203 protein-coding genes and 5 tRNA genes (2 of these 208 cut by a window edge) are annotated in these 230686 nt (G+C 66.5%); 100 read left to right on the forward strand and 108 right to left on the reverse strand.

All coding sequences use genetic code 11. The features are described 5' to 3' along the window. Positions 1–372, forward strand: the end of a protein-coding gene (locus KPL74_06715; GenBank protein ID QWT21692.1) for a TIGR03013 family PEP-CTERM/XrtA system glycosyltransferase. Its footprint begins 1029 nt before the window's first position; only the last 372 of its 1401 coding nucleotides appear in the window; the start codon falls outside the window, past its left edge; its stop codon occupies positions 370–372. A 9-nt stretch (positions 373–381) separates the two neighbouring features. Here the strand turns inward: KPL74_06715 and KPL74_06720 are convergent, their stop codons facing one another. Then, positions 382–1284 carry a J domain-containing protein gene (locus KPL74_06720; protein ID QWT21693.1) on the reverse strand — a complete coding sequence of 301 codons (903 nt, stop codon included), beginning with the start codon at positions 1282–1284 and terminating at the stop codon, positions 382–384. A gap of 108 nt (positions 1285–1392) precedes the next feature. On the opposite strand from KPL74_06720, the gene KPL74_06725 reads away from it, so the two are divergent. Further along, positions 1393–2118: a hypothetical protein gene (locus KPL74_06725; GenBank protein ID QWT21694.1), complete on the forward strand. Its 726-nt coding sequence runs from the start codon at positions 1393–1395 to the stop codon at positions 2116–2118. Between the two features lie 321 nt (positions 2119–2439). Here the strand turns inward: KPL74_06725 and KPL74_06730 are convergent, their stop codons facing one another. Next, the gene (locus tag KPL74_06730) at positions 2440–4854 is read right to left on the reverse strand and encodes an autotransporter outer membrane beta-barrel domain-containing protein (protein ID QWT21695.1); all 2415 of its coding nucleotides are present in this window, start codon (positions 4852–4854) and stop codon (positions 2440–2442) included. A 473-nt stretch (positions 4855–5327) separates the two neighbouring features. Between KPL74_06730 and KPL74_06735 the strand changes: the two genes are divergently transcribed. The 16 genes from KPL74_06735 to KPL74_06810 all read left to right on the forward strand — a co-directional run bounded on the left by KPL74_06735 (position 5328) and on the right by KPL74_06810 (position 39328). Then, positions 5328–7448 carry a hypothetical protein gene (locus tag KPL74_06735; GenBank protein QWT21696.1) on the forward strand — a complete coding sequence of 707 codons (2121 nt, stop codon included), beginning with the start codon at positions 5328–5330 and terminating at the stop codon, positions 7446–7448. A gap of 23 nt (positions 7449–7471) precedes the next feature. Then, positions 7472–10861, forward strand: a complete 3390-nt coding sequence (locus KPL74_06740; protein QWT21697.1) for a hypothetical protein — start codon at positions 7472–7474, stop codon at positions 10859–10861. A 181-nt stretch (positions 10862–11042) separates the two neighbouring features. Further along, positions 11043–13967 carry an Ig-like domain-containing protein gene (locus tag KPL74_06745; GenBank protein ID QWT21698.1) on the forward strand — a complete coding sequence of 975 codons (2925 nt, stop codon included), beginning with the start codon at positions 11043–11045 and terminating at the stop codon, positions 13965–13967. A gap of 111 nt (positions 13968–14078) precedes the next feature. Beyond that, complete coding sequence (locus KPL74_06750) at positions 14079–14282, forward strand: hypothetical protein (protein QWT21699.1); 204 nt, start codon at positions 14079–14081, stop codon at positions 14280–14282. A 41-nt stretch (positions 14283–14323) separates the two neighbouring features. Further along, positions 14324–15553 carry a hypothetical protein gene (locus KPL74_06755; protein ID QWT21700.1) on the forward strand — a complete coding sequence of 410 codons (1230 nt, stop codon included), beginning with the start codon at positions 14324–14326 and terminating at the stop codon, positions 15551–15553. Between the two features lie 328 nt (positions 15554–15881). Beyond that, a complete protein-coding gene (locus tag KPL74_06760; GenBank protein ID QWT21701.1) occupies positions 15882–22682 on the forward strand; it encodes an amino acid adenylation domain-containing protein in 6801 nt (2266 codons plus the stop codon). Further along, a complete protein-coding gene (locus KPL74_06765) occupies positions 22679–29056 on the forward strand; it encodes an amino acid adenylation domain-containing protein (GenBank protein ID QWT21702.1) in 6378 nt (2125 codons plus the stop codon). Before KPL74_06760 ends, KPL74_06765 begins: the two co-directional genes overlap by 4 nt. A gap of 29 nt (positions 29057–29085) precedes the next feature. Beyond that, positions 29086–30216: a glycosyltransferase family 2 protein gene (locus KPL74_06770; protein QWT21703.1), complete on the forward strand. Its 1131-nt coding sequence runs from the start codon at positions 29086–29088 to the stop codon at positions 30214–30216. A 5-nt stretch (positions 30217–30221) separates the two neighbouring features. Next, a complete protein-coding gene (locus KPL74_06775; GenBank protein QWT21704.1) occupies positions 30222–31319 on the forward strand; it encodes a polysaccharide deacetylase family protein in 1098 nt (365 codons plus the stop codon). Continuing rightward, the gene (locus tag KPL74_06780) at positions 31307–32566 is read left to right on the forward strand and encodes an O-antigen ligase family protein (protein ID QWT21705.1); all 1260 of its coding nucleotides are present in this window, start codon (positions 31307–31309) and stop codon (positions 32564–32566) included. Before KPL74_06775 ends, KPL74_06780 begins: the two co-directional genes overlap by 13 nt. Continuing rightward, the gene (locus KPL74_06785; protein ID QWT21706.1) at positions 32563–33918 is read left to right on the forward strand and encodes a hypothetical protein; all 1356 of its coding nucleotides are present in this window, start codon (positions 32563–32565) and stop codon (positions 33916–33918) included. The genes KPL74_06780 and KPL74_06785 overlap by 4 nt, the downstream gene beginning before the upstream one ends. After that, entirely contained in the window at positions 33915–35033 is a 1119-nt protein-coding gene (locus KPL74_06790; protein ID QWT21707.1) for a glycosyltransferase, read from the forward strand. The genes KPL74_06785 and KPL74_06790 overlap by 4 nt, the downstream gene beginning before the upstream one ends. Continuing rightward, positions 35030–36202: a glycosyltransferase family 4 protein gene (locus KPL74_06795; GenBank protein QWT21708.1), complete on the forward strand. Its 1173-nt coding sequence runs from the start codon at positions 35030–35032 to the stop codon at positions 36200–36202. The genes KPL74_06790 and KPL74_06795 overlap by 4 nt, the downstream gene beginning before the upstream one ends. Continuing rightward, positions 36199–36837, forward strand: coding sequence for a polysaccharide deacetylase family protein (locus KPL74_06800; GenBank protein ID QWT21709.1), 639 nt, complete (start codon positions 36199–36201; stop codon positions 36835–36837). Before KPL74_06795 ends, KPL74_06800 begins: the two co-directional genes overlap by 4 nt. Beyond that, complete coding sequence (locus KPL74_06805; protein QWT21710.1) at positions 36834–38069, forward strand: glycosyltransferase; 1236 nt, start codon at positions 36834–36836, stop codon at positions 38067–38069. The genes KPL74_06800 and KPL74_06805 overlap by 4 nt, the downstream gene beginning before the upstream one ends. Beyond that, positions 38066–39328: a hypothetical protein gene (locus KPL74_06810; GenBank protein QWT21711.1), complete on the forward strand. Its 1263-nt coding sequence runs from the start codon at positions 38066–38068 to the stop codon at positions 39326–39328. Before KPL74_06805 ends, KPL74_06810 begins: the two co-directional genes overlap by 4 nt. On the opposite strand, the gene KPL74_06815 is transcribed toward KPL74_06810, so the two are convergent. Beyond that, positions 39220–40101 (reverse strand): hypothetical protein, encoded by an 882-nt coding sequence (locus KPL74_06815; GenBank protein ID QWT21712.1) that lies wholly within the window; start codon positions 40099–40101, stop codon positions 39220–39222. The genes KPL74_06810 and KPL74_06815 overlap by 109 nt on opposite strands. A gap of 405 nt (positions 40102–40506) precedes the next feature. Here KPL74_06815 and KPL74_06820 point away from each other — a divergent pair, with 405 nt between their 5' ends. After that, positions 40507–41427: a hypothetical protein gene (locus KPL74_06820; GenBank protein ID QWT21713.1), complete on the forward strand. Its 921-nt coding sequence runs from the start codon at positions 40507–40509 to the stop codon at positions 41425–41427. Between the two features lie 171 nt (positions 41428–41598). On the opposite strand, the gene KPL74_06825 is transcribed toward KPL74_06820, so the two are convergent. Continuing rightward, positions 41599–44046: a hypothetical protein gene (locus KPL74_06825; protein ID QWT21714.1), complete on the reverse strand. Its 2448-nt coding sequence runs from the start codon at positions 44044–44046 to the stop codon at positions 41599–41601. A 314-nt stretch (positions 44047–44360) separates the two neighbouring features. Here KPL74_06825 and KPL74_06830 point away from each other — a divergent pair, with 314 nt between their 5' ends. The 3 genes from KPL74_06830 to KPL74_06840 all read left to right on the forward strand — a co-directional run bounded on the left by KPL74_06830 (position 44361) and on the right by KPL74_06840 (position 49754). Next, positions 44361–46370: a hypothetical protein gene (locus KPL74_06830; GenBank protein QWT21715.1), complete on the forward strand. Its 2010-nt coding sequence runs from the start codon at positions 44361–44363 to the stop codon at positions 46368–46370. A gap of 14 nt (positions 46371–46384) precedes the next feature. Beyond that, a complete protein-coding gene (locus KPL74_06835; protein QWT21716.1) occupies positions 46385–48445 on the forward strand; it encodes a hypothetical protein in 2061 nt (686 codons plus the stop codon). Between the two features lie 73 nt (positions 48446–48518). Continuing rightward, on the forward strand, positions 48519–49754 hold the full coding sequence (locus KPL74_06840) for a hypothetical protein (protein ID QWT21717.1): 1236 nt from the start codon (positions 48519–48521) through the stop codon (positions 49752–49754). A gap of 12 nt (positions 49755–49766) precedes the next feature. On the opposite strand, the gene KPL74_06845 is transcribed toward KPL74_06840, so the two are convergent. Genes KPL74_06845 through KPL74_06890 form a run of 10 tightly spaced genes read right to left on the reverse strand, consistent with a single transcriptional unit; the run spans position 49767 to position 61161 of the window. Beyond that, positions 49767–50900, reverse strand: a complete 1134-nt coding sequence (locus tag KPL74_06845) for a GNAT family N-acetyltransferase (GenBank protein QWT21718.1) — start codon at positions 50898–50900, stop codon at positions 49767–49769. Next, complete coding sequence (locus KPL74_06850) at positions 50897–52444, reverse strand: oligosaccharide flippase family protein (GenBank protein QWT21719.1); 1548 nt, start codon at positions 52442–52444, stop codon at positions 50897–50899. Before KPL74_06850 ends, KPL74_06845 begins: the two co-directional genes overlap by 4 nt. After that, a complete protein-coding gene (locus KPL74_06855; protein QWT21720.1) occupies positions 52441–54207 on the reverse strand; it encodes a hypothetical protein in 1767 nt (588 codons plus the stop codon). Before KPL74_06855 ends, KPL74_06850 begins: the two co-directional genes overlap by 4 nt. Further along, on the reverse strand, positions 54204–55205 hold the full coding sequence (galE, locus tag KPL74_06860; protein ID QWT21721.1) for a UDP-glucose 4-epimerase GalE: 1002 nt from the start codon (positions 55203–55205) through the stop codon (positions 54204–54206). The genes KPL74_06855 and galE overlap by 4 nt, the downstream gene beginning before the upstream one ends. Next, the gene (locus KPL74_06865; GenBank protein ID QWT21722.1) at positions 55202–56035 is read right to left on the reverse strand and encodes an alpha/beta fold hydrolase; all 834 of its coding nucleotides are present in this window, start codon (positions 56033–56035) and stop codon (positions 55202–55204) included. The genes galE and KPL74_06865 overlap by 4 nt, the downstream gene beginning before the upstream one ends. Next, on the reverse strand, positions 56032–56808 hold the full coding sequence (locus KPL74_06870) for an alpha/beta fold hydrolase (GenBank protein QWT21723.1): 777 nt from the start codon (positions 56806–56808) through the stop codon (positions 56032–56034). Before KPL74_06870 ends, KPL74_06865 begins: the two co-directional genes overlap by 4 nt. A gap of 2 nt (positions 56809–56810) precedes the next feature. Beyond that, positions 56811–58178 carry an outer membrane beta-barrel protein gene (locus tag KPL74_06875; protein ID QWT21724.1) on the reverse strand — a complete coding sequence of 456 codons (1368 nt, stop codon included), beginning with the start codon at positions 58176–58178 and terminating at the stop codon, positions 56811–56813. 23 nt (positions 58179–58201) lie between these two features. Continuing rightward, positions 58202–58957: a hypothetical protein gene (locus KPL74_06880; protein ID QWT21725.1), complete on the reverse strand. Its 756-nt coding sequence runs from the start codon at positions 58955–58957 to the stop codon at positions 58202–58204. Positions 58958–58966: 9 nt separating this feature from the next. Further along, positions 58967–60499, reverse strand: coding sequence for a hypothetical protein (locus tag KPL74_06885; protein QWT21726.1), 1533 nt, complete (start codon positions 60497–60499; stop codon positions 58967–58969). Between the two features lie 38 nt (positions 60500–60537). Further along, positions 60538–61161, reverse strand: a complete 624-nt coding sequence (locus KPL74_06890; protein ID QWT21727.1) for a polysaccharide biosynthesis/export family protein — start codon at positions 61159–61161, stop codon at positions 60538–60540. 154 nt (positions 61162–61315) lie between these two features. Between KPL74_06890 and KPL74_06895 the strand changes: the two genes are divergently transcribed. Beyond that, positions 61316–62056, forward strand: a complete 741-nt coding sequence (locus KPL74_06895; protein ID QWT21728.1) for a YdcF family protein — start codon at positions 61316–61318, stop codon at positions 62054–62056. On the opposite strand, the gene KPL74_06900 is transcribed toward KPL74_06895, so the two are convergent. Together KPL74_06900 and KPL74_06905 are read right to left on the reverse strand one after the other, a co-directional pair. Next, complete coding sequence (locus KPL74_06900; protein ID QWT21729.1) at positions 62053–62343, reverse strand: MbcA/ParS/Xre antitoxin family protein; 291 nt, start codon at positions 62341–62343, stop codon at positions 62053–62055. The genes KPL74_06895 and KPL74_06900 overlap by 4 nt on opposite strands. Before the next feature lie 92 nt (positions 62344–62435). Further along, positions 62436–62750, reverse strand: coding sequence for a membrane lipoprotein lipid attachment site-containing protein (locus KPL74_06905; GenBank protein QWT21730.1), 315 nt, complete (start codon positions 62748–62750; stop codon positions 62436–62438). 91 nt (positions 62751–62841) lie between these two features. Here KPL74_06905 and KPL74_06910 point away from each other — a divergent pair, with 91 nt between their 5' ends. Next, the gene (locus KPL74_06910; protein QWT21731.1) at positions 62842–64374 is read left to right on the forward strand and encodes a sodium:proton antiporter; all 1533 of its coding nucleotides are present in this window, start codon (positions 62842–62844) and stop codon (positions 64372–64374) included. Between the two features lie 9 nt (positions 64375–64383). Here KPL74_06910 and KPL74_06915 read toward each other — a convergent pair whose 3' ends face one another. Then, complete coding sequence (locus KPL74_06915) at positions 64384–64833, reverse strand: hypothetical protein (GenBank protein ID QWT21732.1); 450 nt, start codon at positions 64831–64833, stop codon at positions 64384–64386. A 115-nt stretch (positions 64834–64948) separates the two neighbouring features. On the opposite strand from KPL74_06915, the gene KPL74_06920 reads away from it, so the two are divergent. Beyond that, positions 64949–65311: a hypothetical protein gene (locus KPL74_06920; GenBank protein ID QWT21733.1), complete on the forward strand. Its 363-nt coding sequence runs from the start codon at positions 64949–64951 to the stop codon at positions 65309–65311. On the opposite strand, the gene KPL74_06925 is transcribed toward KPL74_06920, so the two are convergent. The 3 genes from KPL74_06925 to KPL74_06935 form a co-directional block, all read right to left on the reverse strand. Further along, a complete protein-coding gene (locus KPL74_06925; GenBank protein QWT21734.1) occupies positions 65308–66138 on the reverse strand; it encodes an aldo/keto reductase in 831 nt (276 codons plus the stop codon). The two genes, KPL74_06920 and KPL74_06925, sit on opposite strands and share 4 nt — an antisense overlap. Positions 66139–66225: 87 nt before the next feature. Beyond that, positions 66226–67482: a flavodoxin-dependent (E)-4-hydroxy-3-methylbut-2-enyl-diphosphate synthase gene (ispG, locus tag KPL74_06930; GenBank protein QWT21735.1), complete on the reverse strand. Its 1257-nt coding sequence runs from the start codon at positions 67480–67482 to the stop codon at positions 66226–66228. An 83-nt stretch (positions 67483–67565) separates the two neighbouring features. Then, positions 67566–69461 (reverse strand): hypothetical protein, encoded by a 1896-nt coding sequence (locus KPL74_06935; GenBank protein ID QWT21736.1) that lies wholly within the window; start codon positions 69459–69461, stop codon positions 67566–67568. 38 nt (positions 69462–69499) lie between these two features. Between KPL74_06935 and KPL74_06940 the strand changes: the two genes are divergently transcribed. Then, complete coding sequence (locus KPL74_06940) at positions 69500–70954, forward strand: hypothetical protein (protein ID QWT21737.1); 1455 nt, start codon at positions 69500–69502, stop codon at positions 70952–70954. 83 nt (positions 70955–71037) lie between these two features. Here KPL74_06940 and KPL74_06945 read toward each other — a convergent pair whose 3' ends face one another. The 3 genes from KPL74_06945 to KPL74_06955 are packed head-to-tail and all read right to left on the reverse strand — an operon-like array spanning position 71038 to position 73378. Next, positions 71038–71331, reverse strand: a complete 294-nt coding sequence (locus KPL74_06945) for a hypothetical protein (protein QWT21738.1) — start codon at positions 71329–71331, stop codon at positions 71038–71040. Then, positions 71328–73151, reverse strand: a complete 1824-nt coding sequence (locus tag KPL74_06950; protein ID QWT22586.1) for a ferrous iron transporter B — start codon at positions 73149–73151, stop codon at positions 71328–71330. The genes KPL74_06945 and KPL74_06950 overlap by 4 nt, the downstream gene beginning before the upstream one ends. Before the next feature lie 17 nt (positions 73152–73168). Further along, entirely contained in the window at positions 73169–73378 is a 210-nt protein-coding gene (locus KPL74_06955) for a FeoA domain-containing protein (GenBank protein ID QWT21739.1), read from the reverse strand. Positions 73379–73544: 166 nt separating this feature from the next. Between KPL74_06955 and KPL74_06960 the strand changes: the two genes are divergently transcribed. Beyond that, the gene (locus KPL74_06960; protein QWT21740.1) at positions 73545–74330 is read left to right on the forward strand and encodes an enoyl-CoA hydratase/isomerase family protein; all 786 of its coding nucleotides are present in this window, start codon (positions 73545–73547) and stop codon (positions 74328–74330) included. Further along, the gene (gene dacB / locus KPL74_06965; GenBank protein ID QWT21741.1) at positions 74318–75703 is read left to right on the forward strand and encodes a D-alanyl-D-alanine carboxypeptidase/D-alanyl-D-alanine-endopeptidase; all 1386 of its coding nucleotides are present in this window, start codon (positions 74318–74320) and stop codon (positions 75701–75703) included. Before KPL74_06960 ends, dacB begins: the two co-directional genes overlap by 13 nt. Positions 75704–75768: 65 nt before the next feature. Here dacB and KPL74_06970 read toward each other — a convergent pair whose 3' ends face one another. Beyond that, positions 75769–76248 (reverse strand): glutathione peroxidase, encoded by a 480-nt coding sequence (locus tag KPL74_06970; GenBank protein ID QWT21742.1) that lies wholly within the window; start codon positions 76246–76248, stop codon positions 75769–75771. 96 nt (positions 76249–76344) lie between these two features. Here KPL74_06970 and KPL74_06975 point away from each other — a divergent pair, with 96 nt between their 5' ends. The 3 genes from KPL74_06975 (at position 76345) to KPL74_06985 (ending at position 79658) form a co-directional block, all read left to right on the forward strand. Next, positions 76345–77349, forward strand: a complete 1005-nt coding sequence (locus KPL74_06975; protein QWT21743.1) for a methionine ABC transporter ATP-binding protein — start codon at positions 76345–76347, stop codon at positions 77347–77349. Positions 77350–77354: 5 nt separating this feature from the next. Then, positions 77355–78020 (forward strand): ABC transporter permease, encoded by a 666-nt coding sequence (locus tag KPL74_06980; GenBank protein QWT22587.1) that lies wholly within the window; start codon positions 77355–77357, stop codon positions 78018–78020. Between the two features lie 828 nt (positions 78021–78848). After that, on the forward strand, positions 78849–79658 hold the full coding sequence (locus KPL74_06985) for a MetQ/NlpA family ABC transporter substrate-binding protein (GenBank protein ID QWT21744.1): 810 nt from the start codon (positions 78849–78851) through the stop codon (positions 79656–79658). Between the two features lie 21 nt (positions 79659–79679). Here KPL74_06985 and pncB read toward each other — a convergent pair whose 3' ends face one another. After that, positions 79680–80858, reverse strand: coding sequence for a nicotinate phosphoribosyltransferase (pncB, locus tag KPL74_06990; protein ID QWT21745.1), 1179 nt, complete (start codon positions 80856–80858; stop codon positions 79680–79682). Further along, entirely contained in the window at positions 80855–81238 is a 384-nt protein-coding gene (locus KPL74_06995; GenBank protein QWT21746.1) for a thioredoxin family protein, read from the reverse strand. Before KPL74_06995 ends, pncB begins: the two co-directional genes overlap by 4 nt. A 95-nt stretch (positions 81239–81333) precedes the next feature. Here KPL74_06995 and KPL74_07000 point away from each other — a divergent pair, with 95 nt between their 5' ends. Then, positions 81334–82134 carry a cytochrome c gene (locus tag KPL74_07000; GenBank protein ID QWT21747.1) on the forward strand — a complete coding sequence of 267 codons (801 nt, stop codon included), beginning with the start codon at positions 81334–81336 and terminating at the stop codon, positions 82132–82134. Positions 82135–82137: 3 nt separating this feature from the next. Here the strand turns inward: KPL74_07000 and KPL74_07005 are convergent, their stop codons facing one another. From KPL74_07005 to KPL74_07020, 4 genes are all read right to left on the reverse strand, one after another. Continuing rightward, positions 82138–83406, reverse strand: coding sequence for a dicarboxylate/amino acid:cation symporter (locus KPL74_07005; protein ID QWT21748.1), 1269 nt, complete (start codon positions 83404–83406; stop codon positions 82138–82140). A 44-nt stretch (positions 83407–83450) separates the two neighbouring features. Continuing rightward, positions 83451–84536: an aminopeptidase gene (locus KPL74_07010; protein ID QWT21749.1), complete on the reverse strand. Its 1086-nt coding sequence runs from the start codon at positions 84534–84536 to the stop codon at positions 83451–83453. A gap of 136 nt (positions 84537–84672) precedes the next feature. Beyond that, entirely contained in the window at positions 84673–85206 is a 534-nt protein-coding gene (locus KPL74_07015; protein ID QWT21750.1) for a cytochrome b, read from the reverse strand. Continuing rightward, entirely contained in the window at positions 85203–86282 is a 1080-nt protein-coding gene (locus tag KPL74_07020) for a catalase family peroxidase (GenBank protein QWT21751.1), read from the reverse strand. Before KPL74_07020 ends, KPL74_07015 begins: the two co-directional genes overlap by 4 nt. 137 nt (positions 86283–86419) lie before the next feature. On the opposite strand from KPL74_07020, the gene KPL74_07025 reads away from it, so the two are divergent. Both KPL74_07025 and KPL74_07030 read left to right on the forward strand, forming a co-directional pair. Continuing rightward, positions 86420–86935 (forward strand): sigma-70 family RNA polymerase sigma factor, encoded by a 516-nt coding sequence (locus KPL74_07025; GenBank protein QWT21752.1) that lies wholly within the window; start codon positions 86420–86422, stop codon positions 86933–86935. Then, complete coding sequence (locus KPL74_07030; GenBank protein ID QWT21753.1) at positions 86932–87681, forward strand: hypothetical protein; 750 nt, start codon at positions 86932–86934, stop codon at positions 87679–87681. Before KPL74_07025 ends, KPL74_07030 begins: the two co-directional genes overlap by 4 nt. Here the strand turns inward: KPL74_07030 and lolD are convergent. From lolD to KPL74_07075, 9 genes are all read right to left on the reverse strand, one after another. Continuing rightward, a complete protein-coding gene (gene lolD, locus KPL74_07035; GenBank protein ID QWT21754.1) occupies positions 87678–88367 on the reverse strand; it encodes a lipoprotein-releasing ABC transporter ATP-binding protein LolD in 690 nt (229 codons plus the stop codon). The two genes, KPL74_07030 and lolD, sit on opposite strands and share 4 nt — an antisense overlap. Further along, complete coding sequence (locus tag KPL74_07040; GenBank protein QWT21755.1) at positions 88360–89601, reverse strand: lipoprotein-releasing ABC transporter permease subunit; 1242 nt, start codon at positions 89599–89601, stop codon at positions 88360–88362. The genes lolD and KPL74_07040 overlap by 8 nt, the downstream gene beginning before the upstream one ends. Positions 89602–89752: 151 nt before the next feature. Further along, positions 89753–90160 carry a hypothetical protein gene (locus KPL74_07045; protein QWT21756.1) on the reverse strand — a complete coding sequence of 136 codons (408 nt, stop codon included), beginning with the start codon at positions 90158–90160 and terminating at the stop codon, positions 89753–89755. Continuing rightward, positions 90132–90380, reverse strand: coding sequence for a succinate dehydrogenase assembly factor 2 (locus KPL74_07050; protein ID QWT21757.1), 249 nt, complete (start codon positions 90378–90380; stop codon positions 90132–90134). Before KPL74_07050 ends, KPL74_07045 begins: the two co-directional genes overlap by 29 nt. 92 nt (positions 90381–90472) lie before the next feature. Further along, positions 90473–91258: a succinate dehydrogenase iron-sulfur subunit gene (locus tag KPL74_07055; protein ID QWT21758.1), complete on the reverse strand. Its 786-nt coding sequence runs from the start codon at positions 91256–91258 to the stop codon at positions 90473–90475. Between the two features lie 21 nt (positions 91259–91279). After that, complete coding sequence (locus tag KPL74_07060; protein ID QWT21759.1) at positions 91280–93067, reverse strand: succinate dehydrogenase flavoprotein subunit; 1788 nt, start codon at positions 93065–93067, stop codon at positions 91280–91282. A gap of 3 nt (positions 93068–93070) precedes the next feature. Further along, positions 93071–93457 carry a succinate dehydrogenase, hydrophobic membrane anchor protein gene (gene sdhD / locus KPL74_07065; protein ID QWT21760.1) on the reverse strand — a complete coding sequence of 129 codons (387 nt, stop codon included), beginning with the start codon at positions 93455–93457 and terminating at the stop codon, positions 93071–93073. Then, complete coding sequence (gene sdhC / locus KPL74_07070; protein QWT21761.1) at positions 93454–93846, reverse strand: succinate dehydrogenase, cytochrome b556 subunit; 393 nt, start codon at positions 93844–93846, stop codon at positions 93454–93456. The genes sdhD and sdhC overlap by 4 nt, the downstream gene beginning before the upstream one ends. 59 nt (positions 93847–93905) lie before the next feature. Further along, a complete protein-coding gene (locus tag KPL74_07075; protein ID QWT21762.1) occupies positions 93906–94073 on the reverse strand; it encodes a DUF1674 domain-containing protein in 168 nt (55 codons plus the stop codon). Positions 94074–94199: 126 nt separating this feature from the next. Between KPL74_07075 and KPL74_07080 the strand changes: the two genes are divergently transcribed. Then, on the forward strand, positions 94200–94985 hold the full coding sequence (locus KPL74_07080) for a hypothetical protein (protein QWT21763.1): 786 nt from the start codon (positions 94200–94202) through the stop codon (positions 94983–94985). Positions 94986–95471: 486 nt separating this feature from the next. Beyond that, positions 95472–95906, forward strand: a complete 435-nt coding sequence (locus KPL74_07085) for a cell wall hydrolase (GenBank protein QWT21764.1) — start codon at positions 95472–95474, stop codon at positions 95904–95906. A gap of 214 nt (positions 95907–96120) precedes the next feature. Here KPL74_07085 and KPL74_07090 read toward each other — a convergent pair whose 3' ends face one another. Both KPL74_07090 and KPL74_07095 read right to left on the reverse strand, forming a co-directional pair. Next, positions 96121–96585 (reverse strand): glycine zipper 2TM domain-containing protein, encoded by a 465-nt coding sequence (locus KPL74_07090; GenBank protein QWT21765.1) that lies wholly within the window; start codon positions 96583–96585, stop codon positions 96121–96123. Positions 96586–96618: 33 nt separating this feature from the next. Continuing rightward, positions 96619–97227: a glycine zipper 2TM domain-containing protein gene (locus tag KPL74_07095; protein ID QWT21766.1), complete on the reverse strand. Its 609-nt coding sequence runs from the start codon at positions 97225–97227 to the stop codon at positions 96619–96621. Positions 97228–97373: 146 nt separating this feature from the next. Between KPL74_07095 and KPL74_07100 the strand changes: the two genes are divergently transcribed. The 21 genes from KPL74_07100 to KPL74_07200 all read left to right on the forward strand — a co-directional run bounded on the left by KPL74_07100 (position 97374) and on the right by KPL74_07200 (position 115469). Beyond that, positions 97374–98144 carry a TatD family hydrolase gene (locus tag KPL74_07100; GenBank protein ID QWT21767.1) on the forward strand — a complete coding sequence of 257 codons (771 nt, stop codon included), beginning with the start codon at positions 97374–97376 and terminating at the stop codon, positions 98142–98144. 211 nt (positions 98145–98355) lie between these two features. Beyond that, positions 98356–98871 (forward strand): MarR family transcriptional regulator, encoded by a 516-nt coding sequence (locus KPL74_07105; protein QWT21768.1) that lies wholly within the window; start codon positions 98356–98358, stop codon positions 98869–98871. Beyond that, on the forward strand, positions 98868–100328 hold the full coding sequence (locus KPL74_07110) for an efflux transporter outer membrane subunit (GenBank protein QWT21769.1): 1461 nt from the start codon (positions 98868–98870) through the stop codon (positions 100326–100328). Before KPL74_07105 ends, KPL74_07110 begins: the two co-directional genes overlap by 4 nt. Beyond that, complete coding sequence (locus KPL74_07115; protein ID QWT21770.1) at positions 100325–101521, forward strand: efflux RND transporter periplasmic adaptor subunit; 1197 nt, start codon at positions 100325–100327, stop codon at positions 101519–101521. The genes KPL74_07110 and KPL74_07115 overlap by 4 nt, the downstream gene beginning before the upstream one ends. Positions 101522–101628: 107 nt before the next feature. After that, complete coding sequence (locus KPL74_07120) at positions 101629–103089, forward strand: DHA2 family efflux MFS transporter permease subunit (protein QWT22588.1); 1461 nt, start codon at positions 101629–101631, stop codon at positions 103087–103089. A gap of 106 nt (positions 103090–103195) precedes the next feature. After that, on the forward strand, positions 103196–103696 hold the full coding sequence (gene phaR, locus KPL74_07125) for a polyhydroxyalkanoate synthesis repressor PhaR (GenBank protein ID QWT21771.1): 501 nt from the start codon (positions 103196–103198) through the stop codon (positions 103694–103696). An 82-nt stretch (positions 103697–103778) separates the two neighbouring features. Then, on the forward strand, positions 103779–105146 hold the full coding sequence (locus tag KPL74_07130; GenBank protein ID QWT21772.1) for an FAD-dependent monooxygenase: 1368 nt from the start codon (positions 103779–103781) through the stop codon (positions 105144–105146). Between the two features lie 32 nt (positions 105147–105178). After that, a complete protein-coding gene (gene ccmA / locus KPL74_07135; protein ID QWT21773.1) occupies positions 105179–105805 on the forward strand; it encodes a heme ABC exporter ATP-binding protein CcmA in 627 nt (208 codons plus the stop codon). Continuing rightward, on the forward strand, positions 105802–106488 hold the full coding sequence (ccmB, locus tag KPL74_07140; GenBank protein QWT21774.1) for a heme exporter protein CcmB: 687 nt from the start codon (positions 105802–105804) through the stop codon (positions 106486–106488). The genes ccmA and ccmB overlap by 4 nt, the downstream gene beginning before the upstream one ends. Before the next feature lie 63 nt (positions 106489–106551). Continuing rightward, positions 106552–107319 (forward strand): heme ABC transporter permease, encoded by a 768-nt coding sequence (locus KPL74_07145; protein QWT21775.1) that lies wholly within the window; start codon positions 106552–106554, stop codon positions 107317–107319. Further along, entirely contained in the window at positions 107316–107516 is a 201-nt protein-coding gene (gene ccmD, locus KPL74_07150; GenBank protein QWT21776.1) for a heme exporter protein CcmD, read from the forward strand. The genes KPL74_07145 and ccmD overlap by 4 nt, the downstream gene beginning before the upstream one ends. Next, positions 107500–107967 carry a cytochrome c maturation protein CcmE gene (ccmE, locus tag KPL74_07155; GenBank protein QWT21777.1) on the forward strand — a complete coding sequence of 156 codons (468 nt, stop codon included), beginning with the start codon at positions 107500–107502 and terminating at the stop codon, positions 107965–107967. Before ccmD ends, ccmE begins: the two co-directional genes overlap by 17 nt. Beyond that, complete coding sequence (locus KPL74_07160; protein ID QWT21778.1) at positions 107964–109928, forward strand: heme lyase CcmF/NrfE family subunit; 1965 nt, start codon at positions 107964–107966, stop codon at positions 109926–109928. Before ccmE ends, KPL74_07160 begins: the two co-directional genes overlap by 4 nt. Further along, positions 109925–110467 (forward strand): DsbE family thiol:disulfide interchange protein, encoded by a 543-nt coding sequence (locus tag KPL74_07165; protein QWT21779.1) that lies wholly within the window; start codon positions 109925–109927, stop codon positions 110465–110467. The genes KPL74_07160 and KPL74_07165 overlap by 4 nt, the downstream gene beginning before the upstream one ends. Continuing rightward, complete coding sequence (locus tag KPL74_07170) at positions 110467–110907, forward strand: cytochrome c-type biogenesis protein CcmH (protein ID QWT21780.1); 441 nt, start codon at positions 110467–110469, stop codon at positions 110905–110907. Before KPL74_07165 ends, KPL74_07170 begins: the two co-directional genes overlap by 1 nt. After that, positions 110904–111572, forward strand: a complete 669-nt coding sequence (locus tag KPL74_07175; protein ID QWT21781.1) for a tetratricopeptide repeat protein — start codon at positions 110904–110906, stop codon at positions 111570–111572. The genes KPL74_07170 and KPL74_07175 overlap by 4 nt, the downstream gene beginning before the upstream one ends. Before the next feature lie 11 nt (positions 111573–111583). Beyond that, on the forward strand, positions 111584–112687 hold the full coding sequence (locus KPL74_07180; protein QWT21782.1) for a homoserine O-acetyltransferase: 1104 nt from the start codon (positions 111584–111586) through the stop codon (positions 112685–112687). 84 nt (positions 112688–112771) lie between these two features. Beyond that, a complete protein-coding gene (locus KPL74_07185) occupies positions 112772–113350 on the forward strand; it encodes a cysteine dioxygenase family protein (protein QWT21783.1) in 579 nt (192 codons plus the stop codon). Positions 113351–113374: 24 nt separating this feature from the next. Then, positions 113375–113461 (forward strand) — tRNA-Leu (locus KPL74_07190). Between the two features lie 239 nt (positions 113462–113700). Further along, the gene (locus tag KPL74_07195; protein ID QWT21784.1) at positions 113701–114984 is read left to right on the forward strand and encodes a PAS domain-containing methyl-accepting chemotaxis protein; all 1284 of its coding nucleotides are present in this window, start codon (positions 113701–113703) and stop codon (positions 114982–114984) included. A 149-nt stretch (positions 114985–115133) separates the two neighbouring features. Continuing rightward, complete coding sequence (locus tag KPL74_07200) at positions 115134–115469, forward strand: type II toxin-antitoxin system HicB family antitoxin (GenBank protein ID QWT21785.1); 336 nt, start codon at positions 115134–115136, stop codon at positions 115467–115469. 6 nt (positions 115470–115475) lie between these two features. Here KPL74_07200 and KPL74_07205 read toward each other — a convergent pair whose 3' ends face one another. Both KPL74_07205 and KPL74_07210 read right to left on the reverse strand, forming a co-directional pair. Then, positions 115476–115820: a hypothetical protein gene (locus tag KPL74_07205; GenBank protein ID QWT21786.1), complete on the reverse strand. Its 345-nt coding sequence runs from the start codon at positions 115818–115820 to the stop codon at positions 115476–115478. Positions 115821–115932: 112 nt separating this feature from the next. Further along, entirely contained in the window at positions 115933–117888 is a 1956-nt protein-coding gene (locus KPL74_07210; protein QWT21787.1) for an SUMF1/EgtB/PvdO family nonheme iron enzyme, read from the reverse strand. Between the two features lie 107 nt (positions 117889–117995). On the opposite strand from KPL74_07210, the gene rnd reads away from it, so the two are divergent. The 11 genes from rnd to pgaD (KPL74_07265) all read left to right on the forward strand — a co-directional run bounded on the left by rnd (position 117996) and on the right by pgaD (KPL74_07265) (position 129132). Continuing rightward, positions 117996–119117: a ribonuclease D gene (gene rnd / locus KPL74_07215; protein QWT21788.1), complete on the forward strand. Its 1122-nt coding sequence runs from the start codon at positions 117996–117998 to the stop codon at positions 119115–119117. Between the two features lie 56 nt (positions 119118–119173). Further along, positions 119174–119249 (forward strand) — tRNA-Ala (locus tag KPL74_07220). Positions 119250–119421: 172 nt separating this feature from the next. After that, on the forward strand, positions 119422–120189 hold the full coding sequence (locus KPL74_07225) for a hypothetical protein (protein QWT21789.1): 768 nt from the start codon (positions 119422–119424) through the stop codon (positions 120187–120189). A gap of 83 nt (positions 120190–120272) precedes the next feature. Then, positions 120273–120761 (forward strand): hypothetical protein, encoded by a 489-nt coding sequence (locus KPL74_07230; protein ID QWT21790.1) that lies wholly within the window; start codon positions 120273–120275, stop codon positions 120759–120761. A gap of 10 nt (positions 120762–120771) precedes the next feature. Then, positions 120772–121410, forward strand: coding sequence for a MarC family protein (locus KPL74_07235; protein ID QWT21791.1), 639 nt, complete (start codon positions 120772–120774; stop codon positions 121408–121410). A gap of 202 nt (positions 121411–121612) precedes the next feature. Continuing rightward, on the forward strand, positions 121613–122851 hold the full coding sequence (gene pgaC, locus KPL74_07240) for a poly-beta-1,6 N-acetyl-D-glucosamine synthase (protein QWT22589.1): 1239 nt from the start codon (positions 121613–121615) through the stop codon (positions 122849–122851). Continuing rightward, positions 122848–123348 (forward strand): poly-beta-1,6-N-acetyl-D-glucosamine biosynthesis protein PgaD, encoded by a 501-nt coding sequence (pgaD, locus tag KPL74_07245; protein QWT21792.1) that lies wholly within the window; start codon positions 122848–122850, stop codon positions 123346–123348. Before pgaC (KPL74_07240) ends, pgaD (KPL74_07245) begins: the two co-directional genes overlap by 4 nt. Positions 123349–123540: 192 nt before the next feature. Next, positions 123541–125556, forward strand: coding sequence for a poly-beta-1,6 N-acetyl-D-glucosamine export porin PgaA (gene pgaA / locus KPL74_07250; GenBank protein QWT21793.1), 2016 nt, complete (start codon positions 123541–123543; stop codon positions 125554–125556). 5 nt (positions 125557–125561) lie between these two features. Next, complete coding sequence (gene pgaB, locus KPL74_07255) at positions 125562–127445, forward strand: poly-beta-1,6-N-acetyl-D-glucosamine N-deacetylase PgaB (protein ID QWT21794.1); 1884 nt, start codon at positions 125562–125564, stop codon at positions 127443–127445. Then, positions 127442–128692, forward strand: a complete 1251-nt coding sequence (gene pgaC, locus KPL74_07260; protein QWT21795.1) for a poly-beta-1,6 N-acetyl-D-glucosamine synthase — start codon at positions 127442–127444, stop codon at positions 128690–128692. The genes pgaB and pgaC (KPL74_07260) overlap by 4 nt, the downstream gene beginning before the upstream one ends. Continuing rightward, complete coding sequence (gene pgaD, locus KPL74_07265) at positions 128689–129132, forward strand: poly-beta-1,6-N-acetyl-D-glucosamine biosynthesis protein PgaD (protein ID QWT21796.1); 444 nt, start codon at positions 128689–128691, stop codon at positions 129130–129132. The genes pgaC (KPL74_07260) and pgaD (KPL74_07265) overlap by 4 nt, the downstream gene beginning before the upstream one ends. Before the next feature lie 32 nt (positions 129133–129164). Here the strand turns inward: pgaD (KPL74_07265) and egtB are convergent, their stop codons facing one another. From egtB to KPL74_07310, 9 genes are all read right to left on the reverse strand, one after another. After that, on the reverse strand, positions 129165–131336 hold the full coding sequence (gene egtB / locus KPL74_07270; GenBank protein QWT21797.1) for an ergothioneine biosynthesis protein EgtB: 2172 nt from the start codon (positions 131334–131336) through the stop codon (positions 129165–129167). A gap of 17 nt (positions 131337–131353) precedes the next feature. Next, positions 131354–131731, reverse strand: coding sequence for a DUF427 domain-containing protein (locus KPL74_07275; GenBank protein ID QWT21798.1), 378 nt, complete (start codon positions 131729–131731; stop codon positions 131354–131356). Positions 131732–131954: 223 nt separating this feature from the next. Next, complete coding sequence (locus tag KPL74_07280) at positions 131955–133040, reverse strand: cyclopropane-fatty-acyl-phospholipid synthase family protein (protein ID QWT21799.1); 1086 nt, start codon at positions 133038–133040, stop codon at positions 131955–131957. Next, positions 133037–133825 carry a DUF1295 domain-containing protein gene (locus tag KPL74_07285; protein QWT21800.1) on the reverse strand — a complete coding sequence of 263 codons (789 nt, stop codon included), beginning with the start codon at positions 133823–133825 and terminating at the stop codon, positions 133037–133039. The genes KPL74_07280 and KPL74_07285 overlap by 4 nt, the downstream gene beginning before the upstream one ends. Next, a complete protein-coding gene (locus KPL74_07290; protein QWT21801.1) occupies positions 133822–135054 on the reverse strand; it encodes a cyclopropane-fatty-acyl-phospholipid synthase family protein in 1233 nt (410 codons plus the stop codon). The genes KPL74_07285 and KPL74_07290 overlap by 4 nt, the downstream gene beginning before the upstream one ends. Continuing rightward, the gene (locus tag KPL74_07295; protein QWT21802.1) at positions 135035–135823 is read right to left on the reverse strand and encodes a DUF1365 domain-containing protein; all 789 of its coding nucleotides are present in this window, start codon (positions 135821–135823) and stop codon (positions 135035–135037) included. The genes KPL74_07290 and KPL74_07295 overlap by 20 nt, the downstream gene beginning before the upstream one ends. Then, positions 135820–137088, reverse strand: a complete 1269-nt coding sequence (locus KPL74_07300) for an FAD-dependent oxidoreductase (GenBank protein QWT21803.1) — start codon at positions 137086–137088, stop codon at positions 135820–135822. Before KPL74_07300 ends, KPL74_07295 begins: the two co-directional genes overlap by 4 nt. A gap of 3 nt (positions 137089–137091) precedes the next feature. Next, complete coding sequence (locus KPL74_07305; protein QWT21804.1) at positions 137092–138045, reverse strand: fatty acid desaturase; 954 nt, start codon at positions 138043–138045, stop codon at positions 137092–137094. Positions 138046–138118: 73 nt separating this feature from the next. Continuing rightward, positions 138119–138859: a hypothetical protein gene (locus KPL74_07310; protein QWT21805.1), complete on the reverse strand. Its 741-nt coding sequence runs from the start codon at positions 138857–138859 to the stop codon at positions 138119–138121. A 132-nt stretch (positions 138860–138991) separates the two neighbouring features. On the opposite strand from KPL74_07310, the gene KPL74_07315 reads away from it, so the two are divergent. From KPL74_07315 to KPL74_07345, 7 genes are all read left to right on the forward strand, one after another. Next, positions 138992–139549 (forward strand): sigma-70 family RNA polymerase sigma factor, encoded by a 558-nt coding sequence (locus KPL74_07315; GenBank protein ID QWT21806.1) that lies wholly within the window; start codon positions 138992–138994, stop codon positions 139547–139549. Beyond that, positions 139546–140262: an anti-sigma factor gene (locus KPL74_07320; protein QWT21807.1), complete on the forward strand. Its 717-nt coding sequence runs from the start codon at positions 139546–139548 to the stop codon at positions 140260–140262. Before KPL74_07315 ends, KPL74_07320 begins: the two co-directional genes overlap by 4 nt. 114 nt (positions 140263–140376) lie before the next feature. Further along, positions 140377–141873 (forward strand): GGDEF domain-containing protein, encoded by a 1497-nt coding sequence (locus tag KPL74_07325; GenBank protein ID QWT21808.1) that lies wholly within the window; start codon positions 140377–140379, stop codon positions 141871–141873. A 56-nt stretch (positions 141874–141929) separates the two neighbouring features. Further along, positions 141930–143744: a VWA domain-containing protein gene (locus tag KPL74_07330; protein QWT21809.1), complete on the forward strand. Its 1815-nt coding sequence runs from the start codon at positions 141930–141932 to the stop codon at positions 143742–143744. 21 nt (positions 143745–143765) lie between these two features. Beyond that, a complete protein-coding gene (locus KPL74_07335; GenBank protein ID QWT21810.1) occupies positions 143766–144347 on the forward strand; it encodes an RNA polymerase sigma factor in 582 nt (193 codons plus the stop codon). 1 nt (position 144348) lies between these two features. Next, a complete protein-coding gene (locus tag KPL74_07340) occupies positions 144349–145293 on the forward strand; it encodes a hypothetical protein (GenBank protein QWT21811.1) in 945 nt (314 codons plus the stop codon). Continuing rightward, positions 145290–145913, forward strand: a complete 624-nt coding sequence (locus tag KPL74_07345; protein ID QWT21812.1) for an IMPACT family protein — start codon at positions 145290–145292, stop codon at positions 145911–145913. The genes KPL74_07340 and KPL74_07345 overlap by 4 nt, the downstream gene beginning before the upstream one ends. 42 nt (positions 145914–145955) lie before the next feature. Here the strand turns inward: KPL74_07345 and KPL74_07350 are convergent, their stop codons facing one another. Together KPL74_07350 and KPL74_07355 are read right to left on the reverse strand one after the other, a co-directional pair. Further along, positions 145956–146396, reverse strand: a complete 441-nt coding sequence (locus KPL74_07350) for a hypothetical protein (GenBank protein ID QWT21813.1) — start codon at positions 146394–146396, stop codon at positions 145956–145958. Between the two features lie 57 nt (positions 146397–146453). Further along, on the reverse strand, positions 146454–146891 hold the full coding sequence (locus KPL74_07355) for a hypothetical protein (protein QWT21814.1): 438 nt from the start codon (positions 146889–146891) through the stop codon (positions 146454–146456). A gap of 134 nt (positions 146892–147025) precedes the next feature. On the opposite strand from KPL74_07355, the gene KPL74_07360 reads away from it, so the two are divergent. The 6 genes from KPL74_07360 to KPL74_07385 all read left to right on the forward strand — a co-directional run bounded on the left by KPL74_07360 (position 147026) and on the right by KPL74_07385 (position 155422). Then, on the forward strand, positions 147026–148789 hold the full coding sequence (locus KPL74_07360; protein QWT21815.1) for an ATP-binding cassette domain-containing protein: 1764 nt from the start codon (positions 147026–147028) through the stop codon (positions 148787–148789). Between the two features lie 51 nt (positions 148790–148840). Further along, positions 148841–149860 (forward strand): ligase-associated DNA damage response exonuclease, encoded by a 1020-nt coding sequence (locus tag KPL74_07365; GenBank protein QWT21816.1) that lies wholly within the window; start codon positions 148841–148843, stop codon positions 149858–149860. After that, a complete protein-coding gene (locus KPL74_07370) occupies positions 149860–151455 on the forward strand; it encodes an ATP-dependent DNA ligase (protein QWT21817.1) in 1596 nt (531 codons plus the stop codon). The genes KPL74_07365 and KPL74_07370 overlap by 1 nt, the downstream gene beginning before the upstream one ends. Then, positions 151412–153853, forward strand: a complete 2442-nt coding sequence (locus tag KPL74_07375; GenBank protein QWT21818.1) for a ligase-associated DNA damage response DEXH box helicase — start codon at positions 151412–151414, stop codon at positions 153851–153853. The genes KPL74_07370 and KPL74_07375 overlap by 44 nt, the downstream gene beginning before the upstream one ends. Then, positions 153850–154491 carry a ligase-associated DNA damage response endonuclease PdeM gene (gene pdeM / locus KPL74_07380; protein QWT21819.1) on the forward strand — a complete coding sequence of 214 codons (642 nt, stop codon included), beginning with the start codon at positions 153850–153852 and terminating at the stop codon, positions 154489–154491. Before KPL74_07375 ends, pdeM begins: the two co-directional genes overlap by 4 nt. 79 nt (positions 154492–154570) lie before the next feature. Beyond that, positions 154571–155422: an energy transducer TonB gene (locus tag KPL74_07385; protein ID QWT21820.1), complete on the forward strand. Its 852-nt coding sequence runs from the start codon at positions 154571–154573 to the stop codon at positions 155420–155422. Here the strand turns inward: KPL74_07385 and KPL74_07390 are convergent. The 14 genes from KPL74_07390 to KPL74_07455 form a co-directional block, all read right to left on the reverse strand. Further along, entirely contained in the window at positions 155419–155919 is a 501-nt protein-coding gene (locus KPL74_07390; GenBank protein QWT21821.1) for a molybdopterin-dependent oxidoreductase, read from the reverse strand. The genes KPL74_07385 and KPL74_07390 overlap by 4 nt on opposite strands. Positions 155920–155960: 41 nt before the next feature. Next, the gene (locus KPL74_07395; protein ID QWT21822.1) at positions 155961–156680 is read right to left on the reverse strand and encodes a copper homeostasis protein CutC; all 720 of its coding nucleotides are present in this window, start codon (positions 156678–156680) and stop codon (positions 155961–155963) included. 2 nt (positions 156681–156682) lie between these two features. Next, positions 156683–157687: a N(4)-(beta-N-acetylglucosaminyl)-L-asparaginase gene (locus KPL74_07400; protein QWT21823.1), complete on the reverse strand. Its 1005-nt coding sequence runs from the start codon at positions 157685–157687 to the stop codon at positions 156683–156685. Beyond that, complete coding sequence (locus tag KPL74_07405) at positions 157641–157967, reverse strand: hypothetical protein (GenBank protein QWT21824.1); 327 nt, start codon at positions 157965–157967, stop codon at positions 157641–157643. The genes KPL74_07400 and KPL74_07405 overlap by 47 nt, the downstream gene beginning before the upstream one ends. Continuing rightward, complete coding sequence (locus KPL74_07410) at positions 157967–158431, reverse strand: hypothetical protein (GenBank protein QWT21825.1); 465 nt, start codon at positions 158429–158431, stop codon at positions 157967–157969. Before KPL74_07410 ends, KPL74_07405 begins: the two co-directional genes overlap by 1 nt. 11 nt (positions 158432–158442) lie before the next feature. Next, positions 158443–158916: a hypothetical protein gene (locus tag KPL74_07415; protein ID QWT21826.1), complete on the reverse strand. Its 474-nt coding sequence runs from the start codon at positions 158914–158916 to the stop codon at positions 158443–158445. A gap of 194 nt (positions 158917–159110) precedes the next feature. Then, positions 159111–159317, reverse strand: a complete 207-nt coding sequence (locus KPL74_07420) for a cold-shock protein (protein QWT21827.1) — start codon at positions 159315–159317, stop codon at positions 159111–159113. Between the two features lie 900 nt (positions 159318–160217). Next, on the reverse strand, positions 160218–160958 hold the full coding sequence (locus KPL74_07425) for an S-methyl-5'-thioinosine phosphorylase (protein ID QWT21828.1): 741 nt from the start codon (positions 160956–160958) through the stop codon (positions 160218–160220). A gap of 4 nt (positions 160959–160962) precedes the next feature. After that, positions 160963–161511, reverse strand: coding sequence for a hypoxanthine-guanine phosphoribosyltransferase (locus tag KPL74_07430; protein QWT21829.1), 549 nt, complete (start codon positions 161509–161511; stop codon positions 160963–160965). Between the two features lie 7 nt (positions 161512–161518). After that, on the reverse strand, positions 161519–162520 hold the full coding sequence (gene nagZ, locus KPL74_07435; GenBank protein ID QWT21830.1) for a beta-N-acetylhexosaminidase: 1002 nt from the start codon (positions 162518–162520) through the stop codon (positions 161519–161521). Continuing rightward, the gene (locus tag KPL74_07440; protein QWT21831.1) at positions 162520–163038 is read right to left on the reverse strand and encodes a CYTH domain-containing protein; all 519 of its coding nucleotides are present in this window, start codon (positions 163036–163038) and stop codon (positions 162520–162522) included. The genes nagZ and KPL74_07440 overlap by 1 nt, the downstream gene beginning before the upstream one ends. Positions 163039–163051: 13 nt before the next feature. Further along, the gene (gene rlmD / locus KPL74_07445) at positions 163052–164353 is read right to left on the reverse strand and encodes a 23S rRNA (uracil(1939)-C(5))-methyltransferase RlmD (GenBank protein ID QWT21832.1); all 1302 of its coding nucleotides are present in this window, start codon (positions 164351–164353) and stop codon (positions 163052–163054) included. A 95-nt stretch (positions 164354–164448) separates the two neighbouring features. Continuing rightward, positions 164449–165054, reverse strand: a complete 606-nt coding sequence (locus KPL74_07450; GenBank protein QWT21833.1) for a YdbL family protein — start codon at positions 165052–165054, stop codon at positions 164449–164451. 66 nt (positions 165055–165120) lie between these two features. Next, positions 165121–167148: a hypothetical protein gene (locus KPL74_07455; GenBank protein ID QWT21834.1), complete on the reverse strand. Its 2028-nt coding sequence runs from the start codon at positions 167146–167148 to the stop codon at positions 165121–165123. A gap of 45 nt (positions 167149–167193) precedes the next feature. On the opposite strand from KPL74_07455, the gene KPL74_07460 reads away from it, so the two are divergent. Then, the gene (locus tag KPL74_07460) at positions 167194–167925 is read left to right on the forward strand and encodes a response regulator (protein QWT21835.1); all 732 of its coding nucleotides are present in this window, start codon (positions 167194–167196) and stop codon (positions 167923–167925) included. Between the two features lie 8 nt (positions 167926–167933). On the opposite strand, the gene KPL74_07465 is transcribed toward KPL74_07460, so the two are convergent. The 17 genes from KPL74_07465 to KPL74_07545 all read right to left on the reverse strand — a co-directional run bounded on the left by KPL74_07465 (position 167934) and on the right by KPL74_07545 (position 191297). Further along, positions 167934–169118: a hypothetical protein gene (locus tag KPL74_07465; GenBank protein QWT21836.1), complete on the reverse strand. Its 1185-nt coding sequence runs from the start codon at positions 169116–169118 to the stop codon at positions 167934–167936. A 30-nt stretch (positions 169119–169148) separates the two neighbouring features. Next, a complete protein-coding gene (locus KPL74_07470; protein ID QWT21837.1) occupies positions 169149–169661 on the reverse strand; it encodes a hypothetical protein in 513 nt (170 codons plus the stop codon). 385 nt (positions 169662–170046) lie between these two features. Then, on the reverse strand, positions 170047–171267 hold the full coding sequence (locus KPL74_07475; GenBank protein QWT21838.1) for an RHS repeat-associated core domain-containing protein: 1221 nt from the start codon (positions 171265–171267) through the stop codon (positions 170047–170049). Positions 171268–171379: 112 nt separating this feature from the next. After that, positions 171380–172516 (reverse strand): hypothetical protein, encoded by a 1137-nt coding sequence (locus KPL74_07480; protein QWT21839.1) that lies wholly within the window; start codon positions 172514–172516, stop codon positions 171380–171382. Beyond that, a complete protein-coding gene (locus KPL74_07485) occupies positions 172513–176523 on the reverse strand; it encodes a hypothetical protein (protein ID QWT21840.1) in 4011 nt (1336 codons plus the stop codon). Before KPL74_07485 ends, KPL74_07480 begins: the two co-directional genes overlap by 4 nt. A gap of 24 nt (positions 176524–176547) precedes the next feature. Beyond that, positions 176548–178674: a hypothetical protein gene (locus tag KPL74_07490; protein ID QWT21841.1), complete on the reverse strand. Its 2127-nt coding sequence runs from the start codon at positions 178672–178674 to the stop codon at positions 176548–176550. A gap of 145 nt (positions 178675–178819) precedes the next feature. Continuing rightward, positions 178820–179512 (reverse strand): DNA repair protein RecO, encoded by a 693-nt coding sequence (recO, locus tag KPL74_07495; protein QWT21842.1) that lies wholly within the window; start codon positions 179510–179512, stop codon positions 178820–178822. A gap of 21 nt (positions 179513–179533) precedes the next feature. Then, on the reverse strand, positions 179534–180466 hold the full coding sequence (gene era, locus KPL74_07500) for a GTPase Era (GenBank protein ID QWT21843.1): 933 nt from the start codon (positions 180464–180466) through the stop codon (positions 179534–179536). Then, a complete protein-coding gene (rnc, locus tag KPL74_07505) occupies positions 180463–181116 on the reverse strand; it encodes a ribonuclease III (GenBank protein QWT21844.1) in 654 nt (217 codons plus the stop codon). Before rnc ends, era begins: the two co-directional genes overlap by 4 nt. A gap of 9 nt (positions 181117–181125) precedes the next feature. Further along, entirely contained in the window at positions 181126–181503 is a 378-nt protein-coding gene (locus tag KPL74_07510) for a DUF4845 domain-containing protein (protein QWT21845.1), read from the reverse strand. 140 nt (positions 181504–181643) lie between these two features. Further along, a complete protein-coding gene (gene lepB, locus KPL74_07515; GenBank protein ID QWT21846.1) occupies positions 181644–182555 on the reverse strand; it encodes a signal peptidase I in 912 nt (303 codons plus the stop codon). 101 nt (positions 182556–182656) lie between these two features. Next, on the reverse strand, positions 182657–184447 hold the full coding sequence (gene lepA / locus KPL74_07520) for a translation elongation factor 4 (GenBank protein QWT21847.1): 1791 nt from the start codon (positions 184445–184447) through the stop codon (positions 182657–182659). Between the two features lie 897 nt (positions 184448–185344). After that, entirely contained in the window at positions 185345–186757 is a 1413-nt protein-coding gene (locus tag KPL74_07525) for a Do family serine endopeptidase (protein ID QWT21848.1), read from the reverse strand. 115 nt (positions 186758–186872) lie between these two features. Further along, positions 186873–187529, reverse strand: a complete 657-nt coding sequence (locus tag KPL74_07530; GenBank protein ID QWT21849.1) for a sigma-E factor negative regulatory protein — start codon at positions 187527–187529, stop codon at positions 186873–186875. Beyond that, the gene (rpoE, locus tag KPL74_07535) at positions 187526–188122 is read right to left on the reverse strand and encodes an RNA polymerase sigma factor RpoE (protein QWT21850.1); all 597 of its coding nucleotides are present in this window, start codon (positions 188120–188122) and stop codon (positions 187526–187528) included. Before rpoE ends, KPL74_07530 begins: the two co-directional genes overlap by 4 nt. A 152-nt stretch (positions 188123–188274) precedes the next feature. Next, on the reverse strand, positions 188275–190809 hold the full coding sequence (locus tag KPL74_07540; protein QWT21851.1) for a bifunctional diguanylate cyclase/phosphodiesterase: 2535 nt from the start codon (positions 190807–190809) through the stop codon (positions 188275–188277). A 5-nt stretch (positions 190810–190814) separates the two neighbouring features. Next, entirely contained in the window at positions 190815–191297 is a 483-nt protein-coding gene (locus tag KPL74_07545) for a hypothetical protein (GenBank protein QWT21852.1), read from the reverse strand. Positions 191298–191491: 194 nt separating this feature from the next. On the opposite strand from KPL74_07545, the gene KPL74_07550 reads away from it, so the two are divergent. Beyond that, a complete protein-coding gene (locus KPL74_07550) occupies positions 191492–193549 on the forward strand; it encodes an enoyl-CoA hydratase/isomerase family protein (protein QWT21853.1) in 2058 nt (685 codons plus the stop codon). Positions 193550–193657: 108 nt separating this feature from the next. On the opposite strand, the gene KPL74_07555 is transcribed toward KPL74_07550, so the two are convergent. From KPL74_07555 to KPL74_07575, 5 genes are all read right to left on the reverse strand, one after another. Next, complete coding sequence (locus KPL74_07555; GenBank protein ID QWT21854.1) at positions 193658–194260, reverse strand: DUF2058 family protein; 603 nt, start codon at positions 194258–194260, stop codon at positions 193658–193660. A 21-nt stretch (positions 194261–194281) separates the two neighbouring features. Further along, the gene (locus KPL74_07560; GenBank protein QWT21855.1) at positions 194282–194494 is read right to left on the reverse strand and encodes a SlyX family protein; all 213 of its coding nucleotides are present in this window, start codon (positions 194492–194494) and stop codon (positions 194282–194284) included. Further along, entirely contained in the window at positions 194487–195836 is a 1350-nt protein-coding gene (locus KPL74_07565; GenBank protein QWT21856.1) for a UDP-glucose/GDP-mannose dehydrogenase family protein, read from the reverse strand. Before KPL74_07565 ends, KPL74_07560 begins: the two co-directional genes overlap by 8 nt. Before the next feature lie 132 nt (positions 195837–195968). Next, positions 195969–196757 (reverse strand): FKBP-type peptidyl-prolyl cis-trans isomerase, encoded by a 789-nt coding sequence (locus KPL74_07570; protein ID QWT21857.1) that lies wholly within the window; start codon positions 196755–196757, stop codon positions 195969–195971. Positions 196758–196918: 161 nt separating this feature from the next. Further along, on the reverse strand, positions 196919–198679 hold the full coding sequence (locus KPL74_07575; protein QWT21858.1) for a cation:proton antiporter: 1761 nt from the start codon (positions 198677–198679) through the stop codon (positions 196919–196921). Positions 198680–198928: 249 nt separating this feature from the next. Here KPL74_07575 and KPL74_07580 point away from each other — a divergent pair. The 3 genes from KPL74_07580 to KPL74_07590 all read left to right on the forward strand — a co-directional run bounded on the left by KPL74_07580 (position 198929) and on the right by KPL74_07590 (position 199236). Then, positions 198929–199004, forward strand: a tRNA-Ala gene (locus KPL74_07580). Positions 199005–199015: 11 nt separating this feature from the next. After that, positions 199016–199091, forward strand: a tRNA-Glu gene (locus tag KPL74_07585). 68 nt (positions 199092–199159) lie between these two features. Further along, positions 199160–199236: transfer RNA gene (locus KPL74_07590), tRNA-Asp, on the forward strand. Between the two features lie 203 nt (positions 199237–199439). Here KPL74_07590 and KPL74_07595 read toward each other — a convergent pair. Together KPL74_07595 and KPL74_07600 are read right to left on the reverse strand one after the other, a co-directional pair. After that, on the reverse strand, positions 199440–199913 hold the full coding sequence (locus tag KPL74_07595) for a DUF1249 domain-containing protein (protein ID QWT21859.1): 474 nt from the start codon (positions 199911–199913) through the stop codon (positions 199440–199442). Between the two features lie 32 nt (positions 199914–199945). Continuing rightward, positions 199946–200761 carry a kinase/pyrophosphorylase gene (locus KPL74_07600; GenBank protein ID QWT21860.1) on the reverse strand — a complete coding sequence of 272 codons (816 nt, stop codon included), beginning with the start codon at positions 200759–200761 and terminating at the stop codon, positions 199946–199948. 185 nt (positions 200762–200946) lie between these two features. On the opposite strand from KPL74_07600, the gene ppsA reads away from it, so the two are divergent. After that, positions 200947–203319: a phosphoenolpyruvate synthase gene (gene ppsA, locus KPL74_07605; protein ID QWT21861.1), complete on the forward strand. Its 2373-nt coding sequence runs from the start codon at positions 200947–200949 to the stop codon at positions 203317–203319. A gap of 43 nt (positions 203320–203362) precedes the next feature. On the opposite strand, the gene KPL74_07610 is transcribed toward ppsA, so the two are convergent. The 4 genes from KPL74_07610 to KPL74_07625 all read right to left on the reverse strand — a co-directional run bounded on the left by KPL74_07610 (position 203363) and on the right by KPL74_07625 (position 206553). Further along, entirely contained in the window at positions 203363–204130 is a 768-nt protein-coding gene (locus KPL74_07610; GenBank protein ID QWT21862.1) for a DeoR/GlpR family DNA-binding transcription regulator, read from the reverse strand. Then, complete coding sequence (locus tag KPL74_07615; GenBank protein QWT21863.1) at positions 204127–204747, reverse strand: HAD family phosphatase; 621 nt, start codon at positions 204745–204747, stop codon at positions 204127–204129. The genes KPL74_07610 and KPL74_07615 overlap by 4 nt, the downstream gene beginning before the upstream one ends. Positions 204748–204759: 12 nt before the next feature. Then, the gene (locus KPL74_07620) at positions 204760–205881 is read right to left on the reverse strand and encodes an MFS transporter (protein QWT21864.1); all 1122 of its coding nucleotides are present in this window, start codon (positions 205879–205881) and stop codon (positions 204760–204762) included. A 78-nt stretch (positions 205882–205959) separates the two neighbouring features. Next, positions 205960–206553, reverse strand: coding sequence for an apolipoprotein A1/A4/E family protein (locus KPL74_07625; protein QWT21865.1), 594 nt, complete (start codon positions 206551–206553; stop codon positions 205960–205962). 192 nt (positions 206554–206745) lie between these two features. Here KPL74_07625 and lexA point away from each other — a divergent pair, with 192 nt between their 5' ends. From lexA to KPL74_07645, 4 genes are all read left to right on the forward strand, one after another. Continuing rightward, positions 206746–207372: a transcriptional repressor LexA gene (lexA, locus tag KPL74_07630; GenBank protein ID QWT21866.1), complete on the forward strand. Its 627-nt coding sequence runs from the start codon at positions 206746–206748 to the stop codon at positions 207370–207372. A 3-nt stretch (positions 207373–207375) separates the two neighbouring features. Then, complete coding sequence (gene imuA, locus KPL74_07635; protein ID QWT21867.1) at positions 207376–208005, forward strand: translesion DNA synthesis-associated protein ImuA; 630 nt, start codon at positions 207376–207378, stop codon at positions 208003–208005. A gap of 74 nt (positions 208006–208079) precedes the next feature. Next, positions 208080–209489, forward strand: coding sequence for a DNA polymerase Y family protein (locus KPL74_07640; GenBank protein ID QWT21868.1), 1410 nt, complete (start codon positions 208080–208082; stop codon positions 209487–209489). Then, positions 209473–212613, forward strand: a complete 3141-nt coding sequence (locus KPL74_07645; protein ID QWT21869.1) for an error-prone DNA polymerase — start codon at positions 209473–209475, stop codon at positions 212611–212613. Before KPL74_07640 ends, KPL74_07645 begins: the two co-directional genes overlap by 17 nt. A gap of 224 nt (positions 212614–212837) precedes the next feature. On the opposite strand, the gene KPL74_07650 is transcribed toward KPL74_07645, so the two are convergent. From KPL74_07650 to KPL74_07670, 5 genes are all read right to left on the reverse strand, one after another. After that, positions 212838–213089 (reverse strand): hypothetical protein, encoded by a 252-nt coding sequence (locus KPL74_07650; GenBank protein QWT21870.1) that lies wholly within the window; start codon positions 213087–213089, stop codon positions 212838–212840. A gap of 133 nt (positions 213090–213222) precedes the next feature. Continuing rightward, entirely contained in the window at positions 213223–213435 is a 213-nt protein-coding gene (locus KPL74_07655) for an RNA-binding S4 domain-containing protein (protein QWT22590.1), read from the reverse strand. 31 nt (positions 213436–213466) lie between these two features. Continuing rightward, positions 213467–214453: an MBL fold metallo-hydrolase gene (locus tag KPL74_07660; GenBank protein QWT21871.1), complete on the reverse strand. Its 987-nt coding sequence runs from the start codon at positions 214451–214453 to the stop codon at positions 213467–213469. 59 nt (positions 214454–214512) lie between these two features. Beyond that, positions 214513–214929 carry a nuclear transport factor 2 family protein gene (locus tag KPL74_07665; GenBank protein ID QWT21872.1) on the reverse strand — a complete coding sequence of 139 codons (417 nt, stop codon included), beginning with the start codon at positions 214927–214929 and terminating at the stop codon, positions 214513–214515. An 8-nt stretch (positions 214930–214937) separates the two neighbouring features. Beyond that, complete coding sequence (locus KPL74_07670) at positions 214938–216050, reverse strand: S-(hydroxymethyl)glutathione dehydrogenase/class III alcohol dehydrogenase (GenBank protein ID QWT21873.1); 1113 nt, start codon at positions 216048–216050, stop codon at positions 214938–214940. A gap of 130 nt (positions 216051–216180) precedes the next feature. On the opposite strand from KPL74_07670, the gene KPL74_07675 reads away from it, so the two are divergent. The 3 genes from KPL74_07675 (at position 216181) to KPL74_07685 (ending at position 218299) form a co-directional block, all read left to right on the forward strand. After that, entirely contained in the window at positions 216181–217077 is an 897-nt protein-coding gene (locus tag KPL74_07675) for a LysR family transcriptional regulator (GenBank protein QWT21874.1), read from the forward strand. A 388-nt stretch (positions 217078–217465) separates the two neighbouring features. Beyond that, entirely contained in the window at positions 217466–217627 is a 162-nt protein-coding gene (locus KPL74_07680; protein QWT21875.1) for a hypothetical protein, read from the forward strand. A 144-nt stretch (positions 217628–217771) separates the two neighbouring features. Further along, positions 217772–218299, forward strand: a complete 528-nt coding sequence (locus KPL74_07685) for a hypothetical protein (protein ID QWT21876.1) — start codon at positions 217772–217774, stop codon at positions 218297–218299. A 128-nt stretch (positions 218300–218427) separates the two neighbouring features. Here KPL74_07685 and KPL74_07690 read toward each other — a convergent pair whose 3' ends face one another. Next, entirely contained in the window at positions 218428–218637 is a 210-nt protein-coding gene (locus tag KPL74_07690; GenBank protein ID QWT21877.1) for a hypothetical protein, read from the reverse strand. 251 nt (positions 218638–218888) lie between these two features. Here KPL74_07690 and KPL74_07695 point away from each other — a divergent pair, with 251 nt between their 5' ends. Further along, positions 218889–219071, forward strand: coding sequence for a CsbD family protein (locus KPL74_07695; GenBank protein ID QWT21878.1), 183 nt, complete (start codon positions 218889–218891; stop codon positions 219069–219071). On the opposite strand, the gene KPL74_07700 is transcribed toward KPL74_07695, so the two are convergent. Next, entirely contained in the window at positions 219065–220222 is a 1158-nt protein-coding gene (locus KPL74_07700) for an acyltransferase (protein ID QWT21879.1), read from the reverse strand. The genes KPL74_07695 and KPL74_07700 overlap by 7 nt on opposite strands. Before the next feature lie 357 nt (positions 220223–220579). Here KPL74_07700 and KPL74_07705 point away from each other — a divergent pair, with 357 nt between their 5' ends. The 3 genes from KPL74_07705 to KPL74_07715 all read left to right on the forward strand — a co-directional run bounded on the left by KPL74_07705 (position 220580) and on the right by KPL74_07715 (position 224176). Then, positions 220580–221947, forward strand: a complete 1368-nt coding sequence (locus KPL74_07705; GenBank protein QWT21880.1) for an amidohydrolase family protein — start codon at positions 220580–220582, stop codon at positions 221945–221947. A gap of 5 nt (positions 221948–221952) precedes the next feature. Continuing rightward, complete coding sequence (locus KPL74_07710) at positions 221953–223965, forward strand: PAS domain S-box protein (GenBank protein ID QWT21881.1); 2013 nt, start codon at positions 221953–221955, stop codon at positions 223963–223965. A 64-nt stretch (positions 223966–224029) separates the two neighbouring features. After that, positions 224030–224176: a hypothetical protein gene (locus tag KPL74_07715; protein ID QWT21882.1), complete on the forward strand. Its 147-nt coding sequence runs from the start codon at positions 224030–224032 to the stop codon at positions 224174–224176. Here KPL74_07715 and KPL74_07720 read toward each other — a convergent pair. Next, on the reverse strand, positions 224173–224355 hold the full coding sequence (locus tag KPL74_07720; GenBank protein QWT21883.1) for a hypothetical protein: 183 nt from the start codon (positions 224353–224355) through the stop codon (positions 224173–224175). The two genes, KPL74_07715 and KPL74_07720, sit on opposite strands and share 4 nt — an antisense overlap. Before the next feature lie 178 nt (positions 224356–224533). On the opposite strand from KPL74_07720, the gene KPL74_07725 reads away from it, so the two are divergent. Beyond that, complete coding sequence (locus tag KPL74_07725; GenBank protein QWT21884.1) at positions 224534–225259, forward strand: Crp/Fnr family transcriptional regulator; 726 nt, start codon at positions 224534–224536, stop codon at positions 225257–225259. Here the strand turns inward: KPL74_07725 and KPL74_07730 are convergent. From KPL74_07730 to KPL74_07740, 3 genes are all read right to left on the reverse strand, one after another. Continuing rightward, positions 225243–228122, reverse strand: a complete 2880-nt coding sequence (locus KPL74_07730) for a TonB-dependent receptor (protein ID QWT21885.1) — start codon at positions 228120–228122, stop codon at positions 225243–225245. The two genes, KPL74_07725 and KPL74_07730, sit on opposite strands and share 17 nt — an antisense overlap. Before the next feature lie 204 nt (positions 228123–228326). After that, positions 228327–228566, reverse strand: a complete 240-nt coding sequence (locus KPL74_07735) for a hypothetical protein (GenBank protein ID QWT21886.1) — start codon at positions 228564–228566, stop codon at positions 228327–228329. A 66-nt stretch (positions 228567–228632) separates the two neighbouring features. Next, entirely contained in the window at positions 228633–228878 is a 246-nt protein-coding gene (locus KPL74_07740) for a DUF2188 domain-containing protein (GenBank protein ID QWT21887.1), read from the reverse strand. Positions 228879–229090: 212 nt separating this feature from the next. Here KPL74_07740 and KPL74_07745 point away from each other — a divergent pair, with 212 nt between their 5' ends. Then, a complete protein-coding gene (locus KPL74_07745; GenBank protein ID QWT21888.1) occupies positions 229091–230140 on the forward strand; it encodes a TraB/GumN family protein in 1050 nt (349 codons plus the stop codon). Here the strand turns inward: KPL74_07745 and KPL74_07750 are convergent. Beyond that, positions 230050–230686: the 3' portion of a DUF4105 domain-containing protein gene (locus KPL74_07750; GenBank protein ID QWT21889.1), read on the reverse strand. The gene runs 425 nt beyond the window's last position; only the last 637 of its 1062 coding nucleotides appear in the window; its start codon lies off the right edge, out of view — the gene reads right to left on this strand; it ends in the stop codon at positions 230050–230052. The genes KPL74_07745 and KPL74_07750 overlap by 91 nt on opposite strands.

Consider the following 230686-nt stretch of genomic DNA (forward strand, 5'->3'; position numbering starts at 1 on the left):
CGCTGGGCGAAGGCCAACGACGACCGCGTCACCCGCGTGGGCAAGATCTGCCGCAAGCTTCGCTTCGACGAGCTACCGCAGCTGTGGAACGTGGTGCGCGGCGACATGAGCATCGTGGGACCGCGCCCGGAACGCCCGCAGTTCGTTTCCGACCTGGAAGGCAAGATCCGTTATTACAACCTGCGCCACAGCATCAAGCCGGGCCTCGCCGGCTGGGCGCAGCTCTGCTACTCCTACGGCGCCTCCGAAGAGGACGCTGCCGAGAAGCTGAAATACGACCTGTTCTACGTGAAGAACCACAGCATCTTCCTCGACCTGGTCATCCTGATCGAAACCGTGGAAGTGGTGATCTTCGGCCGTGGCGCGCGCTAAACCCGCGCGTCAGCGCGGCGCATGCGCCGACGAGGTATGCAGGGTCCGCAACGGCGAGCTGTACCAGTCGACCACCGAGCCGCCTTCGAACTGCACCCACGAGGGACCGTACTCCCAGCGATCCGCCCCGCGCAGGGTCGGTTCGCCTTCGACGGCGACCACGTCGTCGTCCTTCATGCCAACGCTCAGCATCGCCGAGGCGACGGCGTGCGCCGGACGCTCCAGCGCGACGACGGGCAGGTTTTCGTTCTCCGGATCGATCCGGTCGGGGTCGGGAATCAGCGTCCAGACCAGCACCCCGGCGATGACGATGCTGGCCAGCAGGAAGATGCGCCGCGTCGGGAAGCCGGGCGAATCCACGCTGGCACGGCTGCTTTCCGGACGATCCGACACGTGCGCCGTCGCATGCGGCACGGAGCGATGGCCTGCCGTCGATGGCGGGGTGACGAACACCACCAGTTCGGTCGATGCGTCGTCCTGCGCGGCCGCCTCCGACGGGACCGACGCGACGGAGGCAGCGAAGCCGGTCGACGCGTCGACGTACGACACGTCGTCGCCTGCCGGCACGCCCGTGTCGTCATCCTCGCGCTCGACGACGTCGTCGCAAGGACCCGCCGCCACGGCCGCGGAAGGAACCAGCGGTACGACATTCGCGCGAGGAGGATTCACCCGCGCCGCGCCGGGAAGCCGCCCATGTTGCTTGTGGAACGACATCGCCGCCGAATACTGCGCCATCAGGCGCTGCAGGCGCCGCGCCGCCAATGCATCCGCGCGCGGGCCGCGGCTGCGCCGGTCGGGATGCCATTGCGACACATGCCGGCGATATGCCTGCTTGAAGTCGGCCAACGAACAGTCCGGCTGCAGGCGCAGCTTGCCGTACAGGTCCAGGAAATCGGTTTCGTCTGCCGCCATCGCTGGCCCCCAGGGGTGGCGCACGCGTTATCGTCCCGACAGTGCGCCTCAGCGTGAAGCGTGGCCTACGCCTTGCCACGTGACAAGTACAACTTATGGAGGATGCCCATGCCCATGCCCACGCCACGCCTGCTCGCCTGCCTGCTCGGCCTCGCCCTGATTGCCACCGCCAGCATGGCCGCCGAGCCACCGCCGTCGCTGGGCGCGCATGTCTTCCTTGGCCAGGGCGAAGGTCTCGGCACCGATCCGGCGGTGACGCCCGCGATGGATACGGCACCCACGGGTAGCGTGCTGATCGCGTTCAACGCCGGCTATGCCAGCAACGATGGCCGCCTGGAGGACACCTACGCGAACCGCTGGAAATCGCTGGGCCGGCCCATGACCTACGCCAACTACGGCGAACGCTTCGACGTGAAGGCCTTCGTCGCGCTGGCGGCGAAGGGCGGCACGGGGCATCGGGTCTCCATCGCCAAGCCCGGCGAGCCGAAGGGCGAGCTATCCCTGCCCTTCATCGAGGTGCGCAACGCCACGCGGGTGCAAGCCATGGCGCAGAACTATGCGGATCCGTCGATGGTCGTCGCGAGCAAGTCGATCACCGTGGACGGACCGGCGACGCTGCTGGCGTTCTGGTGGGGCGATGGCGGCGTCAAGCGGATGACCGCCGTACCCGGCGACGGCTTTACGCTCATCGACAGCTTCCTCCAGTTGCCCGACGAAAGTGGCGTGCAAGGTGCGGTCGCGTGGCGCCAGGTGGATAGCGCCGGCACCTACCAGGTGCACTGGACCGTCGCGCCCGTGCAGGGCGCCGCGCTGTGGATCATCGCGATCCGCTGAGGATTCGTCCGTATCCGGACGCTGGTGTCCGGATAAGGTAGGCACGAATGGCATACCTGCGCGAGTCTCCGCAAACACGCGACGAGAGGCTGTTTTCCTGCGTCCGAAAGCGGACGCGCGCGCCTACAACCACCGGCCTATTCTCTTTCTAAATCATCAGCCTATAGTCGAATCCACGATATCACCCGGGCCCCTCGACAGCCCAATGCGGATGGATTCCGCCTGGGACGCAAGGGACACACCACGCGCAGCGGATGCGCCGCTGGAAGCGACACGGATGACGGGCCGCAGGCGACCCGGGCGATATCGGCAGGGGGGGAATCAGAACGTCACGCGCAGGCCTGCATACCCGGCCCAGCCACGCATACCGTAGGTGCCGGTAAACGTCTGCCACGTACCCTCGCCATACACCTGCACGTGCCGGCCAAGCTGCGCCGTGGCACCCGCCGCGGCGCGCACGGCGTTGCCCACGCGCCCGCTGGCAAACCGCGCACCGACGTCGAAGGCTTCGCTGGAGACATCCACGCCAGGCGCACCGCCGGTGGTGTGGATCAGGTCGACGCGGCCGTAGGGTGCGAACGCGGGATTGACCGACCAGCCCAGCTGCACGCCCAGACGCGCACTGGTCTGCCCTGCCGTGCCCAGTGCGACATCCAGCCCATCGCTGTCCTGGAAGCGACGGAAGTTGAGCTGCTGGCGCTTGAGCTGGAACTGCGGCTCCACCGTCCAGTCGCCACCGATCGCCAGCGGCATGCCGGCCTCGACCGACATCACCCAGCCTGTGGCGCGGATATCGGCCACCTCGTCGCCGCGCATCGCGGTGGATACGTTGCCGTGGTAACGCGTACCCGAGAGCACGCCATCGACCCAGAAGCCATCGCCATGCTGCCACGTGATCCAGGCGGCCAAACCGTTCGCGGTGTACTTCGAGGAACTTTCGCCATCCAGTGCCTTCGGCGTCACGCGCGTGGTGCCGTGATCCACCGCCCAGCCAGCACGCAGCGAGCCGTTGTCGCCATCCAGCGCGATGACGCTACCGCCCACCTGCAGCGCGTTGACCTGCTGGTCGAAGTCATAGCCGAACTGCTTGAACGACAGGTTCGACGAATAACGCAACTGGCCGCCGAGGTAGCGCGCGAACATTTCACCGCCGACCGGGTCATGCGATTCACCGTTGCGGATATCGCCCAGTCGCTGGTGCAGGCCATCGTTGAGCATGTCGCCGTAGGTGAGCAGCGCGGCGGGTGCCGAAAGGTAGGCAGGCACCTGCGGGACCACTTCGACGCGATCGCCCGGCTCGGGACCGGGGTTCGGGATTTCCGGTTCGTCAGGATTGCCCGGATTCTCCGGCTCGCCCGGGTTCTCCGGTTCACCGGGATTTTCGGGATCGACAGGCTTCACCGGCCCGCAGTCTTCCTCGCAGACATAGCTGTTACCCAGGCGGTAATCCCAGTTGAAGCCGCTGCCCACGAGTTGCTTCTGCGCGGGATCGACCTCACCCGGGCCGAAGGCGTAAAGCTTGTACTGGTACGGACCGGCCGCGACGTAGCCACCGGCCAGCTCGAACGCATCGCGACGCGAGGTGCCACCGACCTGGATCAGCGAGATGCCTTCGTTGGCATCGACGATGCCGTCCTTGTTGAGGTCGGTGAGGCCACCATTGCCCGTGGGCGTTACCACGACCCTGGTCGGCCCCGTGGTGGTGACATCGCCTTCGATGAGCAGGCGATCGGTCTGCTGCACGCCCAGCGAGCCGCCTTCGTTCAGCACGGTGTTGAAAGTGAGCACACCTCCCGTGCCGCCGAAATCTCCGCGTACGTGAAGGTCACGGTGCGACGCATCCGCAGCGGACATGAAGCTCGCCGCGCCATCGAGCGTCAGCGCGCTGACGTCCGATGCCGCCGTAACGTTCCAGCGCGACGTCGCGTCGACACCCACCGTGACATCACCATTGATGGCACCCGTGAGGCTTGCCTGTCCACCCAGCGCCAGATTGAGGCTGCCCTGCTCGCCCACCACGACATTGCCGACGATATCGCTTGAACGAAGCGTTACGTCGGCACTGGCCGGGGCGATGACACCAGGGCGCGATGTACCACCCACCACTTCCAGCGCGGTGCCATTGGAGCCGGTCAGCGTGCTGCCGTTGCTGATGTCGATGGTGACGTTGTCGGTGCCGCCGGCCAGCAGCGAGGTGACGCGGACCGCACTACCGCCCGTGGCTACTACCCGGGTGTTGTCCAGGGTGAGCTGGCGCACGGGCGCACCCACCCCGCCGCCGCGCTCGTCCTTGAAGACGGAAACGCCACTGGCCACGCCGGTGATGGTGGAATCGCGGACATCCACGCTGCCCCAGATGACGCCAAGCCCGGCATCGGCCCCGGTCAGCTGCGACCCACGGACCTGGGTGATCGAACCGCCGCTGGAACGCACGCCCATCCGCGCACCGGTGATGCTGCTCGAAGCGATGGTGACGTTGTTTGGCAGCGTAGCCACGCCGTCGGCCGCGGCCTGGACGCCGTCGCCCGTCGTCGACCGGATCGTCGCATCGGTGATCACGCCGGTGCTGCCGTTGCGCAGCTCCACCGCGGCCGCGTTGGCGCCGTTGTGCAGCACACTGCCACCGGACATGAACAGCTTGCCCGACAGCGCGGTGACGCCTAGCGCATCGCCACCTTCGATTCGAAGCGTGGCACTGTTGAGCAACCACGTCTCGACAGGATCGCCTGGTGCCACCGTGGCTTCCCTGCCAGGGCCCAGCGTCGCTGCGTAGGCGGTGAAAGGCTGCAGCGAAAGGGCAGCAAGCACGGCGATAAAGAGGGGCGCACGACGCGCACGGGGATATAAGACGTCCATAAACGTTCCGGAAATGAGTGGGGGCCTCCGCAGCCGACGGGACGAAGCGGCGCTGCTTCGGGACTGAAACACGGGAGGGCAGGTAGCCTGCAATGCACATTGCAGCACGCGTGATGGCGTCCGCCTATTAGGCGAACTCCTAAAAATGCACGACGATCGTTACCTTCCCCCGCCCCGGCAGTGGGCCACCGCTCGCGGAGATCACGTGGTTCCGGCACGTGGCCGCTAACCTACGCCGCCCGCATGAAGCGCGCGTGAAACCGCGGATCCTACGTCGAAAGGCCTATTCCATTGGCACGCGATCGGCGTAGCGTGCGCTGAAACGGAGTTCCAACCACGACAAGGAGTCGGCCATGGCACGCAGCACCCCCCGCAAGCGCACGCATGTTTTTCCAGCCCGGCGCATCTATCTGCGCAACGGCAAAGGCCAGCCGGTCAGCCGATTCTTCATCACGCCGCTCGCTGCGGCTCCGGGGACCCGGGCCGTCCTTGACGGTGTCATAGAATTCGACGAGACGAAGTTTGCGCTCAAGGCGACGGGTACGCCGAACGAGGCCGAGCCCGACCATATCCTGCTCAAGAGCGAGCAAGGCAAAGACATCGAGGTCAAGGTGCCGATGGGGGACGAGCTCAACAAGGGAGAAGAAGTCACCCTTATCCTCAACGGCATCGAGCTCGAGACCAAGATCGTCCCGGAAGAGACGGACTTCTCGCCATTGCCCTTCACCATACCCGGTAACACGCCGCTGCTCGAGGGCACCAATTTCCTCAACTATCGACTCTATTATTCGAAAGGAAGCGGCGGCACGGACACCGGTCCCGGCGACCGTTTTGTCATTGATAAAGTAGCGCCCGGCGGCAGCCATTTCCTCGGCGCACCCGACGTGGATGCAGCTATCCGCGATGGCGGGCTGACCAAAGACAAGCTCGTCACCTTACCCGACGGCGTGACCAAGGGCCTCGCGTTGACGATTCCCAGCTACGAGGGCTTCGCCTACGGCGACAAGGTCGTCGCCATCGTCGACGGCAGCGCCGACTCCTACGTCACCGAATTCCCTTACGGCCACACCGGAGACCAGGTCGCCTACGCGACCCAGGCTGTGATTGCAGCCGCAGGCGATGGACTCATTGGCTTCCAGTACAGGATTACCGACCGGGCGGGCAACGTTTCCAGCAACTCCAACACGCTCACGGTGCAGGTTGTCCTGGAAGGTGCGCCGAACCTGAAGGCCGTCGAGGTACCGGCGTTCGACGACGATGACGACACAGGGGGCAAGCAGAAGCTGATCGACCTTGCCGATGCGACCGCGAACGACGGTGTGGTCGTGATCATTCCGTGGAGCGTGGATTTCAAGCCGGGCGACGTACTCACGCTCTTCTGGGGTGAGGCGATGCTTACGCCGTATACCATCACGGCAAGTGATGCCGACGCCGAGGACGACATCGTCATCGGCGTGATGTACCCCGCGATCTACGAGGAATGGACCGCCACCGCCAACGACGCCGACCAGATCGTCCCCGTCGACGTGCTTTATCGTTTGAAGCGCGGTAGCGTTGACGTAGACACGTCTCCCTCGAAGACTGTCGACGTAAACGTCTACCAGATTGGTGGTGGGGATCCCGACCCCGAGACCCCCGGAAACGACAACCTGCAAAAGCCCACCCTGGTCGCCGCCAGCAACGCCCGCGACAAGATCGAGGGGGATGATTTTGGCAAGCCTGCGACAGTCGAAGTGCCTAAGCAGACACGCCACGCCACGCCGCGCGATGTCTTCAAGCTGGACGATGTCGTCACCGTGACCTACCAGGACGAGGCATTGCCGCCCCATACCATCGTCGCGGGCGACCTGACGGATCTTACCGAGCCCCTTGTTTTCAGTATCCCCGCCAAGGTCATCGAGGATGCCGGAAGCGGGACGATGGCCCTGCAATACGCCATTACCCGTGCCGTCCAGGGCGGTGAGAACACGACCATGTCACCCGTCAAGGACGTCGTCGTCCATGGCAAGGATGAACTGCCGGGTGACGGCCAGGAGCTCGCTGCCGCGCTATGCCCCGAGAGCGAGGACACCTGGATGGATATGTCTAAGATCAATGACGGGACCTTGCTCGCCCTGCCAGAGTGGACGCGGTTCAACGGCACCGGGCAGGAAGTCCTCATCGAGTTCATGTACTTCAGCGCGCGGGACGGCTCACCCATTCCGGCACGCGGCTTCCAGCAGCGACTGGCTTCGCCGCTTACGTTGCTCGACGCGGAGTCACAACCGGTGAAGGAGCCGGACGGCAACGAAAGGCAGCCGGTCGAGGTTCCCTACGTGGCCTACCGCATCCCGCGGGAACGACTGGTCTACCAGCTGCCCGACAACCGCTTTTTCTATATCGAGGCGGTCTACAAGGTGAACAACACGTCAGGTGAAACCACGCCGGTCGCATCCGCCCCCGTGCAGATCAAGATCGATACACGCGGCTCCTGAGACCCAACCGCAAGGATGCGACCATGCATACCCACCCACGTTCCACCCGCCGCCCGCGCGCGGCGGTACTGCCCCAGATGATCATGCCCGACATCAAAGATGGCGGACTGGGGCATTTCGATTTGATCGCCGATCCCTACGCCCGTGTGCGGATGGTGATGGGTCCGCTGAGCCTCGACGAAGTAGGCCCCGGCGACACCCTGCGCGCCTTCATGAAGGTCGGCGCTGAAGAAAAGCAGATCGCCAGCCATGTCATCCAGCCTGGCGACCTGCCAGAGAGTCGCCAGGGCAGTCCGGTCTTTACGCTGGAAGCCAACGCATCGGAGATCAACAAGTATCCCGATGGCGAGTACGACTTCAGTTACGACGTGCTCTACAGCAACGGCAATTCCGATGGAAGCATCGAGCCCTTGCGCGTTCGGATCAAGCGCACGATCCCGGGTGATCCGGCCGATCCGAGCGCGCGTTTCAACGAGGCATTGGTCCTAGCCGAGGTCGTGCCCAGTCCGGTACCAGCGTCAGCGACCGCGGTCACGGTCACCGTGCCCGCTTGGACTAACATGGCCGAGGGCGACGTCGCCATCGTGGACTGGGAAAGGCTACGCCTGACACTGCCAGCGGTGACCGCCAGCGACGTCGGGCGGCCCGTATCCGTCACGCTCACGCGCGAGCAGCTGGAGCAGGTGGGTGGGATTCAGGATCTGCCGGTGTCGTATGAGATCTTCGACGTGGTCAGCAACCATTCGGGGCACTCGCGTTTCACCCTGGTCGACGTGGAGATTGAGCCGCCGGATGCGCTGACGGCCCCACGGATTCGCGAGGCCGACAACGGCACGATCGATCCGCTGAAACAGGGCGACACGCCCTTTACAATCCAGATTCCAACCGCCGGCCGGCGGCAGGTGCGCGCCGCGCGCAATATCGAGCCGGGCGACACCATTACCGCGACCTTCGAGGGACGCATTCCCGGTACCGGTGCATCCCACAAATGGGTCAGTCCGTCGCTCACCGTGCCCGGCGCCATTTTTGATCTCACCATCGCCTTGCCGGTGGAAGAGGTCACGCCACTGGCCGGTGGCACCGCCCGCGTCTCTTATACCGTCCTGCCAGTCGGCGGCGATCCCGCCTTGCCATCCCGCCATCTCGGCATCGTCGTCGCTGGCGTCCCCGCATTGTTGCCCGCCGTCACGATTCCAGAAGATGCAAACGGCGACGAAACACTCGATCCGAAAACGGAGATCGCCGATGGTGCAACTGCGGTCATCGAGTACCCCAACATGGCGCTGGATGACTACATCACCCTCGACCTGCTCGGCCGCCGCGCCAACGGCATGGCCGACAATGACCAGAAATACCGGCAGGTCTCCCACCTCGGACCGCAATCGGTGCATATCGGCACCGATTACCTCGGTCGCCTCGACGGCGGCACGCTAGAACTAAAATACACCTCGGTAAGCTTCGATGGTGTCGCGGAATTGCGAGCTACCCGCGAATCCGAAACGCGCACCTTCACCATCGGCAGCCAGCCGGTAGAGCCGAAGCTTCCCGCGCCCTTCGTAGCCGGCGTCGTCGACAGCCTTCTGCCACCGTCAACACGCCAGAGCGAAGTCGTCGTCTCCCGTAGCGTGCTTCAGGTCGGCGACGGTGTCGACTACATATGGGCCAGCGTCAAGAGCGACAGCGCGCATCTCACCGTGCGCAATCTCAACGATGACCTGCGTTTCGACGTGGATGGTGAGTTGATCAGGGCCAACGACGGAAGTGAGGTGGCGGTAAGCTACATCCGTACACGGAATGGTAACGTCGCACGCTCGGAGGAAGCGCGCTTTGCTATCGAGGAGGCTGTCTTCCTGCCTGCGCCGATGGTCAAGGAGGCTGTTGCGGACAACCTGGTGCCCGGCGCCGCGACGGGTGGTGCAACCGTGCAGGTGCCCGCCCGCCTCACCCAGACCGACACTGTCATCGTGCATTTCGCCAGCTACGACAGCCCGCCGACTAACTGGTCAGATGACCTGGAAATCGTCGTACCTCCGGGCGAAGTGGCGAAGGTACTGGGGACTACCATCGACGTTACATATACCGTCAATGGCAGACGCACTTCCGCGCTGTACGCACTCCATGTACTCGATTTCAGGGCCGACGATCCGGCACTTCCGCGGCCGTCCATCCTGCAAGCCGTCAACGGCGAGCTCGACCTAAGGACGTTTGAAGGCGATGCGACATTGAGAATCGCACCCTGGCCGCTCATGGCAACCGGGCAAAAGGTCTGGCTCAGTGTCGAGGGCACGGCGGCCGATGGAACCACGGACGAGCTTGTCGTACTGACAGCTGCTGCCGTCACGGACGGTGACGTATCCAACGGGCTCGAGAAGCCACTAAGTCGCACGTGGCTCGAATCCCTGGCGGCGACGTCAATCCTCAGCGTGTCGTGTTCTGCGACGTTTGACGGAAGCAGCGAGCCATCACGTTCTACGGCGTTCCCCGTGGGCTACTACACCTTACGTCGCGGTACCGACGACGACGACGGACACGCCTATCTTCTCGAACCGTTCGATATTCCTTTCCCGGCGATCAATCGGACATACAATTTTCCCTACTTCGACGTGGCAGTATCGGTTTCGAACACCTATTTGCGTAGCGATACCCACGAAACGCTGCCATACCTCACCGGCACGTCGATGCGCTTCTCCGACACGAGCAGACCATACACCCTCACGTTCATGCGACCCTTCACCTTCGTGAAGCTAGGCGCTGGGCACACGTCGGTGACCTTCTTCGCCGAAGATGGTTCGGTACTAGCTACCAAGAACTCGACAACATACGGCAGCTGGATCGAATTCTCCAGCTCACCTGACAAGCCGATCGCCCGCCTTGACGTCCGGGAAACGGGCGGAGCCTACTCAATCGTGGACAACATCCAGATGGGGGGCAGCTCATGGGCGGAGCGAGCGCCCCCATTCAGAGAAACGTTCAAGGACATCGCACTTGGTGACTATGGAAAGCGTGCAAGGATTCCGCGCTGGCTGATCAACACAGATGGCGAGCACTTTTCGATCCACGACGCGCCGGAAGGCATGGATGGACGGGCACTCTTCTTCAATCACAGCATTGGCCAGACGCACCAACTGACGCCTCGTTTCGCGATCGCGCCAAGATCGAGGATCGTGCTTCGCGTCAGCTCCACCCTTCAGACGGAGAAGATGATCAGGATCAGCCTCGCCTACGTGGACACTGTCGAACACACACAAAGATTTGCAAGCATGGCCGTACAGCTAGGCCAGACCCCAACGGATGTTGAATTCGCGGGCGGCGACTATGTCGCTCACCCAGGAGAGTATCTGGCTCAGATCTTCATGGATCTCACCTCTGCGCCGGGCGCATCCATCTACTACGATGCCATCGAAATTGATTGATTCACCGAAGCGAATCAAGTCGAGCGAGGCCAGAACGTTTTTCCTGCAGGACCAGGCCGTTTGACTCGGTCGAGCCTGAGTAAGCCAACACTCCAGAACGGATAGACCCGAACGCAAGGATGCGACCATGCATACCCACCCACGCACCCTCCGCCGCCCTCGCGCCGCGGTACTGCCCAAAATGATCATCACCGACATCGACGATGGCGGCCTCGGGCATTTCGATTTGATCGCCGACCCCTACGCCCGCGTGGCGATGGTGATGGGTCCGCTGAGCCTCGACGAATTAGCTCCCGGCGACATGCTGCGCGCCTTCATGAACGTCGGCGGCGAAGAGAAGCAGATCGCCAGCCATGTGATCCAGCCGGGCGACCTGCCCGAGAGTCGCCAGGGCAGTCCGGTCTTTACGCTGGAAGCGAACGCCTCGGAGATCAACAGGTATCCCGATGGCGAGTACGACTTCAGTTACGACGTGCTCTACACCAACGGCAAGTCGGACGGCAGCATCGAGCCCTTGCGGGTGCGGATCAAGCGAACCATACCGGGCGATCCGGACGATCCGAGCGCGACGGTGAACGAAGGCCTGGCCCTCGCCGAGGTGGTGCCCAGCCCGGTGCAGTCGTCGGCCAGTTCAGTCACCGTCACCATTCCCGCCTGGACGAACATGGCCGAAGGTGATGTCCCCACCGTGGACTGGGAGCGCCTGCACCTGACGCTGCCCGCCGTAAACACAGGCGGTGTCGGGCGGCCCGTGTCCGTCACGCTTACCCGCGACCAGCTCGAAGAAGTGGGCGGGATGCAGGATCTGCCGGTGTCGTATGAGATCTTCGACGTGGTCAGCAATCACTCTGGGCACTCGCGTTTCACCCTGGTCGACGTGGAGATCGAGCCGCCCGGTGCGCTGACGGCACCGCGGATCCGGGAGGCGGTCGATGGCGTGATCGATCCGAGGCAACAGGGAACTGATCCGTTTACGATCCAGATTCCCGCCATTGGCAGCCGGCAAGGACGCGAGGCACGTGACATCGCCCCAGGCGACCGGATCACCGCCACCTTCGAAGGCCGCATTCCCGGTACCGGCGCGTCGCACCAGTGGGTCAGCCCACCGCTCATCGTGCCAAACCCCATTTTCAACCTGACCATTGCGTTGCCGGTGGACGAAGTCGCGCCATTGGCGGGCGGGACCGCAAGGGTTTCATATACGGTGTTGCCCGTCGGCGGCGGGCCAGCCCTGCCCTCTCGCCACCTCGGCATTGCCGTGGCCGGCGTACCCGAGCTGTTACCAGCCGTCACGATCCCCGAAGATGCCAACGGCGACGACGTGCTCGATCCGCTCACCGAGATCGCCGAAGGTGCCACCGCGGTGATCGATTATCCCAACATGGCGCTGGACGACTACATCACTCTCGACCTGCTCGGTCGCCGCGCTAACGGCATGGCAGACAATGACCGGAAGTACCGTCAGGTTTCACACCTGGGGCCGCAGTCACTGACGATCAGCACTGACTACCTCACCCGCCTCGATGGCGGCACGCTGGAGCTCAAATACACCGCGGATAGCTTCGACGGCATCGCAGGAGTGCTGGCTCTGCGCGAATCCGAATCACGCACCGTCATCATCGGCAGCCAGCCTGAAGAGCCGAAGCTGCCCGCGCCTGCCGTCGCAGGGGTCGTCGACGGACTTCTCCCACCGTCTACACGGCAGAGCGAAGTGGTCGTCCCCCGCAGCGTGCTGCAGGTCGGCGACGGCGTGGACTACACCTGGCGCAGCGCCGTCAGCGACGGCGCCCACCTCACGGTGCGCAACCTCAACGACGACCTGCGCTTCGACGTGGATGGTGAGTTGATCAAGGCTAACGACGGAAGCGACGTGGCGGTCGGTTACACGCGCACGCGCGACGGAACCGTCGCCCGGTCGGACGAGACCGTGTTTACCATTGCCGCGGCGGCACTCCTTCCCGCACCCACGGTCAAGGAGGCCGTGGCCGATCAACTGGATCCAGGTGCCGTGGCTGACGCTGGCGGGGCCACGGTACTCATCACCGCGGATCTGAAGCAGGGCGACGAAATCGTCGTTCACTTCGGCACTTGGGACAGTGCACCAGTGGCATGGACGCAGATGCTTGCCGTGATCGTGCCACCCGGGGCCGTCGCGCAATACCTGGGCGAGGCTATCGACGTCCTGTACACGGTGAACGGAAAAGCGAGTTCGCTGCCGCTTAGGCTGTATGTCCTGGCGTTTCGCGACGCGGATGCGCGATTGCCGAAACCGACCATAAAGGAGGCAAACGACGGCGTGATTGACCTGACGTCGTTCTCCGGGGACGCGACTGTCATCGTGGCACCATGGCAGCTCATGGCCGAGAGACAGAAAGCATGGCTTTACATCGAAGGTAGGGCGCCCGACGGCGCCACCAGCAAGCTGGATCTCCTGGATGCCATCGACATGTCAAGGGACGACCTGGTTAATGGCCTGACACGCGAGGTCGACCGTGGCTGGCTCGAAAGGCTGTCCGAAGGCTCAACGGTAACGCCGGTCCTCCTGGTCACGTTCAACCGCTCGCCCGAGGTGGCAGACGCCGTTCGCTTCCCTGCAAACGACTATCAACTGGTTCTCTACACTGATTTCTTCATCGACCCATCGGCCGTCACACTTCGCATCGGTCAACAGATGACCCGCGCGGCCAGCGGAGGGGCCCCGCCCTACAGCTATGCCTCGGAGAACCCGAATGTAGCCAGCGTGGTCAACCCGTCCACCGGCATCGTACGCGGTATCGACGTCGGCACCACGACCATCGTCGCCACCGATGCCGCCAGGCATCGGGCCACCTATCCCGCATCCGTTACCGGGGCAATCGTCATCACTCCGCCGTCGCCAACCATGCACGTTGGCGACCGGGTCACCTTCACCTGCTCGGGTGGGTATCCGCCCTACAGATGGGTCATCCCGGACATTGATCGGTCAAGTCTCAGGATCGCTTCCGCGAGCGGTAACACGGCCGTCGTCGAAGCCATCGGGACTCTGCCGCCTCCTCCGCTGAAGGTGGTCCAGGTATTCGACTCGCATGGAACGCAGGGTGATGCAGGGCCGCATGTATACCCGTGATATGTGGCCAGACGCACCCGCTGATGCCTGAACGACCCGAACGCAAGGATGCAACCATGAAAACCACGCCGCTCCCCCGCCCGCCGCCCGCGCGCGGCCGTATTGCCCAAGATGATCATCACCGACATCGAAGATGGCGGGCTGCAAAATGACTCGGCCGAGATCCTGCAACTCCCAGAGGGCATTTCGACGTTCGATAGCGGGGCGCTCGGCTTGCCTGGCGAGATCGTCAACGTGGCGATCGCTGCCGAAGATGAAAAAAACAAGGAAAAAATGGACCTGTATCTTGGCTCGATCACCGCTATCTACCGGTAGGCCTCGATGAGGCCGGCCCAACGGGTGTCAAGGAGAGCGACATGAACGGACGTAACTCCCGTAACAAACCTTCCGCCACTTTCGACCCGCCCTTCGTACGTGGCGCGGTGAACGACCATGTCGACCCGGGACAGGGGAACGTCTACCTGGTGATCCCCCTCGACATCTTTATCGAGAAGGGCGATGAAATCGTCGTGACGCTTCGGGTCGATGACGGGTCGTCACGCGAGGAAACGCTTCATGCGACCAATGACGATGCCGCCGCGAGCATGCACCTCACGCCTGCCTACCTTGCCGCATGCGACGGCCATTCGGTCACGGCATCCTACAGCGTTACCGGCAAGGCCAACTCCCTGCCGTATCAGTTCAGCGTGGGACAGATCGGGCCCGCACTGCCCGTCCCGATCGTCGCGGAGGCAGCTGGCGACAACCTGGACCCGGTCGCCGCACAGCGGGGCGCGACGGTGGAGATCCACGCCCAACTCAGCCACAGCGATACCGTGGTCGTCCACTTCGGCGAATACAGCAGCGCACCCGTGAACGGGAAAGCCAACCTCAAGGTCGTCATCCCGCCGGGGGAGGTTGCCAGGGTGCTCGGTGAGGCGGTCGATGTCGTCTATACGGTCAATGAAAAACGTACCTCGCCTGCCCTGGTCCTGCACGTTCTCAACTTCCACGAGGACGACGCGAGGCTTCCGTTGCCGAGCATAAGGGAGGCCTTTGGAACCGCGGAGCTCGACCTTTTGCTCGTGCATGGATCAGCCCATGCCTCGGTATCGGCGTGGCCGCTCATGGCCGAGGGGCAGGTTCTCTGGATGGATATCAGCTGGGAGGGCGGTGAGATCGCGATGTTTACCGCGCACCGGCTGACGGCAGCCGAAGCGGGAAAGTCCTTCACCGTTGCCATCGTGCGTGATGAACTGGACCGCATGAGCGCCGGAACCCCGTTCATCCTGCGGCTTAGAGTCACGTTCAACGGCTCGACCCGCGAGTCCGAGGCCATAACGTTCAGGGTGCACCGCTACACGCTCCTCAAAACCCTGCCGATCGACATCGACCGGACGCCGGTGACCCTCAAGGTCGGTGAGAAATACCAGCGGTCCGCGACCAACGGAAAACTCCCGTACCGGTATGAGTCGCTCGTGCCGTCGGTCGTCCGCGTCACCGACGCGGCGCAGGGGGACATCGTCGCGGTGGCGCGTGGCGAAAGCTACATCATGGTCAGCGATGCGACGGGCGAGGAAGTGCCGTATCACGTGTATGTCACCTGACGTTGCGACAGGCGGCCGTTCCAGGCGGCCCCGCTCCGGCGGGGCCTTCTCATTCCAGCTCCATCGGCCAAACGCCTACCCCGGCTAGCGCGCTGGTTGTATAGGCCTGCCGCCCGGCGAAGCCTATAAATGATTCCGCGACCACAGGCGCCCTTGGCCCTGTGGATGAACACGGGGGATCGCATGAAAGCCGACGGGAAGCTGCGGGATTCGAAGGACCAGGGGACGTGGGGTGGCGGGCTGGCCGGTCTGGCCGGGTCCGCTATCGCGTACCTGGCCATTCGGCCTATGCCTTCGCGTCGCTCCATCAGCAGCGCGGGGCACGGCCATGAATGATGCGTTTCTCCCAGTCGACTCGTTCGATGCCACGGTGCACGGCCGCTTCGCGCGGGTCGCTGCCGAAGTTCCCGAACGGCTGGCCGTCGCCTCGGACGATCTTTCCCTGACCTATGCCGAACTGGATGCACGCAGCGATGCGGTGGCCCAGGGGTTGCGCGCTGCCGGCGTCGAACCGGGGGCGTATGTCGCGTTGTTGATGGAGCGTTCGGCGCTGGCGATCGTTGCGGTGTTCGGGGTGCTCAAGGCTGGGGCGGCCTATTTGCCGATCGATGGGAGCTGGCCTGCGGATCGCGTGGCGTTTGCGTTGCGGGATGCGGATGTGGCGGCGGTGATTGCGGATGAGCCTTCTTCGGTGGTTGGGGATGATGCGCCGGTTTTTGGGATGTCGGAGTTTGAGGCGTTGGGTGGGTGGGGTCGCGCGCAGGCGCGCTCCTACAACAGCGTGGGTGGGGATGAGCTGGCTTATGCGATGTATACGTCGGGGTCGACGGGTACGCCGAAGGGCGTGGAGATCCGGCATAAGTCGATCCTTCGCCTTGTCCTCAAATCCAGCTACATCGATTTCGATGCGCCGAAGATCCTGCATGCGGCGCCGCTGGGGTTCGATGCGTCCACCCTGGAGATCTTCGGGCCACTGCTGAATGGCGGTACCTGCGTGGTTTACCAGCAGCGCGTGCCCACCGGTTGCGGTATCCGCCGCACGTTGGAGGCGCACGGTGCCGAGGTAGCGTGGCTCACGGCGGCGCTGTTCAACGCCATCGTCGACGACGATGCCAGCAACCTCGCGGGCCTGCGCTGCATCCTCACCGGTGGCGAGGCCCTGTCGGTACCGCACGTGCGCAAGGCACTGGCGGCCTTGCCGGCCACCACGCTGATGAACGGCTACGGGCCGACCGAGTGCACCACGTTCACCACCACCTATCGCATCCCGCACGAGCTGGCGGACGACGCCGGCGCGATTCCCATTGGCATGCCCATCGGCGAGACCTCGCTGCATGTGTGGGACGAGAACCGCCAGCCGGTAGTCGATGGCGAGATCGGTGAGCTGTATATCGGTGGCACGGGCGTGGCGCGGGGGTATCTGAATCGGCCGGAGCTTACGGCGGAGCGCTTCGTGGCTTCCGAGCATGGGACGCTGTATCGCACGGGTGACCTGGTGCGGTTCCTGCCGGATGGAAATCTTGCCTTTATCGGGCGGGCCGATGGGCAGGTGAAGATTCGTGGGTATCGGATCGAGACGGGTGAGGTGGAGTTTGCGTTGCGGGCGCTGGCCGGGATTGCGGCGGCTGCGGTGATTGCCCGGGAGGATCAGCCGGGTGATAAGCGGTTGGTGGCTTATTACGTGGTGGGGGATCGCGCGGACGGTCGCACGGACGGTCGCGCGCAGGCGCGCTCCTACAGGGATGCGTTGTTGGCCTCGTTGCCGGAATACATGGTGCCTACCGCCTGGGTGCGGATGGAGGCACTGCCGATCAATGCCAATGGCAAGCTGGATCGCAAGGCGCTGCCGGCCCCGGACCGTGCACGGCCGGAACTGGCCGCGCCCTTCGTCGCCGCGCGCGGTAACGTCGAGCTTGTCCTTTGCACCGTCTTCGCGGAAACCCTCGGCGTGGAACGCGTCGGCCGCGAAGACAACTTCTTCGACCTCGGCGGTAACTCGCTGCTGGCCACGCGCGCCATGGCGCGCATCCATGCCGAGCTCTCCGCCACCCCTACCCTCGTCGGCTTTTTCGCGGAGCCGACCCCGGCCGCGGTCGCGGCCACGATCGAAGGGCGCGCCACCCGCCAGGCGTTGGCAGGGCGGCTGGCGAGTGGCGCGCAGGCAGCGGGCGAGCCGGTGGCGATCATCGCCATGGCCGGCCGCTTCCCCGGTGCCCCGGACGTGGAAACCTTCTGGGACAACCTGTGCGAAGGCCGCGAGTCCATTCGCTTCTTCGCCCCAGAGGAACTCGATCCCGCCGTGCCGGCCTCCGACCGCGACGACCCGGGCTATGTGTTCGCCCGCGGCATCGTCGACAACGTCGGCGATTTCGATGCGCCATTCTTCGGCATGTCGCCGCGCGAAGCCGAGCTGACCGACCCGCAGCAGCGGCTGTTCATGGAGCTTTGCTGGGAGTGCATGGAGCGCGCCGGTTACGTGCCCGACGGCCAGGACACGCCGGTGGGGGTGTTCGGCGGCATGCACAACGCCACCTATTACCAGAAGCACATCAGCGGCCGCCCCGATCTCATCGAGAAGCTCGGCGCCTTCCAGGTGATGCTCGGTAACGAGAAGGATTACGTCGCCACCCGCGTGGCGCACAAGCTCAACCTCACCGGCCCGGCGATCAGCGTCAACACCGCCTGCTCGACCTCACTGGTGGCCATCGCCCAAGCGTTCGACGCGCTACGCGCGGGCCGCTGCAACATGGCCCTGGCCGGCGGCGCGTCCATCGCCTGCCCGCCGAACAGTGGCTACATCGCCCAGGAAGGCTCGATGCTCTCGCCGGACGGCCACACCCGCACGTTCGACGTGAACGCGCAGGGCACGGTGTTCAGCGATGGCGCGGCCGTTGTGCTGCTCAAGCGCCTTTCCGACGCGCTGCGCGACGGCGATCCCATCTACGCGACGATCCGCGGCGCGGCGATCAACAACGATGGCGGCGTCAAGGCGAGCTTCACCGCGCCGAACGCCGCCGGCCAGGCCGCGGTGATCACCATGGCGCTGGACAACGCGGGCGTCGAAGCCCGCGACATCTCCTACGTCGAAGCGCATGGCACGGCCACGCCGCTGGGCGATCCGATCGAAATCGAGGGTCTCACCCAGGCGTTTCGCCAGACCACGGCCGATAGCGGCTTCTGTGCGATCGGTTCGCTGAAGAGCAATGTCGGCCACCTGGTGATGGCGGCCGGCGCGGCCGGCGTGATCAAGACCGCACTGGCGATGACCGAGCGCCGCCTGCCGCCGTCGCTGCACTTCACCGCACCGAACCCGCGGTTGAACCTCGATGCCTCGCCGTTCGTCGTCAACGATACGCTCCGGCCCTGGCAGAGCGCCGGCCCGCTGCTTGCCGGCGTCAGTTCGTTCGGCGTGGGTGGCACCAATGCCCACGTCATCCTCGAGGAAGCCCCGTCACGCACGCCGTCGGATGCCGCCACGGGCGCCCAGCTGCTCACGCTGTCCGCACGCACGCCGGCCGCCCTCGCCGCCGCGGCCGCACGCCTGGCCGACCACCTGGCGATGCATCCGGACGGCAACCTGGCCGATACCGCGTTCACCCTCGCACGCGGCCGCAAGGCCTTCGGCCAGCGCACGCATGTCGTGGCCGCGTCCGCCGCCGACGCCGAGGAGCGCCTGCGCGACATCGCCGCCGCCGCGATCTGCCACACCAGCAGCAATCCGGCACCGGGTGTCGTCTTCCTGTTCCCGGGCCAGGGCTCGCAGTACGCCGGCATGGGCCGTGAGCTGCATGCCACCGAACCGGTGTTCCGCACGGCGATCGACGAGGTCGCCAACGCGCTGCGCGACGAACTCGGCTTCGACCTGCGTGAGCGGATGTTCGATGACGATGCCGAGGCGCTGAAGGCCACCGAGCTCACCCAGCCGGCCACCTTCGCCATCGAATACGCCCTCGCCCGCCTGTGGATGAGCCTGGGCGTGCAGCCGGTGGCGATGATCGGGCACAGCGTCGGCGAATTCACCGCCGCCGTGCTGGCCGGGGTGATGCCGCTGGCCGATGCCGCCCGCCTGGTCGCACGCCGTGGCCGCCTCATGCAGGCGCTGCCTTCGGGTGCCATGCTTTCCGTTCGCCTGGGGGCCGCCGAACTGCGGGCGCGACTCCCGGGTGCTTTGTCTCTCGCCGCCGAGAACGCACCGAACGCCTCGGTCGCCTCCGGTACCCACGAAGAAATCGAGGCCTTCCGCCTGGCCCTCGACGCCGACGGCGTCGCCTGCCGCCTGCTGCATACCTCGCACGCCTTCCACTCGGCGATGATGGATCCGGTGCTGGAGGCGTTCCGCGCCGAAGTCGCCGGCATCGCGTTGCAGGCACCGACGCTGCCGATCGTTTCCACCGCCACCGGGTTGCCGCTTACCGACGGTGAAGCTACCTCGGCGGAGTACTGGACCCACCACCTGCGCCACACCGTGCGCTTCTCGCCGGCCCTGCTGCATACGCTCGAAGAATCGACCCTCGCCTTCGTCGAAGTCGGCCCGCGCGGCAGCCTGACCCAGCTTGGCCGCCAGCATGCACAGGCGCGCGGCCGGACGTTCATTGCCAGCCTGGGTGACAACGCTGGTGAAGAACGCGCGGCGCTGTTGAACGCCGCAGGTGCCCTGTGGGCGGCTGGCGTGGCAGTCGAGGTGGATGCGTTCGACCACCGCGAGCAGCGCCGCCGGGTGCGCCTGCCGACGTATCCGTTCGAGCGGAAGCGGCATTGGGTCGAGGCGCGGGTGGCGGCTTCGGTGACTTCCATTGCTGCGGCGTTGCCGTTGGTGGGGGCCGTGTCGCAGCCGATGCCGGTGTCGCAGGTTGCCGCCGATGGCATCGGCGGATCGCGCGCGGGGCGCGCTCCTACAGGGGAGCCCACCGTATCTGAAACCCTTTCTCTTTTGCCTCAGTCCGTGGAGCAGCCCATGCCCCTGTCCAACCGCCCGCAGCGTCTCGTGACCGAACTCGTCGCCCTGTTCGAGGATGTATCGGGCACCGAACTGGAAAACATCGACCCCGGCGCGAACTTCGTGGAACTGGGCCTGGATTCGCTGTCGCTGACGCAGGTTGCCTTGCAACTGCAGAAGACCTACGCACTGAAGATCACCTTCCGCGAACTGATGGATGGCTGCTCTTCGTTCGAGCGCCTCGCGGCGCATATCGATCGTCTCCTGCCGGCGGATACCGCGCCGGCAGCACCCGTGGCCGCGCCGGTCCCAACCGCGCCGGCCATGGCGGCAGTACCGGTCGCAACTAGCGTGGCCGGTGGTGGCTTGATCCAGGACGTGATCGCGCAGCAGATGCAGATCATGCGGGACCAGCTGGCGTTGCTGTCGGGTGCTGCCGCACCGGCAGCGATCCCCTCCCCAGTGATGGCGGCCGATGCCGTGGCCTTGGCCGACGCCAACGCCAACACCCCGTCACCCGCCCCCGCTTTTGTAGGAGCGCGCCCCGCGCGCGATCCGGCGCCCCAGGCGGCGGCCGCCACACCGTCTCCCGCCCAATCCGCCCAATCCCCCGCCGCCAACGACGCCGAAGAAGCCGCCCTCGCCCACACCACCTACGACGTCAAGAAAGCCTTCGGCGCCATCGCCCGCATCCACAGCGGCGGCACCGACCTCAGTGCCCGCCAGCGCGCACGCCTGGACGCTTTCATGCGCCGCTACATCGAGCGCACGAAAGCCTCCAAGGCCTACACCACCGAACATCGCGGCCACCTCGCCGACCCGCGCGTGGTCAACGGCTTCCGCCCGCTGCTGAAGGAAATCATCTACCAGATCGTGGTCGAGCGCTCGAAGGGCGCGAAGGTCTGGGACCTGGACGGCAACGAGTACGTCGACGCCCTCAACGGCTTCGGCATGAACCTGTTCGGCTGGCAGCCCGACTTCGTGCTCGACGCCGTACGCGCGCAGCTCGACGCCGGCTACGAAATCGGCCCGCAGCATCCGCTGGCCGGCACCGTGGCGAAGCAGGTCTGCGAGCTCACCGGCTTCGACCGCGCCGCCCTGTGCAACACCGGCTCCGAAGCCGTGATGGGCTGCGTCCGCGTCGCCCGCACCGTCACCGGCCGCGACACTCTGGTGATCTTCACCGGCTCCTACCACGGCATCTTCGACGAAGTGATCGTGCGCGGCACGAAGAAGCTGAAGTCAGTTCCCGCGGCGCCAGGAATCCTGCGCAACACCTCCGAACACGTGCTGGTGCTCGACTACGGCACACCCGAATCGCTGCAGATCATCCGCGAGCGTGCCCATGAGATCGCCGCGGTGCTGGTCGAGCCCGTGCAGAGCCGCCGTCCGGACTTCCAGCCGGTGGAGTTCCTGCAGGAGCTGCGTGCGATCACCGAAGAAGCCGGCTCCCTGCTGATCTTCGACGAAGTGGTCACCGGTTTCCGCTCGCATCCGCGCGGCGCGCAGCACGTTCTGGGCATCGATGCGGACATGGCCTCGTATGGCAAGGTCGTCGGCGGAGGCTTCCCGATCGGCGTCATCGCCGGCAAGCGTCGCTTCATGGACGCGCTGGACGGCGGCGACTGGCGCTTCGGGGATGCCTCCGTGCCGACGGTCGGCGTCACCTATTTCGCCGGCACCTTCGTCCGCCACCCCCTGGCCCTGGCCGCCGCACACGCGGTGCTCACCCACCTGGCCGAGCATGGCGAAGGCCTGCAGGCAGCGCTCAACGCGCGGGTCACCGCGATGGCCCAGGAGATGAACGACTTCTGCGCGAGCGTCGGCGCGCCGCTGAAGATCGTCCACTTCGCCTCGGTGTGGAAAACCACCTTCACCGAAGACCATCCGCTGCAGGAGCTGGTGTTCGCGATGATGCGCAGCCGCGGCATCCACATCCTCGACAACTTCCCCTGCTTCTTCACCACCGCGCACCGCGAGGAAGATTTCGCCGCCATCGTCGGTGCGTTCCGCGAATCGATCCTTGAAATGCAAGAAGCGGAATTCCTGCCGCGCTACCGCGAAGCACCCGCCTTCGACGCCAGCCACCCGCCGATCCCCGGTGCGCGGCTGGGCAAGGACCCCGACGGCCAGCCCGCGTGGTTCGTTCCCAACCCGGATGCGCCGGGCAAGTACCTGAGGGTTACCGCATGACGCCCAACGAGCTGACTGCCGCCAGGGCGGTCGACTATGACCCGTTCGCCGGTGCGCCTGTCTCGCACCTCGTGCCGACGACGGAGCCACAACGCGAGGTCTGGCTGGCATCCCGGCTGGAGCCGGAAGCCTCGCTGGCGTACAACGAAGCGATTGCGGTCAACCTGAAAGGCTTGCTCGACGTCCCGGCCCTGGAAGAGGCCCTGCAGGCCATCGTGGATCGCCACGAGGCCCTGCGCTCCACCTTCAGCGGCGACGGCGAAAGCCTGTTCGTCGCCGAGCGCGTCGCCCTGTCGGTCGGCTTCCACGACCTGGGCCTGCTGGCGCCGTTCGAAAGCGATGCGCGACTGATGGCTGCGTATTCGCGCATCGTCACCACGCCGTTCGATCTCGAACACGGCCCGCTCCTGCGGGCGGAGCTGTTCCGCCTCGCGCCGGACCGGCACATCCTGACCATCGCCGCGCACCACATCGTGTGCGACGGCTGGTCCTTCGGCGTGATCGTGCGCGATCTCGCCGCGCTTTACGCGCAACGCACCAGCCAGGGCCCCGGCCCGGCCGACGCGGGCGCGTTTTCGAACTTCGCGTTGGCCGAGGCCGCGCACGCTGGTTCGGGAGCGGCACGGGAAGACGAACAGTATTGGCTCGCCCGCTTTGCCGGCACGGCGCCCGCACTGGACCTCCCCACCGACCGCTCGCGTCCGCGCCGCCGTACGTTCACCTCACGGCGCGAAGACCGCACCCTGGACGCTACCGACGTCGCGACCATCCGCCGGCTCGGCGCCTCCAACGGCGCCAGCCTCTACGCCACCCTGCTGGCCGGCTTCGCCATCCTGCTGCGGCGCATCGCCGGCCAGGACGACGTGGTGATCGGCATCCCCACCGCCGGGCAAGCCGCCGAAGGCCTCGGTACGCTGGTCGGCCACTGCGTGAACGTGCTGCCGTTGCGTGCCCGGATCGAAGACGGCGCCGGCTTTGCCAGCGTGCTCGGCACCGTGCGCAACGACCTGCTCGATGCCTTCGAGCACCAGCGCTACACCCTCGGTAGCCTGCTGCCGAAGCTATCGATGGCCCGCGATCCCTCGCGCCTGCCGCTGGTCAGCGTGTTGTTCAACCTCGATGCGGTGCTCGACGAAAGCACCGTCGCCTTCCCGGGCCTGCGCTTCTCCGTCGAAGCCATCCCGCGCGAATACGAGAACTTCGAGCTGTTCATCAACGCGGTGCAGGTCGACGGCGCCCTGCGCCTGGAATGCCAGTACAACGCCGACCTGTTCGAAGGCGCGACGATCCAGGGCTGGCTGGATGCCTATGCCACCCTGCTGCGCGAAGCCGCGCTCGCGCCGACCGAACCGGTCGTCGCCCTGCCGGTGGTGTCCGATGCGGTGTACCGCGAACTGGCCGCGCTGCAGCCGGCGCCGACCCCATTCCCGGAGCTACGCCTCGCACACGAATACTTCGAACAGCAGGTCGACCGTGCACCCGAGCGTGCCGCTGCACGCCACGCCGATCGCTCGCTGACCTACGCCGCGCTGGAATCGCGCGCCAACCGCATCGCCAACAGCCTGCGCGATCGCGGCATTGGCCACGGGGTGCTCGTCGGCATCTCGCTGGCCCGTGGCCTGGACATGGTGGCGGCCGTGCTCGGCGTCCTGAAATCGGGTGCCGGCTATGTCCCGCTCGATCCCGCCTTCCCCGCCGACCGCCTCGCCTTCATGGCGGAAGACGCCGCGCTTGCGGCGTTGGTCGTCGATGACGCCAGCCCGCTGACCTTCGCCTTCGATCCGAGTCGCGTGCTCGCGCTGAACAGCGATGAAGTGGTGCATGCCTCGGTCGATCGCCCCGAGCGCAACCGCAAGGCCGCGACGCCGGATTCCGTGGCGTATGTCATCTTCACCTCAGGCTCCACCGGCCGGCCGAAGGGCGTGCGCGTGCCGCACCGCGCCGCCGGCAACTTCCTGACCAGCATGCAGCGCGTGCCTGGCATCGCGCCGGACGACCGGCTCGTCGCCGTCACCACGCTGTCGTTCGACATCGCCTTCATGGAGCTGATGCTGCCGCTGACCAGCGGCGCCGAGATCGTGGTGGCCGGCCGTGACGACGTCCGCGACGGTGCACAGCTGCGTCGCCTGATCGAAGAATGCGACGCGACGATGATGCAGGCCACGCCTGCCGGCTGGCGCCTGCTGGTCGATGCCGGCTGGCATGGCCGCCCGGCCTTCCGCGCGGTGTCCGGTGGCGAGCCGCTGCCGGTCGACCTCGCCGAAGCCCTGCTTGAACGTTGCGGCGAAGTCTGGAACGGTTACGGCCCGACCGAAACGACCGTGTACTCGACTTACTGGCGGGTCTCCGATCCACGCGAAGGCATCTACATCGGCCGGCCGATCGCCAACACCACGGTGCACATCCTCGACGAACAGGGTAACCACTGCCCACTCGGCGTTCCCGGTGAAATCCACATCGGCGGCGCCGGCGTGACGCTCGGCTACCTCGACCGTCCCGAGCTCACCGCCGAACGCTTCCTGCCCGATCCGTGGTCCGAATCGCTCGACTCGCGCATGTACAAGACCGGCGACCGCGGCCGCTGGCTCGCCAACGGCATGCTCGAACACCTCGGCCGACTGGATTTCCAGGTCAAGGTGCGCGGCTACCGGATCGAGCCGGGCGAGATCGAATGCGTGCTGGCCGACGTGCCCGAAGTGACCCGGGCCGTGGTGATCGCGCGCGAGGATCGTCCCGGCGATGTGCGCCTGGTCGCCTACGTGGTCGCGCGCGACGGCGCCGACCTCGACGAAGACAGCCTGCGTGGCCGCCTGCGCGCGCGCCTGCCCGATTACATGGTTCCGCAGCACATCATGCTGCTGGACGCGATCCCGCTGCTGCCCAACGGCAAGATCGACCGCAAGGCGCTGCCGGCGCCGATGGCGCACTCGATGGCCGAGTCCGGCGAGCGCATCGCTCCGCGCAACGACGACGAGCGTCGCGTCGCCGCCGCCATGCAAGCCGTGCTCTGCCTGCCCGACCTCGACGTGCGCGATGACTTCTTCGCGCTCGGCGGCCACTCCCTGCTGGCCGCGCAACTCACCGCACGCCTGAACCGCGAGTTCGACGTCATGCTGTCGTTCCGCACCCTGTTCGATGCCCCGACGATCGAACAGCTGGCCGCGGCGATCGGTTCGCACGTCGCCAGCGGCAGCACGCCCGCGGCCGAACCGATCAGCCATCGCGCCGAACAGGACCATGCACCGCTGTCGCTGATGCAGCGGCGCCTGTGGGCGCTGGAGAAGATGCATCCGGGTCGGGTGACCTACAACGCACCCTCAGCGCACCGCCTGCGCGGGCGGATGGACGAAGCCGCGTTCGAACAGGCCTTCCAGGCGCTGATCCAACGCCAGCCGAGCATGCGCACGGCGATCCGCGACATGGGCCACGACGTGATGCAGGTCGTCGACGCCCAGCTGCACTATCCGCTGTTCCCCGCCGAAGACCTCAGCCACCTCGCCCCGGCCGAACGCGACGAGCAGCTGATGGCACGCTTGCGCGAGCTGACCGACACTCCGTTCAACCTGGGCAGCGCCCCGCTGTTCAGTGCACGCGTATTCAAGCTCGCCGACGACGAACACGCGATGTTCTTCATGCCGCACCACATCATCTGGGACGGCTGGTCGTTCGACATCTTCTACAACGAGCTTTCGGCCCTCTACCGAGCCTTCGCCGCTGGCCTGCCCTCGCCGCTCGCGCCTTTGACGGTGACTTACGGTGACTACGCCGAGTGGCATGCGCACTGGCTCGAGTCGCCCGCCTTCCAGACCCAGCTATCGTTCTGGCGCGAACGCCTTGCCCAGGTCGGCGACGTGCGCGCACTGCCCACCGATTACCCGCGGCGCCCCGGCATGTCCGGGTTGGGTCGGACCGAGTGGATCCACGTCTCGCGCGAACAGACCGACGCGATGCACGAGGTCGCCCGCCAGGCCGACGCCACGCTCAACATGACCCTGCTCGCGTTGTACTACGCGATGCTGTCCAGCTCGGCCGGCCAGCGCGACCTGGTGGTCGGCACGCCCGTGCGTGCCCGCAACCAGACCGAAGTCGAATCGGTCATGGGTTACTTCAACAACCTGCTGCCGCTGCACGTGCATGTCGACCCGGGCCTGTCGTTCCTGGAGTTCGTCCGCCACGTAAAGCGCACCGCGATCGATGCCTTCGGCTGCCCGGACGTGCCGCTGGAATACCTGCAGCGCGAGCTGAAGGTCGGCCATGGCGCGGGCGCCACGCTCTACCAGGCCCTGTTCTCGTTCCAGGACGCCCGCCAGCGCGCGGTCGACTGGGGCGGCCTGGACCACGAGCAGATCCTGCTGTTCCAGAGCGGCGCGACCGAAGACCTGGGCATGTGGTTCCTCGAAGGCCACAAGGGCATGGTCGGCGGCGTGACCTACAACGCCGACCTGCTGCAGGCCGGCACGGCGCGGCTGATGCGCGAACGCTACCTCGACATGATGCAGCTGGTGGCGACCAACCCGTCGGTATCGGTCGGCCAGCTGACCGCGGCCAGCGCGCTCGAGCGCGAACGCATCCGCGGCTGGAACGTCGGCTGCGGCGGCGCGGCGCTCCCGGCCGACCTGTTCGCCATGGTCGACGCACAGGCCCGGCTGACCCCGGAAACCACGGCGATCCACCACGGCGTGCGCCGGATCAGCTACGCCCGCCTGGTCGGCCACGCCGTACGCATGGCCTCGCTGTTACGCGACCGTGGCGCGGTGAACGGCTCGGTCGTCGGCCTCTGCATCGAACCCGGCTTCGACCGCATCGCCGGCCTGCTCGCGATCAGCCTGGCCGGCGGCACCGCGTTGCTGCTCGACCGAGCGGATCCGTCGGCGCGGCTGCGCGACATCGTCACCGACGGCCGGATGACCGTGCTGATCGGCGATGCCGCGCTCGAAGCCTCGCTGGACTGGCCGCGCGCCTGCGCCTTGTGGCTCGACGCCGACCACACCGAGATCGAAGGCACCATCGGCGACGCGTCGACCTTCGACAACCGCGCCTGCGCCGACTCACCCGCCATCGCCTTCCATGCACCCGGTGCGGATGGTCGTGCGCACGGTGCCTCGCTCTCGCACGCCGCGGTCGCCGGCATGGTTCGTGGCCTTGCAGACGCGTTGCTCATCGACGCCGGCCAGTGCATCGGCGGCGATGCCCTGCCGGCCGATCCGATGTCGGTGATCGAACCCTTGCTTGCCCTGTCCTGCGGCGCGACGTGGTCCCTGCAGGAGCCCGCCGCCCTCGCCCGCGGCGAACTCGGCGACCTGGACTGCTTCATCGCCACGCCGGAAACCTGGAACACCCTGTTCGCCCAGGGCTGGGATGGCGACGGCCAGCTGCGCGCCGGCATGCTCGGCGGCACGCCCACCCAGGAAACGGCCACGCGGATCGCCGATGCGACCGCTGGCCTGTGGACCCTGTTCGGTGACGCGCTGTCCGCGCCCGCGGCAACCTGCGGCCGGGTCGAACGCGCCGCCGATGCGCTGCACGAAGGCCGCCCGATCGGCAGCAACGATGTGTGGATCCTCGACGGCGACGGCGAGCCCTGCCCGATCGGTGCCACCGGCGAGATCGCCATGGCCGGACTGTCGCTGTCGCTGCCGTTCGGCACGCGGGCCAGCGCCAACCGCCAGCCCGGCGACGACCGCCTGGTCCGCACCGGTTACCGCGGCCGCTGGCTGGCCGACGGCCAGGTCCAGGCCCTCGACCGTGCCGACCGGCGCATCCGCCGGCATGGGCTGGACGTGGAGCCGGCGGCGATCGAAGCCGTGCTGCTCACCCAGACCGGCATCGTCCGCGCCCTCGCCGTGCCACGCACCAATGGCCTGGGCGAACAGCGCATCGATGCCTACGCACTAACCGCACCCGGCTTCCAGTCCGACGTGGAAAGCCTGCGCGCGGCGCTCGCGGCACAGCTGCCGGCATGGTCGATGCCATCGAACCTGATGTTGCTCGATGCGATGCCGCTGCTGGCCACTGGTGAACCCGATATCGATGCCCTGCCCTTGCCGGGTGAAGGGGCCGATGCGCACGTCGCCGAAGGCCACGGCACCGAGCCGTCCACCGAAAGCGAGCGGCTGCTGGCCAGCGTGTGGCACGAACTGCTCGGCCTGGCACGCGTACGCACCAGCGACAACTTCTTCGACGTGGGCGGCCATTCGCTGCTCGCCGTGGACATGGCGCAGCGCGTGCAGAAGCTGACCGGCGTGCAGATGAACCTGCTCGACATCGCCAACGGCACGCTGGGCACGCTCGCCGCCGACCTGGCGGTGGCAAGGCCCGCGTCGCCACCACCGGAGAAACGTGGGTTGTTCGGCCGCTTGTTCGGTCGCGCCTGAGCCACGACGTCGAAAGGGGGGGAGACGTCATGACACACATCGCATGGTTTGCCTGCTGGGGATCGGCCCTGCTGCTGGTCCACATGTTCGCCGGCTATCCCGCACTGATGTGGCTGGGGGCGCGCATGCGCCCGCGGCCCGTGCAGCGCAAGGCGTGGCTGCCCACCGTGAGCATCGTGGTCGCGGTGCACGACGGCGAGCGTTACGTGCGCGCGAAGCTGGCCAACCTGCAGGGGCTGGATTACCCGCCCGAGCTGATCGACATCGTGCTCGCCTGCGATGGCTGCCACGACCACAGCGTGTCGATCGCCCGTCGTTGCAACGATGCGCGGGTGACCGTGCTCGACTTCCCCAACCGGCGCGGCAAGGCCGCCTGCCTCAACGACGCCGTCGCGCTGACCCGCGGCGAAGTGCTGCTGATGACGGACATCCGCCAGCGCCTGTCGCCCAGCGCACTGAAGGAGCTGGTCGCCAACCTCGCCGATCCGGAGGTGGGTGCGGTCGGTGGCGAGCTGCACATGGAAAACGTCCGCACGGGCTTCGCCCAGGGCGTGGACTTCTACTGGCGCTACGAAAAGATGATCCGCCATGCGGAGAGTGAAACCGGCTCGACGGTGGGCGTCAGTGGCGCGCTCTATGCGATGCGCCGGTCGCTGTTCCAGCCGCTGCCCGCGGGCACCGTGCTGGACGACGTGCTGGTGCCGATGCGCGTCGCGGCGCAGGGCAAGCGCGTGGTGTTCGAACCGCGCGCCATGGCCTGGGACCAGCCGTCGCAGGAGCCGGAGGCCGAACGCCGGCGCAAGATCCGCACCCTGGCCGGCAACTTCCAGCTGATCCAGCTGGCGCCGTGGCTGTTGTTGCCCACGCGCAATCCGCTCTGGTTCCGCTTCGTCAGCCACAAGATGCTGCGGCTGCTCGCACCGTGGCTGATCGTCGCGCTGACCCTCAGCACCGGCTTCCTGTTCAATCGCCACCCGCTGTATGCGCTGGCCTTCTGCGGACTGGGCGCCGGCGCCCTGCTGGTCGGCCTCGCCCGCCTGCGCCCGCGACTGGGCCGCTGGTTGCCGGCGCGCATCGCCGTCGCCTTCTTCTACCTCAACCTTTTCGCGGCACAGGCACTGCTTGCCTTCGCCCGTAATCGCAGGCTGCACCTATGGTGATCGATATGAACCAACGTGGCGCCCCAGGCATTCGTGGCCGGCTCGGCGAGCTGTGCTATTCCAGCGGCCTGCTGCATTCCCTGCAGCGGGTGCGGGCGTGGTGGCAGCGCGACCTGCGCATCCTCGCCTACCACCGCGTGATGCCGTTGCCGGACCCGGATACCTACGAGTTCGACATGGAGCTGATCAGCACGCCGCCGGACGAGTTCCGCGACCAGATGCGCAGGCTGAAGCGCTACTTCCGGCCGATGCGGCTGACCGACGTGGTCGCTGCGCTCGACGCCGGCGAAGCCCTGCCGCCCGACACGGTGGCGGTGACCTTCGACGACGGCTACGACGACAACTATCGGATCGCCGCGCCGATCCTCGACGAGGTCGGCGTGCCGGCCACGTTCTTCGTCTCCACCGGGCATATCGACAGCGGCCGGCCGTATTCCTACGACTGGCTGGTGCACATGATCCTGGTGACGCGTGCGCCGCGGTTGCTCTTGCCCGAACTGGGCATCGACATCGCGCTGCCCGCCGAACGCGCCCTGCGCCGGCGCATCGCGGGCAACGTGCTGCTGCGCATGAAGTGGCTGGACGCCCACGGCCAGAGCGCGATGACCGAGCGCCTGGAAGTGGAATGGAACATGCCGTCCGCCGGCGCCCGCCCGATCGACTGCCGCCCGATGACCTGGGACCAGGCCCGCGAGATGGAATCGGCGGGCATGGAGTTCGGCTCGCATGGCGTGCACCACCGGATGCTCGCCCGCCTTCCACTCGCCGACATGGAAGCGGAGATCCTCGAGTCCAAGCGCACGCTCGACCGTGAGCTGCGCAATCCGGCACTGCTGATGTCCTACCCGGTCGGCGGCGACCGCGCCTACAACGAGGCGGTGATCGCCGCGACGCGCAACGCCGGCTTCCAGCTTGCCTGCAGCTACGTGTGCGGGACCAATCCCGAGCCCTCGGTCAACCGTTATTCGCTGTACCGGCTGCCGGTGGAAGCGAACATGGGCCCGGGCTGGTTCGCCGCCATGCTGGCCCTGCCACGCCTGATGAGCTACCCCACCGCGGCCCACGAAGCACAGGGACCGCAGGAGCAGGCATGTTCCCCCTGATCCTCCTGTACGTCGTCCTCACGATCATCCGGCCGCAGGATTACATCCCCGGCCTGGATACCGTGCCGATCCTCCCGGCCGTGCTCGGCCTCGCCTTCCTGGCCTGGCTGCCGTCGCGGGAGAAAACCTTCGCCGCGCCGCAGTTCGTGATCCTGCCGGCCTTCCTTGCCGTGCTGATGGTCTCGCAGGTGGCCAACGGCTGGACCGGCGGCGCCCTCGACGAACTGGCCCACTTCGGCCCGGTGGTGATCGCCTTCTTCATCCTCGGCGCCGCCTGCACCACCCAGCGGCGCGTGCGCGTGGCCATGGCGGTGATGGTGGCCTGTGCCGTCGTGCTGGCCCTGCACGGCGTCGAGCAGGCCAAGACCGGCATGGGCTGGACCGGCATCCCGATCGGCGAAGGCAACCGCATCCAGTACGTGGGCATCTTCAACGATCCCAACGACCTTGGCCTGCTGTTCGCCGCCACCCTGCCGATGGCGATGTTCCTCGGCCGCCGCGGCGCCCCGGGACGCTGGCTGTGGCTCAGCGGCGCCCTGCTGCTGGTCTACGGCACCTACCTGACCAACTCGCGCGGCGCCATGCTGGCGGTGCTGGTCGTAGCCGGCTGCTACATCTGGTACCGCAAGGGCATCGCCGTGGCCGGCGTGCTCGGCGTGATCGGCCTGGCCGCCATGAAGCTGCTTTCTTCGCGCATGGACGAGCTGGACGCCGGCGAGGAGTCGGCCGCCGGCCGTGTCGACGCCTGGTACGCGGGCCTGGAAATGTTCCGCGACAGCCCGCTGTTTGGCGTGGGCCCGGGCAATTTCACCGAGTACAACGAGCTCACCGCGCATAACTCGTTCGTCCTGGTGCTGGCCGAGACCGGCTTCGCGGGCTTCGTCCTCTGGCTCGCCTTTGTAGGCTATGGCTTCTGGATGATGTTGACGATCGTCCGGCATCCGCATACTGCCGACAACGATACGGGGCGCGAGGCGGAATGGGCGATGGAACGGCAACTGGCCCTGACCCTGCTGCTTTCGCTCTGTGGCCTGTTCGCCGCGGCGTTTTTCCTCAGCCGCAGCTACATGGTGGTGCTGTACCTGATCGCCGCCATGGTCGCCGGCCACTACGTCGGCGCCAAACAGCGCTGGCCCGAACTGCGCGCCTTCCACCTGTCCACGGATGGCTGGCGTTGGGTACCGGCGGCGTTCTGCAGCGTCGCCGGCCTGTTCGTGCTGGTTGCCGTCCTGCTGCGCACCCAATGAGCCTCTACGCGCCCCTGCTGCGCAACGTGCTTTGGCCGGCCTACGAAGGTGGGCTGCGCCGGCGCGACACCCCACGTTACCTGCGTGAGTACGCACGCACGCAGTGGCTGTCCGCCGACGAGATCGCCCAGCTCCAGTTCAAGCGCGTCAAGCGCCTGCTCGACTGGTGCCAGCGGGAAGTGCCGTTCTACCGCGACCGCTGGGCGGCGATGGGCCTGTCACCGGCCGATATCCGCGAGCCGTCCGACATCGCCCTGCTGCCCCTGCTGACCAAGGCCGACATCCGCCAGCACGCCGAGGCGCTGAAGGCGACGTCGCTGAAAGACAGCCTGGCCTACAAGGCGACCGGCGGTTCGACGGGTGAACCGCTGCGCTTCGGTTACACCCGGGAAAGCAACGATCGCCGTGTGGCGGTGATGTGGCGCGGCTACGGCTGGGCCGGCTCGCGCATGGGCCGGCGGACGCTGTTCCTGTGGGGCGGTGCCGTGGGCGAGCCGACCGCGGCGCATCGGTTCAAGGATCGCGTCTACAACGCGGTGTTCGCGCGCAAGCTGCTCAACAGCTTCGCGATGACCGAAGGCAACCTGGCTTCCTACGCCGATGCGATCGACCGCTACCGCCCGGAAGTGATCGTCGCCTACGTTGGCCCGCTGGTTCGCCTCGCCCAGTACCTGCTGGCCGAGGGCCGTCGCGTGGCTCGCCCCGTATCGATCATCGGCGCCGCCGAAGCCCTGCATCCGTTCCAGCGCGAACTGATCGAGAAGGCCTTCGGCGCGCCGGCCTTCAACACGTATGGATGCCGCGAGTTCATGCTGATCGCGTCCGAATGCGAACACCGCGACGGCCTGCACGTGAACGCCGACCACCTGCTGGTCGAGACGCTCGGCGTCGATGGCCAGCCGACCCACAAGGGCAGCGGCGAAGTGGCCATCACCGACCTGTCCAACCGCGGCATGCCGTTCATCCGTTACGTCAACGGCGACATGGCCACGCACGGCCACGGCCGCTGCGCCTGTGGCCGCGGCCTGCCGCTGCTGGCCAGCGTCGACGGCCGCAAGCTCGACGCGATCCGCACGCCGGCCGGCCACGTGCTGCCCGGCGAGTTCTTCCCGCACATGCTGAAGGACGTGCCCGGGCTGGCTCGCTTCCAGCTCGTGCAGAAAGAACTGGACCGGCTCGACCTGTCGATCGTCCGCGGCGAAGGCTTCGACGACGCGTCGCTTGCCTACATCCAGCGCGAAGTTTCCAAGGTACTCGGCGACAGTGCACGACTGCACTGCCACTTCGTCGACGACATCCCCCTCACCCGGAGCGGCAAGCTCCGCGTCACCGTCTCGGAGCTGTCGTCGTGAACATCACCCATGTGGTCGAAAACCTGAATCGCGGCGGCCTGGAGCGGATGGTCATCGACCTGGTGACCCAGCAGTTCCGCGAAGGTCACAAGGTGCAGGTGGTCTGCCTGTTCGAGCGCGGCGCCATGGCGACCGAGCTCGAGATCAAGGGCATCCCTGTGCGCGCCTGCGAGAAGCGCACCGGCTTCGACCTGCGTGCGATCGGTCGCGCACGTGGGTACATCGCCGGACATCGCACCGAGGTGCTGCATACGCATAACGCGGTGGCGCACTACCAGGCCGTGCTCGCCACGGCGGGGCTGGGCATCCGCCAGGTGGTCAACACCCGCCACGGCATGGGCGCCACGCGCAAGCCAGGTCGCCGCGAGTGGCTGTTCCGCCGCTCGATGGCGGCGACCGATACCGTGGTCGCCGTGTGCGAAGCGGCCCGGCGCGACGCGGTGGATCGCGGCATGTTCCAGGCGCGCAAGTGCTGCGTGGTGCCCAACGGGATCCATCTGGACGGCTTCGACGTCGCGTCCGACACCATGCATGAGCGGCTCGCGCGGATCATCAACGTGCCCCCGCGCACGCGGATCATCGGCACCGTGGGCCGGCTCAACTGGGCGAAGGACCAGGCCAGCCTGATCCGCGCGTTCCGTGCGGTACGCCACCACCGGCGCGACACCGTGCTCGTGCTGATCGGCGACGGCGAGTTGCGCGAGACCCTGCGTGCGTGTGCCTTCGACGAAGGCATCGCCGGCTGCGTGCACTTCCTCGGCGATCGCAGTGACGTGCGCGAGCTCCTGCAGGGGCTCGACCTGTTCGTGCTGTCGTCGGTCACCGAAGGCTATTCGATGGCGCTGCTCGAAGCCTGCGCGACCGGCCTGCCGATCGTCGCCACCGACGTCGGCGGCAATGCCGAGATCGTGCGCGACCAGGCCACCGGCCGTCTGGTGCCCGCCTGCGACGCGCCGGCGCTGGCCGATGCGATGCTCGAGATGTTGCACGCCTCGCAGCAGGCCTCGGCCTTCGGTCGCGCCGCGCGCAGCTGGGTCGAACAGCACGGCTCGCTGCAGGCCATGGCCGCGCGTTATACGCGGCTGTATTTCGGGCACATGGACGCGCCGGCATGAAGATCCTGGTGCTCACCAACCTGTTTCCCACGCCGTGGGATCCGCGCCGTGGGGCGTTCAATCGCCAGCAGTTCCAGCGGCTGGGCGAGCGCCACGACGTGGACGTGCTCACCGCCGTGGATTTCCGCGAGCGGATGGCCGGGGCGAAGGGCCAGGTGCATGTGCCGAACGTCAAACGCGACCACTTCACCTTTTACCATCCGCCGGGTATCGGCCGCTTCCTCAATGCCTTGTGCTACGTCGCCTGCGTGATGTGGCAGCGCGGCCGCGAACTGCGCCGCGCCAATTACGACGTGGTGCTCGGCAGCTGGGCGTTTCCGGATGGCGTGGCCGCGGCGTGGATCGCGCGCCTGCTGGGCGTGCCGTACGCAGTGAAGGTGCACGGCAGCGACCTCAACGTGCAGGCGAACGCGCGGCTGCGGCGGATGCAGATCCGCCACTCGCTGCGCGGTGCGGGTGCGGTGCTGGCGGTGAGCAAGGCGCTGGCACAGAAAGCCATCGACATTGGCGCACGCCCGGATGCCGTCGAGACGGTCTACAACGGCGTCGACGGTAAGCTGTTCCGCCGTGGCAACCGTGCGGCCGCCCGCGAACGGCTGGGCCTGCCGCTCGACGTGCCGCTGGTGCTGTACGTCGGCAACCTGAAGGTGAGCAAGGGCTGCATGGACCTGATCGACGCCTTCCCGTCACTGGCGAAGCAGCGTCGCGATGCGCGGCTGTACTTCGTCGGCGATGGCCCGGACTTCACGACCCTGGAAGACCGTGCGGCTTCCCTGTGTTGCGCATCGGCCGTGCACTTCGCCGGCCCGGTCGGCCATGCCGCCCTGCCTGACTGGTTCCGCGCCGCCGACCTGCTGTGCCTGCCCAGCCATAACGAAGGCGTGCCGAACGTGGTGCTGGAAGCCATGGCCTGCGGTACGCCCGTGGTCGCGACCTCGGTCGGCGGCATCCCCGAAGTGGTGCCCACCTTCGCCGGGATCCTCGTGCCGGCCCACCACCCCGACCTCCTCGCCCGCGCGCTGGCCGACATGCTCGACCGCCACGTCGACGCCGAGGCCATCGCCGCGCATGCCACCAGCTTCCGCTGGGAAGACAACATCGACCGGCTGGAGCGGATGCTCGGCCGGGTTGCCGCCGGAGCCCCGGCCCACGTGAGTGCCAACGCATGATCCGCCGACCGAAGAAGCACGAACTGCTGGGCCTGCTGCCCGAACGCCTGCTGATGACGCGGGCGCGCGACGACCATCGCTGCTATCTCAGCTTCGACGATGGCCCGGAGCCGGGCCATACGCCGAAACTGCTGGACGTGCTCGCCCGGCATGGCGTGAAGGCCAGCTTCTTCCTCGTCGGCGAGAAGATCGAGCAGTACCCGGAGATCGTCCAGCGGATCGTGGCCGAGGGGCACATGATCGGCAACCACTCCTATAGCCACTGGTCGTTCCGCAACATGAACCTGCGCGAGCAGCTGGACGAGGTGTATCGCACCGACGCCCTGCTGCGCCTGTTCGACGATCGCAACCACCACCGGATGCGTCCGCCGCATGGCTACGTGGGTGCGCAGCTGTTGCTGCACTTCGCCCGGCGCAAGCGCAGCTTCGTCTACTGGTCGTACGACAGCATGGATTACCAGGACCAGCCGGTCGAACGGCTGATCGACCGGCTCCGCACCGATCCGCCCGCGGCGGGTGACATCGTGCTGATGCACGACGACAGCGACAAGGCCGCCGAGGCCCTGGACGTGATGCTGCCCGAGTGGCTGGCCGGCGGCATGCGCTTCGACGCCCTGCCGGGGACCCACGCGTGAACATCCTCTACCATCACCGCACTCGCGGCCGGCACGTCGAAGGCGTGCATATCCGTGGGATCGTCAACGCCCTGCGCGCGCTCGGCCACTCGGTCACGGTGATGTCGTTCCCCGGGGCGGATCCCGAGCACGAAGTGCCCGAGGCGACCGGAGCGGCGCCGCGCAAGGGCCGCCTTGCCGGCGTGGTGACCCGCCTTCCCGGCGTGGTCTTCGAACTCTTCGAGATCGCCTATAACCTCGTCACCCAGTTCCGCATGTCGCGGACGCTTCGCGTCGCACCCGACCTGATCTACGAACGCTACTCGCTGTTTCTCTTCGCCACCGTCTGGATGGCCCGCCGTCGCGGCATCCCCATCGTGCTGGAGATCAATGACTCGGCGCTGGTGCAGCGCGTGCGCCCGCTCACGATGAAGGCGCTGGCCCGGCGCGTCGAGGCGTGGTGTTTCCGCCAGGCTACGGGACTCGTCTTCATCTCCACGTATTTTCGCGACCATGCGCGCGAGGCTTACGGCGACATCGCGCCCTCCGTGGTGTCCCCGAATGCGGTCGACGTGGCGAGCTTCGAACCCGGTGACTTTGACCGGGATGCCCTGCGTGCGGCCCGCGGCCTCACCGGACGCACCGTCTGCGGCCACATGGGTGCCTTCGCTCCCTGGCACGGCGTGGACAAGTTCATCGAGTCGGTGGCGACGCGGCTGGACGAGGCCCCGTCGCTGGCCCTGCTCTTCGTGGGCGACGGCCGGATGTTGCCCGCCATCCGCGAGCGGGTCGCCGACCTGGGGCTGGCCGACCGGATCCTCCTGCCCGGCCGCGTGCCGCACACCGAGATCGCCAGCTGGATCGCCTGCATGGATTACGCGGTGTTGCCGGACTCGAACGAATACGGGTCGCCCATGAAACTTTTCGAGCAGATGTGCATGGGGGTCGCCGTGGTCTCGCCGGATTACGCGCCGTGTGCCGAAGTGATCACCGACGGTGTCACCGGCTGGCTGTTCCCCCGTGGCGACGCCGCGGCGTGCGTGCAGCGGGTGCTCGATCTGGCCGATCGCGGTGACGAGTGCCGTCGTATCGGCGCCGCCGCCCGCGAGTACATCGTCCGCGAGCGCCAGTGGCGCAATAACGCGGAAGACCTGCTGACCCTGGTGCCGACGCGCGACGCCGGCCTGGCCACGCCCAGGAACGTTACAGCCGCCGACAAGGCGTCGAAAGCCACGGCCGGAGTTTCCGCATGATCATCCTCGCCGTCTTCCTCGGACTGGTCGTCCTGTTCGCAGCCGCCGTCACGGTGGCCATCCGCGCGCGCAACATGCAGTACTGGCTGTGGGGCTACCTCACCCGACGCAAGGCGCCGAAGGCCGAGGGGACCCGGCATATCGTGTTCTGCTTCGTCGACCATTTCGAACCCAACTGGGGCCGGGTCGACCTGGATCGCCAGCGCCAACGCGTCAACCGCTGGTGCAAGGATTACCGCGAACTGGCCGGTCGCCATCGTGACGCCGACGGTCGCCCGCCCCAGCACAGCTTCTTCTACCCCGAAGAGGAATACGTCGAGGAACACCTGGACAAGCTGGCCAGCCTCTGTGCGGACGGTTACGGCGAGATCGAAATCCACCTGCACCACGACGACGACACCGCCGAAAACTTCACGGCCACCATCGACCGGTTCAACACGCTGTTGCACGAGCGCCACGGGGCCCTCCCGCGCGACCCGGTCACCGGGCAGCTGAAGTTCGCCTTCATCCACGGCAACTGGTGCCTGGCCAACAGCCGGCCGGACGGAAAGTGGTGCGGTATCAACAACGAGCTGGTGCTGCTCCGCGAGCTTGGCTGCTATGCCGACTTCACGCTGCCCTCGGCACCCAGCGATACCCAGACGAGGATGTCCAACGCGATCTACTACGCGGCCGACAACCCCGGTAAGCCGAAGGGCCACGACACCGGCGTGCGCATGCGCGTCGGCGGCAAGCCCAGCGGCGACCTGCTGATCATCCAGGGTGTCCTCGGGCTCAACTGGAAGAAGCGCCGCTTCGGCATCCTCCCCCGCATCGAGAACTCCGATATCCGCCAGGGCTGCCCGCCGACGCGCGACCGCGTGGACCAGTGGGTCGATACCGCCATCCATGTCGAGGGGCGCCCGGAGTGGATCTTCATCAAGATCCACACCCACGGCACCCAGGAACGGGACATGGACACGTTGCTAGGCCAGCCCGTCGATGCGATGCACAGCTATCTCGAGTCGCGCTACAACGATGGCAAGGACTACGCGCTGCACTACGTGACAGCGCGCGAGATGTACAACATCGCCAAGGCCGCCGAAGCCGGGATGACGGGAAACCCGAACCTCTACCGCAATTTCGAGCTCGGCGTACCGCCGGGCGTCCGTCAGGACGGCACGCCAGAGTCCGGAAAGTCCTCCTCGGACTCCAGGAAATCGAACATCACGTTCGCCGGGTCGGACACGCTCAGGATGCCCTCCCGCTCGACGTCGTAGGCCACCTCGAGCGGGAACGTGCAGGAACCGCGGTCACGGAGGATGTCCATCAGGTCCTCGTACGACACGAGCAGTTGCACCATGGGGTCCTGCGTGACGTCGGTGCGCAGCAGGGTCACCTCGCCCGAGAACACGTCACCGACACGCAGGCGGATGCGGTCGCCGGTCACGCACGGCGGGGTCGTCGCCGGGATCGTCACGATCAACTCGGGGCTGATGTCCGTCTGCGAGATCTTCGTCCAGCCCAGGCGCACGCCCGGCGCAGGCATCACGGCAGGCGCATCCTTGATGAGCATATGCACCGTGGTCACAGGCGCACGCCCCTTCGAAGCGCCATCGGCATCCCACACTTCGTAGAAGATCTCCACGCGACCGTTCTCACGAAAGCTTTCGAAGACATCGCGGCCAAAGCGCACCGTCAGCGGCATGTCGCTCACGCCGGGCGACAGCACGCCGATACGAATGGTCTGGCGCATGCCCCGCGGGCGAGCAAGCAGGACGATGTGGTCGTCCTTCGCCTGCCCCTTGTACGCGGGGATGATCCCAACCAGCTCCGCACACGGCATGGCCAGCAGGCTCACCAGCGAAAGGCCATCCTGCTCGATGGCATCCGGGAACACGATCCGCGAGAGATGCTGGCGACGCTTATGGGTGCGCTCGCTCTGCATCACGACGGGGCAGCCACGCTCGTTACGCAGCGGGGACTGGGTCAACATGAGGTACTCGTACGACTGATCGCGATCGGTGACCGACGGTTTCTCTTCTTGCGTCACGACGGCAACTCCTTCTGTGCGTGTTGGTGGTGAGGGCACAGGTTAGGCGTCGAGGAAGCCCTGAAAAATCGGGGAATGCCTCGAATGCGGCGGCATGCCGCCCATAAAGGTTTGTAAGCCCCCACCTCCCGTAAACACCAAAAGCTCTATTTATCATATAGTTGTGGCGTAGCAGGGGCGTTGTCGTGAGCTGCGCAACCTGCATCCGTGGGGCGATCGCCTCCAATGCACCTACCCGAGCGCCCTAGGGCCGCTACGGGGAAATTCCTTCAGAAAAGCCCTACGCTTGTTAGGCGATTGCCTACCCAAGACGGAGTGGATAACCGGCGGTCCGATGGCCAGTTCGCTGATTCTGGGTAGAAGCGCAAATGTTTAGATTTGCTGCTCCTTCAACCGGAGCACGAAATGAACGAAGCAACCTCGAACTCACCCATGTCCAATGCTGACTCGACAGTTGAGCCCGCCCGTCAGGACCAACCGAACGAGCACACGAAGATGCCTCCGCTCTCGGAGATCAAGGTCGTCAAGGGACTGATTCCGATCATCCCAGACGCGTTCTCCGACCTGGTCGTGCCCAACACCCTCATGACTGAGGGACTGCTTGTGCACGCGCCGATCATTACGGATCAGGACGGTCAGAACTACACGGATCCCGGGTTTGATTTCGATCTCTACTACGGAGAGCAGCGGATCCCGAACGGCCACGCCGTTTATAGTGACACCACCCATAAATACGTACCGATCATCATCCCTGCCGAATTCATCGACGGTCTCGATGAAGGAGTCGTCCATTCCATTCGCTACATGGTGTCCGCGCGCCCGTTCGGTGACATGGTGTTCTCAGAAGATGCACATTTCCGGATCGACCGAACGCCCGCCGGCGGGCGGCTGCTGTCTCGCATCATGTTCCCGCAACGCTTTCACGCAGAGGGCGTGTGCCTCGACACCCTGTTTTCGTTGCCGGGTGGCGCACTTGAGGGCGTTATCGCGGACTACCGCGACCTGGATCCCCTGGACATCGTCAGCGTCCGCATGAGGCTCCAGGGCCAGGCGAATGAGATTCCCGTGTGTGAGTTCGCCGCCGGAGAGGATCGCACCCCCATGACGATCCACCTCACCCGTTCGGATTTCGAAAAACTTGGCGAAGATGGTCCGGTAGACATCTACTACCGCGTGCGCGACAAGGCTGGCAACCTTAGTGAGGAGTCGGTTACGGCGACGCTGGAGCAGAGCTTCGTAGACACGATCGATGAACCCGAAATGTCGACCATCACGGTATTTGTTGCTGTCATCATAAGTGGCGACTGCGCCAACGTGGTTTTGTAATCTGCAAGTATCCGAAGCACTTCAAACGATCGAAGTGACTGAGACGTGCTGGTCTCCTGAAGTCAATTGATGATCGCCCGTGGTCGACGCGATCATCAATTGACGTGTCAAGGGTGCCCTACTGGAAGACGCCTCAGCCGCAATTGGGCCGGGCGTCACCGACCGAATTAATCAAAAAGCAATACGAATTCCCGCGGTCAAGCCAAAGGACCGCATGCCAGCCGCCCCTAAGCCGTGCCGATACTCGGCTTGCGCGTAAAGCAGAGTGTTTCGCCCGACTTGCGCTGAGGCGCCCGTCGACAGCCGATAAGCACTACCGACGCGACCGGAATCGAACGATTCCACCTTGGCCAGTCCATCTCCTCTAATGCTCCATGACGACGCTCCCTTGCGGGCCACCGTCACATCCATAGCAACGAACTGACGTATGGATTCGAAAAGATCACCCGACAATCGTGCGCCAAAGGTGATATCAACGTTCGTCATTGGCCGCATGTCAGCCACCAGACCATCCGTATCGCGCCGTTGACGCGAGTTCAGTCGGCTGATCGTCGTGCCGATGCGAGGCTCCAGGACATACGCGTCTGAGAGGCTAATAGGCCAGCCCATCGCAAGGGACATCGACCCGGTACGGGTAACGATCTTAGCTGCATGCCGCCCGCGCGCCGCAGTATCAACATACCCGACCATTCGCCGGGATCCACCCAAGGCCTCGACCCAGGCTCCATTGCTGTGCAGCCAGGTCAACCACGTCGAGAAACCGTAAGCGTGATACCTCGACATGCTTTTACCGTCCACGGCAAAGGGCGAAACCGTCGTAGACCCGCGATCCCAGCTCCAGCCTGCCCTGAGCGAGGAACTATCGCCGTCCAGCGAAAGGACTGATCCACCGATTTGCATGGCCTCAATGCGCTGATCAAAGCCGTATCCGTACTGCTTGAAGGAGAGGTTCGAACGGTATCTGCCGTGAGCACCGACGTAGTGCGCAAACAGATCTCCGGCAGCAACGCCATCCGCCTGCCCCCGTCGAACCTCGCTGAGGCGTTCCGTCAGACCACCATCGAGGACCCTCCCATAGGCCAGCGCAGCGGCAGGTCCAGAAAGATACTGTGCGACCTGCGGTGCGACGGCAGACCGGGAAACGCCACCATCCCCACCGCTACCCGAAGCACCATCACTCCCAGACTCGCCGCCGGGTCCGCAACCTTCTTTACAGACTGTTTTGGTAGCGAGGCGAAAATCCCAGGCAAGAGGGGTATCGCCCAGGCGGTTCCCCCCTTGATCAACTTCCCCAGGCGAAAAGGGCTTGAGCTCGTACTGGTACGGTCCAACAGCAAGATATTCACCCTCGAGTCGAAAGGAATCCTTCGAAGCATTCCCGCCCACCTGGATGACCGAATATCCTTCATTAGCATCCGCGATGCCGTTGGCATTGGCATCCGTGCTGTGGCCATCACCGACCCAACGAATCAACACCCGCGTCTCGGGCGAAACGACATCGCCCTTGATCAGAAGGGAATCGGCGCCTTGACTAGCCGCGGGCGCTCCGCGGTCATTCCTCACGGCAAGCAAAATACGGCCACCAGACGAAGTGAGGCTCTCACGCAGGATCAGCGCAGATGGCGCCTCGTCCACGCGCCCAATTTCGATCGTACCACCGCGCAGGTCGAGCGAGCGGATACCTGACGTACCCGACGTGTGTATCAAACCGCCGGCATCGACCACCGCCTGGATGGCGCCGTCCACACGCCCCTCCACGACGCCCTTGTTGCGGACCCGGAGGTAGGCGTCAGAGCCACGGTCAGCGAGGACGTCACCACGTAGGTACGACTCACCTATCGAAACACGAGCAATTGCTCGATCCCGAACGTGTATCGCGACGCCTGCTCCGCTCTCAATGGCAACGTTATCCCCTATAACCACGTCTGCATTGATCGTGCGCTCTCCAGATCCTGATATATCAATAGCGGGACCAGTCTGGCTCCGAATCGTAGAAGACTCAATATTGATCTTACTCAAAGTTCCGCTGCCAAACCTAGGCATCGCCTCAATTTTCACGCCAGCCCTTACGCCTTCGACAACGGACCCTGCTGCAACATCAAGCTCCCCATCACGCAGGAGGATTCCGTAAGAATCGGATCCCGTGGCGGTCACTTGCGATCCGTAAAGCGCCAATGTTCCGCCACGAAGCACGTGCGCGCCCGTAGTACCCCCGGAGACGGAACTGTGCGCTAACCGGGCTACTGATCCTGGAAGCACGGGTGAAAAGTACTGATCGCCGTCAACTTCAATCCCATTATTGATCCCGCTGACAGAAGCATCTTGGACAAGAACGGACGAAGCGCCATATGCGCGGATACCGTTATCCACGCCCGAAACAACGGATCCTTGAGTCACCTGCAGCGATGCATCTTGGGTGATCAGTGCAAGTGTTCTCGCCGAAGACGTGATGTGCAAACGCCCTTTTTCGCGAACAAACCACGTTTCCGGTTCCGTATTCGCACCTTCGACAACGAGCCACTTCCCGGGAGCGACCTCGCCTGCCCATGCCGACGGAATGCCGAGTACGAGCCCGACCGCGGCACCGATAGCCGACCTTCTCAAAAAAAATTCTTTCATCCGTTCTTCCGTAAGTTGCGTAGCGCTCACGCGCCCCGGCGCTGGGTGGCATCACCCGTCGTCCAGGTCAACCGCATAAGCAGCGGAATTCGACCACGCCCATCCGGCATGACGTGTAGGGTAAGGACGAAGCTTGGGTAGGCCATCGGCCACTATGCGGTAGTCCCGTCCGACCTCTTACGGTTGTCCTACATGAGTAGTCCTGCGCCTACGTCATCAGTGGACGTATCTGCGCAGAAACAGAGCCGTCCGCTGATTCGCTTCGTGTCGAGCGCGACGTACTGTTCTCCTCCACAACAACGGAGGAAAAAAGCATGACCCACATCGCGAAGCGCCTGCCGACGCAAGAACGCAACGTTGGATTCGAATCGATCATTCGTGCCGGAAGGCTCGGCTTGTCGCGCAGGCCACGCATTGAGGTGGACATCTCAGTCGAGCCATCGATCCCTGAAATGCTCGACGACGGGACGCTCCCAATCGAAGCAATTTCCGACGGGCTGTTGGTGCTGGCTCCGACGGGAGGGGAAGGTGGATTCCTGCCTCGCGCCGGCGACGTTTTCCTCGTCGCGGTCAACGACATCCCTATCGCGGCCACCGCCCAAACCCTGATCGACTCGACCCCCAACCCGATGCAACTGGTTGTCCCCGCGTCCTTCTTCAAGTCTCTCGACGATGGATTTCACACGATTTCCTACATCGTTACCGTGTCTCCAAGCGTCACTGCTCAGTCTTTGCCGGTGAATGTTCTTGTCGACCGCAAACCGAGCGGCGGGTCCTTGCTTCCGCGCATCATCTTCGAGGAACACATCGAACGAGACGGCATTTCCGCTGCCGAACTCGTGTCGCGACCTGACCAATCAATTCCTGTTCGAATTCCTGACTATCGTCACCAGGCCGCTGGCGACGTCATTGAGATCTTCTATTGCTCGCGTAACTCAAGTCTTGCAATTGCGCACCCTCCTATCAACGTCATGACGGATGCGCAGGAGATCACTGCGATGTTCACACTGAGTGACCTGGAGCGCGTCGAGGACGACGGTATTGTCGACTTCTTCTATCGAGTGACGGACAGGGCGCATAACGTATCGGCGCCATCCCCAAGAACACCTGTCCGATCGAACGCGAAGTACGGTCCGCGAGTTATGTACAAGGCAGACGTCAAGCGAGTGGAAGGCAGCGTGGTTCTTGATCACGACATTCGTCCGCAAATGCACATTGCCATTCCTCAGTGCGATCCGCCGTCGCGCGATGGCGACTATGTCGGCTTTTCGATCGGCACGGAACAGTTCATGGCCGGCCCGCTCAAGCTGACCGACTCGGATAAGGGACTGATTGGCGATATTTCTTTGACCTACGCCGATGCGTGGAGTCTGGTTCCGCAGGACGGGAGAATGCCATTCGATGCTCCCATTAATTACGCCCTCATTCGTACCGGAGTGGCGAGCAAGGGGCCTTCAAGTACGGCATCGTTCAACTTCTCGCTCCCAGGAGGACAGGATCCGAACCCTGCGACGCCCGAGAATGAGGCACTCGTCGTCCCGCTACTCCGATCTGCAGGCGGTGAGGACAACGTCATCAAACCAGACGACCTCGGCAATCCGGCCAAAATTATTCTCCAACACGCGACCTCACCAGACACTAGCCTTGGGCTCGTTGATGGTGATCGGGTAACGATGGAAGTAGATACGAAACTGATAAGTCTATCCGTCCTCGTTCGCGGAAATCCATCTCGACTCGAGATCGATGTCCCGCCGGGATACTTGCGGGATTACCGCGGACAGAAAGCACTTTCCTATCAAGTTGAGAGACGCTTAGAAGAAGGCGTATCTATCAATGTGCGTTCTCGTGCACAGAACGTCTCGATTTATTCCCAGGACATGCTACCGGGAGATGGGCTGCCGCTCAGCCCATCGAAGTTCGTTCTCCCTGGCATCGACGAGGTCGGCGGCGCTTCCTACATCCTGTTGTCAGCGCACCTGAGGCATCCGGAAAATAGGATTCGCATCTATTCGTATACGAACATGCTCCCCGGTGATCTGGTCAGCATTGATGTCACCGGCTTCGATGGCGTTGACGGCGGCCAAGAGGTGGGTCGCTTCAGTCTCACATACATGGTGAAGGAAGACGACCTCGAAGCACGAGCAGACATGCTGCGGCCCAAGGATGGAATGCTCGTCTATTTCGATGTGCCCGTTGGAAGCGCTGGTACCTCCCTCTTGCCAATTCGCTATGGACGCGCCGAAACCGTCTACAGCGTGTCCAACAAGGTAGGACGCACCGAGTCTGAAGTTGACCGCGTAATCGTTCGCAATCTCGACAGCTAAAAGGAAATATCGAAATGGATGTTAAAGATCAACGAGCATCGAGTGCGCCTCCGGCGCCCGTTATTCCGGCGCTACACGATGGTGCAATTGACTATTCCGATGTCGGCGTCGATCCCGGCGCGGTGGTCGTAGTGAGTGTTGGACCGTGGCTTGATTTTGCAAGCGGAGACCAGGTCGAGGTGCTCTGGGGCAAGGAAATGACGAGCGTCGCGGCAGTCGTATACTCAAAAGAGCAACAGGCTACCGCACAGGTTCCAGTGCTTGCGCGTCGAATCGTCGAGCTCGGTGAAGGTGTGCACCCTGTGGTGGCCCGAGTCACGGCAGGAAAGAATATCGAGGTCGTGTCGCCGGCCGTCGACGTGCTTGTGAAGTTCAAGGTCCCCGGCGGTGTCCACCCGACACCTGGCAACCCGTATGAGAATGCAGCACTTACGCCGGCCGCGATCAACCCGCCCGAACTGCCGCAAGACCTGTCCTCAGTGAGCGTAGTCCTTGCTCCCTACGAGAATATGAGTGAGGGAGACCGTATTGCGGTGCGCTGGGGCAAGGCATTGATCGGCCGCACCACGATCGAGTCGAGCGAAGTAGGACAGGAGACCTCTGTCCACATTCCCGAAGAGACGATCCGCTCGGAGGGCGGCGGGAGCGTTGCAGTTGCGTACCAGATCCACGATATCGCGGGAAACTGGTCGTGCTGGTCGCGTCCGGTCACGATCACTGTCCCCCTCGACGATCCAGGCGCGCCTCAGTCACCCTGGGTCATCGGCACCGTGGATGATCTGGGCGTCGAGCTCGTGCCGCCGTCTGAAGGTTCCGACGGCGTCACCGTTCGCATTGAGAATCACCCAGGCGTGCCAGGCAGCTTCGTCGTCGCCCACTGGGAAGGAGTAACCAGCGCAGGCAAGTCCATTCACTACGCAGCACCTGCCGTGACGGTGGGTCGCCCCGGCCAGACGATCGACGTGGTTGTCCCGCGGATCCATGTGGACGCGCTAGCCGGCTCCTCTGCCGAGGTCTCGTATGAGATTTCTCTCCCCGTAGGTGACTGGCTGCGCTCGCAGCGGCGAAAGATCGCAGTCCGCGGCGTAGTGAGGCCGTTGCCCCCGCCGCGCGTCGTGGAATCTGTTGAAGATTTGATCGATCCCGCGGCGGCCAATCATGGTCTCCACGTGTCGGTGAGCGCATGGCCTGGGTTCTCAACGGACGATGCGTGCGACCTCGAGTGGGTCGGGACGAAGAAAGACGGTCACCTGACTCATTACCGGGCCCAGCTGTCTGGCGAGGACGTGGGTGTCGACGATGTGCTGGTGTTTACGGTTCCGGCCGACGAGGTGGACAGGCTGGCAGGCGGATCGGTTCGGATCAGGTATGCGATCACCATGCGTGCGCCCGCTCTTCATCGATCCGAAGTTCGGAGCGAACCTGTTGCACGGCAACATTCGCCATGGGTGGGATTCCACGTGCTGGAGGCGTCGGCTCCCTTGAGCATCGACTCAACCCCCGTGGCCCTCTCCGCACTACTCATCCGCCTGGACAAGCCCGTAACCGTGCCCACCGAAGGCAGTTTCCTGACCCGGGTAGCGACGGGTGGCACGCCGCCGTACCGTTACACGGCGTCCAATGCCGCCGTCGACATCGACGAGGCGACCGGGCGCATCGTGTCGGCAAGGATCGGTTCCGCCGTCGTCACGGTCACCGACGCCAAGGGTGCCACGGCGACGTATCCGGTCGAGGTGAGCAACGTGTACCACCTGGTCGACATGGGTGGAGCGACGACGTTCGGGTTCACGGGTAATGCGGCACGTGGCCGTGGCGCACGCGTGCCTTCGCTGAGCGAATGGGATGCCATGCGCGCCGCCTACGGCGGTTCGCCCGAGATCGATCCGGCCCCTGCGTGGACGGCGGACGGTGCCGGCGGCAACCAGCATTACGTGATCTATCCGACGACCGGTGCACGTGAGGCTCGTCGATCCTCGGGCATTGGCCGGATGGATCACGAGCGGAACATCTGGATCCCGATCGGCAAACCCCTTCCCTCAGCGCGTTCCTGGTGCATCACCGCGCTGACGGCTTGAAGCAAGACGGCGCGTCCCAGGCGATGGCACGCGCCGAAACCCACCCTGATAATTTCCAAGGAGAACACCAGCCATGTACGGCCTGGACTACCGCTTGTATACCCCCGTCCCCGCGCCCGTCTTTGCCATGGAGCGAGCTTCCACCCTCGGACCGGAATCCGTTATTGGCAACCCCGGCGACTTCCTGGTCCGTGTCGGCCCATGGTCTGGCTTCGTCGACGGTGACCAGGTGTTCCTCACGATGGGTCGACCGGCCAAGGTGATCGGCATCTACCATTACGTCGCGGAGCGCGATGCCGACCGCGTTTGCCTCTCCATCCCCTCGAACGTGCTTCCCATGCGCGGGCCGCACACCATCGCTGCGCACGTGATGCGCGACGGCAAGCGCTTCGTGTCGGCGCTGCGCTCGATCATGCTTGACATGACGCCCATTGAAGTCGATCCCGAGCTGCTCGCGCCGTGGGTTGAACACGCGAACGGGAACTCGCTCAATCCCAGCGACGGCGCGGGCGGCGTGTGCGTCCGTGTGCCGCCGTGGCCGGACATGGATCCCGCTGACGAATGCGAGTTGCTCTGGCTCGGCATCCCGATCATAGGCTCGCGTAGCTTCGTCAACGAAAAAGCGTTCGCCCGGGAGGCATCCGGCCATGGCGGCGACCTGCGCTTCCCCGTGCCTGCCCACGAAGTGAAGCGCATCGCTGGCGGCTACGCGAGGATCGGCTATCGGGTCACGCGCAAGCGCGCTACCGGCCAGATCCCTGTCGTTGGTGAAAGCGTGCCGACGACCTGCGAATCGGCGTGGCTAGACCTGAGCATCGAACCCTTCAGGCCACAACCCGACATCGTCATCGACGACCTCAACGATGCCAGCGGCGAGCGTTTCGAGGCTATGCAGCGGCCGTTCCTCACCTTCAGCGTCCTGTCCGGCCACTGGTCGATCGGCGGTGGCAAGGGAGCGATGGCGCCCTTCCACGACGGCCGCTTCATTTACACCGCGTCGGCCAATGCGACGATGCGCGTGGACCTCAAACATCCGTGCGAATCGGTGCGGTTCGGGTACGGCGCGGGCGGACCCGGTGCCGCGGGGTCGGTGCTGCACGTGGGGGTGTTCGGGGAAACCGGCGACGAACTCGCCGAAGTCGCCTACTCGACGCCGAAGACGGGCGTCGCCGGGCTCTGGGTCAACCTGCAGGCACGCGAGTTTGGCGCACCCATCGGTGCGATCACCCTGCGCAAGGAGGGCCCCGCGACCAGCCAGGCCGCCACGGCCCTGTTCGACAACTTCACGATGCGTTACTGGCCGGAGTAACCCGCTATGGGCCTACCCACGTTTGCGTGCGCGCATGTCCTCGCGGACGCGATGCAATCCGCGGTACAGCCAGCGGACGGGGGCGTAAACGTGGAAACCCGCCGTGGCCCGGCTGGAGCGGACGACGTAGAGGGAGCCACAGTCCTGCCGGTCGGTCGCGAGCAGTCGCTTGTACTGGTTGTCGCCATAGCCAAAGCTGATCCGCTCGCCGGGAAAGCGATCGAGCAAGGCCTTGATCGCCTGGAACACCGCGACCGAACCGATACCCACTTTGGCGATCTCTTCGTCATAGCCAAGGTCGTCGACCAGGTAGGTGCCGGCGACGCGGTAGCCATGCACGTAGGCCAGCGGCTTGCGGTCGCGCACCACGACGTGGCCGACGATGTGGCCGGCGGCGGCCAGTCGTTCGAACAGGGCAACCCGCAGCGGGTGTTGCCACTGGATGGGCAAGTCGGCGTGGTGCCAGGTGCGTGCATACACCTCATCCATCAGCCGGCAGTATTCGGGCATCGACCCGGGCGTGTCGAAAACGTGCAGCGCGGCATCGCCGCCGAGCTTGCGGTAGGCACGCCCGACGCGCTGGGTCAGGTCGGTACGCCGCTTCTTGTCCATGCTGGCGAGCCATGCCTCCGACGAGGCCTGCGGCTCGATCGTCCACTGGACCTGCTCGAGCAGGTTCGCCGACACCACCCGGAATGCCTCACCCTTGCCCAGCGCGGCCGCGAAGGGATTGGGCAGCACGCTTTCCTGGATACGGATGACCCGCACCCGGTCGTCGCCCTGCAGTTGCCGGACGATGGCCAGTTCGACGGTGGCGCGTTCGTCGTCGCGCGCCACCACGCCCGCACCGAGCAGGCGCAGGGCCTGCCCGCGGTAAACATCCAGCCGGCGACCGGCGAGGTCGAGCCTCGCCGTATGCCGGATGGCCAGCATGGGCGCGTAGCCCGCGAGGCGTCCCGCGTGGTCGCGTACGGCGACGACATACGGCGCGGTGCCGTCGTCGCGGCTCTCCACCTCGTAGGCGATCCAGTCGGGATGCTGGACAACGCCATCGCATCCACCGGGCGACTCCGCCAGCGCAGCCATCTCGTCGCGCGCGGCGCGCAGCGCGTCCAGGGTTCGCAGGATCGAGCAGACGTAGTTCATGGACTGGCCTTGGCCGCCGCGGGCGGCACGATGGCGAGCACGCGCGAGAGCGCACGCCCGGGCGGACCCAGCCGTCGGCTGATGCCCGCCATCAACTGGAGGTCCCCGGCCGACCAGTAACGCACCCAGGCGCTACCCGGCACGTAGATGGCGACGAAGGCTAGGGCACCGAGGATGAAGCCGAGCCGCGACGGCGTCGCCTCGGTGGCGGCCCATGCCGCCAGCGTCGCGACGACGCCAACGCCGAACAGGCGCAGCATGGCCGCCCAGGGCATCCCGCCCTGGGTCGCCTTGCGCAGGTAGTGCACGGCCAGGGCCATCTCGACGATGCGCGTGGCGGCATAGGTACACACGGCACCGGCAAGGCCGAACGGCGGCACCAGCAGCCCGCCGAGCACGGCGTTGGCGACCAGCGCCACCACCGCGATGCGGACGCGATCGTCCTGCCGGTCGACCACCGTCTGGAACGCGGCGATGCCATTGCCGATCAGCAGCAAGCCGCCGAGCACCAGCGTGGCCTCGATCGCCGGGATCGCATCCACGTAGCGCGTGCCGTACATCAGCCGCACGATCTCCGGCGTCGTCACCACGCCGATACCGGCGATCGCGATGCCCACGGCCCAGTAGAACCGCGTGGCTTCGGAAAGGAAGCGCGCCGCCTTCGCCGTGCCGCTCTCGCCGTAGGTCTTGGCCATGTAGGGCAGCAGCGTCGAGGTAAGCCCCACCGAGAACAGCTGCACGGCACCGCGTGTCAGCGTGCCGGCGATGGCGAAGTAACCCACCGCCACCGAGCCGGTGAAGGTGTTGAGCAGGAACACCTCGATGGTGCCGGTGCGGAACGAGCCCATCAGCACCAGCATGGCCGTGAGCTTCAGGTGCCGGTTCACCCGGGTCGTCATCGCCGCGGGCACCACCCCCGGCGCATACGGCCGGCACAGTCGCCGGTACATGATCCGGTTGATCAGGTTGAGCAAGAGGCAGGCGATGGCGAACAGGGCGACGAAGTCGAGCAGGCCCGCATGGGCAAACATCGCGCCGAGCACGAACAGCATGCCGGCGATGCCGCCGATGACGGTCGCGACCGCCTCCGGCTCGAATCGCTCCTGCCCCTTGCCGATCGCGACCAGCATCGCGTAGTTCGCCTTGGCGACCACGGCGACGACGACCAGCAGCATGATCGGCAGCAGCGACTGGTCCCACTCAGCGGGCCGGAAGACCACCGCGACCAACAGGAACAGGCCGATCACCACCAGCGAACTCCAGCCCTGGATGCGCGAGAAACGCGCCGCCAGGCTCGATGCGAGCGCGGGGTCACCCATGCCATCCGCCTCGGCGATGAACTTGGTCGACGAGGTGGTCAACGCATGGTTCGAACAGACGATCAGCCAGCCGCACAGCCACACGGTGAAGGCATACCGGCCGAAATCCGCCGGCCCGAGCGAACGCGCGATCCACACGCTCATCAACAGGCCAAGCGCGTATTCGATGTAGGTCGACACGGTGACGATGCCGACGCTGCGAAGGACGTCGATCCGACGGCTCATGGCGAATGCCCCTCGGCCGACGCACCACGCGACGCCACGGGGTTGGCGCCCGGCTTGAGCCCTGCCCCCGCCGGCTGCGCCATCATCCACTGCGCGACGCCCGCGCCGCGATTATTCCAGTTGAAGCGGCGCAGCGTGTCCGAAATTGCCGCGCACGACGGGCTGTAGGAATGGGCGATCGCCTCGAAGCGTTTTTGCAGCGCCGCGGCACGGGCCGGGTCGGTCTCGAAATAACGCGCTGCGGCCACCGGCAAGCCGAGCTCCACGGTATGCCCGTCGCTATACCAGCCCTCGCTCTCCTGGATCTTCGCGATCGCCGCGGCCGGCGCGTGCGAGGACGACCAGTACCAGGCGATCTGCCCGTCCGGGCCGGAACAATCGTTGCGCCAGTTATGCGGCGAGACCAGCTCCTTCGACGCGATCCAACCGTAGCGTTCGAGGTAACGGCCAAAGTCGACGATCATCGGCGGGATCCGCGCATCGCCGGTCACCAGCCACGCGTGCCATAGGCCGTCGATGATGTTCTCGGACATCCACGGCGAGGCACCGCGTACGTCGTCGGTGCCATGCGGGTCGTTCTCGTGGACGTTCCAGCTGTTCCGCCAGGAACCGTCGTCGCCGAGGCCATCGGGATTCTTGCGCTGGTGGTCGTAGAGCCAGCCCACGCGCTGCTCGACGCGTTCGCGGTCGCGCTTGGCACCCGTGAGTTCGTAGGCAGCGACGGTCTCGATCAGGCCAAGGCCGGCGAGCCGCTCGGTGAAGTAGTCGTTCGGTGCGCGGTACGCGCCGGGCGTGGTGTTCCAGCCACCGCTCGCCCACAGGTCGGCCATCTTCGACACCGTGTCGGCGTCGTGCATGCTGTCGTCGCCGGCGAGGCCCATGGCCAGCAGGATCGGTTCGATGTAGACGTATTTCACGTCGCAGGGCTTTTCGTCGGGCAGCCAGCCACCGGCGCAGGACGGGCTGGCCGGGATGCCGTCGCGCTTGATGCCGGCCATGTACCAGCGATAGCTCTCTTCGGCCGCCGCGAGGTAGTCGGCGCGGCCGGTGCGAACGTAGGCCTTGAACAGGGTCGAGGGCCGGTCGAATAGCCACGCGGTGGTGTCCTTCACCGGCAGCTCGCGGGCCCAGTGGAACTGGGCGTCGACATAGGCGGCGTAGGGTTCGTTCTTGCCGGCGACGCTTTGCGGGCCGGCGATGAGGGAGGCGGTGAGCCAGTCGGGGGTTAGGGTGGCTATGGCGGCTGGGGTGTTTTTTATCAGGCCTTGGGGGTAGGGCCAGGAGGGGGGGCATGGGGGGTTTGAGGGATTTCGGTCGCGCGCGGGCGCGCTCCTACAGGGGCTGACACCGGTGGTGGTGAAGTAGTAGGTGCCTTGGGTGGCGCGGAACTGGGCACGGACGGCGCGGATGCTGCCGTCGCGGAAGTGCCAGGTCAGCATGGGCTTGATCGCCGCGGGGACGTCGTTGCCGTATGCATCGACGATGTGCACGTCGTCCGCGTTTTTCAGCATGCCCGGCGGAAACGGGATACCCACCGACACCGGCAGTGCATCGCCCTGCCCGGCCAACCGCTTGACCTCGATTTTCTGGATCGCCGGTGGCAGGCCATCGGCCGCGGCGGCGTCGGGTCCGATCACCGCGCCCAGGGCCAGCAGGCAGGCGATCAAAAACAGGAAACGCCGGGTCAGTGCACCGGCGGCCTCGCCTGCGTCGCGACCGGCGACGCACGAGCGATGGAAAGCGCGGGCAGCCTTGCGGGTCATGCGACCGAGGCGATCGGTGCCGTCCCGGCGAGCTGGTATTCCCAACTCAGCGCGGTGCGCACGATGAAGTCGAGGTCGTCGTAACGCGGTTCCCAACCCAGCACCTGGCGGAGCTTGTCGCTTCGGGCGATCAGCATGGGGATGTCACCCTGGCGACGCGGCAGCTCCACGACATTCAACGCGTGGCCGCCCACGCGTGTCACGGCGTCCACGACTTCGCGGACGCTGTATCCGTGGCCGTAGCCACAGTTGAGGGTCAGCGACGCCCCGCCCTCGCGCAGGTGGTCCAGCGCGCGCAGGTGCGCCGCGGCCAGGTCGTCGACATGGATGTAGTCGCGCACGCCGGTGCCGTCGGGCGTGTCGTAGTCGGTGCCGTAGATCGAGATGCAATGGCGCTTGCCCACCGCATGCTCGCAGGCCACCTTGATCAACAGGGTTGCCTGCGGCGTGGAATGACCGATGCGCCCTTCCGGATCGCAGCCGGCGACGTTGAAATAGCGCAGGATCACGTGGCGCATCGCGCCCGTCGACGACCAGTCGCGCAGCATCGTCTCCGACATCAGCTTGGATGTGCCGTAGGGATTGATCGGCCGCGTGGCGGTGTTTTCGTCGGCGATGCCGTCATCGGTGGTGCCGTACACCGCCGCCGTGGAGGAAAAGATGAACTTGTCCACGCCAGCCGCCGCGCACGAGGCGAGCAGGTTGCGCGTGTTGCAGGTGTTGTTGCCGTAGTACTTCAAGGGGTCGCTGACCGACTCGGGAACCACCGTATGCGCCGCGAAGTGCAGCACCGCGTCGACGCGGTAGGTCTCCAGCGTGCGCGCCACAAGATCGCAATCGCCGACGTTGCCTTCGACGAAGGCGGCGCCGCGCACCGCTTCGCGGAAGCCAGTGGAGAGGTTATCGATCACCACGACGCGCTCACCGCGCGCCACCAGTTGTTGCACCGTGTGGCTACCGATGTAGCCAGCGCCACCCGTGACCAGGACCGTACTCATGCGTGCCTCCCCGTGGCGGGCGGGAAATTGCGTGCCAGCCAGCCGCCGATGCCATCGACGAGCCGCGCGCGGTCGCCGGTAAGGATGTAGGTGTGGTCGGTTTCCGCGCGATAGCTCGTGGTCACGGCGGGGTGGTCCATCACCTTGCCGAAGCATTCGCGGAACTGACGCGAGTGGTTGAAGCAATAACTGATGCCGCCCGAGTACACGAGGTAGAGCTTCACGCCGCGACCGACCATGCCGGTGAAATCGGCGATGACTTCCTCGCGCGGCGCGGGCGCCACGGAAAAGACGGGTTCGGACGCGGGCTTGTCGCTGCCACCGCCGCCCGGGCGATGGCGCAGGAAGCGTGCCCAGCGCGCGGGGTCGAACATGCGTGGCAGGTAGTGCCGCAGCTTGTAACCCAGCGTGCGGTACGCATAGCCGTCGAGGAACACGGCACCGCTGACCCTCGGGTCGCTGGCCGCCACGGTATGCGCGTTCTGCGCCCCCGAGCAGAGGCCGACCAGGACGAAGCGTTCGCAGCCGGCGCGCTCGGCCAGCAGCTTCATGGCGTCGTCCACGTCGGCACAGACCTGCTGCGTACGGGTCAGGCCGCCGCCGCTGGCGCCGCTGTCACCCAGCGTGGAAAGGTCGAAGCGCAGGGTCGGATAGCCCGCGGCATTCAGCTGCCGGGTCAGTTCGACATGCAGGCGGAACGGGCCGATGCGATGGACCAGGCCGGCGTTGAGGACAATGACACCGGTCTCGCCGGTGGCTTCCTCGGGCACGCCAGCAATGCCGACGAGGTGGCGGGCACGACCGAAACGGAAGGCTTCTTCACGCATCATGCGTCCTCCGCCAGGCGGCCGCTGACGGCCTGGATCAAGGGGTGCGACAGGATCGCGCTCTCCAGCCGGCGCAGGTCGGTCCACGGGGTCGGCGGCGAGATCGGCGACACCTTGCCGCGCCGGGCGACCAGGCTTTCCCAATCGGGGCGGGCAGACGAGGGCGACGAATCCAGCACAAGGGTCGGCACGCTAGCTGGCGCGACGCGCAGCGCGGCGATCTGCTTGCGCAGGCTGCCGCCGATGTCGAAGCCGAGCCACTGTTCCGCGACGTCGGCATGCGCGCGCGGCTGGTTGAATCGATCGCCGTCTTCGCGCAAGGCCGCCTGCATGGCGTCGAGCGCGGCGACGTAGTCATGCCCGTCCAGCACGGGATCCCATGCGATGACCTCGGCGAAGCGCGCACGATCGGCCGCGGCCAGGGCGATGCTGCCACCCAGCCGGGCACCGAAGGCGATCACCCGATCGACGCCGGCACGCGAGCGCAGTTCGCCCGCGGCGGTGATCGCGTCGCCCACGCAACGGTTCCAGTCCACCTCGGCGCTGTCGCCGGCGGAATCGCCGGTGCCGTGGTAGTCGAAGCGCAGCACGGCGAGCCCCTGCGCTGCGAGTGCCTGGGCCAGCTGGCGATACAACCGGTGGCAACGGATCAGCTCCTGGCCCAGCGGTGGGCACATCAGCACCGCACGCCGCGGCGGCGTGGCCGGCGCGTGGTACATGCCGAACAGCCCGCCATCCACGCCGAAGAAGAACGGCATTTCGGGATCGTGTCGCATCCTCACCTCCGGTACACCACGCCGATGAAGAACTGGGATTCGCGGTAGCTCTGGCCGACCGCATCGCTGTTGCGACGCTCGCGCGCCACGGCGGCGTGCCAGCTCCAGTGCCGGTTCCATTGCTGGCCGAGGTCGATGCCCAGGCGCGCCGTGTTGTCATGGCGCCCGATGGTGTCGTAGCTCAGCTTGTCGTAGGTGCCGAAGCCCGACAGCGTCAGGGTCGGGCTCAGCCGATAACCGACGCCGACGCTGAGGCCCTTGCCGGTCTGGTTGAACGTGCCGTCGTCGATGTAGCGCAGGCGGTTCCAGGCGGGCGACACGGTGATGTTCAACCGCTCGCTCTTCCAGTTCCAGGTCGCCTCGAAACGCTTTTCCTTGTACACGTCCGAACCGATCACGGCGCTGCCGATGCCGATCCCGGACAGGCTGCCGCTACCGAGTCCGCCGGTGTTGGCGAACGGATCCAGCGCCTGGGTCCGGTCGGCGTTATCGGTCGGGCCCAGGCCGTAGACGGATGGCGAGGTCAGCATGTCGCTGGCCGCGTCGGCGTACTGGTAGGTGCCAGCGATGGCCAGCGAATTGCGCAGGGTCGGCTGCCAGCCGAGCTGCATGCGGACCAGCGGCGAGTTTTCGCTCTTGCCTTCGTGGAACTCCAGCCGCGTGCCGCCGACCATGATGTTCGCGTCGACATGCGCCAGCTGGCTGGTGTAGCGCAGGTAGGCTTCCTCGCGGTTGTAGTCCGCGGTGCTCGGCTGGTTATCGAAATTGATGTGCTGGTATTCGACATTGCCCGAGATGGTGTCGGTCGGGGTCAGGTCGCGGAACAGGCGCAGGGCGACCATGCCGCGCTTGGAATCGAATTCGTCCACCCGCGAGGCGTAGCTGTTGATGAAGCGCACTTCCGCCTGGCCCCGCGTCGAATCGCCGAAACGCAGGTGCAGCGTCGGCCCCAGCGCCAGCACGTTGGTCTGCTGCTGGTTGCCTGGCGCATCGGCCGAGAGCTGGTCCACCGGCTGCACGCCGGCATAGTCCTCGACGGAGAAGTCGAGGCGGTCGGGCATCACGGTCCAGTTCGCCTGGCCCGCGATCTGGGTCTGGGTCTGCGGGTCGAAATGGTTTTCCAGGTAGCGGCGGTACTCGAAGGTGCCGAGCACGTTGGCCTGGAAGGTCGAGCCCAGCTGGTTGTACTGGAAGGTGGCACCCGGCGACAGCACGTTCTCGCTGACCGGGTTGTCCGAGGACAGCGTGATGTTGTTGCTGTGCTCCAGTCCGGCATACAGCGAGTAATCCAGCGTGCCCGCCATGCTCATCGCGGGCACGCTTGTCAGGCCAAGCACGACGGCCTGGGCGAGGCGCTTTACTGCCGGCATGTTCCCTCCCCTGGAGCCGTGGCTCACGGTGACTCGTTGAACACCACGCCCGCCAGCTTGGCGGGATCGAAATTCGCAACGGCCTGGTTGATCGCAGCAGGTGAGTCGCGGCCGTAGCCGGCCACCAACACCACGAAATCGGCGAGGTCGGACAGGATGCGTGCATCCGGCGCGCCCTTCACGGGCGGGCCGTCGAGGAACAGGTAGCGATCCGGGTAGCGGCAACGCAGCGAATCGAGCACCGCGCGCATGCGGAACGACGAGAAGTATTCGCTGCTGTTCTCGCGCGACTTGCCGGCCGGGATCATGCGCAGCCGCGGCACGCCGGTCTGGTACATGATCGAGGCGATGCCGCGCGAGGGATGTTCGAGGAAGTCGACCAGGCCACCGGTAGTCGGCTCGACGCCCATCGCCTTGTGCTGGTTCGGGTAACGCAGGTTGCAGTCGATCAACAGGCTGGTCTTGGATTCGTCGAAAGCGAACGCGGTGGCTAGGTTGCGCGAGACGAAGCTGCCGCCCGATCGCGGGCTCACGGCCGCCACCAGGGTGATGAAGTTGCTGTCGCCGCCCATCTCGAGCAGGCGCGTGCGGATGCCGCGAAAGGCGTCGGACTGCTGGCGGACGGACTCTTCGCGATGGATGAGCCGCTTACGCTCGCAGTCGATCGGCGCCAGCGTGCCGGTCTCCTCGCGCATCCGCGCGATCGAGTGGTTCGGCGTCGCCTGGGATTCGTGGTGCGTGGCGACCACGTCGCCCAGCTCGATGTTGTTCACGGCCATGTCTCGTCCTCAGCCCTTCAGGCGCAGCCAGATCACAAGGAGGTAAACCATGCCGACCCCGAACACGATCGTGGCCAGCATCATGTTCTGCAGGTGGCTGCGGCGACGGTCGCGCGGGGTGGGATAGAACGGGATGGACGCGAGCACCGGGAAGCCGGTGGCACGCTCCAGCTGGGCCACCGAACGCACGCGCGGATCGAAGCGGGCGACCATGAACAGCAGGCCCAGCGGCACGGCCACGGCGAGCGCAAGCCCGGCCAGGCCAAAGTGCATGAAGCGCAGGCCCGACGGCACCAGCGGCATCACCGCCGGGTTCTGCACCAGGAAGGTCAGGCCGCGCTGCTCGGCGTCCAGGTTCATCGACACGCGGGCGTTCTCGCGGCGCTTCAGCAGGTCCTGGTAGACGTCGCGATTTACGTTGTAGTCGCGGGTGAGCTCGGCCACCACGTTCTCGGAATTGGCGATGCGCTTGCTGCGCTCCAGCTCCGAGGCGAGCATCGATTCACTGGCGCTGACCCGCGCGGCGCTCGCCGCGGCATCGCCACGCGTCTGCACCAGCTGGATGCGCATCTGCTGGTAAACCGGGTTCATCGCGATGTTGTGGTCCACCGGCGTGCCGCTGCCGAGCGCGCGCTGCGCATCCGACGAGGCCATCTGCTTGCGCACGTCTTCGATCTGGTGGCGCAGGCGGATCACGTCCGGGTAGTCATCGGTGTAGTTGAGCAGCAGCTTGTCGAGCTGGCCCTGCAGGTCGGCCAGCTGGGTCTGGTAGACGCCGCCGACGGTCTGCACCGCGTTGACTTCGGATTCGCCGTTGAGCTGGGACGAGATGGCCGAGGCCTGCGACAGCTTCTGCATGTAGTCCATGCGGTTGCTTTCGATCTGCGTGCGCAGCTGGCTGATCCGCGAATTGGTGTCGACTTCGCTGCCGGGGCGCGCATCCGCATTGGCTTCACGGTAGGCCTTGAGCTTGTCTTCGGCGTCGGTGAGCTTGCTGCGATACGCCTCGACCTGGCTGTTGATGAATTCATACGCCTCGCGGCTCTCGCGCTGCTTGGAGGCCAGGCTCTCGCTGATGAACAGTTCGCCGAACGCACGCGTCACCGCGAAGGCGCGGCGCGGGTCGGAGTCGAAATAGGTGATGGTGATGAGGTTGTCGCGGGTGTTGATGATCTTCGTCCGCGACTTGATGCCCTCGACGAGCTTGTCGCGTTCGATCGGCGAGGGGTTGGACGCGGTCCAGCCACCCGTGGCCAGCACCTGGTCGAGCACTGGCTGGCTGAAGATCACGTCGCGGGCGATGCCGGCGCGGTTCTTGGTGCCGGTGGCGGAGGCGGCGCCTTCCATCAGCGGGGTGATGATGCTGGACTCCTGGGCCAGGATCGTCACCGACGCCTCGTACTTCTTCGGCCACAGCATGCCCACGACCAGCGCGACCAGCGCGATCGCGGCGAACACCAGGCCCATGGTGATGCGGCGCCTGCGCGCCTCGCCCACCAGCGCGGGAAGCATCCCCGCAAACGGTACGACTTCCGAACTCATCGACATAACCCCTTGCCACCGGCAGCGCCGGCGGTCGGTCAGAAAGCGCGTTGCGGAACGGTGATGACGTCGCCCGGCTGCACCGGGTAGTTGTTGCCGAGGTCACCCTGCTGCAGGATCTTTTCCAGGTGCACGGAGTACGCCTGGGTGTCGCCCTTCGCGTCGTGCCGATACAGCTCGGTGCGATCCGGTGCGGCGAATTCCGTGGTGCCGCCCGCGGCGAGCACGGCGTCGAGCACGGTCATGCCCTGCCGGTACGGGATCGAGATCGGGCTGCGCACCGCGCCGGTGACACGCACGCGGGAGAGGTATTCGTGGCTGCGCAGGGCGGTGAGGATCACGGCCACCTGCGGGTCACGGATGTACTGGGCAAGCTTCTGCTGGATCTCGGCGCCGACCTGGTCGGTGCTGCGGCCACCGGCGGCGACGTCGCCGACCAGCGGCACCGTGATCTTTCCGTCCGGCCGGACCGGCACGCTCACGCTGAGGTCCGGGTTGTGCCAGACGGTGATCTGCAGCTGGTCATCCACCCCGATCAGGTAGGACGGCACGACGGGACTTTCCGCGTCGGCCTTCGGCGGTGGCAGCGAGCTTCCACCCGTGGCGCAGGCGGCCAGTTGCACGGCTGCGATAAGTACGGCGATGCGATTCCAACGCTTCATGATGTCCATCCGCCCCTGTGGCTTCACGGTCGGTATGGTCACTTCAAAGGGTGGTCGCGTACATTCAACAGCCCGCCTATGCCATTCGACCGACGGTGCGGATTCGCGATCTGCGCGATGATCAATGCCCCCCGCGCATGCGGCGAAGGGACGAATGGCTGGGCCTGTGGACATGCTTTCGCACCTGCTGCATCCCGCGGTGCAGGCGCTGCTGGTCGGGTTGCTGGCCGTGCTTTGCGTGGTGGCCCGCCGGCCGCGCGCGGCGCTTGCCGCCGGCCTGTTCGCCATCGCATGGGTCTGGGTCGCATCCTCGCCCGCGGTCGCCCTGCACCTGCGCCAGGGGCTGGTCACGCCCGCTAGCCCAGCGCCAGCGCGGGCCGACGCCATCGTGGTGCTCGGCGGCGGCAAGCTGCCGGACGGACCGTGGGCGCTGGCCGGCAGTCGCGCAGGCACCGGGCTGGGGCTGTGGCGCGAAGGCTATGCGCCGATCCTGCTGGTGTCGGGCAGCGACCAGGCCCGCACACTGGCAGCGGGTTACACGATCTCGGGCGTACCGCCGGCCGACCTGCGGATCGAAGCGAAAAGCCGCAACACGCATGAGAACGCGCTCAATACGGCCGCACTGCTGCGTGCCGATGGGCGCAGCGCGATCCTGCTGGTGACCTCGCCGATCCATATGCGCCGGGCGGCGGCGTCGTTTCGGCACGAAGGCATCCAGGTGTCCGCGGTGCCAGCGGCCGACGACGACCGCGTCCTGCTGACCGATGCCGCTGGCTGGTTACCGCGGCGCGAAGCCCTGACCCTGACCGCGCGCTGCCTGCGCGAGTACGTGGCGCTGTGGGTCTATGGCCACCGTGGCTGGATCCGGCAGCCCGATGGCCACGGGCAGGCCTAGAGCGCGGCGACCATCCCGAGCTGCTTGTAGACGACATGGTCCCAGACCGCGTCGATATCGCCTTCGGCGAGCATGTCGCAGGCGCTGCGCCCGGCGAAGGCGCGTTGCGGCATCACCAGCCAGCGTGCCGCGCGCTGGCGGTCGCCTGTGCAGCTCAGCACCAGCTGGGCCAGCGGCGGATGGGTGGTTTCCAGGGCGTCCAGCGTACGGCCGATGGCGGCTTCGCGCGCGTCATGCAGGCGGGTCAGTTCGGTGGACAGTTCGGCAAAGCTGGGCGGCTGTGGCATGGCGGAAGGCTTCCGGTGGACCGTTAGGGAAAACCTAGTCCCCGGCGTCCGGGTCATGCTTGTACGGGCTTCCTGCACCACCCACGGGGTTGCTATGGATCGCCCGTCTCGATCTGCAGGGTGGTCTTGCTGTCGCGCCGGACCAGGCCCGGGCCGAACTGGGTGACCTTCCCGTCCTGCAGCACAACGGTGTAGTCCTTATGGGAGAACGAGAAGCGGCTGGGCCGGCGCTCGAGCCAGCTCATCACCTCGAAACCGATGATGCTGCGATCGGAGTCGGGAGGGCCCAGGCGGTCCAGCACGGCTTCGCGGCTGGCACCGACTTCGAGCCGGGAGACTTTCGCGGCCATGCCCTGGCAACCGGCCAGCCCGGCCGCGAGAACGGCTACGACGATAAATCGTTTCATCCCAACCCCGCGTGGAAGGTACCGCTGGATGGTAACCCACGCTCGCAAAACGATGCGACATTAAGGGGGTCGATACCCGGGGGACCCCACCATGGCACTGTTCGAAGGCATGATCCTGCTGTCCCTGCTGGCGGTCGTGCTGCTGCGGGTGACCCGCGCCCTCGCCTTGCCCTACCCGACCGTGCTGGCGGCGGCCGGCACCCTGGTGGCCGCGCTGCCGTGGGCGCCGCATATCGGCATCGATCCGCACCTGGCCCTGGTGCTGTTCATCGCGCCGGTGCTGCTCGACGCCGGCTTCGACATGCCGCCGCGGACCGTGCGCCGGTTCTGGGTGCCGACGGTGTCGCTGGCCGCGGTCGCCGTGGTCCTGACCACGGCGGCGGTGGCGTGGCTCGGGGTCGCCTGGGGCGGCATGTCGCTGGCGGTTGCCGTGGCCCTGGGCGCGATCGTCTCGCCACCGGATGCCGGCGCCGCCACGGCGATGCTGTCGCGCCTGAACCTCCCGCGCCGCACGGTGCAGGTGCTCACCGCCGAAAGCCTGCTCAACGACGCCACCGCCCTGCTGATCTTCGGCGTGGCGGTGCGCACGGCGCTGGCGCCCGACGGCCTGGCCCAGACCCTGCCCCTGCTCCTGCTCGCCGTGCCCGGCGGCCTGGCGCTGGGCTGGATCCTCGGCCGGCTGTTCGTCTACCTGTCGCGCGAGCTGCGCGGGACGCTGAGCGCCACGCTCTCGCAGTTCGCCGCGGTGTTCGGCATCTGGCTGGTCGCGGAATACCTGCATGTCTCCGCGATCCTCTGCGTGGTCGCCTTCGCCATGACCATCGCCCATGTGCTTCCGGGCGAAACGCCGCCGCGCGACCGCTTGCACGCGTACTCGGTGTGGGCGGCGGTGGTGTTCATCTCCAACGTCATCGCCTTCCTGCTCGTGGGCCTGCAGGCGCGGACGATCGTCGAACGCATGCCGGGCCCGGCGCTTGGCCATGCGCTCTGGTTCGCCCTCGCCGCACTGGGCGTCTGCATCGGCGTGCGCTTCGCCTGGGTGATGGTCTACAACTGGCTGCTGCGCCGGTTCCGCACCAGCCAGCCGAACCCCACGCCGCAGCAAGGCCTGGTGGTGGCCTGGTGCGGCATGCGCGGCCTGGTCACCCTCGCCACGGCGCTCGGCCTGCCGGATGCCTTCCCGCAACGCGACCTCATCGTCCTCACCGCGTTCGCCGTCACCGTCGGCACGCTGGTGTTCCAGGGCACGACGCTGGCGTGGCTGGTGCGCTTCCTGAAATTCAGTCGCGACACCACGCTGCGCGACGACGCCTCGAAGGTGCGCCTGCATTTGCTCGATGCCGCCGAGGCGACGCTCGACGGCGAGAACGATGACGTTGCGCGCCGCGTCCACGAGTACTACGCCGATGCGCGCCACGAAGCGGAAGCGGGCCGCAGCCCGATCGCCGGTACGCGCATGGCCGAATTGAAGCGCAAGGGCCTGCAGGCGAAGCGAAAGCTGCTGCTGGAGATGCGCGCAAAAGGCGAGATCGAAGACGACGTATTCCATTTGCTCGAGAACGAGCTGGACTGGTCGGAGCTTGCCGTGACCAACCCCGACGATCGGGAGATCGTCGAGGGTTGAGCGCGCTCGTCAGTGGACGGTCGACGGAACCGCGGGTGCCTGGCCGACCGGCTTGCCGTGCGGATCGACGACGTGGCCGTTTGCATCGGTGTCGTGGTTGGCCGCGTTGCGGACGCGGTTGGTCACGCCGGCCGGTGATTGCACACCCGTGGCCGGCTGGACCGGAGCAAGGCCGCGTTCGGTCGCACCGGCGTCGGACGCTGGCTGCACCGGCACCGATGCGCCGTTACCGTGCACGGGCGCGGACGCCGGGTTTGCCTGCATCGACGACGGCGGCGTCGCGGGCATGGGCGCTGCCGGCATTGGTGCGGGCGTGGCGGCAGGCGTCGGTGCGGCCGGCATGGCGGACGGTGCGGTGGCCTGTGCCTTCGGTTTCGCGGGCACGTTGCCCGGCGGAGGCGCCTGCGCCGCGACCGAAGTAGCGACGGCAAGCGCGGCAAGTGCGATCAGGTAACGCATGGCAACTCCTTGCGAACGCGCCGCAGCGGCGGCGCCATGCGAGCAAGCTAGCCCGGCCGATGTGAACGGCCTGCGTGCCTGCTAGGCTTTGCCCTTTCCATCCCGGAGACACCCGATGCTGCTTGCCGTCATGTTTGCCCTCGCCGGAACCGATGGCCTGGACGCGCGGATCCAGGCGGCCAAGGCGCTGGAAGCCAAAGCCGACGGCAAGGCCTACCAGGCGAAGCTATGGGACGGGATCGGCAACCCGGCGACGGATGCCCTGAAAAGCTGCATCGCGAGCAACGCGCCGGCCGACAAGCAGCCGTTCACGCTGGTCGCGACGGTGGATGCCAAGGGCCACCCGACCGATGTCGCGGTGCGTCCGGCGACGCCGGTGGCCAACTGCTTCGCCGGCCAGTTCGCCGTGTGGACGCTGCCGGTGCCACCGAAGGCACCGGCGCCCTATCCGATCGAAATCGATGTGTCGATGGATTAGTTGAGCTCGTCCGGATCCGGGCCCATCCGGTTGCCGCTGTCGAGCTTCGCGATGGCGGCCATCTCGTCCGGCGACAGTTCGAAGTCGAACACGTCGATGTTCTCCGCGATGCGCTCGGGCGTCACCGACTTCGGGATCACCATGTGGCCGAGCTGCACGTGCCAGCGCAGCACCACCTGGGCCGGCGACTTGCCGTGCTTCTTGCCCAGCGCGACCAGCGTGTCGTTCTTCAGCAGGTCACCGCCCTGGCCTAGCGGGCTCCAGGCTTCGGTGATCACCTTATGCTTGCGGTTCGCGGCGACGACATCGTCCTGCGCGAAGTCCGGATGCAGCTCGACCTGGTTTACCACAGGGGCGACGCCGGTTTCCCTGACGATCCGGTCGAGGTGGGCGGGCTGGAAGTTCGACACGCCGATCGAACGGATGCGGCCTTCGTCGCGCAGGCGGATGAACGCTTTCCAGGTGTCGACGTAACGATCCTTCTTCGGCGTCGGCCAGTGGATGAGGTACATGTCGACGTAATCGACGCCGAGCTTCTTCACGCTCGTGTCGAACGCACGCAGCGTCTCGTCGAAACCCTGCTCCGAGTTCCACAGCTTGGTAGTGAGGAAGATATCGCTGCGCGCGACGCCGGAGCCTTCGATGCCCTGGCGCACGCCTTCTTCGTTCTTGTAGATCGCCGCGGTGTCGAGCGAGCGATAACCCGCCTTCAGCGCGGTGTCGACGGCTTTGGCCGTCTCTGCGTTCGGGATCTGGAAGACACCGAAGCCGAGCTGCGGTGCCTTGTGACCATCGTTGAGGTCGAGAAGGGGAACGGTCTTGGACATGCCATGCTCCTGCTTTTCTTGGGGGACCACCCGATATCATCTCGGATGGCCCCGCATGCAGGGCGTGATGGCAGCCTGTGCAGCCGCTCAGTCGTGGCGCACGGTGTAGTGCGTATCCACGTAGTTATCGAGGATCGCGACGAACTCGTGGGCGATGTTGTCGCCGCGCAGGGTCATCGCTTTTTCACCATCGATGAACACCGGCGCGGACGGTGCCTCGCCGTTGCCCGGCAACGAAATACCGATGTTGGCGTGCTTGGATTCACCCGGCCCGTTGACCACGCAGCCCATCACGGCCAGGGTCAGGTTCTCCACGCCGTCGTACTTCACGCGCCATTCCGGCATGCGGTCACGGACGTGGGTCTGCACCGTCTTCGCCAGTTCCTGGAAGAACTCGCTGGTCGTGCGGCCGCAACCCGGGCATGCCGTGACCAGGGGCGTGAACGCACGCAGGCCCATGGTCTGCAGCAGTTCCTGGGCGACGATGACCTCGGCCGTGCGCGACTGGCCCGGCTCCGGGGTGAGCGAGATGCGGATCGTGTCGCCGATGCCTTCCTGCAGCAGCACGCCGAGCGCGGCGGCCGACGCGGTGATGCCCTTCGAACCCATGCCTGCTTCGGTCAGGCCCAGGTGCAGCGCGTAATCGCCACGACGGGCCAGATCGCGATAGACCGCGATCAGTTCCTGCACGCCGGAGACCTTGCAGGACAGGATGATCCGGTCGCGCGCCAGGCCGAGGTCTTCGGCGCGGGCGGCGGAATCCAGCGCCGAGCGGATCAGCGCCTCGCGGGCCACGTGGCCGGCATCCCAAGGGTTGGCCCGGCGGCCGTTTTCGTCCATCAGCGCGGCGACCATCGACTGGTCGAGCGAGCCCCAGTTGGCGCCGATGCGCACCGGCTTGTCGTAGCGAATCGCCATCTCGATGATCGAGGCGAACTGCGAGTCCTTTTTCTTGCCGAAGCCGACGTTGCCCGGGTTGATCCGGTACTTCGCCAGCGCCTCGGCACAGGCCAGCTCGCCTTCCAGCAGCTGGTGGCCGTTGTAGTGGAAGTCGCCGATCAGCGGCACCGACACGCCCATCATTTCCAGGCGCTCGCGGATCCGCGGCACGGCGGCGGCGGCGGCGGGCGTGTTCACGGTGATGCGGACCATTTCCGAACCCGCGCGGGCAAGCTCGGCGACCTGCTTCGCCGTGGAGACCGGGTCTTCGGTGTCCGTGTTGGTCATGGACTGCACCACGATGGGTGCGCCGCCACCGACCTGCACGCGGTCGACGTGGACCCCGGTGCTGGGGCGGCGGGCTTCAGCTTCCGCAGGGCGCGGACGGGCGAGATCGTCGGTCATAGCGGGGCATTTTAGCGCAAGCGGGTGACAGGCTGGGGAAGGCCGGGAATGACCGGGATGACGCGGAACGGCGCGGCCGCTGGCTAGGTGCGCCGGCGCAGCGCGGCCAGCACCAGCCGGCGCTCCAGCCATTCCGCCAAGGTCTTCACGGACGCCAGGCCCATGCGCGCCAGGGCCTCGTCTTCCCCGGCAACCGGCCGGCCCGGGGCCAGGGCGGCACGGACCAGCTCGCCCTTCGACGCGCCCTTCAGCCAGCCCAGGCCGGGCAGGAGCTGCTGCTCCACCTCGGTGAAGTCGCTGCCGAACGGGAACGGCTCGAGCAGGCCACGGCGACGCATCGGCGTCAGCGCCTTGGCCAGCCCTTCCGGGGTGTGCGCCCGCCACGCGGGTGGCACCTCGAAGCCGGGGCGCAGCTTCCCTGCCCGTTTCGCTTCGGCCACCAGCGCGTCGACGAAGCGCGCGTCCGCGATGCCCAGCATCGCTTCCACGCAGGCTTCGTCGGACAGGCCGCGCAGGTCGGCGACGCCGTATTCGGTGACGTACACATCGCGCAGGTGGCGCGGGATGGTCGCGTGGCCATAGTTGAAGCGGATGTTCGACCGGGTGGCCTTGCCACTGCCGCGCGTGGCCCGCAGCATCAGGATCGAGCGGCCGCCGGGGATTTCGTGCGCCATCGCCACGAAGTTGTACTGGCCACCGACGCCGCTGACCACGCGGCCATCGTCGAGGCCATCGGACACCGCCGCGCCGAACAGCGTCGCCATCATGCAGGTGTTGAAGAAGCGTGCGCCGCGACGCTGGAGCGCGGCGAGCGGCTGGTGATCGCCGTAAAGATGGTTCACGTTGGAGACGCGGCACATGTCGATCGCGTCGGGGTCGTCGCGCTCGGAGGCATGCATCCACGCATACAACTCGCGCGAGCCGAGCAGGAAGGCGCCGCGCAGGTAGTGGCCTCCGGCGGGGCCGACGGTGCCCCCGGCGGCCACCACGCGCTCCGTCGCGAGGTCTTCGTAGGCACGGCGCTTCAACACGCCAGCACGCTGTAGGTGCATGAAGCCGTCCATCACCATTTCACTGGCGCCGTAGAGGCCTTGTGCGAAAGGCTCGCCACCGCCCCAGCCTGGCACGTCGCCCGCGAGTGCGTCGATGCCTTCGTGCCACGCGTCGTTCTGTTCGTGGCGCAGCAACAGCGCACGGACCAGCGCATCGGATAGCGCGCCGATGCCGATCTGCAGCGTGCCGCCGTCGACGACCAGCGCGCTGGCGTGCATGCCGAGGGCGAATTCGTCCGGCGCGATGGGCGAGCGTGGCAGCGCGAACAGCGGTGCCGCGACTTCCGGCGCAACGACCAGGTCGAACAGGCCGTCGGGGGCTTCCGCGTTGCCGCTGACATACGGAATGTCAGGATGCACGACCGCCACGCAGAAGGGCTTCGGCTTGCCTGCGGCGGCCATCTGGTCGAGGAAGTCGAAGGTCAGGTCGGGATTGGACGAGAGGCTGATCCTGCCGTCGCGCGCGGCGACCAGTTGCACGAGCACGTTGATCTCGCGGCCGACGAGGTCGCGCGCCACGTGCGTGTAGTTCTGGCTGATGTAGTTACGCTGCGCCGACGCCGAATGCAGCAAGGCACCCGACTGCATGTAGAACTCGTGCACCTGCACGTTGGTCGGCAGCGTGCCGCTGGCCTGGGCTTTCGCATAGGCCAGGTCTTCGTAGGTCACGCCGAAGTGGCGTTCGATGAAGGGCGCGGCGAAGCGTGCGGCCAGGCCCTTGCCTGCGGGCGGACGGGTCAGCGACAAGGCGGTGAACAGCGTCAGCGAGCGGCCGGTGTCGTCCGCCACCGCGTCGTACAGCGCATTGAGCAGGCCATGCGGCTTGCCCAGGCCCAGCGGCGCGGCGACGCGCGGGTGGCCGCCGGTTCGCGCGAGGATCGCGGCGACGGCGGCAAGGGTGTCGTGGTCACGCGGAATCGATGCCATGCCAGCGATCATGCCAGAAGCCACTACACTCGCCTCCCATGAACGCACCTCACGGCAATGCCTTCACCACCCGCCAGTTCGCCGAGCAGGCCCTTAGCCGCAGCGCCGGGGCGCCCCTGATCGGTGGCAACGCCGTCGAGCTGCTGATCGACGCGCAGGCCCACTACGACGCATGGCTCAAGGCCATCGCCGGGGCCCGGCGGCATGTCTTCCTCGAAAACTACATCGTCCGCGACGACCGCATCGGCCACGCGTTCCGCGAGGCGCTGGTCGAACGCGCGCGCGCTGGCGTGTTCGTCGCCGTCATCGCCGACTGGGCTGGTTGCCTGGGCCAGTCGCGTTCCCGTTTCTGGAACGCGCTGCGCGAGGCCGGCGGCGAGGTGCGCATCTATAACCCGCCACGCCTGGGCAGCTCGTTTGGCTGGATCAGCCGCGACCACCGCAAGGTGTTGGTGGTGGATGGCGAGATCGGCTTCCTGTCGGGGGTCTGCATCAGCGAAAAGTGGCTGGGCGAACCGTCGCGCGACGTGCCGCCGTGGCGCGACACCGGCGTCATGATCCATGGGCCGGCGGTGGCCGAGATCGAACAGGCCTTCGCCGATAGCTGGCGCGACGCGGGCGTGCCGCTGCCGGACGACCCGCGGCTGGCGCCGATCGAAGGCCGGCCGAATGCGGGCGACGTGGGCCTGCGGGTGATCGCGACCCAGCCGAGCACGGCGGGGATGTACCGGCTCGACCAGATGGTCGCGGCGATGGCGACGAAGACGCTCTGGCTCACCGACGCGTATTTCGTCGGCGTGGCGCCCTACGTGCAGGCGCTGTCGGCGGCCGCGCGCGATGGCGTGGACGTGCGCCTGCTGGTGCCGGGCACCAGCGATATCCCGATGGTCGCGGGCATGTCGCGTTCGGGCTATCGGCCGCTGCTGAAAGCCGGCATCCGCGTGTTCGAGTGGAACGGCTCGATGCTGCATGCGAAGACCGCCGTGGCCGATGGCCGCTGGGCGCGCGTGGGTTCGTCGAACCTCAATATCGCCAGCTGGCTGAGCAATCGCGAGATCGACGTGGCAATCGAGGATGCAGGCTTTGCCGGCAAGCTGGCGGCGCAGTACGAGGCCGACCTGGAAAATGCAACCGAGATCCTGCTGCGCGGCCGGCGCCGTCGCTCCGGCAACGAGCGCCTGCGCAGCCGTTCGCCGCGCCCGCCAAGGCCGCGTCGCGCCGGCGGCAGTTCAAGCCGCGCGGCGGCCGGTGCGTTGCGCATTGCAAACACGGTCGGTGCCGCGATCACGCATCACCGCGTGCTGGGCGATACCGAGACCGGCCCCGTGCTTGCTGGCGCCGTGGCCGCCATCGTGCTCACCGCCGTCGCCATCCTCTGGCCCGCGGTGATCGCCTGGCCACTGGCACTGATCGGCGCGTGGTTCGCGGTCAACCTCAGCATCAACTGGTGGACGCTGCGCCAACGCCGCAAGAAAACCCCAGACCCCGTGTAGGAGCGCGCCTGCGCGCGATGGGGTGTCGCGTCATGGATGGATTTTTCGGTAACCCATTCGCGCGCAGGCGCGCTCCTACAGGGTCAGTGGCGGGTCTTGAAGGTCAGCGGCTGGGCCTCGCCCTGCGCCGCGGGCGCCGGGCCGCAGCTGTTGCACGAGCCGCAGCCATCGCCGCAGCTACCCGATGCCGAGGCCGGCTGCAGCTTGCGCCCGAGCGCACGCACGACGCCGGGCCGGCCGTCGTGGTTGAGGCCGGACGAAACGCTCGCCATCACTCGCGTCGATGTCTTCGGGAACAGCTTGCGGAACGCGACGTAGGCGCTGGCGATAACCACCAACGCGATGATCGTGCCCTGGATCAGTTCAAACGTGGTCACGTGAGTGCCCTCGCGATCTGGTAGGTGGCCAGCGACGCCAGGTAGGCCAGGCCGAACAGGTAGCCCGCCGACAGCGCCACGTTGCGCCAGGAATTGGTTTCGCGGCGGATCACCGCCAGCGTCGACATGCATTGCGGTGCAAATACGTACCACGCCAGCAACGACAGCGCGGTGGCCAGCGACCACTGGTGCGCGATGACCGGGCCGAGCTGCGAGGCGACGGCGTCGTCGCTGCCCGACATGGCATAGACGGTGCCCAGCGCGGCGACCGCGACTTCGCGCGCGGCGAGGCCCGGCACCAGCGCGATGCAGATCTGCCAGTTGAAGCCGATCGGTGCGAACACGTACTGCAGGCCGCGGCCGAGGATGCCGGCGAGGCTGTAGTCGATCGCAGGCTGGGTCGCTCCTTCCGGCGGCCCCGGGAAGCTGGACAGGAACCACAGCAACACGGTGAGCGCCGTGATGATGCCGCCGACGCGCTTGAGGAAGATCAGCGCGCGTTCCCACAGGCCCAGTGCGATGTCGCGCACGTGCGGCAGGCGGTAGGACGGCAGTTCCATGATCAGGGCATGTTCGCTGCGATCCTTGCGCAGGCGCTTCATCACGAAGGCCACGCCCAGCGCGCTGAAGATGCCGGCGAAATACAGGACGAACAGCACGATGCCCTGCAGGTTGAAGAAGCCCACCGAGCGGTTCGGGATGAACGCCGCGATCAACAACGTGTACACCGGCAGGCGCGCCGAGCAGGTCATCAGCGGTGCAACGAGGATGGTGGTCAGGCGATCGCGCGGATCGGCGATGCTGCGCGTGGCCATGATGCCGGGGATGGCGCAGGCGAAGCTGGACAGCAGCGGGATGAACGCGCGCCCCGTCAGGCCCACGCGGAACATCATCTTGTCGAGCAGGAAGGCAGCCCGCGGCAGGTAGCCGGATTCCTCGAGGACGAGGATGAACAGGAACAGGATCAGGATCTGCGGCAGGAACACCAGCACGGCGCCGAGGCCGGCGAACACGCCGTCGTTGAGCAGGCTGTGCAGCGCGCTGTCCGCGGGAAGGAAGCCGGTCACCCACGTACCCAGCGCGGCGATGCCGGCCTGGATCGCGTCCATGATCGGCTGCGCCCAGGAGAACACCGCCTGGAAGATCAGGAACATCAGCACGCCGAGGATGGCCAGGCCAAACACCGGATGCAGGGCCCAGCGGTCGATCGCATCGTCGACCGCCACCGTGTTGCGGGTCATCGTCACCGTCTCGGCGAGGATGGCGCGAACCTCCGCGTGCAACTGCTCGACGCTGGCCTGGTCGATCGCCGACGGCAGGATATCGGGCACTTCCGCATCGATCCGGTCGATCAGGGCCTTTGCCCCGCCACGCTGGACGGCGATGGTCTCGACCACCGGAACGCCGAGACGGCGCGACAGCGCGGCGACGTCGATCACCAGGCCACGCTTGCGCGCGGCATCCATCATGTTCAGCGCGAGCACGACCGGACGGCCAAGGCGGCGCACCTCGAGGACGAAACGCAGGTGCAGGCGCAGGTTGGTGGCATCGGCCACGCAGACGATCAGGTCGGGCTGGGCTTCACCAGGATAGCGGCCGTGGCACACGTCGCGGGTGATCGCCTCGTCCGGGCTGGTCGCGTCGAAGCTGTACGCGCCGGGCAGATCCAGCACCTGCAGGACACGCCCGGACGGACCGGTGAAGCGGCCTTCCTTGCGTTCCACGGTCACGCCGGCGTAGTTCGCCACTTTCTGGCGGCCGCCGGTGAGCTGGTTGAACAGCGCCGTCTTGCCGCAGTTCGGATTGCCGACCAGGGCGATCCGCAAGGTTGAAGCCGTCATGCTGCACCGTCCACGCTGACTTCCACGCGCGCCGCTTCGGTTTTGCGCAAGGCAAACCGCGTCGTGCCGATCTGGATCAAAAGGGGATCCCCGCCGAGCGGGCCCCGGGCGACCAGCCGCACCGGCTCACCCGAAACGAAGCCCAGGTCGCGCAGGCGCTGCGCAATCGGGTCGGCGGGATGGGCGTCGGAGACGGACTGGACCACGGCTTGGGCACCTTTCGGCGCGTCGGACAGGCGCACTGGGAATGAACTCAAATAAGAACTGTTTGCATTATAGGCGCACCGGACCGGTACTGCACGCCGTCCCATGCCCCTGCCAATCGAAGCTGGGACGCTTATCATTCAGTCTCTTGTCTTTCGGAGATCTTCCATGCCCGCCGTCGAACTCACCCGCCAGGGCGCCGTTGCTCGCCTCGTCATGAACCGGCCCGAGGTCCACAACGCCTTCGACGACGCGCTGATCGCGGACCTCACGGCGGCCATCGACGAGGTCGACGCCGACCCGACGGTGCGGGCGGTGGTGCTCACCGGGGAAGGCGCAAGTTTTTCCGCCGGGGCGGACCTAAACTGGATGCGTGGGATGGCCTCGGCCAGCGAGGCCAGCAACCGCGACGACTCGCTCCGGTTGGCCAGGCTGATGCGCCGGCTGCAGTTCCTGTCCAAGCCGACGGTCGCCCGGGTGAACGGTGCGGCCTTCGGTGGCGGCGTGGGGCTGGTGGCGTGCTGCGACATCGCGATCGCCGCCGATGGCGCGAAGTTCGCCCTGTCCGAGGTGAAGCTGGGACTGGTGCCGGCGGTAATCTCGCCCTACGTGATCGCGGCGATCGGCCTGCGCCAGGCACGCCGGTTGTTCGTCACCGGGGAAATCGTCGGCGCGGCCGCGGCGACGTCGATGGGGCTGCTCCATGAGCACGTCCCCGCCGAAGAACTCGACGCCGCCGTCGAGCGCGTCCTCGGCCTGCTGACCAAGGGCGGCCCAGTCGCCCAGCGCGAAGCCAAGCAACTGGCCCTGGCCATGGGCGGAATGACCGAAGGCGAGATGGAGCGCGTCGACGAACGGAACGCGGCGCTCATCGCCCGCCTGCGCGTTTCCGCGGAAGGCCAGGACGGCCTCTCCGCCTTCCTCGGAAAGAGCCTGCCCACGTGGCTCAGCTAACCAGGCGCGCCCCCAACTGGGCGTTGCTGCTCTTCCTCGTCTCCGGCACCACGTTCGCCGATACGCTCGCCCAGCGCATCGACGCGCACATCACCGCACCGCGTTTCGCCGCCGCCTCTTGGGGCATCGCCGTGGTCTCGCTCGACGACGGCCACGTCGCCTACGCACACGACGACGGCAAACTCATGCTCCCGGCATCGACTGGGAAGCTCTTCACCGCCGCATTCGCCCTGGACCAACTCGGCCCCGACTATCGAACGCATACCGATGTCCTCACCGCCGGCGACGTGCGTCGCGGGCGCCTGCGCGGCGCGCTCGTGCTACGTGGCCGTGGCGATCCAAGCTTGTCCGGCGATGCCTGGGCGGACACGCTGGCAGCGCAGGTCGCGGCCGCGGGCATCACCCGCGTCGATGACGGCGTGGTCGGCGACGACACCGCGTTCGCCGGGCCGCCGATCGGCAGCGGCTGGGAGGCCTCCGACCTGCAGGCTTACTACGGCGCCACCGCGAGCGGCCTGAGCGTCGACGAAAACACCCTGCTGGTCACGGTGAAGGACGACGCCGCCACGCTGTCACCCGCCGACGCGGCGACCGCGCTGGCCGAGCAACCGTCGACGGATCCCACTTTTTATCGCGCGCCGGGCACGGCCACCGTGCATGTGCTGGGCGCGAAGCCACGCAGCGCACGCCTGTCGCTGCCCGATCCCGCGCTCACCGCGGCGCGCCGGCTGCAGGCGGCGCTCGAGCGCCAGGGCATCTCCGTCAGGGCGGACGCCCGCAGCGTGCACTGGCCGATCGCCGCGCCCACCGGCCCGGTCGTCGCCACCCTGCCCTCGCCGACGCTGGCGGAGATCCTTTCGCCCGGCCTGAAGCGCTCGCAGAACATGTACCTGCAAAGCGTTTTCCTGCTCACGGGGCTGGAAGAGCCAGAGGCTTCCGCCGCGCTCACGGAAGACCGCGCAGCGCACGCGCTGGCCACCTGGCTCGCGGCGCGAGGCATCGGGCCGTCGGCGACCACGATGGAAGAAGGCACCGGGCTGTCGCGGCACGACCTGACCACCGCCGGCGCGCTGGCCCACCTGCTGGCGAGCGTCGATTCCCCGGCCTTCCGCGCGTTGCTGCCGCTGGCCGGCAGCGATGGCACGCTGGCGCGCCGCGTGCGCGGCACGCCAGCGGAGGGCAACGTACAAGCGAAAACCGGCAGCATGAGCTACGTCAACTCGCTGGCGGGGTACGTCACGACGAAGGCCGGGCAGAAGCTGGCCTTCGCGGTGATCCTCAACAACTACCGCCCGCTTCCGGGTGCACCGTCGGAGTCGGCCGACGTGGATGCCGTGGCGGTGATGCTTGCCGAGGTGGTGGAACGGTTGTGACGTATTGCGCGCCCCCTTAGGAGCGCGCCTGCGCGCGATTGCCCTATCTCGTCACCACACCCACGTTACAAAACCGCCGGCAAATCCTTCCCAATCTTCTCCGGCGTATCCGTAGGCGCATACCGCTCAACCACCTCGCCCTCGCGATTGACCAGGAACTTGGTGAAGTTCCATTTGATGCCTTCGGTGCCGAGGAAGCCCTTCTTCGTCGACTTCAACCACCGGTACAGCGGGTGGGCGTGGTCGCCGTTGACGTCGATCTTCGCGAACATCGGGAAGCTCACGTCGTAGGTCAGCGAACAGAAGTTGCGGATCTCGGCTTCGTCGCCGGGCTCCTGGTGGCCGAACTGGTCGCACGGGAAGCCGAGCACGTCGAAGCCCTGGGCGCCGTACTGGCGCTGGAGTTCTTCAAGGCCCTTGTACTGCGGGGTGAAGCCGCACTTGGAGGCCACGTTCACCACCAGCACCACCTTGCCCTTCCACTCGGCCAGCGAGCGCTCGTTGCCGTCGATATCGCGTGCGGAAAAATCATAGATGCCGGTCATGGTGCTCCTTCGGGGGCGGGCGGAAAGTGCCCAGTCTACGCCGCCCGGGGCCTTCGGCTACCATGGTCGCCTTTGTAGCCCGGACAGACACCGCCCGTGATCCGATTCGAAGCCGCCTCCAAGTCGTACCTCGTCGACGGAGCGCTCGTCCCTGCCCTGCAGCCCGTGGACCTCGTCATCGAACAGGGCGAAGTCTTCGGCATCATCGGCCATTCCGGTGCCGGCAAATCCACCCTGCTGCGGATGATCAACCTGCTCGAGCGGCCCACCGCGGGCAAGGTCCTGGTCGAAGGCCGCGACGTGACCCACGCCCAGGGTGCCGAGCTGCGCACGCTGCGCGCGGGCATCGGCATGATCTTCCAGCACTTCAACCTGCTCTCGTCGCGCACCGTGGCCGAGAACGTGGCCTTCCCGCTTCGCTTGCAGGGCAACCCCGGCGAAGCGGAGATCGCCGGCCGGGTCGACGAACTGCTGAAGCTGGTCGGCCTCGAGGCCCACGCAAGCAAGTATCCGGCCCAGCTCTCGGGCGGCCAGAAACAGCGCGTCGGCATCGCGCGCGCACTCGCGAGCAAGCCATCCATCCTGCTCTGCGACGAAGCGACCAGCGCGCTCGACCCACAGACCACCGCGTCGGTGCTGGAACTGCTCGCCGACATCAATCGCCGACTGGGCCTGACCATCGTGCTGATCACCCACGAGATGGACGTGATCCGTCGCGTCTGCGATCGCGTCGCCGTGCTCGATGCCGGCAACGTGGTGGAGATGGGCACGGTCGCCGACGTCTTCCTGCATCCGACGCATCCCACCACGCGCCGCTTCGTCGCCGAAGCCGACCACCGCGAAGGCCGCGGCCCCGAGTACGCCGGCGTGCCGGGCAAGCTGTTCCGCCTGTCGTTCCGCGGCGACGCCACCTATTCCCCGCTACTATCGCGCGTCGTGCGCGACACCGGCGTCGAGTACAACCTGCTTTCCGGCCGCGTGGACCGGATCAAGGACGTGCCCTACGGCCAGCTGACCCTGGCCATGCACGGCGAACGCCTCGACGAGGCGCTAGCGCAGATCCGCGCCGCGGGCGTGGATATCGAAGAGGTGGCCCGATGAGCCCGATGCAGACCCTGTTCCCCAACATCGACTGGGCCGAAATCGGCCAGGCCTGCATCGACACGCTGTTGATGCTCGGTGGCTCGCTGCTTTTCACCCTGGTGCTTGGCCTGCCGCTCGGCATCTGGCTGTTCCTCACCGCACGCGGCCAGCTGCATGCGAAACCGAAGCTCTACGGCATCCTTTCGCTGCTCGTGAACGTGTTGCGCTCGGTGCCCTTCATCATCCTGATGATCCTGTTGATCCCGCTGACCAAGGCGATCACTGGCGTGAGCATCGGCATCCGCGGCGCGATCGTGCCGCTGGTGATCGGCGCCGCCCCGTTCTTCGCCCGTCTGGTCGAGACGGCGTTGCGCGAGGTCGACCGCGGCGTGATCGAAGCCAGCCAGGCGATGGGTGCGACGACGAAGCAGATCGTGACGCGCGTGCTGTTGCCCGAGGCGCGTCCGGGCCTGGTAGCCGCGACGACGGTGACGGCGGTCGCGCTGGTGGGTTACACGGCCATGGGCGGCATCGTGGGCGCAGGCGGCCTCGGCGCGCTGGCCTACCAGTACGGCTACAACGGCTATAAGCCCGACTACATGCTGGTCACGGTCGCGCTGCTGGTAGTTCTCGTCCAGTTGCTGCAGATGCTGGGCGACTGGCTCGTAGTCCGCTACACCCGCAAATAGCCCCACGCCTGCGCGCGATTGGACGTGCCTGTGTATCCGACCTCCGCGCGGCGCGCGGGCGTGGTCGCAGAAGAGCCCTCGGTGCCTACCCTCGCTGCTCAGACAGGTCCTCCGCGCTCGATAAGGTTGGCCGCAGCCGCGGCCCATGTACTTATTGGCCTACGGCCGCTCGCTTGTGCGGAACTCGCCTCGAGGGTAGGCACCGAGGGCTCTCTTCATCCTTGCCGCGAGCTGGGTTGGACAGCACGGCAATGGCACCCCTGGCGCCACGCTGGCTCTTGTAGGAGCGCGCCCGCGCGCGAACCCTCAGCCTGGCTTCGGGCGAATGAGGCCTGCACTGATGCAGGCCAGCGGTTCACCCGACGTCACCGTTGTTCGTGCGTCATGGAAGCGAGGAAGCCTGTGCACGTCTTCGAAGTAATTTGAAGGCATTCGGTGAGGACGATGCCTCATGTTCCTCCATCCCCGCGCTGTTGGCTGTTCGCGCGCAGGCGCGCTCCTACAAGAGCCTACGTAGCGGCGTTGTAGGAGCGCGCCTGCGCGCGAATGGAAAGCATGGCGGCGAAGCCGCGGCATCTCCCGCACAAGCGAGCGCCCGTAGGGCAATCAAATACATGGGCCGCGGCTGCGGCCAACCCTGTCGAGCGCGGAGGACCTGTCTGAGCAGCGAGGGTAGGCACCGAGGGCTCTTCTGCGACCACGCCCGCGCGCCGCGCGGAGGTCGGATACACAGGCACGGTCAATCGCGCGCAGGCGCGCTCCTACTGGCGTCTGGCGGTATGGACGTCTATGCTGTCGCACCGCAACATCGACGCCTGGACGCCCGCCATGAAGAAAATCCTGCTACCCCTCGCCGCCGCCCTCGCCGTGCTGGTGGCAGGCTGTTCCCAGGGTGCCGATGGCGGCCAGGGCGATGCGTCCAGGCCGCTCACCATCGCCGCGACGCCCGTGCCGCACGCTGAAATCCTCAAGGAAATCAAGCAACTGCTCGCCAAACAGGGCGTCGAGATCGAGATCAAGGTCTTCACCGACTACGTGCAGCCCAACCTGCAGGTGGCCCAGAAGCAGCTGGACGTGAACTTCTTCGAGACCGAGCCCTACCTCGACGCCTTCAACCGCGAGCGCGGTACCGACCTGGTCAAGGTCGTCGGCGTGCACATCGAACCGTTCGGCGCCTACTCGCGCAAGTTCAAGTCGATCGACCAGCTGCCGGACGGCGCCAATGTCGTCATCCCGAACGATCCGAGCAACAACAGCCGCGCGCTGCTGCTACTGGCCAAGCACAACCTGATCACCCTGAAGAACCCGGGCGACAAGCTGGCCACGCTCAAGGACGTCGACCAGAACCCGAAGCACCTGAAGTTCCGCGAGCTCGAGGCGGCCATGCTGCCGCGTGTGCTCGACGAGGTCGACCTTGCCCTGATCAACACCAACTACGCACTCGCCGCCGGCCTCAACCCGGTCAAGGATGCGCTGCTGATCGAGGACAAGGATTCGCCGTACGTGAACTTCCTGGTCTCGCGGCCGGATAACAAGGACGACCCGCGGGTGAAGAAGCTTGCGGCTGCGCTGACCTCGCCGGAGGTGAAGGCCTTCATCGAGAAGACCTACAACGGCGCGGTGCTGCCCGCGTTCTGATGCCCCACCCGCCCCTGTCGATCACGCCGGCGGAAGATCGAACACGCGGCGCAGATAGCTGAGGTACTCGGGGTCGTCGCACATGCTCTTGCCCGGCGAATCCGAGAGCTTCGCCACTGGCTGGCCGTTGCAGCGGGTCATCTTGATCACGATGTTGATCGGTGCCGGCCCGGTGTCGTTGGTGAGGTTGGTGCCGACGCCGAACGAAAGCAGGCAGCGCCCTTCGAAGTGACGGTAGAGTTCCATCACGCGCGGGATGTCCAGGCTGTCGCTGAATACCAGGGTCTTCGTGCGCGGATCGACGCGGTTCTTCGCGTAGTGCGCGAGCACGCGGTCGCCCCAGGCGAACGGGTCGCCCGAGTCGTGGCGGGCACCGTCGAAGAGCTTGCAGAAGTACATGTCGAAGTCGCGCAGGAACGCGTCGATCCCGTAAACATCCGACAGCGCGATGCCCAGGTCGCCACGGTACTCGCGCGCCCACGCTTCCAGTGCGGCGACCTGCGAGTCGCGCAGGCGCGGCCCGAGCGACTGGAACGCCTGCAGGTATTCATGCGCCATGCTGCCGATCGGTGTCATGCCCTGGCGCTGGGCGAACAACACATTGCTGGTACCGGCGAGCTGCGCGCCCCACTCGCTGCGCATGATGCCAAGGGCTTCTTCGTGCCAGGCGGCCGAGAAGCGCCGGCGCGTGCCGTAGTCGGCGATGCGCACCTTGTCGAAGCCCGGCGTGTCGCGCATCAGCGCGATCTTCGCGTGTAGCCGCTCGCGCGCCTCGCCCAGGTCGTGCCCGGGAAACGCGTGGCGAAAATACAGCTCGTTGATGATCGCCAGCAGCGGCACCTCGAACATGATCGTGTGCAGCCACGGGCCACGGATCACGAGGTCGATCTCGCCGTTGCCGTTGGCCGACGGCGCGATGCTCACGTACTTGGCGTTGAGCTGGAACAGGCCGAGGAAGTCGACGAAGTCGCTGTCGATGAAGCGCATGCCACGCAGGTAGGCCAGCTCCGCCTCGCTGAAACGCAGCGTGCACAGCGCAGCCAGCTCGCGCTCGATCTCCGGGATGATCGGAACCAGGTCCACGCCGGGCGTGCGGCAGCGGAAGCGATACTCCACCTCGGCCGCGGGGTACTGATGCAACACCACCTGCATCATCGTGAACTTGTAGAGATCGGTATCCAGCAGCGAGGCGATGATCATGCCGAGGCCCCGGTCAGTGCGATCTGCTTCGCGACCGCTTCGACGAACCGGTCCGTGCCCGGCCAGGGCGTGATCTTGCCGAGCTTCCTGCCCTTGTGGAACAGGAAGAACGCCGGGATGCCGTGCAGGCCGAAGCGCGTGGCCATGCCCGGATCGTTGTACACGTTGTCGTTGAGCCAGCGCACTTCCGGCCACTGGAAACGCTCGGGCGTGAGCAGGATCTGCCGCTTGGCGATATCGCAGTTGGGGCAGTCGCGGCCCCACAGGAACAGGATTGCTATCCGGTTGTCGTCGGCTGCGAGGTCGGCATCGAGTTCGGCGTTGGCCACCATGGGCATGGGGAAGCGCTGGAAGAACTCGGGAACGGTGGTGTCGGCCATGCGAAATCCGTGATCGTGTCGAACCCCCGGCATGGGGGCGACGGGGCCATAATTCGAGGGTACTGCGATCGAACGCCTCACCCAAGGATGCCACCGTGCGCCATCTCCTCGCCTTCCTGCTCCTGGCCACCGCCAGCCTTGCCCAGGCCGCCAACCTGTCCGTGGACGCAGGCCACGGTGCCAGCGTACTGACCACGCGGCAGCTGCTCGCCCGGCCGGACGTGCGCACCATCGAGGTGCCTGCCGACGTCTCGTACAAGCGCGCGATGCGCTATCGCGCGGTGCCGCTGAAGGCCCTGCTCGACAGCGTCGCCGCCACGGCCCACCTCCAGTTCACCGCGCTGGATGGCTTCAGCGCCGAGATCCCGGCCGCGCTGGTGGTCGACGGCCACGGCGCCGAGGCATGGCTGGCCATCGAAGACAGCCCCTGGCCGGCGCTGGGCGACGGCAAGCCATCCGCGGGACCGTTCTACCTGGTCTGGTTGCATCCGGAGGCCGGCAAGGTCGGCCCGGAGCAATGGCCGTACCAGGTCGCGTCGATCCGCGTCCTCGCCGATCCCGCCAGCCGATTCCCGTTGATGCGCCCTGCCGCGGCCCTCCCCGCGGATAGCCCGGTCAACCGCGGCTTCGTGGTCTTCCAGCGCAACTGCATCTCGTGCCACACGCTCAACGGCCAGGGCGACGCGAAGCTGGGCCCTGACCTGAACATCCCGCACAGCCCCACCGAATACCTGCGCGAAGGCATGCTGCGGACCCTGGTCCGCAATCCGCAGGATCTTCGCCACTGGCCGCAGGCGAAGATGCCCGGCTTCAACGCCTCGGTGATCTCCGACGGCGACCTCGACGATCTCGAGGCCTACCTCAAGCACATGGCCGGGCGGAAGGCGAAACCCTGAGACTCAGGCAGCTTGCCGGTCGACGACAAGCTCGCTCGACGCACGATTGTAGGTTTCCAGGTCGAGGATGCCGCGCTCGCGTGCGACCAGCACCGGCACGACCATTTGCCCGGTCACGTTGGTCATCGTGCGCATCATGTCCAGCACGCGGTCGATCGCGACCAGATAACCGATGCCTTCCAGCGGCAGGCCGGCGGAACTCAGCACCAGGGTGACCATCACCGTGGCCGTTCCCGGGACGCCGGCGGTGCCGAACGAACCCAGCACAGACGCAAGCAGGATGATGATGTACTGCGCCGGCTGCAGGTCGAGGTGGAAGTACTGCGCGATGAATACGGCCGAGATCGCCGGGTAGATCGCACCGCAACCGTCCATCTTGATGCTGGCCCCCAGCGGTACGGCGAATGCGGCGTATTCTTCCTTCACACCCATGTTGCGCACGACGCTGCGCAGGGCGATCGGCATCGCCGCGAAGCTCGACGACGAGGTGAACGCGACTTGCATCGCCGGGAACGCGGCGCGGAAGAACTTCAGCGGGCTGAGGCCGTGGGCAAGCAGCAGGCCGCCGTAGACGACGATGATCTGCAGCGCGCAGGCGAGGTAGAGCGCACCGACGAAGGTCGCCAGTGGCAGGAGCTTTTCAAAGCCGTAGGCGCCGACCAGCGCGGCGATGAGCCCGAACGTGCCCAGCGGCGTGACCTCGAGCGCGAAACGCGTGACCTGGATCATCGCGTCGTTCGCTTCGCCGGCCAGCGCACGCAGGCGCGCCGACTTCTCGCCGACCTTGACGAAGGCGAGGCCCAGCAGGCCGGCGAAGAAGATCACCTGCAGGATCTTGCCTTCGGTGAGCGCACGGAACGGGTTGGCGGGGACGATGTCCAACAGCACCTTCACCGGCTCGGGGAGTGTTTTCGGCTGCCAGCCCACGGGTGCCGAAAGGCCTTCGACACCGAGCCCGGGCTGCGTGACCAGGGCCACGCCGAGGCCAACCAGAACCGCCAGCGTGGCCGTCGCGGCAAACCAGAGGAAGGTGCGCGAGCCGAGCGCGGCGACGTCCTTCACCCCGTGCAGGCTGGACACGCTGTGCAGCACGGCGAAGAACACCAGCGGCACCGCGATCATCTTGATCAGGGTGACGTACAGCTCGCCGAGCGGCCCAAACCAGGTCGCGGCCGATGGCCCGAACAGCCAGCCGGCAAAGGCGCCCAGCACGAAGCCGGCGGCCACCCGCTTCCAGAAGCGGATACGGAACCAGGCGGATACAAGCGGCATGGGAGGGGTCCATCACAAGGCAATGCTGGACCTTACACCCCGGATTAGCCGTCTGGACTGCCGGATCGAAACGCTGTGTTTCGCATGGTGAACGCTGCCGGGGTTGAAAGCAGGGCTTTCAGGCGTTCGGTCCGGGTTTCCGGCGGCATGGCGGCGAGTTTCTGTACCGCCGCGTAGAAAGCAGGCCAGTTTCTTCCGGATTGCTCGAACAGCGTCGCAAACGCGCCCTTCCACTGGTCGTAGAGGCCGAAGGGGAGCAGCTGGGCGTTGTTCAACGGCTGCGCCATCCACCGGTCGTAGCGGCGGTCGCCGCCGGCTTCGTTGGCTCGCCAGGCGAGGTAGCGCCCACGGAACACGGTGAATGCCTCCGCCTTGGCGACGCGCTTGGCCTCGTCGTCCATCGGCAGCGCGTACATGGCCTTCAGTTCGTTGCGCAGGGCCAGCACTTCACGGGTGAACGAGGCCGCCAGTTGATCGCCACGAGGATCCGGCGGGGGCATGCCCTTCGCCGCGCGCCATTCGCGCACGCCCTCCTCTTCGACGAAGCTGGCATACGACTCGTTGAAGGACGAATCGTTCTTCACATAGATCTTCTGGTGGGCGAGTTCATGGAACACCGTGCCGGCCAGGTCGTCGTCGCCCCAGCCCAGCATGCTGCTGAGCACCGGGTCGGCGAACCAACCCAGGGTCGAATACGCAGGCACGTCACCGATGCTGACGTCATGGCCAAGCGCCTGCTGGCGGGCCGCCTCGCGGTCGGCGAGGTCGCGCCTGAAGTAGCCGCGGTAGGACACGCAGCCGGCGAACGGAAAGCAGTGCACGACGGGATCGACGGACAGTTCGGGCGTGGCGAAGACATTCCACGCCACCCACGGTCGATCCAGCTGCACGTAATAGGTGTAGCTGCGGTTCGCTGGCAGGTCGAGCGCGCGGCTCGCGAAGGCGCGGGCATCGCGTGCGATTGCGAGGCGCTGGCGCACCTTGTCCGGCGTCTTCGGATCGGCGATCACCGTGTCGATCGGCTTGCGCGCGGACAACAGCGCCACCTGCCCATGGGTGACATGGGCGTAATAGCCAAGCGAGCGGCAACCGGTCAGCAGTGCGAGCATGGCGATGAGGGCAAGGCGCATCGGCCCATTCTGCCGTGGGACGCGCCTGCGCGCGATGGGCAAACGGATGGGCAGACACTGTAGGAGCGCGCCTGCGCGCGATGGGGGCATGCCGCGGACCCCAAATCGCGCGCAGGCGCGCTCCTACATGGCCTCGTCAGTTTCCGGTGGTCATCGACTTGAGCACGCCGTCGCGGCGGATCAGGCCGTGCATCAGCGCCGCGCCCATGTGGGCGAGGAAGGTGAGGAAGAACAGCCATGCCAGGTAGCGATGTGCCTCGCGCAACCATGCGAACAACGCAGGGTCCTGCGGCAGGATCGGCGGCAGCACGAAACCGCCGCCCATCACGACCGGATACTTGCCTGCCGAGAGCATCGCCCAGCCGATCAGCGGCATGGCGATCATCAACGCATACAGCAGCCAGTGCGAGGCGGTCGCCGCAAGCTTCTGCCACAGCGGCAGGTCGAACGGCAGCGGCGGCGGCTTGTGCACCAGGCGGAAGCCCAGGCGTATCAGCGCAAGTACGAAGATGACCATGCCCAGCGGACGATGGATGGCCAGCAAGGTCGCGTGCGTTTCGGACAACGTGCTGACCATGCCTGCGCCGATGAACAGCATCGACAGGATCAGGATCGCCATCAGCCAGTGGAGCACGCGGGCCACGGGGTGGAACGTATCGACGCGGCTCATCGCTGGTCCTCCTTCGGCCGTTCGGTTCCGGGCAGGTGCCCTTCCTCGCTGGTGCGGCGCAGGTACGATTCCGCATACGCGGCCGAGCGGGCCACGATGATCGGATCGCCCGAGATCTCCATGCCGTGCGGCAGGATGGTCGGGTCATAGTTCACGTCGCGGCACGGGCCATTCGCTTGTGGCTGCGTGCTGTCGATCACCAGCGTGCCGGCATCGACCACCTTGCGGTCCTCCGGCCAGGCCTTGGTCGGATCGTCCACCGGGTCGCCGTCATTGGCGAAGACGAACTGCAGGTGCCAGCGTGCGGGGCCCTGGGCCAGGCGCTTCTGCAGGTCCGCCGCCAGGTAGTCGGTGTCGCCGGCGGCCGGGCTGCCATCGCCCGTGGCCGGCGTTTCCGGCACCACCTGCCAGCGCACGGCGTGGCGCTGGCCCGCCGGGTCGCGCAGGTAGAACGCATTGAGGCTCTTGTAAGTCTCGTCCACGTAGCTGGCCGGCGGCTTGGCCTGCTGGATCCAGCCGAGGAAGGCATGCGTTTCCGGATGCGCGCCGAAGAAGGCCTTGGCCTTGTCGGGGTTCGGCTTGCCGGTGGACGGGTCCGGTGCGGTCGCGACGTTGAGGTCGTAGAAGTCCTTCGGCGTGGCGACCGGAAACACCGGCATGGCGTTCATCCCGGTGCGCCACTGCTCGCCATCGGCCATGTCGAAGCGCAGCGCGAAGCTGCGGATCGGCACCGAGCTATCCGCGGCGTACGGGTTGCCGCCCGGCAGGGCGAGCCGGCCGACGATGGGCGTGCGGCCCGGTGCAAACAGCTTGGCGGTGGAGAACGGCGCGAGCTGGCCGTTGGATTCGAACCAGCCGCCGACGCAGACGCCCTTGGCGTGGTTGCGGCGGAAGCCGGGGTGGTCACCACCCGCGGCCTGGAGGATGTTGACCACTTTCTTCGGGCTGAGCCGGTCGGGGGCCAGCCAGCCGCCGACGTAGCCGAAGGCTACCGCCGCGCCGACCACGGCCAGGCCGATCACGCCCCAGCGCCAGGCCAGGCCTGACGGGGGTCGCGGGTTCCTGGGGTCCTGCATGGAGCTTCTCCTGTTCCCCCGCGGCGCGGGGTGTCGAAAGGTGGGACGCACGTCAGGGCTTTTTATTCCCTTTGCACGGAATAATTCGTCACGGCGGTCGTCTCTCGTACGACCCACTGTCTGCCGAGAGGCCTGGCATGCCCGATCCGCATATCGACGACGCCCTGCGCACGATGCTGCCGCGATTGCGGCGCTTCGCGCTGTGGCTCGCCCGCGATGCCCATGCGGCGGATGACCTGGTGCAGTCCACGATGGAGCGGGCGCTGTCGAAATGGCTGACGCGCCGCGATGACGAGAGTCTGCGTGCATGGCTGTTTTCGATCTTGTACCGCCTGTTCCTGGACCAGAAGCGGCGGACCAGCCGCTATGCACGTTTGCTGGGCATGCTGGCGCGTGACGACGAACCGACCTGGCCCTCGGCCGAGCGCGTGGCCGAGGCCCAGTCCACCCTCGCCGCGTTCGCCAGCCTGCCCATCGAGCAGCGCAGCCTGCTGTTGTGGGTCACGGTCGAAGGCCTCAGCTACCAGGAGGTCGCCGGCATCCTCGACGTGCCGATCGGGACGGTCATGTCCCGCCTGTCCCGTGCCCGCCGCGCGCTGCGCGCGCTGGGCGACGGAAGCATTGAATCCCCTGCCCTGCGCCTGCTGAAATGACCACGACCCCGCCCAGCGAACACGATATCCACGCCTACGTCGACGGCCACCTCGACGGCAAGCAGCGTGGCCACGTCGAGCGTTACCTGGCCCGCGACGCCGAGCGCGCCGCCGAGGTGCAGGCGTGGCGCCAGGACGCCCAGCAGCTGCGCGCCCTGCTCGCCGGCGACCTCGCGGATACCCCGGCGCTGGATCCCGTGCTGGTCCGCGGACGCCTGTTGCAGCGGCGGGCGCGTCGCCTGGCGCTGGCGGCCGGCTTCATCCTCTGCCTGGGGGTGGGCGGCCTCTCCGGATGGATGGCACGCGGCATGGGCACGGGCGGCGTGGCGCCGATGGCCGACGCCATGCAGGCCTATCGCCTGCTCGCGGTCGACCACGGCCTGGGCCTGGATATCACCTCGCCCAGCGAGAACGACCTGCGCGCATGGCTGGCGGGTCGGGTCGGCGCCGACGTGAAGCTGCCCGACCTCGCCGACGCAGGCTTCCGCCCGATGGGCGGCCGCCTGTTCGCCACCGACCAGGGGCCGGCGGCGATGGTCCTCTACGACGATGGTGCAGGGCATACCGTGAGCTTCTACGTGCGGCCGCCCGGCGTCGCGCGGCACCTGTTGCCGCGCGGCGAGCGTGAAGACGGCGGCCTGCTGGCCAGCTACTGGTCGTCGGGAGCGCATAACTACGCCATCGTCGCCCTGGCGGACGCCGCCGGGCGGATAGCGGCCCAGCGGATGGTAGGCCGGTCGATCTAACGTTCGTGCAGTTCGCCGTTGTGTAGTTCGAGCGTACGGTCCATCCGCTTTGCCAGGCGCGAATCGTGGGTCACCAGCACGAAGCTGGTGCCGATTTCGCGGTTGAGCTCGATCATCAGCTCGTAGACCTGGGCGGCGTTGGCTTCGTCGAGGTTACCGGTCGGCTCGTCGCCCAGCACGCAGGCCGGCCGCGTGACCAAGGCGCGCGCCACGGCGCAGCGCTGGCGTTCGCCACCGGACATTTCCGCCGGACGGTGGCGCAGGCGCGAACCCAGGCCCACGCGTTCGAGCAGGTCCGTCGCTTCCTTCTGCGCCTGCGCGATGGCCACGCCGCGGATCAGCAGCGGCATGCACACGTTTTCCAGCGCGGTGAATTCGGGCAGCAGGTGATGGAACTGGTAGATGAATCCCAGCGAGCGATTGCGCTCGCGGCCACGCTCGGCATCGGACAGCTCGGACAGCACCCGGCCGTTGACCTCGACCTTGCCCGCGGTGAGCGTGTCGAGCCCACCGATGATGTGCAGCAACGTGGACTTGCCGGAGCCCGATGCGCCGACGATGGACAGCGTCTGCCCCCGGCGCAGTTCGAAATTGACGTTGGAAAGCACGCCCGTGCGCAGGTCGCCTTCTTCGTAGACCTTGGCTACGCCGGTGGCGCGCAGGACGATGTCGTTCGGGTTATTCATAGCGAAGCGCCTGGGCGGGCTGCGTGCGCGACGCGCGCCACGCCGGGTACAAGGTGGCCAGCAGGGAGAAGGCGAAGGTCACCAGCACCACCCAGCCCACGTCGGACCAGAGCAGCTGGCTCGGCACTTCACTGATGTAATAGACGTCCGGGGCCAGGAAGGTGTGCCCGGTGACGTGCTCGATGAACTTCACGATTGCCGGCAGGTTGTACGACAGCAACGAGCCGAGCGTGACGCCGAGGCCGATACCGACGACGCCGACCAGCAGGCCCTGGACCATGAACATGGCCATGATGCTGCGCGGCGTGGAGCCCAGCGTACGCAGGATGGCGATGTCGGCCTGCTTGTCGGTCACCAGCATCATCAGCATGGAAATCAGGTTGATCACGGCCACCAGGATGATCAGCGACAGGATCACGAACATCACCGTCTTTTCCATGTCGATCGCATGGAAGAAGTTGGCGTGGGTGTCCATCCAGGTCTGCACGCGATAGGTCTGGCCGAGCTTGTTGACCAGCTCCTGCGCGACCGGGAACGCTTCGCGCATGTCGTCGAGCTTCAGGCGGATGCCGGTGGGACCCTGCTGGTCGTTCAGGCGTTCCGCATCCGGCATGCTGATCAGGGCGAGGTTGGAGTCGTACTCCTGCATGCCCAGCTCGAAGATGCCGCTGACGGTGAAGTTGCGCAGCTTGGGCACCGCGCCCACCGGCGTGGCCGTGAACTGCGGGACCACCACCGTGACCTTGTCGCCCGTGGTCACGCCGAGGTCCATCGCCAGCTCGCGGCCGAGGATGATCTTCCAGCCGCGGTCGGTCAGGTCGGTCATCTTGCCTTCGACCATGTGCGTGTCGAGGTCGGAGACCTTCGGCTCGAGGGCCGGGACCACGCCGCGGATGATCGCGCCGCTGGAATGGCGCGCCTGCAGGAAGGCCTGGATCTCGACGTACGGGGCGGCGCCCTGGACGTGTTTGGTGTCTTTCGCGACGTCGACGGCACGCTGCCAGTCACGCACGGTCTCGTCGATGCCGGACACGGTGACGTGCGATACGGCGCCGAGGATGCGTGAGCGCAGTTCGCTGTCGAAGCCGTTCATCACCGACATCACCGTGATCAGCGCGGTGACGCTGATGGCGATGCAGACGATCGACACCGTCGAAATGAACGAAATGAACTGATTGCGCCGCTTCGCCCGCGTATAGCGCAGGCCGATGAAGAGCTCGAGGGGTCTGAACATACCTGTCGGAAAACACCTTGGGAAAGAGGGCCGGCACGAACGGCAGGCACCGCGCGGCAGAGTGCCCGATGCGGCAGCCCGCGGCAAGGCCGGGCGGCGCCAGGCCAGTGGCAGCCATGGCCCGGGCGTCAGCTGGGCGTCAGGCTGGGCGTCAGGCAGGCCCCAGCCGTACACGGAGGACGCGCAGGGTTTCGGCCTGCATGTTGTCGGGACCCAGGGCCAGGCTCGTGACCCTGCCCTGCCAGAAAAGCCGGAGAACCACCCACTCACCGACCACCCGGGCGTCGCGAGGTTCCGCCACGACGGTCGTGCCACGGCGATCGATGGCCAGCCAGGCCCCCTCGGACGTCCACTGGACCGCTGCCAGCGGCGAGCGGCGGAAGACCCGGATACGCCACAGGCCCACCGCCACGGCCGCGAGCGACACCAGCAGGCGGCCAGCCCACGGCAGGCTCGTCGGCCAGGGCGAGAGCGCACCGGCGGCGACCACGAGATACAGGAGGCGCAGCAGCGCCGGCGAGGGCCTGACCTTAAAGACGATGCCTTGAACGGATGTCATCGATGATGCCCTGCCAGTCGTCGCGCGGGGCACGGGCATGACCCATCACCCAATCCCAGAGATCGGGATCCTGCACGTCCAGCAAGGAATCGAATGCCATCCTGGTGGCTTCATCGGCGTCGGCGAAACGCTCGTCGAGCCAGCCGCCGAACAGGCGATCGAGCTCGCGCGTACCCCGGCGGGTACGCCAGCGGAGGCGCTTGATGCGGGCTTCGTCCATAACAGCTACCGGAAAACCTCGATGTAGGAGCGCGCCTGCGCGCGATGGGGGCCGCTTTTCGCGCGCAGGCGCGCTCCTACACAGTTTTTTGTTTACGCCGAGCGGCGCTGCACGATCAGCTTCTTGATCTCCGCGATCGCCTTGGCCGGGTTGAGACCCTTCGGGCAGGTGCGCGCGCAGTTCATGATGGTGTGGCAGCGGTAGAGCTTGAACGGATCTTCCAGGTCGTCCAGGCGGTTGCCGGTGTCTTCGTCGCGGCTGTCCACGATCCAGCGGTAGGCCTGGAGCAGGATGGCCGGGCCGAGGTAGCGGTCGCCATTCCACCAGTAGCTGGGGCACGACGTGGAGCAGCAGGCGCAGAGGATGCACTCATAGAGACCGTCGAGCTTCTTGCGGTCTTCCGGCGACTGCAGGCGCTCCTTGTCGGCCGGCGCCGGGCTCTGCGTACGCATCCACGGCTTGATCGACGCGAACTGGGCGTAGAAGTGGGTCAGGTCGGGCACCAAGTCCTTCACCACCGGCATGTGCGGCAGCGGGTAGATGTTGACCGTGCCACTGCCGCATTCCTCGATCGCGCGGGTGCAGGCCAGCGTGTTGGTGCCATCGATGTTCATCGCGCACGAACCGCAGATGCCTTCGCGGCACGAACGGCGCAGCGAGAGCGTCGAGTCGATCTCGTTCTTGATCTTCAGCAACGCGTCGAGAACCATCGGGCCGCACGTGTCGAGGTCAACCTCGTACGTATCGGTGCGCGGGTTCTGGCCGTCGTCCGGCGTCCAGCGGTACACCTTGAAGGTGCGCACGTTCTTCGCGCCCTTCGCCGGGAAATGCTTGCCGGCCTGGATTTTTGAATTCTTGGGTAGCGTGAACTCTGCCACGATTGCCTCTCCGGTCCGGTATCAGTAAACGCGCTTTTTCGGCGGCACGACGTCGACATCGTCCGTCAGGGTGTACATGTGCACCGGACGGAAATCGAACGTCGAACGGCCTTCCTCGTCGATCCACACCAGCGTGTGCTTCTGCCAGTCGTGGTCGTCGCGGTCCGGGAAATCTTCGCGGGCGTGGGCGCCTCGGCTTTCCGGACGCTGTTCGGCCGAATGCATGGTCGCCACGGCCTGCGCAAGCAAGTTGGACAGCTCGAGGGTTTCGATGAGGTCGGAGTTCCAGACCAGCGAACGGTCGGTGACCTTCACGTCCTTGAACTTCGAGTACACGTCGGAAATCTTCTGCGAGCCCTCGACCAGCGTCTCGCCGGTGCGGAACACCGCGGCGTCGTTCTGCATGGTCTTCTGCATCTCGGCGCGGATCGCGGCCGTCGGCGTACCGCCATTGGCGTAGCGGATCGCGTCGAAGCGGCCCAGCACCTTGTCCAGCGCGTTGGCCGGCAGGTCGGGATGCGCCGTGCCCGGCTTGATCACTTCGGCGCAACGGTTGGCCACCGCGCGGCCGAACACGACCAGGTCGAGCAGCGAGTTCGAACCCAGGCGGTTGGCGCCATGCACCGACACGCAAGCCGCTTCGCCAATGGCGAACAGGCCCGGGACGATCGAATCCGGATCGTCGTCGCGCTTGGTCACGACTTCGCCGTGGTAGTTGGTCGGGATGCCGCCCATGTTGTAGTGGACGGTGGGCAGCACCGGGATCGGTTCCTTGGTGACGTCGACGCCGGCGAAGATGCGCGCGGATTCGGCGATGCCCGGCAGGCGCTCGCCGATGACCTCGGGGCCGAGGTGCATCAGGTTGAGGTGGATGTGGTCCTTGTTCGGGCCCACGCCACGACCCTCGCGGATCTCGATCGTCATGGCGCGGCTGACCACGTCACGCGAGGCAAGGTCCTTCGCGTTCGGCGCGTAGCGCTCCATGAAGCGCTCGCCCTCGGAGTTGGTGAGGTAGCCACCTTCGCCGCGGACGCCTTCGGTGATCAGGCAGCCGGCACCGTAGATGCCGGTCGGGTGGAACTGCACGAACTCCATGTCCTGCAGCGGCAGGCCGGCGCGCAGCACCATGCCGCCACCGTCGCCCGTGCAGGTATGCGCCGAGGTGGCGCTGAAGTAGGCACGGCCGTAGCCGCCGGTCGCCATCACCACCGCGTGGCCGCGGAACAGGTGCAGCGTGCCTTCGTTCATGTCCAGGGCGAGCACGCCGCGGCAGACGCCATCCTTGTCGAAGATGAGGTCGATGGCGAAGTATTCGATGAAGAACGTCGCGTCGTGGGCCAGCGCCTGCTGGTAAAGCGTGTGCAGGATGGCGTGGCCGGTACGGTCGGCCGCGGCGCAGGTACGCTGCGCGGTGCCCTTGCCATAGTGCGTGGTCATGCCACCGAACGGACGCTGGTAGATCTTGCCTTCTTCCGTGCGCGAGAACGGCACGCCGTAGTGCTCGAGCTCGACGATGGCCGGGATGGCCTCGCGGCACATGTACTCGATGGCGTCCTGGTCACCGAGCCAATCGGAGCCCTTGATCGTGTCGTAGAAGTGGAAGCGCCAGTCGTCTTCACCCATGTTGCCCAGCGCGGCGGAGATACCGCCCTGCGCGGCCACGGTGTGCGAACGGGTTGGGAACACCTTGGTGATGCACGCGGCCTTGAGGCCCTTCTCGGCGAGGCCGAAGGTGGCGCGCAGGCCTGCGCCACCGGCGCCGACCACGATCACGTCGTATTTGTGCTGTTGGATCTTATAGGCTTCCATCGATCAGCTTCCGAGCGCCACGCGCAGCACGGCCAGCACGCCCGTAAGCGTGGCGAGTACGGCGATGAACTTGATGAGGACCAGCGAGGCCACTTCGAGCCAGCGGGTGTGGACGTAGTCTTCGATGACGACCTGCAGGCCGAGCACGGCGTGGCGGAACATCACGACGATGAAGGCGATGGCCAGCACGGCGTTCCAGGGCCTGGCCAGGGTGGCGCGGGCGGTCGCGTAGTCGGCGTGCAGCAGGCCGAGCAGCGTGCACAGGAACCACAGGGTCAGGAACACCAGGGCGAGCGCGGTCACGCGCTGGACCATCCAGTGACTGACGCCTTCCTTCGCCGAGCCGAGGCCGCGGGCCCGGGCCAGCGGGTTGCGCAGGTCCTTGCTCATGCGTGGCCTCCGGTCAGGACGTAGGCCCAGGTGGCGACGGTCAGCACGATGGCGACCACGATCGAGACCCAGCTGGAGCGGACGAACGAGGCGATCGCGTAACCCTTGCCGGTGTCCTGGACCAGGTGGCGGATGCCGTTGGCCAGGTGGTAGAAGAAGGCAAGCGTCCAGCCGATCAGGACGGCGAGGCCGAGCGGGCTGCCAGCGCAGGCGGCGAACGATGCATACGCATCGGGGCCGGCGGCGAGGGACGCGAGGCCCCAGACAATGAGCAGGCTACCGACGGCAAGGATGATGCCGGTGGCGCGATGCAGGATGGAAGACACCATCTGCACTTGCCATTTGTAGACCTGGATGTGGGGTGAGAGCGGTCGTCCCGTTTGTGCCATGGCGGCTATCCTGGATTGGAATCGCTAATGCCCAACCTGCCCCTCCGTCGCCTTCCAGTTCAGAAGTCGATGCAGCGTCCGTTCTTTTCCCAGTCGCCGTAACGCGTTGGGTCCAATGGCGCTTTCTCGACACCTGCCTCGCCGTTCGTGGGGACGACCGGCGGGACGGACGGTTTCGCCGGAGCGGAATCGTTCGTGTCTTCGGGCTCGGAGGGATGGTCGGACATGGTTATAAAACTCTAAAAGCGTAATACCTGTGCCTTCACAGCACAACCTTGACGATTGCGCCGAGGCTTGGTTTGGCCTTGGCCTGACCGTATATCTTACTCCCCTCGCCCTTTTGTCGCGCACCCATGCCGAGCCGTACCACTCGCCCCATTACCCTCGCCGGCCCGGATGCCGCCGCCTTTGCCAATGCCCAGTTCAGCAGCGACGTCCTGTCCCTGGCCACGGGCCAGTGGCAATGGAGCGGCTGGCTGGACCCGAAAGGCCGGGTCCGCGCACTGCTCCAGGTCGCCCGCCTCGACGACGAGCGCTTCGTGGTGGTGCCACGTGGTTCGGACGGCGAAGTGCTTGCCAACGACCTGAAGCGTTTTGTGTTCCGTTCGAAGGTGAAGATCACGCTGGGCGATGCATTGCATGTATCGCACGGCGATGCATTCGACGACATGCACGCACGCGAGGACGATGACGGCACGCTTGTATTCGGTGAAGGCGATGCGTCATTGCATGTCGGTGCACGCGACGACGGCGATGCGTGGATCGCGCGCCATGTCGAGAAAGGTTTTGCATGGTTGCCGCACGAAGCACTCGACGCATTGCTTCCCCCTGCGTTGTCGATGGAGCGCATGCAAGCCGTCTCATTCAACAAGGGATGCTTCCCCGGCCAGGAAATCGCTGCGCGCCTGCATTTCCTCGGTGGGCACAAGAAGCACTTGCGCATCGTGCGACCTGATGTCGCATTGCAGGCAGGACAAGCGATACGCATGAACGGACGCGAGGCGGGCATCGTATTGATGCACAACGAATCCGCGACGCAGCCTATGTCGCTTGTCGTATTGGATGACAGCGCCGTTCAGGCGGATGCTCTTGAAACCGGCGATGTGCGCCTGCACATCGTGTCGACATTCGACGCGTGATCTTTCGCGCATTCGAAAAAACATGTCTCGTTACACCGTGAGCCCAAGCTGAACCGTGCCGCGTTTGCACTTGCGAAAAACGTGACGCGCCACTAGGCTCCGCCGATCCCATTACGTGGCCTTGGTGTATCGCCTTGGTTACACCCGCGACGATCCGTCGACGATGACGGTTCTGGCGCGACCCGGCGAAAGCCGGAGGATTGAACGGCGCGCTCGACGTATCGCGCGCCCTGTAACCGACGGAGCCGCCGCCTTTCGCGATGCCGCTCCCTTTCGGTGAACCCCCTACCGGACGGCTCCGGACTGCCGCCCAGTACAGTCACAGTGTGTGACGCCCGAAGCATTCGCATAACAACGCTCTCGAAGCGGATGCCCTCGGTTGGTCCAGGTAGTAACGGCCTGCCCGCCCGTCTACCGCCCGTACGTCCCCCATGGCTCTTCCAAGACGCCGCAAGTGACGGAAAAGCTCGTTGGAGGCAGAAACACATGAAACTTTCCGCATTGCTCTGGATGGCGTCCGTCCTCCCGAGCCACCTCGCAGACCAGACGTGCCTGGCGACGACGGTGTATCTCGAAGCACGTAGCGAACCGACCATCGGCCAGTATGCCGTGGCCGAAGTTGCCCTCCGCCGGCGCGATCGCGGCATGGGTGGCAACAATGTGTGCGAGGTCGTCTCGGCGCCGCGCCAGTTTGCCATTACCACCACTCCGAAGGATTTCGAGGTGACCGACCTCGTCTCCTGGACGAAAGCCTGGAAGATCGCTGGCGATTCGTTGAACAACTGGAGCCTGCCCAAGGGCGAGCGACTTGTTTACGTACCGCAAGCCGATCACTTCGCCACGGTAGCCGTGGCGCCGACCTGGTCGGCAAGCCGCATCGTTCGCAAGATCGGCGACCACGCGTTCTACGCGGTGAACTAACCGCAAGCAAACGCGCGGGGAAAAGGAATCGGAGCGGGCAGCTTGCGATTCCCGGGAAAAGGGGCCCTCGGACGAGGGTCTTTTTTTTTGCCCAAAAAAAACCCGCCATGTGGCGGGTTTTTCTTTTGGTGCTACCAGCATCTTTCCTGCATGCCCGATCGCGCGCAGGCGCGCTCCTACAAAAATCCGTTTAGCCGCCTAGACGGCTAAACGATCAGAGGCGATACACCTGGTCGCCGCGGATCTGCACCTGGTCACCGCGACGCAGCTGCGGATCTTCCCGCTGCGTCACCGTTGCCCAACGCCCGTCATCGAGGCGGATGCGCACCTGGTAGGCAACATCCTGCCCGTTGCGCTTGCCGACCTGGTTGCCGACGACGCCACCGACCACAGCGCCACCGACGGTGGCGGCCGAGCGGCCATCGCCCTTGCCGATCGTGCTACCCAGCACGCCACCCGCCACGGCGCCGATCACGGCACCCAGCGGCGACGACTGGCGATCGGTGTAGATCTGCTGGATGTCGTCCACGACACCGCACTGCTGGCAGCGACGCGAGCCACCTTCGTAAACCACGCGATCCTCGCGAACGACTCGACGCGGCTGCTCGTAGCACGCTGTCAGGGACAGCGGCACGATCGCGGCGGCGACGAGACCAAACTTGCGGACGATGCTATGCATGGGGACGCCCTCGTGGATCATGGATCGGTGGGTTTACTGGCGAGCGTCGGAAACGACCGATACGCCTTCCTGGACTTCGACGCGGTCGCCCGGGTCATGGTCCATGCGTACCGAACGGGTCACGCCGTTGTATTCGTAGCGCACGTCGTAAGCGACGATCTTGTCGCCACTGGTGCCCGCCACGGTGTTGCACTTGCGCACCGTGCTGGTGACGGTGTTCGTCTCCTGGCGGCGCTCCTGGATCTCATGGCCTGCGTAACCGCCGCCGACCGCGCCGGCCACGGTCGCCAGCGTGCGGCCCTTGCCGCCACCGACCTGGTTGCCGAGCAGGCCACCCGCGACGGCGCCGATGGCCGTACCGGCGATCTGGTGCTGGTCCTTGACCGGTGCGCGGCGGGTCACCACTTCGTCGTGGCACTCACGCTGCGGGGCGGAAGCCGCCTGGCGTACCGGATCGACGCTGACCACGCGGCCGTACTTCGGACCGGCCGGTTCCGGCGCCGGGGCAGCCGCCACCGGGGCATTGCCCGGAGCAGCACCGTTGGCTACGTCAGCGTTGGCGTCGCGGTTGCAGGCAGTAAGGCTCAGCACCAGGGCCGCGCCCAAACCGGCGTTCAGGACGGAAATCTTCAACCTGCTCATAACCCTAATCTCCACTGGATAGTGCGACGTCCTCGCGGGGCAACTCACCCCGACAATTCGTAGGAACGTCTCGAATGACATTTGACAATCGTTAAACTGAACGACGCCTTAGACTGGCGCCTCCAGGCACAACGGCAGCAAACCGAATGGAAAAACTGATCGATACCCACGCCCACCTGGACGACAACTCGTTCGACGCCGATCGCAGCGCGATGTTCGAGCGAGCCGCCCAAGCCGGCGTCCGGCGCTGGATCGTGCCGGCCATCGATCGGGGCAACTGGGAGGCGATCGAGCGTTTGTGTGCGTCGCGTGACGGGGTATTCCCGGCCTACGGGCTGCATCCGCTGTTCCTGCCCCACCACCGTGACGAGCATCTGGCTGACCTGCCTGGCTGGCTGGACGGCAAGGGTGCCGTCGCCGTGGGTGAAATCGGGCTGGACTTCTACGTGGAGGGACTGGACCCCGATCGGCAGCGTGATTTCTTCGTGCGCCAGTTGCATATCGCGAAGGAACACGAGCTGCCCGTGATCGTGCACGCGCGCCGCGCGTTCGAGGAAACGATCCACACATTACGTCGCATCGGCGGCCTGCGCGGCGTGGTGCATAGCTTTTCCGGTAGCGAAGAGCAGGCACGCCAGCTGTTCGACATGGGCTTCCACATCGGCATCGGCGGCCCGGTGACGTACGACCGCGCGAACCGTATCCGTCGCGTCGTGGCGCAGATGCCACTCGAATGGCTGCTATTGGAAACCGATTCACCCGACCAGCCCTGCGCGAACCACCGCGGCGAACGCAACGAGCCAGCTTTCATGGTCGATGTCCTCGCGACGATCGCAACCCTCCGCAACGCCACCCCCGCCGACATCGCCCGCGCCACCACCCAGAACGCCCGCCACCTCTTCAATTTGCCCCTGTAGGAGCGCGCCCGCGCGCGATTGGCCAGGCCTCTATCTCCGATCTCCCCGCGGCACCCATGCATAGGCGCAGGAATAGGCCTGACCCAGCAGCCTCTCCGCCAAGCGTTAATTCGCGCGCAGGCGCGCTCCTACACGGACCGGTGCCACGGTTGCCTATCCACACCGATGCTTGCTACGCTAATAGTTCACCAGCGAACTATTAGCCAGCGAAATGTCCAGCCTGAAACCATGCGTCGAAGCGCTCTACGAAGGTGTCGAAAGGGTCGCCGGCCATATCAAAGGCCTGCCGAAGTGTGAAGTGCTGTTGATTCGCCTGCTCCTGCTCACCGGCGGAGCCCTCGAACGCGACGTCGAAGCCAAGCTCCGCCCCTTCGACCTCAACGACAGCGATTTCCGCACGCTGATGATGCTTTACGCCTCGGAAGACGGCAGCTCGACGCCCGGCGAGCTCTGCACGCTGGCCGAGCAGAAGCCGACCAACATGACCCGCATCACCAACCTGCTCGCCAAGCGCGGGCTGATCACGCGCTCGCATGCGACCCATGATCGTCGCCAGGTGGTGTTGACCATCACCGGCGAAGGACGCCAGTTCGTGCGCAAGCTGCTGCCACCCATGTTCCCCGAGGTCGTGTCGAAGTTCAGCTGCTTCAGCGATACGGAGCGCACCACGTTCGAACACCTGCTGAAGAAGCTCGCCCTGCATCTCGATACCGCGGACACCCCATGAACCGACTTCCGTTACGCCCCGCCCTTCTCGCGGGCGTGCTCGCCGTGGCGCTTGCCGCGTGCCACGTGCCAGCAAAGATCGACCACCCTGCCCTGCGCGACGAGGTGCCGCTGGCTGGTGTCGATGCCGGCACGCGTCCCGGCTGGCCGGCGGCACAGTGGTGGCTGGCCTATAACGATCCGCAGCTCGACCAGCTCATCGAGCTGGCGTTGCGTGGCGCGCCGGACCTGGCGCAGGCGAAGACGCGTGTCGACAGCGCGCAGCAGAACATCCGCGTCGCCGCCGCACAGGCAGGCCTGCGGGTCGATGGCAGCGCCCAGGTCACGCGGCAGCGGATGAGCGAGCACGGCTTGATCCCTGCCCAGTTCCTCGGCTTCACCTGGTACAACCAGGCCGACCTCGGCGTGCAGGTCCGCTACGACTTCGACTGGTGGGGCAAGAAGCGCTTCACGCTGGAGTCCGCGGTGAACAGCGCGCGTGCCGCCGAAGCGGAGCGTTCCGCCTCGTCGCTGGCGATCCAGGCCATGGTGGCCGACACCTACTTCGGCTGGCTGACCGACGAGGCGCGCGTCGCCGTCGCCGACCAGCTCCTGCAGGCCCGTGAACGAACCCTGCGCATCGCCGAATTGCGGGTTAAACAGGGCGTCGACGTACCCGACACCATCCAGCAGGCACGTGCCGAGCTGGCCGGTGCCCGCCAGCAAAAGACCGCCCTGCAGGGATCGGCCGACATCCGCCGCGCCTCGCTGGCGGCGCTGGTCGGCGTGTCCGTGGCCGAACTGCCGCCGTTGTCGCCGCGCGCACTTCCCGAGGTCGGCACCGGCCTGCCCGAGCACGCAGGCACGGACCTCATGGCCCGTCGTCCCGACATCGCCGCCAGTCGCTGGCAGGTGGAAGCGGCGTTGCGCCAGACCGATGCGGCGCGTGCCCAGTTCTTCCCCGACGTGAGCCTCAGCGCCATGGCGGGCCTGTCCAGCATCGACATGGACAAGGTGTTCAACGCCGACAGCCGCGTGTTTGCCCTGACCCCTGCGCTGCACCTGCCGATCTTCGAAGGTGGCGCGCTGGAAGCGAACCACGGCGTGAGCCGCGCGCAACTGGATGCCGCCGTCGCGCAATACAACGCCACCGTGGCCACTGCGGCACGCGAAGTGGCCACGCAGGCACTGGGCGCACGCCAGCTCGCCGAGCGCCGCGGCCAGCAGGACGAAGCGCTCGGCGCCGTCTCGACGCTGCTGGCCAGCGCGAAGGCGCGTGCCGCGCGCGGCGTTCGCGACGACCGCGAGTCGCTCGCGACGCAGGCCAACCTGCTGCAGCAGCAGGACAGCGCGCTCGATCTCCACGGCCAGGCCCTGTCGACCGACATCGGGCTGGTCAAGGCGCTTGGCGGCGGCTACCGCGCCGAGCTCCCCGAATCCCCTTCCACGCATAGCACCGACGGAACCCAGAGCCCATGAGCGCCACTCCCAACGACACCCCGCGCCCGGCCGAAAGCGGCAACGCGCCCAAGGACAAGCGCAAGCGCGGCAAGGCCCTGCTGATCGCCCTGGTGGTGTTCCTGCTCGCCGCGGCCGCGTGGATCCTGCTCTGGCTATTCGTGTTCTCGCAGCGCGAAACCACCGACGACGCTTATGTCGGCGGCAACCAAGTCGGCATCTCGGCACAGGTGCCGGGCATCGTGGTCGGCGTCTTCGCCGACGACACCCAGCGGGTGAATGCCGGCCAGGTGCTGGTGAAGCTCGACCCGACCGATGCCGATGTCGCCCTGCGCAAGGCCAGCAGTGCCCTGGCCCAGGCCGTGCGCCAGGTCCGCCAGCAGACCCAATCGGCGGCCAGCGCCGATGCCGCGCTCGGCGCACGCCGGCTCGACCTGAAGCGCGCGCAGGACGACCTGAAGCGACGCATCCCGCTGCTCGCCGAAAAGGCCGTGGCACCGGAAGAAGTGCAACATGCACGGGACGCGGTGGATAGCGCGCAGTCGGCGCTGGAGTCGGCGCAGCGCCAGGCCGATGCCTCGCGCGCGCTGGTCGACGGCACCGACGTCGAATCCAATCCCGCCGTGCAGCAGGCCCGTGCCAGCTACCGCCAGGCCTGGGTCGCCGCGCAGCGCAACGCCATCGTCGCGCCGATCGACGGCTACGTCGCGCAGCGCAGCGTGCAGGTGGGTAACAGCGTGCAGCCCGGCCAGCAGATGATGACCGTGGTGCCCCTGCACGACCTCTGGGTCGATGCGAACTTCAAGGAAAGCCAGCTGCGCCACGTGCGCATCGGCCAGCCGGCCACGGTCGAATCCGACATCTATGGCGGCGGCGTGGCATACCACGGCCACGTGGTCGGCCTTGGCGCCGGCACCGGCAGCGCGTTCTCGCTGCTGCCCGCGCAGAACGCCACCGGCAACTGGATCAAGGTGGTCCAGCGCGTGCCGGTGCGCATCGCGATCGACGCGAAGGACCTCGACCAGCATCCGCTGCGCATCGGCCTGTCCACCGCGGTGAAGGTCGACATCAGCGACGACAAGGGCGACGTCCTCGCGAAGTCGCCGTCCACCACGCCGGTGGCGCTGACCACGGTCTATGACGAGATCGCCGCCAAGGCCGACGCCGCGGCCGACGAGATCGTGCGCCAGAACCTGGGAGCCCGCGTGCCTTGAGCGACGCCATCGCCACCCCGGATGCCGCGCCCACGCCGGCGGGTCCCCAGCCACTGCATGGCCTGACGCTCGTCCTGTTGACGATCGCCGTCGCGTTCTCCACGTTCATGGAGATCCTCGACATGACGATCGTGAACGTGGCGGTGCCGCACATCGCCGGCAGCCTGGGCGTGAGCTCCAACGAAGGCACCTGGGCGATCAGTTCGTACGCCCTGGCCAGCGCCGTGATGCAGCCGCTGACCGGCTGGATCGCCAAGCGCTTCGGCGAGGTGAAGACCTTCTGCTTCTCGGTCGGCCTGTTCGTGGTGTTCTCGATGCTCTGCGGCCTGGCCACGAGCATGCCCATGCTGGTGCTGTTCCGCCTGCTGCAAGGCGCGGGTTCGGGCCCGATGGTGGCACTGTCGCTGTCGCTGCTGCTGGCGAGCTACCCGAAGGACAAGCAGGGCATCGCCCTGGCGATGTGGGCGATGACCGTCGTCGTCGCTCCGATCTTCGGGCCGATCCTCGGCGGTTACCTCACCGATAACTTCTCGTGGCCGTGGATCTTCTATATCAACGTGCCCGTGGGCGCGGCGGCGGGCGTGATCACCTGGAGCATCCTGCGCTCGCGCGAAACGAAGACGGTGCGCGCACCGATCGATTCGGTCGGCCTGTTCCTGCTCGTCGTCGGCGTGGGCTGCCTGCAGTTCATGCTGGACAACGGCAACGACCACGACTGGTTCGCCTCGCCGCTGATCCTCACGCTGGGCCTCATCGCCGTCGTCGCGTTGACCTTCCTCGTCATCTGGGAACTCACCGCGAAGTACCCGGTGGTGGACCTGTCGCTGTTCGCCCGGCGCAACTTCGCCGTCGGCGTCAGCGCACTGTCACTCGGCATGCTCGGTTTCTTCGGCATCACCGTGGTGTTCCCGCTGTGGCTGCAGACCACGCTCGGCTACACCGCCACGTGGGCTGGCCTGGCCACGGCACCGGTGGGCATCCTCGCGTTCCTGATGTCACCGATCATCGGCAAGAACATCCAACGCCTGGAACTGCGCGCGGTGGTGACCTTCGCCTTCATCGTGTTCGCATTCACCGCGTTCTGGTTCTCCACCTTCAACAGCGGTGCGTCGTTCGCCACGCTGGTGCTGCCACGCTTCGTCATGGGCATCGGCATCGCGTGCTTCTTCATCCCGCTGAACCAGATCTTCCTGTCGGGCCTGCGTCCGGACCAGATCGCGGGGGCGTCGGGCCTGGCCAATTTCTGCCGCACGCTGGCGTCGAGCGTCTCGACCGCGCTCACCGTCACCATCTGGCAGCATCGCGGCGAAGCACACCACGCCTCGCTGACCGAGTACGTCAACCCGGCATCGCCGGCTGCCACGGCGTATATCGACCGGCTGCAGGGCATGCACCTGCATGGCGAAGCGCAGCGCGCCGTGCTCGACCAGGTGGTCAGCCGCGAGGCGCTAACCCTGGCCGTGAACGACGTGTTCTGGCTCTGCGGGATCCTGTTCCTGGCCCTGATTCCGATCCTCTGGCTGGCGAAGCCACCGTTCGGAAATGCGGGTGGCGCGGCGGGTCATTAAATCCAAGTTACGTAAATCGATCCAAATTCACATATGGATGACGTAAACGATTACACGCCGTGAAACTAACTGGTGCGGCGCAATACCTCGTGGTAGCTTTCGCCGCATGGCACAAACCCTTCGCATCATCAAAAAGTATCCGAACCGTCGTCTGTACGACACGGAGATTTCGAGCTACATCACGCTGGAAGAAGTCCGCCAGCTGGTGCTCGACGGAGAGCATTTCGAGGTCCGCGACGCCAAGTCGGGCGAGGACCTTACCCGCTCGGTGCTCCTGCAGATCATCGCCGAGCATGAAGAGCACGGCCAGCCGATGCTGTCCTCCCAGTTGCTCTCGCACATCATCCGTTTCTACGGGGATTCGTTGCAGGGCTTCATGGGACCGTACCTGGAGCGCAGCCTGCAGGTGTTCCTCGACCAGCAGCAGCAGTTCCGCAACCAGCTCAATAACCTGATGGGCCAGACCCCCTGGTCCATGCTCAACGAGATGACCGAGCGCAACCTCGACGTGTGGAAGTCGATGCAGCGCGGGTTCCTCGACGCGGCCACCGCCAAGCCGGCTGCCGCCACCCAGGCGCCGCCGCGCGGCGGCAAGAAAGCCAGCTAAAACGCCCCGCGCTGCCCGGGCTTGCCCCGGGCAGCGTTGCGGCGCACGATGCGCTGCCCCGCAATATCGACCGGAAGGCTCCATGCCCCGCAACGACATCGCCGTGGTCGGCGCCGGACTGGTCGGCGCACTGGTCGCCACCCTCCTGACCCAGCGCGGATTCCGCGTCACCGTCTATGAAAAGCGCCCCGATCCGCGCAAGTCCGGATTCCTCGGTGGCCGCTCGATCAACCTCGCCCTGGCCGAACGCGGCCTGCATGCGCTGCGCGCCACCGGCCTCGAAGACCAGGTGCTGGCCCAGGCGGTGATGATGCGTGGGCGCATGGTCCACGACCCGGCCGGCCACAGCGGTTTGCAGCGCTACGGCGTGGACGACTCCGAGGTGATCTGGTCGGTGTCCCGCGGCGGCCTCAACACGCTGATGCTCGACGCGGCGGAAGCCGCGGGTGCCACCTTCCACTTCGACCAGGGCCTGGCCAGCGCCGACCTCGAGCGCGGCACGCTGACCCTGCACGCCGCGGACGGTAGCGAGCGCATCGTCGATGCTCCCATCGTGATCGGTGCTGATGGCGCCGGCTCCGCCCTGCGTGCGGCCATGCATCGCCATGAGCCGCTGGGCGAACGCGTCGAGGAACTCGGCCACGGTTACAAGGAACTGGAAATCCCGCCCGGCACCGATCCGGCGGCACCCTTCGCCATCGAACGCAACGCCCTGCACATCTGGCCGCGTGGCCATTACATGTGCATCGCGCTGCCCAATCGCGAAGGCAGCTTCACCGTCACCCTGTTCCTGCCGAACGACGGCGAGCACCCCAGCTTCCGCACCATCGCCAGCGCCGGTGCCGCCGAAGCGTTTTTCCGTACGGAATTCCCCGATGCGCTGGACCTGATGCCGGACTTCGCCGCGGACTGGTCGGCGCATCCGGTCGGTTCGCTGGCCACGCTGTACCTGGATCGCTGGCACATCGGCGGTCGCGCCCTGCTCATCGGCGATGCCGCGCACGCCATCGTGCCGTTCCACGGCCAGGGAATGAATTGCGGTTTCGAAGACGCCGCCGAACTGGCCGAGCGTTTCGCCGCCAGCCCGGATGACCCGGCCGGCGTGTTCGCCGCCTTCGAAGCCAGCCGCAAGCCCAATGCCGACGCGATCGCCCGCATGGCGCTGGAAAACTACGTGGAGATGCGCGACAAGGTCGCCGATCCGCAGTTCCTGCGCATGCGCGAACTGGGCGGCCTGCTCGCACAACGTTGCCCGACGCACTACCTGCCGCGCTACCGGATGGTCACCTTCACCCACCTGCCCTACGCCTACGCGCTGGAACGGGGACGCGCCCAGGACACCCTGGTCGAACAGCTACTGCGCGGCCACGACGACGTCGCCAGCGTCGACCTCGACGCCGCCGAACGCACCCTGCTGGCCACCCTCCCCCCGCTCCCCCGACCGACGTAGACATCCCCGCACGCTCCCGCAACAATCCCCCGATGCCACCAACCCCACCCCTGCTCGAAGCCCGCGCGCTCAGCTTCCTGCGCCAGGACGAAGCCGTGTTCGGACCGGTGGATTTCGCCCTGCACGACGGCGAAGTGGCCTTGGTGGAGGGCGACAACGGCAGCGGCAAGACCACCCTCATGCGCGTGCTCACCGGCATGTTGCACGCCGACGAAGGTGAGGTGCTGCTCGACGGTGCGCCGTTCAGCCTCGACACCATGGCGGGCGCGGTGGTCTTCCTCGGCCATCACCTGGGCCTGAAATTCGACCTCTCGGCGCGCGAAAACCTGGCCCTGTCGATCGGCCTGTACGGCGTGCGCGAGGGCATAGACAGCGACGCGGCCCTGGCCGAGGTCGGCCTGGCCGGTTTCGAGGACGAGCCGGTCCGCCGCCTCTCCGCCGGACAGAAAAAGCGCGCGGCGCTTGCCCGCCTCCTTCTGCTACCGGCCCGCGTCTGGCTGCTCGACGAGCCCTACGCCAACCTCGACCGCGAAGGCATCGCGCTGGTCAACCGGCTACTGCACGACCACGCCGGCCGTGGCGGCGCGGCACTGGTGACCAGCCACGGAGCCGTCAGCTTCGCCGGCGATGCGCCGCGCCGCATCCGGTTGCACGCGTGACGCCCGGTAGTACGCTCGCCGCCTGCGCCGCCCTCCTGCGCCGCGACCTGACCCTGGCCTGGCGCCGGCGCGGCGACATCGCGCTACCCGTGCTCTATGCCGTGATGGTGGCCGCCCTGTTCCCGTTCGCCCTCGGTCCCGAGCCCGCGCTGCTCGCACGGATCGCCGGCGGCGTGGTGTTCGTCACCGTACTGCTTGCCATGCTGTTGACCCTCGATGGCCTGTTCCGGCCGGACATCGACGACGGCTCGATGGAGCAGTTGATGCTCGCGCCGCAGCCGCTCGCCCTGCTCGTAGGCATGAAAATCATCGCCCACTGGGTGACCTCGGCGCTGCCGCTGATCGTCGTCGCGCCCGTGCTGGCCGGCATGCTGCACCTGCCCGGCCCGGCGATCCTCGTGCTGGTGCTGGCGCTGGGCCTGTCCACGCCGCTGCTCAGCCTGCTCGGCGCGGTGCTGGTCGCACTGACGGCCGGGGCAAAGCGCTCTGGTATGCTTCTCGCACTTATGTTGCTGCCGTTGTGCGTACCGGTGACGATCTTCGCCGCCGGTGCCGTTGCGGCCGCGCAGGAGGGCTTGCCCTGGGTTGCGCCGCTGGCGTGGCTCGGCGCGGGGCTGGCGATGGCCATCGTGCTAGCGCCACTGGCCTGCGCCGCTGCGCTGCGCATCGCGATGGACACATGAACACGCAACCGCGGACGGTCCATGGGGGACTCACCGCGATGCGAGAACCTTCGACGAGGACCGATGGCTAACTGGGTTCCCCTCTGGCTGCACCGCCTGGGATCACCGCCGATCTTCTATCGCTTCGCCGGCGCCGTGCGCCCGTGGGCGCTGGGACTGGCGATCCTGCTTGGCGTCGTCGCCCTGTACGGCGGCCTGTTCCTTGCGCCGGCCGACTACCAGCAAGGCGATGCGTACCGGATCATCTTCATCCACGTGCCGAGCGCGTGGATGAGCCTGTTCATCTACGGCGCGATGAGCCTCGCCGCCTTCATCGGCCTGGTCTGGCGGATCAAGCTCGCCGAAACGGTGGCGATGGAATCCGCACCCGTCGGCGCCGCGTTCACCGCCATCACCCTGGCCACCGGTTCGCTCTGGGGCAAGCCGATGTGGGGCACGTGGTGGACATGGGACGCGCGCCTGACCAGTGAACTGGTGCTGCTGTTCATCTACCTGGGCATCATCGGCCTTTACCACGCGTTCGAAGATCGCCGCCAGGGTGCGCGCGCCGCGTCGTTCCTCGTGCTCGTCGGCGCGGTGAACGTACCCATCGTGCACTTCTCGGTGAACTGGTGGAACACGCTGCACCAGGGTTCCACCGTGCGCCTGCTCGGCCCCTCGCACATCGATGCCAGCATGCTCTGGCCGTTGCTGACGATGATGGCCGCGACCAAGCTCTATTACGTCGCCAGCCTGTTCGCGCGCGTGCGCGCCGACCTGATCGCCTCCGAAGGCGGCAAGGCCTGGGTGCGCGACATCGCGCTGGGGCTGCCGTGGAAAGAGCGCGCATGAGCCATTTTTTCGCGATGGGCGGCTACGGCGCCTACGTGTGGACCGCGTTCGCGGTCTTCTTCTTCGTCCTTTTGATCGACACGCTGGCGCCGCTCGCCAGGCGCCGCCGCAACCTGCGCGATATCCGCGCACGCATCGCGCGCCAGGAAAACCGCCGCCGGCCCGGAACCCCAGCCAGCAATGAATCCAACGCGTAAACGCCGCCTCGCCATCGTCGTCTCGGTCATCGCCGCCGCCGCCATCGCCGTGGGCCTTACCGTGTTCGCCCTGCAGCGGAACATGAGCTACCTGTTCACGCCCAGCCAGATCCAGGAAGGCCAGGCCACGCAGTACCCGACCTTCCGCCTCGGCGGCATGGTCAAGTCCGGCTCCATCACGCGCGCCAGCGACAGCCTGAAGGTGAGCTTCATCGTCGTCGACGACGCCGGGGCGATGCCCGTGGAATACACCGGCATCCTTCCCGACCTGTTCCGCGACAACCAGTCGGTGATCGCCACGGGTCGCATGGCCGACGGTCGTTTCATCGCCAGCGAAGTGCTGGCCAAGCACGATGAAAACTACATGCCGAAGGAACTGAAGGACGCGATGGCCAAGGCGCACCAGAAGCGCAACATCGACGACACCGCGATGAAGGAGCCGCCGAAGTGATCCCCGAACTCGGCCAGTACGCCCTGATCCTCGCGCTGTTGCTGGCCGTCGTGCAGGGCGTGCTGCCGATGATCGGCGCGTGGCGCGGCAACGGCGCACTGATGGCCATTGCCCGCCCGGCCGCCGCCGGCCAGGCGATCTTCGTCTTCGCGGCGATGGGCATCCTGGTCCACGCCTTCCTCGCCTACGACTTCTCGGTCGCCTATGTCGCCGACAACTCGAACCTCGCCCTGCCCTGGTATTACCGCATCACCGCGGTCTGGGGCGCGCACGAAGGCTCGATGCTGCTATGGGTGTTCATCCTCAACGTGTGGACAGTGGCGCTGGCCGCCTTCAGCCGGCACCTGCCGCAGCCCTTCGTCGCGCGCGTGCTCGGCGTGATGGGCCTGATCGGGGTGGGTTTCCTCGCCTTCATCCTGTTCACCTCGAACCCGTTCCTGCGCGAGCTGCCGATGCCCGGCGACGGTGGCGACCTGAACCCGGTGCTGCAGGATCCCGGCATGACCTTCCACCCGCCGGTGCTCTACATGGGCTACGTCGGCTTCTCGGTGGCGTTCGCCTTCTCCATCGCCGCGCTGCTCGGTGGCGAGATGGAACAGGCCTGGGTGCGCTGGGCGCGTCCGTGGACGAACGTATCGTGGGCCTTCCTCACCATGGGCATCGTCGCGGGCAGCTGGTGGGCGTACGCCGAACTGGGCTGGGGCGGCTGGTGGTTCTGGGATCCGGTGGAAAACGCCTCGTTCATGCCCTGGCTGGTCGGCGTCGCGCTGATCCATGCCCAGGCAGTGACCGAGAAGCGTGGCTCGCTGCCGGCGTGGACGGTGCTGCTATCGCTGTTCGCCTTCTCGCTGTCGCTGCTCGGCACCTTCCTGGTCCGCTCGGGCGTGCTGACCTCGGTGCACGCGTTCGCCTCCGACCCGCGTCGTGGCCTGTATATCCTGGGCTTCCTGATCGTCGTCATCGGCGGTTCGCTGCTGCTCTATGCGGTGCGCGCGCCGAAGGTCGCCACGGGCAAGCCGTTCGCCGCGCTGTCGCGCGAGACCGGCATCATGATCGCCAACCTGCTGTTCACCACCGCCGCGGCGATGGTGCTGCTGGGCACGCTGTTCCCGTTGATCGGCGATGCACTGAACCTCGGTCGCGTCTCCGTCGGGCCGCCTTACTTCGGCTTCCTCTTCGTGCTGCTGATGGCACCGGCCGTGCTGCTGTTGCCGTTCGGTCCGTACCTGCGCTGGGGCCGGGCGGAAGGACGCCAGCTCACCGCGATGGCGTTGCGCGCCGGCATCGCCGCCGTGGTCTGCACGATCGTCGCCGCGATGTTTGCCCAAGGCCACCTGCGCGCGATCGCCGGCGTGGCAGGCGCCACCTGGGTGGCCGCCGGCACGCTGGCGTACGTCGTGAAGCGCTGGCGTGAGATGCCCTTCGGCCGCCGCTTCCCGGCGGAGATGGCCGGGATGCTGGTCGCGCATGCCGGCGTGGCCATCTTCATCATCGGCGTGATGCTGTCCGAATCGCTCAGCACCGAACGCGACGTGCGCATGGCCCCGGGCCAGGTCGAAAGCGTCGGCAGCTATCGTTTCCGCTTCGACGGCGTCCACGAGAGCACCGGCCCGAACTGGCGCGCCGACGAAGGCGTGGTCACGATCCTCAAGGGCGACGAGGTCATGGCCACCATGCACCCGCAGAAGCGCACGTATTCACGCGGCCAGGTGCAGACCGAATCGGCGATCGATCCGGGGCTGTTCCGCGACATCTATGTTGCCCTGGGCGAGCCGATGGACGGCGGCAACGTCGAAGGGGCCTGGGCATTGCGCCTGTACCACAAGCCCTTCGTGCGCTGGATCTGGCTGGGCGGCCTGTTCATGATGGCCGGCGGTTTCCTCGCCGCCGCCGAACGTCGCTTCCGCGCGAAGAAGGCACCCGCGACGGCCGGCGCCCCGGTGGTGGAGACACTCGCATGAGTCGTTTCCTTCCCTTGCTTGGCTTCGCCCTGCTCGTCGTCCTGTTCGGCTTCGGCATCTGGTGGAACACCCAGCACGACCAGCAGGAAATCGTCTCGCCGCTGATCGACAAGCCGGCGCCCGCGTTCGCCCTGCCAGTGCTCGGCGACGCCACGCGCACCGTCGACAAGCAGTCGCTGCTGGGCAAGCCGTACTTCCTCAACGTGTTCGGCAGCTGGTGCATCGAGTGCGTGCACGAACACCCGGTGCTGTCCGGCGCCGTGAAGGGGCTTGGCCTGCCGATGGTCGGCTTCAACTACAAGGACGATCCGCAGGATGCGACGGCGTGGCTGGCCGAGCACGGCAACCCGTTCGACGTGGTGATCGTCGATCGCGACGGCCGCGCCGGCATCGACTTCGGCGTGTATGGCGCGCCGGAGACCTTCCTGATCGACGGCAAGGGCGTGATCCGCCTCAAGCACGTCGGCCCGGTGACCGACGAGGTCGTCGCGAAGGAATTCCGTCCCGCGCTGGCGGCGCTGGCGAAGGAAGGCCCGTGATGCGCCGCCTCGGCCTCCTTGCCCTGCTATGCCTGTTGCCGCTGCTGGCCATCGCCCAGGCGATCCAGCCGCTGCCGTTCCGCGACCACGCCGAAGAGCTGCGCTACCAGAAGCTCAGTTCGGAGCTGCGTTGCCCGATGTGCCAGAACGAAACCCTGGCCGATTCCAACGCGCCGATCGCGCACGACTTGCGTCGGCAGATCTTCGAGATGATGCAGGCCGGCAAGAGCGACGCCGAGATCAAGACCTACCTCGTCGATCGCTATTCGGATTTCGTGCTGTACAAGCCGCCGGTCGAACCGAAAACATGGCTGCTCTGGTTCGGCCCGCTCGTCGTGCTGGCGATCGGCGGCCTGGTCGTCGCCGTGCAGGTCCGTCGCCGCGCGCGCCAGGCACCCGCCAGCGCCGCACCGCCCAGTGATACCGAGGACGACTGGTGAGCATCGTTTTTTACGTAGTCGCCGGCGCCATGCTGGTCCTGGCCCTGGCGCTCCTGCTGGTGCCGATGATTCGCCATGGGCGCAGGCACGGTCGTTCGCGCACCGTGTTCGCGATCGCGGTCGCCGTCGCTGTCGTGGTGCCGCTGGCCAGCGTGGGGATCTACGCCCTCGTCGGCACGCCGTCGACCCTGGGCGGCGTTGCTCCGCCGAAGGAGATGACGGTGGGCCAGGCGCTCGATGCCCTGCATGCGCGCCTCGCGGCCAACCCGGGCGACGTGGAGGGCTGGCTGCTGCTCGGCCAGACCTACACGATGGTGAAGCAACCGGCCGAGGCACGCAGCGCCTACGACGGTGCCCTGAAGGCCGACGCGACCAATGTCGCGGCGATGGTCGGCTGGGCCGAGGCCGATTCGCTGGTGCGCACGGACCATCGCATCGAAGGCCGCGCCGTCGCCCTGCTCGAGCAAGCCGTGGCGGCCCAACCGGATAGCCAGAAGGCCTTGTGGCTGCTCGGCATCGCGCAGTTCCAGCAGGAGCGTTTCACCGACGCCGCGGCGACGTGGCGACGCCTGCAGCCCCTGCTCGACCCGGATTCCAACGTGGCCCACGCCGTCGCCGAACAGATTACCCTTGCCGAGAAACGCGCCGCGGGCGCCGGCCAGTGAAGGAGCGCAGCATGGGCGATGCCCGCCGTTACCACGACCTGGCGTCGCCCTTCCGCATGAAGCGCGGCGGCGAACTGCACGGCGCGCGGGTCGCTTACGAGACCTGGGGCACGCTGGACGCGGTACGCGGCAATGCCATCCTCATCCTGACCGGACTCTCGCCCAGTGCGCATGCCGCGGCCAACGCGGAGGACCCCACGCCGGGCTGGTGGGACGCGATGATCGGCCCCGGCCGCGCCTTCGACACGGATCGCTACTACGTGATCTGCGTGAACTCGCTGGGTAGCGACAAGGGGTCGACCTGCCCCGCGTCCGTGGATCCGTCCACCGGCGACCCCTACCGCCTGACCTTCCCCGAGTTGTCGCTGGAAGACGTGGCCAATGCGGCGCACGAGGCCGTCACCGGCCTGGGCATTACCGAACTGGCCTGCCTCGTCGGCTGCTCGATGGGCGGCATGAGCGCCCTGGCCTACATGATCCTGCACCCCGGCGCCGCGCGAACGCATATCAGCGTCGACACCGCGCCGCAGGCACAGCCCTTCGCGATCGCCATCCGTTCGCTGCAGCGCGAAGCGATCCGGCTCGACCCGGAATGGCGCGGCGGCGCTTACGACGGCGATGCGTGGCCGGAACACGGCATGAGCATCGCGCGCAAGCTCGGCGTCATCACCTATCGCTCGGCGATGGAGTGGAAGGGCCGCTTCGCCCGCATCCGGCTCGATCCGGACGAACGCGACGGCGACCAGCCGTTCGGTTTCGAATTCCAAGTGGAGTCGTACCTCGAAGGGCATGCGCGCCGCTTCAACCGCCAGTTCGACCCGAACAGTTACCTCTACCTTTCGCGCGCCAGCGACTGGTTCGATGTCTCCGAATACGGCCAGGGCGATGTCATGCGCGGCCTGTCGCGGATCAACGTCGAACGCGCCCTGGTGATCGGCGTGAGCACCGACATCCTGTTCCCGCTGGAGCAGCAGGAGACGATCGCCAAGGGGCTCGAGGCGGCCGGGGCGGCGGTGGAGTTCGTGGCGCTGGATTCGCCGCAGGGGCACGATGCCTTCCTGGTCGACATCGAGAATTACAGTCGGGCGATCGGGACGTTTTTGCGGTCGTTGTGAGGGGATCACGGCAGCTGGGGCAGCGCGCTGGTATCATCGGAGGCAGCGTTCCGTCCCCACACGTTCCTGCACGAGGTCCCAGCCATGATCACGGTCGATTTCCAGGGTAGCCGCAAGCTCATCGATGCCATCGATGCCTCGGTCGCGCAGCCCACCACGCCCGCGATCACCGACACCCTGCGCAAGTCGCTCTGCCAGCTGATCCGCTCGCAGGAAGTGGTCCTGCCCGCCTGCGTGTTCGAAACGGCCGGCGACCACTACGCCCGCCGCGAGCTTTATCGCAGCGACGACCACGGCTACAGCGTGGTCGCCATGACCTGGGGCCCCGGCCAGGGCACCCTGATCCATGACCACAGCGGCATGTGGTGCGTCGAGGGCGTCTGGAACGGCGCGCTGGAAATCGTCCAGTACGAACTGCTCGAGCACGATGCCACCCGCTACCATTTCCGCCCGGTTGGCTCGATCGAAGCCGGTCCCGGCTCCGCCGGCAGCCTGATCCCGCCGCACGAGTACCACACCATCCGCAACCCGAGCCCCGACTCGCTTGCCGTCAGCCTGCACATCTACTCGGGCCGCATGACCCAGTGCGCCGTGTTCAACCCGGAAGGCGATGACTGGTACATGCGCACCGAACGCCAGTTAGGCCTCGACCACGTCCACTGATTCACGCATAATCGCCAGCCCCATGCCGAAATGGCGGAACCGGTAGACGCGGCGGACTCAAAATCCGTTTGTAGAGATACAGTGTGGGTTCGAGTCCCACTTTCGGCACCAGCTGCGCAAGAAGCCTCCCATCGTGGAGGCTTTTTTGTTGCCCAGCGTCACGGCGAAACCCGTTCCGGCTTCCTGACCCGGGCGGCAATGGAAGCCATGGAAGCGGCCTGACCATCATTTTTACCGTTTCGACCGTTTTTGCCTAAAGCCACCTTGGGGGCGGCCGATATGTGATCTAGATCACATTCTTGAGGCGGGGTGAGACGATGCTTGGTCGGTGGATGCGCCAACAGCGGGCCATGCGCGGGAAGCTGGCTGCCCTGGACAAGGTCCAGGCCGTGATCGAATTCAGCCCGGACGGACGCGTCGTCCACGCCAACAGCCTGTTCCTGAAGACCATGGGCTACGACCTTGCCGAGGTCGTTGGACGCCACCATCGCCAATTCGTCGATCCCGCGGAAGCCGCGTCGACGGCGTATGCCGAATTCTGGGACAACCTGCGCCAGGGCAAGGCCGACGCGGGGCTATATCGTCGCCTGCACAGGAATGGCAGCGACGTCTGGCTGCAATCCTCGTACAACCCGATCATCGACAGCCTGGGCCGGGTCTCCGGGGTGGTGAAGTACGCCACCGACGTGAGCGACCGGCGCCTCGCCGAAGCCGACATGGACGGCCGCCTGCGCGCCATCGATCGTGCCCAGGCCACCATCGAGTTTGCGCTGGACGGCACCATCCTCGACGCCAACAGCAATTTCCTTTCCGCCATGGGGTATTCGCTGGACGAGATCGCCGGTCGCCACCACCGGATGTTCGTCGACCCGAGCGAAGCCGCCTCGGATGCATACGCCGGATTCTGGGCACGGTTGCGCGAGGGTCGCCATGCCGCGGGCCTCTATCGGCGCTTCGGCCGCGGTGGCCGGATCGTCTGGATCCAGGCGACGTATAACCCGATCCTCGATGCGCAGGGCCGCCCGGTGCGGGTCATCAAGTACGCCACCGACATCACCGCGCAGACGCTGGCGGCGCAAACCCTGCAACGCGAAGTGGTTTCGCTCTCGCACGCCGTGCTGGATAACGCAAAGAAAGCCGATCGTGCCGAGGCCCTTGCCGGCGGTGCACGCGTCGCCGCCCAGCGTGGCGGTGGCGTGGTCGCCGACGTGGTGCGCACCATGGGCGCCATCCAGCAAAGCACGCGCTCGGTGGAAGACATCCTCGAACTGATCGACACCCTCGCCTTCCAGACCAACCTGCTCTCCCTCAATGCAGCGATCGAGGCGGCACGCGCGGGTGAGAGCGGCAAGGGCTTCGCAGTCGTCGCCGATGAAGTCCGCCAGCTGGCCCTGCGCAGCGGCACGGCCTCGAAACAGATCCACGCACTGATCGGCGATGCCCGCGACCGCGTCGATGAAGGCGCCGAACTCGTCGGCACGGCGGGCCTGGTGATGCAGCAGATCCTCGGCGCCGTCGACGACGTGACCGAAGTGACCGGGTCGATCGGCGAAAGTGTCCAGCTCCAGGCCTCCGGCATCGAGCGGGTGAACGCCGCGGTGACGCAGCTGGAAGAGGTCTACGGGCGGGTCTGAGGCGCCTGGCTTAGGCGGAACCGCAGGAATCGGATTTCCCCGACGCGTGAAAGGGACTTCGGCCGGTTAGCAGCGACAACTCGCGCGACTATGGTTTTCGGTACCACTTTTCGGTACCATTTGATGAAACCAAGTCACGTACGAACCAGATGAATAACATCATGAACATCGACGGCCACCGCGCCGTGGTCCTGTACGACCCGGAGATCGACATGTTCCGTGGCGAGTTCGTCGGCCTTAACGGCGGCGCGGACTTCTACGCCAACGACGTCGGCGGCCTGCGCCGCGAAGGTTCCATTTCGCTGCGCGTTTTCCTCGACGCATGCGCACAGGCGGGCATCCCGTCCGTGCGCTCGTTCTCCGGAAAATTCCAGGCACGCGTCCCGGCCGAACTGCACCTGCGCTCGTCCGAGGCAGCCGCGGCACGGGGCATCAGCCTCAACCAGTTCGTGCAGCAGGCGATCGAGCGCGAGCTCCGCGCCTGAGGGCATTCAGCGCGCCGCGACCACCGCCGGGTATTCGGTGGTCGTTTCGAACTCGGCGTAGGGGGCGCTGCTTTCGCGCATCTCGGCGAGCGGCATGCGCTCGGCGACGCCCATGAGGCGAATGCGCAGCGCGGCGACCTCGCGAATCTTTTCCGAGGCGGCGAAGGAATACTCGTTGGTCATTTCAAAGGCGGCGACCACGTTGCCGTCTTCGCTGCGCATGATCCAGGGGCGGCGTGCCGTGATCAGGCCGGCACGCTGCATGGCCTCGTAGATCTCCAGCAAAATCGCTACCACCAGCTCGGTGCGGCCGGGAAAGGGGCGATAACCTACGATGATCGACGTCGCCAAGGGCCAGCCTCGTCCGGTGAGATAGACGCGACAAGCATCCGCAGCAACACCGTGTTTAGTCAAGCGGGTTGTCGTGCGGATTCGGCAAAGCGATGCGCAGGATGGGAAAGGCCTACAGCTCGCGCGCGACGCGGAAGCCGACGCGGGCACTGCGCAGGTCGGCCGTGGCACCCTGGCGGTAGGCCGACCGGACCATGTCCGGTGCGCTGCCCCACGAACCGCCGCGGATGACGCGCCGGCCGCAACCGGGATTGACCCAGGCTTCGCCACTGCGCGGGGCACGGATGTAATTGTCGTGCCAGCAGTCGGCGACCCACTCCGAAACGTTGCCGCCCATGTCGTACAGGCCGAACGGGTTGGGCGTGAAACTCATCACCGGTGCCGGCCCCCAGTAGCCGTCCTTGTAGGCGTTGAAGGCGTTGCTCCAGCGTCGCCCGGAGCCGGAGCGGTCGTTCGCACCGGTGAGGTTTTCCACATGCGACGACGGCGTGCCATCGCCCCACCAGTAGCGGGTGGTGCTGCCGGCACGCAGCGCGTATTCGAATTCCGCCTCGCTTGGCAGGCGATACGTCTTGCCGCTGCGCTGGGAGAGCCAGTCCGCGTAGGCCTTGGCATCGTTCCACGAGACGTTGACCACCGGTAGCCGGTCGGCACCCGGCTTGCCGGCGTAGTCGTCCTGCCAGGTCGCCGACGCATCGTCGCGCAGGCCGCCGCTCTGTTCGTCATAGACGCTGCTGCCACCGAGCGTCTGCGACTGCGGCACGTAACCGCTGGAGCGTACGAAATCGCGGAACTGGCCGATGGTCACGGCGCTGCGCGACAGCGCGACACCCTTGGCGATCTCCACCTCGTGCGACGGCGCTTCGTTCGCGTCGTGCCCCGTTTCGCCATCGGGCGAACCCATCATGAACTTGCCGGTGGGGACTACGACCATCGCCGGCGCCTGCCCGGTCGAATCGACGAAGCGATCGGCGAACACCTGGCCGGGCTTGTAGCTGGCGTAGAGCTTCGCGTTGGTCACGCGCTCGTTGAAATCGTCGATGCCGGCCAGGTCGGGGCTTACCTGCTGGGCTTTCGCCGCAAGCTGCTGGGCCAGTTCCAGGTTGCCACCATCCAGCGCGGAACGGGCCTGGGCCAGCATGGCCGCGCCACTCTGGCGGCGCATGCCTTCGATCCGGCCGCGCGTGTCCTGCAAGGCTTGCGAGCCCGGCTCGATCGCCGCGGCTTCGGCCAGGGCGTTGTCGGCCGTCGTGAAATCGCTCTGGGCGACAGCCGCAAGGGCGCGATCGAGCACGACGTGCTGCACCTGGCCGATGCCCTGGATCGCCACCGCATTCTGCGGGTCGAGCTGGAGCACCTGCCGATACGTGTCCAGCGCACTGTCGCCATGCGGCTGGCTCGCCTTGCCGGCCTGCAACTGCGTTGCTGCCGTGGTCAGCAGCGGGCGCACCTTGTCGAGCACGGCCAGTTGCTGCAGCAGCGGCTGCGCGTCCTTCGCGCCGTTCGGCAAGGCTTTGAGCGCCGTCAGCGAGTCACGCGCGGCGTCGGCATCGCCCAGCGCGATGTCCTGTTCGATCTCCGCGGCCAGGCGCGCGCGGATCTCGTCCATGCCCGCAAGCGCGCGCTGGCTATCCTGCTTCTCTTTCAATGCCGTGGCATACAACGCCGCCGCGCTGTCCTTGCCACCCACGAGGCGATCGGCGGCGAGGGCCTTGTCGGCGCGATCCAGCAAGGCGCTGAACTCCGGCGTATCCGGCGTGGCCTGGGCAGGCAGTGCGGCTTCCGGCGTCTTGTCGCGACGCCGTGCGGCGATGACCGCCGCCGGGGCGAGTACCAACGGTGGCCCCGCATCGACCTCGGAGGCGACGGCTTGCGGCGCCGCCTGCGGACGCTGGTCGAACCCCATGGTGCCCGGCTGGCTGCGCGCGGGCGTGCGCGCGGCTTGCTGGCCCGGATCGACGTGCAGCAGTTGCGGGAAAAAGTGATAGAACAGGGCGAAAGCGAGCACGGCCACGCCAAGCGAACCGCCAATGGCGCGCTGTCGGCGGACGGTCTCGGTGTTCGGCATGGTGGGCGGTTCCGCGTGGGCCTGCTATCGTGCGGTGCCACCTTAGGGAATCGTGCGCTGCAGGGCAACACGTGACGCACGGCTCCGTTTACTTACAAGGACGCCCCATGTCATCGAGCGAACTCGCTCACGCCGCCCCCTGGATCGAACGCCGCGACGAGCTGGACGCCTGGCTCGCACCCGTTGCCGCCGGTGCCGTCGTCGGCCTCGACACGGAATTCATGCGACGGAACACCTTCTATCCGCAACTGGCGCTGTTGCAGCTGGCGCACGAAGGACGCTACGCGCTGATCGACCCGCTGGCCGTGCCGCTGGGCGAAAGCCTGCGCCCCGTATTCGCCGACGCACCGGTGGTCACCGTGATGCACAGCGCCGGTGAAGATCTCGAAGCCCTCGCACCGTTCCTGCCGGACGGCCCGCACACCCTGTTCGATACGCAGATCGCCGCGGCCTTCGTCGGCATGGGCCTGGGCATCAGCTATCGCGCCCTGGTCGCCGACCTGGTCGGTGCCGAGCTGGACAAGGGCGAGACCCGCAGCGACTGGCTGCAGCGCCCTCTCACCGATTCGCAGAAGCTCTACGCCACCCTCGACGTCGTCCACCTGCATCCGGTCCACGCCATCCTCACCGAGCGCCTCGCCGAACGCGGGCGCGAGGCGTGGCATGCCGAGGATTGCGCGCGGATGAAGCGTCGCGCGAGCCAGCGCGAAGGCGACCCGCAGCCGCAACGCGGGTTCAAACCGGCGGCCGACTGGCCGCGCGAACGCCAGGCCCTGCTCCGCCGCGTCCTGCGCTGGCGCGAGACCACCGCCCGCGCGCTGGACAAGCCGCGCTCGTGGCTGCTCGAAGACGCGCACGCCCTCGACCTCGCCGGCAAGCTGCCGGAGACGCTCGCGAAGCTGGAAGAACTGACCCGCGGCACGCGCTCCCTGCGCTCGGCCCAGCGCGAGGAACTGTTCGCCCTGCTGCGCCGGCCGGTGGAAGCCGACGAGATCGAGGCCACGGCGACGATCGTCGGCCACCCCATGGGCGATGCCAAGCGGGCCATCAACGAGATGCGCAGCGCGGTCGACACCCTCGCCGGCCATCTCGACCTCCCTCCCGGCCTGCTCTGCTCGCGCCGGACCATGGAGGAATACGTCATGAGCGGCGGTGAGTGGCCCGAAGCGATGGAAGGCTGGCGTCGCGAGGTGCTGTTCGACCGGCTCTCGGCGCTGCTGCCGCATTGAGCTTTTCCGGGGGCTTGGCGCCCCCGGGACGGCCTGATAACATCCAACGCTCACGTGGGGCGGTAGCTCAGCTGGGAGAGCGCTGCGTTCGCAATGCAGAGGTCGGGAGTTCGATCCTCCTCCGCTCCACCAATATCTAACGACGAGAAGCCCCGAAGGCATCGCTTTCGGGGCTTTTTTTCTGGCCGCGAAGCGGCGACCCGTTTCAGCAAACCACCGCGCATTGGTAAAAGATCGCGTTTCGACGCATGGGGATCATGGGCGGCGCGGCCGGGGGCCGTTCGCAGGTCACCAGGGACCGCCGATGCTACCCATTTTCGTGTCGCTGCTCGTCCTGATCCTTGCCTGTGGCAGCCTTTACCTCGGCGAGTGGATCGCACGGCACCTGCCCGAACAACACCGTGTCTACGAAGCGCAGAAGGCCGCGCAGTTCGGCATAAGCATGATGGCTACGCTCGCGGCGCTGGTCCTGGGTTTCATGGTGACCTCGGCGCGCGCCACGTTTGACCGGGCCAACGACGACATCATCGGCGTGTCGACCTCGGTCCTGCTCATGGACCGCGCGCTGTCGGGCTACGGGCAGGAAACCGCGCCGATCCGCGCCAACCTGCGCGCGTTCCTTGCCCGTGCTACCGAGCGCGTGGCGCCGGGTGGCGAGATGGAGAAGATCGCGTTCCGCCTGCCCCATACCAGCCTTAGCCTCATCACCGAACTGCAGCAGGCCATCCTCAAACTGCAACCCGATTCCGACGCGAAGTGGTGGTTCCAGCATCGTGCACTGCAGATCACCGAAGACCTCGGCAAGGAGCGGATCCTCACCTCCGAGCACGAGAAGGCTTCCGAGCCGACGCCCCTGCTGGTCGTGGTCACGGCGTGGATCGTGTTGATCTTCATCGGCATGGGGATCTTCGCCATGCATAACCCGTCGGTCCGCGTCGTGATGTTCTGCACCGCCCTTGCCTTCTCCGGCTCGATCTTCCTGGTCATGGAACTGGAAGCGCCCTATACCGGCCTGCTCCGGGTATCGGGCGAGCCGCTTACGCAGGCCGCCGCGGAACTGGCCCTGCCCTGATGCCGTTCCTGCGCACGACGGTGCGGTCTCACGGCGCCGTGGCAATGCTACGCTCGGCTGGCCAACCCCACGGAGATCGAAGGATGAAGATCGTCAAGGTTTGCGTCGCCCTGGCCCTCGTGGCTTCCGGCGCGGCGATGGCGTCCACGCAGGTATCGGGCGACGTAACGCGCACGCTACGCGATGCGGACGCCCGCAAGGTCCGGCCCGAGGTGATCAGGCGCTTCGACGCTTACGCCGCGGAAGGTTGGGCGGGCAGCAAGGACAAGCCCATCTCCGAAGGCGTCGCACCGCTGAAGTCGGGCACGGCCCAACAGTTCATCTACCAGACCCACTCGCGCCTGGACGGCACCTCGATGACCCAGGTCGAGTCGCAGCGGATCAGCCAGTGGTGCGTGGCCAGGGACAACGGTCGCGTGGCGACCTATCGGATCGAGGAAGACCTGCAGCCGAAGGGCAGCGTGTTCGGTGACGGCTGGAAGCTGATGTCGGTGCAGATGCGCCTGCGCGACGCCTGCCCGTCCGAGGTCGTCTCGACCGATCCGCGCGACGCGGTCGCCTCGGATAGCTGAGCCTCCCGGCATGTCCTTCGACATCACCTTCGCCATCAAAGTGTTCACCGCGATGTTCGCGATCATGAATCCGATCGCGAACGTGCCGCTGTTCCTGTCGCTGACCGACGGCCTGACCGAAGCCAACCGGCGCAAGGTCGCCTGGGCGGTGATCTTCGCGGTGAGCATCGGCTGCGTCGTCGCGGCCGCGCTCGGCGGGGCGATCCTCGCCGTGTTCGGCGTGACGGTGAACGACTTCCGGCTCGCCGGCGGGGTGATGGTCTTCCTCATCGCGCTGGACATGCTGCACGGCGCGCCGAGCAGCCAGCACGCGCCGACCGTCTCCGAGGCGGAAGCCATGGCCGAGGCCGAAGACGTCGCGGTGTATCCGTTGTCGATTCCCCTGCTGTTGGGCCCGGGCGCCATCGCCACGCTCATCGTGCAGGGGCAGACCGCACGTAATACCAACATGGCCCTGGCCTTCGCGGTCGGCCTTGGCGCCTTCCTCGTCGTGCTCGCCATTTCGCTGCTCGGCGCACCCTACGTGGCGCGCTACCTGTCACCCAAGGCGGTCGGCATCGCCCGGCGCCTGATGGGCATGATCCTGGCCGCGATCGCGGTGCAGATGATCGTCAGTGGCCTGCGCAACGCCTTCCCCAGCCTCGGCTAACCGTCCCGAAATCGGCAGGAAACCTGAACGGATTCGGCATTCCGTCGACAAAACGTGCACACTCAGCCCCCGAAAGTGCCGGAATTGCGTAGACCGATGGTGGCCCTAAGCCATTGGTTTCAATCGATCTAGCACAAGGAGGCTCGACCATGGCGAACGGCAGGCTCGACATGGAGACCAGCGGATGACGGCAGATGCATCGGTGATGCATTCGCTGCTCCAGTACGCTTTTTACTACCCCTGGGTGATGTCGCTGCTCTGGATGAGCGGCGGGCTGGTGTATTACCTGCGCACGGAACGGCACATGGACGATCGCGAATCGCCCGCGCCGCTCGCGGAGTACCCGTTCGTCAGCCTGGTGGTGCCCTGTTTCAACGAGGGTGAGCAGGTTCGCGAAACCATCCTGCACTTGGCCGCGCAGCGCTGGCCGGACTTCGAGATCATCGCCGTCAACGACGGCTCGTCCGACGACACTGGGGCGATCCTCGATGCATTGATGCGCGAGCAACCGCGGCTGCGCGTGATGCACATGGAATCCAACCATGGCAAGGCGATGGCGTTGCGTGCCGCGGCGCTCGCCGCGCAAGGCGAATACCTGCTGTGCATCGATGGCGATGCGCTGCTCGACGATTACGCCACGCACTGGATGGTCTCGCGGCTGATGCGCAACGTCCGCGTGGGCGCGGTCACCGGCAATCCGCGCATCCGCAATCGCTCCACGCTGCTGGGCAAGCTGCAGGTGGGTGAGTTCTCCTCGATCATCGGCCTGATCAAGCGCGCGCAAAGTGTCTACGGCCGCATCTTCACCGTGTCCGGCGTCATCGCCGCGTTCCGCAAGAGCGCGTTGCACGACGTCGGTTACTGGAACACCGACATGGTGACCGAAGACATCGACGTGAGCTGGCGTTTGCAGATGCGCCATTGGGAAGTGCAGTACGAGCCGAATGCGCTGTGCTGGATCCTTATGCCGGAGACCATGCGCGGCCTGTGGAAACAACGGCTGCGCTGGGCCCAGGGCGGGTCCGAGGTACTGCTGCGTTACGCAGGCGACCTGCTGCGCTGGCGCCAGCGCCGGATGTGGCCGCTTGCGATCGAATACATCCTCAGCGTGGCGTGGTCGTACATCATGGCCACGATCATCGTGCTGTGGCTGCTGGGCAAGTTCACCGACGTACCGCCACCGTTCCACGTCGCGTCGCTGGTTCCGCAATGGCATGGCGTCGTGCTCGGCGTCACCTGCCTTACCCAGTTCATGCTGAGCCTGCTGGTCGACCGCCGCTACGAGGCGCGGATCGGCCGCCATTACTACTGGATGATCTGGTACCCGCTGGCGTACTGGATGCTCAACACCGCGACCTCCGTCGTTGGCCTGCCGCGGGCGGCATTCCGTCGCCACGGTAGCCGGGCAACGTGGGTCAGCCCTGACCGGGGAGTCCAATGAAAGCCGATAGCATCCTGATCGATCGTCCCGAGAAGCAGTCGCTGCCGCGCCGCATCGTCTATGCCGCGCTCACCGTGGTGGCCTGGCTGGCGTGGGGATTCCTGTGGCTGCCAGCGTTGCACGTGCTGGCCGACAAGCTTGGCCTGCCCGCCGCGTGGGAGCGCTGGATCCCCGGCGTCGTGCTCGGCAGTGCGCGTGAGATCACCGACATCATGTGGATCGCGCCGTTGAGCCTGCTGGTGATCGTCGCCTGGTCGTTCTATGAGAGCCGCCAGCGCAGGAAAACACGCCAGCGGCGCAAGAAGGCGCAGCCAGTGCCGCTGCCTGCGGCCGCGGAAGTGTTGAATACCTCCGTGCACGACGCCCTGCTGGTGCAGGAAAGCCGCCGCGCGGTCATCCAGGTGGACGGCGACGACCACATGGTGGTCCCGGAAGCCGACGCACCGGCCAACAACGTGACGGACATCCCCGAGCGTCGGCGCAAAACCGCCACGTAAACAATTTTGTCATTTTTGGCACTACCCTTGCATCCATGACGGCAAGCCCGTCGACGTGCCAAGCGGACGGCGCTCTCACATTCTCAACCGTTGCCGGAAATGGATAGCGCGGCGGCAGGAATAAGGTCACAAGGCAGTATGCAAATCATCAGCACGACACCGCCGCGCCCAACGCGCGTGCCACGGGGACGCTTGTGCCTGGCTTTGGCGCTTGCCCTCCACGGCCACGTGGCGCTGGCGGCGACGACGAATCCAGAGCGTGACGCGTTGTTGTCGCAAGTGCGCACCGAGCGCGACCAGGGCCACCGTGTTGACGCCCTGCGTCATGTGCAGGCGATCCTCGATCGCTGGCCCGACGACCACGATGCCCTGGAACTGAATGTCGCCCTGCTGAGCGATCTCGGTGCAACCACTCGCGCCCGCGAGCTGGCCAGCTCGCTGCGGCCGCCGAAGTCGCCGGCTGACGGTGCACGCCTGGCTGCCGACCACGTTTCCCACGAAATCCGCTGGGCCAACGGCGAGCCGGCCGATCCGCGCACGCCTTATGCCGAGGCCGACAAGGCAGTCGCCGACGCCCGCCGGCTGGCCGACGACACCTCTTTGCCCGCCGACCTGCGCCGACGCGAGACGTTCGACCTGCTGGTGGCGCTGGACCAGGCCGGCCGGCCCGACGAAGCCATCCAGCGTTACGAGCAACTGGAGAAAGAGCACGTCGACCTGCCTGCTTATGTGGAGCGTGCCGTCGCCGACGCCATGCTGGTCAAACGCCGGCCGCTGGAGTCGGCGAAGCTTTATGAAGACAGCATCCGCAAGGAGCCCGGCCCGTACGCAGGCACCGACAGTGAGCCGCGCATCGGCTTGATGTATGCCTATTCCGAATCCGGCCAGACCGACAAGGCGTTCGCCACCATCGACGAACTGGCCGCGAAGGAACAGCCGTGGGTACGCGTGCGCGGGATTCGCCTGCCGATCCAGAACGCGCGCAAGGTCGATGCGGACCTGAATGCCGCGGTGTTGCGCAACACGGTGGGCCTGACCGAATCGGCCTACGACCGTCTCAACGCGATGAGCCGCGAGGCACCCGCCAACGCGCAGATCCGCCGCGAACTGGGCAACACCGAACTACAGCGCGGCTGGCCGCGCACGGCACTGGACGATTTCCATATCGCCTCGACGCTCAACCGTCGCGACGCGAATGCGTTGATCGGCGAAGCGGATGCGTATCGTGCGCTATACCAGTACGACCAGGTCGACGAAACGCTTGCCGAGGCGCAGACGCTGGGCGATCGCAATGGCCAGGTCGATCGCGCGGTGCGCTCGTGGGACCGCCAGCGTGGCTGGCAGTTCGACCTGAGCACGGAACAGGGCAAGGGCTCGAGCCCCGACTATGGCGACCGTGACGGCACCACCCAGGCCACCCTGGCCAGCCCGTTGATCGACGATCACTGGCGCGTGCTCGCGCTCGGTCGTTATTCAACGGCCGACCTGCCCGAAGGCGGCGTCCGCCGTACCCGTGCGGGCGTGGGTATCCGTGGCTATGCCGAAGGCATCACCGCCTACGTGCAGGCCTTGCCGGCGATGGACCGCTACGTCGGCAAGACCGCGCTCGAGGCCGGCTTCGACTGGTCGCTGACCGATCGCTGGGCCGTGGCCGCCGATTTCAGCACCGCCGGCGAAGACACGCCGCTGCGCGCGCAGTACTACGGCATCTCGGCGAAGACCCTGGATACCGCGGTGACCTGGCGCGCCAACGAACTCACCGAGGCACGCCTGGGCGTGTCGCGCGACAACTTCAGCGACGGCAACAAGCGCACCAGCTGGCTCGCCTCGCTCACCCAACGCCTGCACACCGCGCCGAACCTGACGGTGGACGGTGGCGTGGAAGTGGGCGGATCGATGAACACGCAGACCGATCGCCCTTACTTCAATCCGCGCCGCGACAACAGCTACGCGCTCACCGGCCGCTTGCAGAACGTGCTCGGCCAGTTCTACGACCGCAGCGTGAGCCAGCGGCTCGACGTCGCCGTCGGCCAGTACGCCGAGCAGGGCTATGCCACCGACTGGATGGCCAGCGTGCGCTACGGCCAGATCCTGCAGGCGCGCGATGGCCTGCGTTTCGGCTGGGGCATCGGCTGGCACAACCAACCTTACGATGGTCGCCGCGAGCATCGCGTCGTCCTCGACCTGACGCTGCACTGGGGAGAATGAAAGTCATGCGTCCGCTGTTGTTCCTGCTAGCCCTCGCCGGGCTCGCCCTGCCCGCCTTCGCGCAACCGGTCGCGCCAGTCGCGCCGGTGCATCCGAACCTGGTGGTGCTCGCCTACCACGACGTCCGCGACGACGTCGGCCTCGATGCCGACCGCGATCCGGACGCGACCAGCACCGACCACCTGGTGTCCCACTTCGACTGGTTGAAGGCCAACGGCTATCACGTCGTCACCTTCGACCAGGTGCGCGAAGCCGCGCGCGGTGGCCGGCCGTTGCCAAAGGACGCCGTGCTGCTCACCTTCGACGACAGCCTGGAAAGCTTCTACACGCGTGTTTATCCCCTGCTGCGTGCCTATAACTATCCGGCGCTGTCCGCCGTGGTCGGCTCATGGATGGACCTGCCCGATGGCAAGCGCATGCCATACAACGGCAGCGACTGCGACCGCTCGTGCTTCCTGACCTGGGACCAGGTCGCCGAGATGCAGAAGTCCGGTCTGGTGGAGTTTGCCTCGCACTCGTATGCGCTGCACCAGGGCAACAACGGCAACCCGCAGGGCAACCAGATGCCTGCCGCCGCCTACATCGGCTACGACGACGCGACGAAGCACTACGAAAGCGAAGCCGAATACGCCGAGCGCGTGCGCGCCGACCTGGCCAAAAGCGCCGACGAAATCGCCGCGCACACCGGCGTGCGCCCGCGTGCGATCGCGTGGCCGTACGGCGCCTTCACCCGCGTGGGCCAGGACGTCGCCGGCCGCCTGGGCATGGACATTTCCTTCAGCCTGGGCGACGCGATTCCCTCGCTCGGCGCAGGCGGCACGATCCCGCGCCTGCTGGTCAGCGGCAATATCACGGCCAACCGGCTGGGCTGGCTGATCCGCCACCAGGCCCGCGTCGAGGCCACGCGCGCCGTGCAGGTCGACCTCGATTACGTGTACGACCCCGATCCCGCCCAGCAGGATCGCAACCTGTCCAAATTGCTGGACCGGATCAAGCGCATGCATCCCACCCAGGTGTGGCTGCAGGCGTATGCCGACCCGGATGGCGATGGCGTGGCCGACGCGGTCTACTTCCCCAGCCGCCACCTGCCGATGCGTGCGGACCTGTTCTCGCGGGTCTCCTGGCAGCTGCGTACCCGCGCAGGCGTGCAGGTGTACGCGTGGATGCCGGTGCTGGCCTTCCGCTTCCCCAACGAGAAGAACCTGCCCTCGCTCGCCGGCGAACCCGCGCCCGGGGGCGACCACTACCGCCTGGCGCCTTATGACCCGCGTGTCCGCCAGCTCATCGGCGACACCTTCGAAGACCTTGCCATGCACACCGACGAAGCCGGCGTGCTGTTCTCCGACGACGCCTACCTTCGGGATACCGACAACCTTGGTCCCTGGGCAAAGAACACGCCCGCGCAGAATACCCAGGCCCTGATCGACTTCACGCGGGAACTGACGGCGCGGATGAAGAAGTGGCGCCCGCAGCTGCTCACTGCGCGTAACCTTCTGGCACGCCCGGTGCTGCAACCGAATGCCGAAGCATGGACGGCACAGTCGCTGGGCGCGTTCGTGAATGCCTACGACATGACCGCGATCATGGCCATGCCGCAGCTCGACCAACAGTCCGACCGGCTTGGCTGGTACCGCAACCTGGTGTCGAAAGTGCTGGAGCAGCCCGGTGCCGCGGATCGCACGCTGTTCGAGTTCGCGACCTATGACTGGCGGAAGAAGAAGCGGATCGACGTGGGTGACCTGACCGAGCGCATGCGTGCGACCCAGGCGGCGGGTGCCCGCCACATCGGCTACTACCCGGACGATTTCCTGCACAACCACCCGGACCTCGAAACCATTCGTCCGTTTATTTCAGCATCCGACTACCCGTATCCGGTGCCGGCGCGATGAACGGCGGCGTGCTGCATTTCCTGCTCGAGTTCGCCTTCTTCTACCCGCTGGCGATGTCGCTGGTGTGGATGAGTGGCGGCGTCATCTATTACCTGCGCTGGGAGCGCAACGAGCCGCTGCGGGTGAAGCCGCCCGAGCTGGCCGAGTACCCGATGGTGTCGCTGGTGGTGCCCTGCCACAACGAGGGTGAGCAGGTGCGCGAGACCATCGCCCACCTGGCGTCGCAGCAGTGGCCGAACTTCGAGATCATCGCGATCAACGATGGTTCCACCGACGATACCGGTGCGCAGCTCGACCAGCTGCTCGACCAGTATCCGACGCTGCGCGTGATCCACATGGCCTCCAACCAGGGCAAGGCCATGGGCCTGCGTGCCGCGGCGCTGGCGTCGAAGGCCGACTTCCTGGTCTGCGTGGACGGCGACGCCTTGCTCGACGACTACGCCACGCACTGGATGGTCTCGCACATGCTGGAAAGCCCGCGCGTGGCCGCCGTCACCGGTAACCCGCGCATCCGCAATCGTTCCACCCTGCTCGGCAAGCTGCAGGTGGGCGAGTTCTCGTCGATCATCGGCCTGATCAAGCGCGCGCAGCGCGTGTACGGCCGCATCTTCACGGTGTCCGGCGTGATTGCCTGCTTCCGCAAGAGCGCCCTGCATGACATCAATTACTGGAACACCGACATGGTGACCGAGGACATTGACGTAAGCTGGCGCCTGCAGATGCGCCACTGGGAGATCCGCTACGAGCCCAACGCCCTGTGCTGGATCCTCATGCCGGAAACGGTGCGCGGCCTGTGGAAGCAGCGCCTGCGCTGGGCCCAGGGCGGCTCGGAGGTGCTCTTGCGCTACACCGGCAAGTTGCTGCACTGGAAGCAGCGCCGGATGTGGCCGGTGGCCTTCGAATACTTCACCAGCCTGCTGTGGTCGTACACCATGGGCACGATCATCGTGTTGTGGGCGCTCGGCAAGCTAATGCCGCTGCCGCCTTCGCTGTATATCGATACGCTGCTGCCGCAGTGGCATGGCGTGGTGCTGGGCATCATCTGCCTGCTGCAGTTCGGGATCAGCCTGTTGGTCGACCGCCGCTATGAAACGCGCATTGGCCGCAATTATTACTGGATGATCTGGTACCCGCTGGTGTACTGGCTGCTCAACACGGCGACCTCGATCGTCGCGTTGCCCAAGGCGCTGCTGAAGCGCAAGGGCACGCGCGCGGTATGGGTCAGCCCGGACCGGGGACTGCGATGAAAGCCGAAGCCATCGTCATCCAGCGTCCGGAACGCCAGAGCGGCGCGCAGAAGGCCGCGTTCGGCCTGGTCACTGTCGTGCTCTGGGTCGGCTGGGCCATCCTCTGGCTGCCACTGGTCACGCTTGGTGCGTGGGCCTATGGCATCCGCGATGCACTGTCGCAGTTGCACCTGCTCGACCCGATCACCGACGGCGGCGACATCCACATCGTCATCCTGGTCGCACTCGCCACCGCGATCAGCTTCAGTGCGTGGTCCGGCTACAACTACGCCCGGTTCGTCGGCCGGCAGAAGCGTCGCGGCAATTCGCCGGTGGGCGTGGCCGAGACGGCCGCGACCATCGGTGCGACCACCGACGACGCCGTGCGCATGCAGGACACACGGCGTGCCGTGGTCAGCGTGTCCGACGAGGGTTTCATGACCCTCACCGACGCACGCTGAGCCTGGGCGAGAACGGCCATCGGCCGCTTCCGCTACACGGCCTTCAGCAGGAACACGCCGAATGCAGGCTCGGCGGAGATCCATTCCCGCTCGATCGTCCAGCCGGAAGCCGCCGCAAGCGCGGCGAACGAGGCCGGGGTGAACTTGTGCGAGTTCTCGGTGTGGATCGTCTCGCCGGCGGCGAAGCTGAAACGCTGCCCGTTCAGATGGACCACCTGGGCGACCCGGCTCTCCAGGTGCATCTCGATGCGTGCCTTCGCCGCGTTCCAGACGGCGCGATGCTCGAACGTGCCGACATCGAAGTCCGCCCCTAGCTCACGGTTTGCCCGCACCAGCACGTTGCGATTGAACGCGGCGGTGACGCCTTCCGCATCATCGTACGCAGCGAGCAGGGTCTCGACGGCCTTGACCTGGTCGGCGCCGACGATGAAGCGTGCGCCGCGTCCCAACCGGCGACGCACCGAGCGCATGAGCTCGATCGCTTCGCCCGCTTCGAAATTGCCGATGGTGGAGCCCGGAAAGAACGCCACCAGCGGCTTGCCGGCGAGCTTGTCCGGCACCTCGATGCCCCGGGTGAAATCCGCGACCACCGGCAGGATCGGCAGCGCCGGATACGCGGCGCGCAGGCGCTCCGCGGCACCCTGTAGCGCGTCCGGGCTGATGTCGACGGGCACGTAGGCCGCCAGCGTCGGCGACGCATCCAGCAGGAGCCGTGTCTTCTCGCTTGCGCCGCTGCCCAGTTCGAGCAACACCGCATCCTCGGGAATCGCCGCCGCCAGTGCCGGCGCGATCTCGCGCAGCAGGGCCGTCTCCGTCCGCGTGGGGTAATACTCGGGCGTGGCGCAGATCGCTTCGAACAACGCGGAGCCCGCGCCGTCGTAGAAGTATTTCGGCGAGAACGCCTTCGGCGTCGCCGCCAGTCCTGCCAGCGTGTCGCGCAGGAAGCCCGCACGCTCGTCATCGTCTGCGGCCGGAAGGTCGCGCGCCAGGCGCAGGCCAGCAAACATCCAGCGCTGCGCGGGACGGTAGAAGTTGCGATAGGAAGGCCGCGAATGCCCGGGCGGCGTGATCGATGCACCGCCACGCAGCACCATCTGCCCACTCATGAACTTGCCGTTGTATTCGCCGACGGCGTCGTCCGCCGCGCGAAAACCCGGGTATGCCGTGTAGGCGCTGGCGGTCCACTGCCACGCGGTGTCGGCCACCTGTTCCAGGTCATGTCGCGTGCGCACGGCGTGCTCCCACTCCGCTTCGGTCGGCAGGCGCGCGTCGGCCCAGCGCGCATACGCGTCGGCCTCGTAGAAGCTCACGTGGCAGACGGCGGCATCGGGATCCACCGGCCGCCAGCCGCCCGGCGTCATGTGGAACCAGGCATCGCCTTCGCGCTGCCAGTACAGCGGCGCGTCCCAGCCCTCGGCCTGCGCCTGCGCCCAGCCGTCGGACAACCACAGTTCCGGCCGGCGGTAGCCGCCTTGCGCGATGAAGGCCAGCCACTGACCGTTGGTCACCAGCCGGTCGGCAAGCTGGAAGGGTTCCAGCCACGCCGTGTGCCGCGGACCTTCGTTGTCGAACGCGAACGGCTCGTCGGCGGCGCCGATCCGCACGGGACCACCGGCGACATGCCGGTAGCGGGCGGCGGGGCCTGCGCCCATGGATTGCCAGCCCGGGTCGATCGCGGGCTTGAGCGGCGACTGGGCAAACAGGTGCTGCACGTCCATCACCAGCAGCTCCTGGTGTTGCTCCTCGTGGGCGAGGCCCAGCCGCAGCAGCGCCTCGCGTTCGCCGTCGAGCCCGCTGGCGATGAAACGGCGCATGTGCGCGTCGACGTGCTCGCGGTAGGCGCGCACGCGTTCGATCCCGGGCCGGGTCAGCAGGCCGCGCATCGGCCGCGGATGGCGCGGGCCGATCGCGTCGTAGTAGGAATTGAAGAGGTAAGCGAACACGGGGTCGAACACCTCGTAACCGGGCAGGTTCGGACCCAAAAGGAAGGTTTCGAAGAACCACGTGGTGTGCGCGAGGTGCCACTTGGCGGGGCTGGCATCGGGCATCGACTGGGCCAGCATGTCCTCCGCGTCGAGGTGGGCGACCAGCGCGCCACTGCGGGCGCGCACGGCGTCGTAGCGCTCGGCGAGCGTCGGGGCGGGCGTCGCGGCGTCGATGACGGCCGCGGCGCCCGTGTTACAGGTGTCGAGGATGGCTTGCAAGGGGAAACTCCGGCGGATCAGTCGGGCGTGTGCTCGATCGTCACGCGGTCGGGGTAGAAGGCCAGGTGCTCGCGGATCGCCGCCACGGCATCCGCGGGCGTCTCGTAGGTCCAGATGGCATTGATGGCGCGTTCGCTGTTGCCGGGCAGGCTGAAATACGATGCCTCGCCCTTGTAGGGGCACCAGGTGGCGTGTTCCGTACGGCTGAGGCTGGCCATGTCGGCATCCTCGCGCGGGATGTAGAACACGGCGGGATAGGTCGATTCCTTCAGCGTCAGCGCGTTGCGGGTATCGGCGATGACGACATCGCCATCCCGCACCACCACGCGTCCACCCGAAGGCGTGACGGTGATCGGATGGTCGGGGCCGGGGATCCTGATCGGGCGGGAGGACATCACGCGCTCTCCTTCGTTGCGGGCATGCAGACACACGATCGTGCGACCGCCGTGGGGCAAAGCCAACCCAACGCACTGGAAAAGGTGAAATGTCGCGCAGGCACAAATGGCAGGATTGGACGTTCCGACCCTGGCTGTTGGGGGCGGGTGGGAGCGTGTGGGGCGGAGGAATCGCGCGCGAGCGGGGTTGCACAGGGCGGACTCATCGCGCGCAGGCGCGCTCCTACAGGAGGGGGCGGGCGAAGCGGTAGTGGGCGACCATCCATTCGCTGCCGCCGGCATAGCCGAACAGCTCGGCGCAGGCCATCCAGAACATCCGCCAGCGCTGGAACCAGAGGCTGGCCGCGGCACCATAGGCCTCGGTCAGCACGGCCATCACCGCGTCGCGGTTCTCGTCCTGGCGCTGCAGCCAGTGGTTGGCGGTCTTTTCATAGTGCGTGCCGTCGACCAGCCAGCGGTCTTCGATGCGCAGGTCGTCCTGGAACCAGAGCAGCGTATCGGCGGCCGGCATGATGCCGCCGGTGAAGAAATGCCGGGCCATCCAGTCGTCGTCGCCATCGGTCTCGAACGGGTACATCAGCGTGCGATGGGCGAAGATGTGCACGAACAGCTTGCCGCCGGGTTTCAACCAACGGCCGATCCGGCCAAGCAGGGTGGCGTAATTGCGCATGTGCTCGAACATTTCGATCGACACGCAGCGATCAAAGGCCTCGTCCGCCAGTGCCAGCACGTTGACGTCGGTGGTGATGACCTGCACGTTGGTCAGGCCCTGGGCGACGCATTGGGCCTCGATATGCCGCCGCTGCGGTGCGGAGTTCGACACGGCGGTGATCTGCGAGCGCGGAAAACGCCGCGCCATCCACAGGGTCAGCGAACCCCAGCCGCAGCCCAGTTCCAGGATCGCCTGGCCGTCGGCCAGCTCCGCGCGCTCGGCGTACAGCGCGAGCATCGCGTCTTCCGCTTCCTCGAGGGTCATGCCCGGCCGGGGGTAATAGCAGGACGAATACTTCAGCCGCGCGCCGAGGCACTGGGTGAAAAAGGCCGGCGGCAACTCGTAGTGCTGCGCGTTGGCGGCGTCGGTATGGATCGCGACCTGGCTGTGGCGAAGCGCGTCGATCCGCTGCTGGAAGCGCTCGGCCGTGGCCGCCACGCCGCCGCGCGATTCGTCGGCCAGCCGCTTCGCGCACAGGCGACGGATCCCCAGTCGCAGCAGGGCATCCGGGAGCACGCCGCGTTCGGCGAGGCCAGCGAGCCCCGGTGCGGCACGATCTTCGCGGGCGTAGCCCGTGGGGTTGACGATGGTGTTCATGCGTCCTCGCTTGAATGGCCGGGAAACCAGGGAAAGAACATCGGCGTATCGCGCTGGTAGCGGCGATAGTCGTCGCCGCGCGAGCGCAGGGCCTGCTTTTCGGTGAAAGGCACGCCACTGACGTAGCGCAGGAACAGGTACATCACCACCGGGCCGCTCCATGCCAGCCAGCCCAGTGGCGAACCTATGGCGAGGAAGACATAGGTGAACCAGTGCAGCCATTCGAAGAAATAGTTCGGGTGCCGCGAATAGCGCCACAGGCCATCGCGACAGGTCTTGCCGCGGTTGGCCGGGTCAGCGCGGAAGCGCGCCAGCTGGCGATCGGCCAGCGACTCGCCGGCTACGCTGGCGATCCACGTGGCCAGCGCGGGAAGGACCCAGCCACCGGCGCCTTCGGCATTCGCGGCCACCGCGATGAACGGCACCGCGAACACGGCGACGAGGAAGGCCTGGAACTGGAAGAACGCAAAGAACTTGCCCTGGTGACCATGCCAGTGCGCACGCAGCTCGCGATAGCGTCCGTCTTCCGGCTCGCCCTGCACGCGATGCCACAGATGCAGGGCCAGGCGAAGGCCCCACAGGCCACCCAGCACGGCCAGCCACACGCGGGTCGGCCCTGCCCCGCTTCCCAGCAGCGCCGCGAACACGGCAGACACGCCGAGCCCCGCCGACCACAACGTATCCACGATGCCCGCGTTGCGCTTGCGCCGCTGCCATGCCCAGCCGGCGGCCATCACCCACGCGGCCGACAGCCAGATCGCCAGGAGCGTGTTGACCGTGCTCACGCCAGCGGACCCGGACGCGCGAACAGCAGGTGCGAAACCCCGATTGAACCTTCGAGGAACCCACCTTCGCAATACGCGAGGTAGAACTCCCACAGGCGCAGGAAGCGCTCGTCGAAGCCCTGCCCGCGCGCTTCGCCCCGCGCACCCATGAAGCGCTCGCGCCAGGCATGCAGCGTGCGCGCATACGACAGGCCGAAGTCATCCTGGCGAACGAGCGCGAGGTCGGACACGCGCGTCTTCGCCGCAAGCATGGCCTGGATCGACGGAATGAAGCTTCCCGGGAACACATGGCGCTTGATGAAATCCACCGAACGCAATGCCTGGGCGTAACGATGGTCTTCGATCGTGATCGCCTGCAGCAACGCGCGGCCACCGGGTCGCACCAGGCTGCCCAGCTTCGCGAAGTACGTATCAAGGTAGGCCGCGCCGATGGCCTCGATCATCTCGATCGAGACCAGCTTGTCGTACTGGCCTTCCAGGTCGCGGTAGTCCTGCAACAACAGGGTTACCCGGTCGCCCAGGCCGGCATCTTCGATGCGTCGCGAGGCCAGCGCATGCTGCTCGCGCGAAATGGTGGTCGTGGTGACGTGGCAGCCGTAATGCTGCGCGGCATGCAGCGCGAAGCCGCCCCAGCCCGTGCCGATCTCCACCACCCGATCGCCGGGGACTAGTTCCAGCCACTGGCAGACCCGGTCGAGCTTGCGTCGGGAGGCCGTCTCGAGCGTGTCGTCCGCACCGTCCCACAAGGCCGAGGAATACATCAGGTCATCGGACAGGAACAGGCCGAAGAAGGCGTTGCCCAGGTCGTAGTGCGCCGCGATGTTGCGCTGGCTGCCGCCACGCGTATTCCGCCGCAACGCGGCCCACGCCTGCATCACCCAGCCACCCACGCGCGCCATGCCGCCCTCCATGCCATCAAGCAGGTCACGGTTACGCACCAGCAGGCGAATCAGTCCGACCAGGTCGTCGCAGGACCACAGCCCGTCCATGAAGGCCTCGCCGGCACCGACGCTGCCGTTCGCGGCGACCGCACGGTAGAAACCGGCGTCGTGCACACTGACGTGCACGCTGAGCGCGTGGCCGGGCTCGCCGATCTCGACCCGGCCCATGGCGTCGCTGAGCACCAGCCGGCCATGCCGCAGCCCGGCCATCCGGCCAAGCAGTTGGCTGCGCAGGAAACGCGAGCCGCGCGAAAACGCCGGCGAGGTGTCACGGGCGATGACGTTCATAGCTTTCCTCGGCAAGTTTGCCCGGGTGGTCGTGCACCGGGTTGCGCTTGAGCCACAACCGAAGTGCTTCGAAATGGATGGCGCCGACGACCTTCGCGGTCATCAACGGATAGCGCCACAGGATGCGCGCCAGCGAGGCACCGGTCAGCGGCCGGCGACCCAGCGCAAGATGCGCATCGAACTCACGCTCACCGTCGCGGAACACCTCCATGTTCACCCGCAGCCATTCGCCCGGCGCAGTGAAGCGCCAGCGATACGTGCGCTCCATCGGCATGAATGGCGACACGTGGAATGCCTTGGGGAACGTGGCATCGACCGCGTGCGCGCCTTCCGCGTCGGCCGGCAGGACATAGGCGTGGCGTTCGTGCCAGGGCGTGTTGGTGATCTCGGCCAGCACACAGGCGAGGGTTTCGCCGTCCGCCTCGTAGCAATAGTAGAAACTCACCGGATTGAAGACGAAGCCGGCATAGCGCAGGTGCGCAAGCACGCGTACCGGCCCCGTCGGGCGCTGGCCAAGGGTCAGCGCGGCACGGTCGCGCACGGCATCGGCGAGCGGCACGTCAGCCGGGCCGTAATAATCGGTGCGACGGAACTCGGCGAGGTTGCGCCGGTCGGCCGACCACAGCCAACGCTTCGCGAACACCCGGTCGACCTCGTCCAGGTCCAGCCATAGCTGGGCCATGCGATAGCGGAACGCGTGCGGATGCGGCGCGTGGCGACGATGGGTCACCACCCCTTCGTACACGGCGCTGGCGAACGGCTCGCTCATGCAGGCAACCGCCGTCGCGTGGTGGCCACGGCGTCGAAGGCGTGCGCGAGTTCCACGGCGCTGCGCATGCCATCTTCGTGGAAGCCCCAGCCCCAATACGCGCCAGCGAACCAGGTGCGGCGCACGCCCTGGATTTCGCCTCGCCGGGCCTGGGCCGCGACCGACGCATGCGAATACACGGGATGGTGATAAGCCATCCGCCGCAATACCTTGGTCGGGTCGATCGCGTCGGTCCGGTTCAGGGTCACGATGAATGGCTCGGGCGAGGTGATCCCTTGCAGGATGTTCATGCAATAGCTCACCGTGCAGGCATCACCCGGCCTGGCCGGCACCCATGCATTCCACGCCGCCCACGCCTTGCGCGACCGCGGCAGCAGCGTGGCATCGGTATGCAGCACGGTGTCGTTGGCCTGGAAACGTATCGCACCCAGCACCTCGTTTTCCGCCGGCGTGGGATTGGCAAGCAGCGCCAACGCCTGGTCCGCATGGCAGGCGAGCACCACCTCGTCGAAGGTTTCGCTGCCGCGATGCGTGATCACGTCCACCCGATCGTCGTGGCGGCGCACCGACATCACCGGCGTCGCCAGCCGCTCCTGCACCTGCCAGCGGGCACGCAGCGCCTCGACATACCGTGCCGAGCCGCCGCTGACCACCCGCCATTCCGGCCTGCCCGAGGCTTGCAGCATGTGGTGGTTGGCCATGAAGCGAACGAGGTACTTCGCCGGGAAGCCAAGGATGCCGGTGGACGGCGACGACCACAGCGCGCAGGCCATCGGCACGAGGTGCTCGTCGCGGAACGCCGTGCCGTAGCCGCCCTGGTCGAGGTACTCGCCGAGCGTCGGCCCCTCCCCCGTCATCGACAGCAACGCCGGGGCTTCGCGGTAGAAGCGGAACAGATCGCGCAGCATGCCGAGGAAGCGCGGCGAGACCAGGTTGCGTCGCTGGCAGAACAGCGTGTCCAGGCGCGTGGCGTTGTATTCCAGCCCCGACGCTTCGCTGCGCACTGCAAAGCTCATGGTCGTCGGCCGGGTGGCCACGCCGAGCGTCTCGAACAGGCCGGTCAACAACGGATAATGCACGGGGTTGTGCACGATGAAGCCGGTGTCCACCTCGTAATCCTGGCCCTGCATCGTCACGCGATGCGTATGCACGTGGCCACCTATACGATGACTCGCTTCGAACAGCACCACCTCATGGCCCTGCCGCGAAAGCAGCCATGCCGATGCCAGCCCGGCGATTCCCGACCCGACCACTGCGACGCGCATCGATCAGCCCCTCATCTTTGCCGCGACCCATGCCGGGATCGGCTTCAGGTCACGCACCAGCCCCAACGCGGACATCAGGCGCAGGCCGTACCAGGTCAGGTCCACTTCCCACCAGCGGAAGCCCTGGCGCACCGTGCCGGGGAAAAAATGGTGGTTGTTGTGCCAGCCCTCGCCAAAGGTAATCAACGCAAGCAGCGGGTTGTTGCGACTGTCGTCACGGGTCTCGAAGCGGCGCGTGCCGTAACGGTGGGCGAGCGAGTTGATCGTCACCGTGGCGTGGAACAGCACTACGGTCGAAATGAAGAAGCCCCAGACCAGCATCTGCCAGCCACTGGTGCCCAGCCCTGGTGCGACGTGTTCCAGCAGCTTGCCCAGCCCGAACAGCGCAACGGCGAGCAGCACCGGGATCGCCGTGTCATAGCGATCCAGCCAGCGCAGCTCGGGATAGGCCGCGAAGTCCGGCACCCGGTCCATGTCCGTGCGGAAGCCGCGCGGGGTCAGGAACCAGCCGGCATGGCTCCAGAGGAACCCGTGCACGCGCGGCGAATGCGGATCCTGCGCGGTGTCCGCGTGGCGGTGGTGGTTGCGATGGTGTGCCGCCCACCACAACGGGCCCCGCTGGACGCACGAGGCACCGATGACGGCGAAAGCGAACTGCACGGCGCGCGAGGTGCGAAAGGTGCGATGGGAAAAATAGCGATGGTAAAACCCGGTCAGCGCGAACATGCGCACGGCGTACATCGCCAAGGCCACCAGCACGGCCACCGTCGAGGTCCCGGTCCAGACCACGCCGATGCAGGCCAGGTGCAGGCCGACGAAGGGTGCCACGCGCAGCCAGTCCAGCCGGTCGGCGCGCTCGTCCTCGGTCGGGGCCGTCGCCGAGGTGTCGAACCAGCGACGAAGCGCCGCCAGGTAGCGAGGCGGACGCCGGTCCTGCAGGGCGGAATGGGAATGCATGGACCTGCCTGTTTGCGGTGGTGTCCCCGAGATATACGGGTGATGCGGCCCGGCGGATGCACGGGCCCGGCACTCAGGTGGCGCAGCTGCCCACCAGTGGGGCCTTCAGGACCTCATCCAGCGCCGACGACGGCAACCCGGTGGCGCGTCCCGACGGCGGGAAGTCGATGCGCACGTCGACGCTCTTGCCCTTGGCATTGCGGATCGTGCCCATGCCCTCGTAGCGCAGCAGCTGGCGGTTGTCCGCCGCATAGGTCATGTCGATGGTCGGCGCGGCGAAGGCATACCAGGCGTCCAGCTTCATCGCCAGCTGGCGCTGCCCATGGCCTTCCTTGCCGCCGAGGATCTTCACGTCGAAGAAGCGGAAGCGGCTGGCGACCAGGAACGGCACCGAGACGCCGGCATCCAGGCCGTCCCAGTGGGTGCGGATGTAGGGATCGAAGCCCGCGTCGATCACGGCCCCGGCAGGCACGTCGAGGGTCTTCACCTGGTCGGCGGCACCGTTGCGCGACACCTTTACCTCGACCTGGTTGCCCTGCGAACGCACCGATTCGCGAAAGCCCCGCTGCGCATCCTCGAACACCACGTCCGGCCGGGTCGGGTCACGCCCGCTGTCCAGCAGCTTGCGTGCGAACGGCTTGCCATCGGGACACTGGTAGCTGACCACCTGGCGCGGGCCGTCGACGAAATGGATCTCCCGGTATAGCACCGCACCGCCCGCGCGTGGCGTCGCATCGCCGGCGTAGCGTTCGGCGGCATGCAGGGGCAAGGCGACGACGCCGAGGGCGGCGAGGATCAGGCGGTGCATCGGCATAGGCTACGTCCCGTTGGCGGCGCGGCGTGGCCGCCCTTTGGCCCTAGGGTCACTTGCCACTAGTCGCATTCCCGTGACGGCCATTCATGCTATAGATCGCCCCGACTTGTTCCCGGCGAAGGATTCTCGCGCATGCCAGCCACCAGCCCCGCCGAGCGGGACGCGCTGAACGACCTGCTCCGGCGCACCGCCGCGCGGGACGAAAAGGCCTTCGCTGCCCTGTACAAGGCGACCTCTCCCCGATTGTTCGGCGTGTGCCTGCGCCTGGTTGGCGACCGGGCCGAGGCCGACGACATCCTGCAGGAAGCCTTCGTCACCGTCTGGCGCCGGGCCGCGTCGTTCGATGCCACGCTGTCGAGCGCATTCACCTGGCTGGTCACGGTGGTCCGCAACAAGGCCATCGACCGCCTGCGCCAGCGCCCGGCGCACGCCGCCAGCGAGCTGGACTGGGATTCCCTGGTCGACACCGCACCCGGCCCCGCCGCCGAAGCCGAGGCTGGGGAAGCGCATGGCCGGCTGCGCGCGTGCCTGGATGAGCTGGAAGACACCCAGCGTCGCTCGATCCGTGAAGCCTTTTTCAGCGGCGCTACGTATAACGAGTTGGCGGAACGTGCAAAGGTGCCCCTGGGCACCATGAAAAGCTGGATCCGCCGCGGATTGATCCAACTACGCGCGTGCCTGGGCTCATGAATTCGACTTTCGAAGCCGACAAAGACAACCTGCGCTACGCCGAATACGTGCTTGGGCTGCTCGATGCAGACACGCGCGCCGCCGTGGCCCGGGAAATCGCCGAACAGCCGGAAGCGGCGGCGGCGGTTGCCCGCTGGCAAGCCTGGCTGACCCCGCTGGCCGTCGAGATCGACGCCGTGGAGCCGCCGGCCCATGCCTGGGCGGCGATCCGCCAGCGCCTCGGCCTGGTCGAAGCCGCGCGGCCGAGCCTGTGGGACAGCCTTGCCCTGTGGCGCTGGATCGGTGTCGGCGCGACGGCCGTTGCCGCGTGCCTGCTGGTGCTCAGCGTGACCCGACCCGTCCCGCCGGCCACGCCGGTGGCGCAGGCGCAGCACGTATTGATGGTCTCGACGATCGCCGGCGACAACGGCATCGCCGGCTGGACCGCGACCATGGATATCCAGCGCGGCGAGCTGCTGCTGGTACCGGCGAGCCCGCAGCCGGTCGCTTCCGGCCGCGACACCGAGCTGTGGCTGATCCCTGAAGGGGGCGCACCGATCGCCGTGGGCGTGTTCCCGGCGGCCGAGGCACGCCGCTTCACCTTGCCGGCCAGCCTGCTCAGCCAGCTCGGCCCGAAAGCCGCGCTGGCGGTGTCGGTCGAGCCGGCCGGTGGCTCGCCGACCGGCCAGCCGACCGGGCCCGTGGTCGCCAAGGGCGCCATCCGTGCGGCATGAGTCTTCTTCACATTTGTCGAGAAGTTCGCCGTAACATCCTGAACCGAGGGCTCAACTTCGATGCCCTTTTGCCGATAAGACGTTAGCGTTGCAGGCAGGGGACAGAAGCGCACCATGAAACTCGTCATCGCCGCGGTGGCCGTGCTTGCGGTCCATGCGATCGCGCTGGTCTACACGCCGGCGGGCGGCATGGCCATTTCCTATGGTTTCTTCTTTGGCGTCGCCGTCCTGGCGATGGCAAGCACCGTGCTGGCCTGGCACCGCTCGGGCACGCCGCGCGATCCGCGCTGGTGGCTGCTGATGGGCAGCCTCGTGCTGTGGACGATCGGCATGTCGCTGTCGGCCCGGCAGAACTACGTGATGGATAACTCCAATCCCGCGCCCGGCGACAGCATGTTCTTCTACATCCTGTACGTCCTGCCGGTGTTGGTGGCGGTGTCGTCCGCGCCGGTGGCCGCACGAAAGAAATGGGCACTGGCGATCGACCTGGTGCTCGCGGCACTGTTGGGCGTGCTGTTCTACGTGCGTACGTTCTCGATCGTCTCGCTGGAAGGCGCGATGGGCCCGCAGCAGGCGGTCGACGTCGCACTGATGCTCGATTTCGAAAATGGCTGCCTGGCCGTCGCGGCGTTGCTGCGCTTCGTCGCCACCGATCGCGCCGACGACCACTACTTCTTCCGCGCGGTGATGGCGTTCTTCGTCTGCTACGCGTTGTGTGGGTTCTTCTACAACCACTATGTCGCGCTGGGCGGCCACCCGGACTTCGGCGACTCACCCTGGGATGCCCTGCTCGAGGTGCCCTTCCTCGCGCTGATCATCACCGCGGTGTCGCGCAAGCCGCAGCGCCACTGGCACCCGCCGGTGTACCTCGTGCGTTTCGTGCAGAGCGCCAGCCCGACCTTCCTGGCCATGAGCGTGCTGGCCTTCGGCCTGATGGTCATCCCCGGCTATGCCTCGCTGGGCATCACCGGTGCCATCGCCGCGGTAGTCGGCATCGGCCTGCGCGGCACGCTGGCGCAGGTGGACCTGGTGGAAGAGGAATACCGCCTTTCGCGCAGCCGCGATGAACTCGAAGGCCTGGTCTTTGTCGACAGCCTGACCGGGCTGGCTAACCGCCGTGCCCTGGACGAACGCCTGCTGCGCGAGTGGCACCGTCCCGGCCAGCGCGAACCGATCGCCCTGCTGATGATCGACGTCGATTGCTTCAAGGAATACAACGATCGCTACGGACATCTCGCCGGCGACGACTGCCTGCGCGCGCTGGCCTCGGCGATGGTCTCGCGTGGCCTGCGCGTCGGCGACTTCCTCGCCCGCTTCGGTGGCGAAGAGTTCGCCGTCGTCGCCCCCGGCACGCGCCTGGCCGACGCCCTCGTGCTTGCCGAAGACCTGCGCGCGCACATCGAGGCGCAGGCCATTTCGCACCCGCGTAGCCCGTTCGGCGTGTTGACCATTACCGTTGGCGTGGCGGCGATCCACGCCTCCGCCGCCGGTGGCCCGCTGGAATTGTTGAACGCCGCGGACCGTGCCCTGTACCGGGCCAAGCACGCCGGGCGCAATCGCATCGGCGGACCCAGCGAAGCACGCAAGGAAACATCCGCACGCGTGGTTTAACCCCGTTTCGCCCCCTGCCCCGTTTCATCGTCATGTCCCCAAGGAGGCCATGCACGATGAACACGCTCCGCACCTCGCTGTCCCTGCTGTTTGCCGGTCTCGTCGTCGCGGCCGGTGCCGCCGGCACCGAACCGCCCGCCGCCCGCCATCCGACGCCCGTACTGCCCGACGATGGCAGCGCCGACTGCGGAGGGCCCGTCGCACCGATCATGTATGCGCCGGTGCGCGGCCCACGCGCGGTGCGCCAGGCCGCTCCCGCGCCCTTGCCGATGCCGGCGCCCATGCGGGCGGTGGACGCCGCCAGCGTCGAAGGCCGCGCGCTCGCCGTCCCTGCGCCGCCGCCGTCGCCACCGTCGCCGGCCGCGCCTGCCATGGAGTCCGCGAAGGTGGCTGCGATCGCCGGGTATGCACCCACCAGCAATGGCTTCGCCGGACCCGGTGTCATGATGGCGCCCGCGCAAGGCGTCGACACCAGCCGCTACGCCCATCGCGATCCGAACCCGGTGCACCTGGCGGCGACCGACCCGGTCTCGACCTTCAGCATCGACGTGGACACCGGCTCGTACACCAACGTCCGCCACATGCTCAACGAAGGCCAGCTGCCGCCCGCGGACGCGGTGCGCAGCGAGGAATTCATCAACTACTTCGACTACGGCTACGCGCCGCCGAAGGATCGCTCGAAGCCCTTCAGCGTCACCACCGAACTGTCCAACTCGCCGTGGAACCCGAACCGCCAGCTGCTGCTGGTCGGCATCCAGGGCTACCGCGTGCCCGCCAGCCAGATCCCCGCATCGAACCTGGTGTTCCTGGTCGACGTGTCCGGTTCGATGGACGAACCGGCCAAGCTTCCGCTGCTGAAGGCGTCGTTGAAGCAGATCGTGCCGCAGCTGCGTGCGCAGGATCGTATCTCGCTGGTCACCTATGCAGGCAGCACCTGCGTCGCCCTGCGCTCCACCCCGGGCGACCAGCACGCGAAGATCAACGCCGCCATCGACGCGCTCGGTGCGGGCGGTTCGACCAACGGCGCCGCCGGCATCGACCTCGCCTATGCGCAGGCGGCGAAGGGCTTCATCAAGGGCGGCGTGAACCGGGTGATCCTCGCGACCGATGGCGACTTCAACGTCGGCACGGTCGGCGTCGAGGCGCTGAAGGACCGGATCGCCGACAAACGGCGTAGTGGGATCGCGCTGACGACGCTGGGCTTCGGCGAAGGCAACTACAACGACGAGATGGCGGTGACCCTGGCGGATGTCGGCAACGGCAGCCACCACTACATCGACAGCCTGGAAGAAGGCCGCCGCGTGCTGGTCGACGAGATGTCGGCCACGCTGATGACCATCGCGAAGGACGTGAAGATCCAGGTCGAGTTCAACCCCGGCGTGGTCGCCGAATACCGCCTGATCGGCTACGAGAAGCGCATGCTTGCCCGCGAGGACTTCAACAACGACGCGGTCGACGCCGGCGAGATCGGTGCCGGTGCGAACGTCACCGCGCTGTACGAGATCACGCTGAAGGGTGCGAAGGATGCGCACGTCGATCCGCTGCGCTACGGCAGCGAGCCGGCGGCGGCCAGGGGCAATGAACTCGCCTTCCTGCGCCTGCGCTACAAGTCGCCCGAAGGCGGCGCGAGCCAGCTGATCGAGCAACCGCTGTCGGCGACCATCAGCACGCCCAGCGAACGCATGCGCTTCGCCTCGGCGGTCGCGGCGTTTGCCGATAACCTGCGCGGCGGCGGCAATGTGCAGGGCTTCGGGTACGACAAGGTGGCCAGCCTTGCACGCAATGCGCTGGGCAAGGATACCGGCGGATATCGCGCGGGCATGGCGCGGCTGGCCGACATGGCCGGGGGCATGCAGACCGAGGCACGTTAGTCGCCCGCGACTTACGCACGAATGGCCAATGCCGTAACCTCCACGGCCATGGATGCGCCACTGGCCGACGATGCTTCGCTGATGCTTGCCTGGACGGGCGGGGATGCGGACGCGTTCAAGACGCTCTATGCACGGCATAAGGGACCGCTCTACCGTTTCCTGCTGAAGACGGTGAAGGACCGCGCCGTGGCGGATGAGCTATTCCAGGAAACCTGGGCGCGCGTGGTGGCGGCACGCGCGCGTTACCGGCCCGAGGCAAGGTTCAGCACCTGGCTGCTGCAGATCGCGCACAACCTCGCCATCGACGGCTTCCGCAAGCAGAAGCCGCAGGCTGGTAGCGAAGAAGCCGACGCGGTGTTCGCCCAGCACGCGGCACCGGAGCGGGAGCAGCCCGATCACGCGCTGTCGGAATTCGAACTGCGCCGGCGCATGCAACAGGCGATCGACAGCTTGCCCGACGACCAGCGCGCCACCTTCGTGTTACGCATGGAGTACGAACTTTCACTGGAGGACATCGCCGCCGTGACCGGCGTGGGCCGCGAAACCGCGAAATCCCGCCTGCGCTACGCCATGGCACGCATCAAGCAGTGGTTTGCCGACTGACATGAATCCGAACACGCCACCTCCGAGCGACGACGAACTGCCCGACGAGCGCGAGCTTGCGGCGCTGTACGCCCGCCTGCCGAAGGCCGAGCCCGATGCGGCGCTAGACGATGCCGTGCTGGCCGCGGCCGCGCGAGCCACGCCGACGGCACGCCCGGTCGTCCCGCGCCATCGCACGCGCTGGCCCCTCGCCCTGAGCTCGGCCGCCGTGCTCGTCCTCGCTGCCGGCATCGGCTGGCAGATGCGCGAGCAGCCGATCCGCGACCCGGTCGCCGAACGCGCGGCCAGCGTCGCTGCACCCACTGCCGCCCAGACCGCTTCGATAGAGGCCCCGACCGCCAATGGTGCCCCGGCTGCGGCCGACCAGGTCGTCGCCACGCCTGCGCCCGCACCTGCGCCACCCGGCGATGCCGAAGCGACCAAACTGGCTGGCCGGATGAAGTCGAATGCACCCGCCCCTGTCGCGCGCAAGATCATCCAGCACCGCGAGGCGTTGCCGGCACCCGCACCCTCACCGCCGCCTGCAGCCGTTGCCGCCGCGCCGATGGCGCCCGCGGAAGCCTACGTATCGGCTGCGCCTGTCGCGCCTGTCGCGCCGCCTGCTCCGCGTGCTCCGCCCGCGCCACCTGCGCCAGCGGCTCCGCCGGCGATGCAGCCAGCGATGCAGCCCGAAATGCAACCTGCGCCGCAGGTCGAGGCCGGCAGCACGGATGCCCGCTCGGCAAGCCGCCAGGCGTATACCTTGCCGGAACAACAGCCGGCGCGAACAAGCGATAGCTTCGCGGCAGGCAAGCCGGCCGGCTTTGGCCCCGACGACCGGGTCGGCGAAATCCGCCGGCTACTCGACCAGCACGATCGCGAGGGCGCGCTGCGCAAGCTGGCCGAGCTGCGTCGGCTTTATCCGGCCTACGACCTGCCCCAAGATCTCCGCGACCTGAAACCTTGAACGCCCCGCTCGACACCCTCGTCGCGCCATGCCGCCACGAAGAGGAGATCAGGAAAAGCCGCTTCCTTGCCCAGGCCGCGCCTGTCGGATCGCCCGCAGACGCGCTTGCGTTCTTCAGCGCCGTGGGCGATCCGGCGGCGACGCACAACTGCTGGGCCTATCGCATCGGCGATGCCTACCGTTTCAACGACGACGGCGAACCCGGTGGCACCGCGGGGCGGCCGATCCTCGCGGCCATCGACGGCCAGGGATATGACCGCGTCGCGGTCGTGGTCACCCGCTGGTATGGCGGGATCAAGCTCGGCGCCGGCGGCCTGGTCCGCGCCTATGGCGGCAGCGCGGCCGAATGCCTGCGCGTGGCACCGCGCATGCCGATCATCGCGACCGGCAAGCTCGTGCTGAAGGCCGATTTCGCCGACCTCGCCCTGGTGGCCGCACGCATCCGCGAACTCGACGGCAGCATCGACGAGGAACGCTTCCTCGCCGATGGTGCCGAGCTGGTCATCGTCGCCGCGCTGGACCGACTGGATGCCATCGCGGCCCGCGTCGTCGATGTGACGCGCGGGCGCAGCACCCCGCGGCGTGTCGACGCGGCGGACGACACGCCGCCCGCCGCGTAACCCGCGATGCGAACGACCTGCGCGGGCCCCGGGCCCGTTGGATTACTCCGCGTCTAGCCGCGCGTTCTCGCCGGTCCCGCTCACGGCGACCTTGCTACCGACGCCAAGCCCCTTCACGCCCTGGCCCGTCTGCACCAGAGCCATGGTCTTACCGTCGTCCATCTTCAGCTTCACCATGTAGTGCGCCGCGGGACCTTCGCCGGCAACGCGACCGCCAACTTCTTCGCCCGCGGCCTGCGAGCCGTTGCCGATCAGGTTGACCGCCGTGGGGCTCTTGGCCGCCGAGGCCGCGCCCATGCCGAACAGGCCACCCAGCACCTTGCCCATCTGCTTGCCCTGCTTGTGCTGCTCGCTTTCGTCGTCACCGCGGTTGTCGATCGCCTTCATGTCGACGATGGTGCCGTGGCGGACGGACTGGGCGTGGCTGACGCCGAGGGGAGCGAGCGAAGTCACCGCCAGCATGGCGGAAAGCATCCATTTCATAAGTCACCTGCAAAACCGGAGGGAAGATGCGCCCGTACGCCGGACGCGCGCGTCGCATCAGCGATTCTTGGGTCGACCCCAGCCACGGATGTACGGGGCGCACTTCACGCCGTCGTATTCGTAGCGGCTGATGATGCCGTCTGCATTCGCGTAGAAGGTGACCGTGCAGTGGTGTTCCGCCGGTACTTCGTGGTGCTCGGTGGTCGTCTGCATGATCAGCGTGCTGCCCTCGTTACCGATGGGCGCGGTGTTGCTGGAGTCGTAGGAGTACGCCGCGCTGCCGAAGTTGTATTCGTAGGCGGTCTCGCCGGTCTTCTCGACCTCGTACGAGCTGAAGCCACGGTCGACCGGCCACTGCACGAGCAGCTCGCTGGCGTCGTGGCCGAGCCAGCTGTCGGCAACCGAGGTACTGGCCTTGCTGTAGGCGTTGGTGGCCAGGCCGGGGGTGGACACGGCAAGGGCCAGCAGGCCAAGGCTGAAAAGCGATGCGCGCATGAATCACTCCATTGAATACATGGGGCCGTGCCCCTGTTCCCGTCGGGGCGGAGCTTACCCGGAAACACGGATGGATTGAATAGTGCACCGGGCGGCCCCATCCGTTGGCCATTGGGCTGGAGGCAGGAACACGAATGAGTGGCGAAAGAAGGGAGAAATCCCGCCGGATCGGCGCATTGCGCAACCTCTGGCCGTTCCTGAAGCCGCACAAGGGCCTGGCGATCGGCTGGCTGGTCTTCCTCGGGATCTCCTCGGGCGCATCGCTGCTGCTGCCCGTCGCGGTCCGCCACATCATCGATCATGGCTTCCTCGCCGCGAACGTCGCCACGATCAATGGCACCTTCCTGGCCCTGTTCGGCCTGGCAGTGGTGCTCGCCCTCGCGACGGCGGCCCGCTATTACTGCATCGCCCTGCTTGGCGAGCGCTCGCTGGCCTCGCTGCGCACCTCGCTCTACCGGCACGTGATCGGCCTCGACGTCGGCTTCTATGAAAGTACCCGCGTCGGCGAGCTGACCTCGCGCCTGGGCACCGACACGGAAGTGGTGCAGACCCTGGTCGGCTCAGGCATCTCGGTCGCGTTGCGAAGCGCGGTGATGTTGCTGGGTGCGGCCGGCGCGATGGCCTGGACAAGCCCACGCCTGGCCGGCCTCACGGCGTTGGTGATCCCGGCAGTGATGCTGCCAATCCTGGTCTTCGGCCGCCGCGTCCAGAAGCTGTCCCGGCACAGCCAGGATCGCATCGCCGACGCCGCGGCCGTCGCCAACGAAACCCTCAACGCCGCCCAGGCGGTGAAGGCCTATAGCCGCGAGCCGATCGAGAGCCGTCGCTACGCCGATGCCATCGCCCTGGCGCTGGCCACGGCCCGCCGGCGCATCGGCATGCGCTCTTTGCTGACGGCGGCCGTCATCGTGCTGATCTTCGGTGCGATCACCCTGGTCCTATGGGCCGGCGCCCGCGACGTGATCCACGGCGACCTCGCACCGGGCGTGCTGACCCAGTTCGTGTTCTACGCCATCTTCGCCGCCGGTTCGGTCGCCGGCCTGTCCGAAGTGTGGGGCGATGTCCTGCGCGCGGCGGGTGCGATGGAGCGCATCGGCGAACTGTTCGCCGAGGAAGCCGCGATCACCACGCCTGCGGCGCCCGAGCCGCTTCCGGTGCCGGTCACCGGCGCACTGCGCTTCGAACACGTGGAATTCCGCTACCCGTCGCGGCCCGACGTCGCCGCGCTGTCAGACTTCAACCTCGAGATCGCCGCGGGCGAAACCGTCGCCCTGGTCGGTCCTTCCGGCGCGGGAAAGAGCACGGTGCTGAGCCTGCTCCTGCGCTTCCACGATCCGAAGGCGGGCGCGATCCGCTTCGACGGCGTCGACCTGCGCGCGCTCGCCCTGCCGGACCTGCGCGGTGCTATCGCGCTGGTGCCGCAGGAGACGATCATCTTCGGCGGCAGCGCCGCGGACAACATCCGCTTCGGCCGCGAGGACGCCAGCGACGCCGAGGTGCGCGAAGCGGCGCGCCTTGCGGAAGCGGACGGCTTCCTGTCGTCGCTGCCCGAAGGCTACGACGCCGCCCTGGGCGAGCGCGGCGTGCGCCTCTCCGGCGGCCAGAAGCAGCGCATCGCGATCGCCCGCGCGATCCTTCGCGATGCCCCGCTGCTGTTGCTGGACGAGGCCACCTCGGCGCTGGATGCCCAGTCCGAGGCGGCCATCCAGCAGGCGCTGGAGCGGCTGGAGAAGGGCCGGACCACCCTGGTCATCGCCCACCGCCTGGCGACCGTGCAGCGCGCGGACCGCATCGTGGTGATGGAGGCGGGACGGATCGTGGCGCAGGGTACGCACGAGGAGCTGCTCGCGCAGAACGGGCTGTATGCGGAGCTGGCGCGGTTGCAGTTCGTGGCGTAAGCATGCACGGTTTTTTCGTGGTTTTGACGCGCGCGGCCCTAGCGTGCGGGGATGGATAGCGACCTGCTGCTACCCCGCCCGGAAGGCCTGTACTGTCCCGCGGGCGATTTCTTCATCGACCCCATGCTGCCGGTCGCGCGTGCCGTGGTCACGCACGCGCATGGCGACCACGCACGCTCGGGCAGCGCGCTCTACCACGTCGCCCGCGCCGGCCAGGCGCTGATGCAGGAGCGCCTCGGCGCCGCCGCCACGATCCTCGCCTTCGACTACGGCGAACGCTTTACCCTCGGCGAGACCGTGCTCAGCCTGCATCCGTCGGGGCATGTCCTCGGCGCCGCCCAGGTGCGGATCGAAGGGCGTGGCAAGGTCGCGGTCGTTTCGGGCGACTACAAGCGCGACCCGGACCCGACCTGCGCACCCTTCGAACCGGTGCCGTGCGATGTGTTCGTCACCGAATCGACCTTCGGCCTGCCGATCTACCGCTGGCCGCCGATGGCTGAGGTCATCGACGACATGCTCGCGTGGTGGGACGACTGCGCGGCACGCGGCATCCCCGCCGTGCTGTTCTGCTACGCGCTGGGCAAGGCGCAGCGCATCCTCGCCGAACTGGCGACGCGTACCGATCGCCAGGTCTTCCTGCACGGCGCGATGGTCCGGCTGGTCGAGGACTATCGCGAAGCCGGCATCGACATGGTGCCGACCCAACCGGTGAGCGACGAGGCCCGCGGCCGCGACTTCGCCGGCGAGCTGATCCTCGCCCCACCCTCCGCCGCGGGTTCGCCGTGGATGAAGCGCTTCGCCAAGGCGTCCACGGGCTTTGCCTCCGGCTGGATGCAGGTGCGCGGCGCGCGCCGCCGGCGCGGCTACGATCGCGGATTCATCGTCTCCGACCATGCCGACTGGCCGGGCCTGGTGCGCAGCGTCGAAGACTGCGGGGCAAAGCGCATCTACGTCACCCATGGCGATGGCGAAGCGCTGATCCGCTACCTGCGCGAACGCGGCCACGATGCACGCGCGCTGCGCTCGCTCGGGCAGATGCCCGACGTGCGCGCGAGCGAGGAAGGCGACTGATGCGCCGCTTCGCGCAGCTCTACGATGCGCTGGATCGCACGGCCTCGACGTCGGCGAAACGCGATGCGATGGCGGCCTACTTCGCCGAAGCGCCGGCCGTGGACGCGGCGTGGGCCGTCTACGTGCTGGGCGGTGGCAAGCTGAAACGCACGGCGACGTCGACCGAGCTGCGCGCCGCGCTCGCCAGCGAGACCGGCTACGCCGACTGGCTGATCGACGACAGCTATTCGCATGTGGGCGACCTCGCCGAAACCATCGCGCTGATGTTGCCGCGCCAGGAAGGCGAAGGCACCGATACGCCCCTGCATGTGTGGATGGAGGCACGGCTGCCCTCGCTGGCGCGGCTGGAGTCCGCCGAGCGCATGGACACCCTGCGCGAGTGGTGGCGTGAACTGCCCGCCAGCCAGGTCTTCCTCGTCAACAAGCTGCTGACCGGCTCGCTGCGCGTCGGCGTGTCCCACCGGCTGGTGGTCCAGGCACTCGCGCAATGGACGAACCTGCCCACCGACCTCATGGCCCATCGCCTCAGCGGTACGTGGAAGCCAGGCGCCGACGCCATCGCCGCGCTGGCCGGGCCGGAGCGGGCCGACGAACATGCCGGCGACCGGCCCTACCCGTTCTTCCTCGCCTCGCCGCTGGAACACGAGGTGGCGACGCTCGGCGACGTCGACGCCTGGCTGGCCGAGTGGAAGTGGGACGGCATCCGCGCACAGCTGATGCGCCGCGGCGACGACGCGATCCTGTGGTCCCGCGGCGAGGAACGCCTCGACGGTCGTTTCCCCGAGCTGGAACAGGCCGCGCGCGCCCTGCCCGACGGCTGCGTGATCGACGGCGAGATCCTCGCGTGGTCGAACGACGAAGTGCATCCGTTGCCGTTCGCCGCGCTGCAGAAACGCATCGGCAAGCTCAAGCCCGGGCCGAAGCTGCTCGCCGATACGCCGGTGCGGCTGATGGCCTACGACCTGCTCGAACTCAACGGCGACGACCTGCGCGAAACCCCACTGCAGGAACGCCGCGCGAGGCTGGCAAGCCTGCTCGACGGACACGGCCCCACCTTCATGCTGTCCGCCGGCATACCGGCCGCCACCTGGGAGGACCTCGCGACCATCCGCACCGAGTCGCGCGAGCGTCGTACCGAAGGCCTGATGCTGAAGCGGCTGGAGTCACCGTATCGGGTCGGCCGCAAGCGCGGCGACTGGTGGAAATGGAAGGTCGATCCGTACACCGTCGATGCCGTGCTGCTCTACGCGCAACCGGGGCATGGCCGCCGCTCGGGCCTGTTTACCGACTACACCTTCGGTGTGTGGGACGGCGAGACGCTGGTGCCGGTCGCGAAGGCGTATTCCGGGCTCGACGATACCGAGATCGGCAAGCTCGACCGCTGGATCCGCGCGAACACCATCGACCGTTTCGGCCCCGTGCGTTCGGTCACCCCCACCCACGTATTCGAACTCGCGTTCGAAGCCATCCAGGCCTCGGGCCGCCACAAGGCCGGCGTGGCCGTGCGCTTTCCGCGCATCCTGCGCTGGCGCACTGACCTTGCGATCAACGATGCCGACAAGCTCGACGACCTCCGCCGCCTGGCGTCGGGCTGAAGCCCGCCTCATCGCATGGTTCACGGCGCAGGAACGCAAGCCTGCGCCGTTCCAGCGCGCGGCCTGGAAGCACTGGGCCGAGGGCCGGCACGGCCTCGTCCATGCGCCCACCGGCACCGGCAAGACGCTCGCCGCCGCGGGCGGGCCGCTGATCGACGGCGTGCTCAACCCCGGCACTGGCCTGCGCCTGCTCTGGATCACGCCGCTGCGCTCGCTGGCCACCGACACCACCCAGCACCTGGGCGCGGCGGTGGAAGCGATGGGCCTACCTTGGCGCGTATTACGGCGTACCGGCGACAGCGGTAGCGCCGAGCGTGCACGCCTGCGTCGCGGTGCCTGCGAACTGCTGGTGACGACACCGGAAAGCCTGGCCCTGTTGCTGAGCTATCCGGATGCACGCGAGCGCTTCGCCAACCTGCGCGGCGTCGTGGTCGACGAGTGGCACGAACTGGTTGGCAACAAGCGTGGGACCTTGCTGCAGCTTGGCCTGACCCGCCTGCGCACGTGGCACCCCGGCGCGCGCATCTGGGGCCTGTCGGCGACGCTGGGCAACCTCGACGAGGCCCTGCGCGCACTGGCCGGCGACGGCGTGCTGGTCGGCGCCGCCACGCGCAAGAAAACGGTAATCGACACCGCGCTGCCCGAAGGCGACGAACGTTTCCCGTGGGCCGGCCACCTTGGCCTCAGCCAGTTGCCGCGCGTGCTCGCCGCGGTGCTGGAAGCACGCAGCAGCCTGGTTTTCGCGAACACGCGTTCGCAGGCGGAGCTATGGCATGAGGCACTCGCCTCCGTATGGCCCGAGGCACCGGCGACGCTTGCCTTGCACCACGGCTCGATCGATCCGAAGCTGCGCCTCGCGACGGAAGAAGGCCTGCGCGTCGGCGCGCTGCGCTGCGTGGTCGCCACCTCCAGCCTCGACCTTGGCGTCGACTTTTCCAGCGTCGAGCGGGTGATCCAGGTCGGCAGCCCGAAGAGCATCGCGCGCCTGCTCCAGCGCGCCGGGCGCAGTGGCCACCAACCCGGCATGCCGTCGCGGATCCTCTGCGTGCCGACCCACCTGCTCGAACTCGCCGAGGTCGACGCGGCGCGCCGCGCACTCGGCGAAGGCCACCTGGAACCGCGCCACCCGATGCGCGGGTGCCTCGACGTGCTAGCCCAGCACCTCATGACCATGGCGCTGGGCGGCGGCTTCACGGCCGACGAGGCCTTCGCGGAAGTCACCTCGTCGCTGGCCTACGCGAGCCTGCCACGCGAGCGCTTCGATGCCGTGCTCGCCTACCTCTGCACCGGCGGCAGCGCGCTCGCCAGCTACCCCGAATACCAGAAGCTGGTCCAGGTGGATGGCCGCTTCCTTGTCGAGAGCGGGCGTATCGCCCGCATGCACCGCCTGTCGATCGGCACGATCACCTCGGATGGCACGCTGCAGGTGCGCTACATGAAGGGCGCACGACTCGGCACGGTCGAAGAAAGTTTCGTCTCGCGCTTGCGGCCCGGCGATCGTTTCCTCTTCGCGGGACGCAACCTGGAACTGGTCCGCGTGCGTGACATGGTGGCCTACGTGCGCGCCGCACCAAACCGTCGTGGCGGCGTGCCGCGCTGGATGGGCGGACGGATGCCGCTGTCCGGCGAACTCTCCGATGAACTGCGCCGCGCACTGGCCGAACCCGACCCGCGCAGTGCGGAGATGCGGGCACTGAAGCCCTTGCTGGCGATCCAGCGCAAGCAGTCCACGGTGCCCTCGCTCGCGCAGACCCTCGTCGAGACGACCCGGACGCGTGAGGGCGATTACCTGTTCGTCTTCCCGTTCGCCGGCAGGCTCGCCCATGAAGGCCTGGCCGCCGTGCTCGCGTCGCGGCTCGCGCAGCTGCAACCGGGCGACTACGGCTATGCCGTGAACGACTATGGCCTAACCATCACCGCGGCGCGCATGCCCACGCTGGACGCCGACGCGATGCGCCTGCTGCTGCATCCCGCGAACCTGCGCAGCGACATCCGCGCGAGCGTGAACCTCTCCGAACTCGCGCGGCGACAATTCCGCGAGATCGCCCGAGTGGCCGGCCTGGTCTTCAACGGCTACCCCGCGCAGGCGAAAACGCTGCGCCAGCTGCAGGCATCCAGCGGGCTACTCTACGACGTGTTGCGCCGGCATGACCCGACCCATCCGCTGCTCTGGCAAGCCGAGCGTGAAGTACTCGACCAACAGCTGGACTTCACCCGCCTGCGCACCTGCCTGCTGCGCGTCGCCCGTTCGGAGCTGGTCTGGAACGAAACCCGACGGCTAAGTCCGCTGGCCTTCCCACTCTGGGTCGAGCGCCTGCGCGGCGGCATCGCGACGGATGACTGGAAATCGCGCGTGGAACGAATGCTCGCCTCGCTGGAAGCGGGGGCGCCGGCATGATCACCCGCGAGATCGAAGTCGCCGGCGAACGCCTGACCCTGCATGCCGAGCGCGCCTTGTACTGGGCCTCGCAGCGCACCCTGATGGTGTCCGACGTGCACTTCGGCAAGGGAGCGGTGTTTCGACGCGCGGGCATCGCCGTGCCCAGTGGCGACACCGGCGACGACCTGCAACGGCTGGATGCCCTGTTCGCCGCGTTCGCACCGGACCGATTGGTGATCCTCGGTGACCTCGTCCATGGCGCGGCGACCGAACGCAGTGCATGGGTGGACGATGTACGCGCATGGCGACGCCGGCACGCACGCGTCGAGATCGTGCTCGTCGCCGGCAACCATGACCGCCACTTCGATGTCGCCAGCCTCGGCATCGACGTACGCCACGACCGCATGGCCATGGCGCCCTTCGTGCTGTCGCATCATCCCCACGCCCACGCCGAGGGCTACGTGCTGGCCGGCCACGTGCACCCTGGCGTGGTCGTGCGCGATGGCTGGCGCAGGCATCGGCTACCCGCGTTCGTGTTCGATCGCGACGTGGCCCTGCTACCCGCGTTCGGCACGCTCACCGGCCTGCATGAGGTGCCGCGCATGGCCGGGCGCAGCCTGTTCGCCGCGACGCCCGGCGGCATCGTGCCCGCCTGAAAATACCTGCGGGCGTCCTACCATTCCGTAACGTTTTCGCTGGCATACTCCGGTGACCACGAGGCAGGGAGTCACACGGATGAAGAAGCAGTGGATCATTGGCATGGCAGCGCTCGCGATGACGGGCCTGGCCGTCGCCGCAGGGCCTGGCGCCGCGCGCAAGCGGGCCGAAGCAAGCATGTTGGTCACCGGCGACATCACCGTCGCACCCGACGGAAGCGTTAGCGGTTACACACTGGACCGCCAGGAGAAACTGCCCGCCGACGTCGTCGGCCTGGTCAGCAAGGCCACGGCGAAGTGGAAGTTCCAGCCCACGCTGCGCGACGGACACGCCGTGGCTGCGAAAGCACACATGAGCCTGCGCCTGGTCGCCCGGCGCGAAGCCCCTGACAGCACGACCTACACCATGCGCATTTCCGGCGCGTCGTTCGGTGACGAAGGTGCCGGTGGCGAAGAGATCTCCTACGCCACCCGCACGCCGCCGGCCTACCCGACCAATGCGATCGCGCAGGGCATCGAAGGCACGGTGTACCTGCTGGTGAAGGTCGGCCGCGACGGCAAGGTGGCCGACGTCGATGCGCAGCAGGTGAACCTCGGCGTCGTCGGTTCCGATACGCAGATGAACGTGTGGCGCAACGTGCTGGCCAACCCGGCGATCCGCGTCGCGAAGACGTGGACCTTCACCGTGCCGACCAGGGGCGACCACGCGAGCGATCCGTATTACTACGCCGTCGTGCCGATCACCTACCATCTCAACCGGAACGCGCGCCCCGACGATGCCTACGGCACGTGGCAGGCCTACGTGCCGGGACCGAAGCAGGAGATCCCCTGGGCGAAGGAAACCGGCGACAGCGCCGATGCCGTCCCCGACGATGGCCTGTTCCTGGTCAACAGTGGCCTGAAGCTGGCCACGCCGCTGGATAACGGCTAAGGCTTCGGCCGGCGCTCGGCGGTCGAGGCTTCCACCAGCTCGATCGCCGTGACGCCGTGGACCCAGCGTGCCGGACGCGCGTCGTCGGGCACCACCAGCCGGTACGGACCGTCTTTCGCGTCGAGCGGCTTGCCCTCGTGCTTGTCCACGAGCACGACCTTGCGTCCGCCGAACGCGGGATCGAGTTCGCCGAGGCTGAAGACCACCTGGTAGCCGTCGCTCGCGGTGATCCGCACGAAGTCGGTGAGCGCCTTGCCACGCAGGGCTTCGCCCGCGGGTGCCCCCTGCGCGTGCAATACATCGATAAGGTTCACGCCCTGCCACGCCGTCGGCGCGTCGCCATGCGCACCGGCTTTTACTTCCGTACGCGGAAGCGCCGAAGTATCCAGGTCGACGGGCGCCTTGCCCGGCGCGGTGTAGCGCAGCGCATCGGCGCCGAGGGCGTTGCCCGCCAGCAGCAGCCCGGCGAGCACGGCAAAACCTTGCAGACGAATCACGGTCGACTCCTGGTGGGACGAGGCGCCGTGACTATAGCGTGTCAGGCCAGCGCGGCGACCAGGGCGCGCACCGTGTCGACGTCCGTGCGCGTCTCGCCCGAACCCATCCCCAGCGGATCCGCCGGCGAACGACGCATGGCCGACGGCAACCGGCGCTTCGCCGAGGCGTGGAATTCGTCCGCGCCGGTGTGGGTACGCAGCGCGGCGACGTTGCCCGGCTCGATGCCGGCGCCGGGCATCACCACGATGCGTCCCGCCGCCTGCGCGACCAGCCGCGCGATCCGCCCGGCACCAGCGACCGCGCCCGGCATGCCACCGGATGTCAGCACGCGCTCGAAGCCCAGTTCGATGATCGACTCCAGCGCCGCCGGCTGGTCGTCGACCAGGTCGAAGGCGCGATGGAAGGTAACGCCCATGCCTTCGGCGGCCTCGAGGAAGCGCACGCAGGCCTCGGTATCCACGTCGCCTTCCGGCGTCAGCGCGCCGACCACGACACCGTCGCAACCCAGTTCACGGCAGTGCACGATGTCGTCGAGCATGGCTTCGATCTCGTGGTCTTCGTACACGAAGTCGCCCGCGCGCGGACGGACGAGCACGTAGAGCGGGATCGACAGGCCTTCGCGCGCGAGCACCAGGGTGCCGTGCGACGGCGTGACCCCGCCTTCGTCCAGGCTGGCGCACAGTTCCACCCGGCCCGCGCCGCCTTCCTGCGCGGCGAACGCCGACGCCGCGGAGTTCGCCGCTACTTCGAGCAAGGCCATGGTCAGTAGGTGCTCTTGCCGGGGATCAGGGTGTCCTGCTTCTTCGCGTCGCATACCGCGTAGGAGAAGCCCTTCTGGATCGCCCACGCGCCAACGTTGCCCTTCTTGTCCATGGCGAGGAAACCGACCTGCAGGTCCTTCGCTCCCGGCTTGCGGCGGAGGATGCGCTCCACCGCTTCGCGACACGCATCTTCGGGCGAGCGGCCCTGGCGCATCAGTTCGACGACGAGGAAGCTGCCGACGTTGCGGATCACTTCTTCGCCGACGCCGGTCGAGGTGGCCGCACCCACTTCGTTGTCCACGTAGAGGCCCGCGCCGATGATCGGGCTGTCGCCCACGCGTCCGTGCAGCTTCCACGCCATGCCGCTGGTGGTGCACGCGCCGGACAGGTTGCCCTTCGCATCGATCGCCAGCATGCCGATCGTGTCGTGGTTCGATGCGTCGCCCGGCGTACCGCCCGGGCCGGCGTTATAGGTTTTCACTTCGCTGTTGGCCTGCGGCGTGTACTTCGCCGTCTTTAGCCACTCGTGCCAGGCCTTGTCGGACTCTGGCGTGAGCAGCTCCTCTCGCGGGAAGCCCTGCTCCAGCGCGAACTGCAGGGCGCCATCGCCGACCAGCAGGACGTGCGGGGTGCGCTCCATCACCCGGCGCGCCACCGAGATGGGATGGGCGATATGTTCGATCGCCGCGACCGCACCGCAGTTACCGTTCTCATCCATGATGCTGGCGTCGAGCGTGACCTTGCCGTCGCGGTCGGGATAACCCGCGCGGCCCACGCTGTGGTTCTTCATGTCCGCTTCGGGAACGCGCACGCCCTGCTCCACCGCATCCAGCGCACGGCCGCCAGCGGACAGGACTTTCCACGCCGCCTGGTTCGCCGGCACGCCGAAGTCCCAGGTCGAGCAGACGCGGGGCAGCATGCCGCCGGATGCGTCGCGGCGCGCGCCGGCCGGGCCCGGTTCAGCCGCGGAACCCGCCTTTGCGAACCCGTTGGCAGTCAACGCCATGCCCGACGCCACCGTTGCGCCCTGGAGAAAACGCCTGCGATCCATGGAATCCCTCGAATGTCGGCGCGCCGTCCGCGCCACCACCGATGGTCGCACGCACGGCGCCGGCATCGCCACCGACCCGGCCCGTTGCACGGCCACGTTCGAGCTCGACGCACCAGAGGACGTGGAACGCTTCGTGCCGCGCGGCGGCGAAGCGCGAGGCATGCACGCCGAGGTAGGCCAGGATCGCCAGCGCGGCCAGCACGACGACCAGGATCGCGCCGCGTTGGCGAGGCATCACGGGATCCCGATAACGCGCGAGTGCAACCGGCCCGTCCGCGTCCGCAGGCGCACCTCGATCAGGCGCGCGTCGGAGGGGACGCCCTCGTCGACCCGCCGACGACGCACCCCATCGGCATCGGCCACGTCCGCCAGGACATCCAGGCCGACGATGCCGTCGAGCACGACCTCGCACTGCAGGCGGCACCGACGCAGCCCGTTGTCGACCGTCCAGCGCACGGGCTCGACGCCCGCGGGCAGCAGGCGCGGATGGCAACGCCATGCGAACAGGCAACGCCATGCGTCGCGCCGGCCACGGACATCCGCCTCGATCGCCGCGAACGCATCCGCCAGCCGCTCGGCCGTGCGCGCCTGCGCGAGACCCATGCGGACGTGCGTGGCCACGGCGACCGAGCCGGTCATGACGATGGCGGCAACGATCGACGCAAGCGCCAGGCCGACCAGCAGTTCGACGAGGGACATGCCGCGGCAAGTCATGGCGCAGCCCCTGCCGACGGCGTGGCTGGCGGCGTGGGTGACGGTGCGGCCGACAGAGCCGGCAAGGACGTCCGCCACGCCAACGCGCCCGAAGCCCACTGGATGCTGATGACGCACTCCCCCTCCGCGCAACGAACCTCACCTTGTGCGGCACGGCCGAGCGCGAGGTCGAGGTTATCGCGGAACTGCCGCAGGTCGAGACGAGCCAGCCTGTCCGGCATACAGCGGCGCCGGCAATCCGCCTCAGCCCGGCCTACGGCCGCCGCGACCGGCCAACCGTAATCGCCCGCCCGTGCAGCATGGGCATTGGCGCGGACCCGGGCGGCCATGTCGACCGCGACCCCAAGGGCCACACGATGCGCCCCGGCATCCGCCACTTCGTCCGTTGAACGAGCCAGCCATGCCGCGGACGCCGACGATCCGACGGCGAAGACCGCGATGGCGGTGAGGGATTCGATGAGGGTAGCCATGCGCACAGGATGGCCTGCAGGCCGGCGGCGCGAAGCCGGCGCGGGCCGGCCAGGCGACGGGGCGGCGCCCGTGGCGATGGACGGCTGGATGGCCATGCGTCGCGCCGGGTGTCCGCCGACCGTCTGTCAGGATCTGCGGGCAAAAAAAACCCCGCGCGAACGCGGGGTTTTCCGTGGGAACCTTGCGCGACTGCTTAGGCAGCGAGCTCGACACCCGAGGCCTGGGCGCCCTTAGGCCCCTGGGTTACTTCGAACTGCACGCGCTGTCCTTCCTGAAGGCTGCGGAAGCCCTTCGAATTGATCGCAGAAAAGTGGACGAACACGTCCTCCCCACCGTCCTCGGGTGCGATGAAACCGAAACCCTTGGCGTCGTTGAACCACTTGACCGTACCGAAACGCATTGCGGAAACCTCTGGACATGGACTGGAAGCACCCGGATGGCGAGGCTTCCCCAGATCCCCTTGGCCTGCCCCCGCGGCGCGTGCGAAGTATCCTCATGTTTTAGACAAAAGCGCAACTGCGACTCTTTCCCATGTTGGAGGCTGCGCGGCGCTCGGGCGTGGTCGCAGGACCAGCCCTCGTGCGTGGTCGCCGCACCAGCGCTCGGGCGTGGTCGCAGGACCAGCCCTCGGCGCCCACCCTCGCTGCTCAGACAGGTCCTCCGCGCTCGACAAGGTTGGCCGCAGCCGCGGCCCATGTATTTGATTAGCCTTCGGCTGCTCGCTTGTGCGGAAGATGCCGCGGCTTCGCCGCCATGCTTTCCATTCGCGCGCAGGCGCGCTCCTACAACGCCGCTACATAGGCTCATGTAGGAGCGCGCCTGCGCGCGAAAACCAACAGGGCGGGATGCTGGAACCTGATTCACCGATCATGCGAACGCCGTCGAATCACATTGGAATGATGATCTTGGGCGCTGGTACCTGCTGTGCTGAGGCAATCCCATTCGCGCGCAGGCGCGCTCCTACACGAGCCGCCGCCGTTGCATCGGCCGTCCAAACCAGCTTGCGGGAACGTGGAGGAAGAGCCCTCGGTGCCTACCCTCGAGGCGAGTTCGTGGCGGCGAGGGGGCCGGGCGGGAAAAGCCCGCAGGGGGCCGGCCACGATGGCCGGCCGTTCTTGTTGAGGCAGGATGCCGAATCAAGAACCTCCGCCCGGCACCCGGTGCGCGGCCGCAGGCCAATAAGAAGACGGGCTGCGGAGCAGCCCATCCTTTTCGCACGCCAGAACGCTGTCTGAGCAGCGAGGGTAGGCACCGAGGGCTCTTCCCGCCGCAACGCCCGAGCGCCGCGCTGAGGTCGGCCTCAGCCCAGCAGCCGGGCCAGGATCGGCGGGACGTTCGCCGTGGCGGCGGCCAGGTGGGCGAAGATTTCCTCGATGCTGATCTCCGCCTCGTCGCCCGCGCCCGCGGCGAAATTCGCCACCAGGGCCAGGCAGGCAAACTCCAGGTCCAGCTCACGCGCCAGCGCCGCCTCCGGCATGCCGGTCATGCCCACCAGATCGCAACCATCGCGCTTCATCCGCGCGATCTCCGCACGCGTCTCCAGACGCGGGCCCTGGGTCACTCCGTGCACGCCACCGTCGATGATCGCGAGACCCTCGGCACGCGCCGCGGCCAGGATCGCCTGGCGCAGGCTCTCCGTGTACGGCTCGCTGAAATCGATATGCCGGACCTCGGCGCCTTCCACGTCATTGAAGCTCGTGAAACGGCCATGCGTGTAATCGATGACCTGGTCCGGCACCACCAGCGCGCGCGGACCCATGTCGTCGCGGATGCCACCCACGGCATTCACCGCCACCACGCGGCGCGCACCCAGCGAATGCAGCGCCCACAGGTTCGCCCGGTAATTCACCCGGTGCGGCGGCACGGCATGGCTCTCGCCATGACGCGCGAGGAAGGCCAGGCGCTTGCCGTTGAAGTCGCCGACGACGACGTCGCCCGAGGCCGGGCCGAACGGCGTTTCCACCGCGTGGCGTTGCGGATTTTGCAGGCCTTCGAACGCGTACAGGCCGCTACCGCCGATGACGGCAAGGTCGATGCTCATCGGGTCAGTCCTTCAGTGCGTAGATGGCCGGCAGGTTACGCGCCTGCTCGTGGTAGTCCATGCCGTAGCCGAAGACATAGCGATCCGGCAGGTCGACGCCGTTGAAGTCGGCTTCGATGCCATCGGCGCGGCGGTCGTGCAGCTTGGTGCAGAGCACGGCCAGCAACACCCTCTTCGCACCCATCTCGATGCAAGCGTCGCGCACGGCCTTCAGGGTGTGGCCTTCGTCGAGGATATCGTCAACGAGCACCACGGTGCGGTCGTGCAGCGGCACTTCAGGACGGCGCAGCCAGTGCAGGTCGCTGCCGGTGGTGGCGCCGCGGTAGCGGGTCGCGTGGACGTAGTCGAATTCGAGGTCGGTCTTCATCGCCAGGGAGAGCTGGCCGGCGAAGATCAGCGCGCCATGCATCACGGTGAGGAACACCGGGCGCTCGCCGGCAAGGGCGGCATCGATCTCGCGGCCCATCCGGGCGATCTGGACGTCGAGTTGTTCCCGGGTGAACAGGACGTCGGCATGGGCGAGCGCATGCTCAAGCGAAGCGGAGGCGGTCATGGGCGGATCAGGACTCCAGGGCGGTCACGCGTGCGATGAAGCGCTCGCGTTGGGGATTGTCGACAAGGCCTTCCCAGGTCGAACCGATCGCGCCACGCAAGGGGGCGATCCGTTCGGGCGGCGAGAGCCGGCGGCCTTTCACCGCGGCGATCGCTTCGGGAACCACGTCGGGGAAACAGGCCAGCACGAGGTCGCAGCCGGCGTCGAGGTTGGCGTGCACGCGCGCCGCGATGCCGCCGGCGCTGGCCGCGGCGGCCATGCTGATGTCGTCGCCGAACACACAGCCGCGGAAGCCGAGTTCACCGCGCAGGATCTCTTCGATCCACACGTGCGAATAGCCAGCCGGCTGGTCGTCGACCGAAGTGTACTTGACGTGCGCCGCCATCACCGCTTCCGCGCGCGCTTCGATCCCGGCGACGAACGGCAGCAGGTCGGTGCGCAGGATCTCGTCCTTGGCACGGGTGTCGATGGCGATCGCTTCGTGGGTGTCTTCGCGGACCGAGCCGTGGCCGGGGAAATGCTTGAGCACCGCCGCCATGCCACCCAGGTGCATGCCACGCACGTAGGCCTGCACGAGCTCGGCACTGATCGCCGGATCCACATGGAAGGCACGGTCGCCGATGGCCTTGCTGCCGCGGTCGATGTCGGCCACGGGCGCGAAGCTGAAATCGACGCCGATGGCGCGCATTTCGCTGGCCATGATCCAGGCGTGTTCTTCGGCGCGATCGACCGCTTCGCCCGGCGCGCTGTCGTAGAGCTTGCCGATCGCACGCAGCGGCGGCAGCCGGGTGAAACCGTCGCGGAAACGCTGGACGCGGCCACCTTCCTGGTCGACGCAGACCAGCAGGTCGTCGCCACCGTGCTCACGCACGTCGTCGATCAAGGCGGTGACCTGCTCGCGCGATTCGAAATTGCGCGAGAACAGGATGACGCCAGCGACGCCGTGCGCGGTGAGCCGGCTGCGCTCGTGCACACCCAGTTCCCTTCCTTCCAGACCAATCAGCAACATCAGGCGTTCTCCTCCCCGTCGCGCTCGGCCGGCGTCCAGTCGCGGTACGGGCGGTCGATCAGGTTGACGTTGTAGTAGCGGACGCAGTCACTCACTTCCCGGCCCAGCCACGCCGGCCGCGGATAGCTGGCGTCGACCGCGTCCAGCTCGATCTCGGCCACCACCAGGCCCGCGTTAGCGCCGGTGAACTCATCGATTTCGAAGTGTGCACCTTCAAGCATGACATGGTGGCGAACCTTCTCCACGACGCCGTCGGCGAGGGTGTCCAGCATGTGCCGCGCATCGGCCAGCGGCACGAGGTATTCGTATTCCTGCCGTTCGATGCCGAGCGTTGCCGACTTGATGTTCAGCCAGGCCTTCTCGCCGGAGATGCGCACGCGCACCGACGACCGCGCGTGGCCGCCTTCAATCGCGCCCATGCCGACGAGGTAGCCCTGGGCGATCGGCTCGCTGCGCTCGACCAGCGCGCGCCAGCCGTCGCCGGCCAGGAGGAACTTGCGTTCGATTTCGACGCCCATGCCCCGCCCCTGCTCAGCCGCGCTCGAACAGCGCGATGGATTCGACGTGCGCGGTGTGCGGGAACATGTCCATCACACCGGCGGAGACCAGCCGGAAGCCGTGCTTCTCGACGAGGATACCCGCGTCACGGGCCAGCGAGCCCGGATGGCAGGAAACGTAGACGATGCGGTTGGTGCCCTTGCGCGGCAGGTACTCAAGCACCTTGTCGGCGCCGGCACGCGGCGGATCGAGCAGGATCTTGTCCCAGGCCTGCTTCGCCCAGGGCTCGTTGCGCTGGTCCTCGAACAGGTTGGCCACGCGGAAGCTGGCATTGCCCAGGCCATTGCGCGCCGCGTTTTCCGCCGCGCGCTGGACCAGGCCATGCTCGCCTTCCACGCCGACCACTTCCGCCGCATGCCGCGCCATCGGCAGGGTGAAGTTGCCCAGGCCGCAGAACAGGTCGAGGACCTTGTCGGTCGGCTGCAGGTCGAGCAATTGAAGGGTACGGGCCAGCATCCGCTGGTTCATGCCCGCGTTGACCTGGATGAAGTCCAGCGGCAGGAACTCCAGCGTGACGCCATCCGCCGGGATGGCGAACGACAGGCGCGGCGACTCCGGCCACAGCGCGTGGACCGTGCTGTGGTTGCCCGGTTGCAGGAAGACGGCGAAGCCATGTTCCTGGGCGAACGCCGTCAGCCTGGCGCGATCACCGTCGGTCAGGGGCGACAGATGGCGGAAGACCAGGGCCACGCTGTCGTCACCGGCGGCGAACTCGACCTGCGGGATGTCGCGTGCGGTGTCCAGACCCTGGATGAGCGTGGCGAGCAGGCCCACCTTCGGGCCGATCGCCGGATGGATCACCTCGCAGACGTCGATATCCGCCACGAAGCGCGGGTTGGACTCTTCGCGGAAGCCGACCAGCACGCGGTCCTTCTTGTTGACGAAGCGCACCGAGAAGCGGCCCTTGCGCCGGTAATTCCAGGGCTGGTCGACGAGCGGCGGCAACCACGACGCCGGCGATACCTTGCCGATGCGCTCGAAGTTCTCGGCGAGGACGCGCTGCTTGGCGGCGATCTGTGCAGCCGGGTCCATGTGCTGCAGCGAGCAGCCGCTGCACACGCCGAAGTGGCGGCACTTCGGCTCCACGCGATCCGGCGACGGCTCGATGATCGACACCACTTCGGCGTCGTCATAGTGGCGGTGGCGTTTGCGGTATTTCAGCAGGACCTTCTCGCCCGGCAAGGCGCCGGACACGAAGGTGGCCTTGTTGTCGATGCGGGCGACACCCCGGCCGTCGTGGCTGAGGTCGGTGATGGTGGCTTCGAATTCGGTCATGCGCTCAAAAACGGGAAAGCCCGGACCGGGGGTCCGGGCTGGCTGGGAGGCGCCGCGCGGGTTGGCAGCGCGGCGAACGATCCTGGCAACGGGGCCTACTTGCGCTTCCAGGCGCCGGAGGCGTCCCGATAATACCAGCCCGACGGAGCGCGCTCGACCCAGCCGGCGGCGAAGGTCTTGCGGATCTGGGCTTCCCATTCCGGATGGCCGTTGGCCTTGGCGATGGCGGCGTAGAGCTGGTCGCGGTCGCTGTTTTCCTGGCTCACGGCCGCGTTGGCCTGCGAGCGCTGGTCGAGCGGCAGCGCGCCCGCGTCGCGCACGGCGACCAGGCCATCGGCGGTGAAGCCCACCGCGCCACTGTCGAACAGCGACTTGAGCTGCCCGCCGAAACGGCCTTTCATCCGCTCGCGGATGGCATCGGTTTCCGGCGTACGGACCTGGATGTCGGGGTTTTCCGCCGCCATGGCCTGGGGGATGACCAGGTCGAGCAGCGAGGCGGAGGGTTGCTTGCCGGCCGCCGGTTTCGGCGCGGGTTTGGGCTCGGCGGGGGCGGCCGGGCCGCTGTTGTCGAGCACGGTGCCGATGAACTGGTCGGCAGCCTTCTGCGCCGCTGCCTCGGGGAAGTAGACGTTGATGGTGACGCAGCCGACGAGGGCGATGGCGGCCAGGCTGATCAGCGTTATCAGGGGCTTGCGGAGCATGGGTTCGTCCTTTTCTGGGATGGTGCGGCTACATCGCGTGGTTGGCTTTCGCGCGCAGGCGCGCTCCTACTGGACTATCGGGCCGTCGCCGGTGGTGGCGGCCTGGAGGCGGCGGACCAGGGTGGGCCAGTCGACCTCGCGCTGGTGGCCGACCACGGTGAGGTGCGGCAGGCCACTGCCTTCGACGATAGTGTAGCCATCCTTCGCGGCGCCCAGCCCGCCCATGCTGCAGACGTCGCCCTTGAGGGTGCAGCTGAGCCCGATGCGGCGGTAACCGAAGGTCTTGAACAGTTTCAGGACCGTGCCCTGGAGGCCCCCGGCGATGCCGCCACCGCCGACCGAGGTGAGGTTGTTGACCGCCTTCTGGCTGATCCGGCCGCCCTTGTCGGCCAGCAGCGTGGCCTTGAACGCCGCGGGCTTCCAGGCGACCAGGCGCAGGTCGCTCACCCCGCCGCCAAGGCGACCGGTGATGCTGCCGAAGTCGAATACCGAGGTCATCTGGGCCAGGTCGAGGTTGCGCAGGGCGATATCGCCCGCGAGCACGGGGGCATCGCTGAACGGGCGCGACAGGGTCATGCCGGTGATGTCGACGAAGCCATCGAAGACGTTGAGCGACAGGCCGCCTGCCAGTTCGACGCGATCGTCGACGTAACGCAGCGAAGGCATGGCGCCACCGAGCGTTCCCTTGAATTCGGGCCAGCCGAGCGCGCGGCAGAACGCGCCCATGTCGATCTGGGTGAGGGCCAGCGAGGTCTGCAGCCGTTCGCCGACCGCTGCCGCGGGCTTCCAGCCAAGCGACAGCACGCGCAGGTGGCCATCCAGCACGGGGATGGCCATGGGCTTTTCCAGCGCCAGCGTGCCGGACTGGCTGCGCCAGCTGCCTTCGGCGGCACCATTCGGGATCCGGTAAACCTGCAACGCGCGCCAGCCGAGTTTCGTGGCCGGGCGGTCTTCGTCCACGCTCCAGTCGAGCGAACCATGCAGTCCGTCGACGCCGAGCCGGCCATCGGCCATGGCCAGGTCGAGGCCGCTCGTCTGCAGGGCGAACGCGCTGGGGCCATTCGCGCCGATGGTGGCGTGGCCGGCAAGCTCACCCGAGGCGCGCAGCCCGTCGATCCCCCAAGCGCGTAGCAGGCCCTTGCCGTAGCGATCGTAGGCCGCGGGGAAGCGGGCATTGAAGCGATCGAGCTTCAGCAGTGAGAGGTCGCCCTTCGTATCGAAGCCGAGTTCGCCTTCCAGTTGGAGGGCGTCGGGGTCGATCACCCGCAGGCGGCGAATCGCCAGGCTACCCTTCTGCGAACGTGCCGATAGCGAAAGCTGCACGGGGTGGTCGGGCAGCTTCGCGTACAGGGGCCCAAGCAGCCATTCGCCACCGCGCAGGCTGGCATCGAGGTCGATCGTGGTGCCACTGGCCGCGGTGTCCAGTCCCACCCGCCCGTTGCCGCTGATCTTCTGCCCGGCGAGCTTGCCACCCGGGCTATCGAAGCCGACGCCGTCCAGGGCGAACTGGCCGGCCGCCTGGGTACCGGTGTCGAGGAGGTCGAGGGCGAGGTCGGCGTCGACCTTGCCGGTCGTCGTGCGGCCGGTCCACACCGTCGACAGTAATCCCTGTAGCCAGCCCGCCGGCAGGTTCTTGAGAGTTATCTGTGCGTGGGTGACCTGGTCCATCGGCAAGGCCACTTCCGCCAGCGTCTTATCCTGGGCGATCGACACAGTAAGCGTGTTGGCGGCCTCGTCGGCAACGATGCGCACGCCCGCGTCGGTCAGCGCGTTGCCCGGCGCACCGCGCAGGCGCACCCGCCCGTCGAAGATCCAGCGACCCAGCTCGTCGCGGTCGAGCGCGCCGGTCATGCCGACCGCCAGTTTTCGCCAGCCCAACGCGGGGATGTCGGCGCGTTTCGCATCCAGCCGCAGCTGGACGCCCTTGCCGTCGGCCTGCGGATCGAAGTCCGCCTGCATGCCGGTCATGGACATTCCCGGCAAAGTCAGGCTATCCGCACCGACCGAGAGCCCCGCCCACGCGACCGTGCACCAGGACATGGCGATCCAGGCGACAAGGAAAAAGGCGATCGGGCGGGTTGATACGGGATGCATGCTGCTCCATTCTGCCAAAACCAGATGAACGACATGGAACGTTGCATGGACCCGACCCGGCCGCCCCCACTTGACCGCAGCATCGTTCGCACCGTACTGGTCGCGGACGACGACCCCTCCACCCGTCAGTTCCTCTCCGGCGCGCTGGTCTCGCTGGGCTTCGACGTGGCGCTGGCGGTGGATGGCGCGGATGCGCTGCGCCAGGCCAGGGCGACCCGCTTCGACGCCTTGCTGATCGACTGCCGGATGCCGCATGGCGGGGCCATCGACGTCTTGCGCGACCTGCTCGAAAGCATCGATGCGGCCTCCGCGGGTGTCCCCGCGTTCGCCACCAGTGCGGAGATTTCCCCCGTGCTGCGCGGGGACATCGAAGCGGCCGGCTTCGTCGGCTGCATCGAAAAACCATGCAAGATCGCTGCGTTGAAATTCGCGCTGGAAGCCGCCCTCGGCGTCGACCCACGAATGCAACTGCTGGATGACGCCGACGGACTCAAGGCCACGGGGGATGCCCAGATCCTGGATTCGCTGCGTGAGCTGCTCCGCATCGAATTGCAGCAGTTGCGCAGCGAGCTGCACACGCTGGCGCACGATCCCGCCGGCCTGGTCGATCGCCTGCATCGGCTGCGCTCTGCCTGTGGATTCTGCGGCGCGACGCGGCTGGGTGCGCAGACCAGGGCGCTGCAGGGTCATGTGGTGGAGGCACGGCAGGCCGCACCGGCGATGCTTGAGCGATTCCGGCGCGAGGTAGAGGCGACGATCGTGGCGCTTGCAAGGTAGCGTTGAGATTATCCAACCAGAGGAAGATCCCTCGCGTAGGCCGGTGCGGCCGCCTTCCACCCGAAAACGTCGAGGAGCGCCTCATCCATGGCGCCCCAGCAATAGGCATGGATATGCAGCCCAGGACGCTCGAATGCCGTCTGTGCCTCGTCTAACAACATCGCGGAAATATCTTCCACGATCAAACGGTGAGGCTTTGCGGCCGCGATCAGGTGACGTTGCTCCGCTCTGTCGACGTTCAACATGCCTAGATCCGCGAACAACCTGTCATCGATGTCCCAGTTATCCCCCATCGGCTGGCCATGCGCGCCGGTGTAGAAATAGATGTTGCGAGCCGGTTGATGCTCACGACTGATAGTCCGAAGTGCGTCTCGGGCGTGCGTATGGGTGATCCAGGTATCGGGGCCGAAGTGAATGGCTTCGGGAATGCCGGGGCTGGTCACCTTGATCCACTTCGGCTTTATCGTCACGTGGGCATTTCCATTGGTCCATGCCACTCTTAGGCGACCGTCTGGCACATCGACGACGCTTCCCACCAACGTTCGCGCCACGCCATTCCTGCCAACAGGCGATCGGTCGGCTACGATGGGCGCCTTGCGCACGAAGCCAGGCGGGCGACTCACCGGCGCACGGGACATCGACAGCAGCGACAGATTCGCCGTCCTGCCAACCCGGGTCGCGAAGCCGGCTCCCATCGACGCCGGGCCTGCAGCAATGGCGACCCAACCGAAGATTGCGCTAGCCTTTGAGTCGCCCACTGCAAGCGCGCCAAGGGATCCAATCTCCGCTGCCACAGACACCATGTCGAATACTGCGGCTGCCGTCATGCTTGCCATGGATGCCGTAGACACAGACGCCGTGAGGCCGCCTGCGGCCGCTGCACCCAAGGCGCCAGCGAGAGCGCCACCCGTCGCAATGGTGCCAGCCACGGCAGCGACCAGCCCCAGGCCCGCAATCAGCCATTCCCACCACGCATTGCCCGAGGGATCGATACGATTGATGGGGTCGCCGCTACAGTAGGCGTATCGATTCAAGCCACCGCGGTCGAATGGGCTCATCAGGTCGGGGGACATAAACCGGCGCAGCGCGGGACCATAAAGCCGCGCACCCAATGGGTAGCCACCCGATTCGTTGTCGACCACCTCGCCTGCGTAGGCAAGACGGGGCCTATCCGTAACGTTGCTGCAATCCATGTCGAATCGCTCCAATCGTTGTTCATTGACTCACGGTGTCGGCCAACTGACGTACACAGGCCTGGGCCTTGCCTTGAATAGTGCCAACAGCACTTCGTCGACCACGCCGTAGCACACAAGATGGATGTAGATGCCTGGCTCCTGGTAGAGCTTCGTTGCAAACTCCGGCGTGAGCTCGGCCAGGTCGATAAGGCGCACCGTCCGACCGTCAGAAATCATGCCTGTCGCGGCCCGCCCGGAAGGCTCGTTAAGATAAGCAATATCCGCAGGAAGCAACCGAGGGTCAGTCGCTCGTCTACCTGAAACGAGCCAGTTCTGCCCGTACCATTCTCCATGCGCGCCGCCAAAAATCGTGATGTCCTGATCGGGATGCGCATGCACGACGTTCGCCAGGATCCACGGCGTGTCGCTCGTTGCAATGGGGCCGTCCGACGCATAATGCACAACGCCAGGAAATCGGTCTTTGTCGAACACCGCATGCCAGGTGGGCTTGACGCTGGTGCTGCCGTCAGGGAAGGACCGCAGTTGTGCATCGGCTGGCACATCGCCCCTTTGACGAACCACGCGGCCTCTCACCGTCGCGGGCAAAACGTCGCCTTCATCCGACGCGGCTCCAACTCGGGAACCTCGCCGGAAAAGGAGAGTCTGGGCACATCATTTTCTCATCGGCATCCATGCCCGTCGTTCCTCCCGTAACAACCATCGTCGTCAAGCAAACACTGAGACGACGGGATAGACGTCGAACAGGTCTGCAAGATCACGATCGGCTGCACCGAATCAGCACGCGGTCCAACATACGCCGATAAGGCGCCTGTGATCGCACAAGGCGCGCTTACAGCGCGTCATTCAACGTGCGTTCCCGGAATCAGCCGGCCAAGGCACTGACGCGTCGGAAAAAGTCGGCCGCGACATGAAGGCTTAGACTCTCTCACGGCGCCAGTAGCCGCGATTCGTAGACGGGCGTTGCCTCGATGATGCCGAACATGTCCAGGAGCACCTCATCGACGGCACTGAAGCAGTAGGCATGCACATGTATGCCTGGCCTCCGGAAGTTTTCTCGTGCCGTGGCCACGGTGAGGTTACTGATGTCTTCGATGACTAGCTTATGAGGCGCCGCGGCCATGCTGAGCGCGCCCTGGTTAGCCACATCCTCGAAGTAGGAAACCGGATCCGGACCAATCCGCCTGGTCCTGTTCCAATTTCTTCCCATGGCATGTCCATGCACGCCGGTGTAGAAGAACAGGTCGCCAGGCGCGGCGTTCGCATCCCGGACGATCCCTGGCACGTAGGCTGTGATGTGCTGCCTTGCCACGGCGGTGTCGGCACCAAAATGAAGGACCCCTGGCAAGTCGTGGTTCGACGTTTGTATCCACTTGGGCTTAAGACGGACGTGCCAGCGCATGCTCGCGTCCTGCATCGCTGCGAAGCGGCTGTCTGGCACAAGCGAAGGACTCCTGATGAAGGTGCGCTTGACCGCGTTACGATCCACGGGGCTCTCTTGTTGAATCAGCTGTCGGCGCCTGGCAAACCGTACCGGCGGCTCCACGGGGCTCCGGTAGCGGCTTGCGCCACCTGACGCACTAAGGCCTGCACGCGAGATTCCAGCCAGCCCCACGGACGCCACACCCGTGCCCAAGGCAATCCACCCGAGAATCGCACCCGCTTTCGCGTCCTGAGTCGCCAGGGACACAGCCGAGCCGATTTCGGCGGCGACTGAAACGACATTGACCAAGGCAGCCGCCGTCATCGCCGCCATGGAAACGGTGGATGTCGATGCGGTGAGGCTGCCAGCCGCGGCAGCGCCGACCACCCCAGCGAGCGCCCCGCCTGTGGCAACCGTGCCGGCAACCACGGCCACCAGGCCAATACCGGCGACCAGCCACTCCCACCATGCATGGCCGGACGGATCGATGCGGTTGACCGGGTCGCCGCCACTGTACGCGTATCGATTGAAACCGCCCCGGTCGAACGGACTGAGCGTGTCGGGAGATACAAATCGATGTAACGCTGGGCCATATAGCCTGCCGCCCAGTAGATAAAAACCGTATTCGTCGATTACCTCTCCCGCGTAGGCCAACTGCGCATTGCCAACCCCTATGCCGCGTTCCATGCCTGCTACCTCGGATTCGTTGCTGCCGGCCCACGGCATTGGACACTCCCTGGAGGACAGTAGCGTTGCAGCGCCCAATAGCGTCGACACCGTCGTGACCGGGAACACACTCTCCTACCTCACCGGCGTAAGCGGGAAACGACGATATTAGTCAAGCGAGCATTGGCAATACGGGACGAGCATCGAATAGTTCAGCAACGTAGCGATCCGCGGCACCGTAGCAAATAAAGTCGAAGTGCGCCCCGTCTCTCTTGTACATGTCAGGCAGCTCGGAAGCCCAATACGGCCTCTCCGCACGAAAACGCTTACCAATGCGTCGCCGAAGAAAATCGATGACATCGTCGTCGGCTTTGAGCTCCATAACGTCGTCTAGATGTCGCGGGCTTCGTGCTGCACCGAGGCCCTCCCAATTGTCACCGTCTTGCGACCCATGCGAACCGTAATAGTAGAAAATGTCAGACTTCGGATGTTCCTGCCTGATCTTCTCTACAATCTTTCCTGCTTCAAAGGCATCGATGGGCGAATCCACCGCATACCGAAACGCCTTCTCATTCCTCGGGTTCGTGAATCGATACAACTGCGGCTTCAGCACGCGTCGTCGTGTCCCGTCACGGCTTACTTGGACTTCGAAACGTCCAGACCAGGTCCTGTCAAATGGTGCTCGGTACGTACCAGCCGGGCGCCGTGGCACGTCGACAATGGCATCCATCGGCCTCGCAGCCCTCTTGATTCCTCGCTCAACCCAACGGATGTCACTGGCGTGGTGCCACTTGCCTGCGTTCTTCGCCATGCGCCACGCCGCGCCCCCTGCCGCACCCGACGCAATACCCGTCCCAAGTCCGACCCACCCGAAGATCGCCCCCGTTTTCGTATTACCTGTGGCCAACGATGCCGTCGCGCCAATCTCTGCGACCACCGAAACCACATCCAGCACGGCTGCGGTGGCAGCTACCGCACCTGACGATGTACCCAACGCCGCCATCATGCTTCCGGCCGCGCCTACTGCGCCGACCAGTGCACCGCCCGATGCAACCGCACCGACAACGGACAACGCCAGGCCAACGCCGGCCAATAGCCAGTCCCACCAGGCGTCGCCGGAGGGGTCGATGCGGTTGATCGGATCCCCACTGCAGTACGCGTATCGATTCAACCCGCCCGCATCGAAAGGGCTCGCCACGTCGGGGCTCACGAACTGTCGCGCCATCGTGCTGTAGAGCCTGCCACCCAGGACGTAGAAGCCGGCGTCGTGCTCGCTCGCTTCGCCCGCATAGGCGATCCGCGCAGTCATCGGACGGGACTCCGCTGTCCTGCGTGGCTTGGCGATTCGCGCAGCCCACCGAACGCATCGTAAGTCCGGATGCCAGTCACGCCGTCATGCGTCACGATGACCGAACCCTGCGGATCGGTACCAAGCAGCCACGTTGTTCGCACCGCCTGGGCAAGCCGTGTCTCGGCGATCGCGTTGCCACCCACGCGGATAAATCGCCTCGCTTCACCGTCCGTGGCCTGTTCGTAGGCCAACGCGCCGTCCTCATAGAAACGCCGTGTGCGTGTCGCTCCTTCGTCGACGATCCATGGACGCCCGCCTGGTCCGTGCTGGTAGCGCCATTCCTTACCTTCGGGCACGGCCATGCTCGAGATTCGCCCTGCCCCATCCCAGGCGAGCCGCATGCCGCGCCCGTCATCGATGAGGTTGCCGTCGGCGTCATAACGCAGCGACCAGCTTGTTTCTCCAGGCTGGCCGGCCCGGGTGCGCCGGATGCGCACGGCGCGATCCCGGTCTAACGTGTCGTAGTCGTAGGCCAACGTATCCACAACGCCATTCTTGCGCGTCGTGGTGACCTCGAGGAGGTTATCGATGGCGTCATGGCTGAAGGCCTGGCGAATGAATGGCTCGCCTTCGTCATCGACGGGAAGTTCGCTATCCGCGGCCGCTTCGATGGCATGCACCACGAGCCGCCCGCGCGCGTCGTACTCGAAGGACTCTTCCCGGCGCAGTGTCCCCTCCGGACCATGCCAGCGCTTGGCCGTTACCTTGTTGTCCGCACGGTAGGCGAGCACGAGCCGACGCACAGCCCTGGCGTCTACCGTCCAGCTCACCTCATCGACACGGCCCAATCCGTCGTAGTGCGCGTCCTGGGCCAAAGTGGCGCCGTCAGGTCCGTTTGTGGTGCGGCGAGTCGCACGCGAAAGCGCGTCGTATTCAAATGACGTTCGCAGGTCGCCATCGATGACCTCGTCTAGCCGCCCGAGATCGTCGTAGGCACACTCGCGGACCACGCCATCCTGGCCCACCTTGCCAAGGATCCGGCCGGCTGGCGACAGCGTCGTCGTGCAATGTTTCGCGTCGCCGTCAGCGGGCTCGACGGTCTGCTCGGTCAGGCGTCCCCGCGCGTCCGGGGTGATGTGCATGACGCCAGCTTCCGCACCCAGCAAGGTTGGCAAGCCCGTTCGTCGATCGTAGTCGCCACGAGCGATGGTCGGGCCGTGCTCGCCGATCCGGGTATTCAGCAGCTTCTCGCCGAGCCGCCGGTCATATGTCATGCGTATGTCGGTGCCCGAAGGGCGACGTGTCGATGCGGGGGACAGTTGCCCCGGCACGTACACGTTCACGGTTTCCAGGCTGCCGGACTTTTCTCGTGTAATGCGTCCCAGGCCGTCATATTCACGCACGCCGAGGAAAAATTCGCCTGCGGGTGCCTGCGCGACGACGCGAAGCATTTCGGCCCGCGGTTTGCCGCCTTCGTCGACGTAGGTACGCTGCACCCGGCTGCCGTCCGGGAGCGTTGTTTCGACGAGGCGACCGTCGCTATCCCACGCTTGCAGCGTCTGCCGCGACTGGTCGTCCCATGCTGCCGTTTGCTCGGTGACGCGCCCCATCCCGTCATAGGTCCAGCGCTCCACGAGACCGCCCGTCGTATGACTGACCTTGCGTCCGGCAGCGTCGGTGACCGTGCTGGTCGGGCCCTCCGCCAGTCCCCCACCTTCGCGCCACGCGGTGCTGCGCAGGCAGACGCCGTGCCCTTCAACATCGTTCACAAGGCGCGTCTCACTGAACGACACGCTGCCATCCGGATGCATGACCTGCGCGGCGCGCCCCCAGTCGTCGTAGCTATAGCGCGTCACCAGCTCCATTACCGGATGGCCAGGCCACTCATCGCGTCCCGTTTCCGCGACCTGCTGGCCGAGCCCGTCGTAGGCGTAGCGCAACGTCGTGAACCATCCCTCCTCGCCCACGGCCTCCGCCGCGGCGATGTCGAGGCCACGTTCATCGAGCCAGTTTCGACGCCTCACGCCAAGCACGTCGCGGGCTTCGACCCAACGCTCGGTCGTGGATACCTGGTAGGCCCAGGTCCGGCTCGCTTCGTAATCCGCCATGCCCGGCGAAACGGTTTCGCTCACCATCCGTCCCAGGCTGTCGTAGCCGTAAGCCGTCTTCACAAACATGCTTTCCGTCGCCGTGACCAGGCCACTAACGAGGGCGAGCGTTTCGCTGGACGTCGATTCCAGACCGTCGTGGGTACGCAGGGTCTTCTTCGTCGTCCACCCGACCGGCCCCAGCGAATAATCGATCGTCGCTTGGGCGTCGCCCCACGGCTTGCGAAGGATCTCCGAGGCAAGGCACCCGTGTGCCAGGCTTCCGTCGGTCACGTACGTCCGGTCGAGTTGCGAACGCTGCCGCTCCCCTTTCGCATCGCTGACCCATTCGGCTTCCGTGAAGCACTGGACGTAACGCCGTGTCCCATCGCGAACAGGTACTGTGTCGTACCGGTAGTAGGTGGACACGACAGGGCCACCACCCGGGCCGGGCGATACCGTGTGCTGTCTGAGCCGGCGGACGATACCCATTGGGTCGGGCGGGCAAAGCCATTCACCGCTGTGGTCGCGGAAGCCTTCGGCGGGATAGTGCGTCGATATCTCCCGGACACCGCTCGCGCTGTCGAACTTCGACGTCACATTGCCCCGGTCGTCGTAGTCGGTTTCCGTATACGTCTCAAGCACGATTCCGGGGTCATCAGCATGCCATTGCCGGGTCGTTTGCCGGTGGGGCAGCTGGAAATCAGGCGGTTGGTCGGCAAACGGCTTGCCGGGCAGATCGCCGTAACGCATCGTGACTTCGCTCGTGACCTTCCCGCGGGTGGTGGTTTCTTTGGTCAGCAGATGGAACTGGTTGAAGTCGCGCCGCGTGACGATAACCGGCTTCCCCTCGTTGTACTGCGTTTCCTCTGCCCAGTACGTAAACGATCCCTGGCCGATCAGATGGATCAGCTGGTCGCGCGCAGCCACCCAGTTGGCAACGATGTCGAATCCCGAGAAGTTCGTGCGCGAGAAGCGATAGTGAGTCTCGCCGAGCGCTACGGAAGGCTCGCTAACGCTCGCGATCCGGTGCTGGGTCACGATCGGCATGTGGGTCAGGGGCCCGCCCTTCGGCAATGCGAGACCGGCATCGTCATAGACCATCGTTTCGACGAGCCCCGTCGGGCTCACGAGCCGTCGGATGAGGAACACAGGGATCGGCGCATTTGCCTGGCGATAGTCAAATGTCCATGTGGCCCTTTCCTCGGCGATGACCGACTCCGCGTTGGCTGCGGCCAGCGTGGGCAGCTCGATCCGGACCAGCCGGTTGCCTTCGCGGATGAAACGCAGTGTGACCGGCTCGTCTTGCCCCATGTGCAGGGACACGTCGGTCTGGTTGGCACCGTTATAGTCAATCGATAGCAGTTCGACGCCGCTGTCGTCCCTGACGTTGCCGAGGCCAAATCCCCCGCGCGGTAGTGGAACCCATCCGAGAGTGAGGCTATCGCCCGCCGGGTTGACCAGACGGTGCGTGCGAAGGACTTCTCCGCGGTTTCCCGGTAACGCCAGTTCTTCCGTATGGCCGGAGATATGCGAAAGCGTGGCCGTGATGATGTTGGGGCCAGGCGTGAGGATGAATGTTTCGAGCTTGCGATCCTCGAACGTCACCAGCTGGCCGGGTATCATTGCGTGCGCCTTGAACGACTCGCCGCTATCAAGGGCAAGCATTCGGGTCGACCGATCAAGCGTGCTCGTCCGCAGTGACCATCCCTGACCAAACCCTTCGTCCACGCTCGACAGTGCGTCGTACCCCAGGTGAAACGTGAACGATGGGCCGCGCAGCGTATTGCCTTCCCCGCATTGCAGGTCGACGCTGACGATGTACGTGCCGGTACGTGGATCCACGCGACCTGCCACGTGGCTGAAGAAGTTCAGTGCCGTCGAGTGCGTGCCGCCCGACGGTGCCGCTGGCAGTGACGTTCCTTGTTCAGGTGGCATCGTGTGCCCTCCCTGGGCGAGCGTTTACACAAACTCGAAGTCTTCCCGAGTGCCTGCTTTGAACTGCAACGTCAGGTTGTGCTCCGTACCGTAACCGTCGAGCAACGTTACCGCCATGCGATCACGCGGTAGTTTCTCATTACCCGCCATGGGCACGCCGACACGGCCACATAGCACAAGCACACTACTGTAAAGCTGCGGACGATCCAGCTGTTTCGGCACACTCATCAGGGCCGCTACACCCGCGTCACAGTGGATATCCCTGGAATCTGGCTGCGCATACGCCAGGGCGCAAGGGTTGGTGTCACCCGGCATCAACGTTTGCCAGTGCACAACGCCTGCCGGGTTGCATGACAACCTCTTGATCGACGGCCCGAAGCCCGTGCGGGGCTGGATGGTCATTACACCAGCCCTGTTGTAAACCGCCTCGTCGATGTCTTCCGCCGTATGTGGCAGCTCGTACCAGCCGATGTCGATTTCGCTACCGCTGTATCGAAGTGGAATCTCCTGCGTGATATCGATGCCCAGACGCACGTCATAGCTCGGGTCGGGACGTGCCGCCTCGCCCGGCGGGGTCACATGGCCCGTACTGGCATAAATCGTGCCGTTCCGGCCCTGTATGCTGAAGGCAAGGCGCAAGGGGATCCCGTGAGCCGCGGCATCGACCGAGATAAAGAAGTACCGCGTGTCCGACGCGATGGACTCCGACGCAGTGAAAGAACCGGGATACCTGGCGTAACCTGCGTCGTGGTGCTGCGCCGCCCAGCCTACGTCGCCTCCTGTCCATGCCGTATCGGTGAAAGGCACCGGCTCCCTTGAGTCATGGTCGAGGAAGCGTAACGATGCCCATTCTTCTTCGGTCAATGAGGTGTCGACACCGCCGAGCCTGGCTTCGACAGTGATGCCAACCCTGACCTGTTGCCGACCATTCGCGTAAAGGCGAGTCTGTTGTAGCTGGATACCGAGGCTGTCGACCGAAAAGACATCGCTACTGATCGCCGCTACACTGGAGTGAGAGTCGATCGCAAGGTAGTTGAAACCATTGCCACCGATCAGGAACAGGCGAATCTTGTGATCATTGCCAAACTCGTCTCGCAAGAGCAAATCGGCGGATCGTCTGGACGGCAGACGCGCCACGTTACGGTCGTATATCTGCAAGTGTTCGTCGCTGAGAACCATGCCGATGACGAGGGCCGAGGTGTCGTGTGTATTGCTGACCGCATACTCGTCCATGAGCTCCGGTATGCTCCATCGAAAAGCGTGACTGGCACCGGCAAGGAGGCAGCCAAGCGAATCGGAGTATCCAACTATCTTGCTTCGCGGCTGATACACATAAGTGATGCACCATTCCGCACCGCTCGGCGCCTTGCCCTCATCGTTCCAGAGACTGAACTTTGCAAGTCCCCCATCGGACATCGAAACCCAGTGAAATACGGTCTTCTCATACGTTAGAGTGATTAGTTGCTCATACGATCGCAGGCTATTGTTGGAACCTTTGACGCGCGTATCCAGTAACCTGTGCCGATCATCGGACCATTTTCGGCCGTAGTAGGCGATGTCAGGCTGATTGAACTTCGTGCCGATGATATTCACGGACGAGTTGAACTTCCCGAATCCGTCGCCGCGATCGCTACCTTCCTCGATGCCTGGTAGATCCCAATTGGTGGACGCGATTACGCTACCGTTCTCGTCGATGAACGCGACGGCGACACGCAGCGATTCGGCGACTTCCGTCATCACCCAGAAATCGAAAACCTGCGTTCCCGTTGCTCGCACGCCAACATCCTTCACGCGCCTTTCGTCCGCCTCGCCCGCCGCCATCGGGGCAGCAAACGTCATTACCAGGTTCTCGTTCCACACGTACGGCGACGGTATCTTCCAGACCTTCCAGGCGGTGTACTTTCCTGAGCCCAGAAGATTGCCACCGGAGTATGAGATCAGTTTAAAGCTATTGAAAATCTCGGCCGGGGTGAGCTCGCGAGGCATGCCGTTCTCGACCGCCAGAAACTCCACCCTGATCTTGCACGCCTGGCGCCCATTACTGAATATGTAGAACTTGGGCCGCACATATTCCGAGCCTTCGCGAAAAATGCGGAGGAAATTGAAGCTCACGCCACTCAACGGCGTTGCCAGCGTCGTGTCACGTTGCATCCCGATACTCCCTTCCTTGCGAGATACGCTCAACTTACGCCGCCACATGAGGCAGCGCGCGGCTGGCCGAACGCTGAGGAATAAATTCGCCATGCTTTCCCGGCACCGGATCTTCAAGTGCCCGAAAGCGATGGAAATCGGTCCTCTACCGCAGCACTCGCCAGGCTTTCAACTCGCTGCCACCCAGGTGAAACGTGATCACCTGCCGCATCATTCGCCGCAAAGCGGACAGACCGGCTGCGTCGGGGGGCACGTCGTTCGCCAGCGCGAGAAGGTCCGACCCACGCAACGCACGCGGATCACCCGGCCGCCCCGGCAACGCACCGGACTCCGGATCGTAGAAATACGTAGCGCCGGGGTCCAGCGGCTCGCCATCCAGCGCATCCACGTCCACCTGCAGCGCATAGCCCAGCGCATCGAGCATGTCGCGCTCGAATCGCCGCAGCGTCCACGCCAGCGGCTCGCCCGCGGCCATGCGCCTGAGCGTCCGTTCGTAGTGGTCGAAGAGTTCGGGATTGGGGTCCTGGCGGCCGGTGAGGCGGACGACCAGTTCGTTCAGGTAGAGCCCGGCCAGGCCGGCGTCGCCGGTGAGGCGCAACGGCGTGCCGATGGGCTCCGCGGATCGCAGCGTCGCCAGTTCACCCTTGAGGATGAGATCGAGGGCAAGGGCCTGGAAGGGTTCGAGCTGCGCTCGTTGCGAGCGCGCCCGCTCGTTGCGTACCCCGCGGGCGACCACGCCGAGGCGGCCGTGGTCACGGCTGAGGCATTCCACCAGCAGCGAGGTCTCGCGGTAGGGCCGCGCATGCAGGACGAAGGCATGTTGCTGTTCGACGCGCATGCGCTGGCGCCCCCGGACGGCTTATTCGTAACCGAAACGCTTGAGCAGGTTCTCGTCGTCGGCCCAGCCTTCGCGCACCTTCACCCACAGCTTCAGGAAGACCTTCCGCTCGAACAGGGTTTCCATGGCGCGGCGCGCCGAGGTGCCGATCGCCTTGAGCTGCGCACCACCGTTGCCGATCACGATGGCCTTCTGGCCGTCGCGCTCGACCCAGATCACCGCATGCACTTCGGCCATGCCGTCCGGGCGATCGTGGAAGCCTTCGATCTCCACGGTGGTGGCGTACGGCAGTTCCTGGTCGAGGCGAAGCATCAGCTGCTCACGGACCATTTCCGCGGCGAGGAAGCGTTCGCTGCGGTCGGTGATCTCGTCTTCGCCGTAGACCGCCGGCTGCTGCGGCAGGCGCGTCATGATGCCCTTCTCGAGCCCTTCCAGGCCCTTGGACTTCAGCGCGCTGACGTAATAGACCTCGTCGAACGGATGCTTCTGCATCAGGTCGGCGACGAACGGCAACATGGCCGTCTTGTCCTTCTGCAGGTCGACCTTGTTGATCGCAAGCAGCTTGGGCATGCCTTCCTGCTCGGCGAGCGCCTGGTACATGGCGGCGTCTTCGTCGGTCCAGCGACCGGCTTCGATCACCTGCACGCCGAGGTCGACCTCGGTGACGGCGGCACGCGCGGCACGGTTGAGGCTGCGGTTCATGGCGCGCTTGGCACCCCGATGCAGGCCCGGCGTGTCGACGTAGAGGATCTGCCCTTCCGGCTTGGTCGCGATGCCGAGGATGCGGTGGCGGGTCGTCTGCGGGCGATGGCTGACGATGCTCAGGCGCACGCCGATCATGGCGTTCAGCAGCGTGGACTTGCCCACGTTGGGCCGACCGACCAGGGCGACGTAGCCACAGCGGAAGTCGTCGTTGACGGGGGACTCGGTGGTTTCGGTATCGATATCATTCATGGCTTGGTTTCCAGCAGCCGGCGGAGCACCGCCTCGGCGGCATCCTGTTCGGCGGCGCGCCGGCTGCCTCCGCGCCCTTCGGTGCGGATGGCTTCCGGTTGTTCGATGGCACAGCACACGTCGAAGACCTTGGCATGGTCCTCCCCGTAGCTGTCGGTAAGTTCATAGGTGGGCAGCGGCAAGCCCCTGCCCTGCAACCATTCCTGCAGGCGCGTCTTGGCGTCCTTGCTGGAGCGTTTCAGTTCTCCCACGCGTGGCGTGAAGAGCCTGCGCACGACCTGGCGACAGGCATCGTAGCCGTCGTCGAGGTAGACGGCGGCCACCATGGCTTCGAAAGCATCGGCCAGGATGGAATCGCGGCGAAAACCGCCGCTTTTCAGTTCACCCGGGCCGAGTTTGAGGCGATCGCCGAGGTCGAGGTCGCGCGCGACGACGGCGAGCGCCTGGCCGTTGACCAGCTGCGAGCGCAGGCGCGAAAGCTCGCCTTCGCTCGCATACGGATGCACCTCGAACAGCAGCTCGGCGACCATGACGCCCAACAGGGCGTCGCCAAGGAATTCCATCCGTTCGTTGTTCGGCTTCCCGGCGCTGCGGTGGGTCAGTGCCAGGGTCGCGAGCGCAGGATCACGAAAACGGTGCGGGAATTCCACGGAACCTCATTACCCAGCGGCGACGCTGCGGAGCGGCACCGACTTCTCGAAATGAAGCAGGAAGTCGATGTTGTAAAGAAACGGGATGCGCTTGTCGTAGGCGACGCGCATCTCGCTAGCGTTGTTCGTGCGGACGATTGTTACGTCCTTCGGCTTGATCGTGGAGTCGTCCACGTACTGGAAGCTCATCTTGAAGGCGAGCTGGCGGCGAACCTGCTCGACATCGTCATTGCCGCCCTCGGTCGACATCTGGTTCATGGCTTTCACCACGCCAAAGTACTCGATGTACGACGGCACCAGCTTCATCGCCATGTAGGCGAAGAAGCCCAGCACGAGGAGAAGAATGGCGAAACCGATGAGCGTGATGCCCGACTGCCTGGATTTCATGTTCTTGGCCCTGCCGCGCGAGGCGGCTCCCCTGTTTGATTCGGTAATTACCCACGGGGCACACACGTGCCCCGCAGCGGAGATTACCTTGTCCGGCGCAGGGTGCAACGCCCGGTGCCGTGACGGGGGCCACCGTTCGGTCAATGGATGACCTTGCCCATGCGCGAGAAGTCGAACAGACCGCTGACGCCGTTATCGAAGCCGCGCCAGGCCAGCCAGACGAAGAAGGCCTTGCCTACGAGGTTTTCCTCCGGCATGCAACCCCACCAGCGGCTGTCGGTGCTGTTCATGCGGTTGTCGCCCATCACGATGTAGCAGCCCTTGGGCACTTCGGAGGGTACCGCCGCGTTGGGGATGTCCATAGGCACGTTATAGGCCGGGGTCAGCGCGATGGTATGGGTGATGCTGCCCAGGTGCTCGGTGTACAGCTTCGAGCCGTAGCTCATCAGCAGGTGGTCTTCCATCTGCTTGTCGTCGCCCTTGTACGGGCCCAGCTCGTCCATCGGCACGCGCTCGCCGTTGATGAACAGCTCGCTGCCGCGGGTCTCGATCCGGTCGCCGGGGACGCCGATCACGCGCTTGATCCAGTTTTCGCTGGGCACCGGGGTGTCCGGGTTCTGGCAGGTGATGTCGCCGCTGCGGACGATATGGCCATTGCCATCCGGGCAGCGGTAGCCCGGGAAGCGGAAGACCACGACGTCGCCGGCACGCGGCTCGCCGTTTTCGACCAGCTTGTTGTTGAAGGCCGGCATGCGCAGGCCGTAGGAGAACTTGTTGACCAGGATGAAGTCGCCTACGTCCAGGGTCGGCATCATCGAGCCGGAGGGGATCCGGAACGGCTCGGCCACGAACGAGCGCAGGATTAGCACCACGAGGATGACCGGGAACAGCGAGCGGGCCCAGTCGACCGGCCACGGCTCGGGGATCTCGCTGCCCTGGGCTTCGGCGCGGGCACGGCGGCCCTTGGCCAGGAAAAGGCGGTCAACCAGCCAGATGACGCCAAAAAGGACCGTCAGCCCAAGCAGGAACGCCGAGAAATCGATTGCCGCCATGCCATCTCCGTTAGTCGTGTGAAAGGGCCCGGGGCCCCATTCCGGCGCATCCGGCGCCGGGTTTCCATGGGTAAAACGTCATGCTGCCGCGGGAGGGCGGCTTATTTGTCGACCTTCAGCACGGCCAGGAAGGCTTCCTGCGGGATTTCCACGGAGCCAACCTGCTTCATGCGCTTCTTGCCTTCTTTCTGCTTCTCAAGCAGCTTCTTCTTGCGCGAGATGTCGCCGCCGTAGCACTTGGCCAGGACGTTCTTGCGCAGGGCCTTCACCGTTGAACGGGCGATGACCGCGGCGCCGATGGCCGCCTGGATCGCCACGTCGAACTGCTGGCGCGGAATCAGGTCCTTCATCCGCTCGACCAGTTCGCGGCCGCGACGATCCGCATGCGAACGGTGCACGATCAGGCTCAGCGCATCGACGCGATCGCCGTTGATCAGGATGTCGACGCGGACGAACGGGCCGGCATCGAAACGATCGAGGTGGTAGTCCATGGACGCATAGCCACGGGACACCGACTTCAGGCGATCGAAGAAATCCAGGACGACTTCCGCCAGCGGTAGTTCGTAGGTGATCTGCACCTGGGTGGCCAGGTACTGGATGGACCGCTGCACGCCGCGCTTTTCTTCGCACAGCTTGATCACGTTGCCGACGTACTCGGCCGGCGTGAGGATGTTCGCGACGATGATCGGCTCGCGGATTTCCAGGATCTGCTGCGGCGGGGGCAGCTTGGCCGGGTTATCCATGTCCAGCACGGTGCCGTCGGTCTTGGCCACTTCGTACACCACCGTCGGTGCCGTCGTGATCAGGTCGAGGTCATATTCGCGCTCGAGGCGCTCCTGCACGATTTCCATGTGCAGCATGCCGAGAAAGCCGCAACGGAAACCGAAGCCCATGGCCTCGGAGCTTTCCGGCTCGAAGAACATCGCCGCGTCGTTGAGGCGCAGCTTGTCGAGGGCCTCGCGCAGGGCCGGGTAATCGTCCGCCGAGACCGGGAACAAGCCGGCGAACACGCGCGGCTGCATGGTCTGGAAGCCCGGCAGGGGCGCGTCGGCGGGCTTGCCGGCATGGGTCAGGGTGTCGCCGACCGGCGCGCCATGCACGTCCTTGATCGAGGCGTTGATCCAGCCCACTTCCCCGGCGGCGAGCTTCTCGAGTTTCTTCCGCTTCGGGGTGAACACGCCGACGTCGTCGACCAGGTGGGTACGGCCGGTGGACATGACCAGGATCTTGTCGCCCGGCTTGATCTCGCCCTGCATCACGCGCACCAGCGAGACCACGCCCAGGTAATTGTCGAACCACGAGTCGATGATCAGCGCCTGCAGCTTGTCGGTGTTGCCGGGCTTGGGCGCGGGGATACGGTGGATGATCGCCTCGAGCACTTCAACGACGTTCTGGCCGGTCTTGGCGCTGACCGGGATCGCGTCGGAGGCGTCCAGGCCGATCACGGCCTCGATTTCGGCCTTGGCCTTGTCGATGTCGGCGGTCGGCAGGTCGATCTTGTTGAGCACCGGGATGACTTCCAGGCCCTGCTCGATCGCCGTGTAGCAGTTGGCGACCGACTGCGCCTCGACGCCCTGTGCCGCGTCCACCACCAGCAGCGCGCCCTCGCAGGCGGACAGCGAGCGGCTGACTTCGTAGCTGAAGTCGACGTGGCCGGGGGTGTCGATGAAGTTGAGCTGGTAGGTCTTGCCGTCGCGTGCCGTGTACGGCAGCGAGACGGACTGGGCCTTGATGGTGATGCCGCGCTCGCGCTCGATCGGGTTGTTGTCGAGGACCTGCGCTTCCATTTCGCGCTCGGACAGGCCGCCGCACAGCTGGATGATGCGGTCGGCCAGCGTCGACTTGCCGTGGTCGATGTGGGCAATGATGGAGAAGTTGCGAATAAGTTCCATGGAGCGCCGTGTTCACGTTCACCATCGCTCGCGGCGCGAACGACGCGCACCAGCCGCCTTGGCCGGTGCGAATCAGGTATTATCGCATGCCCCGCCCCGTAGGAGCGCGCCTGCGCGCGATTGGGCCCCCTCAGTCCCCAATTTCCCCGCAGCGCTCGGACGTGGTCGCAGGACCAGCCCTCGGCGCCCACCCTCGCTGCTCAGACAGGTCCTCCGCGCTCGACAGGGTTGGCCGCAGCCGCGGCCCATGTATTTGATTGCCCTACGGGCGCTCGCTTGTGCGGAACTCGCCTCGAGGGTGGGCGCCGAGGGCTGTTCTTGCAGTACGCGCGCGACATGCAGGAAACCGGCTTGGGGCCTGGCCCGACGCTGCTTGTCGTTGTAGGAGCGCGCCTGCGCGCGATTGGTCGACAGGGCCGGGATGATGGAACCTGATTCACCGATTCATGCGAACGCCGTCGAATCGCATCAGAATGGCGATCCTGGGCTCTGAAATCTGATGCCTTTAGGCAACCTCATTCGCGCGCAGGCGCGCTCCTACAACGGCGGCCGTCCGACCCAGCGTGCGGGAACGTCGAGGAAGAGCCCTCGGTGCCTACCCTCGAGGCGAGTTCGTGGCGGCGAGGGGGCCGGGCGGAAGAAGCCCGAAGGGGGCCGGCCACGATGGCCGGCCGTTCTTGTTGAGGCAGGATGCCGAATCAAGAACCTCCGCCCGGCACCCGGTGCGCGGCCGTAGGCCAATAAGAAAACGGGCTGCGGAGCAGCCCCTCCCTGTCGCACGCCAGAACGCTGTCTGAGCAGCGAGGGTAGGCGCCGAGGGCTCTTCCTGCGAGCACGCCCGAGCGCCGCGCTGCGGGCTGGTACTGCGACCAGGCCCGAGCGCCGCGCGGAACTGACTCAGGGCACGGTGACCCCGACGAAGCGGGTGGTGTCGTCGCGGCGGACCAGGAGCATGGCGGTGTCGCCGGACTTGATGCCTTTCACCGCGTCGCGGAAGGTCGCGGTGCTGCCGGTGCGCTTCTGGTTCACCATCAGGATCACGTCGCCCGGCTGCAGGCCAGCCGCCAGGGCCGCCTGGCCCGTCACCTTGCCGACGACCACGCCCTCACCCGCCTTCAGGCCAAGGTCCGAACGGGTCTGCGCGTCCAGGTCCTCGACCGCGAGGCCCAGCGCCGACGCGGAGCCGCCGGGTGCCGCAGCGCCCGTGGCGTCGGCCAGGCCCTTCTTGTCGCGGGGCAATTCACCCACTTTCACGTCCACCGCCTGCTTCTTGCCATCGCGGAGGATGTCGACCTTCGCCATCGAGCCCGGCCGGGTCATGCCGACCAGCGGCGGCAGGTCGACCGACTGGGTGATCGGCGCGCCGTTGAAGCCGAGGATCACGTCGCCCTGCTTCAGCCCGGCCTTGTCCGCACCGCTGCCCGGCGTCACCTGGGCCACCAGGGCGCCATTGGCATCCGGCAGGTTGAGGTTTTTCACAAACTGGTCGACCGGCTGCACGGTGACACCGAGCATGCCGCGCGACACATAGCCCTTCTCCTTGATCTGCTGGACCACGTTCATGGCCACGTCGATCGGGATGGAGAACGAAAGGCCCTGGTAGCCACCCGACGTGGAATAAATCTGCGAGTTCACGCCGATCACCTGGCCCTGCAGGTTGAAGAGCGGGCCGCCGGAGTTGCCGCGATTGATCGGCACGTCGGTCTGGATGAACGAGGTATACGGCTGGTCGCCGCTGCCGAGGTTACGACCGACGGCACTGATGATGCCGTGGGTCACGGTCGCGTCCAGGCCGAACGGCGAGCCGATGGCCAGCGCCCACTGGCCGCGCTTCACCGAGCGCGAATCGCCGATGGTGACCGTCGGCAGCGCACTGGCGTCGACCTTGAGCAAGGCGATGTCGTACTGCGGATCCTTGCCGACGACCTTGGCGGTGAAGCTGCGGCGGTCCTGCAGGCGCACCTTGACCTCGTCGGCATCGTCCACGACGTGGTCGTTGGTCAGGATGTAACCGTCGGCGGAGATGACGAACCCCGAGCCTAGCGAGGTCTGTTCGCGCGGCTGGGAAGGCATGCCCGGCATGCCGAAGAAGCGGCGCAGCAGGTCTTCCTGGTCGTCCTGCGGTGCGTCGGCGCCGCGTCCAGCCCCTTTTCGCGCCGGGCCACCCGAAGACTTCGCTTCGACGTGGACGACCGCAGGTGCGTTCTTCTCGACGATGCCAGTGAAGTCGGGCAACGCCTGCGCTTGCGCGCCGAGGCTTGCTACGACCAGTCCGCTACCAAGCAGTGCGCGTGCTTGCCAGGATGCCATGGGTACTTCCTCCGTTTCGTTGCATGGCCGCCCGTGCGGCCGGACGCCGCGCGAGCTATCTAAAGGGGGGAGAGAAGGCGCGCCGCGGGACGGGCGGCGCGCCTCGGGTGACGCGTCAGCGGGCCTGGGCGGCCGGCGCTGCCTGGGCACGCACGTAGCGCGAGCCGTCGGGACGGGTCAGGAGCAGGTCGTAACCATGGTTGCTGTCCTGCGAGCCAGCACGCTGGATCTGGTAAGGCGTCGAGCGCGGCAGGTAAGCCGTGGCGGCATCGTCGGACGAACTGTCGAACGCGGCCTTCTGGGTGAACTGCGAAGCGACATTACCGCTCAGCCACTGCGGCGCGACGGGCGCGGCGGCCGGTTCCGCTGCCACGTCGGCCACGACGTCGCCGCTGGGTGCGGTGGCGTGCTGGGCTACGTCCGGCGCGGCTCCGTGGTTACCCGCTGGCTGCGACACCATCAATGCGGCCATGGCCACGCTGGCCGCGATGGCGCCACCGGCCGACCAGTGCAGCCAGCGGCGGCGCGGCGCGGCGGCGGTACCCGTCACGCTGGCTTCCGCGTCGATCGCGGCCATCACCCGGCTGGCAAAGCCCGCGGACGCCAGCGGAGCCACTTCGCCACGGACGCCGTCCGCTCCCACGTGATAGCGCGACCACGCCTGCGCCAACGCCGGATCGGCATCGAGGCGACGCAGCAGGAAACGGATTTCCTCCCGTGACAGCTCTCCATCCATGCCGGCAGAGAGAATTTCCCGATTGGCTTCACTCATGGGTTCTGGTCCTCGCGGTCGGACAACAACGGCCGCAATTTTTGATCAATGGCCTCGCGGGCCCTGAAAATACGCGATCGGACGGTCCCAATGGGGCAGTCCATGATGGCGGCGATCTCTTCGTAGCTCTTGCCGTCCACCTCGCGCAGGGTAATCGCGGCCCGAAGTTCTTCAGGCAAGGCTTGGACAGTAGAAAACACCGTTTGTTCCACCTGTTCCCGCATCATTTCACGTTCGGGCGTGGCGCTTTCATGCATCCGGGTCGCCCCGGGCACGTAAACGGCGTCCTCGACGTCGATATCGCCGGTCGGCGGGCGCCGGCCCATGGCCACCAGGTGGTTCTTGGCGGTGTTGACGGCGATCTTGTAAAGCCATGTATAGAAAGCACTTTCGCCGCGGAACGAGCCGAGGGCCCGCCAGGCGCGCACGAACGCCTCCTGGGCGATGTCTTCGCATTCCGTCCAGTCATGGACGTAGCGCGAGATCAGCGCAACGACCTTGTGCTGGTATTTGCGGACAAGCAAGTCGAAGGCGCGCCGGTCTCCCTGCTGAACGCGTTCGACAAGTGCTTGATCCAGTTCGTTTTCGCCCATCCGGGCCGTCTCCTTAACTCATTACGGGCCAGTCGCGGGCGCAGCTGAGACATGTGACGCGCCCACAAGTTCACCGGGCAGCGCCAAATCCTCATGAAAAACAGAGGATAGGCCAAGCAAGCTCAACCCGGCCTGTCTATCCGGCACGGCGCCTAGGCCAGCGCGGGGGCCTGGCCTTCCGTGACCAGCCGCTCGCGCTCGGCCAGCAGCTTGTCGAAGGTCACCGTGGGCAGCGGACGGCAGAACAGATAGCCCTGCAACTCGTCGCAGCCATTTGCGCGGAGGAACTGCAGGTGCTGCTCCACTTCCACGCCCTCGGCCACCACGCCACGCTTGAGCCGGTGGGCCATGTCGATGGTGGCGCGGACGATCGCTTCGTCGTCGGGGTCCACGCCAATGTTGCGGACGAAGCTCTGGTCGATCTTGATCCTGTCCGCCGGCAGCCGCCGCAGGTAATCGAGCGAGGCTGCGCCGGTGCCAAAGTCGTCGATGGCAATTCGGCAGCCCATGGCGTGCAACGCGTCCAGGGTCTCGACCAGGTGCGGCACCGTCTTTACGCTGATGCTCTCGGTGACTTCAAGCTCCAGCAACGACGCCTCCAGCCCGGTGTCACGCAACGCCGCCGCCACCGTGCCGGCAAAATCAGGCTGCATCAGCTGCACGGCCGAAAGGTTCACGCCCAGCCGCAGGCCCATGCCGAAGCGTTCCTGCCAGATCGCCGCCTGCGCGCACGCGGTCCGCAGCACCCACTCGCCAATCGGCACGATCAGCCCGCTCGCCTCCGCCAGCGGGATGAAGAACGCCGGGCTGATCATGCCCAGTTCGGGATGCTCCCAGCGCACCAGCGCCTCCATCCCGACGATGTCTTCGCTGATTGCGTCGACCTGGGGCTGGTAGAACACGCGCAGCTCGCCATTGCGTTCCGCGTGGCGCAGGCGCGCCTTCAGCTCGCCCTGCTGTTGCTGGGCGGTGTCGACGTTGGCGGCGTACACCTGGTAATTGTTGCGGCCGAGGCTCTTGGCGCCGTACATCGCTTCGTCGGCGTGGCGCAGCAACAGCTCGCCATCCACCGCATCGTCGGGGAAGAAGGCGATGCCGACCGACACCGTGACCTGCAGGTCGGTGCCGTCGTCGAGGGCTACGGGGACCTCCATCGCCTGGACGATCTTTTCGGCGATGCGCAGTACGTCTTCGCGCTTGATGATGTGGCGCAGGACGAGGGTGAATTCATCGCCAGCGTAGCGGGCAACGGTGTCGGAGCCGCGCACGCTGGCGCGCAGCCGCCGTGCCGCCGCCGAGAGCACCTGGTCGCCCACGGCGTGCCCCAGCGTTTCGTTGATGCCCTTGAAGCGGTCGAGGTCGACCAGCAGCACGGCGAACAGTTCGCCGGTGCGCCCCGCCTCGCGGATCGTCGTCTCCAGCCGGTCGTGGAACAGCAGGCGATTCGGCAACCCGGTCAGCGAATCGACCAGCCCACGCTCGCGGCCCTGGTCGCGAGCGCGGCGCAGTTCGAGCGCTGCGCTGAAGCGCGTGGAGGCGGCACGCAGCGCCAGTTCGAAGACACGGCCGTCACCTGCCGCGCGACGGCGGCCGGCCAGCATGGCGCCGATCGGGTTGCGCCGCTCGTCCAGCAAGGGCAGGAACACGAAGGCCGTCAGGCCGAGCGCTTCCACCAGCGGATCGGCGAGGGCTTCACCGTGGCCGTCGCCGAGCCGCACGAGGGCTTCGCCACCCAGGCATAACTTCAACAGCGGAAGGTTGGACGGATCGGCCCAGTCGACGTGGCCGGGGCCGTTCCAGATGCGCGCGACCACCACGGGGGTCGCATCGCTTTCAGGCAACGCCGACCAGATGCCGACCACGTCGAGGTCGAGCGCATCGGCCAGCATCGCCGCCGTTTCGCCCAGGCCCTCGTCGTCGCTTGGGCAGGCATCGAGCACCGACAACAGCGAAAGCGCCCGCGCCGCGGTATCGGCGGCACGCATGTCGCGAAACGCCACCGCGAGGCGGTGGCCGGAGGCATCCACGAGGTGACGTACATCCACCTCGCCGGGAATCTCGACCCCGTCGGCGCGATGCATCACGCAGGCCAGCCCGTTGCCGTCGGGAACAGGCCAGGCGGCGCCATCGAGCATGTGGAAGACATCGCGGAGCAGGCGGCCGTGGATCGGCGTGTCCTCGGCGCACAGGCGCAGCATGCCCGCGCCGGCGTCGACGATGCAGCCGTCGGCCGCGTGGGCGACGACCCATGCGGCGCCGGCGTCGAAGGCGAATCGATAGTCGGGCGTCGCATCGACCTGCTGCGGCGACGTCTCGACGGCCACCACGCTGCGCACGCGCTGCGCCAGTTCCGCGGCGATCGCGCTCTCGCGCAGCCAGCCTGCGCCGTCGTCGGGCGCGACGGCCAGCGGGCCGTCAGGCACCAGGTACACGATCGGAAGACCGCGATAGGCGCTGAAACTACGCAGGATCTCAAGGCCCGTGCGCACGTCCTCGGTGCCTTCGCCGCCGACCACGGCCACCTGGAGAGGGGGCGCATCGGCGAGCAAGGCGTCGAGCTGCAGTGCATCGCGGGCGCTCAGCAGGACGAAGTCGCCGTCGGCGTCGAGGGCATCGAACACCGCGCGGCGCATCTCTCGCCGTGGGGTGAAAATCAGGACGCCGGTGGATTCGGGAACGGACATCATCGGCGTCAGACCACCCACCGGCCGTCGCGCAGGCGCGGCGCGGCCGATCGCGCGCTGCGATTCGCGTCCACGCGGATGATGTCGTCGTCGAACGTAGCCAGCAGGCTGGCGCTGGCATCCAGCAGGACGACGCGCCTGACGTGCCCGGTCTGGGCCCTTGCAAGTTGCCGTAAAAGTGCACCGTCGGTCGCGCTGGGCACGCCGGATGGCATGTCCAGCAGGTACACGCCGAAGTGCAGGCTTTGCAGGATGTATCGCAAGGCATCGCCCAGCCGGGTACAGCCCGGTACGCGCATCTGCGCGTCGCGCAGGCTCACGAGGCCTTCGCCCGAACGCCACAGGTAAACCGCCTGGCCGGTGCGCCGTGCCACGAGCCGGAACTGGTCGACGAGGGGCTGGAGCTCGTCCGCCTTCAGCGCCACCAGGGGGCCGGAGGCCGAGAGGATGCGGTCGAAGACATCCGTTCCTGCGAGGGGATCCACTGGCATGGGTGATCTGGCGGCTGAACAGGGAGCCAGTATCGTGCCAACGCGGGTCGGGGCGCCAGATGGGCCGCAACACGCTCGCCGACTGCGTGACCGGCGTCACGAAGGCCGTCGAGGGCCACCGTACGCTGGGGTATCTCGCATTCGGACCGGTGGGAAGGTATGGTGATGCGCTCATTCGCCACAGCACTATCGCCATGTTCGAAGGACTCCGATTCAAGCACTGGAAGACCAGCGAAGGCGACGACGGCATCGTCGTCCTCACGCTCGACCGCGAGGGCGCCAGCGCCAACTCGCTGGCGCGCGAGGTGCTGGACGAACTGGGCACGCTGGTGGAACGCCTCGCCATCGAGGGGCCCAAGGGCGTGGTCATCCACTCGACCAAGCCGTCCGGCTTCGCCGTGGGCGCCGACATCCGCGAGTTCGTCGAATACGCGCACACGGGCACGGTGCTCGAGAACATCGAGAACGGCCAGCGCGTCTTCGAGAACCTGGCACGGCTGCCCTTCCCCACCGTCGCGGCCATCCACGGCGCGTGCATGGGTGGTGGCACCGAGCTCGCGCTCGCCTGCCGCTATCGCATCGCCGCCGATGACGACGCAACGAAGATCGGCCTTCCCGAAGTGATGCTCGGCATCCATCCCGGCTGGGGCGGCAGCGCACGCCTGCCGCGCCTCATCGGTGCACCGGACGCCCTGCCCGCCATGCTGACCGGCAAGCCGTTCAACGCACGCCGCGCGAAAGCGGTCGGCCTGGTCGATCGCCTCGCCCGTCCCGACGAGCTGCTCGCCGAAGCGCGCCAGCTGGCCAGGCGGCCATCGGCGCGCCCGTTCGCGCTGCGTGCCAAGGCCTGGGCGACCAACACCCTGCCGGCCCGCCTGATCCTTGCCCCGATGGTGCGCAAACAGACAGCCGCCAAGGTCCGCAAGGAACACTATCCGGCGCCGTTCGCGCTGATCGACGTCTGGGCCCAGGGCGGCGGCAACATCCAGCAGCGGCTGAAGCTGGAAGCCCGCTCCGTCGCGAAGCTCGCCAACACGCCCACCGCGCGCAACCTGATCCGCATCTTCTTCCTGCAGGAACGGCTGAAAGGCCTGGGCGGCGGCGTGGACCACGGCATCAAACACGTTCACGTCGTTGGCGCCGGCACCATGGGTGGCGACATCGCCGCGTGGTCGGCCCTGAAGGGTTTCGAGGTCACGTTGCAGGATCGCGAACTGCGCTTCGTCGAACCGGCGATCAAACGCGCACGCGCCATGTTTGAGAAGAAACTTAAGGCTGCCGCCAAGGTCGACGCGGCGACGGCGCGCCTGCGTGCCGACGTCGAAGGCAAGGGCGTGGCCGATGCCGACCTTGCCATCGAAGCCATCTTCGAGAATCCCGAAGCGAAGCACGCGCTCTACGCCACCATCGAGCCGCAGTTCCGCGCCGACGAGATCCTCGCCAGCAACACGTCGTCGATCCCGCTCGATGAATTGCGCCAGGGGCTCGCCGCGCCGCAACGATTCCTCGGCCTGCACTTCTTCAACCCGGTGGCGCAGATGCCGCTGGTGGAAGTGGTCAAGCACGACCAGCTCGACCCGGCGATCGAAAAGCGCGCACTGGCCTTCTGCAAGGCCATCGGCAAGCTGCCGGTGCCGGTGAAGGGCACTCCGGGCTTCCTCGTCAATCGCATCCTCATGCCCTACCTGATGGAAGCGATGCGGCTCTACAACGAAGGCGTGCCGGGCCCGGTGCTCGACCGGGAAGCGAAGAAGTTCGGCATGCCGATGGGCCCGATCGAACTGGCCGACACCGTTGGCCTGGACGTCTGCGCATCGGTCGGCAAGGAGCTTGCCCCGTTCCTCGGCCTCGAAGTGCCGGCGGGCCTCGAGGAGAAGCTCGCGGCGAACAAGCGCGGCAAGAAGGACGGCGAAGGCCTGTACGTCTGGAAGGACGGCAAGCCGGACAAGCCCGAGGTCGATCCCGACTACGTGGCACCCGGCGACCTGCAGGACCGGATGATCCTGCCGATGGTCAACGAAGCCGTGGCCTGCCTGGCCGAGGGCGTCGTCGACGATGCCGACCTGCTCGATGCCGGCGTGATCTTCGGCACCGGCTTCGCCCCGTTCCGCGGCGGCCCGATCCAGTATGTCCGTACGGAAGGCGTCGCCGCCGTCCGCGAACGCCTGGCAAAGCTGGAGCAGAAACACGGCGCCCGCTTCGGGAAGAAAGAAGGCTGGGACAACCCCGAGCTGGCCACGCCGCCGGCCTGACTTGCGACGCAACCTGTGTAGGAGCGCGCCTGCGCGCGAAGGTCGCGCACCGGTCGGGCACCGGTCGCGCGCAGGCGCGCTCCTACAAGACGGCCATTCGCTGGGCGCTTACCAGACGAGGTCGTCAGGCACGCCGTCGTCGGCTTCGGACGTCGGCGCATGGGGATCGACCATCAGCGCGATGAATTCCGGGCCGATATCGGCCAGCGCATCGATCACCGCCTTGTCGACCACGAGGTAGCGGCCGCCCTGCTGTACGACGCCGAGCGTGCCGGCGTTGATCGCGGCGAGCTGGGTGGCATCGACGTGCACGCGGCGGATCTTGTCGCCATACGGGAAGTGACGCACCAGGTCGGCGTCGGCCAGGTTCAGCGCCTTGCCTTTCAACAGCTCTTCGATCTTGCGCTTCTTTTCCTTGCGCAGGCGGGCGACTTCCGCCGCCTCGGCCTCGGCCTTGCGGCGTTCGCCCGCTTCGGTCTGCGCGCGGATGGCGTAGGCCTTGGCCAGGTCCATCTCGCCATCCTTGCGCGGCGGGCGCTGGGCTGACGCGCCCTTGCCACCCTGCGGGCGCCCATTGCCCTTGCCAGGCTTGCCGCCACCCTGCGGGCGCTGTCCACCCTGCCTCGGCGGCGGCGCGGATTTACGGGCCTCTTCGCGGATCTCCTTGACGAGGCCGCTCTTCAACAACTGGTCGCGCAGCGAATCTGCCATGTTCGGTAAGGCTCTTTCGAATCAGTAGTGCGGCGGCGGGGGTTCGCTGGCGGTTTCGCCGCCGATCCCCGCACGCATGGTGGCCAGGTCCGAGCGCATCTCGCGCAGGGCCCGCTCCAGGATATCCAGGCGGCGCGCGATATCCGCGTCCGCCGAAGACAGGCCATTCACGGTGTCGTCGATGAAGGAAAGACGCACCTCCAGCTCCGTCACGCGATCGTCGATCTCACCCATGGTGCTTACCCGCCAGGCTGCGGCCACGGCCGATGCCGTAGTACGCAATGCCAGCCTCTTCGACGGCCGCCGGATCGTACAGGTTGCGGCCATCGATGATCACAGGCGTGCCGAGCATCGACTTCACGCGGGCGAAGTCCGGGCTGCGGAAGGCCTTCCACTCGGTCACGATGACCAGTGCGTCGGCGCCTTCCAGGGCTTCGTACGGCCGGCCGACGAGCACGAGGTCGTCGCGTTCGCCATAGATGCGCCGCGTCTCGTCGGCTGCCTCCGGGTCGAACGCGCGCACCGAAGCGCCCGCCTCCCAGAGTTGCTCGATCAGGCGACGGCTGGACGCCTCGCGCATGTCATCGGTGTTGGGCTTGAACGCGAGGCCCCACACCGCGATGGTGCGGCCTTGCAGCGCGCCGTCGAAATGCTTCGACAGCAGGGCGAACGGGCGCGACTTCTGTGCGTCGTTCACCGCCTCGACCGAGTTCAGCAGCCTCGCGTCGTAGCCGACCGAATGCGCGGTGCGTGCGAGTGCCTGCACGTCCTTCGGGAAGCACGAGCCACCGTAGCCCGCACCGGGGTAGATGAAGTGGTAGCCGATGCGCGGATCGGCGCCGATGCCCTGGCGCACGAGTTCGACGTCCGCGCCGACATGCTCGGCGATGTTGGCGATTTCGTTCATGAAGCTGATCTTCGTCGCCAGCATCGCATTGGCGGCGTACTTGGTCAGCTCGGCGGAACGCTCGTCCATCACCACCATGCGGTCGTGGTTGCGGTTGAACGCCGCGTAGAGCTTGCGCAACACGCCGATGGCGCGCTGGCTGGACGCTCCGACGATGATCCGGTCGGGGCGCATGCAATCTTCGACCGCGTCGCCTTCCTTGAGGAATTCGGGATTGGAGACGACATCGAAGGGAATGTCGGCGCCACGCGCTTGCAGTCGCTCGGCGATGGCCGCGCGTACGCGGTCGGCGGTGCCCACCGGCACGGTCGATTTGTTCACCACCACGGTGTAGCGATCAATGTTGTCGCCGATGGTACGGGCGACCGCCAGCACGTACTGCAGGTCGGCGCTGCCATCTTCGTCCGGCGGCGTGCCGACCGCGATGAAGACCAGCTCACCATGGGCGATCGCGGGCGGCGCATCGATGGTGAACTCAAGCCGGCCTTCCGCGTGGTTACGCAGCACCATGGGTTCCAGGCCCGGCTCATAGATCGGGATGTGGCCCTGCTTCAGGCGCTCGACCTTCCCGGCGTCCACGTCGACGCACACCACGTGGTTGCCCATCTCGGCGAGGCAGGTCCCGGTGACGAGGCCAACATAGCCGGTACCGAAGATCGTGACTTTCATGGAGGTCCTTGGAGCATGCCGACGGGTTCGCCGTAACCGCCGATTGTAATCGCCCGCCCGGTGGGGCGAAACCCAATAAAAAAGGGCGCGGAGTGATCCGCGCCCTTCGGGTGTCGCTTTGGAGCCTAAGGCTTACTTGCCGCCCTGCGGGGCGCCACCAGCCTGCGGACCCGGACCCTGGCCAGCCGGGGTCGGACCGGTCTTCAGCAGTTCCACGTCGAAGATGATCGTCGCGTTCGGCGGGAAGCCGTTTTCCGGCTTGGCGCCGTAAGCGATGTTCGACGGGATGACAAGCTTGTACTTGCCGCCGGTCTGCATCAGCTGCAGGCCTTCGCGGAAGCCCGGGATGACGGCAGCCAGCGGGATCTGCGCCGGGCCGGCCGGCTGGTGATCGGCCGAGGAGTCGAACTTCTCGCCGTTCACGAAGGTGCCGGTGTAGTTGATGGTGACCGTGTCGTTCGGACCCGGACGCTGGCCGGTACCGGCCTGGACGACCGTGTACTGCAGGCCCGAAGCCGTGGTCTTGACGCCAGCAGCTGCCTTGTTCTTGGCAAGGTAGGCGTCGCCTTCCTTCTTGTTGTCAGCCGCCACCTTGTTGTACTCGGCTTCGGCCTTGACCTTCAGCTGGGCCACGAAGGCTTCGCGGGTCGACTTGGCTTCGGCTTCGGTCATGGTCGGCTTCTGGCCGGACAGGGCAGCCTGAAGGGCCTTGGCGACGGTTGCCGGGTCCACTTCGCGCGCGACGAGCGGCGGAAGCGAGCTGGCAAGGTCCCAACCCACGACATAGCTGGCCTTCTGCTTATCAACCGCACCGGCGGGAGCGGCAGCCGGCTTGGCAGCCTGGGCAGATGCGCCCGCGGCCGCACCCAGCGAAACCGCCAGGGCGACGGCCATCATCGTGGGACGCAAAAAGTGCTTCATTCGTTACTCCCTCTCTTTGGAGAAAATCGGCGAGGCCGCCGTGGTACCTCCGTGCGGAGGCGAAACGCCATTGTGCTGTGGTTCGCGCCCGGCTTGCAATGACGGAGGCAGAGACAAGGTTTCACAGCAAAAGTTCACGAACCTTTCGTCGAGGGGCCGAATTACTCCTCGTGGCCCTGTCCCGGCTTGTCCAGGGTGTCGCGCAACGCGGCCTGCAAGCGGGCGTGGATCTGCACCAGGACGCGCCACAGCAGCCATGTCAGGCCGATTCCGATGAGTATCAGCACCCCTGCGACTTCGCGCGGAGGCAGGATCGTCGAGGCCAGCGCGGCCACCAGCAGGCCGAGGATCAGCATCACCACCACGGGGATGATCCGGGCGAGCACGGCGCGAATCCGGTAGGTGCGGGCGCCGAAACGATCCGGGATGCTCAGCTCGGCAAGCAGCATGCCCAGGGCACCAGCCTTGCGATAAGCGGCCACCACCATGGGCAGGGAGACCAGCGCCGCCGCCGACCACGCGAGGCTTCGGCGCACCACCGGGTTGTCGCTGAAGAGATCCAGGTGCATGAAGCCGCGGCGGTAGGCGAATGCCGCGATGATGAAGACGGCGATCACCAGCGCCATGTTGATCAGGACGTGCCAGACCAGCCTACGGATCATTTTCATGACGATGGCACCCTGCCCTTGCAGGCCCAGGCTGCCCATCCAGTCGGTGTAGGCACCGAACACCCCCGTCACCCGCGCCGGCAGGACGCGGCCCAGCAGGTTCGCCAGCGGATCCGACGAACGGATCAGGTATGGGGTAAGGAAGGTGGTGATCGCCGACACGGCGACGGCCACCGGGTAGAGGAAGTCGCTGGTGACTTTCAGCGTAAGGCCGAGCGACGCGATGACGAACGAGAATTCACCGATCTGCGCGAGGCCCATGCCTACCCGCAGCGAGGTGCGTCCGTCATTGCCCGCGACGAAACTGCCGAAACTGCAGGTCACCACCTTGCCCACCACCACGGCGATGGTCACGATCGTGATCGGCCACGCATAGCTGGCGAGGAGCGCAGGGTCGATCAGCATGCCGATGGCCACGAAGAACACGGCACTGAACATGTCGCGCACCGGCATGATGATCCGCTCGATGCGGGCCACGCTTTCCGATTCGGCGACGATGGCGCCGATCATGAAGGCGCCCAGCGCGACGCTGTAGCCCAGGTCGGTGACCAGCAGGCAGAAGCCGAAGCAGATGCCGAGCACGGCGACCAGCAGCACGTCGTTGCGGCTGACCCGGGCGATGTAGTCGACCACGCGTGGGACCAGCAGCAGGCCCACCACCAGCGACACCGCCATGAACAGGCCCAGCCGGCCCACCGCGGCAAGCGCCTGCCCCGCTTCCAGGCCACCGGTGCTCGCGATACCGGTGAGCAGGGCCATCAGCACGATGGCCAGCAGGTCTTCCACGATGAGGATGCCGAACATCAGTTGCGCGAAACGCTCGCGCTTGAGGTTCAGGTCTTCCAGCGCTTTCATGATGATGGTGGTGGACGAAATCGACAGCATGGCGCCGAGGAACAGCGAATCCATCGCCGTCCAGCCGAAGAAGCGGCCGATCTCGAAGCCGATCCACACCATCAGCACGATCTCGGCGAAGGCCGCGACCAGCGCCGCCCCACCCACCGCGCGCAGCTTCTTCAGGCTGAATTCCAGCCCGAGCGCGAACAGCAGCAGGATCATGCCCAGCTCGGAGAGCGTGCGGATCGTCTCTTCGTCGTGGATGAAGATGTACGGGAAGGTATGCGGACCGATCAGCAGGCCGGCGATGATGTAGCCGAGCACGACCGGCTGGCGCAGGCGCTGGAAAAGCACCGTGGTGAGACCCGCCACGAGCATGACAGTCGCGAGGTCCTGGATGAAAACGATGCCGTGCATGCCTGTCCCTGTGTGTATGAGGGAACAGGTTACCCCGCAGGAAGTCACGAGAACATGTCTGCGATTGGGCACTTCGTGACCACCTGGTTACCGCGTAACCAAAGTGCCTCGGACGCGTATTTCAGGGCGTTTCTCGCAAGTGCATGCCACGTATGGATATTCTGAATCCGTCGAAAATAAATTCAAAAAAAGTGTCATGAACGCTTGACGGAATAGGGGTTCGGCCCTAATCTTTGCGGCTTCCAGCAGGGGGCCATAGCTCAGCTGGGAGAGCGCCTGCATGGCATGCAGGAGGTCGCCGGTTCGATCCCGGCTGGCTCCACCAACTTCTAGTACGTCCCCATCGTCTAGAGGCCTAGGACATCACCCTTTCACGGTGGCGACCGGGGTTCGAATCCCCGTGGGGACGCCACTTTCCGGACAGCCGGATAGTGTAATGGATGTAGAAGTTGGTAGTTGTTGGAAGTTGGAAACTAGTGTGGAGCGGTAGTTCAGTCGGTTAGAATGCTGGCCTGTCACGCCGGAGGTCGCGGGTTCGAGTCCCGTCCGCTCCGCCACTTTTCCAAAGAAGAATCCGCCAGCTGGCGGATTTTTTTTGCCTGGAATTCGTACCCTGCCGCCGCGCCTCATGTAGGAGCCCACCCGTGGGCGACATCTTTTCGCGATATGGCGACAGGGACCGTGGGGTATTCAGAATCCATGGATTTTTTCGCCGACCCATCGCGCGCAGGCGCGCTCCTACAGGGCGGGAACGCCGGGTTCAGGGTTCGGGTGTGTCCTGGCGGACGAGCGTTCCGGTGGAATGGCCCTGCTCGGCCAGGTATTCCAGCCAGCGGGTCAGGAAGCCATTCATGCGCAGGCGGTGCTGGAGCACGGTGTCGGCCGGCGGAAAAGGGCCGAGTACCTGCCACAGCTTGCGCCCCGGATGGCAATGCAGCGCTTCCGCCACATGGGCGTCGGTGTACATCCGCAGCTGCGCCGAGGGCGAAGGCTGTCCCGTGGCTTCGTCCACGAAATCGTAGGTCAGCTCAAGCTCCAGGGTGTACGGATGCTTCTCCTGGATTTCCAGGCGCACGTTGAGGCCGTCGTCGACATCGGACAGATAGCGGCCGGGCGCCAGCCGCTGCGGCGCGAACAGGCGCGCCAGGCGATGGTAATTCTCCGCATAAAGACCCATCAGGAATTCGAAGCGTCCCGGGATGAGCGCAGTTGGGCGTTCGAGGATGGCTGTCATGGGCTGGGGCGGTCTCCGTAAACGTTCTCTTATTAATACATGTGGCGCTCGATGCCGAGATATTCAAAGATCTTGCTCGAGATTTCCTCGATCGAGGTGTGCGTCGTGTTGAGGACCGGGATATTTTCCCGGCGCATCAGGCGGTCCGCCTGCTCCAGCTCCCATCGGCACTGCTTCAGCGTGGCGTAGCGGCTGCCGGGACGGCGCTGCTCGCGGATCTGGGCGAGGCGAACCGGATCGATGGTCAGGCCGAACAGCCTGCTGCGATAAGGGCGCAGGCGCATCGGCAATTCGAGCTTGTCGAGGTCATCGTCCGTGAGGGGGTAATTGGCGGCACAGACGCCGTAATGCAAGGCCATGTAGAGGCAGGTCGGGGTCTTCCCCGAGCGCGACACGCCTACCAGCACCACGTCGGACTGGTTGTAGTCCACGTCCAGCCCGTCGTCGTGGGCCAACGCGTAGTTGGTGGCTTCGATGCGTGCCTCGTAGCGATCCGAGTCGACCAGGCCGTGCGAGCGGTTGACCGCGCCGGATTGCTTGACCCCGAGTTCCTGCTCGAGCGGGTCGATGAAGGGGGCGAACACGTCCAGCATCAGGGCGCCACTGCCGGCCACGATTTCGCAAAGCGCCTTGGAGGTCATCGTGTTGACGACGATCGGCCGCTGCCCATCCTGGGCGTATTTGGTCTTGATCCTCAGCGCCGCCGCCTCGGCCTTCGCCGGGTTGTCGATGAACGGCAGGCGATGGGTGTCGAATTGCACGCCATCGAACTGGGTGAGCATGCTGTTGCCGATGGTTTCGGCGGTGATGCCGGTGGAGTCGGAAATGAAGAAGACGGTGCGCCGCATGGGCCGGTTTCCCAGTGGATAGTCCATGACTCCCACCTTAAGACCAATACGCCGCCATAACCATCCACCCCGCAGAATCACGGGAAAATTTGTGCATTGCCCCTTGTGCACGGGCAATACCACCGCGACAATGCGCCGATTTTTACCAGCGCGGCCCGCCGCCCAACCGATGTGAGGATCTTCCTTTGAGCGACCTGGTACTTTGGCTCGACGCGCTACGCATGACCGACCTTGGCAAGGTGGGCGGCAAGAACGCCTCCCTTGGCGAAATGATCGGCAACCTGGCGAAACTGGGTGTCTCGGTGCCGGGTGGCTTCGCCACCACGGCCGACGCCTTCCAGACCTACCTCGAAAAGAGCGGCCTTGCGAAGCGCATTCAGGAGCGCCTGGCCACGCTGGACGTGGACGACGTGGACGAACTGACCCGCGGCGGCAAGGAAATCCGTGGCTGGATCGTCGACACCGCCCTGCCCGCCGACCTCGAGCAGGCCATCCGCGACGCCTACATCAAGTTGTGCAAGGACGCGGGCGCCGACGACATCGCCGTGGCGGTCCGCTCGTCCGCCACCGCCGAAGACCTGCCGGATGCCTCGTTCGCCGGCCAGCAGGAAACCTTCCTCAACGTGGTCGGCATCGACGACGTGCTGCACAAGGTGAAGGAAGTCTTCGCCTCGCTGTACAACGATCGCGCCATCGCCTACCGCGTGCACCAGGGCTTCAAGCACGAAGACGTCTTCCTCTCCGCCGGCGTGCAGCTGATGGTCCGCTCGGACGTGGGCGCCTCCGGCGTGCTGTTCACCCTCGACACGGAGTCGGGTTTCCGCGACGTCGTCTTCGTCACCGGCTCCTACGGCCTGGGTGAGATGGTCGTCCAGGGCGCGGTGAACCCCGACGAGTTCTATGTCTTCAAGCCGACCCTGCGCGACGGCAAGCCGGCCGTGCTGCGTCGCAGCCTGGGCGCCAAGCAGCAGCGCATGGTGTACTCGGATGCACCGGGCGAGCGCGTCCGCATCGAAGAAACGCCCACCGAACTGCGCCATGCCTTCTGCATCGTCGACGCCGACGTCGAAGAACTGTCCCGCCAGGCGCTGATCATCGAGAAGCACTACGGCCGCCCGATGGACATCGAGTGGGCGAAGGACGGCAACACCGGCAAGCTGTACATCGTGCAGGCCCGTCCGGAGACCGTGAAGTCGCGCTCGCACGCGACCACGCTGGAGCGTTTCCAGCTCAACGAAAAGGGCACGGTGCTCACCGTCGGCCGCGCCATCGGCCAGAAGATCGGCTCGGGCCGCGCTCGCGTCATCCGTTCGCTGGCCGACATGAACAAGGTGCAGCCCGGCGACGTGCTGGTCGCCGACATGACCGATCCCGACTGGGAGCCGGTGATGAAGCGCGCCGCCGCCATCGTCACCAATCGCGGTGGCCGCACCTGCCATGCCGCGATCATCGCCCGCGAGCTGGGCGTGCCGGCGGTGGTCGGTTGCGGCAACGCGCTGGATACGATCCCCGATGGCGCCGAAGTGACCGTATCCTGCGCCGAAGGCGATACCGGCACGATCTACCAGGGCCTGCTCAAGTTCGACCGGATCACCGCCGATCTCGGCGCGATGCCGGAGGCGCCGCTAAAGATCATGATGAACGTGGCCAACCCCGAGCGTGCCTTTGACTTCGGCATGCTGCCGAACGCCGGCATCGGCCTGGCGCGCCTGGAAATGATCATTGCCAGCCACATCGGCGTGCATCCGAAGGCGCTGCTCGAGTATGCGAAGCAGGATGCCGAAACCAAGGCACGCATCGATGCCCGGATCGCTGGCTACAAGGATCCGGTGTCGTTCTATGTCGATCGCCTGGCCGAAGGCATCGCCACCATCGCCGCCTCGGTGTACCCGAAGCCGGTGATCGTCCGCCTGTCGGACTTCAAGTCGAACGAATACGCCGGCTTGCTCGGCGGCTCGCGCTACGAGCCACACGAAGAAAACCCGATGATCGGCTACCGCGGCGCCAGCCGTTACGTGTCGGCGGACTTCGCCGAGTCGTTCGCGCTGGAGTGCAAGGCGGCCAAGTATGTGCGCGAGACCATGGGCCTGGACAACGTCTGGATCATGATCCCGTTCGTGCGCACGCTGGACGAAGGTCGCAAGGTGATCGACGTGCTGCGCGCCAACGGCCTGGTCCAGGGCGAGCACGACCTGAAGGTGATCATGATGTGCGAGGTGCCCTCGAACGCCCTGTTGGCTGACGAGTTCCTCGATATCTTCGACGGCTTCTCGATCGGTTCGAACGACCTGACCCAGCTCACCCTGGGCCTGGATCGCGATTCGAGCATCGTCGCCAACCTGTTCGACGAGCGCGACCCGGCGGTGAAGAAGCTGCTCAGCCTCGCCATCAAGACGGCGCGGGCGAAGGGCAAGTACATCGGCATCTGCGGCCAGGGGCCGTCGGATCACCCGGACCTTGCCGAGTGGCTGATGGAACAGGGCATCGAATCCGTCTCGCTCAACCCGGACACGGTGGTCGACACGTGGTTGCGCCTGGCTAAGAAGAAAGCGGGCTAGCGTCCGGCCATCGCGCGCAGGCACGCTCCTGCGCGCGATGCTTCTAAACGTGCACCACCACCCCAGCCGCCGCATACCTCTCCACCAGCCCCGGGTCGGCATCCCCCGGCACCACGAGGTGCGAAATCGCCTTGATCGGCACGGTGTGGTGGGTCGCCGATGCCACCAGCTTATCGGGCGTCGCGATCGCCACCGTCTCGCCGCTCGCCTCGATGATTGCCTGCTTGAAGACGGTCTCTTCCTCGTCGTACGTCCACAGCCCGCTCACCGGGTCGATCGAGCAGACCCCGGGAAAGCACAGGTCCGCACGGATATCCTGGGCCTGGCGCAGCGTGCGTGAGCCGATCGCGCCGCCGATGAACGGATCGACCTTCCCACCCAGCAGGATCACCTCGAAACCTGGGCGGCCCAGGACGGACAGCGCCACGTCGGGCGCGTTGGTCACCACCGTCAGGTCGTAGTGGTCCGGCAACGCCTTGGCCAGGGCGGTATTCGACGACCCGGCATCGATGAAGAGGATCTGCCCTTCCGCGACCAGCTTCGCAGCGATGCGGCCAAGCGCCTTTTTCATTTCCGCGCGTTCGTTGTGTCGCTCGCCCAGCGGGGCGACGTGCTGCACCAGCAACGCACCGCCATACACACGCCGGCAAAGCCCTTGCGAGGCGAGGTCGCGCAGGTCACGCCGTATCGAGTCTTCCGAAACGCGAAACTCGACGGCGAGCTCGGCGGCAACCACCTTCCCCTTCCTCTGCAAGCGCTCGAGGATGAGCTGCTGTCGCTCGCGCGGAAGCGTCGGATCCGGCATGTTCATTTCGGCAGGAACCCGAGGTCGATCAGGTCGGCACGCAACTGTGCAGGGGAATGGAAGTGGATGCCGTGGATGCCAAGGGCTTCCGCAGCCTCGACGTTCGCCTTGTTGTCGTCGATGAAGACGGCTCGCTTCGGATCCACGTCGTAGCGTTCCAGCAGCGTCTCGTACAGCCGCGGATCGGGCTTGATCGTGCCTTCGTCGCCCGAGACAACGATGCCGTCGAACCAGTTGAAGAACTCGTAGCGCGCCCGGGCGATCGGGAAGGTTTCGCCGGACCAGTTGGTCAGTCCATAGAGCGGATGCCCTGCACTCTTCAAATCGTGCAGGATCGCGATGCTGTCGTCGATCGGCCCTTTCAGCGTTTCTTCCCAGCGTTCATGGAAAGCGGTGATCAGGTCGACATGCTCGGGGTGTTGGGCGGTGAGTTCGGCCAGCGCGTCTTTCCACGGGCGACCCGCATCCTGCTGCAGGTTCCACTCCGTCGTGGTGACCTCGGCAAGGAAGCGCTCCATGCCCGCTTCGTCGTCGCCGAACAGCTTGCGATAGAGATGGCGGGGGTTCCAGTCGACGAGGACGCCGCCGAAATCGAAAATAACCACGTCACGCTTGGAATACATGGAAGGCTCCGGTCAGCGGCGCGCGATGGAAGCGCACAGGGAAACAAGGACGAGCAGGCCGGCGACGCCGGTCAGCGCGATCGATAGCGTACTGAGATGGGCGGCAAAGCCGATACCGGCCGGACCCGCCAGCATGCCGGCGTAGCCCAGGGCGGTCACGATGGCGATGCCCACGCCGGGCGACGCACCACCCATGCGTCCTGCCGCGCTGAACAGCACGGGGACGATGTTGGACGCGCCAATGCCGACGAAGACGAAGCCGAGCAGCGCAGCAGGGCCCCACGGAATCAGCGTCGCGGCGAGGAAGCCGGCCGCGGCGATCAGGCTACCTGCCCGGACGATGGTCACCGGCCCCACGTGTGCCGTGATCCGGTCACCCATGAGCCGGCAGGCGGCCATCGCGATGGAGAAGGCCGCGTAGCCCAGGCCTGCGGAAGACGCATCGAAGCCGCGGGAGAAGCGAAGGAAGACGGCGCTCCAGTCGAGCATCGCGCCTTCGGCAAGGAACGAGATCATGCACAGGAAGCCGATGAGGAAGATCGCCCCGCCCGGCATGCGGAAAGGGGCGCGCTCCTGCACGTGCTCCTCTTCATGGCGCACGAGGAAATGCTTCCACTGGGTCAGCACGATGACCAGCAAGGCCAGGGAGACCGCGATCGCGCTTCCCGTCAGGGGCGCGCCAGCCTTGAGCAATGCGGCCATGCCTGCGGAACCCACGAGGCCACCGACGCTGAAGAGACCGTGGAAGCCCGACATCATCGGCTTGCCGCGCATCTTCTCGACATCCACCGCATGGGCATTCATAGAAACGTCGACAACACCAAGGGAGGCACCGAAGAACAGCAGTGCGCCGGCCAGTGCCCAGGCATCGGGTGCGATGGTCAGGAGCGGGAGGGCGAGGCAGACCAGCAGGCCACTGACGCCGATGACATCGCGATTGCCGAAGCGATGGGTCAGGAAGCCCGCCAGGGGCATCGCCGCCGCCGCACCGCAACCCATGCATAGGAGAACGAGACCGAGGGTGCCGTCATCGAGGCCAAGCCGCGCCTTGGCGAAGGGCACCATCGGCGCCCAACTGGCCATGCCGATGCCGGATAAGAGAAAGATGAGCCGGGTGGCGCGCGTGGGGTTCATGCACATTCCGTGGGGACGTTGAATGGGCAATAATCTACGCAATCGTGCATAAACGTGCAACTCGTGCAGAATCGTGCATCAAATCCATTGAAAGCCCTTGGCCATGAGGGCCGCAAGGCTCAAGGTCACGGTCACGATGGCGCCGAACAGGATTCGGAAGTCAGTTCGAGCCCGATCGTGCACGCGATGGAACTCATCACGGATGCTGCGAAAGTCTTCCCGCATATCGGTACGCAGTTCCTTGAACTCCGTCCGAAGCTCACGAATGTCGCCTTTGAACTCCGTTCGAAGGGCGCTGATTTCACCTTTCAGCTCCGTTCGAAGCCCACTGATTTCACCTTTCAGCTCCGTTCGAAGCCCACTGATTTCACCTTTCAGCTCCGTTCGAAGCCCGCTGATTTCACCTTTCAGCTCCGTTCGAAGCTCACTGATTTCACCTTTCAGCTCCGTTCGGAGCTCTTTCATGTCGCTCTTGAACTCGGTGCGCAGGTCGTTGACCGCACCACTAAGCTTGATCTGAGTGTCTCGAACATCGTCGCGAAGACGCTCCAGAACTACTTCGATACGGGTTACACGTGTATCCAGGGTGGCATCGTGGATTACGTCGGGCGAAAGAAGGATTGCGGGACCCGTTGAAGGGGACGTGGGAAGATGGGCATTGGACGGTGGCATGGATGCTCGCCTCTGGTCGGGGTATGGCGAATTCTGGCCTTACTGGCCTGGCCATCACAGTCGCTTTTGCCCATCGCCTTCCGTAGGAAAGTCCCTACACATCAATGGCTTTAAGCCTTTTCCTAATCTGAGGACTATCGTAGGGCGAGACACCGCTTGCATGCGGGCATCGGCTTCTGTACAAATGTACACATGACGACGCCGAACCTCACCGAGCGACAGCAGAAGACCCTGGCCTTCCTGCATGAGTACCTGCAGACCCAGGGCCTGCCGCCCACGCTGCGCGAGATTGCCGATGCACTCGGCTTTCCCAGCCACAGCTCCGCGCAGGCTTGCGTGGAGTCGCTGGTGCGCAAAGGCGTGCTGGAACGTTCGCCGCAGCATCGTGGCCTGCGCCTGCCGGATGGCAATGCCGCCGCCATCCGTGCAGCCATGCTCAACGAGCTGCCGCTGATCGGTCGCGTGGCCGCCGGCTCGCCGATCCTCGCAGAAGAAAATATCGAATCACAGCTGGAGGTCGACCCCGCCCTGTTCCGCCCTCGCGCCGATTACCTGCTGCGCGTAGTGGGCCTGAGCATGCGCGACGCCGGCATCCTCGACGGCGACCTCCTTGCCGTCCATCGCACCGCCACCGCGAGCGATGGCCAGATCGTCGTTGCCCGCCTGGACGACGAAGTCACGGTAAAGCGCCTGAAGCATGAGCGTGACCGCCTGCTGCTGCTTCCCGAGAACCCGGACTTCAGCCCGATCGAAGTCGACCCCCGCCGCCATGCGTTCGCCATCGAAGGGCGCTACGTCGGCATCATTCGCAGGACCTGAGCCATGAATGCCATCGCTACCCCCTCGCTTGCGCAGGTGCTCGACCATCCCGGTATCTGGCGCCGTTCCGCCGACCGCCAGCCGCGCGTACGTGCGCTGTCCACGGGCTGGACTTCGCTCGATGGCCGCCTGCCCGGTGGCGGCTGGCCGCAAGGTGCGGTCAGCGAGATCCTGTTCGAACACGACGGCCTGGGCGAACTCGACCTGGTGATGCCTGCGCTCGCCGCGCTGACCCAGGAACATCGTCGCGTCATTTTCGTCGCACCGCCCTACCAGCCTTATGCGCCTGCGCTTGCCGCGGCCGGCGTCGACCTGCGCTTCCTTCACGAGATCCACGCCGGCAGCACCGAAGCCGCGTGGAGCATGGAGCAGTGCCTGCGCTCCGGTTGCTGCGGCGCCGTGGTGGGCTGGTTGCCGGACATCGATTACCGCAGCCTGCGCCGCCTGCAGCTGGCGGCGGAAAGCGGCGATGCCTGCGCAATGATTTTCCGCTCCGCCGACCACGCTGCCGAAAACAGCCCGGCCGCGCTCCGATTGAAGGTCAGCAACAGCGAAGAGGCCACGTATGTGGACGTCCTCAAGTCGCGCGGTCTGCTGACCACTACCGCTCCGCTGCTTCGTATGCGGGCCTGAGGCCTGTCCGGCATGTCGTCGTCCCTCATCCGCCGACATGCCGGGCACCTCTTTTTTGCCACGTATTCGCAGCCATGCTTTGGGCCTGTCTCCGTTTTCCCGGCCTGGCGTTCTCCGCCGCCTTCGCCGCGACACCGGAGGCAGGCCCCTCTGCCCTGCTCGATAGCCGCGCCCGCCAGCGGCTGATCGCCACCGCCAATGCAGAAGCCCGCGCCCAGGGTGTCCGCCGTGGGCAAAGCGTAGCCGCAGCGCGCGCGCTCAGCCCCGCGCTGGATGTACGCCCTCGCGACCCGAAAGCCGAACAACGCCTGCTGGCCGAACTGGCCGCCTGGTGTTACCAGTTCAGCGGCCACGTCAGCCTCGTCCCACCGAATGCCATTCTCATGGAGATCGGCGCCAGCCTGCGCCTGTTCGATGGCTGGCCCGTCCTGGCAGAGCGTGTCCGCGCAGGCCTTGCCGAGCAGGGCCATGCGCATACCCTGGCGGCGACGCCGTTCGCATCGGCTTCGTGGGTCTTCGCCGCCACCGCGGATGGCATGGTGATTCCCGAGCGCGAAGGCGTCATCCGCATGCTTGGGGCATTGCCCCTCACCCAGGCCGGCCTGCCTGCACAAGCGGTGACGGCATTGCATGCCATGGGCTTTCGTCGGCTGGACGAGATCTTCAAGCTGCCACGCCCGGAACTTACCCGGCGCATTGGCCGCCAGGGCGTGGGCTGGCTCGACCGCATCCGCGGGCAGGCTGCCGATGCCCTGCCCGCCTGGCAGCCACCGGCCCGCTTCCAGCAGAAGATCGAATTCGATGCCGAACTGGACGGCAGCCAGCCCCTGTTGTTTCCATTGCGCCGACTCACCCGCGCACTGGCTAACCTGCTCGCCGCCCGCGACGGCGGCGTGCAACGGTTCACGCTGACGCTGGAGCATGCGCGCAACGAGACCACCCGTATCGTCGTGGCCATGGCAGCACCGCAACGCGATGCCGAACGCCTTTTCGAACTGGCACGCACGCGGCTGGAACGCACCACCTTGCCTGCGCCGGCCCGGGCCATCGAACTGGACGCGGACGAACTGCCCGTGTTCCGGCCACCCATGCGCGACCTGTTCGAGCCCATCCGGGGCGACGGCCTGGACTGGCCCACGCTGGACGAACGCCTGCGCGCACGCCTGGGTGATGCCGCGCTACGCCAGCTCATGGTGGTCAACGACCATCGGCCCGAGCGCGCCTCCCGGCACGGCGTCCCTTCGGCCACGGTCACGCTGCCGCGCGGTCGCCGCCCCCTGTGGCTGCTGCCACGCCCGATGCCCATGCGGCCCGACCCGGCCAGCGTGCTTGCGGGCCCGGAACGCATCGAAAGCGGCTGGTGGGACGGCGCCGATACGCGTCGCGACTATTACATCGTGCGCACCGTGCATGGGCAGCAGGCGTGGGCTTACCTGCCACCCGGCACGCTGGATGGATGGATGTTGCATGGCTGGTTTGCCTGACCGATCGGCTAACGACGGCGATGTCGACATCCCCGCCTACGCCGAACTGCACGCGCTAAGCGACTTCAGCTTCCAGCGTGGCGCATCCAGCGCGCGCGAACTGTTCGAGCGGGCGAAGGACATCGGCTACGCCGCGCTGGCGATCACCGACGAGTGCTCGCTGTCCGGGATCGTGCGCGCCCTCGAAGCCTCGCTGGAAATGGAACTGCCGCTCATCGTCGGCAGCGAGTTCCGCCTGTCCGACGGCACCGTGCTGGTGCTGCTGGTGGAAAACCAGGCCGGTTATACCGAGTTGTGCAGGCTGATCACGCTCGGCCGCCGGCGTGCGCGCAAAGGCACTTACGAGCTGCACCGTGCCGATCTCGAAATCCTCGCCGACGGCCTATGCATGCTGTGGGCTCCCGGCTCATGGGCGGCGGGCAGCGTCGCCGCGCATGACGAACGCGCCGCCTGGATCGCCAGGCATTTCAGCGGCCGTGCATGGCTCGCGGTGGAACTGCATCGCGGCCAGCACGACGACGCCGAGCTCGCCGCGCTGCGCGAGCTGGCCGGTCGCCATGGCTTACCCTGCGTCGCCAGCGGCGACGTGCACATGCACCTGCGTCGACGCCGGGCGCTGCAGGACGTGATGACCGCCATCCGCAGCAACCGGCCGCTGGCCGATGCCGGCGACGCCCTGTTCCCCAACGGCGAACGCCACCTGCGGCGACGCGAAACACTGGCCCGCATCTATCCCGCCGACCTGCTCGCGGAAACCCGGGTGGTCGCGGCGCGCTGCACCGGTTTCGACATCCGCGGCATCAACTATGTCTACCCGCGCGAACTGGTGCCCGACGGCGTCGACGCCGCGACGCACCTGCGCCAGCTGACCTGGGAAGGCGCCGCCGCGCGTTGGCCGGACGGCATCGCGGAGGAACAGCGCGACCGCATCGACAAAGAGCTCGCCCTCGTCGCCGCGATGAACTACGAGGCGTTCTTCCTCACCGTGCACGACATCGTCCGCTTCGCGCGCTCCCGGCAGATCCTCTGCCAGGGCCGTGGGTCGGCCGCCAATTCCGTGGTCTGTTTCTGCCTGGGCATCACCGAGGTGAACCCGGTGCAGATCAACACACTGTTCGAACGCTTCATCTCCATCGAGCGCGACGAGCCACCGGACATCGACGTCGACTTCGAGCACGAGCGGCGCGAGGAAGTGCTGCAATACGTGTTCAACAAATACGGACGGGAACGCGCCGCCCTGGCGGCAACGGTGATCAGCTACCGACGCAAGAGCGCGGCGCGCGACGTCGGCCGCGTGCTCGGCCTTTCCGAAGACCAGCTGGACCAGCTCAGCCGCGCCTATTCGCATGCGCACGGCGAGGTGCCCATCACCGTTCGCCTTGCCGAACGCGGTTTCGACATCACCAGTCGTACGATCCGCCAGCTCGTGGTGCTGGTCGAAGAACTCAACGGCATGCCGCGCCACCTGTCCCAGCACGTGGGCGGCTTCGTCATTTCCGACACGCCCCTGCATTACCTGGTGCCGGTGGAAAACGCCGCCATGGACGAGCGCACCATCATCCAGTGGGACAAGGACGACCTGGAGACCATGAAGCTGCTGAAGGTCGATTGCCTGGCACTGGGCATGCTTACCTGCATGCGCAAGGCCATGGACCTGCTACGCAAGCACGACGGCCCGGATTTTCCCCGCCTGGCCGACATCCCCATGGACGACCCGGCCACCTACGCCATGATCCAGCAAGCCGACACCGTCGGCGTGTTCCAGATCGAATCACGCGCGCAGATGTCGATGCTGCCGCGCCTGCTGCCGGCGTGTTACTACGACCTGGTGATCCAGGTGGCGATCGTGCGACCCGGCCCCATCCAGGGCGGCATGGTCCATCCCTACCTGCAGCGCCGGAAGCTGCCGCCCGAAGAGATCGTCTACGAACACAACGTGCGTCCGGTACTGGAACGCACGCTGGGCGTGCCGATCTTCCAGGAACAGGTGATGCACGTGCTACAGGTCGTCGCCGACTTTTCACCGGGCGAATCCGATGAGTTGCGCCGGTCCATGGCGGCCTGGAAACGGCGCGGCGGATTACAGAAGTTCGAGCCGAAGATCCGCCGCAACATGGCGAAGAACAACTACTCGCCGGTATTCACCCAGCAGATCATCGACCAGATCCAGGGTTTCGGCAGCTACGGTTTTCCCGAATCGCACGCGGCAGGCTTCGCGCTCATCGCCTACGCGTCGTCGTACCTGAAATGCCACCACCCGGCCGTGTTCACCTGCGCCCTGCTCAACAGCCAGCCGATGGGCTTCTATGCGCCCGCGCAGCTGGTGGCCGACCTGCGCCAGCATGGTGGCGAGGTACGCCCCCCCGACGTCACCACCAGCGAGTGGGATTGCACGCTCGAACCCTTGCCGAAAAAGCCCGGTGCGTTCGCCTTGCGGCTCGGCCTGCGCATGATCGGCGGCCTCTCCGAAGCGCTGGGCGAGCGCATCGCCCAGGCCCGTGCCGAAGCGCCATTGCGCGACCTTGCCGACCTGGCGTATCGCGCCGGCCTCAACCGGTTCGAGCGCGAGCGCCTTGCCGATGCCGGTGCGCTGCGCACGCTGAGTGGGCACCGTCACCGGGCGCGCTGGGAAAGCTCCGGCATCGAACGCGCGCTGCCCCTGTTGGGCGCCGTCGAAGAAGAGCGGACGACGCTGCGCCCGCCCTCCCTGGCTGAAAACGTTTTCGCCGATTACGCCACGCACGGTCTTTCCTTGACCGCACACCCGGTAAGCCTTGTTCGCAAGAACTTACTGTCGCGGCGAGCACGCCGGGCGCGCGACCTGGCTGCCATGCGCAACGGGGCCTGGTTACGCCATGCCGGCCTGGTCACGGTGCGCCAGCGCCCGCAGACGGCCAGCGGCATCACCTTCGTCACGCTGGAGGACGAAACCGGGCAGGTAAACGTTATCGTGCGGCCGAAAGTCGCCGAAGCGTGCCGCCAGGCCTTGCTCGATGCCGTGCTTCTGGCCGTCGATGGACAGTGGCAATCCATCGATGGCGTACGCCACCTCGTCGCCCACCGATTGCTGGATTTCAGCGACCTGCTCCCCTCGCTGGGATCGGTCTCGCGTGACTTCCAGTGACGTGCGTCACGGTGACGGAAGACTCACGCCGCAAGTTCTTCGCCGTCACTTAACCGATCGTAATTTTCACCTGAACGGTTGCCTAGGACTCGCAGTGCGAGACCTCCTCTGTTCATCGGAAAAGCGATAGCGTCTGCACCGACCGCACACATTTGGTCTGTAAGCGAGCGAAGCCTTCGCGCCAGGCATCGCCGTCATGAACCCAGGGCGCTTCCTACAAAGCTTCAGGAGAGATTCGTCATGCGCAACACGAAACTGATCCTCGCCATGCTCGCCGGCTGTACCGTCATGAGCGGCGCCGCCTTCGCGCAGGATGCTGCTTCGAAGTCCTCGCCGATGTCGTCGTCCAGCTCGGCCACGCCGACGCACAGCACCAGCGGCTCGATGGACAAGACGGGCAGCGAGAACGGCTCCATGAAGTCCACCCACAAGAAGCACAAGAAGAGCAGCGCCGCTTCGTCGAGCTCGAGCGCCATGCCGGCGAAGTCCTCGTCGTCGGGTATGTAAGACGGTCCGTCCGCACTTTCGCGGGCACGTGAGATAGAAAAGCCGACGCCTTTGGGCGTCGGCTTTTTTCGTGGGGAAGCGCCGGGCACGTCGTGACGACGTTTACAGGACGTGGATGGTTTCGTCGTCGATGGCGACGACCTGGCCTGCGCGGATCTTGCAGGTCTTGCGCAGCTCGATGGCGCCATCCACGGTGACCAGCCCGTCGGCGACCAGGTGCTTGCCTTCGCCGCCGCTGGCCGCGATACCGGCAAGCTTCAGCAGCTGGTTCAGTTCGACATAGTCGCCTTCGAGGTGGAACGTCTGCGCGGGCATGGCGGTGTCATTCAATGGCATGGGCCGCACATTAAAGCGCAATCCGGCCGCCGATGCGCAGCAACATGAAGTCGTCCGGGGTCATCCCCTCGCTGGCCAACGCCTCGGCCAGCAGCCGCGGCGGCTCGTCGAGCTGGTCGTCGGCCAGTTCGAACACGCCCCAATGGATGGCAAAGGACCGCCGACAGCCAATCTCCCGGTGCAGGCGCAGCGCCTCCGCCGGGTCCACGTGTTGTCCATGCATGAACCAGCGTGGCGCGTAGGCCCCGATCGGGATCGCCGCCAGGTCGATGGCACCGACGCGACGGCCGATCTCGGCCAGCTTGTCGGAATAGCCGGTGTCCCCGGCAAACCAAAAGCGGAAACCGTCCTGTGCCATCACCCAGCCGCCCCACAACGAGCGGTTGCGGTCCCACAGGGTGCGCGCACTCCAGTGCCGCGCAGGCACGAAGGTGAACACGCTGCCGCCCACCTCGGTCGATGCCCACCAGTCCAGCTCGCGCACGTTGCCGATGCGCTCGCGGTCGAACCAGCGCTTGAGCCCCAGCGGAACCAGGAACACCGCCTGCGGGAAACGCTGGGCGATGGCCCGTACGCTGTCCCGGTCCAGGTGGTCGTAATGGTTGTGAGAGATCACCACCACGTCGATGCGTGGCAGCGCGGCCACTTCGACAGGGGTTGGCGTGCGCCGCAGGGGGCCGGCAAAGGAAAGCGGCGATGCTCGCTTGCCCAGCACGGGATCGGTGATGACCGTGAGCCCCTGGCGCCGGACCAGGTTGGTCGCATGCCCCAGCCACCACGCGGCATCGTCGGCGCCGGAGAAATCGGCCGGCTGCCACCAGCGCTGGGCAAACGCTTCATAGCCGCCCACCGGTGGCCGAGGCAGGTTTTGCTCCTTGCGCTCGCGCCGCCAGCGCTTCAATCCGCCCGGCGGGCGGGTATCGGGTTCGAGGTTACGGAAGCCATCCGTGGCGTGATGCGCCTTGGACGCATCGAAGTAAGGGTTCGTCCAGGCCATGCCGTGCCTTCGTGGAGGGGTCAGGCAAGACCTGCGGCCCCCACGGGTTCGGTTCAAGGTCAGTCGACGTCGACGCGACGCACCTGGGCCAGCCAGTCTTCGAGGTTGTAGTAATTGCTGACCCGCGAAATCTTGCCGTTGGCCACTTCGAAGAAGGCGCCGCCCGGCAGGACATAGCTCTGGCCCTGGGCCAGCGGCAGGCCTTCGTCCGTCGCCTTGTACAGGCCGTGGACCATGAACTCCGCCGCCGCACGGTCGCCCTTTTCATTCGCCATCAGCACGATCTGCCGGATCTGCTCGGAGTAGCTGACGTTCATGCGTTCGAGGAACGCGGCGAAGCGCGCACGGCCGGTTTCACGGCCGCCCTGGTTCACGTCGTGGGCCACGTGCTCGTCCAGCAGGTCGAGCATGCCGGTCCAGTCGGCACGGTTGAAAGCATCGTAGTAGCGGCGGATCAGGTCGATCGTGTCGTTCATGGGCTAACTCAATAGAGGATGACGGAACGAATGGACTTGCCTTCGTGCATCAGGTCGAATGCACGATTGATATCGTCCAGCCCCATCGTATACGTGATCATGGGATCGATCTTGATCTCACCACCCATGTAGCGATCGACGTATCCCGGCAGCTCCGTACGCCCCTTCACGCCGCCGAAGGCGGAGCCACGCCAGACGCGGCCCGTCACCAGCTGGAACGGACGGGTACGGATCTCCTGGCCGGCGCCGGCGACGCCGATGATGATCGACTCGCCCCAACCCTTGTGGCAGCACTCCAGCGCCGCGCGCATCACGTCCACGTTGCCGATGCACTCGAAGGAATAATCCACGCCGCCGTCGGTCAGGTCGACGATGACCTGCTGGATCGGCGTGTCCGGGTAATCGCGCGGATTAACGAAGTCGGTGGCGCCGAGCATCTTTGCCATCTCGAACTTGGACGGATTGGTGTCCACGCAGATAATCCGGCTAGCCCCGGCCATCACCGCACCCTGCACCACCGACAGGCCGATGCCGCCCATGCCGAACACGGCCACCGTGGCACCCGGCTCGACCTTCGCCGTGTTCAACACGGCACCGATTCCGGTGGTGACGCCGCAGCCAAGCAGGCAGACCTTGTCCAGCGGGGCCGCCTTGTTGATTTTGGCCAGCGAGATCTCCGGCAGCACGGTGTACTCGCTGAAGGTGCTGGTGCCCATGTAATGCAGGAGCGGCTTGCCGTTCATCGAGAAGCGCGAGGTGCCGTCGGGCATCACGCCCTTGCCCTGGGTGATGCGGATCTTCTGGCACAGATTGGTCTTGCCGGAACGACAGAACGAGCACTCGCCGCATTCCGGGGTGTACAGCGGGATCACGTGGTCGCCCGGCTTGAGCGTGGTCACGCCCTCGCCCACTTCTTCGACGATGCCACCGCCCTCGTGGCCGAGGATGACCGGGAACGCGCCTTCGGGATCCGCGCCGGACAGGGTGAAGGCGTCCGTGTGGCAGACGCCGGTGGCCACGATGCGCACCAGCACCTCGCCCGCCTTCGGGCCCTGGACGTCGATCTCCTCGATGGAGAGGGGCTTTCCTGCTTCCCAGGCAACAGCGGCGCGCGATTTCATGGACGGTCATTCCTCTTACAATGGCAGCGGACACCGGCCGGAGCCGGATAGAACGTGGATTCTAGCCAGCCTTGGCGTCGCCGATTAGTCATTCGCGCCGACAAGCATCTTTTACCGGGAGCAAAGATCGATGCGCGCGTGGGATGGAATGGACGCCTTCGTCGAGGTCGTCCGCCTCGGCAGTTTTTCGGCGGCGGCCCGCCACCTGGGCCTGTCCACGGCGTTCGTCAGCCGCGCCGTCAGCGCCCTGGAACTGCGGCTGGGCGCCCAACTGCTGCATCGGACCACGCGGAAGCTGCGCCTCACGGATGCCGGCCGGCTCTACTACGAACACGCGCGACACCTGCTCGAGGGCTTCGACGCGGCCGACGAAGCCATCGCCGACTTCCAGGAAGGCCTGCGTGGCAGCCTGCGGATCAGCCTGGCGACCACCTACGGCGAGCGCTACGTGGCCCCGCTGGTCAACGAATTCCTCGCCCTGCACCCGCAGCTCGGCGTGGACATGGACTTTTCCAACCGCAACGTCGACCTGATCGAGGAAGGCTACGACCTCACGGTACGGACGGGTTTGTTGGCCGATTCCAACCTGGTCGCACGCCGGCTCGGCGAACGACGCCTGTTCGTCGTGGCCTCGCCGGACTACCTGGCTGGCCGCCCGCTCCCGCGCTCGCCGGACGACCTGGCCGACCACCAGCTGCTGCTGGGCACCGCCAGTCACTGGATCTTTGTCGAGGATGGCCAGCCACGGCAACGCCCGGTGCGTGGCCGTTACCGGGCCAGCTCGGGGCAGGCCCTGCTCGATGCGGCCCTGCGTGGGCTGGGGATCGCCCAGCTGCCCGACTTCTATGTCGAGCGCGCCCTGGCCGGCGGCCAGCTGGTTTCCTTGCTGGACGCGTGGCGCGACGAGAACGGCGCCGTCTGGCTGGTTTACCCGCGCAGTCGCCACCTCTCACCCAAGGTGCGCCAACTGGCGGACTTCTTATGTGAACGGTTGCAAACACCGCCGTGGCAGTTATCCGGCGATTGAGTTAAACTCTGGTTAACGGATACGTTCGGTCCTGCGAACGAAACCCGGCGGCACGGTAGTCGATAGGTATGGCCCATCGGACCGATTGGAAAAAAGATTGAACCTTTTCCTTACGGCCGCTGTCCAAGACTTTAATGATTGAAGCCCTTGAAACCGCTCAGGGGCCCTCAATAAAGGGCGAGACGAAACTTGCTAGTTCAGTAATTCGCTGCAAAATCGGCATGACGAAAGACTAACGAAGCGATTGTTCACCAAACGAAACGGATCGACGCGAATTGGTTAACTACCGGGATGTCCCGGGCCAGCGTAAGGTCCCCACCACGCCAGAGACCGGCGGCGTGGCGATGACAGAACCAACCGGTCATACAAGAGACTGGGAGACTATGAAATGAACGAACTTCGCAACGAATACGGCATCACCACCTTCGAATACTCGGCTGGCTATCGCGTTTCCGACGCGTCCAGCGGCCTGGATCTCTTCGGCGGCGAAATGGACGGTTACGACTGGCTCGGCGAAGTCGCCAACCGCCTGAACTCCGAAGGTCTCTAAGCAGCGATCGCCGTAGGAGCGACCTGGGCGCGAGCGCTTTAGCGGCTCATCCCAGTCCGCGCTTCCGAAGGCCGCGGCCCTGCCCGCTCCTACCCGTTACGCGCTTTGACTCTCAAGAAGGCCCGCCCATGGCGGGCCTTCTGCGTGTCGGAAGTCAGCGCCCGCGATCAGGACGCCTTCTTCGCACGTGTCCGCGCCGCCTTCTTTGCCGCCGTCTTGCGGCCAGCCGCACCCTTGGTCTTCGCCGCCTTCTTCGCCGCCGTGGACTTGCTAGCCGAAGTCCGCCTGGCCGCGCTCTTCTTCGCCTGCGCCGATAAGGCGCGCGTCGATGCCGCAGAACTGCCCTCGCGCTTCAGCGCCCTGGTCGAAGCACGCTTCCGCGCCGTCGACGTCTTCGCGGTCGCCTTCCTGGCGGTAGCCTTCTTAGTCGCGGCCTTCTTCGCCGGGACCTTCTTTACCGGGGCCTTCCTGGCCGCTGACTTCCTGGCCGTCGACTTCTTCGCGGCGGCCCGCGTCTCCTGCGCCGCCTTTTTTTTCGTGGCCTTGCTTGCCGTCCTGGCAGGCTTCGCCTTCACGCCGGCCCGGCGGGCCTTAGACAGCCCGATCGCGATCGCCTGCTTCGCCGATCGCGCGCCGTGCTTACCCTCGCGAACGTGCTCGATTTCCTCGTGAACGAACTCGCCGGCCTGGCTCGACGCCGACTTCCCCTCGCGCTTGTCCCGCGCTGCCTTGGCGATGGTTTTCTTCTCGGGCATGAAGAATCCTCCTAGCTGTGATCAAACGCGCTGCAATCGGACGGGTCAGGGGATCCGGACGTCGAGCGCCTCCGGCGGTGCCACCGGTGTCTGGCCGTCGCCGCCTTCCGGATCGTCGGGATGGGCAGGACGCGTACCGGGCTGATCGCGCGACGGATCGACGCCTGGCATTTCAGGACGCGGGCGCGTCGGCTGTTCTTCTTCGGGTGACGCGGGCACGTGGGCCGGCATATCGGGAACAGGGGGGCGCTGCATCACGTGGTCGGTCCTCGGTTTCAACAAAATCGAGACTACAAATGGATGGCGTGATGCCTTTGTGTGTTTGGTGACATGGAGTCCAGCGACATCGAATGCACAACAGCAGCACGGCACGGGCGAATCAGGAAATTACGGCGTCTCACACGCCTACGGTGAATAACGACGCACGCGCGCTTCACGCATCCCTGATGCGTAAAACGAGAAAACCTTTAGCGCTGCGAACCGCGCAGAGCAACCAGGGATTCATCATGGACAAGAACCGTACCGAAGGCATGAAACACGAGGTAAAGGGCGCCGTGAAGGAAGCCACCGGCAAGATCACCGGTAACCATGCGAAGGAAGCGGCCGGCAACATCGAGAAGAATGCGGGCAAGGTGCAGAAGGAAGTCGGCAAGGCTGCCGACCATGCACGTGACCGCGACCGTCATTGATCGGTCCTGGCGGGAGCCGCGAGGCTCCCGCCCTCTTCGCGCGATGCGCGACTGAATCGCTGGCGCAACCAGCGGTTGGCGGGATCGGAAAAGTACCTCGCGACGACGTAGCCGAGACCCCATGCCAGCAGCACGGTCGGCAGGTACCAGAGCCACCCCCATGCCTTGTCCGTTCCGCTGATCCGCGCGACGCCTACGAGGCCGAACACGACGAACATGTGGGTCAGGTACACCTCGTAACTGCAACGACCCAATGCGCGCAGCCAGCCAAGGCCACTCACCGGCACACCGCCCTCCGGCGACGCCACCACGAGGCAGGCGCCCGCGGCGATCAGCACGAGCAGGTAGCCATCACGCACGGCGTGCCACAGCCAGCCTCCCGAGAACATCACCATGCCCAGCGCGACGATGCCCGCAACCGCGAGCACGCGACGCCCTCCGCGCGTGGGCGTCCCATGCCGGTGGACGAAAAGCGCGGCAATCACACCGGCAGCGATCGCACCCATGCCGGGTAGATAGGCCTTCTCCTGCCAGATCTCGTTATCGACGACGGCCGCATGCGTGAAAGGCACCGACAGCACCAGCAAGACCAACGCGGGTACCAGCCACCGCGTGCGTCCCAGGCTGAGGCAGACCAGCGGAAAGGCCAGGTAGAACACCTCTTCCACCGACAATGACCACAGCACGTCCCAGCCGCCCGGCAGCCAACCGGTGTTGCCTTCGTAGACGTTGAGAGTAAAGGTCAGCGCGGCCAGGGTCGCTCCCCACGGCGACTGCCGCGACGGGTCGATGACGTAGTTGGGTACGCCTGCCGCATGGCAGGCGAGCAGGATGACGACAAGCCCGAGCAGGCACGGGGTGATGCGTGCGATGCGCCGCACGTAGAACGCCCGCCAGTCGATGGCCGGCAGCGCCGCGTCGCGCTCGAGCACGTGGCGGGTAATCAGGAACCCGGAGACGACGAAGAAAAGGAAGACGGCTTCGTAGCCGTTATAGATAAAGCCCTTGAGCACGAAGACAGGCAGCCAAAGGGCCGCGTCGGTTTTGTGCAGGGGAAGGCGGAGGCCAAGGTGATGCACCACCACCAGCAGGATGCTGGCGCCACGCAGCAGGTCGATGCCGGGGCTACGCGGAAGGGTCGGTTGGGACACGCTGCGGCTTCCTTGGAGGAAAGCCGCAGCTTAGCCGGGCAGCGTGTGCACCGACAGGGTCAGGTGCAGCCGCGGACCAGGAAGATCAGGATCAGCACCGGGATCGGCACGCCCAGGATCCACAGCAGCACGTAACCAATGCCGCCCTTCTGCTTGTCCGTGACCGGGGTCTTCTGTTCGTCCATCGTGGTCTCCTCCGCACCTGTTGGGTGTGTCGAGCGTCGGGCCGAGCGTGTGCACCACGCGTGATCGCGGCGCCAGCGCGCGCATGACGATGCGTAACGCATTCGCAACGACGCGGCCTTCGCGCATCTTGCATTATTCGTGACGGGCTTTCCCCGCATCAAAGGATGACCCATGACCTCGTCGCGCCCGTTCCTCCTGGCCACCGCCGCCCTGATCGCAGCGATCCCGGCCGCCCACGCTGCCACCGTGATCCGCGGCGCACGCGTGATCGATGGCACGGGCGCCCCGGCGCGGGACGACGTGACCGTAGTCATCGATGGCGACCACTTCTCGATCGTCGGCCCCGGCCTGCGGGTCAAGATGCCCGATGGCACCCAGGTGGTCGACTACACCGGCAAGACGATCATCCCCGGGCTGGTCTCGGACCATTCGCACATCGGCCAGGTCGACGGCACCAAAAGCGGCCTGCCCGCTCTGTTCACCCGCGACAACGCCTTGCGCCAGCTCCGCCAGTGGCGCGCCTACGGCGTGACCACGGTGACCTCGCTCGGCGTCAATAACCCCGACGTGTTCTATCCGCTGCGCGCCGACCTGCATGCCGGCAAGGCCGATGGCTCCGACCTGTTCGGGGCAGACCACGGCATCGGCGTGCCGAACGGCGCGCCACCGGCGAAGATGATGCAGGCCGGCCCGAACCAGCTGGATCGGCCCGCGACGCCCGACGAAGCACGCGCGGCTGTCGACGCGGCGGCCGACCGCGGCACCGACCTGGTCAAGGTCTGGCTGGACGACTTCAATGGCACCCTTCCGGTGAAGATGAAGCCGGAGATCTGGCGCGCCGTGATCGCCGAGGCGCATGCCAGGCACCTGCGCGTGGCCGCCCACGTCTACTACCTGGAGGACGCCCGCCAGCTCGTCGACGACGGCATCGACATCCTCGCCCACGGCGTTCGCGACAAGCCCGTGGACCAGGCCTTCCTCGATGCGATGAAGCGCCACGGCACCTGGTACATCGCCACGCTCGACCTCAACGAGGCCGCCTTTATATATGCCCAGCATCCGGCCTGGATGGACCAGCCATTCTTCCAGCATGCCGTGCAGCCCGACCTGGCCAGGCAGTTCGCCGACGGCGCGTGGCGTGACAAGGTCGCGCACGACGGCTCCACGCCGGTGAACGAAGCCGCGCTGAAAACCAACGAAGAGAACTTCAAGCGCGTCTACGATGCAGGCGTCAACGTCGGCTTCGGTACCGATTCCGGCGCGATGCCACTGCGCCTGCCCGGATTCGCCGAACACCGCGAGCTGGCCTTGATGGTCGACGCCGGGCTCACGCCGCTGCAGGCGATCAACGTGGCGACGCAGCGCGCGGCCACCCTGCTCGGCCTCGACGACCGCGGCGTCATCGCCAACGGCAAGCGCGCGGACTTTGTCGTGCTCGACGGCGATCCGTCGAAGGATATCGAGGCGACCACGCGAATCCAGGCCGTGTGGCAGCGTGGCAAGCAGGTCTCCGGTCGCGTGGATGCCTTCAGGCCCTGAATCCGATGAGTGATCCCGCCAGCCAGCGCTTCGACTTCCTGCCCGACGATTCGGTGACGGCCGCGGAGATCCGTGAGATCGACTGGTCGACCACGCCACTGGGCCCGGTCGAAGGCTGGCCGGCCGCCCTGCGCACGATGCTGGCCACGATGTTCGCCACGCCGCGCCCGATGTACATGGCGGTCGAGCCCGGCCAGCTGTTTTTCTTCAACGACCTCTACCGGCCGATGCTCGGGGAGCGCGTGGATGGCGCTATCGGCAAGACCTTCCGCGAGCTTTGGGCCGACGTGTGGGACGACGTCTATGCCTATGCCGAGCGTGCGCTCGCCGGCGAAGGCACGATGCTGATGGACCTGCCCCTGCGGATGACCCGCCACGGCGTGGGCGAGGAAACCTCGTGGACGTTCTCCTGCTCGCCGCTGCGTGACGAGCACGGCCGCGTGTTCGGCCTCTATGCGATCACCAACGAGACCACCCGTGCGGTCCGCTCCACCCAGGCCCTGCGCGAGCTCAACGCCTCGCTGGAAGTGGAGGTGGACCAGCGCACGCGCGAGCGCGACCAGATCTGGGGCATCTCGCGCGACCTCTACGTCGTGATGACCCGCGACGGCCACTACCGCGACGTCAACCCGGCATGGCGACGCGAACTGGGCTACGCCACCGAAGACCTGGTCGGGCTGGGTTTCGAAGAACTCATCCACCCGGACGATCTCGAACGCGCGCGCGATGCCGTGAGCCAGATGATCGACGGCGACGTGGTCGACGACCTGGAACTGCGGATTCGTGCGCACGACGGCAGCTTCCGCTGGTTCGAATGGACCGGCGTGCCCGATGGCGACGTGATCTACGGGATGGGTCGCGACACCCAGCGCCGACGCGACCTCGACGACCAGCTACGCCACGCGCAGAAGCTCGAAGCGCTGGGCCGGCTCACCGGCGGCATCGCCCACGACTTCAACAACATCCTCGGCGGCATCGGCGGCGCGATCGAAGTGGTCACCGAACGCATCGAGCAAGGGCGCATCGAAGGTTCAAGGCGCCTGCTCGATGCCGCGGGTGGCGCCGTGCAGCGCGCGGCGGGCCTGACCCACCGCCTGCTCGCCTACTCGCGCCAGCAGGCGCTGTCGTTGTCCGACGTGGACGCCAACGCCATCGTCCGTGGTCTCGACCTGCTGCTTCGTCCCCTGCTCGGCGAGCAGGTGCGCCTGCAGGTGCGCATGGACGACAACCTCTGGCGCACCCTGTCCGACGCCAGCCAGCTGGAAAGCGCGATCCTCAACCTGGCCATCAACGCCCGCGACGCGATGCCCCATGGCGGCACGCTGACCATCGAGACACGCAATGCGCCAGCCACGGCGCCCGGCACCGGCGATCATGTCGTCGTGGCGGTGACCGACACCGGCACGGGCATGTCCGCCTCCGTGGTCGAAAAAGCCTTCGATCCGTTCTTCACCACCAAGGCGATCGGCCAGGGCACCGGCCTGGGCCTGTCGATGGTCGACGGCTTCGCACGGCAGACCGGCGGCCGCGCCGTGATCGAGTCCACGCCCGGTCGGGGCAGCACGGTCAGCCTGTGGCTACCCCGGCATGCCGGTGCGCCCACCGCCCGGCACGCGCATATCGAAGGCGCACCGCGCCGCGGCGGCGGCCAGCACGTCCTGCTGGTGGAAGACGAAGTCATGCTGCGCTCGCTCGCCCGCGAAGTGCTTGAAGAAGCGGGCTACTCGGTCAGCGACTTTGGCGAGGGCGACGAGGCCTTGCTGATGCTGGCGTCCGACGAACGTCCCGACATCCTGGTCACCGACGTCGGCCTGCCCGGCATGGACGGGCGTCGCCTTGCCCAGGCGGCACGCGAGCGCCAGCCGGGCCTGCCGGTGTTGTTCATGACCGGCTATGCGTGGGAAGCCTTCGCCGACAGCCCGGTGCTGCCAGAGGGCTGCGCGATCCTCTCCAAGCCATTCTCCGTGCATGCGCTGGTCGACGCCGTGGCCGACCTGATCGACGGCACGCCGACGTAACGCCCGCGTTCCATTTCCTTGACCCGGCGACGCCGACACTGCGCCCATGAAGCCCGGAGCCCCCATGGATCGCATGCGCTACTACGCCCTGATCGCGTTGATGGTCGCGATGGTCGCGATTTTCGTCGTGGGCGCGATTCGCAAGGGCGGCCCAGCGGGCGACCTGCCCGACGACGGGCACGCCGCGGCCAGCCAGCCGGCGGGTCGCTAGGCGGTTTCGGTTTCCCGCTGGGAAGCTTCGTCGCGCACGGCGGCGCGCTGCATGGCGACGAGGAAATCCACCCCATAACGCATCACGAAAGGCGCGACATGCCCCGGCATGCAGCCATCGGGCAGCGCCTGGACCTGGGTGGTATCAAGGTGATCGGACAACGACGAACGACTTGCCATGGCCTTGCGGCCCCCTTTCTGGTATTCCCCCGTCGCTTTACTTAACGGAAAGGCAAGTTTTCGTCAACCCCGCCAGGCGCTGCGACATTTCGGCGCATCCGCCTGACCGCGCCCATGGCACCCCACGCGCCCGACCTAAACTAGCCACGCGCACCTGCCGTGCGTGGGAGGTTAGCCCGTGCATTACGCCGCCGATGTCGCCAAGCCGCCGCCCGCGCCGCGTCGCGGTGCCGCCTGCTGCAACGACGCCTGCCGGCACGCCAGCACCTGCCAGGCGACCCGCGGCGGCGCGACCGAACTGCTCGCCATGCGTGACATCGTCGAGCGCATGGGCCCGTTCTCCGATGGCGATCGACTGGTCCAGCCCGACGCGCCCCACGTGGCGGCATACGCCGTGCTGTCGGGCCTCGCGATGACCGTCGGCGCCGGCCACGTGCTGGCGTTCCACTTGCCCGGCGAGATCTTCGCGCTGGACGTCGCGCGCCAGGGCCAGCACACCTCATCCGTCGTCGCGGTGGGCAAGACCTGGTTCTGCCGCTTCCCGCGTGCGGCGACCGACGCCCTGTGCGAGCACGACGACACCATCGCCAGCCACCTGCGTGGCTTGCGCCGGGAGGAACGCCGTCGCGCCACGCGTGCCGGCGACGCACCTGCCCTCGCCCGCGTCGCGTCCTTCCTGGCGGACCTGCTCACGCGGCGTCGCCACGTCGAACCCGACACCACCTTCCTGCCCTTGCCGATGTCGCGCGACGACATCGCCTCGTACCTGGGCATGAGCGCCGCCACGGTCACGCGCATGCTGGCCCGGCTGCGCGCCGGCGGCATCCTCATGGTCCGGGCGGACGGCGTCGAGATCCTCGACGCCGCCGGCCTGGCCATGCACGGTCTTACAGCTTCACCCTGACACCCACGGTATAGAACCGGCCGACCGCACCGCTCTGCGAGTAGGTGGGGTTGTAGTTGAACGCGGCGTAGTTCAGCGGATCGAGCGGCGCCTTGCGGTCGAACGCATTCATCACCGAACCCGTGATCGCGATCTTGTCGGTCAGGTCGTAGCGACCGGTGAGGTCCACTTCCGTGAACGACGACATCCGGCAGGACGCGGGGAAGTCCGCGCCGGTGGTCGTGTTGGTCGACTGGCAACCCGGTGCCACGTCGGGCGCCGTGAGCTTCAGGCCACTGGTGTAATACACCGTGCCGGTGATGTTGAGCTTGCCGACCTGCAGGCTGTTCGCCCACGAACCGCGATAGCGTGGCGTGCCCGCACCGGACGACAGGCCGTACGGCCCATGGGTGCCGACGAACTGCAGTTTGGTGCCGTCTTCCAGTGTCAGCACCCAGGTGATGATCCGGGTGAGATTGATCTCGCTGGTCAGCGTCATGTTGTCGCTGAAGTGGAAGTTGCCCTTCAGGTCGAGGTCGATGCCCTTGGTCTCCAGCGCGTTCTGGTTGACGTAAGGCGCATCCACCACCAGCGGTCGCGGCAGTGCGTCGGGCGCCGCCGGATCGGGAACGTCGGCGACGATGCTGGATGCCGTCGGCAACGGCTGGCCGTTGTAGTACGCGTCGAGCACGGCCGCCGGGCTCTGCTGGCCGATCACGCCGGTCTTCTTGATCCGGTAGTAATCGATCGTCGCGCTGAGGTCCTGGGTGGGCTGGAACAGGATGCCGAAGGTGTAGCTCTTCGACCGTTCCGGCTTCACCTTCGGATTGGCCGCGGTGAGGAAGGCCAGCGGATAGGGCTGCACGTAGCCGCTGTTGTTGTGCAGCGCCTGGAACTCCGCCGGCGGCGTGTACGTCGCGAAGCCTTCGGACTCGCTGGAACCGTTCTCCGCGAAGCTCGGCGCGCGGAAGCCCTTGGAGAAGGTGCCGCGGAAGGCCAGTTCATCGATCGGCTTCCACTTGATGCCGATCTTCGGCGAGAAGTTCCTGCCGAAGTCGGAGTAATGGTCATAGCGGCCGGACACGTCCACTTCCAGCGACTCGAGGAACGGCGCATCGAGTTCGACATACGCACCGCTGACGGTGCGGTGGCCCTTGGTGTGGGCGATGCCCAGCCCCTGTGCGGCAAGATCCGGGTTGAGGTCCGGATCGTTCTGCTCCTCGTGGCGCACGTCGATGCCGGTAGCGAGGCCGAGCGAGCCGCCCGCGAGATCCATCAACGGCCGGGTCACGCGGAAATCGGCCGACTGCAGGTCGCTGGTCGAGGTCTTCTGCAAGGTCGGGCCAAGCATCCGCAGCAGCTCTGGCGAGTTCGCCGACGAGTCGAGGAAGTTATACGTGCCGTTGGCGACGGCAGCGACCAGCGCGTTGTAATTGAGCAGCCCGGGCGTGGTGATATCGAGCGACTCGTGGTTGAACACCAACGCGGTGTCGTAGCTCCAGTCACCCCACGAACCGGTCATGCCGCCGGTGATGCGCATGTTGTGGTTCTTGTTGTCGCCACCGCCGGGAAGGCCCGGGAAGGTGTAATTGATCAGGGCCGCCTTGCCGTCCGCGGCAAACGGGTTGTTGGGATTGAGCGAGCCGTCGGGCAGCGTGGCCGGCAGCGCGATCGCATTGGTGTTGTTCGGCGTGCTGGCCTGGATCTGCGGCGGCGGCCCGCGGAACTGCGTGCGTACCTGGTAGTAGCTGGCGTCGATGTAGGCCTGCGCGGTGTCGCTTACTTTCAGGGTGAACCGGCCATAGATGCCCTGCCGCTCCATCTCCGGCGAAATGTCGAAGTAGCGCGTGCGATTGAACGCGCAGTAGCTACCGGGATTGTTCGGATCGTTGGTGACCAGCGTGCTGCCCGTACCGCAGGCACCGAGCGGCTGGGCAACGGCGCCGGGGTCGGGGATACCGGTGGTGACGTCGCCCGGCGTGCCCAGCGTGCCTGGCGTGACGGTGCCGAAGGGCGAACCGGAGTTCTGCGACGGCTGGCCACCGATGAGGTTGTTGCCGCCGCTGCGAGTCAGGTCGTTGGTGTTGTACGGGTAGCCGCGGTCGCCCACCTGGATGCGATCGTCCTTCTGGTACTCCGCGCTGAAGTACGCGTTCCAGCCGTCCTTGCGCAGGTCGCCACCGCCGAACAGCACGGTGCCGCGCCGCGTCGTGCCACCGCCGTGCTGCGAGGTGCCGACGTCGGCGGTGAACTCCGTGCCCTGGTAACCGGGACGCAGGATGATGTTGACCACGCCGGCGATCGCGTCCGCGCCGTACAGCGACGAGGCGCCGTCCTTCAGCACTTCGATGCGGTCGATCGCATTCGACGGAATGGTGTTGAGGTCGACGAAGGCGCGCTGGCCATCGTCAGCCAACGGGTAGTTCGCCGCACGCCGGCCGTTGATCAGCACCAGCGTGGAATTCACTGTAAGGCCACGCAGTGCCACGCCCGACGAACCGGCGGCGAAGCCACCGGTGAAGGCCGGCGGGATGGAACCGCTGTTGTCGGCCGAGACGGCGCGGATCACGTCCGACACGGTGGTAAGGCCGCTTTTCTGGATCTGCTCGGCACTGATCGTGGTCACCGGCGACGGCGTCTCCACGTCGATGCGTGGGAGCGCCGAGCCGGTAACGGTGACGGCGGCAAGCTCCGTCGTGGCCTTCGGCGGAGGGGGCGGAGGCGACGGTGGCGAGGCCTGCGCCGCCTGCGGCGGCGTGCCTTGCGCGGCTGGCGGTGGCGAGGTGTCCTGGGCGCGGACGGTACCGCAGGCGCAAGCCAGTGCGGCGGCGATGGACAAAGCGAGCCCGTGGCGCCTGGGCGCCATGCGTGTGGTGGTTTTCATTGTGAGTCTCCGGAGCCTTAGGGGAGTGGGGCTGGGACTTCGCGGCGGGGGAATGCGCAAAAAATGCAACATTCACGGGGCCGCAATGAAAACTTACGCCGGGTAAACGATGTGCACCATCGGCCATTCGGAATAGCTTGCGCCGCGTTGCGCGGCGCTTTCTGGCACGCGGTATGCAGTGCGCGGGCGCGCACCAGGCGGACGTTACTCGTCTTCGCCGGGGTCGAAACCCTCGCGTTCCTTCATCAGCGCGCGCGCTGCCGTGATGCCCAGGCGGATGCCTTCGGCACAGGCGTCTTCTTCATTGTCGTGCAGCGTGACGCAAAGCTTTTCCTTAAGCTCGTCGCCGTCTTCGCTGATGACGTACTTGCCGCGCCAGCGGCCAGGCTTCGCGACGTAGCACGAGCCCTCGACGTCGAAATAACCAATCTTGCGGTGCGTCATGGGTGGCAAGTTCCTCCGTAAGGCCACCATCGTATCCATCGCACATCAACGCGATGTGTGCAGTGGCTACTGCAGGCTGTCGACCGGACGCTTGGCGTTGGATTCGAATTCGCGCCAGACGCCATCGGCACCTTCGACGGAAACCAGCACCTGCACGTGGCCGGGGTTGCCGATCAGTCGCGACTGGTTGACCGCATAGGCAATGGCCGCGACGCGCGTCTCGAAGTTTTCCGTGGGCACGCCGTTGAGCTGGACATGCCATAGGCCAGCCAGGTCGGGGTGGAACGGAATGTCGTAGATCACCAGGGCCATGGAAGACGGATGGGTCGGGGATTCGCACGCGGGGAGGAAGGGGAGCTTAACGGTTTGTGAGTGCTAACGGAACGAAAGGTTGCGAGGGGAAACCTTCACGCGCCTTGCACGCACGGCGGCGTTCGCGCGCCGGTTCTTGCGAAGTGAATGCAAGGCGAGTGAGCGGCGGCAGCGATGCGACCGCCGCCATGGCTTCGACTAGACTTGCGCGCATGATCCGACACCCACGCCCTGCCCTCGTTGCCGCCTTCGTCGCCCTTGTCCTGGCCGGCACTGCCGCCGCCCAGGTGCCCCCGCCGCCCGACAGCGTCCCGACCCTCGAGGCCGTTACCGTCAGTGGCGTGCAACCGGGCCCCGGCCTGTGGCGGGCGACGCGCGGGGACCACGTCGTCCTGATCCTTGGAACGCTGTCGCCGATCCCGGGCAACATCACCTGGAAGACCGACGAGGTCGACGACGCGGTGGCACACGCGGGCGCGCTGATCCTGCCGCCGCACGTCGAAGTCAAGCCGAACGTCGGCTTCTTCGGTCGCCTCGCCCTGCTGCCCTCGCTGATCGGCGTGCGCAACTCGCCGGACGGGAAGACGCTGCAGGAAACCGTCCCGGCGGACGTCTACGGACGCTGGCAGGCGGTGAAGGCGAAATACATCGGAGACGACAACAAGGTCGAACGCTACCGGCCGATCTTCGCCGCGATCGACCTCTACAAACAGGCGGTCAAGAAATCCGGCCTGCGCAAGTCGGGTTACATCACCGATGCGGTGGTCGAGATGGCGAAGAAACACAACGTGCCGCAGGTGCCGGTCGAATACACCCTGCTGGTCGACGATCCGCGCTCGGTGGTGAAAGAGTTCAAGCGCTCGACCCTGGACGACCTGTCCTGCTTCACCCAGAGCGTCGACAACATCGAACCGCAGCTGGCCGCCATGCGCGAGCGCGCCAACGCCTGGGCCACCGGCGACGTGGGCGAGCTTCGCGACGAACGGCGCGCGAAGCAGTTGTCGACCTGCCTGGATGCCGTTACCGAGGGTGGCCTCGCACAGCGCATCGGCCTCACCGACGTGCCGGCGCAGGTGCGCACGCGCTGGCTGGCCGCCGTGGATACGCAGGTGGCCGCGCACGACCAGGTCGTGGCGATCGTCCCGCTGGACGACCTGATCGGTCCGAAGGGCTACCTGTCGGCGCTGGAAGCGAGGGGCTTCAAGGTCGAATCGCCGGACGACGGCGACGCACCGGACAAGACCGCCGGCGGCACGCCCTGACGGATCACCGCGGAGAAGTCGTCGCCCGGCCCGCTCGCCCGCGCCCGGTCGGTGATCCGGCCTAGCCGACGCCATTCGTCCACGGGCATGCGCTTGTCCAATGCGCCGTTGTCCATGAGGTATTCGGGCAGGTAACCGGTCAGCAGCAGGCGGATATCCATTGGCAAGCCGCCATCGATCCGCCGCGCCATGCGGTAGACGATCGTGGTGCAGTTGGATGTCACCGTGTTGTAGAAGCGCGGCTCGTCGACCAGCCGGTTGGCGGCCTGCACGTATGACAGGAACAGCGAGCGCATCGCATCGCGCGGCATCCGCAGCGGGAAGATGTAGTCATCCTCGCCGCGCACGTTGGTCCGCACGCGCACGATGTCGCGCTCGTCCGCGGCGATCAGCACCAGCTCGAACTGCTTGAAGAAGCCCCCGACCTCGGAAAACGCCTCGCCCTTCTCGCGACGGATCTCCATCGAGAACACCACGTGGCGGCCGTCGTCAAAACCGAACGAGAGCATCGCATGCGCGATCGCCTCGCTCGACCAGTACGACAGG

It is taken from the genome of Bacillus sp. NP157 (assembly GCA_018889975.1).
In the GTDB taxonomy this organism is placed as follows: domain Bacteria; phylum Pseudomonadota; class Gammaproteobacteria; order Xanthomonadales; family Rhodanobacteraceae; genus Luteibacter.

What these genes read in the sequence shown, in the direction of transcription:
- KPL74_06720 (QWT21693.1), bottom strand. Translation starts at nt 1,284, where the DNA reads ATGGCGGCAGACGAAACCGATTTCCTGGACCTGTACGGCAAGCTGCGC.
- KPL74_06725 (QWT21694.1), top strand. Translation starts at nt 1,393, where the DNA reads ATGCCCATGCCCACGCCACGCCTGCTCGCCTGCCTGCTCGGCCTCGCC.
- KPL74_06735 (QWT21696.1), top strand. Translation starts at nt 5,328, where the DNA reads ATGGCACGCAGCACCCCCCGCAAGCGCACGCATGTTTTTCCAGCCCGG.
- KPL74_06740 (QWT21697.1), top strand. Translation starts at nt 7,472, where the DNA reads ATGCATACCCACCCACGTTCCACCCGCCGCCCGCGCGCGGCGGTACTG.
- KPL74_06745 (QWT21698.1), top strand. Translation starts at nt 11,043, where the DNA reads ATGATCATCACCGACATCGACGATGGCGGCCTCGGGCATTTCGATTTG.
- KPL74_06750 (QWT21699.1), top strand. Translation starts at nt 14,079, where the DNA reads ATGATCATCACCGACATCGAAGATGGCGGGCTGCAAAATGACTCGGCC.
- KPL74_06755 (QWT21700.1), top strand. Translation starts at nt 14,324, where the DNA reads ATGAACGGACGTAACTCCCGTAACAAACCTTCCGCCACTTTCGACCCG.
- KPL74_06760 (QWT21701.1), top strand. Translation starts at nt 15,882, where the DNA reads ATGAATGATGCGTTTCTCCCAGTCGACTCGTTCGATGCCACGGTGCAC.
- KPL74_06765 (QWT21702.1), top strand. Translation starts at nt 22,679, where the DNA reads ATGACGCCCAACGAGCTGACTGCCGCCAGGGCGGTCGACTATGACCCG.
- KPL74_06770 (QWT21703.1), top strand. Translation starts at nt 29,086, where the DNA reads ATGACACACATCGCATGGTTTGCCTGCTGGGGATCGGCCCTGCTGCTG.
- KPL74_06775 (QWT21704.1), top strand. Translation starts at nt 30,222, where the DNA reads ATGAACCAACGTGGCGCCCCAGGCATTCGTGGCCGGCTCGGCGAGCTG.
- KPL74_06780 (QWT21705.1), top strand. Translation starts at nt 31,307, where the DNA reads ATGTTCCCCCTGATCCTCCTGTACGTCGTCCTCACGATCATCCGGCCG.
- KPL74_06785 (QWT21706.1), top strand. Translation starts at nt 32,563, where the DNA reads ATGAGCCTCTACGCGCCCCTGCTGCGCAACGTGCTTTGGCCGGCCTAC.
- KPL74_06795 (QWT21708.1), top strand. Translation starts at nt 35,030, where the DNA reads ATGAAGATCCTGGTGCTCACCAACCTGTTTCCCACGCCGTGGGATCCG.
- KPL74_06800 (QWT21709.1), top strand. Translation starts at nt 36,199, where the DNA reads ATGATCCGCCGACCGAAGAAGCACGAACTGCTGGGCCTGCTGCCCGAA.
- KPL74_06810 (QWT21711.1), top strand. Translation starts at nt 38,066, where the DNA reads ATGATCATCCTCGCCGTCTTCCTCGGACTGGTCGTCCTGTTCGCAGCC.
- KPL74_06820 (QWT21713.1), top strand. Translation starts at nt 40,507, where the DNA reads ATGAACGAAGCAACCTCGAACTCACCCATGTCCAATGCTGACTCGACA.
- KPL74_06825 (QWT21714.1), bottom strand. Translation starts at nt 44,046, where the DNA reads ATGAAAGAATTTTTTTTGAGAAGGTCGGCTATCGGTGCCGCGGTCGGG.
- KPL74_06830 (QWT21715.1), top strand. Translation starts at nt 44,361, where the DNA reads ATGACCCACATCGCGAAGCGCCTGCCGACGCAAGAACGCAACGTTGGA.
- KPL74_06835 (QWT21716.1), top strand. Translation starts at nt 46,385, where the DNA reads ATGGATGTTAAAGATCAACGAGCATCGAGTGCGCCTCCGGCGCCCGTT.
- KPL74_06840 (QWT21717.1), top strand. Translation starts at nt 48,519, where the DNA reads ATGTACGGCCTGGACTACCGCTTGTATACCCCCGTCCCCGCGCCCGTC.
- KPL74_06845 (QWT21718.1), bottom strand. Translation starts at nt 50,900, where the DNA reads ATGAACTACGTCTGCTCGATCCTGCGAACCCTGGACGCGCTGCGCGCC.
- KPL74_06850 (QWT21719.1), bottom strand. Translation starts at nt 52,444, where the DNA reads ATGAGCCGTCGGATCGACGTCCTTCGCAGCGTCGGCATCGTCACCGTG.
- KPL74_06855 (QWT21720.1), bottom strand. Translation starts at nt 54,207, where the DNA reads ATGACCCGCAAGGCTGCCCGCGCTTTCCATCGCTCGTGCGTCGCCGGT.
- galE (QWT21721.1), bottom strand. Translation starts at nt 55,205, where the DNA reads ATGAGTACGGTCCTGGTCACGGGTGGCGCTGGCTACATCGGTAGCCAC.
- KPL74_06865 (QWT21722.1), bottom strand. Translation starts at nt 56,035, where the DNA reads ATGATGCGTGAAGAAGCCTTCCGTTTCGGTCGTGCCCGCCACCTCGTC.
- KPL74_06870 (QWT21723.1), bottom strand. Translation starts at nt 56,808, where the DNA reads ATGCGACACGATCCCGAAATGCCGTTCTTCTTCGGCGTGGATGGCGGG.
- KPL74_06875 (QWT21724.1), bottom strand. Translation starts at nt 58,178, where the DNA reads ATGCCGGCAGTAAAGCGCCTCGCCCAGGCCGTCGTGCTTGGCCTGACA.
- KPL74_06880 (QWT21725.1), bottom strand. Translation starts at nt 58,957, where the DNA reads ATGGCCGTGAACAACATCGAGCTGGGCGACGTGGTCGCCACGCACCAC.
- KPL74_06885 (QWT21726.1), bottom strand. Translation starts at nt 60,499, where the DNA reads ATGAGTTCGGAAGTCGTACCGTTTGCGGGGATGCTTCCCGCGCTGGTG.
- KPL74_06890 (QWT21727.1), bottom strand. Translation starts at nt 61,161, where the DNA reads ATGAAGCGTTGGAATCGCATCGCCGTACTTATCGCAGCCGTGCAACTG.
- KPL74_06895 (QWT21728.1), top strand. Translation starts at nt 61,316, where the DNA reads ATGGCTGGGCCTGTGGACATGCTTTCGCACCTGCTGCATCCCGCGGTG.
- KPL74_06900 (QWT21729.1), bottom strand. Translation starts at nt 62,343, where the DNA reads ATGCCACAGCCGCCCAGCTTTGCCGAACTGTCCACCGAACTGACCCGC.
- KPL74_06905 (QWT21730.1), bottom strand. Translation starts at nt 62,750, where the DNA reads ATGAAACGATTTATCGTCGTAGCCGTTCTCGCGGCCGGGCTGGCCGGT.
- KPL74_06910 (QWT21731.1), top strand. Translation starts at nt 62,842, where the DNA reads ATGGCACTGTTCGAAGGCATGATCCTGCTGTCCCTGCTGGCGGTCGTG.
- KPL74_06915 (QWT21732.1), bottom strand. Translation starts at nt 64,833, where the DNA reads ATGCGTTACCTGATCGCACTTGCCGCGCTTGCCGTCGCTACTTCGGTC.
- KPL74_06920 (QWT21733.1), top strand. Translation starts at nt 64,949, where the DNA reads ATGCTGCTTGCCGTCATGTTTGCCCTCGCCGGAACCGATGGCCTGGAC.
- KPL74_06925 (QWT21734.1), bottom strand. Translation starts at nt 66,138, where the DNA reads ATGTCCAAGACCGTTCCCCTTCTCGACCTCAACGATGGTCACAAGGCA.
- ispG (QWT21735.1), bottom strand. Translation starts at nt 67,482, where the DNA reads ATGACCGACGATCTCGCCCGTCCGCGCCCTGCGGAAGCTGAAGCCCGC.
- KPL74_06935 (QWT21736.1), bottom strand. Translation starts at nt 69,461, where the DNA reads ATGGCATCGATTCCGCGTGACCACGACACCCTTGCCGCCGTCGCCGCG.
- KPL74_06940 (QWT21737.1), top strand. Translation starts at nt 69,500, where the DNA reads ATGAACGCACCTCACGGCAATGCCTTCACCACCCGCCAGTTCGCCGAG.
- KPL74_06960 (QWT21740.1), top strand. Translation starts at nt 73,545, where the DNA reads ATGCCCGCCGTCGAACTCACCCGCCAGGGCGCCGTTGCTCGCCTCGTC.
- KPL74_06970 (QWT21742.1), bottom strand. Translation starts at nt 76,248, where the DNA reads ATGACCGGCATCTATGATTTTTCCGCACGCGATATCGACGGCAACGAG.
- KPL74_06980 (QWT22587.1), top strand. Translation starts at nt 77,355, where the DNA reads ATGCAGACCCTGTTCCCCAACATCGACTGGGCCGAAATCGGCCAGGCC.
- KPL74_06985 (QWT21744.1), top strand. Translation starts at nt 78,849, where the DNA reads ATGAAGAAAATCCTGCTACCCCTCGCCGCCGCCCTCGCCGTGCTGGTG.
- pncB (QWT21745.1), bottom strand. Translation starts at nt 80,858, where the DNA reads ATGATCATCGCCTCGCTGCTGGATACCGATCTCTACAAGTTCACGATG.
- KPL74_06995 (QWT21746.1), bottom strand. Translation starts at nt 81,238, where the DNA reads ATGGCCGACACCACCGTTCCCGAGTTCTTCCAGCGCTTCCCCATGCCC.
- KPL74_07005 (QWT21748.1), bottom strand. Translation starts at nt 83,406, where the DNA reads ATGCCGCTTGTATCCGCCTGGTTCCGTATCCGCTTCTGGAAGCGGGTG.
- KPL74_07010 (QWT21749.1), bottom strand. Translation starts at nt 84,536, where the DNA reads ATGCGCCTTGCCCTCATCGCCATGCTCGCACTGCTGACCGGTTGCCGC.
- KPL74_07015 (QWT21750.1), bottom strand. Translation starts at nt 85,206, where the DNA reads ATGAGCCGCGTCGATACGTTCCACCCCGTGGCCCGCGTGCTCCACTGG.
- KPL74_07020 (QWT21751.1), bottom strand. Translation starts at nt 86,282, where the DNA reads ATGCAGGACCCCAGGAACCCGCGACCCCCGTCAGGCCTGGCCTGGCGC.
- KPL74_07025 (QWT21752.1), top strand. Translation starts at nt 86,420, where the DNA reads ATGCCCGATCCGCATATCGACGACGCCCTGCGCACGATGCTGCCGCGA.
- KPL74_07030 (QWT21753.1), top strand. Translation starts at nt 86,932, where the DNA reads ATGACCACGACCCCGCCCAGCGAACACGATATCCACGCCTACGTCGAC.
- lolD (QWT21754.1), bottom strand. Translation starts at nt 88,367, where the DNA reads ATGAATAACCCGAACGACATCGTCCTGCGCGCCACCGGCGTAGCCAAG.
- KPL74_07040 (QWT21755.1), bottom strand. Translation starts at nt 89,601, where the DNA reads ATGTTCAGACCCCTCGAGCTCTTCATCGGCCTGCGCTATACGCGGGCG.
- KPL74_07045 (QWT21756.1), bottom strand. Translation starts at nt 90,160, where the DNA reads ATGACATCCGTTCAAGGCATCGTCTTTAAGGTCAGGCCCTCGCCGGCG.
- KPL74_07050 (QWT21757.1), bottom strand. Translation starts at nt 90,380, where the DNA reads ATGGACGAAGCCCGCATCAAGCGCCTCCGCTGGCGTACCCGCCGGGGT.
- KPL74_07060 (QWT21759.1), bottom strand. Translation starts at nt 93,067, where the DNA reads ATGGAAGCCTATAAGATCCAACAGCACAAATACGACGTGATCGTGGTC.
- sdhD (QWT21760.1), bottom strand. Translation starts at nt 93,457, where the DNA reads ATGAGCAAGGACCTGCGCAACCCGCTGGCCCGGGCCCGCGGCCTCGGC.
- sdhC (QWT21761.1), bottom strand. Translation starts at nt 93,846, where the DNA reads ATGGCACAAACGGGACGACCGCTCTCACCCCACATCCAGGTCTACAAA.
- KPL74_07075 (QWT21762.1), bottom strand. Translation starts at nt 94,073, where the DNA reads ATGTCCGACCATCCCTCCGAGCCCGAAGACACGAACGATTCCGCTCCG.
- KPL74_07080 (QWT21763.1), top strand. Translation starts at nt 94,200, where the DNA reads ATGCCGAGCCGTACCACTCGCCCCATTACCCTCGCCGGCCCGGATGCC.
- KPL74_07085 (QWT21764.1), top strand. Translation starts at nt 95,472, where the DNA reads ATGAAACTTTCCGCATTGCTCTGGATGGCGTCCGTCCTCCCGAGCCAC.
- KPL74_07090 (QWT21765.1), bottom strand. Translation starts at nt 96,585, where the DNA reads ATGCATAGCATCGTCCGCAAGTTTGGTCTCGTCGCCGCCGCGATCGTG.
- KPL74_07095 (QWT21766.1), bottom strand. Translation starts at nt 97,227, where the DNA reads ATGAGCAGGTTGAAGATTTCCGTCCTGAACGCCGGTTTGGGCGCGGCC.
- KPL74_07100 (QWT21767.1), top strand. Translation starts at nt 97,374, where the DNA reads ATGGAAAAACTGATCGATACCCACGCCCACCTGGACGACAACTCGTTC.
- KPL74_07105 (QWT21768.1), top strand. Translation starts at nt 98,356, where the DNA reads ATGTCCAGCCTGAAACCATGCGTCGAAGCGCTCTACGAAGGTGTCGAA.
- KPL74_07110 (QWT21769.1), top strand. Translation starts at nt 98,868, where the DNA reads ATGAACCGACTTCCGTTACGCCCCGCCCTTCTCGCGGGCGTGCTCGCC.
- KPL74_07115 (QWT21770.1), top strand. Translation starts at nt 100,325, where the DNA reads ATGAGCGCCACTCCCAACGACACCCCGCGCCCGGCCGAAAGCGGCAAC.
- KPL74_07120 (QWT22588.1), top strand. Translation starts at nt 101,629, where the DNA reads ATGGAGATCCTCGACATGACGATCGTGAACGTGGCGGTGCCGCACATC.
- phaR (QWT21771.1), top strand. Translation starts at nt 103,196, where the DNA reads ATGGCACAAACCCTTCGCATCATCAAAAAGTATCCGAACCGTCGTCTG.
- KPL74_07130 (QWT21772.1), top strand. Translation starts at nt 103,779, where the DNA reads ATGCCCCGCAACGACATCGCCGTGGTCGGCGCCGGACTGGTCGGCGCA.
- ccmA (QWT21773.1), top strand. Translation starts at nt 105,179, where the DNA reads ATGCCACCAACCCCACCCCTGCTCGAAGCCCGCGCGCTCAGCTTCCTG.
- KPL74_07145 (QWT21775.1), top strand. Translation starts at nt 106,552, where the DNA reads ATGGCTAACTGGGTTCCCCTCTGGCTGCACCGCCTGGGATCACCGCCG.
- ccmD (QWT21776.1), top strand. Translation starts at nt 107,316, where the DNA reads ATGAGCCATTTTTTCGCGATGGGCGGCTACGGCGCCTACGTGTGGACC.
- ccmE (QWT21777.1), top strand. Translation starts at nt 107,500, where the DNA reads ATGAATCCAACGCGTAAACGCCGCCTCGCCATCGTCGTCTCGGTCATC.
- KPL74_07165 (QWT21779.1), top strand. Translation starts at nt 109,925, where the DNA reads ATGAGTCGTTTCCTTCCCTTGCTTGGCTTCGCCCTGCTCGTCGTCCTG.
- KPL74_07170 (QWT21780.1), top strand. Translation starts at nt 110,467, where the DNA reads ATGCGCCGCCTCGGCCTCCTTGCCCTGCTATGCCTGTTGCCGCTGCTG.
- KPL74_07180 (QWT21782.1), top strand. Translation starts at nt 111,584, where the DNA reads ATGGGCGATGCCCGCCGTTACCACGACCTGGCGTCGCCCTTCCGCATG.
- KPL74_07185 (QWT21783.1), top strand. Translation starts at nt 112,772, where the DNA reads ATGATCACGGTCGATTTCCAGGGTAGCCGCAAGCTCATCGATGCCATC.
- KPL74_07195 (QWT21784.1), top strand. Translation starts at nt 113,701, where the DNA reads ATGCGCGGGAAGCTGGCTGCCCTGGACAAGGTCCAGGCCGTGATCGAA.
- KPL74_07200 (QWT21785.1), top strand. Translation starts at nt 115,134, where the DNA reads ATGAATAACATCATGAACATCGACGGCCACCGCGCCGTGGTCCTGTAC.
- KPL74_07210 (QWT21787.1), bottom strand. Translation starts at nt 117,888, where the DNA reads ATGCCGAACACCGAGACCGTCCGCCGACAGCGCGCCATTGGCGGTTCG.
- rnd (QWT21788.1), top strand. Translation starts at nt 117,996, where the DNA reads ATGTCATCGAGCGAACTCGCTCACGCCGCCCCCTGGATCGAACGCCGC.
- KPL74_07225 (QWT21789.1), top strand. Translation starts at nt 119,422, where the DNA reads ATGCTACCCATTTTCGTGTCGCTGCTCGTCCTGATCCTTGCCTGTGGC.
- KPL74_07230 (QWT21790.1), top strand. Translation starts at nt 120,273, where the DNA reads ATGAAGATCGTCAAGGTTTGCGTCGCCCTGGCCCTCGTGGCTTCCGGC.
- KPL74_07235 (QWT21791.1), top strand. Translation starts at nt 120,772, where the DNA reads ATGTCCTTCGACATCACCTTCGCCATCAAAGTGTTCACCGCGATGTTC.
- pgaD (QWT21792.1), top strand. Translation starts at nt 122,848, where the DNA reads ATGAAAGCCGATAGCATCCTGATCGATCGTCCCGAGAAGCAGTCGCTG.
- pgaB (QWT21794.1), top strand. Translation starts at nt 125,562, where the DNA reads ATGCGTCCGCTGTTGTTCCTGCTAGCCCTCGCCGGGCTCGCCCTGCCC.
- pgaC (QWT21795.1), top strand. Translation starts at nt 127,442, where the DNA reads ATGAACGGCGGCGTGCTGCATTTCCTGCTCGAGTTCGCCTTCTTCTAC.
- pgaD (QWT21796.1), top strand. Translation starts at nt 128,689, where the DNA reads ATGAAAGCCGAAGCCATCGTCATCCAGCGTCCGGAACGCCAGAGCGGC.
- KPL74_07275 (QWT21798.1), bottom strand. Translation starts at nt 131,731, where the DNA reads ATGTCCTCCCGCCCGATCAGGATCCCCGGCCCCGACCATCCGATCACC.
- KPL74_07280 (QWT21799.1), bottom strand. Translation starts at nt 133,040, where the DNA reads ATGAACACCATCGTCAACCCCACGGGCTACGCCCGCGAAGATCGTGCC.
- KPL74_07290 (QWT21801.1), bottom strand. Translation starts at nt 135,054, where the DNA reads ATGAACGTCATCGCCCGTGACACCTCGCCGGCGTTTTCGCGCGGCTCG.
- KPL74_07295 (QWT21802.1), bottom strand. Translation starts at nt 135,823, where the DNA reads ATGAGCGAGCCGTTCGCCAGCGCCGTGTACGAAGGGGTGGTGACCCAT.
- KPL74_07300 (QWT21803.1), bottom strand. Translation starts at nt 137,088, where the DNA reads ATGCGCGTCGCAGTGGTCGGGTCGGGAATCGCCGGGCTGGCATCGGCA.
- KPL74_07305 (QWT21804.1), bottom strand. Translation starts at nt 138,045, where the DNA reads ATGCATTCCCATTCCGCCCTGCAGGACCGGCGTCCGCCTCGCTACCTG.
- KPL74_07310 (QWT21805.1), bottom strand. Translation starts at nt 138,859, where the DNA reads ATGCCGATGCACCGCCTGATCCTCGCCGCCCTCGGCGTCGTCGCCTTG.
- KPL74_07315 (QWT21806.1), top strand. Translation starts at nt 138,992, where the DNA reads ATGCCAGCCACCAGCCCCGCCGAGCGGGACGCGCTGAACGACCTGCTC.
- KPL74_07320 (QWT21807.1), top strand. Translation starts at nt 139,546, where the DNA reads ATGAATTCGACTTTCGAAGCCGACAAAGACAACCTGCGCTACGCCGAA.
- KPL74_07325 (QWT21808.1), top strand. Translation starts at nt 140,377, where the DNA reads ATGAAACTCGTCATCGCCGCGGTGGCCGTGCTTGCGGTCCATGCGATC.
- KPL74_07330 (QWT21809.1), top strand. Translation starts at nt 141,930, where the DNA reads ATGAACACGCTCCGCACCTCGCTGTCCCTGCTGTTTGCCGGTCTCGTC.
- KPL74_07335 (QWT21810.1), top strand. Translation starts at nt 143,766, where the DNA reads ATGGCCAATGCCGTAACCTCCACGGCCATGGATGCGCCACTGGCCGAC.
- KPL74_07340 (QWT21811.1), top strand. Translation starts at nt 144,349, where the DNA reads ATGAATCCGAACACGCCACCTCCGAGCGACGACGAACTGCCCGACGAG.
- KPL74_07350 (QWT21813.1), bottom strand. Translation starts at nt 146,396, where the DNA reads ATGAAATGGATGCTTTCCGCCATGCTGGCGGTGACTTCGCTCGCTCCC.
- KPL74_07355 (QWT21814.1), bottom strand. Translation starts at nt 146,891, where the DNA reads ATGCGCGCATCGCTTTTCAGCCTTGGCCTGCTGGCCCTTGCCGTGTCC.
- KPL74_07360 (QWT21815.1), top strand. Translation starts at nt 147,026, where the DNA reads ATGAGTGGCGAAAGAAGGGAGAAATCCCGCCGGATCGGCGCATTGCGC.
- KPL74_07365 (QWT21816.1), top strand. Translation starts at nt 148,841, where the DNA reads ATGGATAGCGACCTGCTGCTACCCCGCCCGGAAGGCCTGTACTGTCCC.
- KPL74_07370 (QWT21817.1), top strand. Translation starts at nt 149,860, where the DNA reads ATGCGCCGCTTCGCGCAGCTCTACGATGCGCTGGATCGCACGGCCTCG.
- KPL74_07375 (QWT21818.1), top strand. Translation starts at nt 151,412, where the DNA reads ATGCCGACAAGCTCGACGACCTCCGCCGCCTGGCGTCGGGCTGAAGCC.
- pdeM (QWT21819.1), top strand. Translation starts at nt 153,850, where the DNA reads ATGATCACCCGCGAGATCGAAGTCGCCGGCGAACGCCTGACCCTGCAT.
- KPL74_07385 (QWT21820.1), top strand. Translation starts at nt 154,571, where the DNA reads ATGAAGAAGCAGTGGATCATTGGCATGGCAGCGCTCGCGATGACGGGC.
- KPL74_07395 (QWT21822.1), bottom strand. Translation starts at nt 156,680, where the DNA reads ATGGCCTTGCTCGAAGTAGCGGCGAACTCCGCGGCGTCGGCGTTCGCC.
- KPL74_07400 (QWT21823.1), bottom strand. Translation starts at nt 157,687, where the DNA reads ATGGCGTTGACTGCCAACGGGTTCGCAAAGGCGGGTTCCGCGGCTGAA.
- KPL74_07405 (QWT21824.1), bottom strand. Translation starts at nt 157,967, where the DNA reads ATGCCTCGCCAACGCGGCGCGATCCTGGTCGTCGTGCTGGCCGCGCTG.
- KPL74_07410 (QWT21825.1), bottom strand. Translation starts at nt 158,431, where the DNA reads ATGTCCCTCGTCGAACTGCTGGTCGGCCTGGCGCTTGCGTCGATCGTT.
- KPL74_07415 (QWT21826.1), bottom strand. Translation starts at nt 158,916, where the DNA reads ATGGCTACCCTCATCGAATCCCTCACCGCCATCGCGGTCTTCGCCGTC.
- KPL74_07420 (QWT21827.1), bottom strand. Translation starts at nt 159,317, where the DNA reads ATGCGTTTCGGTACGGTCAAGTGGTTCAACGACGCCAAGGGTTTCGGT.
- KPL74_07425 (QWT21828.1), bottom strand. Translation starts at nt 160,958, where the DNA reads ATGAGCATCGACCTTGCCGTCATCGGCGGTAGCGGCCTGTACGCGTTC.
- KPL74_07430 (QWT21829.1), bottom strand. Translation starts at nt 161,511, where the DNA reads ATGACCGCCTCCGCTTCGCTTGAGCATGCGCTCGCCCATGCCGACGTC.
- nagZ (QWT21830.1), bottom strand. Translation starts at nt 162,520, where the DNA reads ATGTTGCTGATTGGTCTGGAAGGAAGGGAACTGGGTGTGCACGAGCGC.
- KPL74_07440 (QWT21831.1), bottom strand. Translation starts at nt 163,038, where the DNA reads ATGGGCGTCGAAATCGAACGCAAGTTCCTCCTGGCCGGCGACGGCTGG.
- rlmD (QWT21832.1), bottom strand. Translation starts at nt 164,353, where the DNA reads ATGACCGAATTCGAAGCCACCATCACCGACCTCAGCCACGACGGCCGG.
- KPL74_07450 (QWT21833.1), bottom strand. Translation starts at nt 165,054, where the DNA reads ATGCTCCGCAAGCCCCTGATAACGCTGATCAGCCTGGCCGCCATCGCC.
- KPL74_07455 (QWT21834.1), bottom strand. Translation starts at nt 167,148, where the DNA reads ATGCATCCCGTATCAACCCGCCCGATCGCCTTTTTCCTTGTCGCCTGG.
- KPL74_07460 (QWT21835.1), top strand. Translation starts at nt 167,194, where the DNA reads ATGGACCCGACCCGGCCGCCCCCACTTGACCGCAGCATCGTTCGCACC.
- KPL74_07465 (QWT21836.1), bottom strand. Translation starts at nt 169,118, where the DNA reads ATGGATTGCAGCAACGTTACGGATAGGCCCCGTCTTGCCTACGCAGGC.
- KPL74_07475 (QWT21838.1), bottom strand. Translation starts at nt 171,267, where the DNA reads ATGCCGTGGGCCGGCAGCAACGAATCCGAGGTAGCAGGCATGGAACGC.
- KPL74_07480 (QWT21839.1), bottom strand. Translation starts at nt 172,516, where the DNA reads ATGACTGCGCGGATCGCCTATGCGGGCGAAGCGAGCGAGCACGACGCC.
- KPL74_07485 (QWT21840.1), bottom strand. Translation starts at nt 176,523, where the DNA reads ATGCCACCTGAACAAGGAACGTCACTGCCAGCGGCACCGTCGGGCGGC.
- KPL74_07490 (QWT21841.1), bottom strand. Translation starts at nt 178,674, where the DNA reads ATGCAACGTGACACGACGCTGGCAACGCCGTTGAGTGGCGTGAGCTTC.
- recO (QWT21842.1), bottom strand. Translation starts at nt 179,512, where the DNA reads ATGCGCGTCGAACAGCAACATGCCTTCGTCCTGCATGCGCGGCCCTAC.
- era (QWT21843.1), bottom strand. Translation starts at nt 180,466, where the DNA reads ATGAATGATATCGATACCGAAACCACCGAGTCCCCCGTCAACGACGAC.
- KPL74_07510 (QWT21845.1), bottom strand. Translation starts at nt 181,503, where the DNA reads ATGAAATCCAGGCAGTCGGGCATCACGCTCATCGGTTTCGCCATTCTT.
- lepB (QWT21846.1), bottom strand. Translation starts at nt 182,555, where the DNA reads ATGGCGGCAATCGATTTCTCGGCGTTCCTGCTTGGGCTGACGGTCCTT.
- lepA (QWT21847.1), bottom strand. Translation starts at nt 184,447, where the DNA reads ATGGAACTTATTCGCAACTTCTCCATCATTGCCCACATCGACCACGGC.
- KPL74_07525 (QWT21848.1), bottom strand. Translation starts at nt 186,757, where the DNA reads ATGGCATCCTGGCAAGCACGCGCACTGCTTGGTAGCGGACTGGTCGTA.
- KPL74_07530 (QWT21849.1), bottom strand. Translation starts at nt 187,529, where the DNA reads ATGAGTGAAGCCAATCGGGAAATTCTCTCTGCCGGCATGGATGGAGAG.
- rpoE (QWT21850.1), bottom strand. Translation starts at nt 188,122, where the DNA reads ATGGGCGAAAACGAACTGGATCAAGCACTTGTCGAACGCGTTCAGCAG.
- KPL74_07540 (QWT21851.1), bottom strand. Translation starts at nt 190,809, where the DNA reads ATGATGTCCGTTCCCGAATCCACCGGCGTCCTGATTTTCACCCCACGG.
- KPL74_07545 (QWT21852.1), bottom strand. Translation starts at nt 191,297, where the DNA reads ATGCCAGTGGATCCCCTCGCAGGAACGGATGTCTTCGACCGCATCCTC.
- KPL74_07550 (QWT21853.1), top strand. Translation starts at nt 191,492, where the DNA reads ATGTTCGAAGGACTCCGATTCAAGCACTGGAAGACCAGCGAAGGCGAC.
- KPL74_07555 (QWT21854.1), bottom strand. Translation starts at nt 194,260, where the DNA reads ATGGCAGATTCGCTGCGCGACCAGTTGTTGAAGAGCGGCCTCGTCAAG.
- KPL74_07560 (QWT21855.1), bottom strand. Translation starts at nt 194,494, where the DNA reads ATGGGTGAGATCGACGATCGCGTGACGGAGCTGGAGGTGCGTCTTTCC.
- KPL74_07565 (QWT21856.1), bottom strand. Translation starts at nt 195,836, where the DNA reads ATGAAAGTCACGATCTTCGGTACCGGCTATGTTGGCCTCGTCACCGGG.
- KPL74_07570 (QWT21857.1), bottom strand. Translation starts at nt 196,757, where the DNA reads ATGAAGCACTTTTTGCGTCCCACGATGATGGCCGTCGCCCTGGCGGTT.
- KPL74_07575 (QWT21858.1), bottom strand. Translation starts at nt 198,679, where the DNA reads ATGCACGGCATCGTTTTCATCCAGGACCTCGCGACTGTCATGCTCGTG.
- KPL74_07595 (QWT21859.1), bottom strand. Translation starts at nt 199,913, where the DNA reads ATGACAGCCATCCTCGAACGCCCAACTGCGCTCATCCCGGGACGCTTC.
- KPL74_07600 (QWT21860.1), bottom strand. Translation starts at nt 200,761, where the DNA reads ATGCGGCGCACCGTCTTCTTCATTTCCGACTCCACCGGCATCACCGCC.
- KPL74_07610 (QWT21862.1), bottom strand. Translation starts at nt 204,130, where the DNA reads ATGAACATGCCGGATCCGACGCTTCCGCGCGAGCGACAGCAGCTCATC.
- KPL74_07615 (QWT21863.1), bottom strand. Translation starts at nt 204,747, where the DNA reads ATGTATTCCAAGCGTGACGTGGTTATTTTCGATTTCGGCGGCGTCCTC.
- KPL74_07620 (QWT21864.1), bottom strand. Translation starts at nt 205,881, where the DNA reads ATGAACCCCACGCGCGCCACCCGGCTCATCTTTCTCTTATCCGGCATC.
- KPL74_07625 (QWT21865.1), bottom strand. Translation starts at nt 206,553, where the DNA reads ATGCCACCGTCCAATGCCCATCTTCCCACGTCCCCTTCAACGGGTCCC.
- lexA (QWT21866.1), top strand. Translation starts at nt 206,746, where the DNA reads ATGACGACGCCGAACCTCACCGAGCGACAGCAGAAGACCCTGGCCTTC.
- imuA (QWT21867.1), top strand. Translation starts at nt 207,376, where the DNA reads ATGAATGCCATCGCTACCCCCTCGCTTGCGCAGGTGCTCGACCATCCC.
- KPL74_07640 (QWT21868.1), top strand. Translation starts at nt 208,080, where the DNA reads ATGCTTTGGGCCTGTCTCCGTTTTCCCGGCCTGGCGTTCTCCGCCGCC.
- KPL74_07645 (QWT21869.1), top strand. Translation starts at nt 209,473, where the DNA reads ATGGCTGGTTTGCCTGACCGATCGGCTAACGACGGCGATGTCGACATC.
- KPL74_07650 (QWT21870.1), bottom strand. Translation starts at nt 213,089, where the DNA reads ATGGCGCTCGAGCTCGACGAAGCGGCGCTGCTCTTCTTGTGCTTCTTG.
- KPL74_07655 (QWT22590.1), bottom strand. Translation starts at nt 213,435, where the DNA reads ATGCCCGCGCAGACGTTCCACCTCGAAGGCGACTATGTCGAACTGAAC.
- KPL74_07660 (QWT21871.1), bottom strand. Translation starts at nt 214,453, where the DNA reads ATGGCCTGGACGAACCCTTACTTCGATGCGTCCAAGGCGCATCACGCC.
- KPL74_07665 (QWT21872.1), bottom strand. Translation starts at nt 214,929, where the DNA reads ATGAACGACACGATCGACCTGATCCGCCGCTACTACGATGCTTTCAAC.
- KPL74_07670 (QWT21873.1), bottom strand. Translation starts at nt 216,050, where the DNA reads ATGAAATCGCGCGCCGCTGTTGCCTGGGAAGCAGGAAAGCCCCTCTCC.
- KPL74_07675 (QWT21874.1), top strand. Translation starts at nt 216,181, where the DNA reads ATGCGCGCGTGGGATGGAATGGACGCCTTCGTCGAGGTCGTCCGCCTC.
- KPL74_07680 (QWT21875.1), top strand. Translation starts at nt 217,466, where the DNA reads ATGAACGAACTTCGCAACGAATACGGCATCACCACCTTCGAATACTCG.
- KPL74_07690 (QWT21877.1), bottom strand. Translation starts at nt 218,637, where the DNA reads ATGCAGCGCCCCCCTGTTCCCGATATGCCGGCCCACGTGCCCGCGTCA.
- KPL74_07695 (QWT21878.1), top strand. Translation starts at nt 218,889, where the DNA reads ATGGACAAGAACCGTACCGAAGGCATGAAACACGAGGTAAAGGGCGCC.
- KPL74_07705 (QWT21880.1), top strand. Translation starts at nt 220,580, where the DNA reads ATGACCTCGTCGCGCCCGTTCCTCCTGGCCACCGCCGCCCTGATCGCA.
- KPL74_07710 (QWT21881.1), top strand. Translation starts at nt 221,953, where the DNA reads ATGAGTGATCCCGCCAGCCAGCGCTTCGACTTCCTGCCCGACGATTCG.
- KPL74_07715 (QWT21882.1), top strand. Translation starts at nt 224,030, where the DNA reads ATGGATCGCATGCGCTACTACGCCCTGATCGCGTTGATGGTCGCGATG.
- KPL74_07720 (QWT21883.1), bottom strand. Translation starts at nt 224,355, where the DNA reads ATGGCAAGTCGTTCGTCGTTGTCCGATCACCTTGATACCACCCAGGTC.
- KPL74_07730 (QWT21885.1), bottom strand. Translation starts at nt 228,122, where the DNA reads ATGAAAACCACCACACGCATGGCGCCCAGGCGCCACGGGCTCGCTTTG.
- KPL74_07735 (QWT21886.1), bottom strand. Translation starts at nt 228,566, where the DNA reads ATGACGCACCGCAAGATTGGTTATTTCGACGTCGAGGGCTCGTGCTAC.
- KPL74_07740 (QWT21887.1), bottom strand. Translation starts at nt 228,878, where the DNA reads ATGGCCCTGGTGATCTACGACATTCCGTTCCACCCCGACCTGGCTGGC.
- KPL74_07745 (QWT21888.1), top strand. Translation starts at nt 229,091, where the DNA reads ATGATCCGACACCCACGCCCTGCCCTCGTTGCCGCCTTCGTCGCCCTT.